Origin of the sequence: Paracoccus sp. 228 (assembly GCF_000967825.1) — a bacterium.
Lineage (GTDB): Bacteria > Pseudomonadota > Alphaproteobacteria > Rhodobacterales > Rhodobacteraceae > Paracoccus > Paracoccus marcusii.
The window spans coordinates 2,501-233,186 of the sequence record NZ_JYGY01000004.1; the positions used below are offsets into that span (position 1 = coordinate 2,501).

At 66.6% G+C, this 230,686-nt stretch carries 203 protein-coding genes, 4 tRNA genes, 2 rRNA genes, 4 pseudogenes and 1 other annotated feature (2 of these 214 cut by a window edge); of the genes and pseudogenes, 111 read left to right on the plus strand and 102 right to left on the minus strand.

Going from position 1 to position 230,686, the window contains the following annotated elements; translation table 11 throughout:
* The 3 genes from SY26_RS13015 to SY26_RS13025 all read left to right on the plus strand — a co-directional run.
* A 23S ribosomal RNA gene (locus SY26_RS13015) occupies positions 1–2,820 on the plus strand (it extends 13 nt beyond the left edge of the window).
* 96 nt (positions 2,821–2,916) lie between these two features.
* Positions 2,917–3,031: ribosomal RNA gene (gene rrf / locus SY26_RS13020) — 5S ribosomal RNA — on the plus strand.
* A 61-nt stretch (positions 3,032–3,092) separates the two neighbouring features.
* Positions 3,093–3,169: transfer RNA gene (locus SY26_RS13025), tRNA-Met, on the plus strand.
* Between the two features lie 188 nt (positions 3,170–3,357).
* Here the strand turns inward: SY26_RS13025 and SY26_RS13030 are convergent.
* The 5 genes from SY26_RS13030 to SY26_RS21630 all read right to left on the minus strand — a co-directional run bounded on the left by SY26_RS13030 (position 3,358) and on the right by SY26_RS21630 (position 11,075).
* A complete protein-coding gene (locus SY26_RS13030; protein WP_198143164.1) occupies positions 3,358–4,677 on the minus strand; it encodes an McrC family protein in 1,320 nt (439 codons plus the stop codon).
* A 31-nt stretch (positions 4,678–4,708) separates the two neighbouring features.
* Entirely contained in the window at positions 4,709–7,225 is a 2,517-nt protein-coding gene (locus tag SY26_RS13035) for an AAA family ATPase (protein ID WP_046000898.1), read from the minus strand.
* Positions 7,226–7,496: 271 nt separating this feature from the next.
* Positions 7,497–8,584, minus strand: a protein-coding gene (locus SY26_RS13040) for an IS3 family transposase (protein ID WP_139599857.1) whose coding sequence is annotated in 2 segments (ribosomal slippage) — positions 7,497–8,335 and positions 8,335–8,584 — 1,089 coding nt in all. Because the reading frame shifts where the segments join, the coding sequence is not laid out codon by codon here.
* Between the two features lie 330 nt (positions 8,585–8,914).
* Positions 8,915–9,607, minus strand: coding sequence for a response regulator transcription factor (locus SY26_RS13050; RefSeq protein ID WP_052715275.1), 693 nt, complete (start codon positions 9,605–9,607; stop codon positions 8,915–8,917).
* Positions 9,600–11,075: a sensor histidine kinase gene (locus tag SY26_RS21630; RefSeq protein WP_198143165.1), complete on the minus strand. Its 1,476-nt coding sequence runs from the start codon at positions 11,073–11,075 to the stop codon at positions 9,600–9,602. The genes SY26_RS13050 and SY26_RS21630 overlap by 8 nt, the downstream gene beginning before the upstream one ends.
* Positions 11,076–11,491: 416 nt before the next feature.
* Here SY26_RS21630 and SY26_RS13060 point away from each other — a divergent pair, with 416 nt between their 5' ends.
* Complete coding sequence (locus SY26_RS13060; protein WP_198143166.1) at positions 11,492–17,827, plus strand: peroxidase family protein; 6,336 nt, start codon at positions 11,492–11,494, stop codon at positions 17,825–17,827.
* 255 nt (positions 17,828–18,082) lie between these two features.
* On the opposite strand, the gene SY26_RS21920 is transcribed toward SY26_RS13060, so the two are convergent.
* The gene (locus SY26_RS21920; protein ID WP_232303359.1) at positions 18,083–18,199 is read right to left on the minus strand and encodes a DUF1003 domain-containing protein; all 117 of its coding nucleotides are present in this window, start codon (positions 18,197–18,199) and stop codon (positions 18,083–18,085) included.
* Between the two features lie 505 nt (positions 18,200–18,704).
* Between SY26_RS21920 and SY26_RS21200 the strand changes: the two genes are divergently transcribed.
* Positions 18,705–18,986, plus strand: coding sequence for a hypothetical protein (locus SY26_RS21200; protein ID WP_157020497.1), 282 nt, complete (start codon positions 18,705–18,707; stop codon positions 18,984–18,986).
* A gap of 377 nt (positions 18,987–19,363) precedes the next feature.
* On the opposite strand, the gene SY26_RS13070 is transcribed toward SY26_RS21200, so the two are convergent.
* A complete protein-coding gene (locus SY26_RS13070) occupies positions 19,364–20,167 on the minus strand; it encodes an undecaprenyl-diphosphate phosphatase (RefSeq protein WP_046000900.1) in 804 nt (267 codons plus the stop codon).
* A gap of 1,050 nt (positions 20,168–21,217) precedes the next feature.
* Between SY26_RS13070 and SY26_RS22195 the strand changes: the two genes are divergently transcribed.
* The 5 genes and pseudogenes from SY26_RS22195 (at position 21,218) to SY26_RS13095 (ending at position 25,574) form a co-directional block, all read left to right on the plus strand.
* Complete coding sequence (locus tag SY26_RS22195; RefSeq protein WP_369799434.1) at positions 21,218–21,490, plus strand: transposase; 273 nt, start codon at positions 21,218–21,220, stop codon at positions 21,488–21,490.
* 782 nt (positions 21,491–22,272) lie between these two features.
* Positions 22,273–22,446 carry a hypothetical protein gene (locus SY26_RS22200; RefSeq protein WP_369799435.1) on the plus strand — a complete coding sequence of 58 codons (174 nt, stop codon included), beginning with the start codon at positions 22,273–22,275 and terminating at the stop codon, positions 22,444–22,446.
* A gap of 9 nt (positions 22,447–22,455) precedes the next feature.
* Positions 22,456–22,605: an integrase core domain-containing protein gene (locus tag SY26_RS22205; protein WP_369799436.1), complete on the plus strand. Its 150-nt coding sequence runs from the start codon at positions 22,456–22,458 to the stop codon at positions 22,603–22,605.
* Positions 22,606–23,044: 439 nt separating this feature from the next.
* On the plus strand, positions 23,045–24,013 hold the full coding sequence (locus tag SY26_RS19975; RefSeq protein ID WP_052715277.1) for a CFI-box-CTERM domain-containing protein: 969 nt from the start codon (positions 23,045–23,047) through the stop codon (positions 24,011–24,013).
* 389 nt (positions 24,014–24,402) lie between these two features.
* Positions 24,403–25,574: pseudogene (locus SY26_RS13095) on the plus strand (IS3 family transposase).
* Positions 25,575–25,614: 40 nt separating this feature from the next.
* Here SY26_RS13095 and SY26_RS13100 read toward each other — a convergent pair.
* The 3 genes from SY26_RS13100 to SY26_RS22215 all read right to left on the minus strand — a co-directional run bounded on the left by SY26_RS13100 (position 25,615) and on the right by SY26_RS22215 (position 27,645).
* Entirely contained in the window at positions 25,615–26,292 is a 678-nt protein-coding gene (locus SY26_RS13100; protein ID WP_052715278.1) for a sugar transferase, read from the minus strand.
* Between the two features lie 627 nt (positions 26,293–26,919).
* Complete coding sequence (locus SY26_RS22210; RefSeq protein WP_046000901.1) at positions 26,920–27,411, minus strand: hypothetical protein; 492 nt, start codon at positions 27,409–27,411, stop codon at positions 26,920–26,922.
* A 33-nt stretch (positions 27,412–27,444) separates the two neighbouring features.
* Complete coding sequence (locus tag SY26_RS22215; RefSeq protein ID WP_046000902.1) at positions 27,445–27,645, minus strand: hypothetical protein; 201 nt, start codon at positions 27,643–27,645, stop codon at positions 27,445–27,447.
* Positions 27,646–28,213: 568 nt separating this feature from the next.
* Between SY26_RS22215 and nadE the strand changes: the two genes are divergently transcribed.
* Entirely contained in the window at positions 28,214–29,752 is a 1,539-nt protein-coding gene (gene nadE / locus SY26_RS13115) for an NAD(+) synthase (RefSeq protein ID WP_046000903.1), read from the plus strand.
* 564 nt (positions 29,753–30,316) lie between these two features.
* Positions 30,317–32,833, plus strand: a complete 2,517-nt coding sequence (locus SY26_RS19980; protein ID WP_052715279.1) for a calcium-binding protein — start codon at positions 30,317–30,319, stop codon at positions 32,831–32,833.
* A 28-nt stretch (positions 32,834–32,861) separates the two neighbouring features.
* Here SY26_RS19980 and SY26_RS20575 read toward each other — a convergent pair.
* Positions 32,862–33,299, minus strand: a pseudogene (locus SY26_RS20575) (transposase family protein); the annotation flags it as partial.
* A gap of 90 nt (positions 33,300–33,389) precedes the next feature.
* Here SY26_RS20575 and SY26_RS22220 point away from each other — a divergent pair.
* The 5 genes from SY26_RS22220 (at position 33,390) to SY26_RS13150 (ending at position 40,743) form a co-directional block, all read left to right on the plus strand.
* On the plus strand, positions 33,390–33,662 hold the full coding sequence (locus SY26_RS22220; protein WP_369799437.1) for a transposase: 273 nt from the start codon (positions 33,390–33,392) through the stop codon (positions 33,660–33,662).
* Between the two features lie 755 nt (positions 33,663–34,417).
* Positions 34,418–34,618: a hypothetical protein gene (locus SY26_RS22225; RefSeq protein WP_369799438.1), complete on the plus strand. Its 201-nt coding sequence runs from the start codon at positions 34,418–34,420 to the stop codon at positions 34,616–34,618.
* A 1,569-nt stretch (positions 34,619–36,187) separates the two neighbouring features.
* Positions 36,188–36,460, plus strand: a complete 273-nt coding sequence (locus SY26_RS13140) for a hypothetical protein (RefSeq protein WP_046000905.1) — start codon at positions 36,188–36,190, stop codon at positions 36,458–36,460.
* Positions 36,461–36,870: 410 nt separating this feature from the next.
* Entirely contained in the window at positions 36,871–39,450 is a 2,580-nt protein-coding gene (locus tag SY26_RS13145) for a Hint domain-containing protein (protein ID WP_046000906.1), read from the plus strand.
* 285 nt (positions 39,451–39,735) lie between these two features.
* The gene (locus SY26_RS13150) at positions 39,736–40,743 is read left to right on the plus strand and encodes an exonuclease domain-containing protein (protein WP_232303344.1); all 1,008 of its coding nucleotides are present in this window, start codon (positions 39,736–39,738) and stop codon (positions 40,741–40,743) included.
* A gap of 543 nt (positions 40,744–41,286) precedes the next feature.
* On the opposite strand, the gene SY26_RS13155 is transcribed toward SY26_RS13150, so the two are convergent.
* On the minus strand, positions 41,287–42,609 hold the full coding sequence (locus tag SY26_RS13155; RefSeq protein WP_046000907.1) for an MFS transporter: 1,323 nt from the start codon (positions 42,607–42,609) through the stop codon (positions 41,287–41,289).
* 244 nt (positions 42,610–42,853) lie between these two features.
* Here SY26_RS13155 and cyoA point away from each other — a divergent pair, with 244 nt between their 5' ends.
* The 5 genes from cyoA to SY26_RS13180 are packed head-to-tail and all read left to right on the plus strand — an operon-like array spanning position 42,854 to position 47,810.
* On the plus strand, positions 42,854–44,053 hold the full coding sequence (gene cyoA, locus SY26_RS13160) for a ubiquinol oxidase subunit II (protein WP_052715280.1): 1,200 nt from the start codon (positions 42,854–42,856) through the stop codon (positions 44,051–44,053).
* Between the two features lie 22 nt (positions 44,054–44,075).
* Positions 44,076–46,079 (plus strand): cytochrome o ubiquinol oxidase subunit I, encoded by a 2,004-nt coding sequence (cyoB, locus tag SY26_RS13165; protein ID WP_046000908.1) that lies wholly within the window; start codon positions 44,076–44,078, stop codon positions 46,077–46,079.
* A gap of 9 nt (positions 46,080–46,088) precedes the next feature.
* Complete coding sequence (gene cyoC, locus SY26_RS13170) at positions 46,089–46,706, plus strand: cytochrome o ubiquinol oxidase subunit III (RefSeq protein ID WP_046000909.1); 618 nt, start codon at positions 46,089–46,091, stop codon at positions 46,704–46,706.
* Positions 46,703–47,107: a cytochrome o ubiquinol oxidase subunit IV gene (cyoD, locus tag SY26_RS13175; protein ID WP_046001140.1), complete on the plus strand. Its 405-nt coding sequence runs from the start codon at positions 46,703–46,705 to the stop codon at positions 47,105–47,107. The genes cyoC and cyoD overlap by 4 nt, the downstream gene beginning before the upstream one ends.
* Before the next feature lies 1 nt (position 47,108).
* Positions 47,109–47,810, plus strand: coding sequence for an SURF1 family protein (locus SY26_RS13180; RefSeq protein ID WP_046000910.1), 702 nt, complete (start codon positions 47,109–47,111; stop codon positions 47,808–47,810).
* A gap of 115 nt (positions 47,811–47,925) precedes the next feature.
* Here the strand turns inward: SY26_RS13180 and SY26_RS13185 are convergent, their stop codons facing one another.
* The 3 genes from SY26_RS13185 to SY26_RS13195 form a co-directional block, all read right to left on the minus strand.
* Positions 47,926–48,453, minus strand: a complete 528-nt coding sequence (locus SY26_RS13185) for a response regulator transcription factor (protein ID WP_046000911.1) — start codon at positions 48,451–48,453, stop codon at positions 47,926–47,928.
* Positions 48,450–49,724 (minus strand): ATP-binding protein, encoded by a 1,275-nt coding sequence (locus SY26_RS13190; RefSeq protein ID WP_046000912.1) that lies wholly within the window; start codon positions 49,722–49,724, stop codon positions 48,450–48,452. Before SY26_RS13190 ends, SY26_RS13185 begins: the two co-directional genes overlap by 4 nt.
* Positions 49,725–50,107: 383 nt before the next feature.
* Entirely contained in the window at positions 50,108–50,542 is a 435-nt protein-coding gene (locus SY26_RS13195) for a helix-turn-helix domain-containing protein (protein WP_046000913.1), read from the minus strand.
* Between the two features lie 80 nt (positions 50,543–50,622).
* Here SY26_RS13195 and SY26_RS13200 point away from each other — a divergent pair, with 80 nt between their 5' ends.
* The gene (locus tag SY26_RS13200; protein ID WP_046001141.1) at positions 50,623–52,776 is read left to right on the plus strand and encodes a heavy metal translocating P-type ATPase; all 2,154 of its coding nucleotides are present in this window, start codon (positions 50,623–50,625) and stop codon (positions 52,774–52,776) included.
* Positions 52,777–52,781: 5 nt separating this feature from the next.
* On the opposite strand, the gene SY26_RS13205 is transcribed toward SY26_RS13200, so the two are convergent.
* From SY26_RS13205 to SY26_RS19985, 7 genes are all read right to left on the minus strand, one after another.
* Positions 52,782–53,276: an isoprenylcysteine carboxyl methyltransferase family protein gene (locus tag SY26_RS13205; protein ID WP_046000914.1), complete on the minus strand. Its 495-nt coding sequence runs from the start codon at positions 53,274–53,276 to the stop codon at positions 52,782–52,784.
* 1 nt (position 53,277) lies between these two features.
* The gene (locus SY26_RS13210; protein ID WP_046000915.1) at positions 53,278–54,336 is read right to left on the minus strand and encodes a type III polyketide synthase; all 1,059 of its coding nucleotides are present in this window, start codon (positions 54,334–54,336) and stop codon (positions 53,278–53,280) included.
* A 135-nt stretch (positions 54,337–54,471) separates the two neighbouring features.
* Positions 54,472–55,068: a DUF6134 family protein gene (locus SY26_RS13215; RefSeq protein ID WP_046000916.1), complete on the minus strand. Its 597-nt coding sequence runs from the start codon at positions 55,066–55,068 to the stop codon at positions 54,472–54,474.
* Positions 55,069–55,081: 13 nt separating this feature from the next.
* On the minus strand, positions 55,082–55,945 hold the full coding sequence (locus tag SY26_RS13220; RefSeq protein ID WP_198143168.1) for a TauD/TfdA family dioxygenase: 864 nt from the start codon (positions 55,943–55,945) through the stop codon (positions 55,082–55,084).
* 11 nt (positions 55,946–55,956) lie between these two features.
* On the minus strand, positions 55,957–56,727 hold the full coding sequence (locus SY26_RS13225; protein ID WP_046000917.1) for an SDR family oxidoreductase: 771 nt from the start codon (positions 56,725–56,727) through the stop codon (positions 55,957–55,959).
* Entirely contained in the window at positions 56,724–58,106 is a 1,383-nt protein-coding gene (locus tag SY26_RS13230) for an AMP-binding protein (RefSeq protein WP_052715281.1), read from the minus strand. Before SY26_RS13230 ends, SY26_RS13225 begins: the two co-directional genes overlap by 4 nt.
* On the minus strand, positions 58,103–58,711 hold the full coding sequence (locus tag SY26_RS19985; RefSeq protein ID WP_052715282.1) for a thermostable hemolysin: 609 nt from the start codon (positions 58,709–58,711) through the stop codon (positions 58,103–58,105). The genes SY26_RS13230 and SY26_RS19985 overlap by 4 nt, the downstream gene beginning before the upstream one ends.
* A 158-nt stretch (positions 58,712–58,869) precedes the next feature.
* Here SY26_RS19985 and SY26_RS13240 point away from each other — a divergent pair, with 158 nt between their 5' ends.
* From SY26_RS13240 to SY26_RS13250, 3 genes are all read left to right on the plus strand, one after another.
* Positions 58,870–59,523 (plus strand): response regulator transcription factor, encoded by a 654-nt coding sequence (locus tag SY26_RS13240; RefSeq protein WP_046000918.1) that lies wholly within the window; start codon positions 58,870–58,872, stop codon positions 59,521–59,523.
* Positions 59,520–60,749 carry a HAMP domain-containing sensor histidine kinase gene (locus tag SY26_RS13245; RefSeq protein ID WP_052715283.1) on the plus strand — a complete coding sequence of 410 codons (1,230 nt, stop codon included), beginning with the start codon at positions 59,520–59,522 and terminating at the stop codon, positions 60,747–60,749. The genes SY26_RS13240 and SY26_RS13245 overlap by 4 nt, the downstream gene beginning before the upstream one ends.
* 86 nt (positions 60,750–60,835) lie before the next feature.
* A complete protein-coding gene (locus SY26_RS13250; protein WP_198143169.1) occupies positions 60,836–61,171 on the plus strand; it encodes a hypothetical protein in 336 nt (111 codons plus the stop codon).
* 72 nt (positions 61,172–61,243) lie between these two features.
* On the opposite strand, the gene cynS is transcribed toward SY26_RS13250, so the two are convergent.
* From cynS to SY26_RS22060, 4 genes and pseudogenes are all read right to left on the minus strand, one after another.
* A complete protein-coding gene (gene cynS, locus SY26_RS13255; protein ID WP_232303345.1) occupies positions 61,244–61,663 on the minus strand; it encodes a cyanase in 420 nt (139 codons plus the stop codon).
* Positions 61,664–61,727: 64 nt separating this feature from the next.
* Complete coding sequence (locus SY26_RS13260; protein WP_046000920.1) at positions 61,728–62,192, minus strand: nuclear transport factor 2 family protein; 465 nt, start codon at positions 62,190–62,192, stop codon at positions 61,728–61,730.
* Complete coding sequence (locus tag SY26_RS22055; RefSeq protein ID WP_255352886.1) at positions 62,189–62,644, minus strand: hypothetical protein; 456 nt, start codon at positions 62,642–62,644, stop codon at positions 62,189–62,191. Before SY26_RS22055 ends, SY26_RS13260 begins: the two co-directional genes overlap by 4 nt.
* A 124-nt stretch (positions 62,645–62,768) precedes the next feature.
* Positions 62,769–62,957 (minus strand): annotated as a pseudogene (locus tag SY26_RS22060) (ATP-binding cassette domain-containing protein); the annotation flags it as partial.
* Positions 62,958–62,993: 36 nt separating this feature from the next.
* On the opposite strand from SY26_RS22060, the gene SY26_RS20585 reads away from it, so the two are divergent.
* On the plus strand, positions 62,994–63,215 hold the full coding sequence (locus tag SY26_RS20585; RefSeq protein WP_084693853.1) for a hypothetical protein: 222 nt from the start codon (positions 62,994–62,996) through the stop codon (positions 63,213–63,215).
* 60 nt (positions 63,216–63,275) lie between these two features.
* On the opposite strand, the gene SY26_RS13270 is transcribed toward SY26_RS20585, so the two are convergent.
* Both SY26_RS13270 and SY26_RS13275 read right to left on the minus strand, forming a co-directional pair.
* Positions 63,276–65,756, minus strand: a complete 2,481-nt coding sequence (locus SY26_RS13270; protein WP_052715284.1) for an ATP-binding protein — start codon at positions 65,754–65,756, stop codon at positions 63,276–63,278.
* Complete coding sequence (locus tag SY26_RS13275; RefSeq protein ID WP_046000921.1) at positions 65,753–66,250, minus strand: hypothetical protein; 498 nt, start codon at positions 66,248–66,250, stop codon at positions 65,753–65,755. Before SY26_RS13275 ends, SY26_RS13270 begins: the two co-directional genes overlap by 4 nt.
* A gap of 235 nt (positions 66,251–66,485) precedes the next feature.
* Between SY26_RS13275 and SY26_RS13280 the strand changes: the two genes are divergently transcribed.
* The 9 genes from SY26_RS13280 to SY26_RS13320 all read left to right on the plus strand — a co-directional run bounded on the left by SY26_RS13280 (position 66,486) and on the right by SY26_RS13320 (position 76,393).
* Positions 66,486–67,097: a response regulator transcription factor gene (locus SY26_RS13280; protein WP_046000922.1), complete on the plus strand. Its 612-nt coding sequence runs from the start codon at positions 66,486–66,488 to the stop codon at positions 67,095–67,097.
* Positions 67,098–67,227: 130 nt separating this feature from the next.
* The gene (locus SY26_RS13285; RefSeq protein ID WP_232303346.1) at positions 67,228–67,629 is read left to right on the plus strand and encodes an STAS domain-containing protein; all 402 of its coding nucleotides are present in this window, start codon (positions 67,228–67,230) and stop codon (positions 67,627–67,629) included.
* Positions 67,629–69,239 carry a DUF3131 domain-containing protein gene (locus tag SY26_RS13290; RefSeq protein WP_084693863.1) on the plus strand — a complete coding sequence of 537 codons (1,611 nt, stop codon included), beginning with the start codon at positions 67,629–67,631 and terminating at the stop codon, positions 69,237–69,239. Before SY26_RS13285 ends, SY26_RS13290 begins: the two co-directional genes overlap by 1 nt.
* Positions 69,236–70,381: an acyltransferase gene (locus SY26_RS13295; RefSeq protein ID WP_046001150.1), complete on the plus strand. Its 1,146-nt coding sequence runs from the start codon at positions 69,236–69,238 to the stop codon at positions 70,379–70,381. The genes SY26_RS13290 and SY26_RS13295 overlap by 4 nt, the downstream gene beginning before the upstream one ends.
* Positions 70,378–72,195 carry a glycosyltransferase gene (locus SY26_RS13300; RefSeq protein WP_046000923.1) on the plus strand — a complete coding sequence of 606 codons (1,818 nt, stop codon included), beginning with the start codon at positions 70,378–70,380 and terminating at the stop codon, positions 72,193–72,195. The genes SY26_RS13295 and SY26_RS13300 overlap by 4 nt, the downstream gene beginning before the upstream one ends.
* On the plus strand, positions 72,195–73,517 hold the full coding sequence (locus SY26_RS13305) for a DUF3131 domain-containing protein (RefSeq protein ID WP_046000924.1): 1,323 nt from the start codon (positions 72,195–72,197) through the stop codon (positions 73,515–73,517). The genes SY26_RS13300 and SY26_RS13305 overlap by 1 nt, the downstream gene beginning before the upstream one ends.
* Positions 73,514–74,221, plus strand: a complete 708-nt coding sequence (locus SY26_RS13310; protein ID WP_139597654.1) for a hypothetical protein — start codon at positions 73,514–73,516, stop codon at positions 74,219–74,221. Before SY26_RS13305 ends, SY26_RS13310 begins: the two co-directional genes overlap by 4 nt.
* A gap of 27 nt (positions 74,222–74,248) precedes the next feature.
* Positions 74,249–75,475, plus strand: a complete 1,227-nt coding sequence (locus tag SY26_RS13315; RefSeq protein WP_046000926.1) for a hypothetical protein — start codon at positions 74,249–74,251, stop codon at positions 75,473–75,475.
* Between the two features lie 9 nt (positions 75,476–75,484).
* On the plus strand, positions 75,485–76,393 hold the full coding sequence (locus SY26_RS13320) for an esterase family protein (RefSeq protein WP_046000927.1): 909 nt from the start codon (positions 75,485–75,487) through the stop codon (positions 76,391–76,393).
* A 6-nt stretch (positions 76,394–76,399) separates the two neighbouring features.
* Here SY26_RS13320 and SY26_RS13325 read toward each other — a convergent pair.
* From SY26_RS13325 to SY26_RS13345, 5 genes and pseudogenes are all read right to left on the minus strand, one after another.
* Positions 76,400–76,924 (minus strand): annotated as a pseudogene (locus SY26_RS13325) (Hint domain-containing protein); the annotation flags it as partial.
* Positions 76,925–76,948: 24 nt separating this feature from the next.
* Positions 76,949–77,392: a hypothetical protein gene (locus SY26_RS13330; protein ID WP_046000929.1), complete on the minus strand. Its 444-nt coding sequence runs from the start codon at positions 77,390–77,392 to the stop codon at positions 76,949–76,951.
* Between the two features lie 425 nt (positions 77,393–77,817).
* Complete coding sequence (locus SY26_RS13335; RefSeq protein WP_046001151.1) at positions 77,818–79,941, minus strand: esterase-like activity of phytase family protein; 2,124 nt, start codon at positions 79,939–79,941, stop codon at positions 77,818–77,820.
* 144 nt (positions 79,942–80,085) lie between these two features.
* Complete coding sequence (locus tag SY26_RS13340) at positions 80,086–80,784, minus strand: glutathione S-transferase family protein (RefSeq protein ID WP_046000930.1); 699 nt, start codon at positions 80,782–80,784, stop codon at positions 80,086–80,088.
* Complete coding sequence (locus tag SY26_RS13345; RefSeq protein ID WP_046000931.1) at positions 80,774–81,220, minus strand: VOC family protein; 447 nt, start codon at positions 81,218–81,220, stop codon at positions 80,774–80,776. The genes SY26_RS13340 and SY26_RS13345 overlap by 11 nt, the downstream gene beginning before the upstream one ends.
* 58 nt (positions 81,221–81,278) lie before the next feature.
* Between SY26_RS13345 and SY26_RS13350 the strand changes: the two genes are divergently transcribed.
* Together SY26_RS13350 and SY26_RS13355 are read left to right on the plus strand one after the other, a co-directional pair.
* Entirely contained in the window at positions 81,279–81,980 is a 702-nt protein-coding gene (locus SY26_RS13350; protein WP_046000932.1) for a helix-turn-helix domain-containing protein, read from the plus strand.
* A 653-nt stretch (positions 81,981–82,633) separates the two neighbouring features.
* Positions 82,634–84,211, plus strand: coding sequence for a GMC oxidoreductase (locus SY26_RS13355; RefSeq protein ID WP_046000933.1), 1,578 nt, complete (start codon positions 82,634–82,636; stop codon positions 84,209–84,211).
* On the opposite strand, the gene SY26_RS13360 is transcribed toward SY26_RS13355, so the two are convergent.
* Entirely contained in the window at positions 84,212–85,354 is a 1,143-nt protein-coding gene (locus SY26_RS13360) for a DegT/DnrJ/EryC1/StrS aminotransferase family protein (protein WP_045983192.1), read from the minus strand.
* A 276-nt stretch (positions 85,355–85,630) separates the two neighbouring features.
* Between SY26_RS13360 and SY26_RS13365 the strand changes: the two genes are divergently transcribed.
* Genes SY26_RS13365 through SY26_RS13395 form a run of 7 tightly spaced genes read left to right on the plus strand, consistent with a single transcriptional unit; the run spans position 85,631 to position 91,395 of the window.
* Positions 85,631–86,599 (plus strand): MoxR family ATPase, encoded by a 969-nt coding sequence (locus SY26_RS13365; protein ID WP_046000934.1) that lies wholly within the window; start codon positions 85,631–85,633, stop codon positions 86,597–86,599.
* 7 nt (positions 86,600–86,606) lie between these two features.
* Entirely contained in the window at positions 86,607–87,431 is an 825-nt protein-coding gene (locus tag SY26_RS13370; RefSeq protein WP_046000935.1) for a DUF58 domain-containing protein, read from the plus strand.
* Complete coding sequence (locus tag SY26_RS13375; RefSeq protein WP_232303347.1) at positions 87,428–87,796, plus strand: hypothetical protein; 369 nt, start codon at positions 87,428–87,430, stop codon at positions 87,794–87,796. Before SY26_RS13370 ends, SY26_RS13375 begins: the two co-directional genes overlap by 4 nt.
* The gene (locus SY26_RS13380) at positions 87,793–88,734 is read left to right on the plus strand and encodes a VWA domain-containing protein (protein ID WP_046001152.1); all 942 of its coding nucleotides are present in this window, start codon (positions 87,793–87,795) and stop codon (positions 88,732–88,734) included. Before SY26_RS13375 ends, SY26_RS13380 begins: the two co-directional genes overlap by 4 nt.
* The gene (locus tag SY26_RS13385) at positions 88,731–89,633 is read left to right on the plus strand and encodes a VWA domain-containing protein (RefSeq protein ID WP_046000937.1); all 903 of its coding nucleotides are present in this window, start codon (positions 88,731–88,733) and stop codon (positions 89,631–89,633) included. Before SY26_RS13380 ends, SY26_RS13385 begins: the two co-directional genes overlap by 4 nt.
* Positions 89,630–90,247, plus strand: coding sequence for a hypothetical protein (locus SY26_RS13390; RefSeq protein WP_046000938.1), 618 nt, complete (start codon positions 89,630–89,632; stop codon positions 90,245–90,247). The genes SY26_RS13385 and SY26_RS13390 overlap by 4 nt, the downstream gene beginning before the upstream one ends.
* Positions 90,244–91,395, plus strand: a complete 1,152-nt coding sequence (locus SY26_RS13395; protein ID WP_157020498.1) for a BatD family protein — start codon at positions 90,244–90,246, stop codon at positions 91,393–91,395. The genes SY26_RS13390 and SY26_RS13395 overlap by 4 nt, the downstream gene beginning before the upstream one ends.
* Here SY26_RS13395 and SY26_RS13400 read toward each other — a convergent pair.
* Positions 91,392–91,775 carry a helix-turn-helix domain-containing protein gene (locus SY26_RS13400; protein ID WP_046000940.1) on the minus strand — a complete coding sequence of 128 codons (384 nt, stop codon included), beginning with the start codon at positions 91,773–91,775 and terminating at the stop codon, positions 91,392–91,394. The genes SY26_RS13395 and SY26_RS13400 overlap by 4 nt on opposite strands.
* A gap of 100 nt (positions 91,776–91,875) precedes the next feature.
* Here SY26_RS13400 and SY26_RS13405 point away from each other — a divergent pair, with 100 nt between their 5' ends.
* Positions 91,876–92,943 (plus strand): SDR family oxidoreductase, encoded by a 1,068-nt coding sequence (locus SY26_RS13405; protein ID WP_046000941.1) that lies wholly within the window; start codon positions 91,876–91,878, stop codon positions 92,941–92,943.
* A gap of 191 nt (positions 92,944–93,134) precedes the next feature.
* Here SY26_RS13405 and SY26_RS13410 read toward each other — a convergent pair.
* Positions 93,135–93,224, minus strand: a tRNA-Ser gene (locus tag SY26_RS13410).
* Positions 93,225–93,419: 195 nt separating this feature from the next.
* Between SY26_RS13410 and fni the strand changes: the two genes are divergently transcribed.
* From fni to SY26_RS13440, 6 genes are read left to right on the plus strand one after another with little or no spacing between them, the layout of a single operon-like run.
* Positions 93,420–94,502 carry a type 2 isopentenyl-diphosphate Delta-isomerase gene (gene fni / locus SY26_RS13415; protein WP_046000942.1) on the plus strand — a complete coding sequence of 361 codons (1,083 nt, stop codon included), beginning with the start codon at positions 93,420–93,422 and terminating at the stop codon, positions 94,500–94,502.
* Positions 94,503–94,532: 30 nt separating this feature from the next.
* Positions 94,533–95,261 (plus strand): fatty acid desaturase, encoded by a 729-nt coding sequence (locus SY26_RS13420; RefSeq protein ID WP_046000943.1) that lies wholly within the window; start codon positions 94,533–94,535, stop codon positions 95,259–95,261.
* Complete coding sequence (locus tag SY26_RS13425; protein ID WP_045982218.1) at positions 95,258–95,746, plus strand: sterol desaturase family protein; 489 nt, start codon at positions 95,258–95,260, stop codon at positions 95,744–95,746. Before SY26_RS13420 ends, SY26_RS13425 begins: the two co-directional genes overlap by 4 nt.
* Entirely contained in the window at positions 95,743–96,903 is a 1,161-nt protein-coding gene (crtY, locus tag SY26_RS13430; protein WP_046000944.1) for a lycopene beta-cyclase CrtY, read from the plus strand. The genes SY26_RS13425 and crtY overlap by 4 nt, the downstream gene beginning before the upstream one ends.
* Entirely contained in the window at positions 96,900–98,405 is a 1,506-nt protein-coding gene (locus SY26_RS13435; protein WP_046000945.1) for a phytoene desaturase, read from the plus strand. Before crtY ends, SY26_RS13435 begins: the two co-directional genes overlap by 4 nt.
* A complete protein-coding gene (locus SY26_RS13440; RefSeq protein ID WP_046000946.1) occupies positions 98,402–99,316 on the plus strand; it encodes a phytoene/squalene synthase family protein in 915 nt (304 codons plus the stop codon). The genes SY26_RS13435 and SY26_RS13440 overlap by 4 nt, the downstream gene beginning before the upstream one ends.
* Here the strand turns inward: SY26_RS13440 and SY26_RS13445 are convergent.
* The 8 genes from SY26_RS13445 to trpS all read right to left on the minus strand — a co-directional run bounded on the left by SY26_RS13445 (position 99,313) and on the right by trpS (position 108,571).
* Entirely contained in the window at positions 99,313–100,194 is an 882-nt protein-coding gene (locus tag SY26_RS13445; RefSeq protein ID WP_052715286.1) for a polyprenyl synthetase family protein, read from the minus strand. The genes SY26_RS13440 and SY26_RS13445 overlap by 4 nt on opposite strands.
* 165 nt (positions 100,195–100,359) lie before the next feature.
* Positions 100,360–101,607, minus strand: coding sequence for a glycosyltransferase family 4 protein (locus tag SY26_RS13450; RefSeq protein WP_052715287.1), 1,248 nt, complete (start codon positions 101,605–101,607; stop codon positions 100,360–100,362).
* Positions 101,604–102,794 carry a hypothetical protein gene (locus SY26_RS13455; protein WP_046000947.1) on the minus strand — a complete coding sequence of 397 codons (1,191 nt, stop codon included), beginning with the start codon at positions 102,792–102,794 and terminating at the stop codon, positions 101,604–101,606. The genes SY26_RS13450 and SY26_RS13455 overlap by 4 nt, the downstream gene beginning before the upstream one ends.
* Positions 102,795–102,813: 19 nt before the next feature.
* Positions 102,814–103,326, minus strand: a complete 513-nt coding sequence (locus SY26_RS13460) for a hypothetical protein (RefSeq protein ID WP_046000948.1) — start codon at positions 103,324–103,326, stop codon at positions 102,814–102,816.
* A 67-nt stretch (positions 103,327–103,393) separates the two neighbouring features.
* Positions 103,394–104,695 carry a Hint domain-containing protein gene (locus tag SY26_RS19990; RefSeq protein ID WP_052715288.1) on the minus strand — a complete coding sequence of 434 codons (1,302 nt, stop codon included), beginning with the start codon at positions 104,693–104,695 and terminating at the stop codon, positions 103,394–103,396.
* A 293-nt stretch (positions 104,696–104,988) separates the two neighbouring features.
* The gene (locus SY26_RS13470) at positions 104,989–105,843 is read right to left on the minus strand and encodes a universal stress protein (protein ID WP_046000949.1); all 855 of its coding nucleotides are present in this window, start codon (positions 105,841–105,843) and stop codon (positions 104,989–104,991) included.
* A gap of 15 nt (positions 105,844–105,858) precedes the next feature.
* A complete protein-coding gene (locus SY26_RS13475) occupies positions 105,859–107,355 on the minus strand; it encodes a SulP family inorganic anion transporter (protein WP_046000950.1) in 1,497 nt (498 codons plus the stop codon).
* Positions 107,356–107,418: 63 nt separating this feature from the next.
* Positions 107,419–107,474, minus strand: a sequence feature (sul1 is cis-regulatory element that is thought to sense ions involved in sulfur or methionine metabolism; They are found in Alphaproteobacteria).
* Between the two features lie 62 nt (positions 107,475–107,536).
* Positions 107,537–108,571: a tryptophan--tRNA ligase gene (gene trpS, locus SY26_RS13480; protein ID WP_046000951.1), complete on the minus strand. Its 1,035-nt coding sequence runs from the start codon at positions 108,569–108,571 to the stop codon at positions 107,537–107,539.
* A 74-nt stretch (positions 108,572–108,645) separates the two neighbouring features.
* Between trpS and SY26_RS13485 the strand changes: the two genes are divergently transcribed.
* The gene (locus SY26_RS13485; protein WP_046000952.1) at positions 108,646–109,347 is read left to right on the plus strand and encodes a rhomboid family intramembrane serine protease; all 702 of its coding nucleotides are present in this window, start codon (positions 108,646–108,648) and stop codon (positions 109,345–109,347) included.
* Here the strand turns inward: SY26_RS13485 and murJ are convergent.
* Genes murJ through SY26_RS13500 form a run of 3 tightly spaced genes read right to left on the minus strand, consistent with a single transcriptional unit; the run spans position 109,344 to position 114,851 of the window.
* Positions 109,344–110,873: a murein biosynthesis integral membrane protein MurJ gene (murJ, locus tag SY26_RS13490; protein WP_046000953.1), complete on the minus strand. Its 1,530-nt coding sequence runs from the start codon at positions 110,871–110,873 to the stop codon at positions 109,344–109,346. The two genes, SY26_RS13485 and murJ, sit on opposite strands and share 4 nt — an antisense overlap.
* Positions 110,870–113,623: a [protein-PII] uridylyltransferase gene (locus tag SY26_RS13495; protein WP_084693856.1), complete on the minus strand. Its 2,754-nt coding sequence runs from the start codon at positions 113,621–113,623 to the stop codon at positions 110,870–110,872. Before SY26_RS13495 ends, murJ begins: the two co-directional genes overlap by 4 nt.
* Positions 113,624–113,645: 22 nt before the next feature.
* On the minus strand, positions 113,646–114,851 hold the full coding sequence (locus SY26_RS13500) for a penicillin-binding protein activator (RefSeq protein WP_046000954.1): 1,206 nt from the start codon (positions 114,849–114,851) through the stop codon (positions 113,646–113,648).
* 111 nt (positions 114,852–114,962) lie between these two features.
* On the opposite strand from SY26_RS13500, the gene rsmI reads away from it, so the two are divergent.
* The 3 genes from rsmI to gshB are packed head-to-tail and all read left to right on the plus strand — an operon-like array spanning position 114,963 to position 117,285.
* Entirely contained in the window at positions 114,963–115,901 is a 939-nt protein-coding gene (gene rsmI / locus SY26_RS13505; protein WP_232303348.1) for a 16S rRNA (cytidine(1402)-2'-O)-methyltransferase, read from the plus strand.
* The gene (locus SY26_RS13510) at positions 115,894–116,274 is read left to right on the plus strand and encodes a YraN family protein (protein ID WP_232303349.1); all 381 of its coding nucleotides are present in this window, start codon (positions 115,894–115,896) and stop codon (positions 116,272–116,274) included. Before rsmI ends, SY26_RS13510 begins: the two co-directional genes overlap by 8 nt.
* A 60-nt stretch (positions 116,275–116,334) precedes the next feature.
* Complete coding sequence (gshB, locus tag SY26_RS13515) at positions 116,335–117,285, plus strand: glutathione synthase (RefSeq protein ID WP_045982231.1); 951 nt, start codon at positions 116,335–116,337, stop codon at positions 117,283–117,285.
* On the opposite strand, the gene SY26_RS13520 is transcribed toward gshB, so the two are convergent.
* Entirely contained in the window at positions 117,282–118,793 is a 1,512-nt protein-coding gene (locus SY26_RS13520; RefSeq protein WP_046000955.1) for a YifB family Mg chelatase-like AAA ATPase, read from the minus strand. The two genes, gshB and SY26_RS13520, sit on opposite strands and share 4 nt — an antisense overlap.
* Positions 118,794–118,918: 125 nt before the next feature.
* Between SY26_RS13520 and coaBC the strand changes: the two genes are divergently transcribed.
* The 10 genes from coaBC to uvrB all read left to right on the plus strand — a co-directional run bounded on the left by coaBC (position 118,919) and on the right by uvrB (position 130,709).
* Positions 118,919–120,103: a bifunctional phosphopantothenoylcysteine decarboxylase/phosphopantothenate--cysteine ligase CoaBC gene (coaBC, locus tag SY26_RS13525; RefSeq protein ID WP_046000956.1), complete on the plus strand. Its 1,185-nt coding sequence runs from the start codon at positions 118,919–118,921 to the stop codon at positions 120,101–120,103.
* Positions 120,094–121,155 (plus strand): cysteine desulfurase family protein, encoded by a 1,062-nt coding sequence (locus tag SY26_RS13530; protein WP_198143177.1) that lies wholly within the window; start codon positions 120,094–120,096, stop codon positions 121,153–121,155. The genes coaBC and SY26_RS13530 overlap by 10 nt, the downstream gene beginning before the upstream one ends.
* Positions 121,156–121,171: 16 nt before the next feature.
* On the plus strand, positions 121,172–122,692 hold the full coding sequence (sufB, locus tag SY26_RS13535; RefSeq protein WP_045982235.1) for a Fe-S cluster assembly protein SufB: 1,521 nt from the start codon (positions 121,172–121,174) through the stop codon (positions 122,690–122,692).
* 76 nt (positions 122,693–122,768) lie between these two features.
* Entirely contained in the window at positions 122,769–123,524 is a 756-nt protein-coding gene (gene sufC / locus SY26_RS13540; RefSeq protein WP_045982236.1) for a Fe-S cluster assembly ATPase SufC, read from the plus strand.
* A complete protein-coding gene (locus SY26_RS13545; RefSeq protein ID WP_046000958.1) occupies positions 123,524–124,858 on the plus strand; it encodes a SufD family Fe-S cluster assembly protein in 1,335 nt (444 codons plus the stop codon). The genes sufC and SY26_RS13545 overlap by 1 nt, the downstream gene beginning before the upstream one ends.
* Positions 124,831–125,349 (plus strand): hypothetical protein, encoded by a 519-nt coding sequence (locus SY26_RS13550; RefSeq protein WP_232303350.1) that lies wholly within the window; start codon positions 124,831–124,833, stop codon positions 125,347–125,349. Before SY26_RS13545 ends, SY26_RS13550 begins: the two co-directional genes overlap by 28 nt.
* Positions 125,346–125,939, plus strand: coding sequence for a Yip1 family protein (locus SY26_RS13555; RefSeq protein WP_046000959.1), 594 nt, complete (start codon positions 125,346–125,348; stop codon positions 125,937–125,939). The genes SY26_RS13550 and SY26_RS13555 overlap by 4 nt, the downstream gene beginning before the upstream one ends.
* Positions 125,936–127,147, plus strand: a complete 1,212-nt coding sequence (locus SY26_RS13560) for a cysteine desulfurase (RefSeq protein WP_046000960.1) — start codon at positions 125,936–125,938, stop codon at positions 127,145–127,147. Before SY26_RS13555 ends, SY26_RS13560 begins: the two co-directional genes overlap by 4 nt.
* Before the next feature lie 102 nt (positions 127,148–127,249).
* Positions 127,250–128,467 (plus strand): FAD-binding oxidoreductase, encoded by a 1,218-nt coding sequence (locus SY26_RS13565; RefSeq protein WP_046000961.1) that lies wholly within the window; start codon positions 127,250–127,252, stop codon positions 128,465–128,467.
* Positions 128,468–128,522: 55 nt separating this feature from the next.
* Positions 128,523–130,709, plus strand: a complete 2,187-nt coding sequence (gene uvrB, locus SY26_RS13570; RefSeq protein ID WP_046000962.1) for an excinuclease ABC subunit UvrB — start codon at positions 128,523–128,525, stop codon at positions 130,707–130,709.
* Here the strand turns inward: uvrB and SY26_RS21640 are convergent.
* Positions 130,706–130,987 (minus strand): I78 family peptidase inhibitor, encoded by a 282-nt coding sequence (locus SY26_RS21640; RefSeq protein ID WP_046000963.1) that lies wholly within the window; start codon positions 130,985–130,987, stop codon positions 130,706–130,708. The genes uvrB and SY26_RS21640 overlap by 4 nt on opposite strands.
* Positions 130,988–131,056: 69 nt before the next feature.
* On the opposite strand from SY26_RS21640, the gene SY26_RS21645 reads away from it, so the two are divergent.
* From SY26_RS21645 to SY26_RS13630, 8 genes are all read left to right on the plus strand, one after another.
* Complete coding sequence (locus tag SY26_RS21645) at positions 131,057–131,374, plus strand: hypothetical protein (protein ID WP_232303351.1); 318 nt, start codon at positions 131,057–131,059, stop codon at positions 131,372–131,374.
* Between the two features lie 85 nt (positions 131,375–131,459).
* Positions 131,460–131,771 (plus strand): ETC complex I subunit, encoded by a 312-nt coding sequence (locus SY26_RS13585; RefSeq protein ID WP_042248244.1) that lies wholly within the window; start codon positions 131,460–131,462, stop codon positions 131,769–131,771.
* A gap of 72 nt (positions 131,772–131,843) precedes the next feature.
* On the plus strand, positions 131,844–132,758 hold the full coding sequence (locus SY26_RS13590; protein WP_046000965.1) for an MYG1 family protein: 915 nt from the start codon (positions 131,844–131,846) through the stop codon (positions 132,756–132,758).
* Positions 132,759–133,147: 389 nt separating this feature from the next.
* Entirely contained in the window at positions 133,148–134,386 is a 1,239-nt protein-coding gene (locus SY26_RS13595; RefSeq protein WP_046000966.1) for a site-specific integrase, read from the plus strand.
* Between the two features lie 495 nt (positions 134,387–134,881).
* Positions 134,882–135,073, plus strand: coding sequence for an AlpA family transcriptional regulator (locus SY26_RS13600; RefSeq protein WP_046000967.1), 192 nt, complete (start codon positions 134,882–134,884; stop codon positions 135,071–135,073).
* 126 nt (positions 135,074–135,199) lie between these two features.
* Positions 135,200–135,745, plus strand: coding sequence for a hypothetical protein (locus SY26_RS13605; RefSeq protein WP_046000968.1), 546 nt, complete (start codon positions 135,200–135,202; stop codon positions 135,743–135,745).
* 528 nt (positions 135,746–136,273) lie between these two features.
* The gene (locus tag SY26_RS19995; RefSeq protein WP_052715051.1) at positions 136,274–137,581 is read left to right on the plus strand and encodes a virulence-associated E family protein; all 1,308 of its coding nucleotides are present in this window, start codon (positions 136,274–136,276) and stop codon (positions 137,579–137,581) included.
* Between the two features lie 2,609 nt (positions 137,582–140,190).
* Positions 140,191–140,487, plus strand: coding sequence for a hypothetical protein (locus SY26_RS13630; RefSeq protein WP_157020501.1), 297 nt, complete (start codon positions 140,191–140,193; stop codon positions 140,485–140,487).
* 1,322 nt (positions 140,488–141,809) lie between these two features.
* Here the strand turns inward: SY26_RS13630 and SY26_RS13640 are convergent.
* Positions 141,810–141,896, minus strand: a tRNA-Leu gene (locus tag SY26_RS13640).
* Between the two features lie 107 nt (positions 141,897–142,003).
* Here SY26_RS13640 and lipB point away from each other — a divergent pair.
* From lipB to SY26_RS13660, 4 genes are all read left to right on the plus strand, one after another.
* Positions 142,004–142,648 carry a lipoyl(octanoyl) transferase LipB gene (gene lipB, locus SY26_RS13645; protein ID WP_046000972.1) on the plus strand — a complete coding sequence of 215 codons (645 nt, stop codon included), beginning with the start codon at positions 142,004–142,006 and terminating at the stop codon, positions 142,646–142,648.
* 116 nt (positions 142,649–142,764) lie between these two features.
* On the plus strand, positions 142,765–143,205 hold the full coding sequence (locus tag SY26_RS13650; RefSeq protein ID WP_045981595.1) for a cytochrome c family protein: 441 nt from the start codon (positions 142,765–142,767) through the stop codon (positions 143,203–143,205).
* 176 nt (positions 143,206–143,381) lie between these two features.
* Entirely contained in the window at positions 143,382–145,058 is a 1,677-nt protein-coding gene (locus tag SY26_RS13655) for a cytochrome c oxidase subunit 1 (protein WP_045981596.1), read from the plus strand.
* Between the two features lie 70 nt (positions 145,059–145,128).
* Positions 145,129–145,566 (plus strand): DUF2244 domain-containing protein, encoded by a 438-nt coding sequence (locus tag SY26_RS13660; RefSeq protein ID WP_343251962.1) that lies wholly within the window; start codon positions 145,129–145,131, stop codon positions 145,564–145,566.
* Here the strand turns inward: SY26_RS13660 and SY26_RS13665 are convergent.
* Together SY26_RS13665 and SY26_RS13670 are read right to left on the minus strand one after the other, a co-directional pair.
* Positions 145,563–145,751, minus strand: a complete 189-nt coding sequence (locus tag SY26_RS13665; RefSeq protein ID WP_046000973.1) for a DUF3008 family protein — start codon at positions 145,749–145,751, stop codon at positions 145,563–145,565. The genes SY26_RS13660 and SY26_RS13665 overlap by 4 nt on opposite strands.
* 45 nt (positions 145,752–145,796) lie before the next feature.
* The gene (locus SY26_RS13670; protein WP_046001160.1) at positions 145,797–146,258 is read right to left on the minus strand and encodes a GatB/YqeY domain-containing protein; all 462 of its coding nucleotides are present in this window, start codon (positions 146,256–146,258) and stop codon (positions 145,797–145,799) included.
* A gap of 154 nt (positions 146,259–146,412) precedes the next feature.
* On the opposite strand from SY26_RS13670, the gene carA reads away from it, so the two are divergent.
* Together carA and SY26_RS13680 are read left to right on the plus strand one after the other, a co-directional pair.
* Positions 146,413–147,561, plus strand: a complete 1,149-nt coding sequence (gene carA, locus SY26_RS13675; RefSeq protein WP_046000974.1) for a glutamine-hydrolyzing carbamoyl-phosphate synthase small subunit — start codon at positions 146,413–146,415, stop codon at positions 147,559–147,561.
* A gap of 107 nt (positions 147,562–147,668) precedes the next feature.
* Positions 147,669–149,819, plus strand: coding sequence for a glycosyltransferase (locus tag SY26_RS13680; protein WP_064503565.1), 2,151 nt, complete (start codon positions 147,669–147,671; stop codon positions 149,817–149,819).
* Here the strand turns inward: SY26_RS13680 and glnE are convergent.
* Entirely contained in the window at positions 149,816–152,617 is a 2,802-nt protein-coding gene (glnE, locus tag SY26_RS13685; RefSeq protein WP_046000975.1) for a bifunctional [glutamate--ammonia ligase]-adenylyl-L-tyrosine phosphorylase/[glutamate--ammonia-ligase] adenylyltransferase, read from the minus strand. The two genes, SY26_RS13680 and glnE, sit on opposite strands and share 4 nt — an antisense overlap.
* Positions 152,618–152,824: 207 nt before the next feature.
* Between glnE and SY26_RS13690 the strand changes: the two genes are divergently transcribed.
* From SY26_RS13690 to ilvN, 3 genes are all read left to right on the plus strand, one after another.
* Positions 152,825–153,664, plus strand: coding sequence for an arginyltransferase (locus tag SY26_RS13690; RefSeq protein ID WP_046001162.1), 840 nt, complete (start codon positions 152,825–152,827; stop codon positions 153,662–153,664).
* 160 nt (positions 153,665–153,824) lie between these two features.
* Positions 153,825–155,579: an acetolactate synthase 3 large subunit gene (locus SY26_RS13695; RefSeq protein WP_045981602.1), complete on the plus strand. Its 1,755-nt coding sequence runs from the start codon at positions 153,825–153,827 to the stop codon at positions 155,577–155,579.
* Positions 155,580–155,604: 25 nt separating this feature from the next.
* Positions 155,605–156,165, plus strand: a complete 561-nt coding sequence (ilvN, locus tag SY26_RS13700) for an acetolactate synthase small subunit (protein ID WP_046000976.1) — start codon at positions 155,605–155,607, stop codon at positions 156,163–156,165.
* Between the two features lie 7 nt (positions 156,166–156,172).
* Here ilvN and SY26_RS13705 read toward each other — a convergent pair whose 3' ends face one another.
* Both SY26_RS13705 and SY26_RS13710 read right to left on the minus strand, forming a co-directional pair.
* On the minus strand, positions 156,173–156,550 hold the full coding sequence (locus tag SY26_RS13705; RefSeq protein WP_064503566.1) for a hypothetical protein: 378 nt from the start codon (positions 156,548–156,550) through the stop codon (positions 156,173–156,175).
* A 186-nt stretch (positions 156,551–156,736) separates the two neighbouring features.
* Positions 156,737–157,507 carry a M48 family metalloprotease gene (locus SY26_RS13710; protein ID WP_232303352.1) on the minus strand — a complete coding sequence of 257 codons (771 nt, stop codon included), beginning with the start codon at positions 157,505–157,507 and terminating at the stop codon, positions 156,737–156,739.
* 141 nt (positions 157,508–157,648) lie between these two features.
* Between SY26_RS13710 and SY26_RS13715 the strand changes: the two genes are divergently transcribed.
* Genes SY26_RS13715 through SY26_RS13725 form a run of 3 tightly spaced genes read left to right on the plus strand, consistent with a single transcriptional unit; the run spans position 157,649 to position 159,236 of the window.
* A complete protein-coding gene (locus SY26_RS13715) occupies positions 157,649–157,894 on the plus strand; it encodes a hypothetical protein (RefSeq protein WP_042246064.1) in 246 nt (81 codons plus the stop codon).
* Positions 157,895–157,950: 56 nt separating this feature from the next.
* A complete protein-coding gene (locus SY26_RS13720; RefSeq protein WP_046000977.1) occupies positions 157,951–158,523 on the plus strand; it encodes a nitroreductase in 573 nt (190 codons plus the stop codon).
* Positions 158,520–159,236, plus strand: coding sequence for an EI24 domain-containing protein (locus SY26_RS13725; protein WP_232303353.1), 717 nt, complete (start codon positions 158,520–158,522; stop codon positions 159,234–159,236). Before SY26_RS13720 ends, SY26_RS13725 begins: the two co-directional genes overlap by 4 nt.
* Here SY26_RS13725 and SY26_RS13730 read toward each other — a convergent pair.
* Both SY26_RS13730 and mce read right to left on the minus strand, forming a co-directional pair.
* Positions 159,193–159,462 (minus strand): DUF1467 family protein, encoded by a 270-nt coding sequence (locus tag SY26_RS13730; RefSeq protein WP_045981605.1) that lies wholly within the window; start codon positions 159,460–159,462, stop codon positions 159,193–159,195. The genes SY26_RS13725 and SY26_RS13730 overlap by 44 nt on opposite strands.
* Positions 159,462–159,866, minus strand: coding sequence for a methylmalonyl-CoA epimerase (gene mce / locus SY26_RS13735; RefSeq protein WP_042246072.1), 405 nt, complete (start codon positions 159,864–159,866; stop codon positions 159,462–159,464). The genes SY26_RS13730 and mce overlap by 1 nt, the downstream gene beginning before the upstream one ends.
* 129 nt (positions 159,867–159,995) lie before the next feature.
* Between mce and SY26_RS13740 the strand changes: the two genes are divergently transcribed.
* On the plus strand, positions 159,996–160,730 hold the full coding sequence (locus SY26_RS13740; RefSeq protein WP_081994695.1) for a response regulator: 735 nt from the start codon (positions 159,996–159,998) through the stop codon (positions 160,728–160,730).
* Between the two features lie 2 nt (positions 160,731–160,732).
* On the opposite strand, the gene SY26_RS13745 is transcribed toward SY26_RS13740, so the two are convergent.
* The 6 genes from SY26_RS13745 to SY26_RS13770 all read right to left on the minus strand — a co-directional run bounded on the left by SY26_RS13745 (position 160,733) and on the right by SY26_RS13770 (position 167,122).
* Positions 160,733–161,908: a DUF1501 domain-containing protein gene (locus tag SY26_RS13745; protein WP_046000978.1), complete on the minus strand. Its 1,176-nt coding sequence runs from the start codon at positions 161,906–161,908 to the stop codon at positions 160,733–160,735.
* 4 nt (positions 161,909–161,912) lie between these two features.
* Complete coding sequence (locus SY26_RS13750) at positions 161,913–163,280, minus strand: DUF1800 family protein (protein ID WP_046000979.1); 1,368 nt, start codon at positions 163,278–163,280, stop codon at positions 161,913–161,915.
* Positions 163,281–163,345: 65 nt separating this feature from the next.
* On the minus strand, positions 163,346–165,121 hold the full coding sequence (gene aspS / locus SY26_RS13755) for an aspartate--tRNA ligase (protein ID WP_046000980.1): 1,776 nt from the start codon (positions 165,119–165,121) through the stop codon (positions 163,346–163,348).
* A 75-nt stretch (positions 165,122–165,196) separates the two neighbouring features.
* A complete protein-coding gene (locus SY26_RS13760; protein WP_046000981.1) occupies positions 165,197–165,859 on the minus strand; it encodes a CPBP family intramembrane glutamic endopeptidase in 663 nt (220 codons plus the stop codon).
* Positions 165,832–166,638: a GH25 family lysozyme gene (locus tag SY26_RS13765; RefSeq protein ID WP_157020502.1), complete on the minus strand. Its 807-nt coding sequence runs from the start codon at positions 166,636–166,638 to the stop codon at positions 165,832–165,834. Before SY26_RS13765 ends, SY26_RS13760 begins: the two co-directional genes overlap by 28 nt.
* A 175-nt stretch (positions 166,639–166,813) precedes the next feature.
* Positions 166,814–167,122, minus strand: coding sequence for a tripartite tricarboxylate transporter TctB family protein (locus SY26_RS13770; RefSeq protein ID WP_045981610.1), 309 nt, complete (start codon positions 167,120–167,122; stop codon positions 166,814–166,816).
* Positions 167,123–167,249: 127 nt separating this feature from the next.
* On the opposite strand from SY26_RS13770, the gene SY26_RS13775 reads away from it, so the two are divergent.
* Both SY26_RS13775 and SY26_RS13780 read left to right on the plus strand, forming a co-directional pair.
* Positions 167,250–168,098, plus strand: coding sequence for a glycosyltransferase (locus tag SY26_RS13775; RefSeq protein WP_046000982.1), 849 nt, complete (start codon positions 167,250–167,252; stop codon positions 168,096–168,098).
* Complete coding sequence (locus tag SY26_RS13780; protein ID WP_046000983.1) at positions 168,098–168,910, plus strand: NAD(P)-dependent oxidoreductase; 813 nt, start codon at positions 168,098–168,100, stop codon at positions 168,908–168,910. Before SY26_RS13775 ends, SY26_RS13780 begins: the two co-directional genes overlap by 1 nt.
* A 65-nt stretch (positions 168,911–168,975) precedes the next feature.
* Here the strand turns inward: SY26_RS13780 and cobT are convergent, their stop codons facing one another.
* Positions 168,976–170,844 (minus strand): cobaltochelatase subunit CobT, encoded by a 1,869-nt coding sequence (gene cobT / locus SY26_RS13785; RefSeq protein ID WP_046000984.1) that lies wholly within the window; start codon positions 170,842–170,844, stop codon positions 168,976–168,978.
* Between the two features lie 30 nt (positions 170,845–170,874).
* Positions 170,875–171,846 carry a cobaltochelatase subunit CobS gene (gene cobS / locus SY26_RS13790; protein ID WP_045981614.1) on the minus strand — a complete coding sequence of 324 codons (972 nt, stop codon included), beginning with the start codon at positions 171,844–171,846 and terminating at the stop codon, positions 170,875–170,877.
* 154 nt (positions 171,847–172,000) lie between these two features.
* Between cobS and SY26_RS13795 the strand changes: the two genes are divergently transcribed.
* The 10 genes from SY26_RS13795 (at position 172,001) to SY26_RS13840 (ending at position 180,808) form a co-directional block, all read left to right on the plus strand.
* Positions 172,001–172,555, plus strand: coding sequence for a sigma-70 family RNA polymerase sigma factor (locus tag SY26_RS13795; RefSeq protein WP_045981615.1), 555 nt, complete (start codon positions 172,001–172,003; stop codon positions 172,553–172,555).
* A complete protein-coding gene (locus tag SY26_RS13800; protein WP_046000985.1) occupies positions 172,552–173,256 on the plus strand; it encodes an anti-sigma factor domain-containing protein in 705 nt (234 codons plus the stop codon). Before SY26_RS13795 ends, SY26_RS13800 begins: the two co-directional genes overlap by 4 nt.
* 102 nt (positions 173,257–173,358) lie before the next feature.
* Positions 173,359–173,925 carry a fasciclin domain-containing protein gene (locus SY26_RS13805; RefSeq protein ID WP_046000986.1) on the plus strand — a complete coding sequence of 189 codons (567 nt, stop codon included), beginning with the start codon at positions 173,359–173,361 and terminating at the stop codon, positions 173,923–173,925.
* A 184-nt stretch (positions 173,926–174,109) separates the two neighbouring features.
* A complete protein-coding gene (locus SY26_RS13810; protein ID WP_046000987.1) occupies positions 174,110–175,111 on the plus strand; it encodes a DUF808 domain-containing protein in 1,002 nt (333 codons plus the stop codon).
* 107 nt (positions 175,112–175,218) lie between these two features.
* Positions 175,219–176,532 carry a sn-glycerol-3-phosphate ABC transporter substrate-binding protein UgpB gene (ugpB, locus tag SY26_RS13815; RefSeq protein ID WP_046000988.1) on the plus strand — a complete coding sequence of 438 codons (1,314 nt, stop codon included), beginning with the start codon at positions 175,219–175,221 and terminating at the stop codon, positions 176,530–176,532.
* 78 nt (positions 176,533–176,610) lie between these two features.
* Positions 176,611–177,489: a sn-glycerol-3-phosphate ABC transporter permease UgpA gene (gene ugpA, locus SY26_RS13820; RefSeq protein ID WP_045981620.1), complete on the plus strand. Its 879-nt coding sequence runs from the start codon at positions 176,611–176,613 to the stop codon at positions 177,487–177,489.
* On the plus strand, positions 177,489–178,337 hold the full coding sequence (gene ugpE, locus SY26_RS13825) for a sn-glycerol-3-phosphate ABC transporter permease UgpE (protein WP_046000989.1): 849 nt from the start codon (positions 177,489–177,491) through the stop codon (positions 178,335–178,337). The genes ugpA and ugpE overlap by 1 nt, the downstream gene beginning before the upstream one ends.
* Position 178,338: 1 nt before the next feature.
* Entirely contained in the window at positions 178,339–179,346 is a 1,008-nt protein-coding gene (locus tag SY26_RS13830) for a sn-glycerol-3-phosphate import ATP-binding protein UgpC (RefSeq protein ID WP_045981622.1), read from the plus strand.
* A gap of 84 nt (positions 179,347–179,430) precedes the next feature.
* Positions 179,431–180,501, plus strand: a complete 1,071-nt coding sequence (locus SY26_RS13835; protein ID WP_046000990.1) for a M4 family metallopeptidase — start codon at positions 179,431–179,433, stop codon at positions 180,499–180,501.
* Between the two features lie 28 nt (positions 180,502–180,529).
* Positions 180,530–180,808 (plus strand): protealysin inhibitor emfourin, encoded by a 279-nt coding sequence (locus tag SY26_RS13840; RefSeq protein WP_046000991.1) that lies wholly within the window; start codon positions 180,530–180,532, stop codon positions 180,806–180,808.
* Here the strand turns inward: SY26_RS13840 and SY26_RS13845 are convergent.
* The 6 genes from SY26_RS13845 to SY26_RS13870 form a co-directional block, all read right to left on the minus strand.
* Positions 180,805–181,767: a magnesium transporter CorA family protein gene (locus tag SY26_RS13845; RefSeq protein WP_046000992.1), complete on the minus strand. Its 963-nt coding sequence runs from the start codon at positions 181,765–181,767 to the stop codon at positions 180,805–180,807. The genes SY26_RS13840 and SY26_RS13845 overlap by 4 nt on opposite strands.
* 115 nt (positions 181,768–181,882) lie before the next feature.
* Positions 181,883–182,080 (minus strand): CsbD family protein, encoded by a 198-nt coding sequence (locus SY26_RS13850; protein ID WP_046000993.1) that lies wholly within the window; start codon positions 182,078–182,080, stop codon positions 181,883–181,885.
* A 59-nt stretch (positions 182,081–182,139) separates the two neighbouring features.
* Positions 182,140–183,087: a D-glycerate dehydrogenase gene (locus SY26_RS13855; protein ID WP_046000994.1), complete on the minus strand. Its 948-nt coding sequence runs from the start codon at positions 183,085–183,087 to the stop codon at positions 182,140–182,142.
* On the minus strand, positions 183,084–183,413 hold the full coding sequence (locus SY26_RS13860) for a tRNA-binding protein (protein ID WP_046000995.1): 330 nt from the start codon (positions 183,411–183,413) through the stop codon (positions 183,084–183,086). Before SY26_RS13860 ends, SY26_RS13855 begins: the two co-directional genes overlap by 4 nt.
* The gene (gene proC / locus SY26_RS13865; protein WP_046000996.1) at positions 183,410–184,219 is read right to left on the minus strand and encodes a pyrroline-5-carboxylate reductase; all 810 of its coding nucleotides are present in this window, start codon (positions 184,217–184,219) and stop codon (positions 183,410–183,412) included. Before proC ends, SY26_RS13860 begins: the two co-directional genes overlap by 4 nt.
* Before the next feature lies 1 nt (position 184,220).
* Positions 184,221–184,724, minus strand: coding sequence for a YbjN domain-containing protein (locus SY26_RS13870; RefSeq protein WP_046000997.1), 504 nt, complete (start codon positions 184,722–184,724; stop codon positions 184,221–184,223).
* A 178-nt stretch (positions 184,725–184,902) separates the two neighbouring features.
* Between SY26_RS13870 and cobD the strand changes: the two genes are divergently transcribed.
* Positions 184,903–185,865: a threonine-phosphate decarboxylase CobD gene (cobD, locus tag SY26_RS13875; RefSeq protein ID WP_046000998.1), complete on the plus strand. Its 963-nt coding sequence runs from the start codon at positions 184,903–184,905 to the stop codon at positions 185,863–185,865.
* On the opposite strand, the gene SY26_RS13880 is transcribed toward cobD, so the two are convergent.
* Positions 185,862–186,158 (minus strand): alkylphosphonate utilization protein, encoded by a 297-nt coding sequence (locus tag SY26_RS13880; protein WP_046000999.1) that lies wholly within the window; start codon positions 186,156–186,158, stop codon positions 185,862–185,864. The two genes, cobD and SY26_RS13880, sit on opposite strands and share 4 nt — an antisense overlap.
* Before the next feature lie 130 nt (positions 186,159–186,288).
* Here SY26_RS13880 and SY26_RS13885 point away from each other — a divergent pair, with 130 nt between their 5' ends.
* The 5 genes from SY26_RS13885 to SY26_RS13905 are packed head-to-tail and all read left to right on the plus strand — an operon-like array spanning position 186,289 to position 189,352.
* Complete coding sequence (locus SY26_RS13885) at positions 186,289–186,753, plus strand: hypothetical protein (RefSeq protein ID WP_064503567.1); 465 nt, start codon at positions 186,289–186,291, stop codon at positions 186,751–186,753.
* Positions 186,754–186,807: 54 nt separating this feature from the next.
* A complete protein-coding gene (gene ppk2 / locus SY26_RS13890) occupies positions 186,808–187,710 on the plus strand; it encodes a polyphosphate kinase 2 (protein WP_045981633.1) in 903 nt (300 codons plus the stop codon).
* Positions 187,711–187,722: 12 nt separating this feature from the next.
* On the plus strand, positions 187,723–188,580 hold the full coding sequence (locus SY26_RS13895; RefSeq protein ID WP_046001000.1) for a PhzF family phenazine biosynthesis protein: 858 nt from the start codon (positions 187,723–187,725) through the stop codon (positions 188,578–188,580).
* Positions 188,577–188,870 carry a DUF1330 domain-containing protein gene (locus SY26_RS13900; protein WP_046001001.1) on the plus strand — a complete coding sequence of 98 codons (294 nt, stop codon included), beginning with the start codon at positions 188,577–188,579 and terminating at the stop codon, positions 188,868–188,870. The genes SY26_RS13895 and SY26_RS13900 overlap by 4 nt, the downstream gene beginning before the upstream one ends.
* A 38-nt stretch (positions 188,871–188,908) precedes the next feature.
* Positions 188,909–189,352, plus strand: coding sequence for a TerB family tellurite resistance protein (locus tag SY26_RS13905; protein ID WP_342775287.1), 444 nt, complete (start codon positions 188,909–188,911; stop codon positions 189,350–189,352).
* Here the strand turns inward: SY26_RS13905 and SY26_RS13910 are convergent.
* The 3 genes from SY26_RS13910 to SY26_RS13920 are packed head-to-tail and all read right to left on the minus strand — an operon-like array spanning position 189,341 to position 192,692.
* Positions 189,341–190,636, minus strand: coding sequence for an FAD-binding oxidoreductase (locus tag SY26_RS13910; protein WP_046001003.1), 1,296 nt, complete (start codon positions 190,634–190,636; stop codon positions 189,341–189,343). The genes SY26_RS13905 and SY26_RS13910 overlap by 12 nt on opposite strands.
* Positions 190,633–191,988 (minus strand): glutamine synthetase family protein, encoded by a 1,356-nt coding sequence (locus SY26_RS13915; protein WP_046001004.1) that lies wholly within the window; start codon positions 191,986–191,988, stop codon positions 190,633–190,635. The genes SY26_RS13910 and SY26_RS13915 overlap by 4 nt, the downstream gene beginning before the upstream one ends.
* Entirely contained in the window at positions 191,985–192,692 is a 708-nt protein-coding gene (locus SY26_RS13920) for a type 1 glutamine amidotransferase (RefSeq protein ID WP_046001005.1), read from the minus strand. The genes SY26_RS13915 and SY26_RS13920 overlap by 4 nt, the downstream gene beginning before the upstream one ends.
* A gap of 138 nt (positions 192,693–192,830) precedes the next feature.
* On the opposite strand from SY26_RS13920, the gene SY26_RS13925 reads away from it, so the two are divergent.
* Together SY26_RS13925 and SY26_RS13930 are read left to right on the plus strand one after the other, a co-directional pair.
* A complete protein-coding gene (locus SY26_RS13925) occupies positions 192,831–193,970 on the plus strand; it encodes an aminotransferase class V-fold PLP-dependent enzyme (RefSeq protein ID WP_046001006.1) in 1,140 nt (379 codons plus the stop codon).
* Between the two features lie 66 nt (positions 193,971–194,036).
* Positions 194,037–194,498 carry a GNAT family N-acetyltransferase gene (locus SY26_RS13930; protein ID WP_046001007.1) on the plus strand — a complete coding sequence of 154 codons (462 nt, stop codon included), beginning with the start codon at positions 194,037–194,039 and terminating at the stop codon, positions 194,496–194,498.
* Positions 194,499–194,549: 51 nt separating this feature from the next.
* Here SY26_RS13930 and SY26_RS13935 read toward each other — a convergent pair whose 3' ends face one another.
* Positions 194,550–194,846 (minus strand): hypothetical protein, encoded by a 297-nt coding sequence (locus SY26_RS13935; RefSeq protein WP_046001008.1) that lies wholly within the window; start codon positions 194,844–194,846, stop codon positions 194,550–194,552.
* A 153-nt stretch (positions 194,847–194,999) separates the two neighbouring features.
* Between SY26_RS13935 and SY26_RS13940 the strand changes: the two genes are divergently transcribed.
* Positions 195,000–195,076: transfer RNA gene (locus tag SY26_RS13940), tRNA-Arg, on the plus strand.
* Between the two features lie 169 nt (positions 195,077–195,245).
* Here the strand turns inward: SY26_RS13940 and SY26_RS13945 are convergent.
* The 9 genes from SY26_RS13945 to SY26_RS20000 form a co-directional block, all read right to left on the minus strand.
* On the minus strand, positions 195,246–196,637 hold the full coding sequence (locus tag SY26_RS13945) for a M20 family metallopeptidase (RefSeq protein ID WP_046001009.1): 1,392 nt from the start codon (positions 196,635–196,637) through the stop codon (positions 195,246–195,248).
* A complete protein-coding gene (locus SY26_RS13950) occupies positions 196,634–197,395 on the minus strand; it encodes an ABC transporter ATP-binding protein (RefSeq protein ID WP_046001010.1) in 762 nt (253 codons plus the stop codon). Before SY26_RS13950 ends, SY26_RS13945 begins: the two co-directional genes overlap by 4 nt.
* 1 nt (position 197,396) lies before the next feature.
* Positions 197,397–198,251, minus strand: coding sequence for an ABC transporter ATP-binding protein (locus tag SY26_RS13955; protein ID WP_046001011.1), 855 nt, complete (start codon positions 198,249–198,251; stop codon positions 197,397–197,399).
* On the minus strand, positions 198,248–199,156 hold the full coding sequence (gene nikC / locus SY26_RS13960; RefSeq protein WP_046001012.1) for a nickel transporter permease: 909 nt from the start codon (positions 199,154–199,156) through the stop codon (positions 198,248–198,250). Before nikC ends, SY26_RS13955 begins: the two co-directional genes overlap by 4 nt.
* The gene (locus SY26_RS13965; RefSeq protein ID WP_046001013.1) at positions 199,153–200,223 is read right to left on the minus strand and encodes an ABC transporter permease; all 1,071 of its coding nucleotides are present in this window, start codon (positions 200,221–200,223) and stop codon (positions 199,153–199,155) included. The genes nikC and SY26_RS13965 overlap by 4 nt, the downstream gene beginning before the upstream one ends.
* Positions 200,224–201,822 (minus strand): ABC transporter substrate-binding protein, encoded by a 1,599-nt coding sequence (locus SY26_RS13970; protein WP_045981646.1) that lies wholly within the window; start codon positions 201,820–201,822, stop codon positions 200,224–200,226.
* Positions 201,823–201,939: 117 nt separating this feature from the next.
* Positions 201,940–202,914, minus strand: coding sequence for a diguanylate cyclase (locus tag SY26_RS13975; protein ID WP_198143173.1), 975 nt, complete (start codon positions 202,912–202,914; stop codon positions 201,940–201,942).
* A 2-nt stretch (positions 202,915–202,916) separates the two neighbouring features.
* A complete protein-coding gene (locus tag SY26_RS13980; RefSeq protein WP_046001015.1) occupies positions 202,917–205,739 on the minus strand; it encodes a response regulator in 2,823 nt (940 codons plus the stop codon).
* On the minus strand, positions 205,736–206,107 hold the full coding sequence (locus tag SY26_RS20000; RefSeq protein WP_139598429.1) for a hypothetical protein: 372 nt from the start codon (positions 206,105–206,107) through the stop codon (positions 205,736–205,738). Before SY26_RS20000 ends, SY26_RS13980 begins: the two co-directional genes overlap by 4 nt.
* Positions 206,108–207,030: 923 nt before the next feature.
* Between SY26_RS20000 and SY26_RS13990 the strand changes: the two genes are divergently transcribed.
* The gene (locus SY26_RS13990) at positions 207,031–208,056 is read left to right on the plus strand and encodes a tartrate dehydrogenase (RefSeq protein WP_046001016.1); all 1,026 of its coding nucleotides are present in this window, start codon (positions 207,031–207,033) and stop codon (positions 208,054–208,056) included.
* 1,398 nt (positions 208,057–209,454) lie between these two features.
* Here SY26_RS13990 and SY26_RS13995 read toward each other — a convergent pair.
* The 10 genes from SY26_RS13995 to SY26_RS14040 all read right to left on the minus strand — a co-directional run bounded on the left by SY26_RS13995 (position 209,455) and on the right by SY26_RS14040 (position 221,241).
* Positions 209,455–210,456, minus strand: a complete 1,002-nt coding sequence (locus SY26_RS13995; protein ID WP_045983577.1) for a TerC family protein — start codon at positions 210,454–210,456, stop codon at positions 209,455–209,457.
* A gap of 200 nt (positions 210,457–210,656) precedes the next feature.
* Positions 210,657–212,906, minus strand: coding sequence for a methyl-accepting chemotaxis protein (locus SY26_RS20005; protein ID WP_052715292.1), 2,250 nt, complete (start codon positions 212,904–212,906; stop codon positions 210,657–210,659).
* Positions 212,907–213,038: 132 nt separating this feature from the next.
* On the minus strand, positions 213,039–214,115 hold the full coding sequence (locus tag SY26_RS14005) for an FAD-dependent oxidoreductase (RefSeq protein WP_046001017.1): 1,077 nt from the start codon (positions 214,113–214,115) through the stop codon (positions 213,039–213,041).
* The gene (locus SY26_RS14010) at positions 214,112–214,840 is read right to left on the minus strand and encodes a transcriptional regulator NanR (protein WP_046001167.1); all 729 of its coding nucleotides are present in this window, start codon (positions 214,838–214,840) and stop codon (positions 214,112–214,114) included. Before SY26_RS14010 ends, SY26_RS14005 begins: the two co-directional genes overlap by 4 nt.
* Positions 214,837–216,567, minus strand: a complete 1,731-nt coding sequence (locus SY26_RS14015; RefSeq protein WP_046001018.1) for a hypothetical protein — start codon at positions 216,565–216,567, stop codon at positions 214,837–214,839. The genes SY26_RS14010 and SY26_RS14015 overlap by 4 nt, the downstream gene beginning before the upstream one ends.
* Complete coding sequence (locus SY26_RS14020; protein WP_046001019.1) at positions 216,564–217,574, minus strand: Gfo/Idh/MocA family protein; 1,011 nt, start codon at positions 217,572–217,574, stop codon at positions 216,564–216,566. The genes SY26_RS14015 and SY26_RS14020 overlap by 4 nt, the downstream gene beginning before the upstream one ends.
* A complete protein-coding gene (locus tag SY26_RS14025) occupies positions 217,571–218,848 on the minus strand; it encodes a TRAP transporter large permease (RefSeq protein ID WP_046001020.1) in 1,278 nt (425 codons plus the stop codon). The genes SY26_RS14020 and SY26_RS14025 overlap by 4 nt, the downstream gene beginning before the upstream one ends.
* Entirely contained in the window at positions 218,845–219,321 is a 477-nt protein-coding gene (locus tag SY26_RS14030; protein WP_046001168.1) for a TRAP transporter small permease, read from the minus strand. The genes SY26_RS14025 and SY26_RS14030 overlap by 4 nt, the downstream gene beginning before the upstream one ends.
* 50 nt (positions 219,322–219,371) lie before the next feature.
* Positions 219,372–220,349, minus strand: a complete 978-nt coding sequence (locus SY26_RS14035) for a TRAP transporter substrate-binding protein (RefSeq protein WP_052715293.1) — start codon at positions 220,347–220,349, stop codon at positions 219,372–219,374.
* A gap of 61 nt (positions 220,350–220,410) precedes the next feature.
* A complete protein-coding gene (locus SY26_RS14040) occupies positions 220,411–221,241 on the minus strand; it encodes a phosphogluconate dehydrogenase C-terminal domain-containing protein (protein WP_046001021.1) in 831 nt (276 codons plus the stop codon).
* An 86-nt stretch (positions 221,242–221,327) separates the two neighbouring features.
* Here SY26_RS14040 and SY26_RS14045 point away from each other — a divergent pair, with 86 nt between their 5' ends.
* Entirely contained in the window at positions 221,328–222,695 is a 1,368-nt protein-coding gene (locus tag SY26_RS14045; protein WP_046001022.1) for a four-carbon acid sugar kinase family protein, read from the plus strand.
* Positions 222,692–223,933, plus strand: coding sequence for a 3-oxo-isoapionate-4-phosphate decarboxylase OiaX (gene oiaX, locus SY26_RS14050; RefSeq protein WP_157020504.1), 1,242 nt, complete (start codon positions 222,692–222,694; stop codon positions 223,931–223,933). Before SY26_RS14045 ends, oiaX begins: the two co-directional genes overlap by 4 nt.
* On the opposite strand, the gene SY26_RS14055 is transcribed toward oiaX, so the two are convergent.
* From SY26_RS14055 to SY26_RS14085, 7 genes are all read right to left on the minus strand, one after another.
* The gene (locus SY26_RS14055; protein WP_046001024.1) at positions 223,906–225,387 is read right to left on the minus strand and encodes a mannitol dehydrogenase family protein; all 1,482 of its coding nucleotides are present in this window, start codon (positions 225,385–225,387) and stop codon (positions 223,906–223,908) included. The genes oiaX and SY26_RS14055 overlap by 28 nt on opposite strands.
* Before the next feature lie 81 nt (positions 225,388–225,468).
* Positions 225,469–226,239: an L-iditol 2-dehydrogenase gene (locus SY26_RS14060; protein WP_046001025.1), complete on the minus strand. Its 771-nt coding sequence runs from the start codon at positions 226,237–226,239 to the stop codon at positions 225,469–225,471.
* Positions 226,236–227,240: an ABC transporter ATP-binding protein gene (locus SY26_RS14065; protein ID WP_046001026.1), complete on the minus strand. Its 1,005-nt coding sequence runs from the start codon at positions 227,238–227,240 to the stop codon at positions 226,236–226,238. The genes SY26_RS14060 and SY26_RS14065 overlap by 4 nt, the downstream gene beginning before the upstream one ends.
* Positions 227,241–227,250: 10 nt before the next feature.
* Positions 227,251–228,075: a carbohydrate ABC transporter permease gene (locus SY26_RS14070; protein ID WP_046001027.1), complete on the minus strand. Its 825-nt coding sequence runs from the start codon at positions 228,073–228,075 to the stop codon at positions 227,251–227,253.
* A 10-nt stretch (positions 228,076–228,085) separates the two neighbouring features.
* Positions 228,086–228,955 (minus strand): carbohydrate ABC transporter permease, encoded by an 870-nt coding sequence (locus SY26_RS14075; RefSeq protein ID WP_046001028.1) that lies wholly within the window; start codon positions 228,953–228,955, stop codon positions 228,086–228,088.
* A 68-nt stretch (positions 228,956–229,023) separates the two neighbouring features.
* Entirely contained in the window at positions 229,024–230,349 is a 1,326-nt protein-coding gene (locus SY26_RS14080) for a sugar ABC transporter substrate-binding protein (RefSeq protein ID WP_046001029.1), read from the minus strand.
* A 132-nt stretch (positions 230,350–230,481) separates the two neighbouring features.
* A protein-coding gene (locus SY26_RS14085) for a sugar-binding transcriptional regulator (protein ID WP_046001030.1) crosses the window boundary here: on the minus strand, positions 230,482–230,686 show its 3' portion. 752 nt of this gene lie beyond the right edge of the window; the window shows 205 of its 957 coding nt (coding positions 753–957); its start codon lies off the right edge, out of view; the stop codon is at positions 230,482–230,484.

Genomic DNA, 230,686 nt, shown 5'->3' on the forward strand with positions numbered 1-230,686 from the left:
AAGGGCGTTTGGTGGATGCCTTGGCAGTAAGAGGCGATGAAGGACGTGATACTCTGCGATAAGCCATGGGGAGCTGAGAATAAGCTTTRATCCATGGATTTCCGAATGGGGAAACCCACCTGAAACTTGATTGTTGTTGCCTTCGGGCGGTCAACAATTGGGTTAACCAGGTATCTTTTACCTGAATACATAGGGTTTAAGAAGCGAACCCGGGGAACTGAAACATCTAAGTACCCGGAGGAAAGGACATCAATAGAGACTCCGCTAGTAGTGGCGAGCGAACGCGGACCAGCCGAGCCTTGAGAGTGACGAGAACAGATTGGAAAGTCTGGCCATAGCGGGTGACAGCCCCGTATCGGAAGCTCGATGGGACGTATCAAGTAGGGCGGGACACGTGAAATCCTGTCTGAAGATCGGGGGACCACCCTCGAAGGCTAAGTACTCCTTACTGACCGATAGCGAACCAGTACCGTGAGGGAAAGGTGAAAAGCACCCCGACGAGGGGAGTGAAACAGTTTCTGAAACCGGACGCCTACAAGCAGTCGGAGCCCCCTTGAGGGGTGACGGCGTACCTTTTGTATAATGGGTCAACGACTTGGTCTGTCTAGCAAGCTTAAGCCGTTAGGTGTAGGCGCAGCGAAAGCGAGTCTTAAATGGGCGACATAGTTAGACGGATCAGACCCGAAACCGAGTGATCTAGGCATGAGCAGGATGAAGGTACGGTAACACGTACTGGAGGTCCGAACCCACACCTGTTGAAAAAGGTCGGGATGACTTGTGCCTAGGGGTGAAAGGCCAATCAAACTCGGAGATAGCTGGTTCTCCGCGAAAGCTATTTAGGTAGCGCCTCGGACGTATTCCCTGGGGGGTAGAGCACTGCATGGATGATGGGGGCCCACAGCCTTACTGAGTCTAAGCAAACTCCGAATACCCAGGAGAACTATCCGGGAGACACACGGCGGGTGCTAACGTCCGTCGTGGAGAGGGAAACAACCCTGACCAACAGCTAAGGCCCCCAATTCGTGGCTAAGTGGGAAAGCATGTGAGACTTCCAAAACAACCAGGAGGTTGGCTTAGAAGCAGCCATCCTTTAAAGATAGCGTAACAGCTCACTGGTCTAATCAAGAGGTCTTGCGGCGAAGATGTAACGGGGCTCAAGCCACGAGCCGAAGCTTTGGATGCACTTTAGAGTGCGTGGTAGCGGAGCGTTCTGTGATATAGAACGCTGCCTCTTTTGCCCAGCAATGGGTAACGGAGGCAATGTTCTGACTGTGAAGCCGGGCCGTGAGGCAACCGGTGGAGTGATCAGAAGTGAGAATGTTGACATGAGTAGCGACAAACAGGGTGAGAGACCCTGTCGCCGAAAGTCCAAGGGTTCCTGCTTAAAGCTAATCTGAGCAGGGTAAGCCGGCCCCTAAGGCGAGGCCGAAAGGCGTAGTCGATGGGAACCAGGTTAATATTCCTGGGCCAGGAGATGGTGACGGATCACAGAGCTCGTTCTTCCTTATCGGATTGGAAGGGCTGGTGAGTGGTCCCTGGAAATAGCCCTCCACAAGACCGTACCCTAAACCGACACAGGTGGACTGGTAGAGAATACCAAGGCGCTTGAGAGAACCACATTTAAGGAACTCGGCAAAATACCTCCGTAAGTTCGCGAGAAGGAGGCCCGGTTTTTGCGCAAGCAGAGGCCGGGGGCACAAACCAGGGGGTGGCGACTGTTTACTAAAAACACAGGGCTCTGCGAAGTCGTAAGACGACGTATAGGGTCTGACGCCTGCCCGGTGCCGGAAGGTTAAAAGGAGAGGTGCAAGCCTTGAATTGAAGCCCCGGTAAACGGCGGCCGTAACTATAACGGTCCTAAGGTAGCGAAATTCCTTGTCGGGTAAGTTCCGACCTGCACGAATGGCGTAACGACTTCCCCGCTGTCTCAAATGTGGACTCAGCGAAATTGAATTGTCTGTGAAGATGCAGACTTCCCGCGGTTAGACGGAAAGACCCCATGCACCTTTACTACAACTTCGCACTGGCATCAGGATTGCGATGTGCAGGATAGGCGGTAGGCTTTGAAGCGGGGACGCCAGTTCCCGTGGAGCCATCCTTGAGATACCGCCCTTCGCACTCTTGATGTCTAACCGCGGCCCGTTATCCGGGTCCGGGACCCTGCGTGGTGGGTAGTTTGACTGGGGCGGTCGCCTCCCAAACAGTAACGGAGGCGCGCGAAGGTTGGCTCAGACCGGTCGGAAATCGGTCGTTGAGTGCAATGGCAGAAGCCAGCCTGACTGCAAGACTGACAAGTCGAGCAGAGACGAAAGTCGGCCATAGTGATCCGGTGGTCCCGAGTGGAAGGGCCATCGCTCAACGGATAAAAGGTACGCTGGGGATAACAGGCTGATGATGCCCAAGAGTCCATATCGACGGCATCGTTTGGCACCTCGATGTCGGCTCATCTCATCCTGGGGCTGGAGCAGGTCCCAAGGGTACGGCTGTTCGCCGTTTAAAGAGGTACGTGAGCTGGGTTTAGAACGTCGTGAGACAGTTCGGTCCCTATCTGCCGTGGGTGTTGGAGACTTGAGAGGAGCTGCCCCTAGTACGAGAGGACCGGGGTGGACGTTCCACTGGTGGACCAGTTGTCGTGCCAACGGCAGTGCTGGGTAGCTATGAACGGACAGGATAAACGCTGAAGGCATCTAAGCGTGAAGCCCCCCTCAAAACAAGGTCTCCCTTGAGAGCCGTGGAAGACCACCACGTCGATAGGCCGGAGATGTAAGTGCAGCAATGCATTCAGTTGACCGGTACTAATGGCTCGATAGGCTTGATTTGATCCGGAAGAAGCAGGATTACCCTCCTTCCTCCAAAGCATCCTTGGACAATATCAGACCCCTCAAAAGGGTCCGACGCTGAGCGTTTCTTTCCTGGTCTGGTGGCCCTAGCGCGAGCAAAACACCCGATCCCATCCCGAACTCGGCCGTTAAGTGCCGCTGCGCCGATGGTACTGCGTCTTAAGACGTGGGAGAGTAGGTCACCGCCAGACCTGGTAAGAAACGCAATATCTCTCTGATACGATAATACAAACCCGATCAGGACAACCTTGGCGCGGGGTAGAGCAGCCCGGTAGCTCGTCAGGCTCATAACCTGAAGGTCACAGGTTCAAATCCTGTCCCCGCAACCAATATTACCAATAACTACAATGCATTACGCCTCGCGTTCCGCGGGGCTTTTGCTGTCCAAATTCCAGGTCAACAATAGGTCAACAAAACAACCCAAACTGCGTGCGAATCCAGCACCTTAGTAGCCAAACCCGCACTCAACCGCGTGAAACCGGTGAGAGTTCGTGTTCAACAGGGCAGATGCGGAAATTCACGCAAATTCGGCGAACAGGGTGTCGAGCGTCCCGCAGGCCCCAGATGGCGGAAGGATCAAAACTCGCTGCTGCAAGCAGAAAGGCAGCACCCAAAGGCGCAGCCCATTGGACTTGGGAAACTCGAAAACAGGCAGCGCCTGGCTAAAAGCTTCTGTCTTTGGATAGACGAGGACAATGTCGCCATGGCCATCTAGATAGCTCTGTCCATAAGCATAAAGCTGATAGAAATCTACCTGACTCAGCCCATACTTGTCCGTTCCATTGCTCTTCTTCTTGATGTCCAGCAGCTTCCATTTCGTATCCAGGACAAGACAGTTTGAGCCCGAAGCCTTCACCAGGAAATCTGGCTTCAGACGGAACCAGTTTTGTTCAAGATGTCTCACGAGCGAAAAGGTCTTTACCTGTGGTTTCAGATGGAAAGGGGAAGAAAGCTGTCGTTTTAAATGCTTGGCGACAAAGGCCTCAAAAACTGCCTCCATTGGAAATAGCAATGATGGCGATCGGTGCCCGCCGGTTCCGGTCAAAGGCGACTCGTGCTCTAGGATCAACCTTGCCCAGGCTAGGGCGTCCGAATAGTGAGCCATGCCGCGATCCAGGCGCACCCGTAGCAAATCGACCGACGGACGTTCGGAGATTGGCACATCGACAAACACAAAGCATAGTTCTCGTGCGAGCCGCTCGTTCGTCTGTGATCCTGTCCATGACAGAACCTGACGTAACGCAGCATGCAGAAGCCGGTTTTCCGCGCGATCCGGAGAGAAATCGTCAAATTCGGCAAAGAAGCGATCTCGTCGGCAAAGATTCTGCCGCAAGTGTGCTGCCATCTGCAGTTTGCCATGTAGCGCAAACATATTGTCTTGCAGGGCACTATAGTCACTGCGCAAGCCGCGTTTGACGATCTGCTCAACACTGCCAAGAAACGCTTCGATGAAAACCTCAAGCAAGGGCATTCGCGTGGCAGCTAGCTTGGCGCTGTCGGTTTGAATGTGCCGAAAGCCACCAAGGCAACGCAGCATCTCAATCAACAATTGCCTTGCTTGAACATCCCCACCTTCAGTGAGCTTGCCAACTTTCGGCAACACCTCGATCTGATAGCCGTCTGGAGCTCGAATGACTCCAACAAAGCTGGTGACCTGGATAGCGCGTTGACCGCGCTTTTGCGTTAGCCGCAACCAAGCGTGAGTTCCTGTGTCAGTAGCGGCCAATGCCTGCGCCTCAAGCCACTCAAATACGCTGAAAGGAACTTTACGTAATTCTTCCGATTCCTCAGCGCCGCTGTCTTGAGACACCAAGGCGCCGAATTCGTAGATTGTCACTCCACCCATTTGTGCGTCCCGATCCGAACCATCAGGAATGCGATTTGTAGATGCCGATATAGGCCATGGGCTGTCTGAAAGCCGACTCTTGCAGGATATAGCGCTGCCGTGTCGCGTAACTGTCTAGGCCATGATCGTTGCCGAACAGCTCAGACAAATCCTGATCGTGGTCGGCAGTTTCGCGGATGAATTGATCCGCTGCGTTGGCTTTCTGATTGTCGGCCAACACAAGTCGAATTTTACGCCAGTCCTCGAAGAAATACTCCTCCAAAAGTGGCAAGATACGATTGCGAAATATCGCTGCCAGCGTCTGGAAGCGATCCGCGTCGCTTTGTAACTTCACGAGCCCGGTGAAATAGGCGTGACCAATGCAATGATCACGATCATACAATGCCTCAATACGATCATTGATACGCTCGAGCATCAGGCGCACGTCGATCACGCCAGCCTCGGTCTTGACGACAAGCCCAGCGAGTGGTGCGCTGTCTGGCTCGGCCGGAATTTTCTCTGCACGAGTGTCTGGCATCAGCGGGACGAAATCGAAACGACGGCGCAAAGCCGTATCAAGTAGGGCCAGTGATCGATCCGCCGTGTTCATCGTGCCGATGATATCCACGTTGGCGGGTACAGAAAATTTCTCGCCGGAATAAGCCAAGGTAATTTCGGCCGACGGGGGGCTACCATCAAGGCGGTCCCTCTTGTCTCCTTCGATCAATGTGATCATCTCGCCGAATATCTTGCTAATATTGCCTCGATTGATTTCATCAATGACCATTGCCCAACGTTGATCCGGCGCCTGTCGGGCTTTGCGGCACAGCTCCTTGAATGCCCCCGGACGGATCTCATAGGCTACTTCGCCTTCTTCGGCATCGCCTGCCAGAACTGGCCGTAGACCTTCGACGAATTCCTCATAACCATAGGACTGGTGAAAGGTGACGAAACTGTAACGCTGAACAGTGGCATCGTCCTTTGGCCCAGCTTTCAGCTCATCTACCAGGTCACGCAGCTCAGCACCGATTTCGTCCCAGTCACCGGCAAACCGCCAAATGGAACCTGCTGATTTGTCAAAGATGGCGGGACCAAGCCGTAGCTTAAGGTTGACTGTGGTGGAATCTAGGATGGTATGGTTTTGAAGCGTTCCCCACAGCGTCTGATTTATGCCGCTGACACGGCTTTTGGCGCTAGCGATAGCCTGGATGAAGCGATGCGCAGCCAAATCCGGCACCTTTGCTTTGCCACCCAGGTCGTACAACGCTGCTGCCAAACCTTCCCACCACGTGAGCGCCGCGATTTTTTCGGAAATAATCTGATTGCGCCATGCATCGGCAGATATCGATTCGGCTTGTTGTTCATAGTCGCTCTTCAGTAATTGGGTCAGCGCGTAGGTTTTCCCGGTGCCGGGCGGTCCGTAATAGATGCGATTAACGCAGGCGGCGACAGGTTCGCTGGCCAGAACTTTTGTCGGAACGGCCTGAAATGAAGGTTCTTGATCGTTTCCGAAGTTGTTTGGCTCTATAGGCTCACCTGACAGCGCCGCCAACTCGGCCAAATCCATATCGAAGAACGGTTGAAGCAAGGCTGCCTCAAACTCTGGCAGATCATGCGTGCCTACAAGTTTGAAAGTGGAGCGATAGTTTGGCGTCCAGCCCTTTTGACTGCCTTCATACTTACCATCCTTGACTGCCTTTTTAAGTACGCGATAGTGACGCTGAAGCCAGCCATCGCCTTTTTCACACGGTTCGGCTTCGGACGTAAATTGGCCAATCAGAACGACTTTTTCATTGCCGTGGCACAGATAGAACAAGGAACCTACCTCAGCTTTCTGAAACTCTTTTCCCTGACCTTTTTCAGTTTCGCCATGCATGACACCAAGGTTTTTTTCGAGGTAGGTTTCTCGCTCCTGAGGTGAAAAGTCCTTTACACCATGCGAAAGCTTCCAGATCTTGAGGAGTTTTTTGCTCACTGTTTCCCAGACTTCTTGCGCAAATTCCAGAATGCCAAGATCGGAAGGGCGTTTGGCAATTACTGCGTTCTGCAAAGTGGCCATATTGGATTTCGCTGTGTCGCCTAAGAAGGTGGCGAGCCAATCGCGTTTGAAAATATGCACCAGTACCGGCGCCTGCCGGTCTTGATAGTGAAAGGCGATCTTCCACTTGAAGGCCTCACCTAAATGTTCGAATGCTTCGATAGCGTCAAGGTCGCCCTCTGATGCAAGCTGCGCGACCTGCACAACATGTCCACGCACCTTCTCGAAGGCTTCATCCGCTGTGTCGCCAAGGGTTGAATACCAGCCGTAATCGTCAGAATAGCTAAGTTTGGCGTTGGACGGCTTGCTTTCAGTGCTTTTGCGAGAGAAGACCCCAAACTTGAACGCTGACCCGCCCCAGATACTGCCCATCTTGTCTAAGCGCGACTCGATCCAATAGGTGAAGCTGTCCTGCGAACCAGCTTGGGTATATTCGTCGATTGTCATCGAGGCCAAGCGCGACGCTGGCCAAACACTCAAGAATTCATCCCAGAGGGCGTACTGTTGCTGGAAGTCGGGCATTCGGAAAACAACTCGCTTTTGGGTGGATGGTTTGGACAATATTGATTTGACAGGTTTCCATTTGAATCGACAGCATTTTCATGCTTTTGGGATCGTGACCAAGTGTGAGACAAACATGACATTTGGTCACGAACGTTCCCGGATCTCATCGTACCCACTTGTCCGCAACTGACCAAATCACCGAACCAATGGTCAGCAAAGCTCCTATTACTGGCTCAATGTCAGATGCTTCGGTAATCCTCCCCGTTTTAACGGGGTTTGGTCGTAGAACTCACGCAGCCATTTTCAGTTTCTGTGCGGGTGTTATGCCGCCGATGCCCATGTTGGGTCGCTCGTTGTTGTAAGTCCAGAGCCAGTCGGTTGCGATACTCTGTGCCTCCGCGATGGTTTCAAAAATGTAGAGGTCGAGCCATTCATGGCGGACGGTGCGGTTGTAGCGCTCGACGTAAGCGTTCTGCTGCGGTTTGCCGGGCTGGATGTGGGTCAGGACAATGCCCTGCTTTGCGGCCCAGATTGCCAAGGTTGCGCTGATGTATTCCGGGCCGTTGTCGACCCTGATGGCCATGGGCTTGCCGCGCCACTCGATGATCTGGTTCAGCGCCCGAACCACGCGCTCGGCCGGAAGCGAAAAGTCGACCTCAATGCCCAGACCCTCGCGGTTGAAGTCGTCGAGCACGTTCAGCAGCCGGAATTGGCGACCATCGGCCAGACGGTCGGCCATGAAGTCCATGGACCACACGAGGTTCGGCGCGTCTGGAACCGAGAGCACGTCCGGCTTGTGCCGCTTGATGCGCCGCCTTGGCTTGATCCGCAGGTTCAGTTCCAGTTCGCAGTAGATCCGGCGAACGCGCTTGTGGTTCCAGGCATGGCCACGGACATTGCGCAGATACAGGAAGCATAGGCCGAAGCCCCAGGTTCTGTGCGCCTTGGTCAGGCCCTCAAGAAGATCCGCGATGGTCTCGTTCTCGGCACAGCGCTTCGGGCTGTAACGAAAGCACGTCTCGCTGACCCCAAATGTGCGGCAGGCCAGCGCAATGCTGACCCCCTTCGTTGCCACCGCCCTCGCGGCCAACTCGCGGCGTTGAGCTGGCCGCGTCACTTTTTTCCCAAAGCTTCCTTGAGCAGGTCGGCCTGCATGCTCAGGTCCGCGAACATGCGCTTCAGCCGCCGGTTTTCATCCTCCAGCGCCTTCATCTGGCTCATCATGGACGCATCCATACCGCCATACTTCGCCCGCCATTTGTAAAAGCTCGCGCTGCTGATCCCATGCTCTCGGCACAGCTCCGGCACCGCAACACCGCCTTCGGCCTGGCGCAGCACAGCCATGATCTGCGGCTCGGTAAATCGGGTCTTTCTCATTCGAATCTCCTCAGCTCACGCTACGAGAAAATTCTACGAATAAACCCCCTTAACGATGGGGAGGATTACCTCACCATAGCTTCGGATAAACTTCTGTGATCACGGTTGCACCGGGTGCTGGATCCCACCCGTCAAAGGGTCAGAAGTGCAGGTGGGGCCGCGCGTGCCGAAGGTGCCGCAGCCAAGGAATGCCGGCATGGGTAATATGGCCTGTTCTTGGTAGCGGTCACGAGAGCCGCGTTCTCTGCCTCGGTCCGCGCCAAGGCCTTGCGGGAGGGGCGTTCGATTGCAAAAACCGGGGGCTGTTTCTCTCTCTTGGCGTGGATGACTTCACCGTGCCGCATTTCGAGAGCAGTTGATGCTCAGCATCCGGTTCTGGGTGACATGAGTGGGTATGTTGTACGCGTGCATCGCCAGTTCCGTGCGGTTTCGGACATCAAGCTTGCGGAAGATGTTTGTCAGATAATGCTTCACCGTCTTTTCGCTGAGGTTAAGTGACCGGCCGATCTCCTTGTTGCAGCAACCCCGGCGGATCAGGACATATATCTCTCCTTCGCGCTTGCTCAGGATGCTGGCATCTGCCTCGATCTCCAGCGCCGGTGCGGCTCCCCACGACCCCAAGACGCGCGCTGCCAGATGCGGGGTGATATGGCCGATGCCATTGACGAGTCGGTTCAGAACATGAAACAGCTCGTCACCGCTGATCCCTTTGAGGACGTAGCCGGCGGCGCCCAAGCGCATCGCTTCCATCACGTCCTGTGGCCGCTCTGATATCGTCAGGATCAGGATGCGGGTTTGGGACCCGGCATGGGTGATGGCCCGAATGGCCTCGATGCCCGAACCGGGGATCTCGAGGTCGAGGATCAGGATGTCGGGGGCGTCACGCCGAACTAGGTCGATCGCGTCCGCGGCGGAATGGCCCGCACCGGTCACGCGAAATCCGCCAAAGCTCCCGATCACCTGGATCAATCCCTCTCGAACGATGGGATGGTCGTCGACGACGGCAACGCTGATCTCACTCATGGCTATGCTCCATGCTGTACTCGTGAAAGCTGGCCCGGATTTCCATGCGGTGGTGTTCCAGATCCAGAACCTGAAAGATGCCCCCCAGATTCTCGATGCGATGCCGCAGATTGCGCAGGCCCATCGGCTGGCGGGTGACATCACGGCATGCGTCCTGACCGTGACGGGCGTCGTTGCTGACCGCGATGACCAGGGTGCCGTGATCGACGTACAGATGCACCTGTTGATCCCGTCCCCCCGCATGCTTGAAGGCGTTGTGCAGCCCCTCCTGCACGACACGGCAGATGGCGACCTTGACGGGCAGGCTTGGCTCCGGCAGGCGGTCCGCCAGAACGGTGCGGACTTCCGTCGAGGTTCGGCGCCGATGGTCCTCAACAAGGGCGGAAACCGCGTCCGCCAGGGGCAGTTCGGCGACCGGTCTCTGGCTGGTGCCGCTCAGCAGGGCCTGGACCTCGCTCATAGCCTCTTCGAGGATAAGCCGAACGCTTTGCACCCCGTCTTCCTGCGGTCCGCTTGAAGGCGGCGCGGACTTCATGCGCAGCAGGGCAACGGTAAGCAATTGGCCGATCCCGTCATGGATGTCCGAATTGATCTGACGAAGCTGCGCCTTCTGCTCCTCCTGCAGGCGGATGGTGCGTTGATGGATCCTGGCCTGTGTCTCCCTTGTTCGGTCAAGCAGCAGGACCAGGTCGGCCATCCGTGCGCTCAGATCGGTGCGCTGCCGCAGGATCACCGCATCGCCATAACGAAGGATCATGACCAGGATGGCGACGAACATGGCCCCGATGACGGTCAACAGTCCCCAGGTCTGCCAGCGGGCGCGGGTCAGTGCGTCCGAAACGACGGCCGCGTTCTGATAGTACTCCGCCACCGCGACGATCCGGTTGAGCGAACGGATGCGGATCGGGACATAGATCTCGAACTGCTGGGGGCCCGTGGTGGTGCTGGGCCAGCCGGATTCCACGTGGAAGGTGTCGCCGACCGATACTGATATCTCTCCTGCAAGCGCGGTTGCCAGCTCGTCGCTGACGGGCTGCGCGGAGCCCGTCAGGCCGGGGCGCGATGCGTAAAGAATGGTGCCTTGGGCATTCCATATCTTCATTTCGGAAATGCCGAGCGCATCAGAGATGTCATGAAAATACGTATCGATGACACCGATAAGTTCCGGCGACAGCGTATCCGCCGCCAGATCCTCGGCATGCCGGTTTAGCATAGATCCAAGCACGGTCGCAGCGCGATGCCCGACCTCCGTCTCGACGGTCTGCTGCAGGCGCGATGCCGTCCAGACGCCCAGAATGGCCAGCCCCACGACGATGATCAGCGCGCAGCTGGACAGATGGCGCCGCAACAGACCCAGGCCCTGCCAGACAGGCCGAGAGCGCGTTTCCGGCGAGAGGAGAGGAGCGTCAGACATGCCGGTCAAACCACCCACCACGAGTTTCGGGATATGCCGTCGGATGTAGTCCACAAGGTAGCATATGCCCCCTCGTTCACATAGGCGTTATCAGTTCCGATCCGGTCCTATTGCGATGTTCCGTATGATTTCGGTGCCTGAAAACAGCGGGCCGAAGAATCGCCATCTTCCTGAAGTTGCATGGCAATCTGCGCGCCCACACCGGGCGTTGTGCCAAGGCCCGTGTGATCCATCCGGCGATTCGTCGGTCGCAGACGCCATGGCGACGAAAGTCGCCATTGCTGGGGACCTAACGCCGTATTGGGGACGGCCCGTCTTGGCGTAACCTGTCGACATGGGCCGCCGTCCCGATACCGGGGGTGGACTAAGTATCTTGTAAATGGCTTGCGCCGACGTGAACGCCTCTCCGCCCATGGTGAGGGAGATCACCCTGTCATGCGCCGGCCTCTGGTCACGTCAGGGAGATGATCATGGCAACGAGCTTTCATGTGAACGTGCATGACCTGAGCTTCATTCTGAAGCAGATCCAGGTTTCCGAACTCCAGGCATCGACGCCGGGCATGACGACCGTGGAGGCGATCCAGGCGGTCTACGGCGTCAGCGCCGCGGATGCGGCCCTGATGCCGGTGGGCCTGCGGACCGTGGACGGCAGCGACAACAGCCTGTTGCCCGGAACCGAGAGCAACGGGGCAGGGGACACGCCCTTTCCGCGCCTGTTGGACCCGGTCTATTCGAACGAGGGTGACGAAAACCCGTTCTTTGGAATCTCGAACACGAACTACGGGAACAGCGGCAATGTCGTGGACAGCGATCCGCGCACGATCTCAAACCTGATCGTGGACCAGACGCCCGCCAATGTCGCGGCCATCTATGCGGCGTTGAAGGCCGTGGGAACGACGGGCGTCGATGCGAATACCGCCGTCGCCGCGATCACGGTGGCCTACCAGGCGACGCTGAACGCCAAGGGGGCCGACGCCGCCGTGGAGGCCGCCGAAACAGCGTTGAGCGCCGAGACCGCGGACCATGGCGCGGCCGTCGCAGCCTTCAACGCCGCGGAGCTGCGCGTGGCACATTTCACCTCGGCCGGTCCGCTGGCGGAGGTTGCGGCGGAGGCCGCCGACGCGGCCAGCGACGCGCTGACGGTACTTGTCGCCGACGTGGAGGGCGGAAACGACGTCACTGGATCTCTTGCCACGGCCTTGGCTGCCGCCGTCACCGCCAAAGAGGCTGCGGATGCGGTGACGACCGCCTTGGGCGGTGATGCCGTTCCCGCCGCTCAGGCGGTGGCCGACGCTGCTCAACAACTGCTGGAGTTTCTGGACACCGCCGCCCAGAGCCTTCCCATTGATGAGGCGGCGCTGGTCGAAGCTGTAGAGGCCTTCGGGGCGGTGCTGGGATCGGACGGCCATGCCGCCGACAGCATGGACGCGATCCAGGCCGGACTGGCCTCGGCAGAGGATCAGGCCGACGCCGCCGCGACGGTGCGAGACGCCGCGCAGGCCGACCTTGCCGAGGCGCAGGCGGATTACAATACCGCGGTGCAGCAGGCGCAGACTGCCGGAACACCCGCCCAGACCGCGGACTTCCTGGCCGACACCTTAGAGGATTACGGGCTGGCCACCAGTCCGGAGGGGGGGCTGATCATCGACCACGTGTCGCCCGATGTCGGCCTGACTGCGCCCTTCAACAGCTTCATGACCATCTTCGGCCAGTTCTTCGACCATGGTCTGGACCTTGTGAACAAGGGCGGCAACGGCACTGTCTTCATTCCGCTGCAGGCCGATGACCCACTGATTGCCGGCGCCGACCAGATTTTCGGCACGGGCGACGATCTTCCCGCAAGCCTGCGGTTCATGGCGCTGACCCGGGCCACCCCGGTCCTGGACGAGAACGGGGTGGAGCAGCACGTCAATGCCACGACGTCTTTCGTCGACCAGAACCAGACCTATACCTCGCACGCCTCGCATCAGGTGTTCCTGAGAGAGCAGGTCCGCGTCGAGATCGATGGGGTGACCAAGGCCTATTCCACGGGCCACCTGCTGGACGCGTCGAGCGAGACCGGCTCTCTGGACGGTGCGGTGGGGACGTGGGCCGACGTCAAGGCGCAGGCGCTGTCGGTCCTGGGCATCCGCCTGGAGGACATGGACGTCCACCGGGTGCCGCTGTTGGCGACCGATGCCTATGGTAACCTGATCACCGGGCCGAACGGCTATGCCCAGATGGTCATGGCACCCGACGCCACCCATTCCGGCCCCTGGCTGCGCGAGGGCACCGCCGAAGGGATCACGACGCAGGGCAGCATCGCGGCCGGTCCGGCCTTCCTGGTGGACATCGCCCACCATGCGGCGCCCAGCAGCACGACGACGGCTGACGGGGACAGCATCACGGGCGATGACAACAACGCCCAGACCTATGACGACGAAATGCTGGATCTGCACATCGTGTCGGGAGACGGGCGCGGCAACGAGAACATCGCCCTTCAGTCGATCCACTCGATCTTCCATTCGGAACACAACCGCATGGTTGAGGAGAACAAGCACACCATCCTGGATTCGGGTGACGTGTCATTCATCAACGAATGGCTGCTGGTGCCGCTGGCCCAAGGCACGGACCTGACCACGGTCGACCCGGCCGATCTGGTGTGGAATGGTGAACGCCTGTTCCAGGCTGCGCGGTTCACGACCGAGATGCAGTACCAGCACATGGTCTTCGAGGAATTCGCCCGTCGCATACAGCCCGGGATCGATCCGTTCGTCTTCACCAATTCCGCCGATATTGATCCCTCGATCATGGCCGAGTTCGCGCACGCGGTCTATCGCTTTGGCCATTCGATGCTGACAGACACCGTGGACCGGCTGGACGCCCAGCTGATGCCGGTGAACGGTGATGCGGAACAGATGTCGCTGATCGAAGCGTTCCTGAACCCAGAAGCCTTCACGGGGTCAGGCAGTTCGCTGGACGAGGCGCAGGCGGCGTTCATCCGGGGCCTGACCTCTGACGTGGGCAGCGAGATCGACGAGTTCATCGTCCCCGCCCTGCGCAGCAACCTGCTGGGTCTTCCTCTGGATCTTGCCGCGCTGAACATCGCGCGGGCACGCGATACCGGCGTCCCGTCGCTGAACGAGACGCGGGCCCAGCTCTACAACGACTTCGGCCTGCCGGACCTGAAGCCCTATGCCAGCTGGACCGATTTCACGCAGTATCTGAAGAACCCGTTCTCGATCGCGAACTTCATCGCGGCCTATGGAAACCATGCGTCGATCACCTCGGCCACGACCCTCGCCGACAAGCGCGAGGCTGCCACCCTGCTGCTGTTCGGCGACGGCACCAACAGCGATGGCGTGACGATACGCGGCGTGACCTACACGAACGAGGATCGGCTGAACTTCCTCAACGGGCGGGGCGGCTACGGCGCCGGCAACGACCGGGGCGGGCTGGACAATGTCGACCTGTGGATCGGTGGCCTGGCCGAGAAGGTGACCGAATTCGGCGGCATGCTGGGCACCACCTTCGGCTTCATCTTCGAATACCAGATGGAGCAGCTGCAGAATGGCGACCGGTTCTATTACCTGTCGCGCACGCAGGGTCTGAACCTGCTTGACGCGCTTGAGGCGAACACCTTCGCCGACATCGTCATGCGCAACTCGGCGCTGAGCGGCGATTATGCCACGCATATCAACGCGAACCTGTTCCTGACCCCGGACATGATACTGGAACTGGACCGCGCCATCGCACAGCGCGACTACAACGGCGCGGGTGCTGGCCGTGACCCGGTCTGGGACGACCCGATCATTCAGAGCCTCGACCCCAAGGTGATCCGGGTGGATTCCGGTGTCACCGACGCGAACGGCCATCAGGTCGGCGGAGAGCTGCATTTCCGCGGCGGTGAACATGTCGTCCTGGGCGGGACCGAGGGTGACGACTACATCAAGTCGGATCTGGGTGACGACGCGCTGTGGGGCGATGGCGGCAACGATTACCTGAACGGCGGGGCAGGGGCCGACCAGGTCTTCGGCGGCAACGGTGACGACATCATCGAGGACACGTTCGGCGACAACTTCCTGCGCGGCGAACGGGGCAACGACGTCGTCTCGTCGTCCCGGGGCATCAACCTGCTGTTCGGCGGCGAGGGGCGGGACGCGCTGCTGGTCGGTCAGGACGCGGGCGAGGCCTTCGGTGGCGAGGGCGACGACTTCATCCTGGGCGGTTCCGGCGGGGACAACCTGCTGGGTAACGAAGGCAACGACTGGATCGAGGGCGGAGAGGGATTCGACGTCATCTCGGGCGACAATTCGGAACTGTTCTTCAACTCGACCATCATCGGCCATGATGTGGCCTGGGGCCAGGGCAACGACCAGGACTACGATCTTGAATCGGGCGACGACATCGCCCTGTCCGGGATCGGCGTCCAGCGCTTCGAGGGCATGTTCGGCTTTGACTGGGCCAGCGCGAAATACGACGTGGCCGGTGTGAACTGGGACTTCAACATCCCGATCTTCACATCGGCGCCTGCGGACATCCTGCGTGACCGCTTTGACCTGATGGAGGGTATGTCGGGCTGGATCCACAACGACACACTGCTTGGCGACAACCGTGGCGGGACCGTGGGCGACACGGATGCGGCGGGCAGCTTTGACGACCACGTTTTGACCGCGGCGGGCATCGACCGCATCAACGGGCTGCGCAACTGGTTCGACGGCGCGCTGGAGACCCTTGGCGGACCGGGAGCCACAAGCTTCCGGGACGGTAACCTGATCATGGGTGGCGCCGGGTCCGATCGCATGATGGGGCGCGGCGGCTTCGACGTCATCGACGGCGACGCCTGGCTTAATGTCCGCATCCGCATCGTGGTCGACGGAACCGTGTATTCCGCGGAATCGCTGAACAGCTCTCAGGCGGCCGCCGGACCGTATGCGGGCAGGGTCTATGCGATGGGTGCCGACGGGCGGCCGGACTTCTCTGCGCAGGCCTTTGGGGGGCGGTCGCTGACCTCGCTGCTGCTGGACCGTACGATCAACCCCGGCGACATGTCCATCGTCCGCGAGATCGTGACGGCGGCACCTGGCACGGCCCGTGACAGGGCGGTCTTTGCAGGCGCGCTGGACGAATACGAGATCGAGGGGCGCGGCACGCAGTTGCCGGGAAGCACGTTGATCCAGGCGGCGCGTGACATGAACGGCGACGGCTTCATCTCTGTCCGCGACCTGGGCGGGGACGGGCGCGCGGCCTTCGATGATATCGATCTGATCCGCAACGTCGAGGATCTGGAATTCACCGATCAGGTCATCGCCATCGACACGCCCATCGGCATCAACGTGAACCTGGCGCTGGACGTCGATGGCGCCCCTGCGGCCTTGCCGGCCATCGGTGCCACCATCGGCCGCATCACCGCCGAAGGCGTCCCCGGCACCTTTGCCCTGGGTGCCGGCAGCAGTCCCCTGTTCGGCGTTGCAGCCGACGGGACGCTTGCCGTGACCGGCACGCTTGGCCTCAATCAGACGCACCAGCTGGATCTGACCTTTGCGACGTCGGGGGTCAGCAGGACGGAACGCCTGCAGGTCCTGACCGGCAGCAACGCGGCCAATACCATGGCAGGATGGGCCGGGGACGACCTGATGTACGGCCTGGCCGGAACGGATGTCCTGACGGGAGGCACGGGGGACGACGTCCTGTTCGGACAGGCCGGAAACGATCAGCTGACCGGCGGCGCTGGGCGCGACATCCTGATCGGCGGGCGCAACAACGACCAGGTTCAGGGCGGCGCGGGGGACGACCTGATCCTCTTTGCATGGGGTGACGGGAATGATGCGGTCGATGGCGGCGATGGCACCGACCGGATGCGCATCTCTGGCACCGCCGCGAACGAGACCCTGACTGCAACCTGGAACGGTGCCGCGCTGACTGCGCTGACCGGGTTCACCGCGATCACCTCAGTCGAACAGGTCCACGTCGATCTTGCGGGCAGTGCGGACCGGCTGGTCTATGCTGCCGGATCGGCCGGCGTCGTCGTCGACCTGGGCGCGGGGACGGCGTCGGGCTTTGCCTCGGTTGCCAACATCGCCTCCGTTCAGGGCGGGAACGGTGCCGATGTCCTGACCGGGAACGATCAGGCCAACACGCTGAACGGTGGGGGTGGAAACGACTTCTTCGTGGCGAGGGCCGATGATGCCAGCGACCTCTACACCGGTGCAGCAGGCTTCGACACGCTGGACCTGTCCGCCTATTCCGGCGACCTGTCGGTCGATATTTCCTTTGCCACGGCGACGATCCTAGGAACGGGCACGACGGCAGCGCTGTCCGACCGCGTCCAGTCGGTCGAGGCCCTGATCCTGGGCGGTGGCGCGGACATCGCCTTCGGCAGTGCAGGGGCCAACCACCTATGGGGCGGCGACGGTGACGACACGCTCAGCGGCGTGAACGGCAACGACACACTGGAGGGTGATGCGGGCAACGACATGCTGATCGGCGGCGCGGGTTTGGACGTCCTTGTCGGCGGGCTGGGCGATGACGTCTTCGTCTTCGCGACACCCGCCCACAGCACGCTGGCGGCGTCGGACGTGATCATGGACTTCGGTCAGGCGGGATCGGCGGGCGGCGATGTCATCGACATCGGCGACATGGCAGGGCTGGCCTTCCAGTTCGTGGGATCGGGGGGCTTCGCATCCGGCGGGACCAATCAGGTGCGCGTCTTCAACAACGGGACGGACACGTTCGTTCAGATCGACACGGACACCGACGTCGCAGCCGAAGCCCAGATCCGCATCCTTGGCATCCACGACTTGGCGGCATCGGACTTCATCCTGTGAAGGCTGATCCAGACTGATAAGCATCACGACCGGCTGGTAGGGAGTTTCCAATGCCAGCCGGTTTCCCAATGTCACAGGAGCAGCTTGGTCATTTGTCGCAGGCGGGGCACATTTTCCAGCGACTTCAAACTATGCGTTGATCAGGAAACCCACTTCTACCTGATCCCCAAAGGATATGACGTCCGCGTGGCGCATTCCGTTTGCGGGCTCTCCGATCTGCTGCATCTCGATCGGGCGCTGCCATTGGTGATCAAGCTAATGGTCGATCTTTTCGTGCAGCTGTCGAATTTCTAGCTCAGCCTTCAGATTGATGCGATATTCTGTTTTGCCCCGCAGGCGGTTCTGGGTTTCCTGCCGGCGCTGGCTCACCATGATGATTGGCGCCTGCAGGGTGGCGACGCAGGACAGCACCAGGTAAGGGGTAGGGATCGAAGGGCGGCCGCAGCACACCCGTGACGTTCGTGCCGATCCATGCCGCCAGAACGCCGACAAACACCAGGATGAACGGCCGGCTGCCGCCAAAACGTGCGACCCTGTCGGCCATCTGTTCGTCGAAAATCAGGCGGTCGTCCAGCGCCGGCTCCCGCTGGCGCGACAGAATGGTGCCAGCCTCCAGAATGTCCAACACGGTTTTGTCCAATGCCGACAGCTTGCCACGCGCGTCCTCCAGCATGCGTTCGACGTATTGCCTGCGAAATGGCACCAGATCGGTCTGGTAGATGATGCGGCCACCGGATCAGTCTGGTGGCTCCGTCTCGATCAAGGCGGACAGTCCAGGGCGAACTGACATTCAGGCATGCACTGCCGTCAGCGGAGATCTATCCGCGAATATGGCATGGGGCGGTTTGGTGATCGGGTTCGCGGGGCAGAGGTTCTCATGGGGACCATTCAGGGATGTCGCAAGGCCGTGGTGCGCCTCAACCCGATCTGCAATCATCATGCCGAACGGGTCGGCGCGTCGCCCGGCAGTGAGGATCCGGGCGGTATGAAGGCGGCAGTTGCCGCGATCTGTAAGGCGCCGGCGCAGCAAGGCATTGTCCGACAAGGATCCAGTACACCGGGATGCGTCGCCGCTGCATTTGGTACAGGGAAACAGGCAAGAACATCGATCATCGAAAGTGAACGGACGGTGATCTGTATTGACGGACCGTCCGTCTAGGGGTGGGTAAACCCTTCACCGACAATGTCGTTTGTTACCGTCAGTAGCAGCTTCCGTTGACACAGGACGCACCACCGGCAAGCGCGCCGATCAATGCGCCCTTGGTCTTGGACCCTCCCAAGGCGTCGGCCGCCAAGGCCCCCGCACCCGCGCCGCCCACCGTCCGGACCGCGGCACTATTGAGTGGGCTGTCGTGGTAGCCACCACCACCGGCACATCCTGCCAGCGCCAAGACAACGGCCGTTCCCATCGCTCCGAATGTCGTCTTCATTTCCTGCCCCTTGATCTTGTTCTGATTTGTCCGAACAGCCTAGCGCGCGCCCTTGGGGATGATAATCCCGACCTCCTTCAGAAACGCGTGATCCGCATGGCAGGCGTCAGCTGTAGGCATAGACCAACAGCGCGACGCCCAGGATCAGGCGATAGACCACGTACGGCGTGAAGCTGACGGCCTTCAGCAGCCGCATCATCAGGGTCAGGGCGACAAGGGCCGCTACAAAAGCGAAACCTGCAGCGATCCCGGCCTGTGCGACCGCTGCACCGTCGAAGTCCGACATGACATCGCCCGCCAGAAGCGCGGCCGAGGCGATGATGGTGGGGATCGACATCAGCATCGAGATCCGCGCCGCGTCCTCGCGGATATAGCCCAGGGCACGCGCGCCCGTGATCGTCGCCCCTGATCGCGAGGTTCCGGGGATCAACGCCACCGCCTGCCACAGGCCGACGATGACGGCGTCGCGCATCGTCCAGTCCGCGGTCCGCTTTCGGCCCTCTCCACGCTGGTCGGACCAGTAGAGCAGCAGACCGAAAATGATCATCGTCCAGCCGATCACGGCCACCGACCGCATCATCTCCATCGCGCCGGACATCTTCAACACCAGCCCCACCAGGACCACCGGTATCGTGGCGACCATCAGTGACGCGGCCAGCCGCGCGCCGGGCGTGTCGATCCTGCCCCGGGCCAGCCTGCCACATCCGGCCAGGGCCGCGGCGACGTCGCGCCGGAAGAACAGGATTACCGCGAAAAGCGTGCCGACATGGACGGCGACGTCGATGACAAGGCCTTGGTCCTGCATGCCGGTCAGCTCCGGAAGCAGGATCAGGTGGCCAGAGGAGGAGACCGGAAGGAACTCGGTGATCCCCTGGATGATGGCGACAAGGACAAGGTGGAAGAGGGTCATTCAGATTCCTTACGCGGGCAACGCGCCACTTCAGAGGCCCGTCATTGCCGTTGTGGAAATGACGGACTGTGGAGCGCGCCCGCTATCACCGACTGGCTCCGACCGCCACTCTACCAGGCCAATTTGCGCTTTTTGATGACACCGCTTACCGAACAGATGAAGCAAAAGTGAAAGCGTGGACCCGTCCGGTATCCACGGAGAACAAGCGCCGTTGGCGCGGGAATGCTGGCGTCCCCTGCGCATCGTGATGCTAGGTCGCGTACTTCCCCCGCGCTTCAGATCAGCATCGAACGACATGGGTATCCTCGACCTATGGTCGCAAACCGACAACGCTTATGACGCTGCAGCCGCCGGCCGGTGCGTTCTATCCGCGTTCAGGCGATGCATTTCGAACATCTGTCCGTCCCGCTCCGACGCTCGTCTAGCTGGCCTCGGCGCGGGTCGTCTCTGGTCGGCCTGTCCCTGCGACAGGCCAGTACTTCCACCGCAGTTGCGCTATGATTTTGCGCTGACATAATAGGGAGATGTCAGGGGTTTTGTGAGGTTGCCGCAGAGCATACCTCCCTGTTGGCGCAATGATTGCAGTCTGCGGGACTATCAATGGCCGAGCCTCACGATGACTTCGCGAGCTAAGTGCAACTGATTGGTCGTGGCACGCGCTATGTTGATATGCCATCCTTCGCCAACGGCTATTCGATTCAAATTCAGTCGGCGTTGCTGGCCATGGTTCGATTTGTCGCGACACATCCGTCCTGGACCGCATATAGATTGACGTTCGTAAGCATTGCGGCTGACGATCCCCTATTTTGATAGTCAGCTTACGGCTTTGATATTGGCAGGAAGTCAGCGTTACTGCCGGTTCGCCCATTCGCTTGCAGCCCGGCTAAGAAATCTTTGGAGAAGCACACTTCGTACAGAGCTTTTTGGAGCGCAAAGCCTTGGAGTAACGTGAAGACACAGAACATAATATGAGGTGCCGCCTGAAAGCTGGGCACTGACGTAAGCTCTGTTTTTGCTGTCTGCTGATCTTCATCACGAGGGAGATCGACGATGTCGAGACGAAAACGGCACGCCCCTGAGTTCAAGGCGAAGGTGGCACTTGAGGCGATGAAAGGCGAGGGGACCGTGTCGGAACTGACGAGCCGGTTCGGCGTGCAYCCGACGATGATCGATCAATGGAAACGCGCGTTGCTCGATGGCGCGTCCGGTGTCTTTGAACGCGGTGGCCGCAAGGCGCCGGTGATCGACGAAGACCAGGTCCGGGATCTGCATGCCAAGATCGGAGAACTGGCGGTGGCCAACTCATTTTGGAAAGAAAGCTGAAGCCCTGGGGCGGGAAGTGATGCGGCACTGGAACGCCATTGGTCCGAGAGACGATGCCGAACGGCATGGTCGAACGCGACCATCCGGACCTGTCGATCGGCCGGCAGTGCGCTCTGCTGCAGGTCCCTCGTTCGTCGTTTTACCATATGCCGCAGGGTGAGACGGACCAGACCCTCGCGTTCGCCATGGACCTCGAACCAGTGGCGGCCACAGGGCTCACTGCGGTTGATCGACGTGCGGTTCCTCGACACGCCTTTCCTTGGCGTCCGTCAGATGACCTGGCACCTGCGCAGTTGCAGGGACCGTGGCCCCAGTGGGGCCGCGCAAGCCCGAAAACGGCCACAAGGTGAACGAAAAGCGCATACGTCGGCTTATGCGCCTGATGGGTCTGATGCCGATCTAGCAGAAGTCCAACACCGGCCGGCCGACGAAGGGACACAAGACCTACCCCTATCTGGCTCGCGCGGCCTGCGTGCGGACCGGCCAAATCAGGTCTGGTGTGTGGACATCACCTATCTGCCGATGCGTCGCGGCGCTCGGCATGGCCTCGGACCGGTGGCGGCTCATGCCTCACTCTCCCTGGTGGCGATCATGGACTGGCACACCCGCATGGTCTTGGCGTGGCGGATCTCCAACATCGAGCCATAGTCCGCCACTGGTCCGAGGACCATGGCGAGGGGACGCCGACTTCTGCGTCGAGGCGCTGAACGAGGCCATCTATCGGTTCGGACCGCCGGACATCATGACCATGGAGCATGGTCGCGCCATCGGTCCAAGTGGCCATGCGCCGTCAAGGGTCCCAGTTCACGCCGTTTGCCTGGACAGGCCGCCTGCGACGGTCGGGCGTCCGCATCTCGATGGATGGCAAGGGCGTTCGCAAGCGCACCTTGGACAACACCTTCATCGAGCGCCTGTGGCGCGCCCTGAAATACGAGTGCGTCTATTTGCATGCCTGAGAGACCGGATTGCAGGCACGCACCGGTGTCCGCAACTGGATGGAATTCCACAACCACCGCCGGCCGCACAAGGCTCTTGGCGGCCGACCGCCAGCAGTGGTCTCCTCACTGACAGCAGAAGCAACGCAACCCGATCAGCAGGAGCAGATCAGCGCTTAGAAAGCGCCAGATCCTGTCAAAGGAATGGGAAGCACCTCAGCGAAGGGGTATCTCGCGCTCGATTTCAACCCGCGTGCTTCTGGAGGAATCATGATTGTGCTTGGTCTTGAGGCATGCTGGCGGCATCATTGTTCTGTCGGCATCCTCTCTCAAAGCCATGCATCGATCGCTGGTAGAACAGGCGAGCATGATGGCTCCGCATGATCGTGCTGCATGGCCTGAGTGTTGAACGAAAGGTCCGTGCGTTTGCGCAAAGCCGGCGAAGGGACAGGGCCTGATGCAATCACCCGGCGGACGGTCGCCGACCGTGCCTGCTCATCTGGAAAAGCTCGGGAAGCTGTGACAAGCTTCGCGTCAGATGAGGCAGCGTGCCTGACAAGCAGGCCTTTGCGTCGGCAAATTTGCATCGCGCTCCTCCTTCACGGAATTGGAGCGGAAGATGCCATCTGAGATTGCGGACAGTCTTGAACTTCACGTCGTCGATCTGGTGAATGCAGAGCGGGAACAGGCTGGCCTCAACCCGGTCCACGTCGAAGTTCATCTGAACGCCGCAGCTCAGGACCATTCCGACTGGATGGCCGAGGAGCAGGCGATTTCGCACGCTGGCGAGAATGGATCCTCTCCGACCGACAGGGTCGAGGATGCGGACTTTCCGCTTGCCGGCGGGTCATGGAACCTGACGGAGAATGTGGCCTATACGGGACTGAGAGGTCCGGCCACCGAAGCCGACGTCGACCGGCTGCATTCCGCGCTGATGGAAAGCCCCTCCCATCAGGCGAACATCCTCGATCCCGATGTCGCGTATATCGGGATCGGCCTGTCGTTGGGGTCGGTTGAGGGGCAGGGCGGAACTCAGGACGCGTTGTTCATAACCCAGAATTTCGCGAACACGACCCAGCCCGTCCTGGTCCAGGAGACGGTGGACGGACAGACCGTCACGACGCAGTATATCGACGGCGAGCCCGTTCCCGGAACGTCGCAGCCAGCGGCAGACCCGGACGAATTGCCTGCCGTTGGTGATGACCCTTCAGATGACGAAGGCACTGGTGACGAGGCTGACACCGACCAGGAGGATCAGGGCGCCTCAGGAGGGGCGTGCTTTGTCGCGACCGCAGCCTATGGAGACCGCATGCATCCGGATGTGGTGACGCTTCGCCGATACCGGGATCGCGTACTTGTCAAATACCCAACTGGCCGCGCCTTCATCCGCCTTTACTGGCGCGTCGGCCCCGTTATGGCAAAACGTGTTGTGCCGACCGGCGCTTCGGGCCGCATGGCGCGAGTGGCGCTGCGACCGATCGCATCTGGATGCCGGAAGATACTGTGCCGTCATATGATGGTGGCGCTGCCGAGGCAGACAGGTTCACTCATGTCGGCATGGCGTGCGAGTGTAGATCGACGGTTGTAAACGTCGCTTGGACCATCTGGTCGTTCGCTTACCATGGGGCATGTTGCCAGTCTTCTCGTGCATAGCATTGGGAGATCGAAGTTTGCAGCATTATGGAGCAGCAAAGAGGTTCGCCGATGCCAGTGCGTCTCATCTCCTACGAACGTTCGGACTTGGCAGGTAACGGAATCTCTCTGTTATGGCGCTTCTGCCTTCGGCTATAGAATGTCTCACTATAACAAAACATGTATTTCCCTACCTAGTTATGGATCCTGAGGTCCTGCGCTTAGTCCGCATGCGCTTATCGTCTGGATTCCCGACCAACAGATGACGGTTGCTGCAAGGGTGATCTGAATAGCCCCATGTTACCTGGACGTTTTCTTCGCTAACTTTGAGGCAAGGACGCCATGATGGGCACAGGCAACTTCACAGACGAGTTCAAGCGTGACGCGGTCGCACAGATCACGGAGCGGGGCTACCCGATCAAGGCGGTTTCGGAGCGGCTCGGGGTCAGCCTGCATTCGCTCTATGCGTGAAAGCGCAAGTTCGCGAAGGCGGCCACAGGCGAGACCGATAAGGATGTCGAGGTCCGTCGGCTGAAGCTCGAGGTGGCGCGCGTGTCGAAAGAGCGGGACATTCTAAAAAAGGGCGAGCCCTGTCCGCCATCGGTCCGAGGACAGTGGCGAGCGCGTATTTCGCCGGGGATGCAAGGTGAGATACGCGTTCGTAGCCGAGCATCGAGGGCAGTTTTCCGTCAGGGCCATGTGTCGGTGCCTGCGCATCCAACCGAGCGGGTTCCATGCCCGGCTTCAGGTGCCGCTGAGCAATCGGGCGATTGAAGACAAGCGCCAGACGAAGATGCTGCTGAATGCCTGGACCGACAGCGGCAAGGTCTACGGCTATCGCAAACTGCACGACGATCTTTTGGAGCAGGAAGAAAGTATCTGCGCGAACCGCGTGGCCAGACTGACACAACTTGCAGGGATCAAGGCGCAGATCGGCTACAAGCGGCGTCCGGGCAGCTACGGAGGCAAGCCTTCGGTCATGGTCGACAAGACCCTCGACAGGCAGTTCGACGTCGAAGCACCGGATCGTGTCTGGGTGACGGACATCACCTACATCCGGACGCAGGAGGGCTTTGCCTATCTCGCGGTGGTCATCGACCTCTCGGCTTGTCATCGGATGATCGATGCAAAGCCGCCAGACCACGGACGTCGTCTTGCAAGCCCTGCTCATGGCGGTCTGGCGACGCAAACCCAAGGCGAAGGTGCTGATCCACTCCGGTCAGGGCAGCCAATTCACCAGCATGGATTGGGGCGCCTTCCTGTGCGCCCGCAATCTTGAGCACTCCATGAACCGCCGAGGAGGCTGCCACGACAACGCGGTGGCCGAAAGTTTCTTCAACCTCCTCAAGCGGGAACGGATCAGACGGCAAACCTATCGGACCCGCGAAGAAGCCAGGCGGGACGTGTTCGATTACACCAAGATGTCCTACAACCCGAAGCGCAAGCATGCGAGGAACAGGATGCTGTCACCAGTCGAGTTCGAACGGCGGCAGAAGATGACATACGAAGGTGTCTAAGAAACATTGGGCTATTCATGCATCGGATACAGCCGCCCGCTCAATGCGCTCCGCGGGACAGCGCGACGGCGGGGATGGTCATGAAGATGATGCGCAGGTCCATCCACGGGTTCCACTTCATCACGTAGAAGCGGTCCATCTGCACGCGCTCCATGTAGGTCGTGTTGCTGCGGCCGCTGATCTGCCAGAGGCCGGACAGGCCGGGGCGGGCCGCSAGATAGTGGCGGGTSGAGSTGGCGTAATGGTCCAGCTCTGCCCGCACGACCGGACGCGGGCCGACCAGGCTCATCTCTCCGGTCAGCACGTTCAGRAGCTGGGGCAGCTCGTCCAGGCTCAGTTTGCGCAGCACGGCGCCGAGGGGAGTGACGCGCGGATCGTCGACCAGCTTGCGCTGTTCGTACCACAGGGCCGCCTTGGCGGGATGCTTGCGCAGRTACTGCTCCAGAACGGCGTCGCCGTTGACGACCATGGTGCGGAACTTCCAGCAGCGGAACTCGCGCCCGCCGAAGCCTACGCGGCGGTGCCCGTAGAGCAGCGGCCCGGAATCCGTYAGCTTGAGGACGATGACCAGCGCGAGGATCAGCGGCGCCAGCAGCAGCAGRCCCAARACCGCCAACGTGACATCCAGCCCCCGCTTGGCCATGCCACCCACAGGGGCGGCTTGGTTAGAAGATGCATCAGACCGAAACCTGAATGTCGGGTCCCGCAGGACAGACATGGATTTACGAAGGGGAGGGGTAACCTGCGGAACGCGAACAGCTCGCATCGTGACGACTTCCTGATAGTGCCAACATCTCTCAAGTGCGGCACAAGAGGCAAATCTCCGGAAAGTTCCTTAAAATTTTACAGACTATGCTTTTAGGTAGGCTTCATTCGAGAATATCCTCAGAAATACAAGCGTCGCGAGTAAATTGGACCAACAAAGACCGTGTAAAAAACGTGATTGATGCAGCTTATGATTGAGTAACATCACCGATTTTCCCACCAATCAGCAGAACTCTGGCGGAAGTATCCGCAACAACTACATCCCATTCCCGACGGACATTGCACTCCCTCCTTAGGTAGTTCTTGCTTCACGCTTGCGGATCCACAGGGTGTGGTGATTCAGGGACTGGTGCGCGTCGATCAGCAGCAGTTACGCGGTAATGCAGATCATGATTTGTCGTGACAGCACGCCTTGGTGAACAGTGCCGCACCGACCGACGCGACGTGCAGTGATGTGCGGTCTTGACCCAGGATGAGGATCTCTGTCGCCGGGCCGAGCCGAGGTGCGCCTATGGCGAACTGAGCGCCGACAAGGCACCAAGACCTTGGATACGTGTACGGGTCTGCATCAGCGCGGTGATCACGGGAACGAGGTCCAGATTCGGACGCAGGCGCACAAGGCGCGCCAGTAGGCCACCGGGCAGCCGTCGGCGCGTCGGAACGGGGCAAAGCCCGTCTCGGCGTCCGGCATGCGGCGGAAGATGGCGCCGTCCAACTGCCATCCAGTGATCCAGGCGTCGCGGGACAGGTGCGTGACTTCGGGGCGCAGATGCCCCATGTGCAGGACCCCCTCAGCGTCGGCCCAGAGCCCATGTGCGTGGATGTCACCCCCCTGGCCCAGATGCAGGCCCGCGCTGATGATGCGCGCGCCTGGACCAAGGGTGCGGGTGTCGCCGTAAACGGCCACAAGACCGTCGGTCGGCACGCCGCGGGCGATCTGGGTCAGGGCATGGATGCCCGCACCGTAGGAGAGCGGCGCCACCACCAGCGACGCGTCCTGTTCCGTGGTGCCGGGCATCAGGTCGCACAGGTGGTTAGTGACGACGAAGGCCATCTGGCCGCGGGTCAGCACGGCAGCCTTGGGATGCCCCGTCGTTCCCGACGTTTAGAAGAACCAGGCCGGATCGTCCCGGGCCACCGAGGCCTCGGGCGACATCTGGCCCATGTGGCGCGCGATCAGCGGGTCGTGGTCGGGGCCCAGGGGCGATGGGCCGATGGAGATGATCGCCGGAATATGGACCGCGCAGGCGGCGGCGTGGTCGGGGAACTGCGCGCCGCAGAACATCGCCTTTCCCGACAGTGCCATCGCAGGTTCGGAGTGTTACGGCACGGACATTGACACGCCATTAACGAAAGGGGCGTGCGGCAGGCGTTCAACCGGACGCTTCGCATGACAAACTCCGGTTGCGGTTCGTCAATCTTCGAGCGCATTTGGTCGTTCGTCTGTCCGGTTTACTAAGTTCCCTTGGACGGCGCCCCGACTTTGCCCCGGCACTTAGATCGCATCGGCGTCCTTGGCTGTGACCAGCGGGCGAGATGGGAATCACTCCGCGCGGCAGTCGGAATGCTGCCAGGGGCTGATCGAAATATCTTTTCTTTTCAGCATTCTGATACGAACAGGGTGATCGTAAGGCGGATTCAACAGCGGCTCCTTTACGTCGCAGTGATAAATTCTGAAAACTCCTGCGGCTCGCCCCGAGGCGGGGTCTCAAACGCTGATGATTGGGATGCAGTATTGTTCGAATTGGCAGTCGGTGCCGCCTTGGGATCATGCGACCGCGTAGCAGGCACCGGGGTTCGAAGTCCGTCCGGGTGCGCGGGAACAAAATGCCCCTTTGGATGGGTATACGGGTCCAATCCAAAGCAGGTGCACCATGTTGGAAACGGAAATTCTGAACCTCTCGCGACAGGACCAGGCAGGGGCGCTGTCGTCTTGGTTCGCGCGCAAATTCACCGAACAGGTGAAGGACGGCCTGTTTCTTCCCGTGCCCGCGTTGCAGCGGGTGCAGGATCACCTGATCGGTCAATTGCAGGACTATCGCCGGCAGGCCGGGGTCGGAACGGCGGTCCTTGGGATGTCGGGTGGCGTTGATTCAGCGCTGACCGCGGCGCTGTTCAAGGCGGCGGGCTGGCAGGTCATCGGACTGACCCTGCCCATCCATCAGGTGCCGGAGGAGACCGACCGCGGCATCGACGCCTGCAAGGCGCTGGGCCTTGAACACTTTCACCTGGATCTGTCAGCGGAATACGACGCCATGGTGTCCGCCATGGCCCGACTGCATCCCGGCATCGCGACCGCCGATGATGACGGAGCACGCACCCGTCGGGGCAACCTGCGCGCCCGATTGCGCATGATGACGCTTTACGACCAGGCTCACCGGCTCGGGGGCCTGGTCGCCAGCACGGACAACTTTTCGGAGCTGGGGGCGGGCTTCTGGACGCTGCATGGCGATGTGGGCGATCTGGCGCCGGTACAGGGTCTGCTCAAGTCGTGGGAGATTCCGTGGCTGGCCCGCAATAGCGGCGTCCCTGAGCACACGTGGCGCGCCAAGCCGACCGACGGGTTGGGAATAGGTGCCGGAGACGAGGCGCAGATCGGCGCGACCTATCTGGAATGGGACATCGTGGTCTTTGCCCTGGATCAGGCGCGCAAGGACAGTCCCGACATGGATATGGCCGATGTCCAGCGGCGCTTGGGGACAGACGACGATCCGCATGCACAGAGGATCGTGTCGACCGTCGTGACGCGGCTGGGACGGACCTGGTTCAAGCGCGTCAACCCCATCAATCTTGCGCATCCGAAAGCCGATCGGCTTGCGCTGATCGACCGGCTGGACGAAAGGCTGTTCCGCCCCGCCATCCTGCGCAGGCAGCGGGTGGACATCGGGTTTCCCGACGATCTGCACGCGTCCGCCGCCGCGCTCTGCAAGCTGCTGGAGCGGCATGGTTGCCGCGTGGTGACGGCGGAATCCTGCACAGGCGGCCTGCTTGCTGCAAGCATCGGGGGCGTGTCCGGCAGTTCCTCCGCGCTGGAGGGAAGCTTTGTCACCTATGCCCCGTCGATGAAGGTAAATGCGCTTGGGGTCTCCGCCCAGCTGATCCAGGAGCGGACGGTCTATGACCCGCAGGTGGCCCGGCAGATGGCCACGGGTGCGCTGGATGCGGCCCCCGCTGCCGGGCTGGCGCTGGCGATCACCGGCGTGGGCGGTCCGGACGACGATCAGGGTAAGCCCGCGGGATATGTCTGCATCGCGGCCTGCCTGCGCGGGGACGCACCCGTGGTCAGGGAATGTCAGTTCGCGGGCGCGCCTGACATCGTTCTGACCAAGGCCATCGGTGCCGCGCTGCAGTTGGGTATTTCTCTGCTTGATAGCACAGCAGGCGCGGGCGTGGATGCAGGCCAGAGCGTGTAACGGTGCGGCATCGCGGATGCGCCTTCGCGATGCCATATCAGGCGCATCTTTAGGCGCAGCTTTTGGGCGAAGCGCTGTCTCGCACAGATTGTTGGTTTGTTCTGAAGAACTATGGTTGTCACCAGCATTCGCGACGCTGAATCCCCGCACCGTTGATCCATCCGGAGCAGCCGTCTGAGTTCAGCGCCGCCGCCGACGCACAGCACCAGTATCTATTTTCCGCGCGCCATTCATCGCAAACCGGCCGAGAGCTTCTGCGATTCCAATAAAAAGCCATAAATTTTAGAACGCTACTATGCTGAAATGCGTCGCCGTCAGCTTTCAGCGAAAGATGCGGGGACCAAGTTAGCGCGCAGGTTGGGCCATGGTCAGCAGCGGCCCCTGCGATGCAGGCCTAGGTCGCAATTCTGATGCCGTGTCGAAATCCGCCGCGTCTTCACGGTTTATCAAGGGCTCTTGCATAGCGTCGATCGGGCCGACGCATCAGACCACGCGGATCGGCGCATGCGCGTCGACAGGCACTCCTTCGGCAACAGGCGCAGGTCAGGCTTGAAGGAGACCGCCTTGTCACTCATCACGGACGCTCATTTCGGCGCGAACATCATCCTGACGCGGGACAGTCTGAAGGATGGCCAGCCCTTTGCCGAAACCCTCAAGGAAATCGACTTCTCGGGGTTTCGCTATCCCGGCGGCGGCGTGACCGAGGATCAGACCTGGGCGAATGGCGGACTGGCGCGGATGTTCGGCGATCCGATCGAACCCGGCAGCGAAAACTATGTCATGACCATCCACGAGGCGTTGGAATATGCCTCCTTGACCGGCAAGCCGATGACCGTGGTCGTGCCGACCTTCCAGTTCTATGACAAGCAGGGGGGCGTCTTCGATCACTCGGGGTTCGACCGCTATGTCGACAGGCTGGAGACGGCGTTGAAGGCGTTTCCCGACGCCGTGATCAGGGACCTGGAAATCGGCAACGAATACTGGGGCAGCAAGGCTTGGGGCAGCCTGACGGGCCATCAATACGGCGCGATCGCCAATGCGCAGATCCCCAAGCTCAACGGCATGATCGAACGGCTCTCGGACGACATGTCCGGCTGGCATGCCCCAGGCCTGGGCGTTCAGGCGGGCGTCCAGTGGCGCGCGACGCAGGGCGCGGACGGCAGATGGACCGCGGACGGTCCGCAGGAATCCGCGGACATCATCTCCAAGATCTCGCTGGAACATCGCGGCATGATCGACACGGTCTTCCAGCACAGCTATCCGGATGCCAGCACGATCACCCAGAGCCTGAACTGGGCGGTCCGCCCGATGGAGGTCTTTGAGCGGTTCGAGGGGTTCTCCAGCGATCTGAAGTTCTCGCTCTCGGAATTCAACATCGGCGCGAACACGGCCGTCGGCATCGACCAAGGTGCAGCTTGGATCGACGCGTTCTCAAAGGCGGTGGATCTTGGCGTTGATTCGATCGACCATTGGGGCATCGCCTATGACTGGTTGTCGAACAAGTTCTATGACACCCGGTTTCCCGCGACGGAGAGCGACGGCGGACAGATCGTCGCGATCGCAACGCCGATGGGGCAGATCTACGACATCGCGCAAAGCCATCTGGTCGGAAAGACCACCATGACCGATGCCCAAGCCCTGCAGGACATCACTGTGACCGACGGGATCGGCGTCACCGGCTTTGCGGGTGACAGCCAGAAGATCGTCTTTCTGCACAATCCGACCAACGGGGCGGGCAGGGTCGATCTTGGGGGCATCGCCGACGGGATGCACATCTCGGTCCGGACGCTGACGCCCGCAGATTCGCCGCATTCACCCTGGTTCGACGAATCCACGCGCACGGTGACGGGCGCGAACGGCATTGCCGACGCGCGGGCCGACATGAACGTCGTTTCCGGCCCCGGCATTCAGGATCGCCACGATCTGAGACCGGGAGAGATGCTGGTCGTCGTGGTCTCCGATCCCCGCCGCGACCTGGTCATCGAGGGGGCGCATAACGTCACCGATCCGGCCACCGGGATGGTCGACGACCTGATCGTCGGTGGCCTGGGTCACGACATCCTGCGCGGCCATGTCGGCGATGACACGATAGAAGGGGGCGGCGGCAGAAATGTCCTGTCCGGTGGCAGGGGGGACGACGTTCTTGTGGCATCGGATCAGGGCGACGTGATCTTCGCGGATGGCGGCGACGACACCGTGGCAGGCGGCGACGGCGACGACATGATCGTGGCCAGCAGCGACGACCCGCGGGATCACAGCGTCCTTGAAGGCGGCGGGGGACGAAACCTGTTCCTGGTCGGCAATGGCGGCGATGCGTCCATCCTGGATTTTTCGACCCGGGACCATATCGGCTTTGGCGGAGCCTTCGCCGATGCGGGGGCACTTCGCGACGCATCGCAGGTGATCGACAGCGACATCGTGGTTGGGCTCCCCGACGGAAGCCAGGTCATCCTTGCCGGTCAGGCCGAGCGGATCAACATGCTGCACGAACAGGTCCTTGATTTCATGGACCATGACCGGATCGTCGAGGTGACGGACAGTTATCTGAACGGGCTGACGCATGACCAGGTTGTCGAGGTCTTTCGCCAGGGCGAGGGAAACTTCGATCAGCCGGACCAGCGGGGTACGTCGATCTACTTCGATGAGCTGGAAGCGACGATGGCCCGTCTGGAACTGCGAGAGGATGACGAGGGTCTTCCGAACGACGACCTGCCCGTTCGACCGGTCGACGAAGATGACCTGCCCTCCGTTCCGCCGGTTGCCGACGATCCCCACACCCCCGACCCGGACGATCCCTACGCAGATCAGGATGAGGAATCCGCCTCTGGCGGCGCCTGTTTCGTCGCAACGTCCGCCTATGGAAATGCCTGGCATCCCGACGTCGTTGCGTTGCGCGCGTTCCGCGACAACCACCTGATCAAGACGCGGGCCGGTCGCTTGTTTGTGAGGGTCTACTGGATCATCGGTCCGAAGCTGGCGGCCCGCACACGGCCCGACCAGTTTCATGCACGCGCCGTCCGGTCGACGCTTTCTCGGTTTGTCGCATTGCTGAGGTCGACCGATCTGACCGCTGGAAAATGATTAGTAGTGTGGTTCGCAATGACCTGCCGGGTTGAGCAATCGCTCGACGCGCGGAGCTTTCATCTCGCGCAGCGGAGCGGGCAATTGCGGTGGTGAGGGCCGGCGCGTAGTCAGGCGGGGTCTGGTAATCCGGGGCCGAATGCGGGCGCTCGGTGTTGTAGTCGGCGGCCCGGTCAGCGATCACAACACGCGCATGAGCCAGGTTGCGGAACATGGTATCATTGAGCAACTCATCGCGCATCCGACCGTTAAAACTCTCGACAAAGCCGTTTTGCATCGGCTTTCCCGGCGCGATGCAGTGCCACTCGATCCGATGCTGGGAACACCACCGCAGGATGGCGGTCGATGTTAGTTCGGTGCCGTTGTCTGAGACAATCGTTCCAGGTTTCCCTTGACGCTCGATCCAAGCCGATTGCTCTCGTGCGACGCGCCGTCCGAATATCGAAGCATCCGGGATCGCCGCGAGCGCACGGATTGAGGTGCCGCCTGAAAGCTGGGCACTGACGTAAGTACTGTTTTTGCTGTCTGCTGATCTTCATCACGAGGGAGATCGACGATGTCGAAACGAAAGCAGCACGCCCCTGAGTTCAAGGCGAAGGTGGCACTTGAGGCGATGAAAGGCGAGGGGACCGTGTCGGAACTGACGAGCCGGTTCGGCGTGCAYCCGACGATGATCGATCAATGGAAACGCGCGTTGCTCGATGGCGCGTCCGGTGTCTTTGAACGCGGTGGCCGCAAGGCGCCGGTGATCGACGAAGACCAGGTCCGGGATCTGCATGCCAAGATCGGAGAACTGGCGGTGGCCAACTCATTTTGGAAAGAAAGCTGAAGCCCTGGGGCGGGAAGTGATGCGGCACTGGAACGCCATTGGTCCGAGAGACGATGCCGAACGGCATGGTCGAACGCGACCATCCGGACCTGTCGATCGGCCGGCAGTGCGCTCTGCTGCAGGTCCCTCGTTCGTCGTTTTACCATATGCCGCAGGGTGAGACGGACCAGACCCTCGCGTTCGCCATGGACCTCGAACCAGTGGCGGCCACAGGGCTCACTGCGGTTGATCGACGTGCGGTTCCTCGACACGCCTTTCCTTGGCGTCCGTCAGATGACCTGGCACCTGCGCAGTTGCAGGGACCGTGGCCCCAGTGGGGCCGCGCAAGCCCGAAAACGGCCACAAGGTGAACGAAAAGCGCATACGTCGGCTTATGCGCCTGATGGGTCTGATGCCGATCTAGCAGAAGTCCAACACCGGCCGGCCGACGAAGGGACACAAGACCTACCCCTATCTGGCTCGCGCGGCCTGCGTGCGGACCGGCCAAATCAGGTCTGGTGTGTGGACATCACCTATCTGCCGATGCGTCGCGGCGCTCGGCATGGCCTCGGACCGGTGGCGGCTCATGCCTCACTCTCCCTGGTGGCGATCATGGACTGGCACACCCGCATGGTCTTGGCGTGGCGGATCTCCAACATCGAGCCATAGTCCGCCACTGGTCCGAGGACCATGGCGAGGGGACGCCGACTTCTGCGTCGAGGCGCTGAACGAGGCCATCTATCGGTTCGGACCGCCGGACATCATGACCATGGAGCATGGTCGCGCCATCGGTCCAAGCGGCCATGCGCCGTCAAGGCTCCCAGTTCACGTCGTTTGCCTGGACAGGCCGCCTGCGACGGTCGGGCGTCCGCATCTCGATGGATGGCAAAGGCGTTCGCAAGCGCACCTTGGACAACATCTTCATCGAGCGCCTGTGGCACGCCCTGAAATACGAAAGCGTCTATTTGCATGCCTGAGAGACCGGATTGCAGGCACGCACCGGTGTCCGCAACTGGATGGAATTCCACAACCACCGCCGGCCGCACAAGGTCCCTGGCGGCCGACCGCCAGCAGTGGTCTGCTCACTGACAGCAGAAGCAACGCAACTCGATCAGCAGGACCAGATCAGAGTTTGAAAAGCGCCAGATCCTGTCAAAAGAATGGAGAGCACATCAGTGAAGGAAAAATTCCGTAGCAGATCAGCAACCTTGGCCCACAAAATTTAACCTATTGAACGTATTATCTCGGCGGTACTGAAGTTACGGCAGCATTTAACGATCAGTGGAAGATGACCTTAGCAATATCAATTCATACGGTCGACGACGGGAATGCATCCTGATCGACGCCACGCACAAGGTTGCAAGCCGTGCTTCCTGAATGCGTTTAGCTCTTCCTGTAATCCTTCAGCAGCCGTATCGCCTGATCGACCTTGGACTCTATCAGCTTGTCCAGAAAGGCGGGCGCCGACATGGCGGACTTGCTTTTCATCGGAGGCACGTGCTTTGCGGCCTTCGACTTTGTGTCTGATTTGGGTCGCGCGCGCGTGGTATTCTTTCGGATCGTCGCCATTGATCAAGCCTTGGTCTGTGCAGCGTCTGAACCGGAACCCCCGCCTGATGTTCCAGGAGAAGGATTTTTATCTGAACCGGAGCAGTAGGAACGTCGAGCTGACGGTTATTGCATTCCGCACCGCCGCCCTGACATGCATCTTGTCGCGACCTTGCTTTCTCTCCTGTTACCCGCCACGGCCTGCAGGTAGGCTGTTCTATTAGGAACCTCAGATCGAGTGCACTTCCAAGCGTGGCCTGATCCGCCATCGCGTATTTTTCAAGTGAAAGCGTTCCTGTTATCGAACGTTGCGCATTGGCTGTACGTACCTCCACAAGATGAACACCTGATGTGTTCCACGAGATGGATTGTGGCCTGCAATCTGAAATTGGCGCTTGTCGGCATGTTTCGGAACGCGTTGAGGTCGTCACGATCGGGGTGTTACACCGGTTTCAACACTTCGGCGCATCGCAACAGCTGATTGCCCATTGCTAAGGTACCCGTACACGAAAACGGTATGCTCCTCGCAGTCGTCACGATTTAATAGTTTCAGGCTGAATCAACTATGAAAATTTGATGCAAGCGGCCGGATGGTGCCAATGCTAATTGGGTTCAGCCGCAGACTGATTGTCGACCGAAGTTTGGATAGCTAAACTCAGTTTTCCGGAACTTAATTTGCAATTGATTCGGCCGCTGCCCGAATAGTTCGCAATATCATAGACCAGAGCGCGGCATCCTGAGACTGCTTACTATAGAGCGACAAATAATTTGCAAAACTTACGACAGTTTCGATTTTTGGAGCAACGTCCTTCCAATGACGTCCGACACGTCGCTTTAGGATAGACAAAGCGATCACAATTGATCGCAGTGTCGTGGGTGTCTTGACCTTACAACGCTGGGAAGCGCTACCTAGCAACGCGGTGATGGAGAATACCGCGAAATGAATGAACGGTTGAGTGAGGTGCGGGTTACAGGGCCGCGCGCTACCTGGGTGATTGATGATCGATCGTGAATTGCGCGACCGGTTCGTGGCCGCGGGCGTACCCGAAACCCAGGTTGATCCCATCCTCTCCTATTTCGACCTTTATGGTGGGGCTGCTGAAATCACCTCCGAGGAAGAATATCGGAATGCGGCTGCCATTTATCTGACGCTGGATGGACATCTGGCGCCTGACGATGCGCACAGCGCCGTTGCCCGCTATGTCATCCATCTTGGGGTGCGGCTGGCTGAGTGGGATGGCAAGCACACCGTACCAAGCGTCCTGCGGTGACCATAAAGCCCAGGGGCGCCGTCGCTTCGTTGTCTGATGCATGGTAACGATTTTGCCATCACCGGCGCAAATGTGCCGACAAATACAATCTTGAGTTGATTGGTTAACGGTGTCTTGCTACGCCGAACCTTCATGGTGGTGGTCGAGCAAAGCCGACCACCGACTGACAACAACCCGATTGCAAAGGTTGCACGCTTGCCTGTCCAAACTCCGCACCCCCCTGCAATCCGCAGACATGCGCCACGGCGACAGCTCTCTTGGACGCAGACTGCCGGGCAGTTCCGGGAAAGGCCGCATTCGCGGACCCGTCTGCCCATTCGTACCTAGTGCACATTCATGTCTGAGCCGGCGCCGCGATCCGCGGTGTCTCTTCATCATGCCCGGACCATGGGCTGGACACAGGATACATCATGCCGACGACCTTCAACTGGATCTCTCTTGGAACGCCCCGCAACGCCACCGGCGGCATCGTCACGCTCGACCCGTCAGAGGTAATTGCTGGCGCAGAAAACGCTTCCAGCCTCCTGACCGCCGCGTCCGGTTCGGGGTCCCGGGTGTTCGGTTCGCAGGGCGCGCCGCTCTACAACAGCATCACCTCTGCAACGATGATCAACCGCAGCGGCAGCGACAACGCGCTGGACACGGATACGGCCGTCGGCACATCGGCGGATCGTTTTACGACCAACATTGGCGCCGGAGTCCAGACCTTCAACTTTGACGCCTTGGTCAATTACAACGGCACCGTCACCTATGCGGATGGATCGACCGCGTCGAACGTGACGCTGTTGGTGGTGCAGGCGGAAACGGGCGAACTGTTTCTTGCGCCGCCGCCGGCCACGGGTTCGAACGCGGCGTTGACGCTCAAGCCGATCCAGTCGATCCGGCTGGATTCGGTGGCGAATAATGACGTCAACCTGTTGATCGACCGCCAGCTTGGAATATTCGACGATGGCTTTGTCGATGGCACGGCCGGGGCCGACCTGATCGGTCCCAGTTATGTAGAGCCTGCCGCTGGCGGCTCAGACCGGGTCGACGGCAATGACGGGCTGACCAGCGCGGGCACCAATTTCAACGATGACCGTATCCGCGCGGGCGCGGGCAACGACACCATCGACGGCGGCCTTGGAAACGACCTGATCGACGCGGGCGAGGGCAACGACCTGGTCAACCTGACCGGGGTGTTCGGCAACGACACCATCACCGGCGGCGCGGGCAGCGACACGCTGTCCGGGGCGACACTGACGGCCGCGTCCACTGTCACATTCAACGGCGGCTCCGGCACCTTTGCCAGCGGAGGCAGCACGGCCAGCTTCAACACCATCGAGGCCGTCACCACCGGCTCCGGCGCCGATACGGTCACCATCAGCGGGGCCGTCGCGGGAAGCTTTGCCACGGGCGCCGGGGCAGACACGATCAACGCTGGCGGTTCCGGCGCGGATACGATCAACGCGGGCGAAGGCGACGACCTGGTCAACCTGACCGGGACGTTCGGCAGCGACACCATCACCGGCGGCGCCGGCAGCGACACGCTGTCAGGGGCCACGCTGACGGGCGCGTCCACGGTCACGTTCACCAACGGAACCGGCACCTTTGCCAATGGTGGCAGCACGGCCAGCTTCAACACCATCGAGGCGATCACCACAGGCGCGGGGGCCGATACGGTCAACGCGGCGACCAACACCTCGGCCGCCAGCTTCGCCCTGGGTGCGGGCAACGACAGCTTTACCGGCGGCCTTGGTGCCGAGACGATCGATGGCGGGGCGGGCGACGACACGATCGTCTCGGGTGGCGGTGCGGATGTCGTCAGCGCGGGGGACGGACAGGACCTTGTCGATGCGGGTGAGGGCAACGACTATGTCGATGCGGGGGCCGGAAACGACACCGTCGCCGGGGGTGCGGGCAACGACACCCTGCTGGGTGGCACGGGCGACGACCAGCTGAGCGGCGGCATCGGCGACGACAGCCTGCTGGGAGGCGCCGGCAACGACGTTCTTCTGGGTGGCGACGGAAATGACTATCTGGACGGCGGCCCTGGCGCCGACACCTTGACCGGTGGCGCGGGGAACGACGTCTTCGTCGTGTCGAACGGCGATCTCATCACCGACTTCACGACCGGCGACCCGGCCAACAACGACAGCGTGGATCTGACGGCCTTCTACAACGATGACAACCTGGCGATCATCAATGCGCAGCGGGTGTCGGCGGGGCTGACACCCTACAACTCCGCCTTGGGCTGGCTCAGGGCGGACCAGGCCGATGACGGGGTGCTGAACAGCATCCGGACCGATGCGGGCTTTGCCGAAAACGTCACGCTGAGGATCCAGAACGGCGGAACGGCGGTGACGGCGGCGCAGCTGACCGAAGGCTCGACCTCGGTTCTGTGCTTCGGGTCGGACGCGCTGATCCAGACGGTGGACGGACCCGTGCCGGCCGGTGCGCTGAAGGTCGGCGACATGGTGATGACCCGCGACAACGGCGCGCAGGCCATCCGCTGGATCGGTCAGCGCGTCATCGATGCGGCCGCCTTGGCGGATCGGCCCGCACTTGCGCCCATCCGCATCCGCGCCGGCGCCCTGGGCCAGGCATTGCCCAGCAGCGACCTGATCGTCTCGCCACAGCACCGCATCCTGGTGCGATCGAAGATCGCCACGCGCATGGTCGGCGCGCCCGAGGTCCTGGTCGCCGCCAAGCAGCTGACGGCCGCCGAAGGCATCGACGTGGCCGACGATCTGGCCGAGGTGACCTATGTCCACTTCCTATTCGACGACCACCAGATCGTCCTGTCCAACGGGGCGGAGACCGAGTCGCTTCATACCGGACAGGAGGCGCTGAAGGCGGTTCCCGTCGAGGCGCGTGCCGAAATCTTGGCCCTGTTCCCGGATCTGGCCGATGGAACGTCGCGTGCGGCCGTGCGCCCCATGCTGACCGGGCGGCTGGGACGAAAGCTAGCGGAACGCCATGCCCGCAACAGAAAGGCGCTGGTCGCCTGAAGATCGGAAAGGCGTGCCGATTTTTGGCACGCCTTTTGCCCAACTGGGCGGGTGCGTTTGCATAATTGCCGCCGGGCTTGGCTTCGGCCTGCGAGGCAGGGTTGTCTGACCAGGGACGTGGCTGCACTGTAATCGTGGTATCTGGTCACGCAAACCGGAGGGCATCCGATCGTCAATGCATCGCGGCCGAACTGACGCTGCGAAGCGGTTGTACCGTGCCGGCAGATGTCCGACGATAGCGGCGTCGTCTGACGTGACGCGGCGGCCTTGGTGGCGAGGATTTGCATGACCCGGTTCGATCGGCCTTTCGGGACCATGCCCGACGCACACCCTGGTGATCGACGCGGGGCGGGTCGCGGTCTGCCGACGTCCGGGATCGATCTGCAAGCCGCCAGGCCGGCCTTCGGCCATGCCGATCAGGTTCCCGTGGGCAACTTTCGCTTCGTCGCGCTGGACGTCGAGACGGCGTGCAGCGACGCGGCAAGCATCTGTCAGATCGGCTTGGCCTGCGTGCAGCTGGACGACGAAATCCAGACGTTTTCGATGCTGGTCAACCCCAGGTCGCGGTTCGACTCGTTCAACATTCGTCTGCACGGCATCGGCCCGGACCATGTGGCGCAGGCCCCCGGCTTTGCCGAGGCGCTGGAGATGCTGCTGCCCCTGCTGACGCGCCATCAGCTTGTGCAGCACAGCAACTTTGACAAGCAGGCGATGAATGCCGCCTGCCGGACCTGCGGCCTGGACGTTCCCGATCTGCGCTGGAGCGACAGCGTCACGATCGCAAGGCAGGCTTGGCCCGAATTGAAGGGGAACGGAGGGCATGGGCTGGCAAACCTCAAACGCGTGCTGAACCTTCGGTTCCACCACCACGACGCGGGAGAGGACGCCCGCGCGGCGGCCATGGTCGTGCAGCATGCCGAGCGCCGCCTGGGCCTGCCCTTCGACGACCTGATCAAGCCGGTCGCGAAAAAGCGCCAGCCGCCTGCGATCAAGATGGCTGGAAACCCGTCGGGGCCGCTGGCGGGGTCCACGGTGGTTTTCACGGGCACGCTTGGCATGCCGCGCGCAATGGCGGCCGACATGGCGGCGCGATCCGGGATGGACGTCAGGGCCGGTGTGACACGGCAGACCACCCATCTTGTCCTAGGCGATCAGGACCTGCTGGAACACGAGGGCGCCTTGCGCAGCGCCAAGCACCAGAAGGCCGTGCAGATGCAAAATGCGGGGCATTCCATCCAGATCATGGGAGAGAGTGCGTTTCAAAGACTGATCGCCGGTTTCGGCGCCGTCTGAGCATTTGGGGTCGGTTCTGCCGAACCGCGATATCGCGGGGCGGCAGACCGGAAACGGAAACGCCGCATCGCTGGTCGGTCTGGCCCCTGCCGCATAATTTGCGGGCACCCGTTCACCGCCAACGTCATGGGTGATCAGGCGCGAGGCACATCAAATCGTTCTGGGAGAACAGGCGAGGCAACTGCGCCGATTCGATTTTCCAGCATAGACAGGGGTGGCGTGACGACACTGTCCAATCTGCGTGCCGTTGGGTCGCTGTCACTCCGTGCTCAGCAGATGGCACCGGACGGCCAAAGAAAATCCGTGCTGAACATCAGAAACCTTCGCTTATGAAAGAGGCGCGATGGGTCTTGCGAAGCGCAATGCACTTTCCTGATATTAAAAACGCCTTGGCCGGACCGCCGGTCTGCGTGCCAGTAGATCGCTCCTCATGTCTTGGAGCAGCGGTCGGCACGACTGGTATCGACGCCGCCCGAACAAGGCCGAAGCTGTCCGGGCGGCACGTGTGCAAGGTCTCGCCGCGCCGAAAGACGCGGCGGGATCTTATTCGTCGGTGATCTCCATCTGGCCCCTGCGGGACGTCTGGATCGCGATCACGGTGCAGATCACGCCCGATCCAAGATAGACGCCCGCGGCCCACAGGCCCAGCACGCTGGACATCGACAGGGCCGTCAGGGGGGCGAAGCCCGCCCCGAACATCCAGGACAGCGACGCCACCAGCGCCGAGGCGGTATAGCGGTTCTTCTTGCCGAAGAGCGAGGCGATGACGCCAGAGCTTTGCCCGAAGCTGAGGCCCAGGAGGACGAAGCCCAGCACGATGTAGGTCGTGGCTCCCTCGCGTCCGCCGGCCAGAAGCAGCGGGCCGAGGACAGCGAACGCGCCGATCGCCAGGGCACCCAGCATCAGCAGGCGACGCCGGCCGATCTTGTCGGCGATGTAGCCCGAGGCCACGATTGACACGATCCCCGCAACGGAACCCCAGATCAGCGAATAGAGCACCGCCTCGGGGGGATCGTTCGAATAGAGGAACACCCAGGACAGCGGGAAGATCGTGACCATGTGGAACATTGCAAAGCTGGCCAACGGCATGAAGATGCCCAGGATCATGCTTTTGCCGTCCTGCTTCAGCGTCGGGCGGATGCGCGAGGGGCGCAGTTCGCTGGAGTTCAGCATGTCGTCGAATTCGGGCGATGCCACGATCCGAAGGCGGGCGAACAGCGCGACGACGTTTATGGCGAAGGCCACGAAGAACGGATAGCGCCAGCCCCAGTCCACGAATTCGTCCGCCGAGACGTTGATCAGCAGATAGGCATAGAGCAATGCCGCCACGGCCAGGCCGATGGGCGCCCCAAGCTGCGGAATCATCGCATAGAAGCCGCGCTTTTCGCGGCTGACTGACAGGGCCAGCAGCGACGGAAGACCGTCCCAGGTTCCGCCCAGGGCCAGGCCCTGACCGATCCGCAGCAGGGCCATGATCGCGATCGCCCACCAGCCAAGCGTGTCATAGCTGGGCACAAGGCCCATCGCGACCGTCGACGTCCCAAGAAGCAGCAGCGCGGCCGTCAGCTTGCCCTTGCGCCCGACGGCGCGGTCAACGGCCATGAAGATCACCGTCCCAACGGGACGCGCGACGAAGGCCAGCGCCAGCAGCACGAAGGACGCAAGCGTCCCCTCGACCGGGTCCAGGAAGCCGAACAGGCGCGCCGGAAAGACCAGCACGCAGGCGATGGAGAACACGAAGAAGTCGAAGAACTCGGACGTGCGGCCGATGATCACGCCGACCGCGATGTCGGAGGGAGAGACGTGGTGGTCGTCCGCATCCTGGCCGGTATTGAGCCGGGAGCCGGTTTGGGTTGACGTCGCCATGGCAAGACGCCTCCTGATAGATGCTGCATTGACGCGGGGTGCACGGCCGGAATGATCCGGGCACCCGCTCCCTTGCCCGTGGCACGGCCGGATTGGAATTGGACAAGTTGTCATAGGTCAACTTGTCCAATGTCGCCCGCCGCCCCGACGCAATACCGCCTGCCTTCAAAACCCCGTCTCGACTTTCGAAGGCGAATCACCCGGCGCGCAGACGACCGTGCCATTGACCCGGATTGATGAAGCTATGATGCGGATAATCAAGCGAGCCTCCTGGCTGATCCCCCTGATGGCGCTCTCGGCCTGCAAGGCCGAGGTTCTGGCCCCCACCGGCGACATCGCGGCCCAGCAGCGCGACCTGCTTGTCTGGGCGACGGGGATCATGCTGATCATCATCATCCCCGTGCTGGTGCTGGTCGTGCTGTTCGCCTGGCGCTATCGCGCCCGGAACCGCGATGCCAGCTATGCCCCGGACTGGAGCCATTCGACCAAGCTGGAACTGGTGATCTGGGCGATCCCCGCGCTGATCATCATCGCGCTTGGGGCGATGACCTGGGTGGGCACGCACCACCTGGACCCCTATCGCCCGATCCAGCGCGTCTCGGCGGACACGCCGCTGACGGACCAGACCCCGCTGGTGGTCGAGACGGTGTCGCTGGATTGGAAGTGGCTGTTCATCTATCCCGAACAGGGCGTGGCCAGCGTCAACGAACTGGTCGTGCCGGTGGACCGCCCGATCGAGTTCCGCCTGACATCGTCCTCGGTCATGAACGCGTTCTACATCCCGTCGATGGCGGGAATGATCTATTCGATGCCGGGGATGGAGACGACGCTGCACGGCATCTTCAATGCCGAGGGCACGTTCCAGGGGATGGCGTCGCACTATTCCGGGGCGGGCTTCTCGGGCATGCGGTTCAAGGCCCATGCCGTCACCGACGCCGACTTCGACCAGTGGGCGGTCGAGACGCGCGAGGCCGGCGGAGAACTGGACCGGGCCGAGTACCTGGACCTGGCGCGCCCCTCCGAGAACGTCGCGCCCCACCGCTACGGCGCGGTGGATGCGCAGCTGTTCCCGCGCGTGGTCAACATGTGCGTCGAGGACGGCAAGATCTGCATGGCAGAGATGATGGATCTGGACCGCCAAGGCGGCACGGGCCTGGCTGGCACCATGAACATGCAGTCGCTGGTCCAGGACCGCGTCGCGCAGCGCGGAGAGCGCGCGCCCACCCTGGGCTGGGAACCCTTCTACGTCAGCGGGTTCTGTTCGCCCGCCGAGGAGGATCTGATGCTGACGCTGCGGGCGGACCTGCCGCCGCCCCCCGTCGACGCCGCGCCCCTGCGGGGACACGGACTGGACCATCCGGGCACCGGGCTGGTCGACATGCTGCGCCGCCCCGCCCGGGTGCTGACCGGCCTGTCGCGCGACCCCGACGCCGACGAGCTCTGAGCCGAGAGACAGGATAAGAACCATGGCCACGATCGACCACAGCACGACCTTTCTTCTTGGCCGTCTGAACCTCAGCGCAATTCCCCAGGACCCCATCGTGTGGGCGACCTTCGTCGTCGTCGCGATCGGCGGTGCGGGCCTCATGGCGGTGCTGACCAAGTATCGCCTGTGGGGCTATCTGTGGCACGAATGGTTCACCACCGTGGACCACAAGAAGATCGGCATCATGTACATGGTGCTGGCGCTGATCATGCTGCTGCGGGGCTTTGCCGACGCGGTGATGATGCGGCTGCAGTCGATGCTGGCCTTCAACGGGTCCGAGGGCTACCTGAACTCGCACCACTACGACCAGATCTTCACGGCGCATGGCGTGATCATGATCTTCTTCGTGGCAATGCCCTTCATCACCGGCCTGATGAACTATCTGGTGCCGCTGCAGATCGGCGCGCGCGACGTGTCCTTCCCGTTCCTGAACAACCTGTCGTTCTGGATGACGGTGGGCGGCGCGGTGATCATCATGGCCTCGCTGTTCGTGGGAGAGTTCGCGCAGACCGGCTGGCTGGCCTTTCCGCCGCTGTCGGGCATCGGCTTCAGCCCCTGGGTCGGGGTCGACTACTACATCTGGGGCCTGCAGGTGGCGGGCGTGGGAACGACGCTGTCGGGCATCAACCTGCTGGTGACCATCATCAAGATGCGTGCGCCCGGCATGGACTACATGCGCATGCCGATCTTCACCTGGACGGCGCTTTGCACGAACATCCTGATCGTCGCGTCCTTCCCGGTGCTGACGGTCACGCTGGTCCTGCTGACGCTGGACCGCTATGTCGGCACGAACTTCTTCACCAGCGATCTTGGCGGCAACGCCATGATGTACGTGAACCTGATCTGGATCTGGGGCCACCCCGAGGTCTACATCCTGATCCTGCCGCTGTTCGGCGTCTTCTCCGAGGTCACGGCGACCTTCTCGGGCAAGCGGCTGTTCGGTTATACCTCGATGGTCTATGCGACCGTCTGCATCACGGTCCTCAGCTATCTGGTCTGGCTGCACCACTTCTTCACGATGGGGTCGGGCGCGTCGGTGAACGCCTTCTTCGGCATCACCACGATGATCATCTCGGTTCCCACGGGGGCCAAGCTGTTCAACTGGATCTTCACCATGTATCGCGGCCGCATCCGGTTCGACCTGCCGATGATGTGGACGGTGGCCTTCATGCTGACCTTCACCGTGGGCGGCATGACGGGTGTTTTGCTGGCCGTGCCGCCCGCGGACTTCGTGCTGCACAACTCGCTGTTCCTGGTGGCGCATTTTCATAACGTGATCATCGGCGGCGTGCTGTTCGGCCTGTTCGCGGCCATCAACTTCTGGTGGCCCAAGGCCTTCGGCTTCCAGCTGGACGTCTTCTGGGGCAAGATCAGCTTCTGGCTGTGGGTCGTGGGCTTCTGGTTCGCGTTCATGCCGCTCTACATCCTGGGCCTGATGGGCGTGACGCGGCGGATGCGCGTGTTCGACGACCCGGACCTGTGGATCTGGTTCGCGATATCCGGCCTGGGCGTCGCGATGGTCGCGGGCGGCATCGGTGCGATGCTGATGCAGTTCGGCGTCTCGATCTGGCGCCGCAAGGAGCTGGTGGACGAAAGCGGCGATCCCTGGGACGGGCGCACGCTGGAATGGGCGACCTCGTCGCCCCCGCCGGCCTACAACTTCGCCTTCACGCCGGTCGTTCACGGCCTGGACGCCTGGAACGACATGAAACAGGTCGGCCAGACCCGCCCGCGGGGCACCTATCTGCCCATTCACATGCCCCGCAACACCGGCACGGGCGTGATCCTGGCGAGTGCTGCGACGGTCTGCGGCTTTGCGCTGGTCTGGTACATCTGGTGGCTGGCGGCGGCGTCCTTCATCGGCATGATCGCCGTGGCGATCGCCCATACCTTCAACTATGACCGCGACTTCCACATTCCGGCCGAAGAGGTTGCACGGACCGAGGCCGCGCGCGACCGCCAGCTGGCGGCGCTTGGCGCCTGATCGGAGGACATGATGACACCCGCGACCGCAACCGACGTCCAGTACTGGGACACCGAACCCCATCACCACGAGGAGGGGGCCTCGACGACCATCGGGTTCTGGATCTACCTGATGAGCGACTGCCTGATGTTCGCCGTCCTCTTCGCCGTCTTCGGCGTCCTGGGGCAAAGCTATGCCGCGGGCCCCGGTCCGCAGGCGCTGTTCGAACTGCACCTGGTCGCCATCAACACCGCCTTCCTGCTGCTGTCGTCGCTGACCTTCGGGTTCGCGATGCTGTCCACGCTGGCGGGCCGGCAGGGTCCGGCGATGATGTGGCTGGGCGCGACCCTGGTCCTGGGCCTGGCCTTCCTTGCCGTCGAGATCTATGAATTCCACCACCTGATCCACCTGGGCGCAGGCCCGCAGCGGTCCGCCTTCCTGTCGTCCTTCTTCGCGCTGGTCGGCACGCACGGGCTGCACGTGGCCTTCGGCTGCCTGTGGCTGGTCACCCTGATGGTCCAGATCACCCGGCACGGGCTGACCGGAGCCAACATCCGGCGGATGACCTGCCTGTCGATGTTCTGGCACTTCCTGGACGTCATCTGGATCGGCGTCTTCACCTTCGTCTATCTGCTGGGGATGATCTGATGGCCGACACCGCACATGCCAAGACCGCAGCCCATGTCCATCACCCCGACGGCCATGACCACGGCACCTATCGGTCCTATGTCATCGGGTTCATCCTGTCGGTGGTGCTGACCGCGATCCCCTTCGGCTTGGTCATGGCCGGGGGCCTGGAAAGCCGCCTGCTGACGGCGGGGATCGTGATCGGCGCGGCGGCGATCCAGATCCTGGTGCACATGGTCTATTTCCTGCACATGAACGGCCGGTCCGACGAGGGCTGGACGATGATGGCGCTGATCTTCACCGTCGTCGTGGTGGTGATCATCCTGGCCGGGTCGCTGTGGGTCATGCACAACATGAACGCCAACATGATGCCCCAGATGAACCATGACGGCATGCCGCAGCTGTCCGGCTTCGGAACGTAACATGGCGGCGTGGCGCGGACCGGTCCGATGGGGCATCGTGATCCCCGGCACCGTCCTGTGCCTGATCTTCCTGGCGCTGGGCGTCTGGCAGGTGCAGCGGCTGGAATGGAAGCGCGACCTGATCGCGCGCACCCAGGCCGCCGTCACCGCCGCCCCGGTGGCGGCGCCGTCCCCCCAGGCCGTGGCGGGGGACGACACGTTCGAATACCGCCGCGTCATGCTGTCCGGCCGCTACCTGCAGGCCCCGGACACGCTGGTGCGTGCCGTCACGGCCCTGGGCGCGGGTTATTGGGTGATGACGCCGTTCCGGACCGATCAGGGGTGGACCCTGCTGGTCAACCGCGGCTTCGTCGCGGCCGACGGGACCGACGACTATGCCCCCGCACCAACCGCGCCCGATCAGGTCCTGACCGGCCTGATGCGCGCCAGTCAGGAGGGCGGGGCCTTCCTGCGCGACAACGATCCGCAGGAGGGCCGCTGGTTCTCGCGCGATACGCAGGTCATCGGCGCCGCCGTCGGCCTGGATCCGGTCGCGCCGTGGTTCCTGGACCTGGACCGCGGTCCGGGGCAGGCGGCGCCCATCGGGGGGCTGACGGTCGTGTCCTTCCCGAACAGCCATCTCAGCTATGCGTTGACCTGGTTCGCGATGGCGGCGGGGCTGGCCTTCCTGCTGGTCTTCATTCACCGGCCGCACGGTCGTTAGACGGTCCGTGGCATCTAGCAGACCCGCCATCCATCGGGCGTGCGTCAGCGTTCCCGGCCCTTGGCATTGGCCGCACATGCCGCCACTGCGATCAGCCGATCAGCCGATCAGCCGATCAGCCGATCTGCCGCTTGGCAAGCTTGCGCGCCAGGGTGCGCCGATGCATGCCCATCCGCCGCGCGGCTTCCGAGATGTTGAAGTCGCAGTCGCGCAGCGTCGACTGGATCGTCTCCCATTCCTGGGTGCGCAGGCTGGTGCGGCGTGCGGTGACCTCGACGGACGGATCGCCCGCCTCGCGGGCAAAGGCGGCCTCGATCTCGGACGTCGTGGCGGGCTTGGCCAGGTAATGGGCCGCGCCCAGCTTGATGGCCTCTACCGCGGTGGCGATGCTGGCGAACCCAGTCAGCACGACGATGCGGGGTGCGGGGTCCATGCTGGCCAGCGCCTGCACGCATTCCAGCCCGCTGCGCCCGGGCAGCTTCAGATCGACCAGCGCCAGGTCCGGGGGGCTCTGCTGCGCCAGCGCGATCCCCTCGTCGGTCGATGACGCATGGTGGACGTCATAGCCGCGGCGGGCAAAGCTTTCCGTCAGCGTCGCGGCCAGCGCGGCATCATCCTCGACGATCAGCAGGCGGCGGGTCATGCGGCGGCCTCCAATGTTGGCAGCAGCAGGGTCACCTGCGCCCCGTGCCGCAGGTTGGCAAGGCGCATCTCTCCGTTCAGGCGGCGCATGACGTTGCCGGTCAGGAACAGGCCCAGCCCGCGCCCGGCGCCGTCCTTGTCGCTCTGGAACGGCTGGCCGGGGTCGGCCAGGATGGCGTCGGGAAAACCCGGTCCGTCATCCTCGATGACCAACGCCAGCTGTTCGGGCCCCCCCGGCGACAGAGAGATGCGGATGTTGCGGCTGCCCGCCTCGGCGGCATTGTCCACCAGTTGGCGGACCGCCTGTTCCAGCATCGGATCGGCCATGATCACCGGATCGCACCGCATGTCAAAGCTGATCCGAACGGGCAGGGCCATTCCCTCGATCGCCGCCTCCAGGAAGGCGCGCGCGCGCATCGCCTGCGCCTCGTCCAGGCGCTCCTGGCCCGATGACAGCAGCATCTCGGACACGATCTGGCGGCATCGCGACAGCTCTCGTTGCATGACGGCGATCTTGTCGTCCAGCTCGTCCCCCTGCGGCGCGCCAAGCGTCTGCCAGTCGTCCAAGGTAACCGCAAGCGTGGTCAGGGGCGTGCCCAATTCATGCGCCGCGCCGCTGGACAGCAGCCCCAGACGGACCAGGTGATCCTCCTCCAGCATCTGCTGACGCAGGGCCTGGATCTGGGCGTCGCGGTCGCGCAGGTTCGCGGTGATGCGGGTGACGAACCAGGTCAGCAGGCTGGCCGCCAGCAGAAAGGACAGGAACATCCCCTGCAGGTGCAGGTCCAGAAAGCTTGGCCCCGCCCCGTGCCACAGATGCGGCAGCGGCAGCGGCACGCCGTTGCCGGTCAGCCAGAAATGCGCCGCGATCGTCGCCAGCAGGATCAGCGCCGCATGCCCCTGCGGAAGCAGCACGATCGCCAGGATGACCTGCAGGATGAACAGCGACACGAAGGGATTGGAGGCGCCGCCCGACAGATACAGCAGGATCGTCAGGCTGGCCACATCCATCAGCAGTTCGGCCGTCACGGTCAGGTCGGTGATCGGGTGCCCCCGGCGCAGCCGCCAGGCGGAGAACAGGTTCAGGAAGATCAGGAACCCGACCACCGGCAGCATCTGCCCCCATGGCAGCGTCGTCACGTCCAGCAGGGCGACCGTCCCCCAGATCGCCAGCAGCTGTCCCGCGACCGCGATCCAGCGCATGCGGTTCAGCTGCGCCAGATTGCGCCGGGCGGCGTTCTGCGCGATGTTCGTGGGGGATTGCGTCTTCATCGGTCCTTCCGGGCAGTTCGGGGCGGATGCCGGTTATTCCCGCGGCGCTGCCTGGGGTCCGACGGGCCATTCCGCCTTCTACGACAGAACAGGGGTCGCCGAAAGCGCGCCGGTGTCGCGCCCTGGTCGGGCAACGATCGGTCGTCGGGCGGCGTTCCGCGTGATCGTCGGCGGTGCAGGCGGCGTCCTTGACGGGGTCGTGACGACTGCGATCCGGCCCGGATATCACCGGGTCGTTGCGATCGGCAGATTTTCATGCGGTTCGCATCGCAAGCAGGATCATCTGGCACATAACCGATTAGCACCAACGCCTTGGGCTAGGCCGGCAGCTCGTGGAAGCATGGAAAGCAGCGACCGCAGTCACCGCCACGGAGAAACGCTGCCTATGACGGCACGCCATCGCCGTGATGGTCGTGCTGGCAATGCGCGTGATCGCCCAGCACCTCGATGACCTTGCAGTCCGATATCGTCCCATGCGCGCATTGGGACAGCATTCGGCTCAGCTCCTGCTGCAGGGCTTCCAGCCGGACGATCCGGTCGCGGACCGATTGCAGCTGGCGTCGCGCGATGACATCGGCGGCGGCGCAGGGCATGTCGGGACGATCCGACAGGCTCAGCAGCTCTCGGATGCTGTCCAGCGGAAAGCCAAGGTCGCGCGCGTGGCGGATGAAGGCCAGCCGCTCCTGTTGCTTGCGACCATAGAGGCGCTGGTTCCCGGTGCTGCGTTCGGGTTCGGGCAGCAGGCCGATGCTTTCGTAATAGCGGATCGTGGGCACCTTGACCCCGGTGGCCGCGCTCAATTTTCCGATGCTGAGCATGAAACACCCCTTGAAGCTCTAGTTGCTAGAGATCCTATCTTCCTGGCCACAGGACGAAAAGAGCCATGGCAGGATGCGACATGACGGATGACACGACACATCGGCGGGAATGGACCGTCACGGGCATGGATTGCGCCGGATGCACGGCCAAGGTCGTGCGCGCGGTCGAGCGGATGCCCGGCGTCCGCGCGGCCCGGGTCGCGCTGATGGCCGAACGGCTGAGCGTCGATCTGGACCCCGGCACCACCCGATCGGACCAGATCGAGGCGGTCGTCCGGGCCTTGGGTTATGGCATCGCGCCGACGGTGGCGGTCGATGACGTGCCTGAACAGGCGGTCCGCCCCGCGACGGGTGCGGACCCGTCGTGGTACCGGACGGCCAAGGGGCGGCTGGTGGTGCTGACCGGACTGCTGCTGGCGCTGGCCTGGGTCGTGGCGCTGCTGACGCCCGCGGGCGGCGGGTATGCGGCATTCGTCGCAGCCTGCCTGATCGGGGTGGCCCCGGTGGCCTGGCGCGCCGTTGCGGCGCTGCGCATGGGCCAGCCCTTCACGATCGAAAGCCTGATGACCATCGCCGCGGGCGGCGCGCTGCTGATCGGCGCGGCCGAGGAGGCGGCGCTGGTCGTGTTCCTGTTCGCCGTGGGCGAGGTTCTGGAAGGCGTCGCCGCCGGCCGGGCCCGCCAGGGCATCCGCGCGCTGGCCGATCTGGTGCCCAAGACCGCGATGCTGGAGCAGTCGGGCGGGACACGCACTGTCCCCGCCGACAGCCTGACGATCGGGCAGGTGGTCCTGATCCGCCCCGGCGACCGCATCCCCGCGGATGGCGACATCGTCGAGGGGACCAGCGGCATCGACGAAAGCCCCGTGACCGGCGAAAGCGTTCCGCAGACCCGTAGCGTGGGCGATGCGGTCTTTGCCGGCGCGATCAACACCCAGGCCGCGTTGCGGATGCGCGTGACGCGCGAACCCCGCGACAACACCATCGCCCGCATCATCCTCCTCGTCGAAGACGCCGAAGACGCGCGCGCCCCAACCGAGCGGTTCATCGACCGCTTCTCTCGGATCTACATGCCTGCGATCATCGCGCTGTCGGCGCTGGTGATCCTGGTGCCGCCGCTGGCCTTCGGGCAGGACTGGACCACCTGGGTCTATCGCGGCTTGGCGCTGCTGCTGATCGGGTGCCCTTGCGCGCTGGTGATCTCTGTCCCCGCGTCGATCGCGTCGGCGCTGTCTGCGGGGGCGCGGCGGGGGCTGTTGATGAAGGGCGGCGCCGTGATCGAGGCGGCGGCGCGTGTGACGCATGTCGTCTTCGACAAGACTGGCACGCTGACCCGCGGACGCCCGGTCGTGACCGACCTGATCCCGGCGCCGGGCGTCGCCGAGATCGACCTGCTGTCCATTGCCGCGGGCGTCGAGGCCGGATCGGGTCACCCCCTGGCGCAGGCGATCGTTGCCCGGGCACAGGCCGCGGGCGTTCTGGTCCTCGCGTCGCGGGATGCCCGTGCCTTGCCCGGGCGTGGGGCGGTGGCCACTGTCGGCGGCGCGCCCGCCTGGGTCACATCGCCCTCTCACGCTGCGGAGGCGGGCGGCGTCGACCCCGCGGCCCTGTCACGCGTCACCGCGCTGGAGGAACAGGGCCGGACCGTCGTCGCGGTGTTTCGGACGGGGCAGCCCTTGGGGCTGATCGCGATGCGCGACGAACCGCGCCCCGATGCGGCCGCCGCCATTCGCCAGCTGTCAGCGATGGGCTTGGGTGCGACGATGCTGACGGGCGACAACGCCCGCACCGCCGCCGCGATCGCGGGGGAAATCGGGCTGGATCATCGCGCGGGCATGCTGCCCGAGGACAAGCTGACCGCGATCCGCGCGATGAACCGCCAGGGCGGCGTGATGATGGTCGGCGACGGCATCAACGACGCCCCGGCACTGAAGGAGGCCCGTGTCGGCATCGCAATGGGATCGGGGTCCGATGTCGCGCTGGAGACGGCGGACGGCGCGTTGCTGCGCGATCACGTTACCGATGCGCCGGCGATCATCCGGCTGGCGCGGGCGACGATGGGCAACATCCGCCAGAACGTTGCCTTGGCGCTTGGGCTCAAGGCGGTGTTCCTGGTCACGACGATCATGGGTGTCACCGGGCTGTGGATCGCCATCCTGGCCGATACCGGCGCGACGGTGCTGGTCACGCTGAACGCCCTGCGGTTGCTGGCCTTCGATCCGACGCGCGAGGCCTGACGCGGTCAGCGCCCGGCCAGCGCGCGGGATTCCGCACGGATGCGGATCGTCAGCACGCAGGCGTTCAGGATGGTGAAGAGGACCGCGACCCCCCACAGGCCCAGGACCATCGGCGCCACGATGATCTCGGCGATGACGACGGCATAGTTCGGATGCGACAGCCAGCGATAGGGTCCGCGTGCCACCAGCGGCGCGTCCAGCACGATGATGCGCGTGGTCCAGCGCGGCCCCAGGCTGACCAGCACCCAGACCCGCAGACCCTGCAGGACCATGAAGGCGGCAAGCCATTCGGGGTGGACCGGGTTGGACCATCCCCAGATGCAGATGGCCGCCAGCCAGGCTGAGTGCATCGCGACGATCAATGGATAGTGCCCCGCCCCATGTTCGACCGCCCCCTGGGCCAGCAGGCGGCGGGTGTTGCGCCGGGCGACAAGCAGTTCGGCCCCGCGCTGCAGCAGCAGGAAGGCGATGAAGGCCAGGGACGCGGCGTGATGCTCCATCCTACTGCACCGTGATCGGCAGGACCGACAGCGTGAAGCCCGGCCCAAGCGCCATGGCCAGCAGCGATCCGCGCGTGCCCGCGCGCAGCACCTGTTCCAGGACGAACAGGACGGTCGGGGCGGACATGTTGCCGTTCTGCGCCAGGACCCGGCGTTCGATGTCCAGCGACCCCTCCGGCAGGGACAGCGTGGTCTCCAGCGCGGTGATGACCTTGGCGCCGCCCGGGTGGCAGACGTGGCGGTCGACCGGATGATCCGGGATCAGGCCGTCCAGCGCCGTCCGCAATTCCGCCTCGGCAAAGCCGGGGATCGATCGGTCGAAGACGACGCCCAGGCCGGTTTCCTCGACCGTCCAGCCCATGATGCCCAGGGTGTCGGGCCACATGTGCTGGCGGCCCCGTCCGATCTGGGGGCGCGCATCGTCGGCCGCGTGGCCCGCGCGCAGCACGACCGCCGCGGCCCCGTCGCCGAACAGGGCGGTGGCGATGATGTCGGCCTTGGCCAGGCGGTCCAAGCGAAAGAGGACGGTGCAGGTCTCGACCGCGACCATCAGGACCACGGCGCCGGGGCGGGCGGCCGCCAGGTCGGCGGCGATGGACAGACCTGACACGCCCCCCGCGCAGCCCAGGCCAAAGACCGGCACCCGCATCGCGTCGGCGCGAAAGCCCAGGTCGCGCGCGGTCAGCGCCTCCAGCGTCGGCGTCACTATCCCGGTCGAGGATACGGTGACGATGATGTCCACCTGGTCCGCCCGCAGCCCCGCCTGGTCCAGCGCCAGCCCGGCCGCGTCGCGAAACAGTGCCGCTGCCCCTTCGGCATAGGCGCGGGTGCGGTCGACCCAGCCATGGGGCTGCCGGAACCAGTCCAGCGGCACGACGGAATGCCGCGTGTCGATGCCGGCGTTCTGGAACGCCGGGGCAAGCCGGTCGAACTGAGAGAAGCGCGATTGCAGCAAGGCGCGCGATTCCGTCACGATATCGTCCTGGCGCAGCAGGTTGGGCGGGACGGCGGTAGCGATGGACAGCAGCCGGGGTCGGTCGTCTTCGGTCCAGGGGGTCATGCGGGTCCTGTCGTCGGGGTTTCGGGCACGACCAAAGCGGACAGGCGCACCAGGTATGCAGCGGGTTCAACCATGCAACGCGCAAGGGGCGCGAAAGGTGCCCGGCCCGCGTGTATGGCGGGCCGGGGGCAGGGGCTAGCGCAGAACGTAGTCGACCTGCGATCCGTCCTCGGCCGCAAAGCGGACATGGACCAGCTTGGCGCCTGCGTACCACAGGTCGCGGTTCAGCCCGCCGCGCAGCGCGTAATGCGTGGCGGCGACCGTGCCCGACCCGGTGGCCACGTCTTCTGTGCCCAGGTTGCTGACGCTGATCGGGTCGGTGCTGCCGTCGATGGTGTTCAGCACTGCCGATGACCGCACCATGTCGGCGTTCCACAGGCTGGCCGGGATCAGCGAGGTCGCACCGACCCGGATGTCATGCGGCGTGCCGTTGTCATCCGTGCGTGAGGTCAGGCCGGCCAGTTGGCCGCCACGCCAGGTCTCGGTGCTGGTCTGGGAAAAGCGATAGGCGGCGACGCCGATCACCGGCACCTTGACCTTGACGTCGGTGGCGATGTCCACGGTGACGTCGTCGCCCGATCCGCGGAAGGTGACGACATAGTCGCCGATGTCGCGATCCTTGCGGATCACGTCGAAGGCCAGGCGCCCCGATGCGGGGACGCTGGCGCCGGGGGATGCCATGGCGGCAGGCGCCAGGGCCAGCGCGGTCAGCAGCGTCAGAAGGCGGGTCATGCGGGGTTTCATGTCAGATGGTTCCCATGCCGATGAACAGGTTGCGGTTGGCGTCGGCGATGGCGCGGCGGCCATGCATGACGCGGGTGTTGTCCAGGATGGCGATGTCGCCATCCTGCCAGTTGATCTCGTGCGTGACCTCCTCGGCCAGGGCGCGGATCTCTTCGATCTCCTCCGGGGTCACCTCGGAGCCGTCGGCCATGGCATAGCGCGGCGGCTGATAGTTGTGCGACGGACCCAGGACGGCATTGGCAAAGCCGCGCGTCTCTCCGCCCAGGGCCGAGGGGCGCACCGGGTCCAGCGTCAGGCGATAGGTCAGCGAGCCGTCCGTGTGCAGGGTGAAGTCCTGATCCGGGATCGCCGCCTTGAACTGCAGGACGTGTTCCATCGTGACCTGCGCCGGGTCCGAGATGGCCGGGTGTTCGTTCGCCAGATAGCGTTTCCACAGCGCCTCGGGCAGGACGCGTTCGACGGTCATGCGCTGCGACCAGCGGGCCTTGAGCGCATCGTCGAACCGGTCCCAGACCGCGCGGCCGTCGCAGATGGTGGTCTGCGAGCCCTCGAAGGCGGCGGTCTGGGCAAAGAAGGTCACGATGTCGGGGCAGCGCGGCGTGTTGCCGTTCTCGATATGCAGGCCGATGGGGCCCAGGCCCGCATCGACCATCTGCGTGGTGTCCGTATTATGGCTGCGCGCCGGATCGAAGGTCACGCGGCGGCAGAGCGTCGTCACCACGCCCGAGAACGCCTCCATGTCGGGCTGAAAGCCGCGCAGCAGCGTCCAGCCGTCGCGGGCCAGGTCCTCGCGGATGGTGGCCAGCAGGCCCGGATCGGTCAGGCCGCCCGGATGGTCGCGGTGGCGCAGGATGTTGTAGCTCATGGGGATCCTCATCACTTGGGAAGGGTCGCGGCGGCGATGACCGCCGGGTCGCGGGCCAGGCGCATCAGCACCCGGTCGATCAGGCCGGGGCGCAGGCGTTGCAGGGCCACGAACAACCGCTCGCGCGAGGCGGGCATCTGTTCGCGCCGGCGCGCGGTAATGGCGCGCCAGGCATGGGCCGCGACCGCGTCCGGGCTGTCCAGGGTCATCGCCATCGGCCCGATCAGCGCGTCAAAGCCCTGCGTCGCATCGGTCCGGGTGGCGCGCGGCGCCAGATAGGTGACGGCGATGCCGCGCGGGGCCAGCTCGCGCCGCAACGCGTCCGACCAGCCCCGCAGCGCGAACTTGGACGCGGAATAGAGCGCAAAATACGGAAACCCGATATCGCCGAAGACCGAACCCACGTTCACGACCTGCCCCCGGCTGGCCGTCAGCGCGCCCAGGAGGTCGCGGGTCAGCGCCATGGGCGCGGCCAGGTTCAGCGCCAGCGTGGCCGCGATCTGCGCGTCGTCGGCGGTGTCGGCGGTGCCCGAGGGCACCATGCCCGCATTGTTGATCAGGATGTCCAGCCCGGTTTCGGCCACCGCCTGCGTGATGCTGGCACGCCCGTCTGGAGTGGTGATATCCGCGGGCAGGACCACCGCATCGCGCAGTCCCGCCGCGGTCTGCTCCAGAGGGCCTGCGCGGCGGCCGACCAGGATCACGCCGTGGCCCTGGCGGTCGGCCTGGATGGCCAGCGCCCGGCCGATGCCCGACCCGGCGCCGGTGATCAGGACCCTCATGCCGCCACCTCCGCCCCGGTCGCCGCGGGACCGAGCAGCGGCACCAGCAGCGCCCCCGGACAGCGGGCGATGCGCGCGGCCACCTGCCGGTCGGCAGTGCCCGAGGCGCGGATCAGCCCGGCCTCGCGCGGGTCGGCAAAGACCAGCGTGTCGGGGCGGGCATAGTCGGGCAGGGCGGCCAGCCGCGCCGTCAGCGCCGCCATGTCGGGGCTGCCCGTGGCGGCCAGGACCAGCATCAGCCGGTCGTCCCCGGTCAGGATCAGGGCGGCGGCGGGGATGGCCGGATCGGCCAGGGCCGCGGCCTCGACCCATTCGGGGGCGATGTTGCGCCCCGAGGCGCGCAGGATCATCGCGTCGCGCCGACCCAGCACCGTCAGCCGCCCATTCGTCAGCTGGCCCAGATCGCCGGTCCGCCACGGTCCGCGATGGGGCGCATGGCCCAGATAGCCCGACATCACGGCGGGGCCGTCGACCACGATCTCTCCGTCCTCGATGCGCAGGTCCACACCGTCCAGGGGCAGCATCGCGGTGCCGCCTGCGGGCGTCATGGCCACGACCGATGACGCCTCGGACAGGCCATAGCCCTCGGCCACGGGCAGGCCCAAGGCGCGGGCCTCGGCCAGAAGGACCGGGGAGACCGGCGCACCCCCGACCGCGATATAACGCAGGGTGTCCGGCGCACGGGCGCCCTGCCGCAGGGCCGCGACCCACAGCGTCAGCTGGCGCGGGGCCAGCACGGTCACGGTCGGGTGGCAGGCGGCGGCCGCGCGCGCCAGGGCGGTGCCGTCGCCGGTGAACAGGCAGGCCGCGCCCTCGGCCGCGATGACGGTTTCGGCGCCAATCAGCACCGGCACGAAGATGCCGCAGATCTGCTCCAGCAGCTGCGACAGCGGCAGGACAGACAGATAGCGGTCGCGCGGGTCGGCCGCGATCGCCGCCGCCAGCGCGCCGGTCTGGGCGGTCAGCTGGCGGTCACCCAGCACGACCCCCTTGGGCCGTCCCGTCGTCCCGGAGGTATAGATCACCCGGTCCGCTACCCCGGCATAGGCCAGTGGCATCGACGCGTCCGATCGCGGCAGGCGGTCGATCAGCACGGCGCCGGAATCGGCCAGCAGGTGACCCACCTGCCCGGCCGAGAAGAAGCCCGGCACCGGCACCACGCGGCACCCGGCCAGGGTCGCGGCCAGATCGGCGATGACATAGTCCAGCCCGGCAAGGCGCAGGCCCACCGTGCGGGGGCCGTCGGCAAAGCCCGCGGCGGCGCGACCGACGGCCTGGGCAAGACCTGCCCAGGTGATGTGGCGTTCGCCGTCGCGAAAGGCGGTGGCACCGGGACGCTGGCGGGCATGGCGGGCGAGGGCGTCGAAGATCGGTGTCATCGGGCGGCTACCTTGCTGAGGGGGCGGGGCATGAAGCGCAGCGGTTCGGACCGTTCGGCCAGCGCGCAGACCCAGGGGTCGGTGTCGTAATAGCGGCCCCAGCAGGCCGCATCCGGCAGGCATTCGGCCCGCGCAGGTGCCAGCGCCAGCAGCGGCACGCCGGTCCGCCGCAGCATCGCGACCAGCGCGGCGGTGGCGGTGAACAGGCCCCAGCTTTTGCCCTGCAGGCGGCCCTCGGCGGCGATGGCCTCGATCAGGGGCAGGGTGGCGATGGGGCGGGGGCAGGCCATCGACACGACCTCCAGGATGTCGGCGTCGTGAACCGTACGGCCGCTGCGTTCGGACAGCAGCTGCGCCACCGGCCGGTCCAGATAGACCTGTGAAAAGAACCCCGCCGCCGCATCGCGCAGGCCCGCCGCCCCCAGCACCGCGCCCGAGGCCGACCGAGCCACCGCCAGGGGGACCGCGGGCAGGGTCATGCGGGCGTCAAAGGCGTCATGGAAATGGCCTTCGATCATCAGGGCCGCGGCCTGCCAGCCGGGGTCCAGGGGCTGCAGGATCTGCATGTGCATGGCGTGGTCGGACAGGTGGCGCAGTGCATGCATGGTGGGGCCTTTGCGTGGTTCGTGCCCCTGATCTGACGGGCAAAGCTTGCAGCAGGCTTACAGACAGGGAAGCCATCATCACGACTCCGTGATGCGTTCTTTTCCGTTGATCCGGCTCCCCCGTCCCGCCATGTCTTGGCGGAACGAAGGGAAATTGGATGCGTGTGCTGCTGATCGAAGACGAGGCCGATATCGCCGATGCGCTGGTCCGGTACTTGCGGGCGCAGGGTCATGCGGTCGATCATGCGCCGGACCTGGACACCGCGCGCGCGGCCTTGGAGGTTGCGGGCTTTGACGCGATCTTGCTGGACCTGGCGCTGCCGGACGGGTCCGGGCTGGTGCTGCTGCGCGAACAGCGCCATCGCGGCAACCGCGTGCCGGTGATCATCGCCACCGCGCGCGACCAGATCACCGAACGCATCGCCGGGCTGGATGCGGGCGCGGACGATTACGTCGTCAAACCCTATGACCTGGCCGAGATCGAGGCGCGTCTGCGCGCCAATGCCCGCCGCGCATCGGGCGATCCGGCGACGGAAAGCCGGCTTGGCGGGCTGCGGGTGGACCGCGCCGGAGCCCGCCTGTTCAAGGACGAGACCGAGATCCGCCTGACCTCGCGCGAATGGGCGCTGTTCGACGCACTGCTGTCCGCGCGGGGCAGGGTGCTGTCCAAGCAGGCGCTGGAGGATCGCCTCTATGCCTTCGACGACGCCATCGAGGGGAACGCGGTCGAAGTCTATGTCTCGCGGCTGCGGGGCAAGCTGGGGGCCGATGCGATCCAGACGCGGCGCGGCCTGGGATACCTGATCCCGTGACGCGGCCCTGGTCCCTGCGCGGCAGGCTGGTGCGCCGGGTCGTGCTGGGGGCCTGCGCCGCGTGGCTGGCGGGAGTGGCGCTGGCCGCGACGGTGATCTCTCACGAGATGTCCGAGCTGATGGATGACAGTCTGGAGGCATCGGCCCGCCTGTCGCTGTCGCTGTACCGTGGCGCGGGTCAGGTCGGGACACTGGCCCCGGGCGACAGCGCGATCCGCATCATTGACGAAGGCGTGGCGGTGACCGACGCGCCCTGGGCGCCGGTCACCGCCGATGGCGGCCAGGACCTGCCCGGCTGGCGGGTGTTCCGCCTGGCCGATCCGGCGGGCGATCTGGTCGTCGAGGTCGGCCACACAACCGCCTGGCGCCGCGACGAACTGCGCGAAAGCCTGACCTGGCTGGTGGGGCTGATGCTGCCGGTCCTGCTGGCCGCACCCTTGGCGATCCGCGGGGCGGTCGGGTCTGCGCTGCGGCCCGCGACGCGCTTCGCGGACGAATTGCGCCGGCGGTCGGCCCAGGATCTGTCCCCCGTCGCGACCCCGGACCTGCCGATCGAACTGGACCCGATCCCGCAGGCGCTGAACGGCTATCTGGACACGATCCGCGCCCGGATCGATGCGGAACGCCAGTTCGCCACCAATGCCGCGCACGAGTTGCGCACGCCCATCGCCGCCGCGTCCGGCCAGGCGCAGCTGATCGCGGCGGGGCTGGCCGACGACGCGGCGGCGGGGCGGCTGGCGGGCGCGCTGTCCCGCATGGGCCACCTGGTCGAACGCCTGCTGCAGCTGTCGCGGGCCGAGGCGGGGGCGATGGGCGCGGGCCCGTGCGACCTGATCCGCGTGGCGCGGATGGTCATCGACGACATCGGCCAGCCGGTGATGTTCGACGACGGAGAGATGACGCAGGCCCCGGTGGCCGTCGATCCGGACGCGCTGGCGCTGATCCTGCGCAACCTGCTGCGCAACGCGGTCGACCACGGGACGGGGGACCTGCGGGTGCTGATTTCTGCGGGGCCGGCGTTGACGGTCAGCAATGCGGTCGGGCCGGGCGCGGCCTTTCGCCATGCGACCTTCGACAAGGGCGCGGGGTCGCAGGGTGCCGGGCTGGGCCTGGCCATCGTGACGCGCATGGCCGCGGCTCACGGGATTGCGGTGCGCTATGCGATGACCGACACGCGCGCCCGCGTCACGCTGGATTTCGGGCCGGGGCCGGGGGCGGATGCCTGACGCCGCACCCGGCGATGCGCATCAAGCGACCTTTTGTCTTTTGCGCGGGTCGGGCATATGCTGGCCCGATGGATCAGGGACAGACAGTGCAACAGCAGGATGAGGACGATCAGGGGTCGGTGACCCCCGATCCCGCGGGCCCCATGCCCCCTACACTGAAAAGCGACACGAGGCAGACCAACTGGCGCCGCGCCAACCTGCTGAAATACAGTGCCCATCTGGCGGTGCAGCGGGCGCTGGCCTCGGGGCAGCTGCAAAAGCGGCCCTGCGAGGTCTGCGGCGCAGAGACGGTGGATGCCCATCACGACCACTATGACCAGCCGCTGGCCGTGCGCTGGCTGTGCCGCACCCATCACGTCAAGCTGCACCATTACGGCGAGGACATGTTCCCCATCGGCAACACGCCCCGGGACCAGGACTGAGGGACGGCGCCGCAGTGGGCCCGCGGCCCCGTCCGGGGCGTCCCAAAGTTCCCGGTTCCTAGGCCGCGGCCGTCACCAGGCGTTATAGGCCAGATACTTGCCCGACATCTCCCGCTTGACGCGGTCGCCTTTGGGGTTGGTCTCTCGGGTCACGGACATCTCGAAGTCGATGGCGGACATGATGCCGGTGCCGAACTCCTCCTCGATCAGCGCCTTGATGGTGGGGCCATAGACGCCCACGATCTCGTACAGGCGATAGAGGCAGGGGTCCGTCGGCACCGCCTGGCTCCAGATCTTGGTGGGCGGACAGCAGGTCGGCCGCATCGGCGGGCAGGCCAGCGCTGTGACCAGTGCCTGCGCCTTGTCGAAGGGAATGGCGTTCATGCCCATGCAGGCCGAATGCCTAAAGACCGGCGACATGCTGATGCGCTGGGCGATCCCCTCCCAAGACAGGCCCTGGGCCTTTCTGGCAAAGAGGATCAGGGCGGTCACGTTCTCGCGGGTCAGGGTGTGGGCAACCTAGTTTTTCATGGTCATCTCCTTGGGGTGAAGGGGGTTACAGGCCCAGGTCAGTCAGGCCAGGATGATCGGCAGGGCGCGGCCCTTGCGGCCAGCGGAACAGGCGGTCGGCATCGCCGATGGCGACGTCGTTGATCGAGGCGTGGCGTGCGGTCATCAGGCCGTCCGCGTCGAACTGCCAGTTCTCGTTGCCGTTGGACCGGAACCACCGGCCTTCGGCATCGTGCCATTCATAGCAGAACCGCACCGCGATGCGGTCGGGGGCGTGGCACCACAACGCCTTGATCAGGCGATAGTCCTGTTTGGCCTGCCACTTGCGGGCCAAGAACGCCTGCACCTGGTCGCGGCCGTGCAGGAAGTCGGACCGGTTCCGCCAGACGGTGTCGGGCGTATAGACCATTGCGACGCGGGCCGGATCGCGGCCGTTCCACGCGTCCTCGGCCATGCGGACCTTGTGGATCGCGTCTTCGCGCGAGAAGGGCGGCACCGGCGGGCGGGTCATTCGGCGATGGCCCGCAGATGCGCCGGGACCGGTTCGGTCAGGTCGATGCGCACCGGATCGGGGTGTTGCTCCGCCCCGCCCGAGGCCTGTCCCGCCAGTTCCGCGGACCGCCTGCCCAGGAACTGCACCAGGTGGTTGCGGATCGGATAGTAGTTCGGGTGATCGACGATGTCGGTGCGCGCGCGTGGCCGCGGGATGATGATCCGAACCGATTCCGCCACCCGCGCAAAGGGTCCGTTCGTCATCAGCAGGATGCGGTCGGCCAGCAGGATCGCCTTGTCGATGTCATGGGTGATCATGAAAACGGTCTGGTTGGTGCCGCCCCAGATCTTCAGCAGCTCGTCCTGGATGGTGCCGCGGGTCAGCGCGTCCAGCGCGCCGAACGGCTCGTCCAAGAGCAGCAGCTTGGGGTAGTTGGCAAAGGCGCGGGCGATGGACACGCGCTGGCGCATCCCGCCCGACAGCTGGCTGGGCTTTCGGTGGATCGCCTGCGCTCAGCCCGACCATCGACAGGTACCGGGTCGCGACCTCATCGACCTGTGCGCGCGTCCAGTGGGAATGGCGGGCGCGCACCCCGAAGCGGACATTGCCAAGCGCGGTCAGCCACGGCAGCAACGCGTAGTTCTGGAAGACCACGCCGCGGTCCAGGCTGGGGCCAGAAATCTCGGCCCCGTCCATGGTCACGACGCCGGAGGTGGTTTGCGCCAAGCCTGCCAGGATGTTCGTGATCGTCGATTTTCCGCAGCCCGAATGGCCCAGGATCATCACGAATGCGCCCCTGTCTATCCTGGCGGGGCGGTGATGACGGATGCCCAGATGCGCATCCTGGCCCGCGACACCGTGCTGAACGCCATGCGCGAGGCGGGCGGCATGGTGTCGGGCCGCGACGGCGCCGCGGCCCTGCTGGGCGTTGCGGCCACGACGCTGTATTCGCGGCTGGCCAAGTACGGCGTGCTGGAGGCCGAGTGTGCACCCCCCCGCGGTCCCGACCAGCCAAGCCAAGGGGCGACGCGGCGGTCCTGACGGCACGCGATGACCCAGGGTCCGGTGGGGCCCCAACGAACCCCGGGGCGGGCAGCAGCATCACGGGGACATGGCGCCGATGGCCGCCAGCCGGTTCAGGATGCCCGGCCGCGCAAGCGTGCCGGCCGTCAGCCCGCTCTCAAGGTCGCTCAGGGCATCGCGCAATTCGGACAGGCCCAGCAGCGCCACGGACCCGGCCATCCGATGGGCCAGATGCGCCGCGTCCGACAGGGTCGCCGGATCGGCCGTCAGGTCATCCAGCCGGGCCAGCCCGTCGTGGAACTCAGACAAAATGCGGTTCAGCATCCTGTCGGCATTCTCCGCCCCGATGTTGCCGGCCAGATGGCGCTGGGCGGCGTCCCTTGCCGGGGACGCGCCGTGCATGGTCGCGATGCGATCCAGCAGTGGGTCCAGGGCCTGGAATGACAGCGGCTTTGTCAGCGTGGCCGACATGCCCGCCGCCTGGAACCGGTCCTGATCCGCGGGCCGGGCATGGGCCGTCAGGGCGATGATCGGCGTAGCGACGTTCGGGCCTTGCGCGCGGATCCGCGTCGCGGCGGTAATGCCGTCCATGCGGGGCATGCTGATGTCCATGAAGATCAGGTCGAATCGCTGCGCCAGCGCGGCATCCACGCCCTGTTGCCCGTCCACGGCCTCGACGATGTCGCAGTTGCGGGCATGCAGCATGTCGCGGACGACCATTCGGTTGACCTCGTTGTCCTCGACAACCAGCACGCGGCGCCGGGGACCGGGCGCGGGGGGCGCAGGGCGGGTGGGGGTCGTCACCGGGGGCGGCAGCGGCTGGTCGGCCAGCGGCACCGTCAGGATGAAGCAGGCGCCCTGTCCGATCGCGCTCTCCACGCGGATGTCGCCGTCCATCAGCCGGGTCAGGCGGCGCACGATGCCAAGGCCCAGGCCCGTCCCCTCGACCGTGCGGCGGAACGACGGGTCGAGGGTCACGAACTCCTGGAAGATGCGTGCATGATCCTCGGGGGCGATGCCGATGCCGGTGTCATGCACGCGGAATTCGACCAGACCGCGCTGTCGCCGGTCGATGGTGACGGTGATGCGGCCGCCTTCGGTGAACTTGATGGCATTGCCGATCAGGTTCATCAGGATCTGCGTCAGGCGCGCCGGATCGCCCAGGACAGGGCAGGCCGCGTCCCCGATCATCTGCGCCGACAGCGTGTTCCCGCGTTGCCGCGCCCGCGCCTGCAGCGCCTCCAGAAGGTCCAGCACCAGCCTGTGCGGGTCGAAGGCGACCTGCTCCAGGCGCATGGCCCCCGCATCGGCCCGCGCGATGTCCAGGACCGAGTTGACATGCCCCAGCAGCAGGGCGCCCGATTGGGCCATGACCTCGGCATAGCGGCGCTGCTGCGGGTTCAGCGGGGTGGCGGACAGCAGGTCCAGCGTGCCCAGCAGGCCGTTCAGGGGGGTCCGCATCTCGTGGCTCATGACGGTCAGCATCTCGTCCTTGGCACGCTCTCCGGCGACGGCGCGGTCGCGGGCGCGGATCAACTCGTCAGCCTCCTGCACCTGGCGGGTGACGTCGCGCACGAAGGCGATCATGACCGGCCCGCGTTCGCTGGGCGCGCGGGCGACGGTGACCTCGATGGGAAAGATCTCGCCGGACTTGCGCATCGCCGTCGCCCGGACCGGACGGCCCGGATCGGTGGCCGGTGTGGAGATGTCGGCCAGGAACCCCCGCACCTCGGCGCGGGCGGCCTCGGGGACGATCAGGGTCAGCATGTCGGCGCCCAATGCCTCTTCCGCGCCATAGCCATAGATACGCTGCGCGGATTCGTTGAAATCCAGGATGCGGCCATCGGTGTCGGCCACGACGATGGCGTCGTGGGATGTGGCGATGACCGTGCGCAGCCGTGCATGCGTCGTGGCGATCCGTGCCGCCTGGCGCCGCGCGCGGTCCGCCATGACCGCCAGCGCCGCGACCACTAGCGTCACCGCCACGACCATCATCCCGACAAGCAGGGCCAGGTCGTGCATGGCCGCGGACACCTGTTCGCGCTGGCGGTCGGACTGCCCCGAGAACAGCCGCACACCCTCCAGCGACGCGGACCGCACCACCGGGCGCAGGGCCGCGACCCGGGCCTGCAGCGTGGGCAGCGCGTCGCGCAGCCGGTCGTCGGACCCGTCGATCAGCGGCACGATGGCGTCCAGCGCGGCCTCTGTCTGGTCCAGCCTGCGGCGGGCGGGGTCGTCCTGACGCAGGGTCTGGAACACGCGTCCGGTCGTCAGCGTCCGCATGCGGGAATAGAGGATGTCGAACCGCGTCCTGACCTCGGCCAGCATCGCTGGGTCGCCGGGCCGCGCACGGGCGTCGCCGACCGCGACCAGCAAGGCCAGCAGCTCGACCTCTGACTGGGCCAGCGACCACTGGATGCTGTCTGAATTCGCGGTGGCAAGCTGGTCGATCTGGCGCCGCGCATCGGCGCTAACGACCCAGACCACGAACCCGCACACGGCGATCGAGACCGTCAGGACGGCCACCGCGACCTGCAGCCGGGTGCGGATGGCGCTCATGGCACCGGGGCGGTGCTGAGACGGTTGAGCTGCCAGATGCTGCGGGAGTAGATCACCTCGGTCTGGTACTGCCGGTCGGCGTCATAGGGATAGACGATCCACAGCGGTCCCTTGTCGCGAACCGACATCTCGTGGTCGTCCAACAGATAGGCCACCAGGGGCACGTCCGGGCCGATCTCGGCCAGGGGTATGCTGATGGCATAGTCGTTGATCGCGGTCGCCGACACCTCTCCTGTGCTGCCGGGGCCGGTGGCGATGCCGGCATCCGCCAGGATGCGGGCCAGCGGGACGCCGGTGAATCCGTGCACCCCTTCGGTCCAGACGGTCGAGGTGCGGATCTGCACCTCGCCCAGGGCCTGCAGCGCCGGCAGGTCATAGCTGCGCGACCCGTCCGGACCGTCGACGCTGAGAAGGGCCGCCTCCTGTGCCAGAGCCGGCCCGGCCAGGGCAAGGGCGGCGGACAGAAGGGTGCCGTGAAGGAATGTGCGAACCATGAGGGTATCCCGATGCAGTCTGGCGATCATGGTCGGAAATGTCGCATGGACGACACAGACACGCACGACATCATTCGTATCGGACGCTATACGAACGGATAGTCCGGTAGTATCCTTTGGCACAGACGGGCGGGCCATGCGGATACGGGCGGATCGAAGACCTCCGATCATCGGGTATCACGGACCCCGGCAACACAGGCTAGCATGTCTGGCTTGCCGCGTAAGAGGTGAAGTCGTGAAAATTTTACTGGCTGATGACCATGACCTGATCCGAGAGACCCTGGTCCTGTATCTGGGCGCGCAGATCGACGCCCAGGTCGTCGAGGTCGGCGATGTCGCCGGCGCGGAACGGGCGATCGCGCAGGCGGGGGACGTTCCCTTTGATCTGGCGCTGCTGGATTACGACATGCCGGGGATGGACGGGCTGGCGGGACTGGCCGTGATCCGCGGCCTGATGGATCCGCGCCCCGTCGCGATCCTGTCGGGGACCGCCTCGCGCAGCGTGGCGCGGGACGCGATGGCGGCGGGGGCGCGGGGCTTTCTGCCCAAGACGATGAACGCGCGGTCGCTGGCTGCGGCCGTGACCTTCATCGCGTCCGGAGAGATCTTCGTGCCCTACGGCTATCTGGAACAGGACGACCACGCCCCCGCGGGCGAATTGACCGCACGCGAGACCCAGGTCCTGCGCGGCCTGACCGAGGGGCGGTCGAACAAGGATATCGGGCGGCTGCTGGGCCTGCAGGAGGTCACGGTCAAGCTGCACGTCAAGACCCTGTGCCGCAAGCTGGACGCCAGGAACCGCACCCAGGCCGCGATGATCGCCCGCGACCGCAAGATGATCACCTGATCTGACCTGACGAACGATCCGTTGCCGGACGACCCCGCCGCAGGCGGGCTGTCCGGTCCTGTCCGGGCCGCACCTGTCGGTGCCGGTCGCAGGACTTCCCATGCCATCCTTACCAGAGACGGGGCCGCACATGCGTGACTTGACGATCGATCATCCCGACCACCCCATGGCCGCCGACCGCGGCATGTTCCGCATCACCCGCCCCGCAGCGGGCCGCAGCTGCGAGATCCGCCTGCGGACCGGGCGCCTGACCGCGACGAACGCCACCGCCTTTCGCGACCAGGTCTATGACCTGATCGACCAAGGCGAGGATCGGCTGGTCGTCGACCTTGCCGCCGTCGATTTCATAGACAGCACCGCCATCAGCGCATTTGTGGGCGTGCTCAAGCGCCTGGGCATGCGCGGAGAGATCGTGCTGTGCGGCCTGTCGGGCAGCGTCGCGGGCATGTTCCGCATCACCCGCATGGACAAGGTCTTTCCGGTCTTCGCCGATTGCGCCGCGGCATCGGCGGCATTGCGGGGGCGGTCGTGATGACCCGGTCCCTGCGCATCGCGGTGCCGCTGCTGGCGCTGCTGCTGCCGTTCCAGGCCGCGGCCCAGGACGGCCCGCTGCCGCAGGCGCTGCAGCCGCTGGCCGGCCAGCAGGCAGAGCGGCCCGCGCCCCCCTTCGGCCGCCACGGCCCCCTGACAGAGCGCGAGATGGCGATGGCCCGCGCCGCCTGGAGCTATTTCGAGGCCGGGTTCCAGCCCGAGACGGGGCTGGTCAACGCGGTGGGCAGCTATCCGTCGACGACACTGTGGGACACCGCGTCCTATGTCAGCGCCCTGGTCGCGGCATACGAGCTGGGCATCATCGACAAGCGCGACTTCGACCGCCGGGCCACGCTGCTGATCGCCACGCTGCGCAATCTGGACCTGTATCGCGGAGAGGCGCCGAACAAGGTCTACAACACCAAGACCGGGCAGAAGGTGAACTATGCCAACGAACCCGGAGAGGTCGGGTTCTCGGTCCTGGATATGGGCCGCATGCTGGTCTGGCTGCGCATCCTGCGCGAACGCTATCCCTATCTGGCCAACGGCGTCGACAACGTGCCGCTGCGCTGGAACTTCTGCAACATCGTCAAGGATGACGGGCGGCTGTTCGGGTCTGTCGTGTCGGGCGACGGCGACACCCGCTATGTCCAGGAAGGCCGCCTGGGATACGAGGAATACGCGGCCAAGGGCTTTGCCCTTTGGGGGTTCGACGTGGCGGGCGCGCTGGAGCCCGCGCCGCTGGCCTATACCACGATCCACGACATCGACATTCCCTATGACGGCCGCGATCCGCGGGTCTTTCACAACCAGAACTATGTCCTGACCGAAAGCTATCTGCTGGACGGGCTGGAGATGGGATGGGACATGCCCGCGGCAGACCCCGCGGGCCCCGGCGTCGCGTCGCAGGGCTGGCGGGCGGAATTCGCGCACCGGATCTTCCTGGTACAGCAGCGGCGGTTCGAAAGCACCGGCATCATCACCGCGCGGTCGGAACACCAGGTCGAGGGGCAGCCCTATTTCGTCTATGACGCGATCTTCGCCGACGGCTATGCCTGGAACACACTGGACCCCAGCGACGTCTATCAGCCCGACCGGGCGGCGGTATCCGCCAAGGCCGCGCTTGGCATGTGGGCGCTGTGGGACGTGCCCTACACCCAGCTGCTGTTCGACACCGTGGCCGACCTGTCCGAGGCCGAAGGCGGATTTTTCGAAGGCCTGTACGAGAACGGCAACGGCGTCATCCCGCTGCAGACCGCGAACAACAACGGCATCATCCTGGCCGCGCTACTCTACAAGGTGCAGGGGCCGATCCTGCAGTTCGCCAATCCGAACACGACGGTCTGGGACATGGCCTATTCCCAGACCGACATCCGCGCGAACAAGTGCCTGCCCGAGCCGATGCTGCGCGAGGTTCCCTGCTGCACCTGCGGAGATCTGCCGCCGCCGGTCCCGACCATCGCCGCCGCGGATTTCATCCTGTGCCGCCCGGTCGAGGGCGAGGACGGCATCGCCGCGACCGATTGCACCACCGGCCCGCAGGTCACGGCCAGGCCCGAACCGCGCGACGTGCTGCCGCGTCAGTGCCGCACCGCCGCGGTGCAGCCATGACCACGGGCCGCATGCTGTGGTTCGACGCGAACCGCGTCTGCGCCGCCGCGGGCGTGGTGCTGATTCACAGCACCACCGATTTCGCGGGTCGCCCGTTCCCCGATGCCGACGTGGCGGAACGCGCGGTGCCCGTCCTGCTGCGCTCCATCGGAGAGTTCTCGGGGTCCGAGATGTTCTTCCTGTTCTCGCTGTTCCTGATGGCACTGCGAATCGACCGCCACAGGCCGCGCTATCGCGACGCGATCGCGACCCAGGCGCACAGGCTGCTGGTGCCCTTTGCGGTCTGGACGCTGTTCTATGCGCTGTTCCGCCTGATCAAGGCCGAGGCCTTCGGCTATGCCCCGCAATATCTGGCGCAGTTGTCCCAGATCAAGACCTGGGTCGCCTATCTGCTGTTGGGCAAGGCTCAGTACCACATGCATTTTCTGCCCACGCTATTCGCGATCTTCCTGTTCTATCCGGTGATGCGGCTGGCCATGCGCTATCCGATGCTGGGGGTGCTGCTGGTCGCGACCCTGGGCGCGATGAACCATGCGCAGGGGTTTCTCTATGCGATCGACCTGGCGCCGCTGACGCGCGACTATCTGGTACGGGTCACCAAGGTCTGCGGTTATGTCGGCTATGGCCTGGCGGCCTTCGGTCTCTATTCGCTGTGGAAGGACGGCCTGCCGCGCGGAGAAAGCCGCCTGATCCGGCGCGGCGCGCTGTATCTGGTCCTGCTGGCCTATCTGGCGACGCTGCCCTTTTATGGCGGCGCCCTGCTGACGGGCAGTTTTCCGGTGCGGGCGGGCTGGGATTACTACGGCCACTTCCTGATGCCGCTGCTGGTCTTCTGCGCCTTTCTGGGCAGCCAGTACAGCGACTGGTCGCCCCGCTGGTCGGTCATGGCGCGCTATACGTTCGGCGTCTATCTTGTCCACCCCGCGGTCATCGACCTTTTCGACATCGCGCTGATCAAGACGGACCTGGCGCTGTCGCCCGCCCTGCTGGTCGTGACGCGGTTCGCGGTGGTGCTGCCGGTGGCCTTCGGGCTGGCCGTGGCGATCGGCCGTCTGCCCGCCGTCGCCTGGACCATCGGCCTTGGCCCCACCCCCTGGGCCGCCCGCAAGGCGCGCCCGCAGCCCGGAGCGGTCCCGGCATGAGCATCCCGTATTACAGCGCCTTCGAGGATCGCAGGCCGCCCGAACCTCTGCCTTACAATCCGCTGCGCGAGGCGCTGTGGCAGTTTCTGGCGGTCGTCACGCTGGTGATCGGCGGGTGGTACATCGCCTGGCGCTGGTCCTCCTCGCTGAACCCCGACGCGCTTTGGTTCGCGGCCCTGCTGGCCTTGGCCGAAACGCTGGCCTATCTGGGCCTGATCCTGTTCGTCGCCAACCTGTGGCGCGATCAGCCGGTGACCTGCCCCGACGCACCCGCGACGCGGGGCGAGGTCGATCCCGCGTCACCGGACCCGTCGCTGCCGATCACCGTCGACGTGTTCTTTGCCACCTATGACGAGGATCCGGAGCTGGTCCGGCTTGGCCTGATCGACGCCAAAGCCATCGCCTATCCCCATCCGATCGACATCCGCATCCACGTGCTGGACGACGGCCGCCGCCCCGCCATGGCCGAGGTCGCGCGGCAGGAGGGGGTAAGCTACATCACCCGCGCCACGAACGAGGGGTTCAAGGCCGGCAACCTGCGCAACGCGATGGAGCAGACCTCGGGCGACTTCCTGCTGATCTGCGATGCGGACACGCGGCCGTTCCCGACGTGCCTGGCCCGCACCCTGGGCCATTTCCGCGACCCGAGCCTGGCTTGGGTGCAGACGCCGCAATGGTTCTATGACCTGCCCGAAGGGCGCCGTCTGTCCCAGGTCCTGCAGGCCCGATGGGGCGCACGGGCCGGACGGGCAGGGCGCGCGGTCGAGCGGATCGTCGGCGAATGCCGCATCGGGCGCGATCCCTTGGCCAACGATCCGCAGATGTTCTACGACGTGATCCAGCGCCGCCGGAACCACGCCAACGCAGCCTTCTGCTGCGGCGCGGGGTCGATCCACCGGCGCGAGGCGGTGATGGAGGCCGCGCTGCGCGCCTTCGGGGCCAAGGTCGAACGCCGCGTGATCGAGGAGATCACGCTGGAAACGCGGGAACGCGGCGTGGCCCCCGATCTTCTGGACGCGATCCGCACCCAGGCGGTCGGCACCGAGATCCTCAGCCCCTACCGCTTTCACGTGTCCGAGGACATCTATACCTCGATCGTGCTGCATGCCGACCGCGACCGCGGCTGGACATCGCTGCTGCACCCCTTCGTCGAGACACGGATGCTGTCGCCCCAGGACCTGATCGGCTGGACCATCCAGCGGTTCAAGTATGCGGGCGGCAGCCTGGACATCCTGGTCAACGACAATCCGCTGTTCCGGCGCGGCCTGACCCTGCGCCAGCGCCTGATGTACGGGGCGACCTTCTATTCCTATCTGGGAGCTCTGTGGAACGTCGTGTTCCTGTTCGCGCCCACCGCCTATCTGTTCACCGGCATCTCGCCCGTGGCGGCCTATTCGTCGCAGTTCTTCCTGCATGTGGTGCCGTTCATCCTGTCGCTGGAACTGGCGATGATGGTGGGCACCTGGGGGATCGCGGGCCAGTCGGCCAAGGCCAGCTACCTGGCGTCGTTCCCCATCGGGCTCAGCGCGCTGTGGACCGTGCTGCGCGGCCGGCGCATCGCGTTCCGTGTCACGCCCAAGGGCCGCCAGGCGGGCCGCTTCCTGCATCTGGTCCGCCCGCAGATCGCGGTCGTGGCGCTGACGGTGGCGGGCGTGGCTTGGGCCACGCTGGCGCTGTGGGCCCTGGATACCGGGCACACGGCGACCGGGGTCGTGACAAACGCCCTGTGGGGCCTGAACAACTGCATCGCCATGTCGGGCATCATCCGCGCCGCGCTGCGGCAACCCGACCCATCGACCCCCGAGGAACCCTGATGCGCCTTCGTCAGAACCTGGTCCGCGCGCGCGGCCATATCGTCTTCATCCTGGGGGTCATCGGCGGCCTGATGGTCGTGACCTGGCTGGAGCAGGCCGGACCTTCGGCCGCGGGGCAGGCCCCGGTCACGCCCCTGGCCGCGATCGAGGCCGCGACGCCGCTGCCGCTGGCCATCCGCGGTGCTTCCAGCGCCGCTGACCTGGACCATGCCGCCAACGCTTGGACGTATTTCAGGAACAACACCGATCCGAACACCGGGCTGGTGCATTCGGTGGACGGCTATCCCTCGACCACCATGTGGGAGACGGGGTCCCTGATCGTGGCGATCGTCGCGGCCGAGCGTCTGTCGCTGATCGATGCCACCGAGGCAAAGGATCGGCTGGCCGCCATCCTGACCAGCCTGGACCGCCTGCCGCTGTTCCAGGACAGCCTGCCCAACAAGGCCTATGACACGCGGTCGCTGAAGATGGTCGATTACGCCAATCGACCCACCGATCTGGGTCTGGGCTGGTCGGCGCTGGACGTGGCGCGGCTGATGGCGGCCCTGGCCATCGCGCGCGCGGCCCATCCCGACATGGCCCCGGCCATCGCGGCCGCAACCGATGACTGGCGGCTGGACCGGATGGTCCGCGACGGACAGCTTTATGGTGCCAGCGTCGTGGACGCGGAGGTCCGCGAGAACCAGGAGGGGCGCCTGGGCTATGAACAATATGCCGCCAAGGCGATGATGCTGTCCGGGTTCGACATGGTGCGCGCCTATGATCCCGCCGACAGCGCCATAATCCAGCCCGTGATGGGGCAGGACATTCCCGTCGACACGCGCCTGCATCGTGGCCGCATCCCGGCCTTCGTCGTCAGCGAACCCTATCTGTTCGACGGGCTGGAATTCGGCTTTGACGCACGCTCGTCGCGCATCGCGTCCGCGGTCTATCTGGCTCAGCAGGCCCGCCATGACCAAACCGGCCATCTGACCGCGGTGACCGAGACGCATCTGGATGAGGCGCCGTTCTTTGCCTATTCGACCGTCTGGGGCGGGGGCGCGCCATGGTCCGTCCTGACATTCCAGGGCGATCGGATCGACAGCCGCCGCACCTTGGCGACCAAGGCCGCCTTCGGCTGGGACGCGCTCTACGGCACCCCCTACACCGCACAGTTGGTCGAGGCCGTAGTCCCCACCGCCGACCCCCGGCGCGGTTGGCCCGAGGGCATCTACGAGGTCGACGGCACCACCAACGCCTCGATCACGGCGAACACGAACGCCCTGGTCCTGGCGGCGCTGGCCTTCAAGGCCGCAGGTCCGCTGCTGCGGGGTGCGCCATGAGGGTGGTCCTGCTGATCCTTGCGATGGCCTGGCCCGGCTGCGTGGCAGCGGCGCCCTGCGTCGGGGCGGCGCTGGACCGTCCTCTGCCGGGCGCGATGGACGCGCGACAGGTCAGCGTGGATGTGCCGACCGCGCGGTTTCCCGGCCTGTGGCAGCAGGGTCGTGTGGATGGGCTGACCTATCGGATCTTCGGTGACGGCACGGCGGTCCTGTCCGACGACCCCGGCGCACCGCGATGGCAGGTCCGGATCGAGTGCGCCGCCGCGACCTGCCGGACCACGGCGACCGGCGTGCCCGATGCGGGCGCCGATCGCATCGCCGATGCCTTGGGGCGCTGCCTGATGGGACAGGACGTGACCGCGGCCGATCTGCGGCGCGCCGCCCCGGCCTTTCCGACCGGTCTGTCAAATGACGTGCCGGATCGCGGGCGGTCTCTGCCCCCCGCCGCAGCGCTGGCCACGGCGGCGGGGCAGGCACCGCGCCGCGCGGTGGCGCAATGCATGCCCGACCCGGCGCTGTTCGGCGACACGCCGGCGCAGACGGTGCAGCGGATGCTGCTGGCTGCCGGGCAGGACCCCGGCCCGGATGACGGCGTCCTGGGTGCGCGCAGCCGGGCGGCGCTGCGGGCCGCGCTGGGGCCGGGGTCGGATGCGGATGTGCCGCACGCGATCCTGGCGCTGCTGGCCATGCGCTGCGGGGGCTGAGCGATGCGGGGGTTGGGACCTGTCCTGATGGCCACGTTGCTGGCGATCTGGGGGCCGGGCGCCGCGCTGGCCTGGCCCGGCCCCCAGATCCTGCGCACCGATGATCCGGCCGTCCCGGGCGCGGTCGAGGTACTTGCGGACACGCCCAACGCCCTGACCTGGTCGCGCGCGCAGGCAGGCCGGTTGGGCGGCTGGCGCTATCGGCTGTATCCTGACGGGTCGGCGGTGGTGATGCCCGACGGCGATGCGCAGGCGCGACCGCTGCGCATGGACTGCATTCGCGGCGAGGCCTGCCGCATCTGGTCGGGCACGCGTCTGGTGACCCGCATCCCGGCCACGGGCAGCCCCCGCCCGACGGTGCCCGACACCGCGGATGGCGAGACGCTTGCCCGCCATCTGGCGCTGTGGGTGCTGGCCGGTTCGGGGTCGCAACCCCGCGCCACGGTTCCCGTGGTCGATGCCATCGCGCCCCGACCTGCGGCACCCGCCCGCCGTCACCGTGACCATCCGGCGCCGCCGCTGGCGCGGGACGGGTATCGGCTGACCATGTTCCCCGGCGCGTTCATGCCGTGTCGCGGCACCGCCTGCACGGCACCGCTCCGCCTGCCGCCAGTGTTCGACCAGGCCCAAAGGCCGCGGACGACCTGCGCCGTGACCGCGGGGGTTGCGCTGTCAACGCAGGGCGAAGGCGGCCTGGGGCCGGCGCGCGTCACCCTGGGATGCGTCGCACGGCTGTCGGATCGTGTGACGCTGAACTTGGGTGTGACCGGACGCGGCGGGGCAGGGCGGAACCCCGACCTGAGCTATGCCCTGACCTTTCGCGCGACGGACCGCCTGTCGCTCAGCTATGCCAGCAGGCCCATCCGCATGGACGGGTCCTGGAGCGGTCTGCTGGACGGCAGGCTGCGGGCCGAACTGACCCTGCCGCGCATCCCCCTGCCTGCGGGACGGGGGGCCGATTGCCGGATGCGCGTCACGCTGCCCGATCCGACCCGCGATGCGCTGGTCCTGTCCTGTGGCCTCAGGCTGACCGAGCGGCTGTCCTTGGGCGTTTCGGCCCATGCCTATGCGTCGGGGGTGCAACGGCCGTGGGCCCCTGATTACACCTATAGCGCGACCTGGAAGGTGACCGACCGCCTGCGCGTCGGCTATGGCAATTACGCCGCCAACCGGTTTCCCTGGAACCGGGGCGACGGGCCCGGCACCGGGCTGCGCGACGGCACCCTGTCGCTGACCTACGATCTGTCCTTCTGAGAGAGCCCGATGACCCGCATCCGCCTTGTCCTGCTGACCCTGCTGATGGCTATCGCCCCGCCCACCGTGTCGCGGGCCGAGGTCCGGATGGGAGAGACGGTCTTCAGCCCCGTCCTGGGGCGTGCGCTGTCCTACGACATCTACCTGCCGCCGGGCAGCGAGGGGGGCACGCGTGCCTATCCGGTGCTGTACCTGCTGCATGGCGGCGGGACGGGGCAGCCGTCGGACTGGTTCACCCTGGCGGGGATCGACCAGGTGCTGGACCGGCTGATCGCCCAGGGGCGGATCAGGCCCCTGATCGCGGTCGCGCCCGACGGTCGGCGGCCGGATGACGGGCCGGCCAGCTATTTCCTGGACGATGCGGACGGGGCCGCCCGGTGGCAGACCGCCTTTCTGGACGACGCGATGCCGGGGATCGAGGCCCGTCACCCGGTGCTGCCCGGACGGCGGGCGGTCATGGGCATTTCGATGGGCGGGTTCGCCGCGCTGGTCTATCGGCTAGAGCATCCCGACCTGTTCGCCGGGGCCGCCGCCCTCAGCCCGGCGTTGCGCACGGACGAACAGCTGCTGGCCTTGTCGCCGGGTGACTATGCCGACCGTTTCGCGACCCTGCTGGGCCCGGATCTTGAAGGTGCGGCGCGGCTGACCGACCGGTGGGCCGCGGTCCGGCCCGCAGCGATGGCCGCGTCGGCGGATGCGGCCCGGCTGGCTCGCATCCCGTCGATCCATGTCCAGACCGGGTCGGATGACAGCTTCTTCGAGGGCACGGCCCAGCTGCACATCGCCCTGCGCGATGCGGGCATCCGCCACCGTTTCCGCGTGATCGAAGCGGGCCATGACTGGCCCGCATGGCGAAGCATGCTGGAGGACGCGCTGCTGCATGTCGATGCCGTGCTGTCGCGCGGCTATGGCGAATAGGTGCGCCTAATGCGCCGGCACGTGGGCGTCGTGATCCTGCCGCGCGTCACCCGATCCGCCTGTGCGCCGTTCGTGGCGCAGCAGATCGCCCCGCCGCCATTCCTCATAGCGCAACCGCGTCGATGCGCTTGCATGACTGCGCAGGGCTGGGGCGTCCTTCCACAGGTCGAGGGAATAGGGTGTCATCAGCAGGCTTTCGACCCGGTTGCGCGCGGTCAGGATGACCGAATGCACCGGCAGCAGGATGTGGTGATAGTCGATGGGCCCATGATCGGGCCGCGCCACGGCGCGCCCGGCCTCGGCCAGGTGTCTGGCCTTGGCCCAACGCCCACGCCACAGGATCCGGTGCAGCGGAGAGAACAGCTCTCCGTTCAGGTCGACGGGGCAATCCTGGGGGGTCTGCCCGGAACAGTGCCGCGCGCCCGTCCACAGCACCGGCTGGCGTCCGTCGGCCGTCATGATCGCGTCGCCCGCGCGGACATCGCGAACCGCGATCACGCCTGCGCGGGCGACGTCGACCTGCACGTCCGGTCCGAAACAGGGCGCCGCTGCCTGTCACTGCGGGGCGGGTGCGATGTCATAGGCGCCGTTGCCGACCTGGAACGTCTGCGGCAGCGTGGCAAAGGAGTTGTCGCCGTTCGTGATCATGATCGGCCCGATCCAGGGCGACCCCGCCGCGGGCTGCATGACCGAGGTGTTGATCCGGGCATAGTGATCCCCCAGCCCCGACAGGTCGCCCTGGATATTGGCGGTCTGGCCGGGGTTCATGGGCCGGTATTCCGCCACCTGCCGGCCCGACCCGTCAAAGACCTTCATCCCGGTGATGCCGCTTCTGCCGGTCAGCTCGGTCCCCGTGTCGTCGATGGCCGTGATCTCGATCCGGTGGTCCTTGGCCCACATCTGGCGCCCCCATTGCACCGTGGCCGTGCCTTGCGAGGAGTTGGTGCCGACGGCGGGATCGACGATCAGCTGATCGCCCCGAATGCTGAACGTGATCACGGGAATGTCCTTCTGTAGGGTTTTCCCGACCCTTAGGGATTTGCATGTTCTGCAAGGTTAACATCCCGCGCGACGCAGGCCTTTTTTGCCGGTCGTGGTTGACCGGGCGTTAACGCCGGGCGGTCCTGCCATCGTGTGCCAGAAGTCCGGCGCGGGCCGCGCCGGGAGCCGGAATGCCGGAGTGATCGGGCGCGGCCGGTCTGGGGGATGCATCCGGACCCGCGTCGGTTCGGCGCACCTGATGGCTGCATGGCCCGATTCATGCCCCCGCGTCATCCTCCCGGATCGCCGTGCGAATGTCGGAAGCGGTTTTGGGCGGGCGTCCCAGCCGCATCACCCGACGGTCAAGGGCCACTCACGACTGTGCCCAGTCCGATCGGACCGGGCACTGTGTTCCGTTCCAGCGGCGGCTGTGGAACCGCGGCCTATTGCGCGGCGCGCATCAGGCCTGTGGACCAGAACAGCGTTTCGCCCGAACTGTCGTCGGTGCCGTCATTGTCGGTAACCACCCAGCCCATACCGGCCGCGTCGATGGCGAAACCCTCGACCTTGTCCAGGACATAGCCGTTCTGCGCCTTGAGGTCGGGGATCAGGTCGCGGACCAACTCCTTGGTCACGACGGGCAGGGGGTCGCCCAGCCCTGCGGGCACCATCTCTGACAGCGGCACGCGGAACAGCGCCTTGAGCACGGCGGCGTCGCCGATCAGGTTGTCGCGTTCGACCAGATAGGCCCAGTCACCGTCGATGGCGATTTCCGAAAGGCCCGTCCAGCCGTCGCCCGCAGGGTCCAGCGGATAGGCGACGGCGCCCCAGTCCTGCGTCAGCAGGTCATAGGAGACCAGCTTGACCTGGCCGGCGGGGTCGTCGCCCCATTCGCGCTGGACCGCCATCCACAGGCGGTCGCCCTGCCGGGCGATCCCCTCGAACCCATAGCGGTCCTCGTGGGCCAGCAGTTCGGCGGGCAGGCCGATCTCCTCCTGGATCTCGCCCTGGGCGTCGACATGGATGATGGCGTGGGGGATCAGGCGGTCGCTGCGACCTTCGGACGCCAGCCAGAAGCCGCCCTGACCGTCGGGCGTGATGCCCTCCAGGTCCAGCTTCTGTGCCGGATCACCATTGCGGGTCACGATCGTCTTGGCGGTGATCCGCGCCGGTGTCCGCGTGGCGTCGATGGTATGGATCGCGGGCTGCGCGCCATAGGCACTGTCCGACACCGCGAACAGCTGACCCGGTGCGTCGCCCGCGGCCAAGCCCGACAGCGCGCCCCATCCGATCAGCCCGTCCGCGCCCTCCGCGGTGATCGTGGGATAGCGGGGGGGACCGTCGGTTGCGCCGAACAGCATGACGTGGGCACGCGCGCCGCCCTCTGCGCCCAGATCGGCCTCGTTGGCGGTGACCAGCAGGTCGCGGGCGGGCAGGGCCACGATGCCTTCGGGGCTGATGCCCGACGGCAGCAGTTGCGTCAGGCGCGGCGCCGCCAGGTCGCTGACATCGTAGACGCCGATCAGCGATCCGCGTTCCGAGACGACGAAGACATGCGGGATGCCCCCAAAGGTTGCGACCTCGATCGATTCCGGTTCGACACCCTTGGCGTCCGACCGCTTGTCGGGATAGTGGCCCGCCCGGATGACCGCGTGTTCGAAGCTGCTGCCCGAGTCGTAGACGACCGTGCCGTCGCGATGAAAGATGCTCCATCCGCGCGACCCGCCCTGATAGTCGCCCTCGTTCGCGGTGGCGAAATGGTCGGCGTCGATCCACTTGACCGCATCGGGTTCGCGCGGAACGTCCGTCAGCGCCCCGTCAAAGGTCAGCGCCCCGTCGTCGCGCGTGTCGATGTCGTCCAAGCTGACCGTGCCGGCGCTGAAATGCGCGGCGATGGTGCCGTCCGCGCCGATCACGACGACATGGTTGTTTTCCTGCAGGGTGACGATGATCTCTCCCGCAGCGTTGATGTCGACATATTCCGGCTCGGGGTCGTCGGGGGCGATGTCCGCCAGACCGGTCAGGTCGATGCGGGTCTGCCCGTCGCAGTCCAGCGTGCCGTCGGTGACGGCCAGCGTGACCACATGGCCCGCGGGCATCTGCGGCAGGGCGCCGTCGTTCAGGTCCTCGTCGCGCTGGTTCTCGATCGCGACGGCCAGAAAGCTGCCGTCATCGGCACGGGCGACCGCATCCGGCTGCCCGCCCAGGTCGCAGGACGCCAGCACCGCGCGGGTCTTCAGGTCCAGCACCCGCAGCTGCCCCGAGGGCTCGGTGAACGAGGTCGACGTGTCCACGCCCACATACACCCGGTCGCCGATGATCACGGCGGTGGTGGGTTCCCCGTCCATCGGCACGGTGCCCAGGGGCAGGGGGGCGGCCGGGTCGGTGATGTCCAGAAAGCCCAGCACCCCAAGCGGGCTGTCGGAATAGACCAGCGTGCTGCCGTCTTCGGAGGCCGAGATGATCTCGGCCGAGGTCGGGCGCGACCGGTCCTCTCCCGCGGCCATGTTGTCGGGCGTGGCGAATGTCGCGATCCGGTCGAATGTGGTCTGGGCCATCGCAGGCATGGCCGTGGCCAGCGCGACGGCCGACGTCAGAAGGGCAAGTCTTTGCACCGTGTAATCCCCCGTTTTGGTTCGGGGTCCTCTTTGATCACGGTCGGTGACGGCCTTGCGACACTCTGATGGCGTTTGTGCGACAGGGGTGGGCGGTCATGGCCCGTCCGGCGGCGACGCCCGTTGCGGGCCGTCCGGAGGCGGGGCGCCGGTGAAGCCGGCCATGTGGTCGTCCAAGGCGCGGCCGAACGCATCGCGCCCCGTCCCGCGTGCGACATAGGCGGCCAGGTTGGGATGGTCGTCCAGCATCCCGTCCGCCATCCGCAAGACCGACACCATCAGCAGATCGCCCGGCCCGAATTCGCCGCCGAACCAGTCCGCCGTGCCAAGCCGGTCCGACGCCTCGTGCAGGCGTTCGTCGATGCGGGCCATGACCGCGGGCAGGCGGGACGCGGACCAAGGCGCGTCGGCCTCGAACAGCGTGGCCATGGCGTGGTCCATGAACGGCGGTTCCAGCGTGTTCAGGGCGGCGAATGCCCATTCCAGCTGCATCGCCCGCGCCGCCGCCGTGCCTGGCATCAGGCCGGGGAAGCGTTCGGCAATGTGCCAGACGATCGCACCGCTTTCGAACAGGATCAGGTCACCGTCCTCCAGCGTCGGCACTTGGCCGAAGGGCTGGCGCGCCCGGTGCGGCGGCCGCTTCTGCGCGCCTTGGGACAGCAGGCGCACGGCATAGGGCTGGCCCACCTCCTCCAGCGCCCACCGGACGCGCAGGTCACGGACCTGGCCCCTGGCGAAATCCGGAACCCAGTCGAAGGCGGTGATGGTGATCGGGGCCGCGGGATCAACCGGCATGGCGGCCCCCCGCATCCTGCATGTCGGGAGGGCCGTCCCGCGTCGCGGCGGGGTCCATCCACACCGTTTCCCACCCGTGGCCGTCGGGGTCGTCGAAGGCACCGCCATACATGAAGCCCTGGTCCTCGACCTGGCGCGTGTCGTGCCCGCCCGCCTCGCGGGCGCGGCGGTGGATGTCGTCGACGGTCGCGCGGCTGTCGAAGGTCAGGCACAACAGCACGCCCGACTGGGTGCGGGCGTCGATGATGCGCTTGTCGGTGAAGGTGGCGTAGAAGGTGTGATCCAGCAGCATCACCTGGATCGCGTCGGACCAGACCATGCCGCTGGCCTGTTCGTTCGAGAAGGCTTCGTTTTTTGTAAAGCCGATCGCCTCGTAAAAGGCGGTCGCCCGCGCCACGTCCGTGACGGGCAGGTTGACGAAGATCATCCGGGTCATCGATTCGCTCCTCCTGTGCTGTTGACAGGATGGGGGCGCTTGGTTACTTGAGGAAACCATGAAGTTACAAAAAGAAACTATCAGGCCGGAACCCGCCCATGGCCGCTGGTACGACGATGCGTGCGGCAGTGCCTTCGGCATGGAATTGCTGGGCGAACGCTGGACCCTGCTGATCCTTCGCGAACTGATGTTCGGACCGCGCCGGTTCACCGACCTGCGCGCGGACCTGCCCGGCATCAGCGCCAAGATCCTGACCGAACGGCTGGCCGGAATGGAGCGCAGCGGCATCCTGGCCCGCATCACCCTGTCCGACCCGGTGCCCGCGCAGGTCTATCAATTGACGCCTTGGGGCCGGTCGGCCGAACCCATCCTGCAGGAGATCGGGCGGTGGGCTGCCGCCTCTCCGCTGCATGACCCGACGCTGCCCCTGTCGGCGGCGTCCTTCATCATGTCCCTGCGGACCATGCTGGATTGCAAGGCGGCCGCGGGGCTGTCCCTGACGGTGGCGATCACCATCGGCGGATCCTCCTTTGGCCTGCGTGTTGAACAGGCCTGTCTGCACGTCACCCGCGGGCTTCCCGACGCGGCCGATCTGGTCTTCGAGGCGGATGCGGCACCCCGTATGGCCGCGCTGTTCTATGGCAAGATCGCACCTGAAACGGCCGGCGTGACCTGCATGGGCGCGGCTTGCGACCTGCGCAGGTTCATGGACCTGTTCAATCTTCCGGAAAAATCCGCCCCGCCAAATGTTGCGGATTGATATATGCAAAGCGACCGGGCGCGATTGCAAAATGATGGCCGAAACTGCCAATATATATATATTGACGTATTGTGACGGTGGTTAATGGATAAATCCGCCGTTTGAGATTGCGGCGAGAAATTAATAATACAAATAGACTACAGCACCTTAGCACCGCGCGACGCCCGCTGTGGTTGTCTGCGCAATCTTTTTGCGCGCGGGCCGGTCGATCGCGGGACTGTTGTCACAGTCACGGACATGTCTTATTCCCGCAATCGATGCCGAACCTGTATGCTTTTCGCAATATTATCGTGCGAACGATTCAATTTCCGGTCGGTGCGGTGCGGCACGATGAATGATGCCCGTTTTGACGCATGGAGTATTTAATGAGCTGTTCCCATGACCTGCCGGTGCGCAACCTTGTCACGTCGGCGAAGAGCATGCGGTCTGTCATGACGGAACGGACGTCGTCGACCTGCCCCGTTGGAAACGTCTAGGACCGTGGCATATTGCGACCACAAGGATGATCAGGTGAATTTCAGCCAGTTCCTTTTCCACACGTCCTTTCCGTCCGACGATCTGCGTCGGTCCGCCCTGCACCGCGCGATGGGCGCCCCCACCCGATCGTGGCCGGCCTCCGGCCTTTGGGATCACCTTCAACGATCGGCAAGACCATGACCGGCGCTGCAACGTGGAGGCATGCCTACATCGCGGATGGCAGCCGGTTTGACGCGATCGTCGTGGGCTCTGGCGCGGCGGGTGGCGTCGCCGCCACCGCGCTGGCCGAGGCGGGGATGCGCGTGGCGGTGCTGGAGGCCGGCGATGCCGGGCCCGGCCGCATCAACCCCGTGACCAAGGCCCTGACGGCCGTGGCCCGGTTCCTGGACAGGACCAGGGCCGAAAGCCGGATGCCGCCCAGCCTGGCCCGCTTTGGCGAACGCGCCTTTCGACTGTTGGGCCGCGCCCGCCAGCCGGTCCAGTCGCGCTGCTTTGCCTGGGCGATGGCCCCCAACGTGCTGGTCGACGACCGCGACTGTCCCTACCAGACCGAGGACGGCAGCCAGTTCCTGTGGTTCCGCGCCCGCCAGCCGGGGGGGCGGATGACCGTTCCCGGCCATGGGCGCCAGTACTATCGTCTGTCCGGCATGAAGTCGGATGGCTCGAACAGCGCCGACAATGCCTGGCCCTTCGCGCTGGAGGATGTCGCCGACTGGTACGGATGGGTCGAGGACAAGCTGCAATTGCGTGGCGGCGATCAGGCCGTTCCCGGCCCGGACACCAGCCGCCTGGCCGGCGTCCTGCAGCCCACCCCGTCCGAGCAGGCGATCATCGGCGCGATCCGGTCCAGATGGCCGCGGGCACGGCCGGTGCTGGGCAATTTCGCGCCGCCCCTGTCATGGCTGGACATCGCGGCCGGCACGGGCCGCATGGCATTCCAGGCCGGCGCCGTGGTGCGCCGTGTCCTGAAGGATCCGTCGGGCGCGGTCAGCGGGGTCGAATGGATCGACGGCCGCACGGGGGCGGTCCGGACCGTCCATGCGCCGGTCGTGTTCCTCTGCGCCTCGGCGATCGAGAGCACGCGCATTCTGCTGCTGTCGCGGACGGTGGGCGATGATGCGGGCATCGGGACGGAATCGCCCGCCCTTGGCCGTCACCTGATGGACCATGCGGTCATGAGCGGAACCGGATATCGCGCCGGATCGGACGACGTCCTGCCCGAACAGGCCGAGCCCGGCCGCTGCATCCACATTCCGCCCGACCCGTCGCTGCATCCGTCGATCAGCATGCAGATCCATGTCCATCCCCGTCCCGACGGGGCCGCGCGGGTCGACATCGTCTCGTTCGCCGAGATGCTGCCCGACCCGTGGAACCGGGTGACGCTGTCGCCGTCGCAGACCGACCGGTACGGCATCCCGGTCCCGGTGATCCGCTTCCGACATTCGGCGGAACAGCGCGCCCTGGCGGACCGTCAGGCGCAGATCATCCGCGAGCTGTCGGCGGATATCGGTCTGACGGACGTGATCGTGAACACCGACCTGTCGCCCGGCGGCACCAGCGTGCATGAATGTGGCACGGCGCGGATGGGGACCGATCCCGCGACATCCGTCGTGGACATGCACAACGAATGCTGGGACGTGCCGGGCCTTTATGTCACGGACGGGGCGTGCTTTCCGCGCCAGCATGTCCACAACCCGACCCTGACGATGATGATGCTGACCGCACGCGCCGCGGCGCATGCGGCCGCCCGCTGATCAGCGCTGGCCCGCAAGCTTGCGGGCCACCATCGCCATCAGCGGGGTGGGATAGCGCATCCCAAGCGTGACGATGCAGGTCCGGTCCAGGATCTCCAGCGTGCGGGCGCACATGTCGGGCGTGTATTCGATGTCGCGCTTGGCCCAGGCCCAGGGGTTCATCTTGGGATGGAAGGTCCGCTTGTTCAGGATCGGCTCCCAGTTGGTGTACAGGTGCTTGGAGCTGTCGCGCAGGCGGTTGTGCACGCCCCGGCGGCCGGTCAGCTCGATCGCCTTCTCTCGGGTCGGGGCCAGGATCGACAGGCTGACGGCCGATGCGGGATCGTTGTGCGGGGTGACCCTGAATTCGCTGCTGTGCTGCAGGATATCGGCCAGGACGGCGCGGCGCTTTTGCATCCGGCGCAGCATGGGGACCACCTTCTTCAGCTGGACGCGCAGCATGGCGCCGTCCATCTCGGTGACCTTCATGTTCATGCCGACGAATTCGGGCTCGTTCAGCCGGTCGCCGTGCTGGCGTACCATCGATCCCAGATCGTGATAGCTGCGCGCGCGGATGAAATAGCGTTCGTCGCTGGTCAGGACGGCCCCGCCTTCGCCGATGTTCATGTTCTTCATGCGGTTGAAGCTGAAGACGCCCAGATCGCCGATCGCCCCGCAATGCCGGTCCTTGTATCGGATGCCCACGGCCTGGGACGAATCCTCGATGACGATCAGGCCGTGCTCCTTGGCGATCGCCATGATCGCGTCCATGTCGCAGGGCGCGTTGACCATGTGCACGGGGATGATCGCGCGGGTATAGGGGGTGATCTTGGCCCGGATGTCCTCGGGGTCCATGGTCAGGGTCTCGTCGATGTCGACCAGGATCGGCACGGCCCCGACCTGCACCGGCGCGGCGGCGGTCGCCATCCAGGTATAGGCCGGCACCAGCACCTCGTCGCCCGGACCGATCCCGGCGGCGGCCAGGGCCGCGACCAGCGCGCTGGTCCCCGAATTGACGGCCAGCACATGTGCGGCGCCGGTCTGGGCGGCCATCTCGCGTTCGAACAGGGCCGTCCGGCTGGCCCCGCTGTCATAACGCAGCAGGCTGCCGCTTGCGATGGCGCGGCCGACCGCGAACCACTCTCTCAGACCGACGTCAGGCACTGTCCGCTCCGTATGCGATGGGCGCTGGATTGCGCGCCGTGCACCATCCCGCGCCAGGGCGTGCAGGGCAAGGGGAAGATGCCGAATCCACCCGGTTATCGGTACTGCGGCGGCCTGTTCCGCCCCCCACAATGGCGTGATTCCACTTGCGGTGGCGAGGCGGGGCCGTCGCACAGCGCGGGCGGGCCTGCCCGACTTTGGTGGCAGCGCGGCGCGGCCCGGCTGGCCATGATGGGAAAGCCGCTGCACCATCTGCAAGCAATCCGAGGGGCGCTCATGGACGATCATGCTGATGTCGATCTGGCCCGCGCCAGTGTCAGGGCCGTGGCCGACGACGTGGCGGGGACGCTGGTGGGCCACGACTGGCTGGTCGAACGTCTGCTGATCGCGTACCTGACCGGCGGCCATGTCCTGCTGGAGGGGCCGCCGGGCATCGCCAAGACGCGCGCGGTCAAGCAGCTGGCGGTGCGTCTGCCGGGCGAACATGCGCGCATCCAGTGCACTCCCGACCTGCTGCCGTCGGATCTGACCGGCAGCCAGGTGTTCCGTCCCGAGACCGGCGGCTTCGACTTTCTGCCCGGCCCGGTCTTTCACAACATCGTCCTGGTGGACGAGATCAATCGCGCGCCCCCCAAGGTCCAGTCGGCCCTGCTGGAGGCGATGGCTGAAGGTCAGGTCACCACCGGCGGCGTGACACGCCCCCTGCCGAAGCCCTTCATGGTCGTGGCCACCCAGAACCCGATCGAGCACGAAGGGACCTTTCCGCTGCCCGAGGCGCAGATGGACCGCTTTCTGCTGCACCTGCGGCTGGACCTGCCGGGCGCCGAGGACGAACGCGCCATCCTGGACCTGGTCGAGGCCGAGGGCCGGGGCAGCATGGCGGCCGTGCTGTCGCAGGTGACGGCCGCGGACCTGGATCGCGCGCGCCTGCAGGTCGCGGGGGTGACGTTGGCCCCCGTGCTCAAGGATTTCATCATCCGGCTGGTTTTGGCGACGCGGCCCGGCGGGGTGCTGGCAGAGGCGGTCGAACACCCGGTTTCTCCGCGCGGGACGCTGGCGCTGGCCGCGGCGGTGCGCGCGCGGGCATGGCTGCAGGGCCGTGATCACGGCCTGCCCGAGGACGTGCAGGCCCTGGCCCCCGATGCCTTGGCCCACCGGCTGGTCCCGAACTGGAAGGCCGCCAGCGAAGGGCAGGATGGCCGCCGCCTGATCGCCGAGGCGCTGCGCCAGGTGACCCCGTGGTAGGGGCGCCATGAGCGGCTGGAGGTCCGCGCCCGGCATCGCCCTGACGCTGGAGGCGCTGGTCGACCTGCAGGCGGGGCAGGGCGCCATGCCCCGGCAGCGGCCGATGGCGCGGCGGGCGGGGGTCATGGCCTCGCGCCATCCGGGCAGCGGCATGGACCTGAGGGAGATCCGCGCCTATGTCCCCGGCGACGATCCGCGCCGGATGGACCCTTCGGCCAGCGCGCGCACGGGCGTGCCGCATGTGCGCGCCCTGCACGAGGATCGCGACGACATCACGCTGCTGATCGCCGATCTGCGCGGGCCGATGCTGTGGGGCACGGGCGACGCGCTGCGATCGGTGCGCGGCGCACTGCACCTGGCGGGGCTTGGCTGGCAGGCGGTGGCGCGCCAGGGTGCGGTTGGCCTGGTGGTTGCCGAAGGGACCGGGGTCCGCGTGTTGCCGCCCGCGACCAGCGCGGGCCATATGCTGACCCTGTGCCGCCTGCTGGTCGACCGCCATGCCGCCGCCCTGGCCGATCCCCCCGGCACGGCGCCCCTGACCGAGGCGCTGTCCCTGGCCGCCCGCACCGCGCCGACGGGCGCCCATGTCGTCCTGGCCACCCTGCCCGATGGCTGGCAGGGGGCCGATGCCGCGCTGTCCCGCCTGGCCCGCGGCCGCCGGGTAGAGGTCGCGCTGATCCTGGACCCGCTGGAGACCGCGCCGCCCGCCCGTCCGTTGCCCGTCCGACAGGGCGGCGCCACGCGGCTGCTGCGCCTGCAGCCCGCCGATCTGGGTGGCCAGACCGATCGCCTGGCCGCGATGGGCGCCGTTGCGCGACGGGTCGAGCCGTGACCCCTGAAGCGATGACCCATGACCAGCTGATGCAGGCCCTGTCCCCGGTCCGCCTGCCCACGCCGATGGCCGTCCTGTCTACGGCAGAGATGGCCGCGCTTCTGGCACTGGGCATCATCGCGGGGCTGGTGCTGGCCTTGGCAGTGCTGCCCTTCACCCGCCGCCGGGCAACCCGCCCGCATCTGCGCGTGGCGGTGCTGCGGGGGCTGCCGGTGCCGGACCGCCTGCTGGCCATCGCCCGCCTGCTGGGTCATTTGCCGGCGGCGCTGCGCCCGGCCGCCTATGGCGCGGCCCCGCCACCGTCCGACCGCCGGATCGAGGCGATCGCCCGCGGCGCCCGCCTGCGCCGTCCGTGGCGCAGATGAGCCTGGCCGCACCGTGGCTGCTGGCGCTGCTGCCGCTGCCGCTGCTGCTGCGCTGGCTTCTGCCGCCGGTGGTCCGGCCCCGCGCCGCGCTGGACGTGCCCGACCACCTGTTGCCCCATGCCACGCCTGGCAGCCTGCCGCCGCTGCACCGCGCCCCGTGGCTGGCGGCCGCGGCCTGGGTACTGCTTGTCATCGCCCTGGCGGGGCCGCAGGTGGAACGCCAGGCCCAGGTGGTTCCCGCCAGCGGGCGGGACATCGTGCTGACACTGGATCTGTCGGGCAGTATGGAGCAGGCGGATTTCACCCTGGACGGTCAGCCCGTCAGCCGCCTGGACGCGGTCAAGCGCACCGCCCGCGCCTTTGTGCAAAGCCGGACGGGCGACCGGATCGGCCTGGTGATCTTCGGCGGACGCGCCTATGTCGCGGCGCCGCTGACCTTCGATCTGAACGCCGTCGTGCAGGCCATCGACGAGGCGCAGATCGGCGTGTCCGGCCGCGGCACGGCGATCGCCGACGGCCTGGGCCTGGCGATCCGCAGGCTGCAGGACAGCACGTCACCCGGCCGGGTCGTGGTTCTGCTGTCGGACGGGGTCGACACCTCGGGCAGCGTGCTGGCGGTGGACGCGGCGCGCCTGGCGGCGTCGCACGGGCTGCGCATCCACACCATCGCCCTGGGCCCCGAGGACCTGGAGACCCGCCCCACCGCCCGCGACGCGGTCGACGTGGCGACCCTGCGCGCGGTGGCCGAAACCGCGGGGGGCGCGCTGTTTCGCGTGCGCGACACCGCTGACCTGACCGCGATGGCGCAGGCGCTGGACCGGCTGGAGCCCAGCCCGGGCGAACGGCCGCCGCTGCGCTATTGGCGGTCGCTGTGGATCTGGCCCGCGATGCTGTGCGCGGCCTGCCTGATGCTGGCCGCGATCCGGAGGCGGGAATGACCGGCGCGCTGCTGCTGCGACCGTGGTGGCTGGCGGGTCTGGTGCCGCTTCTGGCGCTTGCGTGGTGGCTGGACCGTCGCGGGCCGTCCGCCGGCGGGTGGGAACAGGTCATGCCGGCGCACATGCTGGCCGCGATGCGCGCGCTTGGCGCCCTAGGCGGCAGCACCGGCCGGTGGGGCCCGCTGCTGCCCGTGGGGGCGGCGGCGCTGCTGGTGCTGGGCCTGTCCGGGCCGGCCCTGCCGCGCGCCGATGCGCCCGTCCTGGCGCGCACCGACAGCGTGCTGATCGCCATCGACCTGTCCCCCTCGGTCGCGCGGGGACCGGCGCTGGCGCAGGCGCAACAGGCCGCCGCCGCCCTGCTGCAGGGGCTGGCCGGCCGGCCCGTCGGCCTGATCCTCTACAGCGGAGAGGCCTATGCCGCATCCGCCCCCACCACCGATCCGCGCACGCTGCAGACGCTGATCGCGGTCCTGGATGCCGACACGGTGCCCGGCCAGGGCAGCAGACCCGCCGCCGCCATCGGCCTGGCCGGGCAGATGTTCGGCGATGCGGGGCAGGCCGATCTGGTCCTGATCTCGGACGGGGCCGGGGTCGATGGCCAGGCCGTGGCCGAGGCCGGGCGTCTGGCCGCCTTGGGCACGCGCATCTGGGCGGTCCGGGTCGTGGGCGCCGCGCCGCAGGCGCCCACCCCTGCGCCCGATGCGCTGGCGCAGCTGGTGCAATCGGGCGGTCAGATGGTGCTGGCACAGGATGTCGACGGCTTGGCCGCCCGGCTGCGCCAAGGGGGCGATCGCCGTCGCGATCCGGCGGTGACGGCCCTGGGCTATCGCGATCTGGGGCCGTTCCTGGCCGCGCTGGCCGCCCTGCCGCTGCTGCAGATGCTGAGGCGGCGGCAATGAGGGCGGCGGCGGTCCTTCTGGCCCTGGCCGTGGCGGCGCTGGTCCTTGCCGGCCCCGCGGCGCTTGGTGCGCTAGCGCTGCGGGCGGGGTGGGACCGGGTCGCGCTGATCCTGCTGGACGATCCGGGCGCACGGGGCGTGGCCCATTACCGGTTGGGCGACCACGACCTGGCCGATGCCGATTTCGCCCGCGCGGGCCGGTCGCAGACCTACAACCGCGCGCTGTCGCTGGCCGCCACGGGCGACTATCCCCTGGCGGTCGCCTATTTCGACGCGGTGCTGTTCGCCAACCCCGCCGACGAACAGGCCCGCGCCAGCCGCGACCTGGTGGCGACGATGTTTCCGCCGCAGCAGGGCGACAGCGTCGCGCCAGGCCGCATTTTGGGGCGGGGCGGGCGTCCCGCCCCGGACGAGATGATCGCCAACGCCCTGACCGACGCCGCCGCCGAAAGCTGGCGCCGACCGGTCGAGGCGCGGGGCATGGCCGCCAGCGACGCGTGGCTGGAAACCATCGCAGACGATCCGGGCGAATTCCTGGCGCTGCGGTTGCAGGCCGAACACGACCGGCGCGCCGGGCTGGGCCTGATCCGGCCCGAGGCGGGTGACCCGTGGTGATCCGGCTGATCCTCTTGCTGCTGATGCTGGCCACGCCGCTGCGCGCCGAAACCCCCGCACCCCTGGCCCCCGGAGAGGCGCGGCTGCTGATCCTGCACGATCACGGCAACCCCGTCGTGGCCGAGATGGTGCGCCTGACGCTCCGCGGCGAATACGACCTGACCGTGTCGCTGGAAAGCCTGACCTTTCCGTCGTCCGACGCCTATGACTGGATGCAGATCGACCGCGACCGCTGGTTTCAGGAACGCATCGGCGGTCGGATGATCCAGATCTTCGAACGCGACATCGCGCTGTTTCCGCGCCGGGCAGGGGACCTGACCATCGGTCCGCTGACCCATAACCTGACCAACATCACCCGCAGCGGCGTCCGCGAGGAGGTCAGCGTCACGTCGGGCATCACGCGCCTGACGGTCAAGCCCTTTCCCCATTCGGGCCGCCCCCTGACGGCACGCAGGCTGGTGCTGACGGACGAGCTGTCCGCACCGCCCGGCCGCTTGGCCAAGGACGACATCCTGACCCGCCGCGTCACCATCGAGGCCCTGGGCGCGATGGCCCATCACCTGCCGCCGCGCCCCGACATCGCCCAGCCCTGGCTGATCAGCTTTACCCTGCCGGAAATCCGCGAGACGATCCCCACCCCGGACGGCCCGGTCGCCCGCGTGGTCTGGGAATGGCAGATGCGCCCCCGCACGGGCGAGCCAGGCGTCCTGCCCGCGATCCCCTTTCCCTGGCTGGACACCGACAGCCGCCGGATCGAGGTGGCGGCGATGAAGCCGATCCCCTTCGGCTTCGCGGGTTTCAGCACCGCATCGGGGACGGGCGTCGCCCTGCATTGGCAGATGGCGGGGCTGGCGCTGTCGGGCGGGGTGGTCGCGCTGGCCGTGGTGTTGTGGGGCAGGCTGCCCGCGATCGGGCGCGGCCTGCGCCGGCTGCGGCCCGGCCCGCATGCGGCCGCGATGCGCAGGGCGGCGGCCAGCGGCGATCTGACCAGGCTGCGTGCGGCCGCGGCGGCACATCTGGCGTGGCGCGGGGGCGGCGGGCCGCGCAGGCAGGCCCTGCTGCGCCAGCTGGACCACCAGATCTATGCCCCCGCCGGCGCGCCGGGGTTCGACGCGATGCGCTGGTTGCGCGACTGGTCGCGGGCCTAGCGGTTGCGCCGGGACGTCGCGCGGGCCTGCAGTTGATCCAGCGCGTCGGCATTGGCCCGGCCCCAGGCATAGACCGTCTCGACCAGATCGACGAAGCGCCTGCCAAGCGGCGTCAGGCTGTATTCGACTGCCGGCGGAACCGTGCTTTCGACATGGCGGTCGATCAGGCCGCTGTCCTCCATCTCGCGCAGGGTCTGCACCAGCATCTTCTTGGAGATCCCGGGCAGGCTGCGCAGCAGCACCCCATTGCGCGCCGCGCCCCCGTGCTGGGCATGCAGCGTGTGCAGGATCATGCTGGTCCATTTCGTGGCAAAGATCTCCATCGTGCGTCGGGGGGCGCAATCCTCGCGCCAGTCGGTGTCGATGCTGCCGGGTTCCATGGTGGTTACCTTTCGGTGGCTATGTCCCAATTTGGTGCCGTCTGGCACGACCGCGCCGCGCTGACTAGATCCTCTGACAGCACAAAGACAGGAGAGATTCATGACCCGCACCGCATTGGTCGTCGGCGCCACCGGCATTCAAGGCCAGGCCATCGCCGCCCAACTGGTCCGCGACGGATGGGCCGTCCTGGGCCTCAGCCGCAATCCGCAGCCGCAGGAGGGCGTGACGCCCGTGGCCGCCGACCTGCTGGACCCCGCATCCGTCGCCGCCGCCCTGAACGGTTTGGCCCCGACGCATGTGTTCCTGACCACCTGGCTGCGCCAGCCGACCGAGGTCGAGAACATCCGCGTCAACGCCCTGATGCTGCGCAACCTGTTCGACGGTCTGCGTCCGCTTGGCACCGTGCGCCACGCGGCGCTGGTGACCGGGCTGAAGCATTACCTTGGACCGTTCGAGGCCTATGGCAAGGGCAGCCTGCCCAAGACCCCGTTCCGCGAGGATCAGGGGCGGCTAGACGTTGCGAACTTCTATTACGCGCAGGAGGATGAACTGTTCGAGGCCGCGCGCCGCGACGGCTTCACCTACAGCATCCACCGCCCTCACACCGTCATCGGCAAGGCGGTCGGGAACGCCATGAACATGGGCACCACCTTGGCCGTCTATGCCGCCATCTGCCGCGAGACCGGGCGCCCGTTCCGCTTTCCCGGATCGGCCGTGCAGTGGAACGGCCTGACGGACATGACCGACGCCCGCCAGCTGGCCGCCCAGGTCATCTGGGCGGCGACCACGCCCGCCGCGCATGACCAGGCCTTCAATATCGTCAACGGCGACGTCTTCCGCTGGAACTGGATGTGGCACCGTCTGGCCGACTGGTTCGGCGTCAAAGCCGAGGATTTCGACGGCACCGAACGCCCCTTGGCCGACCAGATGGCGGACGACGCCGCGATCTGGGCACGCATCGCCGAACGCGAAGGGCTGGCCGAGCCGGATATCACCCGCCTGGTGTCGCCGTGGCACACCGACGCCGACCTGGGTCGGCCGATCGAGGTCGTGACCGACATGTCCAAAAGCCGCAAGTTGGGCTTCACCGCCTATCAGGCGACGGACGAGGCGTTCATCGACCTGTTCGAACAGCTTGAGGCGGACCGGATCATCCCCCGCCGCTGACCGTCCAAAGATCTGCATCTGCTGCGGTGAGGATGTCGGGCGACCGGCACCCTCATCGCCGCGGACGGAATGATGGTTCGCCTGGCCCATGGCCGACGGTGCTTTGGTCATGCGACGGAGGCGCCCGACGACATTCACGACGACCACAGAACCGCGTCTGATCAGGTGATCATATCGTGACGGTAAGGTGATGGCGGAGACGAAGGGATTCGAACCCTCGAGACCCTTTCGGGCCTGCACCCTTAGCAGGGGTGTGCCTTCGACCACTCGGCCACGTCTCCGCCGACCCGTATATGGATGTCGCCAAGGGGGGGCAAGGGGCTTTCTGGCCCCTTTTTGCAGATCGCCGCGCGGCGCCGTCCAAAGGGTTCGACGGCGCCGGACCGTGGCACGCGACAGTTCGTCCTCTTGGAACTGGGGCTGGAACCCGGAAGGCATTGACGCGATAGTCGGATGACGCAACCGGATGGCAGGACATGACCGAAATCTCTCGTCGCAAGTCGGATCACCTGCGCATCGTCACCGAAGGCCGCGGGGCGCAGGACCGGCTGGACAGCGGGTTCGACCAGGTCCGGTTCCTGCATCAGGCGCTGCCTGATCTGGACATGGATGCCGTCGTTACGGGAACGCGGTTCCTGGGGCGCAGCTTGGGCGCGCCGCTGCTGATCTCGGCCATGACCGGCGGTCCGGAGGAGGCGGAACGCATCAACCTGCACATCGCCGAGGCCTGTGCCCATCACCGCATTGCCCTGTCCGTCGGATCGCAGCGCATCGCGGTCGAGGCGGGCGGCAATGGCGGCCTGGGCGCCAGCCTGCGGGCACGTGCGCCACAGATTCCGATCCTGGGCAATATCGGCGCGGTTCAGCTGAACTATGGTTTTGGCGTGGCGCAGGCGCAGCGTGCGGTGGACATGATCCAGGCCGACGCGCTGATCCTGCACCTGAACCCACTGCAGGAGGCGATCCAGGAAGGTGGTGACCGCAATTTTGCGGCCCTGCTGCCGCGGATCGAGGAGCTGGCCACCAGCCTGCCGGTCCCCCTGGGCGTCAAGGAGGTCGGTGCGGGGCTGTCGGCGCCCGTGGCGCGCCGTCTGATCGACGCGGGCGTGACGATCCTGGACGTCGCCGGCGCCGGCGGCACCAGCTGGGCGCGGGTCGAGGCCGAACGCGGCCCCGACCGCCTGCAGGCGCTGGCGGCACCGTTCCACGACTGGGGCATTCCCACGACCGCGTCGCTGCGCGCCATCGCGCCGATGATGGGTCCGGACCAGGTTCTGGTCGGGTCGGGCGGGGTGCGTCACGGGCTGGACGCCGCGCGGGCCATCCGCCTTGGCGCGGACCTCGTGGGGCAGGCGGCCCGCGCGCTGCCCGCCGCGCGCCACAGCGCCGAGGCCCTGTCCGATCACCTGTCTGACGTCGTGACCCAGCTGCGCATCGCGATGTTCTGCACGGGATCCGGCGACCTTGCGGCGCTGCGCCGCGCGCCTTTGCTGGTGCCTGGGCCGGGTGGCCAATGGTCGCAAGCAACGGGGATGGAAACCGGCGATGCGGGACTGTAGTCTGCGCGGATCGCCGGTCCGGGGGACAAGATGAGCGCACATGCCCTGCCCAAGGCAGATCTGACCGCCACAAGCCTGATCGTCTCGGGCGGCATCATCGCCGCGTGGCTGGCCCTGCATGTGCATGCGCTGTGGTTTCTGGACGCAGCGGCGCATCCCATCCTGGCGATCGCGAATTTCATGGGGCTGACCTGGCTGTCGGTCGGATTGTTCATCATCGCGCATGACGCGATGCACGGGTCGGTCGTGCCGGGGCGTCCGCGCGCCAATGCGGCGATGGGCCAGCTTGTCCTGTGGCTGTATGCCGGATTTTCGTGGCGCAAGATGATCGTCAAGCACATGGCCCATCACCGCCATGCCGGCACCGACGACGACCCCGATTTCGACCATGGCGGCCCGGTCCGCTGGTACGCCCGCTTCATCGGCACCTATTTCGGCTGGCGCGAGGGGCTGCTGCTGCCCGTCATCGTGACGGGCTATGCGCTGATCCTGGGGGATCGTTGGATGTACGTGGTCTTCTGGCCGCTGCCGTCGATCCTGGCGTCGATCCAGCTGTTCGTGTTCGGCACCTGGCTGCCGCACCGCCCCGGCCACGACGCGTTCCCGGACCGCCACAATGCGCGGTCGTCGCGGATCAGCGACCCCGTGTCGCTGCTGACCTGCTTTCACTTTGGCGGTTATCATCACGAACACCACCTGCACCCGACGGTGCCGTGGTGGCGCCTGCCCAGCACCCGCACCAAGGGGGACACCGCATGACCAATTTCCTGATCGTCGTCGCCACCGTGCTGGTGATGGAGCTGACGGCCTATTCCGTCCACCGCTGGATCATGCATGGCCCCCTGGGCTGGGGCTGGCACAAGTCCCACCACGAGGAACACGACCACGCGCTGGAAAAGAACGACCTGTACGGCCTGGTCTTTGCGGTGATCGCCACGGTGCTGTTCACGGTAGGCTGGATCTGGGCGCCGGTCCTGTGGTGGATCGCCTTGGGCATGACCGTCTATGGGCTGATCTATTTCGTCCTGCATGACGGGCTGGTGCATCAGCGCTGGCCGTTCCGCTATGTTCCGCGCAAGGGCTATGCCAGACGCCTGTATCAGGCCCACCGCCTGCACCACGCGGTCGAGGGGCGCGACCATTGCGTCAGCTTCGGCTTCATCTATGCGCCCCCGGTCGACAAGCTGAAGCAGGACCTGAAGACGTCGGGCGTGCTGCGGGCCGAGGCGCAGGAGCGCACGTGACCCATGACGTGCTGCTGGCAGGGGCGGGCCTTGCGAACGGGCTGATCGCCCTGGCGCTGCGCGCGGCGCGGCCCGACCTGCGGGTGCTGCTGCTGGACCATGCCGCGGGACCGTCAGACGGCCACACCTGGTCCTGCCACGACCCCGACCTGTCGCCGGACTGGCTGGCGCGGTTGAAGCCCCTGCGCCGCGCCAACTGGCCCGACCAGGAGGTGCGCTTTCCCCGCCATGCCCGGCGGCTGGCCACCGGTTACGGGTCGCTGGACGGGGCGGCGCTGGCGGATGCGGTGGTCCGGTCGGGCGCCGAGATCCGCTGGAACAGCGACATCGCCCTGCTGGATGCGCAGGGGGCGACACTGTCCTGCGGCGCCCGGATCAAGGCGGGCGCGGTCCTGGACGGGCGCGGCGCGCAGCCGTCGCGGCATCTGACCGTGGGTTTCCAGAAATTCGTGGGCGTCGAGATCGAGACCGACCGCCCCCACGGCGTGCCGCGCCCGATGATCATGGACGCGACCGTCACCCAGCAGGACGGGTACCGCTTCATCTATCTGCTGCCCTTCTCTCCGACGCGCATCCTGATCGAGGACACGCGCTATTCCGATGGCGGCGATCTGGACGACGACGCGCTGGCGGCGGCGTCTCACGACTATGCCCGCCAGCAGGGCTGGACCGGGGCCGAGGTCCGGCGCGAACGCGGCATCCTTCCCATCGCGCTGGCCCATGACGCGGCGGGCTTCTGGGCCGATCACACGGCGGGGCCCGTTCCTGTGGGACTGCGCGCGGGGTTCTTTCACCCGGTCACCGGCTATTCGCTGCCCTATGCGGTACAGGTGGCGGACGTGGTGGCGGGCCTGTCCGGGCCGCCCGGCACCGACGCGCTGCGCGGCGCCATCCGCGATTACGCGATCGACCGGGCACGCCGCGACCGCTTTCTGCGCCTTTTGAACCGGATGCTGTTCCGCGGCTGCGCGCCCGACCGGCGCTATACCCTGCTGCAGCGGTTCTACCGCATGCCGCATGGACTGATCGAACGGTTCTATGCCGGCCGGCTGAGCGTGGCCGATCAGCTGCGCATCGTGACCGGTAAACCGCCCATTCCCCTTGGCACGGCCATCCGCTGCCTGCCCGAACGTCCCCTGCTGAAGGAAAACGCATGAACGCCCATTCGCCTGCGGCCAAGACCGCCATCGTGATCGGCGCAGGCTTTGGCGGGCTGGCCCTGGCCATCCGCCTGCAGTCCGCGGGCATCGCCACCACCCTGGTCGAGGCCCGGGACAAGCCCGGCGGGCGCGCCTATGTCTGGCACGATCAGGGACACGTCTTCGACGCAGGTCCCACGGTCATCACCGACCCCGATGCGCTGAAAGAGCTGTGGGCGCTGACCGGGCAGGACATGGCGCGCGACGTGACGCTGATGCCGGTGTCACCCTTCTATCGGCTGATGTGGCCGGGCGGGAAGGTCTTTGATTACGTAAACGAGGCCGATCAGCTGGAGCGCCAGATCGCCCAGTTCAACCCGGACGATCTGGAGGGATACCGCCGCTTCCGCGATTACGCGGAGGAGGTGTACCAGGAGGGCTACGTCAAGCTGGGCACCGTGCCCTTCCTGAAGCTGGGCCAGATGCTGAAGGCCGCGCCCGCGCTGATGAAGCTTGAGGCCTACAAGTCCGTCCATGCCAAGGTCGCGACCTTCATCAAGGACCCCTATCTGCGGCAGGCGTTTTCGTATCACACGCTGCTGGTGGGCGGGAATCCCTTCTCGACCAGTTCGATCTATGCGCTGATCCACGCGCTGGAGCGGCGCGGCGGGGTCTGGTTTGCCAAGGGCGGCACCAACCAGCTGGTCGCGGGCATGGTCACGCTGTTCGAACGGCTTGGCGGTCAGATGATGCTGAACGCCAAGGTCGCCCGGATCGAGACCGAGGGCGCGCGGACCACGGGCGTCACCCTGGCGGACGGGCGGTCTTTGAGGGCCGACATGGTCGCCAGCAACGGCGACGTCATGCACAACTATCGCGACCTGCTGGGCCATACCGCCCGCGGGCAGAGCCGCGCGAAATCGCTGGACCGCAAGCGCTGGTCCATGTCGCTGTTCGTGCTGCATTTCGGTCTGCGCGAGGCGCCCAAGGACATCGCGCATCACACCATCCTGTTCGGCCCCCGCTACAAGGAGCTGGTCAACGAGATCTTCAAGGGCCCGAAGCTGGCCGAGGATTTCTCGCTGTACCTGCATTCGCCCTGCACGACCGATCCGGACATGGCGCCTCCGGGCATGTCCACGCATTACGTACTGGCCCCGGTGCCGCATCTGGGCCGCGCCGAGATCGATTGGGCGGTCGAGGGACCGCGCTATGCCGACCGCATCCTGGCGTCCCTGGAGGAGCGGCTGATCCCGAACCTGCGCGCCAACCTGACCACGACGCGCATCTTCACGCCCGCCGATTTCGCCAGCGAACTGAACGCCCATCATGGCAGCGCCTTCTCGGTCGAGCCGATCCTGACGCAATCCGCGTGGTTCCGGCCGCATAACCGCGACAAGACGATCCGCAACTTCTATCTGGTCGGCGCGGGCACCCATCCGGGCGCGGGCATTCCGGGCGTCGTGGGCTCGGCCAAGGCCACGGCCCAGGTGATGCTGTCCGACCTGGCGGGCGCATGAGCGATCTGGTCCTGACCTCGACCGAGGCGATCACCCAAGGGTCGCAAAGCTTTGCCACGGCGGCCAAGCTGATGCCGCCGGGCATCCGCGACGACACGGTGATGCTCTATGCCTGGTGCCGCCACGCGGATGACGTGATCGACGGTCAGGCCCTGGGCAGCCGCCCCGAGGCGGTGAACGACCCGCAGGCGCGGCTGGACGGCCTGCGCGCCGACACGCTGGCCGCGTTGCAGGGCGACGGTCCGGTGACCCCGCCCTTTGCGGCGCTGCGCGCGGTGGCGCGGAGGCATGATTTCCCGCAGGCCTGGCCCATGGACCTGATCGAAGGCTTTGCGATGGATGTCGAGGCGCGCGACTATCGCACGCTGGATGATGTGCTGGAATATTCCTATCACGTCGCAGGCATCGTCGGCGTGATGATGGCCCGCGTGATGGGCGTGCGCGACGATCCTGTCCTGGACCGCGCCTGCGACCTGGGGCTGGCGTTCCAGCTGACCAACATCGCACGCGACGTGATCGACGATGCGCGCATCGGGCGGTGCTATCTGCCGGGGGACTGGCTGGACCAGGCGGGCGCGCGGATCGACGGGCCGGTGCCGTCGCCGGAGCTGTACACCGTGATCCTGCGGCTGCTGGATGCGGCAGAACCCTATTACGCGTCGGCGCGGGTGGGTCTGGCGGATCTGCCGCCGCGCTGCGCCTGGTCCATCGCCGCCGCGCTGCGGATCTATCGCGCCATCGGGCTCCGCATCCGCAAGGGCGGGCCGGAGGCCTATCGCCAGCGGATCAGCACGTCCAAGGCCGCCAAGATCGGGCTGCTGGGCATCGGGGGCTGGGATGTCGCGCGATCACGCCTGCCGGGGGCGGGCGTGTCGCGGCAGGGCCTCTGGACCCGGCCGCATCACGCCTAGGCGCGCGCGGCGTAGGGCAGAACCCGTTCCAGCAGGGCCGCGATTTCCGGAGCCTGAAGGCGCTTGCTGCGCAGCATCGCGTCCAGCTGCGCGCGGCTGGCCTCATAGTGGCGGGACACGTTCTGCAGGTCTGACACGGCCAGAAGGCCGCGCCGCGGGCCGGGGGCCGCCGCATCGCGACCGGTATCCTTGCCAAGCGCCGCCTGGTCGCCCACGACGTCCAGCAGGTCGTCATAGGACTGGAACACGCGGCCCAGCTGACGGCCAAAGTCGATCATCTGGGTCTGCTCCTCAGCGTCGAACTCCTTGATCACGGCCAGCATCTCCAGCCCGGCGATGAACAGCACGCCGGTCTTCAGGTCCTGTTCCTGTTCGACCCCCGCGCCGTTCTTGGCCGCGTGCAGGTCCAGGTCCTGGCCGGCGCACAGGCCCTGCGGCCCCAGGGACCGCGACAGGATCCGCACCAGCTGCGCCCGCACCGTGCCCGACGCGCCACGCGCACCGGCCAGCAGGGCCATTGCCTCGGTGATCAGGGCGATGCCGCCCAGCACGGCACGGCTTTCGCCATGCGCCACATGGGTCGCGGGCTGGCCGCGGCGCAGGCCGGCATCGTCCATGCAGGGCAGGTCGTCGAAGATCAGCGATGCGGCATGCACCAACTCGACCGCGCAGGCGGCGTCGACGATCGTGTCGCAGACCCCGCCCGAGGCCTCTGCCGCAAGCAGCATCAGCATGCCGCGGAACCGCTTGCCCGACGACAGCGCGCCATGGCTCATGGCCGCGCCGAGCGGCTGCGACACGGCACCGAATCCCTGGGCGATCTCCTCAAGTCTGGTCTGCAGAAGGGTGGCGTGGATCGGGTTGACGTCTCGTCTCATCAGTGCCTTCGCGCTTGGGTTCTGACCTGGCGGGAAGGTCAGGCCGGGGCGGCACCCCGTGACCCGTCATCCACCGTCAACAGTCCCCATGTTGGAACGGTTCACGCCCGATTGCGAGCCTTTTCGACGGCGACGCGGGGTCGCGCGGCAATTTGTCCAACAAGGTCAGTGGACCGGCGCGCCGATGGCCGCGCGCAGCCAGGCATCCTTGGCCGGAAACACCCGCGCCGCATCGTGATCGGCCAGGATCGTCCGGCGCGCGGCGCGGCGCAGGTCGGCCGCGTCACCCGGATTGTCCAGCACCCAGGCCATCGCGTCCGCGACCTCGTCCGCGTCGTCCATGTCGACGATCAGGCCGTTCTCCATGTCGCGGACCAGTTCGCGCACCGGGGCGGTGTTCGATCCGATCACCAGGCATCCGGTGGCCATTGCCTCGGACAGGGACCAGGAGGTGACGAAGGGCTCGGTGAAATAGACATGCGCGTGCGAGGCCTGCAGCGTGCGGACATATTCATCGCGCGGGCGCATGGCGTTCACGTGGATGCGGCGGTGATCCAGGTCCAGCTGGTCGATCATCCGCAGCCACCAGCTGTCGCCGCGCGCCAGCGGTCGGCCATAGGACACGCTGTCATTGGCCAGGATCACCGTGTCGAAGTCGTCACGCCGCGCCTGCAGACGGGCGACGCCGCGCAGGAATTGCGGAAAGCCGCGCAAGGGCTCCATCCCGCGGGTGGCATAGGTGATCACGGGGCGGTCGGCGGGCAGGCGCAGCCAATCGAAATCGATGCGCGCCTGCGGGTCGGGGCGGTGCAGGTCGCAATCGACCCCATCGGGCATCACGGTGATCTGGCGGCGCAGGACCGGAGGAAAGCGGCTGGCTTGGAACAGCGTCGGGCACCAGCTGGCATCGGCCAGGTCGAATTCGCCGGTGATCGGCAGGTTGCGCATCCGGTCCGAGATCATCACCGCCAGGTCGGCGGGCTTTTCCGCCCGGCGCTTGTCCCAGTTGCGGTCGGTGTAATACCATTCGTGATAGGCGACATAGGTGCAGTCCGGCCAGACCAGCTTGACCCCCAGCCCCACGCCCCAGCCCGCATGGGCCACCACGACGTCGGGGACATAGCCTTCGGAATGGCGCATGCGGAACATCAGCTCGGTCGCGCCGCGGCAGTTCTGCGCGGCGTGGTCAAGGATGTGACGCGGATCGCCCGTGGGGATCGTGGTGTCGCGCAGCGCAAATCGGCGGGTGCGGATGCCGTCATGGGCAGGGTCGGCGTCGATGCCGCCATGCATGAAGGTGACGTCCCAGCCCTGGCCCGCCAGCCAGCGGCCCAGGAACTCGAACTGGCCGGGGCCGGACAGGTGCAGGAACAGGATGCGCGGCCGCTGCGCCACGGATGCGGCGACCGTCATGACCGGGGAGCCGTCTGCCAGCCCGTGCAGCCCGCGGCCAGCAGCGGCTGCTGATCGGTGCGGTTCACGATGGCCTGCACGCGGGCATGGGCGACGCCCAGGTCCAGCCGCGCCTTTGTCGCGACCAGGAACGTCGCATCGCCGTCCAGGACCGCATGGACCGCGGGAAACGCGGCCTGCAGCAGGTCGCGGATCGCGGGCAGGGGGCCCGTTCCATGGATCAGCAGGACGCCGCCGTCGCCCGACAGGCGCCGCCCGGCGTGGCGGATGCGCGCCAGCGCGTCCGGGCCGTGCAGCCAGTCGTCATCCGCCCCCGCGACGATCGCATCCAGCCGCGGCGCATCGGGTGCCGCATCCGACAGCTGCGCTGGCCGGAACGCCGCGCCAAGGTCAAGCACCTGCATCGCTGCCAGGGGCCAGCCCGCCGCGGGGTGATGCACCGTCAGGCCGGGCACCAGGGCCAGCGCCGCAACGGCCAGCGGCAGATGCGCCGGCCCTGTCACCATCACGTGCCTCAGGGCCGATGTCGCGCAGAGCAGCCCAAGGCAGCGACGCGCCCAACCCTCGACCGGCATGGCCGGGTTCAGCGCGTCGATCACGCCCAAGGGGGTGCCGTCATCGCTCAGCACCTGCACCCGGCGGTCGTCCAGCAGGCGCAGCGCCGCCCCATCCGGGCGGTGCAGGCCGTGATTGATCGCCCGCGCGCGGGCCCGGACCGGGGCGTCGGTCGCCCGCAGCCAGGCGCGGTGGAAGGGCGTGACCCAGGAAAGCGCGTCGCGATTGTCCAGCAGCTCGACCGCCTGCTGGACGGCGATGGCCAGCGGACCGTCCAGGTCCAGCGACAGGGGCAGGCCGCCGGGCTGCGTCCCGGCCAGGGTCACGCGCCGTGCGCGCCAGGCATGGCGCTGCACGGGGCCGGTCTGGGGCCGTGTCTCGGCACGGTTCAGGTGCAGGTCGGACAGCGACGACAGGCGGGGGTTCAGCACGTGGATCAGGTCCGCCCCGCGCCGCAGGGCCAGCAGGCGCACCGGCACGCCAAGGGCGGGGGCACAGACGCATTCGTCGCCGCTGCCCGTCAGGGCATCGCCCAGCAGGCGCATCGCGACACCGGTCAACGGATCGTCGGCCCGCGCCTCTGCCGGGCGCAGGCCAAGTCTGGGGTCGTCATGGGTCAGCTGGGCGGTCATCGTGGGGCCCGCGCGGAGATTACAGCCGACTGAAGAAGGCGCCGCCCAGGGGCGTGGCGCCATCCGCGGTCAGCAGCGCGTCCATCCGCGGAACGGCGACGCCAAGACCCAGGGCAACCTGGATGCCCCGGACGCCGCGCGGCGCGGACCAGCCGCGCACGGCCAGCATCACCCGCTGCCAGACGGCGGACCCCGTGGCGGTGTCGCGGATGTCGCTGCGCAGATGCGCGGTGTGGATTACCGTGATCCAGCTGGCGGAATGGGTCCGCATCGGTTCGAACGCGAACAGCGCAAAGGCCACCGGCTCGGCCTCCAGCGACACGACGACGGCACCGTGATAACCGCTGTCGTCATGGACCTGTGCCAGCAGGCGCTCCACCTGCGGCTGGTCGAAGGGCAGGTCCGCGAACAGGCTTTCCCGGTGCATCTGGCGGGCCAACGGCACGATCAGGTCGGGCCGGGCCGCGTGCCTGCCGACGGTGACTTCGGTCCGGCGCAGCAGGGCGGGGGGCAGGTCGGTATGGAGTGTCATGATCCCAAGCGGCCCAGCCTTGCCGTCGCCGACATGCTGGGCCTGTCCAATGACCGCAGGCCGGTCCTTACGAATACAGCGGGCGGTCGTTGCGGGCGTGGCGGGCGGCCAGCGAGCGTCCTTCGCGACCCTTCAGGAACGGGATGGCCGGATCGGTCTCGGTCATCGCGTCGAAATCGGGGAAGATCGCGCGCAGTTCGGACAGCTGGTCCTGGCTGAGAAAAGTCAGCGCCTGGCGCCCGGGGAACAGGCTCTCGGCCTCGATCCCCTCGACCGACAGGATCTGGTGGTCGGCGAACATCAGGTGCAGGTACTGGACGCTGCGGGCGTCGCCGTCCACGTCGATGCCGTTCACGCCGATCAGCTGCTTGACCGCGACAAGCACCTCGGGGGCGCCGAACATCGTCTCGGCGATGGCCGAGCGTATGACGACGCGGTGCTGGGGCGAAAAGCGGATGTCGCGCAGGGGCAGGCCGTTGCCGAAGGCGTCGGCGGGCACCAGGATCGGCAGCAGCTTGGGGTTCCCCGCCAGATCGACCGCGTCCAGCCTGCGCGAACCGATCCAGGCCAGCGCCTTGGGGCCGTTGCGGGTGATGACCGTGTCGCCCTGGCGCAGGGTCTCGATCGGGACCGCGCCGCGGGGGGTGTCGATCAGCGTGCCGGCGGTAAAGCAGACCGCGTTGATCGCCTCGAAATTGGCAAAGCCCGACCGCGATGCCACGGTCGATCCGTCGCGAAGCGTCATCGTCCCATAGGAGACCGTGCCCTGCAGGATGCGCGGATAGGCCAGGATTGAGCCGATGTCGCTGTCGCTGTAGACGTTGGTGACCAGGTCGGCCTTGCCGTCGCCGTCGGTGTCCATGGTGACGTTGCCGCTGGACAGCGTCAGGGTCCAGTCCCCGCGCAGGTTCAGCGTGTCCTGACCCTTGCCGCCGTCCAGCTTGGCGCCGCTGCGCATCTTGTTGGCATCTGACAGGCTGTGGTCCGGCTTCATGTCGAACCATAGGACGTCGTCGCCCTTGCCAAGGTCCACGCGCGCGCCGAACGACTGCTCCAGCTTCAGCGTGTCGTCGCCGTCGCCGGTCGAGATCGTCTCGAAGGTGGTGCGCGACAGATGGGCCATGTCGTCGCCGGTGCCCATGTCGACCTGGCCGAAGGCGACGCGGGCGCCTTGGCCGGACAGGTTTCCGCCCTCCAGCGTGTCGTCGCCGCCCTTCATGCTGATGTCGTACACGCTGCGGTTGTCGCCCGGCTCGGTTTGCCGGCTGAACGCCCAATCCGACAACGTGACGTTCTGGGTTCCCTCCGAGGAGTTGCCCTGAAGAATGGTCGCGCCATCGCCATCATAGCTGCCAAAGATCGTGGCCATGACAGTCATCCCTCTTGAAAACGATTCTTGTTAACCCTGTTTCAATGGCGTTACGCCCGCACCCCGGCGGTTGTCAACAAAATCCACGCGCCCGCGCCGCGTGGCCGCGTTTTTCACGACCCGCGTCGCACATCGTGCAATTGGTTGATTAACCTATGAACTTTCCGGTTCACCTTGCACGTTGTGCAGGGCCGGTCAGGGTTGATCCGACGCGGGGACCGGAGGACGGCGTCCGCGTCGAATCTGCAACTGGAGGCTGTAAATTTGTGCGCTGTTAACTGTTTATTTACGGCTCAGCGGAACAGCAGCACGGATCTGCGGGAATCGATCAGCATGCGCGTGGTGACCGATCCGATGATCAACCGGCGGATGCGGCTGTGCCCATAGGCCCCCATGACCAGCAGGTCGTGATCCTGCTGTTCGATCCGTGCGATCAGCGCGCTGTCGGCGCTGCCGTCCAGCAGTTCGGCGCGGGCATCGCGGCCGGCGGCGCGCAGGCGCAGGATCGCCTCCTCTAGCTGGACCTGCGCCTCGCGGTTGGCCGGGGCGGCCATCGCCACCTCGATCCGCAGCCCGTCGAAGACCGGGCTGGAGGCCACGTGATCGACCGCCTTCATCGCCGAGGCCCCGCCGTCAAAGGCCAGCATCACGCTGGCGATGGGGCGGAAGGCGCGGGCGGCGACCAGGACCGGTACCTTGGCCGCGCGGACCACGCGTTCCAGGTTCGATCCGGGATGGTCGGCCGCGAAATCGGCGGCCTCTCCGCGCTTGCCGATCACGATCAGGGCGGGGCTTGAGGCCTTGCCGGTCGCATGGGCGATCAGGTCGCCCTGCTCCAGGCGCGTCTCGACCCGCGCGGCGCCGGCGCCCAGGGTCAGGTTGCGCGCATCCTCCAGCAGGGCGCGGCCCTGGGCGTTCGCCAGGCGCGCGCGCTGTTCGTCAAGGCTTGCCAGCTCGTCCAGCAGGGCGCTGCGCGCGCCGAGGCGGATCGTGCCGGACAGGTCCTGCGACGGGGCGGGGGACCTGCGGCCCAGGACGTGCAGCAGCTCGACCGGCATGCCGCTGCGCGCCGCAAGCCAGCCCGCATGTTCGCACACCGAGGCCGCGTAGACCGAGCCGTCCACCAGGGCGATGATCTTGTCGTTCATGTGCCGTCTCCCCCTCTAATGCGCCGTCAGCTTGTCCAGGGCGCCGGGCTTGTCATGGATGGCAAGCCGGTCGACCAGCGTCTCCGAGGCGGCGTTCATGCCGATCAGCTGCACCTGCGCGCCGTCGCGCCGGAACTTCAGGATCGCCATGTCCAGCGCCTGCACCGAACTGATGTCCCAGATATGCGCCCCTCTGACGTCGATGGTGACATGATCCAGCGGTTCTGCAAAGTCGAACGCGGCCATGAAGTCCTCGACCGAGGCATAGAACATCTGCCCCTCGACGACATAGGTCCGGCTGCGGCCGTCCGCCGACAGGGTCGAGGTCACGCGGAACAGCTGTGCGATCTTGGCGGCGAAGAAGATCCCCGACAGCAGCACGCCCACCAGCACCCCGATGGCCAGGTTGTGTGTCCAGACGACCGTGGCGACGGTTGCCAGCATCACCACCGACGACGAGCGCGGATGGGTGCGCAGGTTGGCCAAAGACGACCAGCTGAAGGTGCCGATGGACACCATGATCATGATCGCGACCAGCGCCGGCATGGGAATGCGGCTGACCAGATCGCCAAGACCCACCACCAGGATCAGCAGCGCCACCCCGGCGGTGAAGGACGACAGCCGACCCCGTCCGCCGGATTTGACGTTGATCATCGACTGTCCGATCATGGCGCAGCCCGCCATGCCCCCGATGAAGCCGGTGGCGGTGTTGGCCAGGCCCTGGCCGATGCATTCCTGGTTGCGGTTGCTGCGCGTGTCGGTCAGCTCGTCCACCAGGTTCTGGGTCATCAGGCTTTCCAGCAGGCCCACGATGGCGACCGCGATGGAATAGGGCAGGATGATCTGCAGTGTCTCCAGCGTCAGCGGGATGTCGGGGATCAGGAACATCGGCAGCGTGTCGGGCAGCGCGCCCATGTCGCCCACCGTGCGCACGTCCCATCCGAAGGTCATCGCAAGACCGGTCAGCACGACGATGGTGACCAGCGGCGACGGGATCACCTTGGTGATGCGCGGGAACAGGTAGATGATCGCCAGCGACGCCGCGACCAGCACGTAGGTGAACCAGGTCACGCCGGGTGCGGACAGGTCCAGTTCGGGCAGCTGCGCCATGAAGATCAGGATCGCCAGCGCGTTCACGAACCCGGTCATCACCGATTTCGAGACAAAGCGCATGAAGCGTCCCAGACCGGCCAGGCCGCAGCCGATCTGGATCAGGCCAGCCAGCACGGTGGCCGCCAGCAGGTATTCAAGCCCGTGATCGCGCACCAGCGTGATCATCAGCACCGCCGTCGCCGCCGTCGCGGCCGAGATCATGCCGGGACGGCCGCCGGTGATCGCGGTGATGACCGCGATCGAGAAGCTGGCATACAGCCCCACCTTGGGGTCCACGCCCGCGATGATGGAAAAGGCGATGGCCTCGGGGATCAGCGCCAGGGCCACGACAAGGCCCGAAAGCAGGTCGGGCCTGATGTTGCCCAGCCATTCGTTCTTGTAGGTCGTCAGTGAAAACATGTGTCATCCGTTCCTGACCGGGCCGTCGTGGCCTGCGGTCCGACAGTCAAGTGTCAAGGTTCGAATTGTCCGGCGGATCGGCGGCCGGAAGAGCCACCCGGAATCTCACCGGGTCCATGCACGTGTCGGGCTGATAGCCGCAAAGAGGCCGCTGGCGCAACCCCCTTGCGGCCAGGGGGCCTCAGCCGCGGGTGCGCAGCAGGCCCATGATGTCCTTGGTCCGCTCCAGGATCGGCATGGCGACGGCCGCCGCGCGGTCGGAACCGTCGGCCAGGATCGCGTCGATCTGGGCGGGGTCGGCCATGTATTCGGACATGCGCCGGGTGATGGGCGACAGCGCCTCGACCGCGACCTCGGCCAGGGCGGGCTTGAACGCGCCGAAGCCCTGACCCTCGAACCGGGCCAGGACCTGGTCGGGGGTCTCGTCCGTAAGGGCGGCATAGATGTTGATCAGGTTGCGCGCCTCGGGGCGGTCCTTCAGACCGTCCATCTGGCCGGGCAGGGGGTCGGCATCGGTGCGCGCCTTGCGGATCTTCTGGGCGATGGTGTCGGCGTCGTCGGTCAGGTTGATGCGGCTGGCATCCGACGGATCGGATTTCGACATCTTCTTTGACCCGTCGCGCAGGGACATGACCTTGGTGGCCACACCTTCGATCAGCGGTTCGGTGATCGGGAAATGGGTGACGCCGTAATCGTGGTTGAACTTGGCCGCGATGTCGCGGGTCAGTTCCAGATGCTGCTTCTGATCCTCTCCGACGGGCACGGCGGTCGCCTGATAGGTCAGGATGTCGGCCGCCATCAGCGCCGGATAGGCCAGAAGGCCCAGGCTGACGTTCTCGGCGTTCTTGCCGGCCTTGTCCTTGAACTGGGTCATCCGGTACATCCAGCCCACGCGCGCGACTGTGTTGAACAGCCACGCCATCTCGGCATGGGCGCTGACCTGGGATTGGTTGAACAGGATCGACTGCGCGGGGTCCACGCCCGACGCCATGAAGGCCGCCGCCGCCTCGCGCGTGCGCGACAGCAGGATCTGGGGGTCCTGCCAGACGGTGATCGCGTGCAGGTCGACGATGCAGTAGATCGTCTGCGCGTCCGGGCCCTGCAGGTCCGCGAACCGCTTGAGCGCGCCAAGGTAGTTGCCAAGCGTCAGCCCGCCCGACGGCTGGATGCCGGAAAAGATGCGCGGGCGGAACTGGGCGTTGATCGGGTCGGACATGAGCGGCCTGCCTTGGAATTTCCTGCCCGCTGGCTTAGCGGTTGACCGGTGCCTTCGCAACCCAAGGAAACCCCATGCGATCAAGCCTGCCTGAATCGCCGCTGAACCCGCTGCCGCCCGTGATCTGGCTGCTGACCCTGCCCGTCATCGCCTCCGAGGCGGTCTTTGCCCTGGGCGGCGCGGGCCTGATCGGCGGGGCCGAGGGCGTGGGCCTGCGCCTGTCCGCGATCCGCATGGCGGCGTTTCCGCCCGAACTGGCGCAGCGGGCCTGGACGTTGGGGGCGTTCGATCTGGAACAGATGTACCGGTTCCTCAGCTTCGTGTTCATCCATGTCAACGCCATGCACGCGCTGTTCGTCGTGGTCTTCACGCTGGCTTTGGGGAACATGGTCGCGCAGAATTTCCGGCCCTGGGCGGTGCTGGCGCTGTATTTCGGGTCGGCCATCGGCGGTGCGCTGGTCTATGCCGCGATCATTCAGGCGGTGGGCGCGCGGTCCGCGCCGCTGATCGGCGGCTATCCGGCGGTCTATGGGCTGGTGGGGGCGTTCACCTTCCTGATCTGGACGCGGCTGGCGGCAGAGAACGCGAACCGGATGCGGGCCTTCACGCTGATCGGCATGCTGCTGCTGTTCCAGCTGGTCTTCGGCCTGATCTTCGGCGGCGCGGGCCTGGGCTGGATCGCCGAGATCGCGGGCTTTGGGTTCGGGTTCGCGCTGTCCTTCGTGCTGGTCGACGGGGGGATGGCACGCGCGCTGGCGCAGCTGCGCCAGCGTTAACCGCGCCGGACGGCGGCGCGCAGTTCCGACGGGCGATAGCCGACGATGACAAAGGCCAGCGCGAAATAAAGCGCGGCGCCGCCAAAGACCAGGATCGCCAGCCCCGCGCCGCGACCCATGCCCGCGGCCTCCAGCCAGCCGCGGGTCGCCCACAGGACGGCGGCCATCAGCGCGGATGCCAGCAGGATGCGCGGGAACGACCGGCGCAGGCGCGCATCGGCGCGCGCCGCCTGACCCATCGACCGGGTGCCCCACCACAGCTGCGCCACCATGATCCAGGCCGCGATGGTCGTGCCAAGCGCCGCCGCCAGGAACCCGAAGATCGGCATCAGGCCAAAGGCCGCGACGGCGTTCACCACCATCGAGATCAGGGCAAAGCGGAACGGGGTCTTGGTATCCTCGCGCGCGAAATACAGCGGCTGCAGGATCTTCTGCAGCACGAAGGCGGGCAGGCCAAAGGCATAGACGATCAGCGCCGCCGCCGTCTGCTGCGTGTCGAACGCGGTGAAGGCACCGCGTTCGAACAGCGTGCTGACCATTGGTTCTGCGATCACCGCGATCGCGAAGGCAGAGGGCAGCGTCAGGAACAGTCCGAACTCCGTGGCGCGGGAATAGGCCGACTGGCCGCCCGCGTGATCCTCGGCCCGGATGCGGCGGGCCAGTTCGGGCAGCAGGACGACCGCGACCGCCGCGCCCACCACGCCCAGAGGCAGCTGGTACAGCCGGTCGGAATAGGACAGCCAGGCGATCGCGCCCTCGAACCGGGATCCGACCTGGCGGCCCACCAGCAGGTTGATCTGCACGACGCCGCCCGCGAATGCCGCGGGCAGGGCCACCGCGATCAGGCGGCGCATGTCGGGCGTCAGGCGCGGGCGGTGCGGCCAGAACGTGTATCCGGTCCGCCGCGCGTCCCACCAGACCAGCGCCAGCTGCGCGACGCCGGTGACGGGCGTGGCCCAGGCCAGGGTCAGGCCCAGGTCCCACCCCTGCCAGCGCCCCAGTCCCATCGCCACGATGAACAGCAGGTTCAGCAGCACCGGCGCCGCCGCCGCGGCCGTAAAGCGGCCGTTCGCGTTCAAGACGCCCGAGATCATCGAGGCCATCGAGATCAGCAGGATGTAGGGAAAGGTGATCCGCCCGTATTCGACCGCCAGGTCGAACCGTTCATCGCCCGCGAACCCCGACGCCATCAGCCAGACCAGCCCCGGCATGAAGATCATCGCCACCGCCGACAGCGCCAGCACCGTCATGAACAGCCCCGAGAACGCCTCGCGCGCGAAACGCTGCGCGTCGGCCGGGTCGTCCAGCTTCTTCGAGAACATCGGGATGAAGGCGGTGTTGAACGCGCCCTCGGCGAAGAAGCGGCGGAACATGTTGGGCAGGGACAGCGCGATCAGGAACGCCTCGGCCACGGCGCCGGTGCCCAGCCAGGCGGCCATCAGAATGTCGCGCACGAAGCCCGACGCGCGCGAGATCAGCGTCCATAGCCCAACGGAGAGGAACCCCCGCACCAATCCGGATTTCATGCCTGTTCAGCCTCGGCCCGTTTCACGCCGTCGGCGATCGCCGTGCGCAGTTTCTTTTCCAGCCCGTCACGTTTCGCGGGGCTGTGCAGCTTCAGGCCGAACATGTCCTTGACGTAGAAGCTGTCGACCACCTGCGCCCCATAGGTCGCAATGACGGCGCTGACAATCTGGATGTGGGTCGCGGCCAGTGTCCGCGTCAGGTCGTACAGCAGGCCGGGGCGGTCGCGGGTGTCGACCTCGATGATGGTATAGATGTCGCTGCCTTCGTTGTCGAAGGTGATGTGGGTCGGGAACTTGAACTCTCGGTTGCGCTTTTTCGGCTTGTCCCGGCTGGCAAAGGCCTCGCGGGCGACGATCTCTCCGGCTAAGGTGCGCAGGATGGTCTGTCGCAGGCGGGGCAGGCGATCCTCGGCAAAGGGATGCCCCTCGGCGTCCTGGACCCAGAACACCGCCGTCGCATAGCCGTCCCGCGTGGTATAGGTGCGCGCGTCGACCACGTTCGCCCCGGTCAGCGTCAGCGCCCCGGCCAGCCGCGAGAAGATGCCCGGATGGTCCGACAGCACGAAGGCCGCGCGGGTCGCATCCCGGTCGGGATCGGCGCGCAGGTCGATGCGGATCTCGTCCGCGCCCAGGCCAGACAGAAGGTCGGCAAAGACGGCCTGGGTCTGGGTCTGCAGGCCCGACCAATAGGCGTCGTAATGGCGCCCCAGTTCGGCGCGGATGGTGCGGGCGTCCCAGCCCTTGGCGATCAGCAGGTGGCGCAGCGAGCGTTTCGCCTCGGTCTGGCGACGGTCGCGGTTCAGCTCCTCCAGCCCGTTCTCCAGCGCGGCCGCGGTCTCCTGGTGCAGCTGGCGCAGCAGCGCGGCCTTCCAGTTGTTCCAGGTGCCGGGCCCCACGCCGCGGATGTCGCAGACGGTCAGCACCAAAAGCATGTCCAGCCGCTTGCGGGTCTTCACCGCCTTGGCAAAGTCGCGCAGCGTGCGCGGGTCGCTGATGTCGCGTTTCTGCGCCACGTCCGACATCAGCAGGTGATGGCGCACCAGCCATTCGACCGTGTCGATGTCGTCCTGCGCAAAGCCGAAGCGCGCCGCGATCCGCCGCGCGATACGCGCCCCCAGGATCGAATGATCCTCGGGGCGGCCCTTGCCGATGTCGTGCAGCAGGGTCGCCAGATACAGCACGCGGCGGTTCACGCCGGCCTGGATGATCTCCGAGGACAGCGGCAGGTCCTCGGGGTGTTCGCCGCGCTCGATCTCGGCTAGGGCGGCGACGCATTGGATGGAATGTTCGTCCACGGTGTAATGGTGATACAGGTTGAACTGCATCATCGCCACGACGGGTTCGAATTCCGGGATGAAGGCGGCCAGCACGCCCAGTTCGTTCATGCGCCGCAGCGCGCGTTCGGGGTTTCCGTGCCGCAGCAGCAGGTCCATGAAGATGCGGATCGCCTCGGGGTCGGACTGCACCTTGTCGTCGATGCGGTCCAGGTTCGCGGCCACCAGGCGCAGCGCCTCGGGGTGGATCAGCACGCCGGTGCGCAGGGCCTCCTCGAACAGGCGCAGGATGTTCAGCGGGTCGGCAAGAAAAGTCGCCTCGGTTTCATAGGACAGGCGACCCTGTTGATCGACGAAACCCGCGCGCATCTTGCGCCGCCGACGGAAGATGCGGCCCAGGAAGGGTGCTGCGCGAACATGGCGGGTCTCCAGTTCCGTCAGGAAGACGCGGGTCAGCTCTCCGACGCGGGTGGCGTGGCGGAAATAGTCCTGCATGAAGTACTCGACCGCGCGCCGGGCGGTGGTGTCGACATAGCCCATGCGCCGCGCCACCTCGACCTGCATGTCAAAGGACAGCACGTCCGACGGCCGCCCCGCGATCAGATGCAGGTGGCTGCGCACCGCCCACAGGAAATCCTCGGCCTGCCAGAAGGCCAGATGCTCGTCGCGGGTGAAGACGCCCAGATCGACCAGCTCGACCGCCCGGTCGACGCGGTGGATGTATTTCGCGATCCAGTACAGCGTCTGCAGGTCGCGCAGGCCGCCCTTGCCCTCCTTGACGTTGGGTTCCAGGACATAGCGCTGGCCGCCCTGACGGGTGTGGCGCGCGGCGCGTTCCTCCAGCTTGGCCTCGATGAATTCGGGGATGGTCCGCTCGAACAGTTCGGCCCACAGGCGGGTGCGCAGCTCCTCGGCCAGGGGGGCGTGGCCCGTGACCAGGCGGTGTTCCACCAGCGAGGTGCGGATCGTCATGTCCGCCGCACCAAGGCGCAGGCAGTCGTCCACGCTGCGGATCGAATGGCCGATCTTCAGCTTCAGATCCCACAGCATGTACAGCATCGATTCGACGACGCTTTCCGACCAAGGGGTGATCTTCCACGGGGTCAGGAACAGCAGGTCCACGTCGGAGGAGGGCGCCATTTCGGCCCGGCCATAGCCGCCGACGGCCAGCACGGCCAGGCGCTGCGTCTCGGACGAGGACTGCTGGGGGTGCAGGCGCGTCGTGGCCACGTGATGGACCGCGGTGACAAGCGCATCCGTCATCATGGCGATGGCACGCACCGTCTCGCGCGCGGCGCGGGGATGGGTGGCAAAGGCGGCCTCGATCGCCTCCATCGTCACGGATCGCGTCAGGGCCAGCATCGCCACGGTCTGCGCGCGGATCTGGCGGGGGTCGGTGGTTCCCGCCAGCTGCCGGTCCAGGCGGGCCAGCAGCTGGTCGGTGTCCAGGTCGGGTCGGGCCGCGACGATGGTCATCGGTCGGCGCGTCCGGCCCCGGTCACGACCCCAGCCCGCGCGAATTGCGCGGTGCGGGGTCCAGCACGACCAACTGGCCGCCGCGGATGGTGGCGACCGCCAGGCCACGCTGGACGGTGCCATCGCGCTGCAGGCGGAAGACGCCGCCCACGCCGTTGAAGCCCGCACGCTGCGTCAGGCCCGTGGTGGTCAGCGCGTTGCGCTGTCCATTGCGCACCAGCGAGGAGATCGCCGCGACCCCGTCATAGGCCAGCGAGGCCAGCTGATGGGGCGCCTCGCCATAGGCACCGGCATAGCGGGCCTCGAACTGGCGCTGCAGGGTCTGGTCGGGGATCGCGAACCACCCCTCGGCCAGCTGGGGCATGCCGAGGCGCGACGAGGGTTGGTCCCACCGGGTCAGGCCGATCATCTGCGTGCCGGGCGACCGCACGCCCGCCGCCGCCAGCTGTTCGGTCAGATAGGGCAGGACGGCCTGGTTGTTGGCGGTCATGAAGACCGCGTCGATCGACCCCGACGTCGCGGCCTGGGTGATGCGGGGAACCACGCCGTCGACCCCGGTGATCGAGACCGGGTGGTCGACCCGACCCGCCATGCGGGCGCCGTTGCGGGCGATCGCGGCCTCGATCGCGCGGCCGCCCAGCTGGCCTGCTACGTCGTTCTCGGCCACGACCAGCAGGTTGCGCTTGTTCTGCGTCATTCCGTACCCGACCAGGCGGTCGGCCACGTTCTCGAAGCTGTTGCCCAGGATGAAGACGTTGCCGCCCGCGACCTGGGTGTTGTTGGAAAATGTCAGCACGTTGATGTTGCGCGCCTTCATGGCATTGCCCACCGCGTTGGCGCCGTCGGCGAACAGCGGACCCAGCACGATCTGCGCGCCCGCGTCGGCGGCGGCATTGGCCTGGGCCACCGCGCTTTCGGTCGATGCGCCGCTGTCATAGACGCGCAGGTCGATGGTCGCGCCCTGGGCGTCGGCCGCGGCCATGCGGGCCGCGTTCTTCAGGCTGCGGGCCAGCCATTCCAGGTCGTCCGACCCGGTCCCGCCCGGCGCCAGCAGCGCCACGCGCACCGGTTCGGACGGGTCGATCAGGGGGCCCGTCTCGGGGCCGCTTGCCTGCGTGGTGCCGCCGGTCGGCTCGCACGCGGCCAGAAACAGGGCCGATACCACCGTCGCCGCTTTCAAAAGGACATGGCGCAGACCCGCAGGCCGGGTTGTGGCGAAGGCTGACATGTGAAACTTCCCTGCTTTATGTTATGACGCGCGCGGATGGCGGCAGCCTATGTCCTGTCTTTGCGATTGGCAATCAGCGCCGGCCCCGTGCGGGCCGGAACCGGAGGCAGGATGACCGACCGCCGCGACCCCCCGAACCATGGGCCGAACCCTATGCCGAACTCTGGGCAGGACCCCGCCCGCCGCCTGGCCGCGCATGTCGAGGCCGCGCGCCTGGACCCCGGCCTGTACCTGGTCGCGACCCCCATCGGGGCGGCCCGCGACATCACGCTGCGCGCGCTGGACGTGCTGAACAGCGCCGACATGCTGGCGGCCGAGGACACGCGCGTGCTGCGCCATCTTCTGGACATCCACGGCGTGCCGCTGCGCGGGCGGCGCATCCTGTCCTATCACGACCACAACGGCGACCGGGCGCGTCCCGCGCTGCTGGCGGCGCTGTCGGACGGGGCCAGCGTGGCGTACTGTTCCGATGCGGGCACGCCGCTGGTTGCCGATCCCGGCTATCGGCTGGCGCTGGACGCGGCAGAGGCCGGGGCGCGGGTCCATGCGCTGCCTGGGCCGTCCTCGGCGCTGGCAGCGCTGTCGCTGGCGGGGCTGCCAAGCGACCGGTTCCTGTTCCTGGGCTTTCCGCCGCCCACCCAGTCCGCGCGCCAGACCTGGCTGCGCCGCTGGATGGCGGTCGATTCGACGCTGATCCTGTTCGAGAGTCCGCGCCGCGTGTCCCGCACGCTGGAGGATCTGGCCCTGATCGACCCCGCCCGCATCACCGTCGTCGCGCGCGAGCTGACCAAGAAGTTCGAGGAGGTGATCCGCGGCACCGCTGCCGACCTGTCCACCGATCCGCGCATGGCCACGCTGAAGGGCGAGGTGGCGATGGTCCTTGACCGCCCCTCTGCCGTTGAGATGGACGAAGACCGCGTGCGCGCCGTCCTGACTGCGCATATGCGCACCATGTCCGTCAAGGACGCCGCGCGCGAGGCCGCGCAGGAGCTGGGCCTGCCGCGCCGCAACGTCTATCAGCTGGCGCTTGGGCTGGCGGATCGTGACTGAGCTTGGCGGCAGGCGCGAGGGCCGGGGCCGCACCGCCGACCTGTCCGGCCGCCTGGCCGAGGAGAGCGTCCTGCGTCTGTATCACCAGCGCGGCGCGCAGGTTCTGGCGACGCGCTGGAGCGGGCAGGGGGCCGAGATCGACCTGATCGTGCAGGACGGTCCCGACCTGGTCTTCGTCGAGGTCAAGGCGTCGCGCAGCCATGCCGACGCCGCCCTGCACCTGCTGCCCGCGCAGATGCGCCGGATCACCCAAGCCGCGCTGGAATATTGCGACCGACAAGGCCTGGGCGAGGTTTCCATGCGCTTCGACGTGGCGTTGGTGGATGCCACCGGTCGGGTGGAGCTGATCCCCAATGCCTTCGGCGAGGTCTGAGGCAGGCTTGCATCCGCCCCGGCGGCGGGCCACAACTTGTCCGAAATTCAGGAGGGCCCCATGAGCCTGTATGTCGCCTTGCAGATGGACCCGATCGAGGATGTCTCGATCCACGCCGACAGCACGTTCCGCATCGGCCTGGAAGCCGAGGCCCGCGGCCATCGGCTGTTCCAGTACACCGTCGATCAGCTGCGCTATGACGAAGGGCGCATCGTCGTGCGCGGCCGCCCCGTCACCTTGCGCCGGACCGAGGGCGACCACGTCACCTTCGGCGACTGGACCGAGGTCGAGGCCGGCGATTTCGACGTGATCTGGCTGCGCCAGGACCCGCCCTTCGACATGGGTTATGTGACCTCGACCCATCTGCTGGACCGGGTGCATCCCCAGACGCTGGTGGTCAACGACCCGTTCTGGGTCCGAAACTGCCCCGAAAAGCTGATGGTGCTGGATTTTCCCGACCTGACGCCGCCCACCATGATCGCCCGCGACCCCGCTGCCTTCAAGGCGTTCCGGGCGCGCCACGGAGAGATCATCGTCAAGCCGCTTTACGGCAATGGCGGGGCGGGGGTGTTCCACCTGAAGCCCGGCGACCCGAACCTGTCGGCCCTGCTGGAGACCTTCGCGGGTATCAACCGCGAACCCATGATCGCGCAGAAATACCTGCCCGCCGTGGTTAAGGGCGACAAGCGCATCATCCTGGTCGACGGCGAACCCGTGGGCGCCATCAACCGCGTCCCGCAGGAGGGCGAGGCCCGGTCGAACATGCATGTCGGCGGGCGCGCCGAGAAGATCGGCCTAACCGAGCGCGAATTCGAGATCTGCACCCGCATCGCCCCCGTGCTGCGCGAGAAGGGCCTGATCTTCACCGGCATCGACGTCATCGACGGCTGGCTGACCGAGATCAACGTGACCTCGCCCACCGGCATCCAGGAGCTGGAGCGGTTCGACGGCATCAATGCCGCCGAGGCCATCTGGGAGGCGATCGAGCGGCGCGTGGCCGCCAAGGGCTAACCCCCCGCGACGTAGGGCAGGCGATAGCTGATCGCCTCGGCCAGGTGGCGGGTCAGGACATGGTCCGACCCGTCCAGATCGGCGATGGTGCGCGCACTGCGCAGGATGCGGTGATAACCGCGTGCCGTCAGGCCCAGCCTTTCCGACGCCTTCAGGATCAGCGCGCGCCCGTCCGCATCGGGCGCGGCGATCGCGTCCAGCAACGGTGGCGGCGCATCGGCGTTCACCGTCACGCCGGGATGGTCGCGGAACCGCTTTGCCTGGATCGCGCGGGCCGCCGCGACGCGGGCCGCCACCGTAGCGGACGTGTCGCCCGCCGGCAGGTCCAGGTCGGTCAGGCTGACGCCCGGCACCTCCAGCCGCAGATCGAACCTGTCCATCAGCGGCCCGGAGATCTTGCCCAGATAGCTGTCGCCGCAGACCGGCGCGCGCGAACAGGCCCGGCCCGGATCGGCCAGATAGCCGCAGCGGCACGGGTTGGCCGCCGCGATCAGCAGGAACCGGCTGGGATAGCGGATATGCGCGTTGGCGCGGCTGACGAAGACCTCGCCTGTCTCGACCGGTTGGCGCAGGCTTTCCAGCACCTTGCGGTCGAATTCCGGCAGCTCGTCCAGAAACAGCACGCCGTTATGGGCCAGGCTGATTTCTCCCGGCTTGGCCTTGGGGCCGCCGCCGACGATGGCCGGGGAGGACGCGGTGTGGTGCGGACTTTGAAAGGGCGCGCGGCGCGAGATCTGGCCGTTCTTCAGCAGCCCCGCCACCGAATGGACCATCGAGGTCTCCAGCGCCTCGCGTGCGGTCAGGGGTGGCATCAGGCCGGGCAGGCGTGCCGACAGCATGGATTTGCCCGCGCCGGGGGGACCGACCATCAGCAGATGATGACGCCCCGCGGCGGCGATCTCCAGCACGCGTTTGGCGCGTTCCTGGCCGCGGACGTCGGACAGGCACGGGGGCTGGGGGCCGTCGACGACCTGGCCGGGGCGGGCCGGCGCGATAGGCGCGCGGTCAGTCAGGTGATCAACCACGGCGCGCAGCGTGTCGGCGGCCAGGACCGGCACCTGTTCGATCCACGCGGCCTCGGCGCCGCAGGCCCGGGGACAGATCAGCGCGCGGTCGTCATCCGCGGCCGCGACGGCGGCGGGCAGCGCGCCCGCGACCGCGACCAGCCGCCCGTCCAGCGCCAGCTCGCCCAGGGCCACGCAGCGGGCCAGTTCCTCCCGGGGCACGATGTCCAGCGCGGCCAGCACGGCCAGCGCGATTGGCAGGTCGAAATGCGACCCCTCCTTGGGCAGATCGGCAGGCGACAGGTTCACGGTCAGCCGCTTGTTCGGCAGGGCGATGGCCAGCGCGCCGAAGGCCGCACGGACGCGTTCCTTGGCCTCGCTGACGGCCTTGTCGGGCAGACCCACGATGGAGAAGCCGGGCAGGCCTGCCGCCACGGCGCATTGCACCTCGACCAGGCGGGCTTCGATGCCTTTGAAGGCCACGGAATAGGCGATGGCGACCATGTTACCCCTCGGTTGTCCCGGAATGGTTAACGGCAGCGGCCTTAAGGAAGCGTTAACGGGCGCGCTTTCCTTGCGGCAGCGGCGCCGCGTCGCTATCTGGGGCGCAGGACCGATGGGGGTGGCGCATGCAGGGCAGGCGGATATTGCTGATCGTGGGCGGCGGGATCGCGGCCTTCAAGGCGCCGGCGCTGATCCGGCTGCTGCGCGCGGCGGGCGCGTCGGTGACGCCGGTGCTGACTGCTGCGGGCGCGCAGTTCACCACGCCCATGACCCTGTCCGTGCTGGCCGGAGAGCCGGTGCACGACACGCTGTGGGATCAGGGTGCCGAGGCCGAGATCGGCCATATCCAGCTGTCGCGGCAGGCCGATCTGGTCGTCGTGGCCCCGGCTACGGCCGATCTGATGGCCAAGATGGCCCAGGGATTGGCGAATGATCTAGCATCCACCCTGCTGCTGGCGACGGACAAGCGCGTTCTGATCGCGCCGGCGATGAACGTGCGGATGTGGCACCACCCCGCGACGCAGCGCAACCTGGCCACGCTGCGGGGCGACCGCGTGCTGTTCGTCGGCCCGGACGAGGGCGACATGGCCTGCGGCGAATACGGCGCGGGCCGCATGGCCGAACCCGAGGCGGTCGTGGCCGCGATCCGTGCGGCCCTGACCGACGGGCCGTTGACGGGGCGGCATGTGATCGTGACGTCCGGCCCCACGCATGAGCCGATTGACCCGGTGCGCTATATCGCCAACCGCTCTAGCGGGGCGCAGGGGGCGGCGATCGCCGCGGCGCTGCGCGATCTGGGCGCGCGGGTCAGCTTCGTGACCGGCCCCGCATCCGTGCCGGCGCCGCAGGGCGTCGACGTGATCGCGGTGGAAACGGCGCAGCAGATGCGGGATGCAGTCGCGGCCGCGCTGCCCGCCGATGCGGCGGTGATGGCGGCGGCGGTGGCCGATTGGCGCGTGCTGAACGGCAGCGACCAGAAGATCAAGAAGACCGGCGACATGCCGACGCTGCAGATGGCCGAAAACCCGGACATCCTGGCCTGGATCAGCCGCGATGCGCGCCGTCCGCGCCTGGTCGTGGGGTTTGCGGCGGAAACGCAGGACGTGACTGCCCATGCGACCGCGAAGCGGCTGCGCAAGGGCTGCGACTGGATCGTGGCGAACGATGTCAGCCCCGCCACGGGGATCATGGGCGGCAGCCACAACACCGTCACGCTGATCACCGAAGCCGGGGCCGAGGACTGGCCGCGGATGGACAAGCATGCCGTGGCGGCCCGGTTGGCCGCGCGGGTCGCGGGGGTATTGGCATGAGAACCTATCTGGACTGGAACGCCACCACACCGCTGCGCCCCGAGGTCAAGGTCGCCATCACCGAGGCGCTGGAAATCTCCGGCAACCCGTCATCGGTCCATACCGAGGGGCGGGCCGCCAAGATGGCGCTGGAACGCGCCCGCGAGCAGGTGGCCGTGGCCCTGGGCGCAGACGGGGCCGACGTGGTCTTCACCGCCGGCGCGACCGAGGCCGCGGCGATGGTCCTGGGACAGGGCGGGTTCCACTGCGCCCCCGTGGAACACAGCGCCGTCAAGGTCTGGTGCGAGGCGGACCTTGCGGTCGACGGCAACGGCATCGTCACCGTGACCGACCCCGCACGAACCAGCCTGCAACTGGCCAACAACGAGACCGGCGTGATGCAGGACCTGCCGCAGGGGCTGCATTCCAGCGACCTGACGCAGGCCTTCGGCAAGGTGCCCATGGCGTTCAACTGGCTTGGCGTGACGGCGGGCTTCGTCAGCGCGCACAAGCTGGGCGGGCCGAAGGGAATCGGTGCGCTGATCCTGAAGAAAGGCACCGACCTGCCTCCGCTGATCAAGGGCGGCGGGCAGGAGCAGGGGCGCCGTGCGGGGACCGAGAACCTGATCGGCATCCTGGCCTTTGCCGCCGCCGCCACGGCCGCGCAGCGTGATCTGGACGCCGGGCTGTGGGACGCGGTCCGCGAGCGGCGCGACGCGCTGGAGGCGCGGATCTGCGACATCGCGCCCGGCGCGGTGATCGTCGGAAAGGCCGTGCAGCGCTTGCCGAACACGACATGCCTTCTTACATCGGGGTGGAAGGGCGAAACCCAGGTCATGCAGATGGATCTGGCAGGGTTCGCGATCTCGGCCGGCTCGGCCTGTTCATCGGGCAAGGTCCGGGCCAGCGGCGCCCTGCAGGCGATGGGGTTCGACGATCAGCTTGCGCAATCGGCGATCCGGATCTCGATAAGCCCCGCTGTTGGGGACGATCAGATCAACCGATTTGCGGATGCCTGGGAAAAGGCGTATTCACGCTGGCGCGACAGGAATGGACCGACCGCGGCCATTTGAGGAAAAGGACTGAAGGATGACGGACATCACCGATCTTGACGTGCGCGAAGGCGTAGACCGGGAAACGGTCGAGACTGTCCAGAACATGGGCAGCTACAAATACGGCTGGAACACCGAGATCGAGATGGACTATGCGCCCAAGGGCGTGAACGAGGATATCGTCCGTCTGATCTCGGCCAAGAACCAGGAACCGGAATGGATGACCGAATGGCGGCTGGAAGCCTATCGCCGCTGGGTCACCATGGCAGAGCCGAAATGGGCGATGCTGAACTATCCCGAGATCGACTATCAGGACCAGTATTACTATGCGCGTCCCAAGAGCATGGAGGAGAAGCCCAAGTCGCTCGACGACGTGGACCCCAAGCTGCTGGCGACCTATGACAAGCTGGGCATCCCGCTGCGCGAGCAGATGATCCTGGCGGGCGTCGAGGGCGCCGAGGATGCGCCCGCCGAGGGTCGCCGCGTGGCCGTTGACGCCGTCTTCGACAGCGTCAGCCTGGGCACGACCTTCAAGGACGAACTGGCCAAGGCCGGGGTGATTTTCTGTTCGATCAGCGAGGCGATCCGCGAGCATCCCGAACTGGTGCGCAAGTACCTGGGATCGGTCGTACCGCAGTCTGACAACTATTTCGCGACGCTGAACAGCGCCGTGTTCTCGGATGGCAGCTTCGTCTACATCCCGCCCGGCGTGAAGTGCCCGATGGAACTGTCGACCTATTTCCGCATCAATGCGGAGAACACCGGCCAGTTCGAACGGACCCTGATCATCGCCGACAAGGGCGCCCATGTCAGCTATCTGGAAGGCTGCACCGCGCCCAAGCGCGACACCAACCAGCTGCATGCCGCGGTCGTTGAGCTGGTCATCCTCGAGGATGCCGAGATCAAGTACTCGACCGTCCAGAACTGGTTCCCCGGCGACGAGGACGGCAAGGGCGGCATCTACAACTTCGTCACCAAGCGCGCCGACTGCCGCGGCGACCGGGCCAAGGTGATGTGGACGCAGGTCGAGACCGGATCGGCGATCACCTGGAAGTACCCGTCCTGCATCCTGCGCGGCAACGAGAGCCAGGGCGAGTTCTATTCGATCGCCATCGCCAACAACTGGCAGCAGGCCGATACCGGCACCAAGATGATTCACCTGGGCAAGAACACGCGTTCGCGGATCGTGTCCAAGGGGATTTCGGCAGGGCAGGCGCAGAACACCTATCGCGGGCTGGTCACCATGCACCCGCGCGCCACGAACAGCCGCAACTATACCCAGTGCGACAGCCTGCTGATCGGCGACAAGTGCGGGGCGCATACCGTGCCCTACATCGAGGTCAAGAACAGCAGCAGCCGCGTGGAGCACGAGGCGACGACCAGCAAGGTCGACGACGACCAGCTGTTCTATTGCCGGTCGCGCGGGATGGACGAGGAAGAGGCCGTGGCGCTGGTCGTCAACGGGTTCTGCCGCGAGGTCCTGCAGGCCCTGCCCATGGAATTCGCCATGGAGGCGCAGGCGCTGGTCGCGATCTCGCTTGAAGGCTCGGTGGGCTGATCGATCCGGCCGGGCATTGCTGCCCGGCCACCATAGATGCGGCGCCCCGGTGGCGCCTTTGCCGTTTGAGGGAAATATGCTGAAAATCAACAATCTGCACGTCAAACTTGAGGACGAGGACAAGCAGATCCTGAAGGGTCTGACGCTGGAGGTTCCGGCCGGAGAGGTCCATGCGATCATGGGCCCGAACGGGTCGGGCAAGTCCACGCTGTCCTATGTCCTGTCGGGCCGCGACGGCTATGAGGTCACCGACGGCAGCGCCACGCTGGACGGCGAGAGCCTGCTGGACATGGAGCCCGAGGAGCGTGCGGCCGCGGGCCTGTTCCTGGCGTTCCAGTACCCTGTCGAGATTCCGGGCGTCGGCAACATGACGTTCCTACGCACCGCCGTGAACGCGCAGCGCAAGGCGCGCGGCGAGGCCGAGCTGACTGCAGGAGAGTTCCTGAAGGTCGTGCGCGCCAAGGCGGCAGAGCTGCAGATCAGCCCCGACATGCTGAAGCGCCCCGTCAATGTCGGCTTTTCGGGCGGCGAGAAGAAGCGCAACGAGATCCTGCAGATGGCCATGCTGGAGCCCCGCATGTGCATCATGGACGAGACCGATTCGGGTCTGGACGTCGATGCGATGCGCCTTGTCAGCGACGGCGTGAACGCCCTGCGCAGCGAAGGCCGCAGCTTTCTGGTCATCACCCACTATCAGCGCCTGCTGAACCATATCCAGCCGGACGTCGTGCACATCATGTCCAACGGCCGGATCATCAAGTCGGGCGGCCCCGAACTGGCGCTGGAAGTCGAAGAGAACGGCTATGGCGACCTGTTGGCGGAGGCCGGCTGATGTCCGAATCCGCCGTTCAGGAAATCCAGACCCCGCAGGTCACCGGCGCGCCCAAGCCCGCCAATGCGCTGGATGCGCGGCTGGCCGCGACCACGCTGCCCACGGGTGGGTTCACCGCCGCCGCGCGCGCCGACGCGCTGGCACGGCTGCGCGCCATGGGCCTGCCGGGCCCGCGCGACGAATACTGGCGCTATACCGACCCGCGCCCGTTCAACGCGCCCGAGCCGCAGGCGCTGGCCATCGATACGGGCCCGGAATCGCCGCTGTTCACCGCGCGTGACAAGCTGACGCTGGTCTTTGTCGACGGCGCGTTCGACGCCGCGGCATCCGACGACCTGTCGCTGGAAGGGATCGAGATCACCACCCTGGCGCAGGCCGACCAGGCGGACGATCACTGGTCGGCCGATCTGTACGGGACGCTGGAGCTGGCGGGTCAGACCCCGGTCAAGCGCCCCTTCGCGGCGCTGAACACCGCCGTGGCGGCCGACGGCCTGCTGATCCGCGTGACTGGCAAGCCCTCGCGTCCTGTGCATGTGCTGCATCGCCGCGGGTCGGACGGTGCGGATGCCGTCTGGCATCACGTGATCCGGGTCGAATCGGGTGCCGAACTGACGCTGCTGGAAAGCGGCATGGTCGGCGCGCGGTCGAACGGCATGATCGAGGCCGATCTGCTGCCGGGCGCCACGCTGCACCACATCGCGGCCAAGCGCGCCGTCGACCCCAAGGTCGGCCTGTCGCACCTGTTCGCCCGCGTGGGCGAGGGTGCGGTGCTGAAGAGTTTCGCGCTGGTCGTGAACGGCACCACCATGCGCCACGAGGCTGTCGTGGACATGGTCGGCGACGATGCGGTGGCCCATGTCGCCGCGGCGGTGCTGGGCGACGGCGATGTCGGTCCGTTCCACCATGATGACACCGTCTTCGTGACCCATGGCGCGCTGCGCGGCGAAAGCCGGCAGGTGTTCAAGAAGGTCCTGAAGAACGGGGCGACCGGTGTGTTCCAGGGCAAGATCCTGGTCAAGAACGGCGCACAGAAGACCGACGGCTATCAGATCAGCCAAGCCTTGCTTCTGGACGACGCCAGCCAGTTCCTGGCCAAGCCCGAGCTTGAGATCTATGCCGATGACGTCAAGTGCTCGCACGGGTCCACGACGGGCGCGATCGACGAGGGTGCGTTGTTCTACCTGCGTTCTCGCGGGGTGCCCTATGATCGGGCGATCGTTTTCCTGGTGCTGTCGTTCCTGGCCGACGCCCTGGCCGAGGTCGACGACGAGAGCCTGCGCGACGAGATCAACGAACGGCTGGACGCGTGGCTGACCGAACGCCCGCAGGGATGACCGGCCCGCGCGGCGGGATGGTGCTGCGCGTGCTGGAAAGCTGGTGGGCCCCGCGCCGGGTGGTGCGGGGCCTGTCGGCGATGCCCGACAGCACGCTGCTGGTCGTGCTGATGGTGGCGATGCTGATCACGCTGGTCGGGCAGGCGCCGGGCCTGTCGCGCGCGGCGCAGTTGGACCCGTCGATCCCGCTGGACGCGCGGATCGGGGGTGCGGCCCTTGGGACCATGTTCATGATGCCGCTGGTGGCCTATGCCATGGCGGGGCTGACGGCGCTGCTCAGCCGCCTGACCCCGTGGCGGCTGGAGGCGCGCCATGCGCGCCTGGCGCTGTTCTGGGCGTTGATGGCGGTGGCGCCCGCGACGCTTTTGGGCGGGATGGTGGCGGGGCTGATCGGCCCGTCCCCCGCGCTGACCCTGACCCGCACGGTGGCGGGTGCGGGATTCCTGTTCATCTGGGGCGCCGGGATCATGGCGCTGGCGAGACGCAAATGACCTTCGACGACTTCAAGGCGCTGGCGCGCCGGACCCTGCGCGATCCAGAAGGGGCGGCCCGCTGGTTGATCGACCAGCGCTGGCCGATGCAGGTGCGCTGGATGGCGCTGGTTCTGGCGGTGTCGCTGTCGGGGCTGCTGGCCTACGGTTCGACCCTGCTGTTCCCGCTGCCCTCGGACGAGGGGGCGGCCGTGTTCTCGATCAGCCGGCAGCCGCTGGTCCTGGCCGGAATGCAACTGGTCGCGATCGTTCTGGGCGCGGGTCTGATGGCCGGGGTCGGGCGCATGTTCGGCGGCCACGGCCGGTTCGAGGATGCCCTGCTGCTGACCGTCTGGATCGAGGTGATGCTGCTGGTCGTGCAATTGGCCCAGATCGTGCTGTCGCTGGCCCTGCCGGGGCTGGCGGGGATCCTGGGGATCATCGCGGTCGCGCTGTTCCTGTGGCTGACGGTGCAGTTCACCAAGGCGCTCCATGGGTTCACCAGCGGCCCAAAGGTGCTGCTGGTCATGTTCGGCACGCTGCTGGTCATGGGATTCGTCCTGTCGTTCTTCATGGCCGCGCTTGGCCTCATGCCGGAGATGCCGCAATGAGCTTTGACGTCAACGCCGTCCGTGCCGATTTTCCGATCCTGTCGACGACGGTCAACGGGCGCCCGCTTGTCTATCTGGACAGCGGCGCCAGCGCGCAAAAGCCGCGCGTCGTCATCGACGCCATCACCCGCGCCTATGAAGGTGAATACGCCAATGTCCATCGCGGCCTGCATTACCTGTCGAACCTTACGACCGACAATTACGAGCGCGTCCGCGGGATCATCGCACGGTTCCTGAATGCGCCCGCGGTCGACGAGGTGATCTTCACCAGCGGCTCGACCGAGGCGCTGAACCTGGTCAGCTATGCCTGGGCCGCCCCGCGCCTGCAGGCCGGGGATGAGATCGTGCTGTCGCTGCTGGAACATCACGCCAATATCGTGCCCTGGCATTTCCTGCGCGAACGCCAGGGCGTGGTGCTGAAATGGGTCGAACCCGATGCGGATGGCAGCCTGCCGCCGGAAAAGGTGCTGGCCGCCATCACGCCGCGCACACGGATGCTGGCGCTGACGCATATGTCGAACGTGACCGGGACGGTCGTGGACATCGCGGCGATCCGCCGCGGCACCGACCTGCCGATGGTTGTGGACGGGTCGCAGGCTGCGGTCCACATGCCGGTGGACCTGTCGACGCTTGGCGCCGATTTCTACTGCATCACGGGGCACAAGCTTTACGGTCCCTCCGGCTCGGGCGCGATCTGGATCCGCGCCGACCGCCAGGCCGAGATGCGGCCCTTTCTGGGCGGCGGCGACATGATCCGCACCGTCAGCCGCGACGCCGTCACCTATAACGACCCGCCCTTGCGGTTCGAGGCCGGCACGCCTGGCATCGTCAACCAGATCGGACTGGGCGCCGCGCTGGAATACATGATGTCCCTGGGGATGGAGAACATCGCCGCCCATGAGCGCGCGCTGCGCGACCATGCCCGCGACCGCCTGCGGGCGCTGAACTGGCTGCAGGTGCAGGGCGATGCGCCGGGCAAGGGCGCGATCTTCTCCATGACGATGGACGGGGCGCACGCGCATGACATCTCGACCATCCTGGACAAGAAGGGAATCGCGGTCCGTGCGGGCAGCCATTGCGCCATGCCCCTGATGGAGCATCTGGGAATCAATGCCAGCGCCCGTGCCAGCTTTGCGATGTACAACACGCAGGCAGATGTGGACGCGCTGGTCGAAGGATTGATCTTCTGCCGAGAGCTTTTCGCCTGATTCTTGCAAAGATTTCTAGGGGCGTCGAAGAATGCCCGATAAATCTTGCCGGATGGCGGGAATGTCTGCATCCCTGACCCATCATCAGCGATGGGGGCGGGAATGGCCGAGGTTCTGGTTCTGGGTGCGGGTATGGTGGGCGTCAGCACCGGTCTGGCGCTGCAGGCGCGCGGGCATGACGTCACCATCATCGAACGCGGCGTGCCGGGGCGCGAGACCAGCTATGGCAATGCCGGCCTGATCCAGACCGAAGCGGTCGAGCCCTATGCCATGCCGCTGTCGCCCGGCGCACTGTTCCAGATCGCCTTGGGGCGCGGCTATGACGTGAAATGGACGCCGCAGGGCCTGCTGTCGCAACTGGGCGCGGTCGCGACCTATGCGTGGAATTCGCGGCCTGCCGCGCACAGGCGGGCATCGGTGACCTGGGGCAAGCTGATCCGCCAGTCGACCGACCGCCACGGCCCCTTGATCGCGGCGGCGGGCGCCGACAACATCATCCGCCGCAACGGCTATATCGAGATCCACCGCACCCCCGCCAAGATGGATGTCGCCCGCAAGACCGCCGAACGTTTCGCGAGCGAGTTCGGCGTGCAGGCGCGGCTGATGAGCGGGGCCGAGCTGCGCGCGATGGAGCCCGCGATCCGCATCGAGGTCGAGGGCGCGACCCACTGGTCCGACAGCTGGAACTGCGCCGATCCGGGCGGCCTGGTCGCCAGCTATGCGGCGCTGTTCCAGAAGCGGGGCGGGCGCATCGTGAACGGCGATGCCGGTGACCTGCACCGCCATGGCGCGGGCTGGCGCGCCGACGAGGTCGAGGCGGAACATGCCGTCATCGCACTTGGGCCCTGGTCGCCGATGCTGACGCAGCGCTTTGGCCTCAAGGTGCCGATGGTGTTCAAGCGCGGCTATCACAAGCATTATCATATGGAGCTGCCGCCCCATCACCCGATCGCCGATTTCGGCAATTCGGTCGTGTTGTCGCCCATGCGCCGCGGTTTGCGCATCGCCACCGCGGCCGAGCTGACGCCCCATCCGCGCCTGTCGCCGCCGCAGCTGAAGCATGGCGAGAAGGCCGCGCGCGAGCTGTTCGACATCGGCGCGGCGGTCGAGGCCGAACCCTGGACCGGACGGCGCCCCTGCATGCCCGACATGCTGCCCGTGGTGGGCCGCGTGCCGGACCAGCCGAACCTGTGGGCGCATTTCGGTCACGGCCACCAGGGCTTTACCCTGGGCCCGGTCACGGCCGAAATCCTGGCGGATGAGCTGTCAGGCGGCCTAGGCTGGGCGGAACTTCAGCCGGGGCGTCTGAAACGCGGTTGAAACCGGGCGGCTGCCATCACATCTTGAGGGCAACTCCGAACGGATCAGGAACCTCATGGGTCACAACAACACCAACGCGCCCGTGATGCGCGTTCCCGAAGTGACCCGCCCCAAGCTGGAGGGCGGGAAACGCTTTGCATTGAAAAGCGAATTCGAACCGGCGGGCGACCAGCCCACGGCCATCGCCGAACTGGTGGCGGGCGTCGGCGCCGGAGAGCGCGACCAGGTGCTGCTGGGGGCCACGGGCACGGGCAAGACCTTCACCATGGCCAAGATCATCGAGGAGACGCAGCGTCCCGCGATCATCCTGGCGCCCAACAAGACGCTAGCCGCCCAGTTGTACGGCGAATTCAAGGGGTTCTTCCCCGACAACGCGGTCGAGTACTTCGTCAGCTACTACGACTATTACCAGCCCGAGGCCTATGTGGCCCGCAGCGATACCTATATCGAGAAGGAATCGCAGATCAACGAGGCCATCGACCGGATGCGCCACAGCGCCACGCGGGCGTTGCTGGAACGCGATGACGTGATCATCGTGGCCTCGGTCAGCTGCATCTATGGCATCGGTTCGGTCGAGACCTATTCGGCGATGACACAGGACGTGGTCGTGGGCGAAAGCTATGACCAGCGCGAGTTCCTGGGGCAGCTGGTCGCGCAGCAGTACAAGCGGCTGGACACCAGCTTTCAGCGCGGCAGCTTTCGCGTGCGTGGTGATCTGGTCGAGGTCTGGCCCGCCCACCTGGAGGACCGCGCCTGGCGGTTCGATTTCTTCGGCAACGAGCTGGAGGCGATCACCGAGTTCGATCCGCTGACCGGGGTCAAGACCGACAGCTTCAAGCAGATCCGCATCTATGCCAGCAGCCACTATGTGACGCCGCGCCCGACGCTGCAGCAGGCGATCAAGGGCATCAAGCAGGAACTGGCGATGCGCCTGAAGCAGCTGACCGAGGAGGGCAAGCTGCTGGAGGCGCAACGCCTGGAGCAGCGCACCGCCTTTGACATCGAGATGCTTGAGGCGACCGGCGTCTGCAACGGCATCGAGAACTACAGCCGCTATCTGACCGGGCGCGCGCCCGGAGAGCCGCCCCCCACGCTGTTCGAGTTCATCCCCGACAACGCGATCGTCTTTGCCGACGAAAGCCACGTGTCTGTCCCGCAGATCGGCGGCATGTACCGGGGTGACTTCCGGCGCAAGTTCACCTTGGCGGAACACGGCTTCCGCCTGCCGTCCTGCATGGACAACCGCCCGCTGAAGTTCGAGGAATGGGACGCCATGCGGCCTCAGTCGGTGTTCGTGTCGGCCACGCCTGCGCAATGGGAGATGGACCAGACCGGCGGCGTCTTCACCGAACAGATCATCCGCCCGACGGGCCTTCTGGACCCCAAGATCGAGATCCGCCCGGTCGAGATGCAGGTCGACGACCTGCTGGACGAGGTGCGCCGCGTGACCGCCGCAGGTTACCGCACGCTGGTCACCACGCTGACCAAGCGCATGGCCGAGGATCTGACCGAATACCTGCACGAGCAGGGCATCAAGATTCGCTACATGCACAGCGACATCGACACGATCGAGCGGATCGAGATCCTGCGCGACCTGCGGTTGGGCGCGTTCGACGTGCTGGTGGGCATCAACCTGCTGCGCGAGGGGTTGGACATTCCCGAATGCGGGCTGGTGGCCATTCTGGACGCCGACAAGGAAGGCTTCCTGCGGTCCGAGACGTCGCTGATCCAGACCATCGGCCGGGCGGCGCGAAATTCCGAAGGGCGGGTCATCATGTATGCCGACCGCATCACCGGCAGCATGGAACGGGCCATGGCCGAAACCGAACGGCGCCGCGCCAAGCAGATGGCCTATAACGAGGAGCACGGCATCACGCCCCAGACGGTCCGCAAGAACGTCGAGGACGTACTGGCAGGCCTGTGGCAGGGCGACACCGACCAGTCGCGCGTGACCACGAAGGTGGACAAGCCGCTGATCGGCGCGAACCTGGCCGCCCATCTGGACGCGATGCGCACCCAGATGCGCAAGGCCGCAGAGAACCTGGAGTTCGAAGAGGCCGCGCGCCTGCGCGACGAGGTCAAGCGGCTGGAGGCGGTGGACCTGGCGATCTCGGACGATCCGATGGCGCGGCAGTCGGTGATCGAGGAGGCAGCCGAGGCCGCCGTCAAGTCATCGGGCCGTTCGACCGCCGGACGGGCCGGTCAGCGGGGCGGCAACAAGCGATCCAAGCGCGGCCGCTAGCTGCATTCCACCCGGGCGATCCAGCCCTTGGCGTCCAGGAACATGGTCAGGCGCGCGGGATTGTAATCGCGCGTCATGACGCCCTGGTTGTGCACCTCGCGCTTGCGCAGGTTGGGCGGCAGGCGGACCTCTCCGATGTTGCGTCCGACCAGGGCCTGGTGCTGGGACAGGTCGCACTGGCGGGCGGAAACGTCATAAGGGCTGCCGGCGCAGGCGCCCAGGGTCAGCATCAGCAGCGACGCGCAAAGGACAGGGTGGCGAAAGGGGGTCATGATCACGTCTCTCTCATGTGACAACGGCGTGTTGGAATGCCAACGTGGGCCATGTTCAGTTGTTCCGGTAGCAAGATGATGAAACATACGGTTTGGGTGGCGATGGTGGCATTCTGGCCCGCCGTCGCGCAATCCTCGACGGACGAGGCATGGGCCGAACTGCGCGACCGCACCGTGGCGGAATGCACGCGCCTGGCGCAGGACGCGGCGCCCGACGCGGAACTGTCCGTGACCCCGAACGAATTCGGCACCGAGACCCATGCGCTGGCACTGGTCGTCGCCACGCTGCCGGACCTTTCGTCGGAACTGTCGGTCTGCCTGTTGGACAAGCAGACCGGCGCGGCGCAGCTGAGCGTTCCGTTCCAGGATTTGCCCGATACCCTGCAGCCCTGACCTGCGTCGGCATGACCGGGGCAGGGGGCTTGATCCGCCGCCCGGATTTGGCGATACAGCGGACAGTCAATCCGAAGGATCACCCATGCCCGTGCGCATCTATCAGCCCGCCCGCACCGCGATGCAGTCCGGTACCGCCAAGACCAAGGGCTGGGTGCTGGAATTCCCGCCCGCCGACGCGCGCGAGGTCGATCCGCTGATGGGCTGGACCAGCAGCGGCGACACCCAAAGCCAGGTCCGCCTGCGCTTCGACACCCGCAAGCAGGCCGAGGATTACGCCCGCGATCATGGTCTGGAATTCGTGGTGCAGGAACCGCACCGCCGTGGCACGAACATCCGCCCCCGCGGCTATGGCGAGAATTTCGCCACCGACCGCCGCGAGCCCTGGAGCCACTGAGGCCGCATCCACCATTGACACAGAGCTTTGCTGACCGCCCCCGGGCGGTCATCTGCATTTGAGGGATATTCCATGACCGTCACGCATCTTGTCACCCATTCCGGCGGCTTTCACGCCGATGAGGTCCTGTCCTCGGTCATCCTGACCCACCTGCACCCGCAGGCGCGGATCATGCGCACGCGCGACGCCGACTGGATCACGCCTGCGGAAGGGCGGATCATCTATGACGTGGGCCGCGATTTCGATGCCGCGCGGATGATCTTTGATCATCATCAGAAATCTCCTCCGCTGCGCGACGACGGCCAGCCCTACAGTTCCTTCGGACTGATCTGGCGGCAGTTCGGGCGCGACTACCTGGCCGCGCTGCAGGTGCCCGAAGTAGATCTCGGGGCGATCCATGCGGCGATTGACGCCGACCTGGTGCTGCCCATCGACTTGGTCGACAACGGCGCGCTGTCGCCGACGGGGCCGCTGGCCGATCTGTCCCTGCCGATGCTGCTGGAGAGCCTCAAGCCCGTCTTCGATGACCGCAGCCCCGACGCCGACGACCGTGCCTTTGACGGTGCGGTCGCGATCGCCCGCGCCTTCGTCGAGGCGGCCGTGGCCCGCAAGGCCGCAAAGCATCGCGCCGAGGCCGTCGTTATGGCAGCCATTGCCGCCGCGCGCGACGGTCGGGTGCTGGAACTGCCGATGGGGATGCCGTTTCGCTCCGCCATCACGGCGGCGGGGGCGGACCATCTGCTGTTCGTGATCCATCCGCGGGACACGGACTGGGCGCTAACCGGCATCCGCCGCGATGCGGAAGGGTTCGCCCTGCGCGCAGACCTGCCGGCAGCCTGGGCCGGCCTGACCGATAGCGCCTTCGAGGCTGCATCGGGCGTTCCCGGGGCGCGCTTTTGTCACAATGCGCGCTTTATCGCCGTGGCCGCCGATCGCGACGCCGCTTTGCGTCTTGCCGACCTGGCGGTGGCGGCAAGCGACGTGTGACGGCTGACAGCCGGAGCCATCGGACAGCCCTGCGGTCAGGCGACTGCAGGGCACGGGATAGAATGCGCAAGCTGCCGACGTGAATACGTTGCAGTCATCATCGAAGTTTGGGTAATGTTGTGCCGTCTGCCGGGCACCTGTGTGTTTAACCAAACCTACTCAAGAACTTGGAGAGGTCTGGCTCCGGCGGTAGGGATCGAACCTACGACCAATTGATTAACAGTCAAAGTATAGTGGCTAACGATTGGTCTCGATGCAAAACGGTCTCTTGCTGGTTATTGTTGATTTTCCGTAGTTTTTGGGGCATTGGTGGGCTTTGATAGTAACGCAGGGGAACGGTAGCTATAGCCCACTGTGTTCCCCAGAATGTTCCCCCGGAGGGTCGCGCCATGAAATTGACTGCCGCCAGTGTAGACAAGATGCAGCCAATTGAGCGGCGCCAGGAGATCCCTGACAGCATCTGCACCGGCCTTTACCTTGTGATCCAACCGACTGGTAAAAAGGGATGGCAGGTTCGATATCGTCATGCCGGGGTTCATCGGCGGATGTCTCTCGGCGCATATCCCGTGCTGTCGCTTGCTGAGGCCCGGCAACGCGCACGGGATGCACTGGCTGCTTCGGCCGGGGGGCGAGATCCTGCCGAGGAACTAAGGGTCGCTAAGGCTCCCAAGCTTGAAGATGACCGGGACAAGATCAAGACGCTGATTGCCCTATATCACAAGCGGCACCTGTCGAAACTCAAGAGCGGGGAATTGGTCCGGCGCGAACTCGATCGGTTCGTTGTGGCGGCATGGGGCGAGCGGGACATCGGTTCGATCAGCAAGCGCGACATCATCGATCTGCTTGACGGCATCACTGATAGCGGCCGAGCAGTCACTGCGAACCGGATTAGGGCGTATCTCAACAAATTTCTAAACTGGGCAGTTGAACGTGACATTCTTACGGCAAACCCGGCGCTCGGCGTAAAACCTGTTGCGAAAGAAGCCAGCCGCGACCGGGTGCTGACCGACGAGGAGATCCGGTGGTTCTGGCAGGCATGCGGGGCAGAGGGTTTTCCATGGGGACCGCTGGGCATGGCGCTGCTGCTGACCGGGCAGAGGCTGAACGAAGTGGCACAGATGACCAAAGGTGAGATCAAGGGCGACACGTGGCATCTGACAGCCTCGCGGACCAAGAACGCCAGGGCGCATGACGTCCCTCTAAGCAACGCAGCGCGTGAGGTCCTAGCAGTGTTAGAGCGCGTGGATGGCTCTGCAGGGTACGTATTCACCACTACCGGCAACAGCCCGGTATCTGGCTTTTTCAAAGCGCGCGCCCACCTTGCGGCGGCTATGGAGCGGATTGCGGCGGAGGAGCGTGGCGAGCCTGTCGATATTCCGCGCTGGACCTTCCACGACCTGCGCCGGACCTGCGCTACTGGCCTTGCCCGCCTCGGGATCGCGGTTCGTGTAACAGAGGCCGTGCTTAACCATGTCAGCGGGTCTGGTGCTGGCATCGTGGGGGTATACCAGCGGCATGACTATGCGGATGAGAAGCGGCAAGCGCTGGAGGCCTGGGGGGCTTTTGTTACGCAGTTGGTTGAAGGCAGCGCCGGGAACGTGGTTCGCCTGGCTGAGGCGCGCGGGTGAGGGCGCTCCTGCAATCAGACGCACCGTGAGGGAAACTTTTATTCGGCTTCGCTCCGGCTTCGCATCATCATCCGGCCCGCATCTTGCCCCATTGCGAGTTTTATCTGCACAGCATCAGCACGACGCCGGACCGCTTGAAGATATATCATAGGTACTGAGCAGGATCAGATAGACGCGCATGTTGCTGTAAAGTCGGAGTTTTATCTCCGTACGCTTTCCGTAGAGAATTTTATTGCGGTTTTATTGTGGTTTTTATCGCCCCCCTATCGTACCCGCTGGTCTGTCTGCTCCCACGCGATAACCCTTAGAAATCGTTAGTATTTGCGCTAGTTTGGCAAGATATGTAAGGCCGGGAGGGCTAAGGGCAGGATCTCGCAATGGCCAAAAAAACCCTTTGATTTCAATCCAGCAGAACTTTGGTTCGGACCACCAGCCAATAGCAACCATTTTTCTCTCATGGTCGCAGCATAACAACTGCAATCATGAGGTCGCAAAATGGATCAGAAACTCGTCAGTGCAACTTTCCTACGTCAGAACCTGCTGGGCGGGATCAGCGACATGACCCTGTGGCGCTGGCTGAATGACCAGTCAATGGGGTTCCCGCGCCCAATCTACTTGGGCCGCCGCCGTTACTGGCGTGAGGCTGAGGTGATCGGTTGGGTAGATGCCCAGTCTGTTGCCGCCTGACCCTCCTGCCGGGATAGAAAACCCCCGGCGCTGTTTCCAGAACCGAGGGCGGTCGATCGAATTCACTTCGTCGCTGTTGTGAATTTAGCATCGCATAGCCGCCCGCGCAACAAAAAGGCTGCGCACATGGCAATCTTCGCTCCCCTTCCTGTCCGGCTGCCGCATGGCCCAGTTGAGCGTGACCCGACTGATGGGCGCGCAATCCGCGTCCTGCCGATGAACCGACACCTTATCCCCATGCCGGAAATCAGGTTTCCGCGGCATTTCGGACAAATGACCATGCCCCAGATCGTATCGGCATACGGGCACCCCGAGTACCTGCTCCAGCAGGCTCGCATCGCCGCGCTGATCGACACGGCGGCAGAAATTGGCGAACTTACAGACCGTGACGTGATCATGCTCCAGGATCTTACCGACCTGCTAGCGATCGTCATTCGCAAGGCGTCCGGCGGCATCGCCTCGCGCTGGTCGCACAAGTACCTGCTGCCGATCTTCGGGACGTTCCCTTCGTTCGACGAGGTGCAAGGGTCCTTCCAGGTGCGGGATGGCCGGCAGGAGGTATACGACGCGATCGGCTTCCTGCATTCCGTGTCCGTCCACCTCGATCGGCTGGAGGCAACGCTCAGCCCAGCGTCCAAGGCACTGATCGCCGGAGGGTGCGACCATGGCTGATAAGCATGCATCGCAACCAGTCGTGCCATTCGTGGTGGCTTGGGAGGGCGAAAATCATTACGAGGTGCGGCCGTGCCGATGGGCCGGCGGGAAGCTTGCGCTGTGGCAGCGGCATGCACCGGGAGTAGGGCGCGTCCTGTATGAGGATCTGCATGTTGTAAGGTCGCGTCGAGCCGTGGCGCAATGGCTGTGTCCTATCTGTGGAAAGGCTACTGATCCATCCGACAGATTTTGGTTCGGCCTTGGTGAGCCCAGCCTGCAAAGGCAGGATGGATCCCACTGGGGGTTTGCGACATTCAATGCTCCGAACCACAAGCGTTGCGCAGAGATCGCGGCAGAAGGCTGCCCCCATCTTGCCCAGAGCGGGCATAGGCCGATGCCGTTCCCGAMCCCTGACGCCATCGTGGCAGGAAACCTAGTCGCTGTCGGAGGCTCTGTGGAGGCCACCGGCTTTTCTCTCCGTCCTGGGCAGACCGTTGCCGGCCAGCTGTTCTTCGTGTGGCGTGAGAAGCCCAAGGGGGCGATGTGATGACCCAAGATAACGAGGATATTCAGCCTGTGGATCACGAGCGAAACGCTTCAGTGGTTGCTTTTGATCGACAATTAAAAAGGTCACAGACAGCCATCAACGGCGACATGCGTTTCGATTTCGAGGTCGAGGCCGTACTGGCTGGTCGAGGCCAGAGGATCAGGCGTAACTTGCTGTCGGACGCGTTGGAACTGCACGGGCGGAACGGAACGACCGTGATGACCGACGATCTTCTTTCCGACATACGATTTTCGCTCATCTGGTCGCGGAATGGCCAAGAGCCCGCGAAAGACAAGGTTGCCGATGCGGTGTCTTTGATCGGCAAGCGCAATGCCTATCATCCGGTTCGGGATTATCTGACGGGACTGGAGTGGGACGGCGTCGAGCGGCTGGACGAGTGGCTGATCAACTATGCCGGAGCGGCCGATAACCCGCTAAACCGTGCCATCGGCAGGAAAGTCCTTTGTGCCGCTGTTCGGCGCGCGCATAGGCCGGGCTGCAAGTTCGATCACATGCTAGTTCTTCAAGGGCCGCAGGATCTCGGGAAATCAACTTTGCTGAAAGCCTTGTGTGCGGATGGTGACTGGTTCACCGACCAACTGGAGGTTGGAGCGGATCCCAAGGTAACGATCGAAAAGACAGCGGGCGCTTGGATTGTCGAGATGGCCGAGTTGGACGGTCTCGGCAAACGGGATGCCAATCGGGTCAAATCGTTCATTACGACAACACATGATCGCGCCCGGCTTGCATATGACCGGTATCCAGTTACGCGAGGTCGGCAATTTGTCTTGTTCGGAACGACAAACGAAAGCGCCTACTTGACGGACCTGACCGGGAACCGCCGTTTCTGGCTGGTCAACGTGTCTCGTGCCGATCATGCAGCGATCCATGATGTCCGGGACCAATTATGGGCGGAAGCTGTCGCGCGCGAACCTGCCGAGGCCCTTTGGCTGGAGGATGCGGCATTGAAGGCTGCAGCGGCCGACATTGCCAAAGACGCAACTGATTATGGGCCTTGGTTTGATCTTCTGTCTGAGCGTGTCCCTGATGGCTCTTGGAAAATCCGCCTATCTGACGCCTGGCGTATTGTAGGCATTGAGGTCAGCGACGTGAATAAGCTGACAAGCCAGCACCACATGAACATGCGGCGTGCCATGACAGGTCTTGGGTTCGACAAAAAGGAGAAAGGGCTGCGCTTTGACGGGCGGTCTACAGGCGCGTGGTTACGGGGTGACGTAGCCGATGCCGAATGGTGGGCGCTGGGCGACGGTGAACCGCGATCTCAGCAGCCCGGCATAGACTGGTAGTGAGCGTTCAGTTGAGAAGGGGCCCGGCCAATGCGCCGGGTCTTTTCTATTTCCAAGCCCCTGCAGACGACCTCTATCACCCCCTGCACCCTCGGTTGAACCACCTGCACCAAGGTTCGAACCACCTGCACTTGCTCGTTGCAGGCGGTTCGGACAAGATTGCAGGTGGTTCAAAAGGCGGACCACCTGCGGCTTAAGTGATTGATAAATAAGATCTGCAGGTGGTGCAGGTGGTGCAGGTGGTTATTTTGTAAGAGTAGCCATAACCCTCTACTGCTGGGGAGTGTTTGGAAAATAGCACCTTCACCGCCTGCACCACCCTGCAGTCGATATCGGTATTACCTTATACTGCATGCAATCTGTGCACGTGATGCTTCGGACTTAGCTTTCGAAGCATCATCGGCAGCCACAGAACAGGCTAAGGCAGCGCTCCTTGTCTCAGACACTGCATCCCATGCGGCCCAAGCGGCTGTGTCGGCCTTGTCCATCGCGAGATACGATAACCAGATCGATATCACCTGCAGAAGCAGAACAGCGGCAAGAACTTTGTCCCGCCATGTTGCTGCTCGGACATTCAGCCATAATTGCGCGAGCATTCCAGTCCCCATTCAGACCTCTGCAGTCAATGTGCTTCGGGGATCTGCCAAGTCAATACGCTGCACAAAAATCTAACTACTCCTCGTAAAGCATTCGCCAGACTCGAAATCGATGCCAAGCGTGTTGCGAAATTCACAACAAAAACAATCGGTTGACGCTGTGCTGGTTGTCATGCGATTCTTGATTTCAGATAGATGTATGAGGTTTCACCATGCCCTCTGGCGGCGCACGACCCAATGCAGGACGCCCAAAAGGCTCCCAGAACCTTAGGACGATCGCGGCGACGGAACTCGTCGCCCGAGCCCGGGAGCGGTTTCCGACATATAGCCCGATCGAGGCCCTTATTGCCTTGGCCGAGAACTCCGATGATCCATCGCTGCAGAAGGACTGCCACGCGGCCGTCCTGCCSTACATGGCCCCGCGCTACCGCCCGATCGAGGCAGATCCCAACGCACTGGTCGAATTGGAGGGGCGGATGATCCGGGCCCGCTTGGATGCCGTTGCGCAGGCATCTGAGGTCGTCCCCGGCCTTGCAGAGCGTCTGCAGCGTGCCATGGCGGCAGAGGCACTGCACATCGCCGAGAACCCGCAGCTGATGGATGCCGCGCCTCCGGTCGATACTCGTCCGGCTCCATCACCGGCACCGCAAGTCACACCTGCGCCTAAGCCTGCAGCCTTCGTCCCGYCCGCCCCTCCTGCGCCTTTYGTCGACTATCGCCCGGTGCTGCCGCGATCGTCCYCGMGCGGGGTCGACTTCGTGGAATGCGAGTACGACCCGACGGGAGGGTCGTATGACCTCCCCTGAACCCAACCCGACGAACCACGACTGAACCTTCCGTCATCAACAGGATAATCCATCATGCCATTCCCAGAGAAACGAACCGAACTCATGGCGGCGGCGGCCCAGGTAGACACCGCCATCGCGAACCTTCGGCCGATGCTGACGAGGCTYACCGCCGCTGAGGCAGATATYCGCCGCGAACTGATCGCCACTGGYAAACCTCTGCGCGACCAYCTTCCGGGTGCCGTGCGTTTGAGTGACTTGGCGCAGAGCCTCATTCAGCCTGGTCCTGAACTGACCGGCAAGACACTCGCCGGACTGGCCGGCCAAGCATACCCGGTGGGGCTGTGATGGAACGCACGACACCTAAGAGCTTGCAGGCGCAGCTGGACGCTGTCGATCGCCTGTTGACCGCCAAGCAGGTCGAGGCAGAACAGGGGGCGCTGGCGGCTGTCGAGAGCCCGGAGAAGGCTGAAGCCCTCGCYGTAGTGCTGTCGGAGATCAAGCACCTCAAGAARGATCGCAGYGTTTTCGTCGATGCWTTGATCGCGGCCCAGCGKCGAGAGCAACAGGASCAGGCTAGCGGCGAGGCCCAGCGCCGGGCCGAGGCACGCGCKGCCGCCGCGGTTCATGCCGCCGAMAYCATGGCAAAGGCGACGCGTGTCGATAGCCTGAYGGCCGATCTYRTCGCWGCCCTGGCCGATTTGCAGGCATCCGAGGACGCGACGCGGGAAAAGGCCCGCATTGCCGGGGGTATCCTCAATTCTGTCCGCGTCGGCCAGCAGGACGCCGTAGGGCACGCGCTGCGCAATCTTCAGCGCATCGCTACGGGCAACCGGACAAGCGCGCCTCGATCGACCGCTGACATTTGTCRYGCCGGYTGGTCAGAMCTCCTGGAAACCTCTGACAGCARCGAGGTTGCATGATGGACACGGATCACGCTCATTCGCTGTTCCCTGCCGACGTGCCTCAAGGGGCGGTCCCCCCTGAGCAATTCAGCAGTGGACCGATCGCCAAGCCAGTGACCATGGCGCCGCAGTCTAAGCCTGCGKCTGATCCTGCGTCCGCCTCCAGCTTGTTCCCSACCGAGGCRCTGCCGGATCCYGCGGCWGCMGTCGCGTCCACGTTCGAGCCTTGGGCKGTGGCRGCTCATGCCGGWGGCAACGCWGSCCARGCGGAGGAATGGCGCGCTGCGGGGGAGGTRCTGGCCTCTGATTTCMGMGACAGCGCCATGGACCCGGAGGACGTCCGGGTGATCATGGACCTGACCCGCGAGGCGCAGGGCAATACGACGTTCGGCGCCGTCGATCCTGAGCGGCTGGAAATCGATCGTGCGCGGGCCACGGATCAGCTGATCGAGGCAGGTGTCACCGATGCGGATGTCGATCTGGCGCGGCGCCTGGTCACAGATCTCGACGCCAAGATGGGCGGCAAGGTTTCGGCCTGGCTGCGCGGTACAGGCCAAGGCAACGACCCCCGAACGATCCAGCGCGCGATCGCAGAAGCCAAGCGCCGCGGCTATCGGTGATGACGGCCAGTTGTCCCATGTGCGGGGGCGAGGTGACGCTTGCCCCGCTCCCGGACCTGATCGTCGATTGCCAGATMAGCGAGGAGGGGGAGGATGTGCTGAACGCCCTAGCGCGGGCCCGAGGATCTTGGCAAACCACCCCTGAACTGCTCGACGCGATTGCGACCGGATGGGCYGACGYCGATCAGCCGGAGTATCATCGGGGTCTCAGGATCGTGCGCAAGGCTGTTGACGAAATCATGTGGAAGCTGCCGGGCGTCCAGGTGGTGCGATATGGCAACGGCTGGCGCCTGAAGCTTGCGGAGGCTGTGCAGCCTGCCRGTAGCCCCAAAGGCCTGTCCTGCCCCTGCTGTGGGCGCTGGCTRACCCCATCCGACATCACWCGCGAGGCTCTRGTCGTGGGCTGCAGCATCCCCGAACAGCAGGCTCGYGTCMTKGSCGCGYTRTGGGGCCGYAAGCARCCCGTGCGCAATCGGCAGATCCTGGCSTCRATGTTYSRSGRCGTRGAMRCKTATCCGACCGATCCAGCCGCTGCTTACCTTGCGCTTAAGGTCGCGATGTCYCGACTGCGTGGGGCRTTRAAYGGCACSGGTTTYGGCATCRTCAATGCAGGTTACGCTGGCGGATACCTGTTGCAAGTCSGCGAGGGGGRAAATCATGCTAGTCGAAGCCATGACATTCGAGGACAGGTTCCGAGCGGTGATGTTCATCATGGGGCATCCTCCTTACAACATCGCCGCACCTGATCGGCGGGAGGTCGTGGCGCTGACCTATGCATGGCAGCGGCCGCATTTCTATGCGATCGATCGAACGGACCTCGGGGGCGGCATTAGCGTCCTTGGTGGCGCAGGCGGGCGACTGGCCCCGATCTTAACATTCATCTCTGCMGGTGAACTCGYGGGAGCGCTAGTTTGYTCGTCGCCCTGCGGTGAGTATCCCCTACGCTGCCAGATGCTGGCGGTRCGSGAGGAYCGRCGSRGCGAAGGCATCGCGGCGGAACTGATYGATGAAGCRTTGGAAGCTGCTCCGATCGTTGGGGYCGCCCCGCCTGCKTCTCAGCKYCGCCGGTATCAGGACATRGGGCTCCATTGGATCGMGGGCGCACAGGGACCAGTCGGGTTCACCMGGCGCGTTGGGCGGGATCGGCTGGCGTTCGCTGTGCCTGTCACASATCCGACGGAACTGGACGAGGCCCGGCAGATGGCAAGGGATGCGGGTTTACTCACTTCCACCAACGCCGCGCAAGGTGGGGAACAAGGTGTGTAACCAATAGTAGCTGTCATGCCTAACGACATGAAAAGTAACAGCTATTATTAGGTAAATGGTGCGGCCGAGAAGACTCGAACTTCCACTCCGGTTAAGGAACAGCGACCTCAACGCTGCGCGTCTACCAATTCCGCCACGGCCGCATCCGGGCAGTGCGCGCCTGATAGCCGAGGCCGGTTGCAAAGAAAAGCGGTTTCTGCGGATGCCGACGGATGTTGACGGGGACGGACGAAGAGGCCACATCGCAACCATGGTTGAATGGATCATCAGCAGCGGCCTGACCGCGCATGCCGACGCCGTGGCCCTGATGGAGGATCGCGTGGCGCAGATCCATGCAGGCCAGGCCCCCGAGGCCGTCTGGCTGGTCGAACACCCGCCCCTGTACACGGCCGGGACCAGCGCCCGCCCCCAGGACCTGCTGGACGCGCGCTTTCCGGTGCACCAGACCGGGCGGGGCGGTCAGTACACCTATCACGGGCCGGGCCAGCGCGTGGCCTATGTCATGCTGGACCTGAACCGGCGCGGCCGCGACGTGCGCGCCTTTGTCGGACAGCTGGAGGGGTGGGTGATCGACGCGCTTGCCAGCTTCGGCGTGTCAGGCCAGATCCGCGAGGGGCGCGTGGGCGTCTGGGTGCCGCGTCCCGACAAGCCCCCCCTGCCCGATGGCCAGATGCGCGAGGACAAGATCGCCGCCATCGGCGTCAAGCTGCGCCGATGGGTCAGCTTTCACGGCATCGCCGTCAACGTGGACCCCGACCTGTCGCATTACGGCGGGATCGTGCCCTGCGGGATCAGCGGGCACGGCGTGACCTCGCTGGTCGATCTGGGGCTGCCGGTGGGGATGGCCGATCTGGACGTGGCGCTGCGCCAGGGTTTTGCGCGCACATTCGGCTAGGCCGGCGATCAATTCTTTCCATGCGACCTTTCGATGGCTGGATTTCCGGGGCGCGTTGGTCCTACGGTGCCCTTCGGGAGACCACGGCCCCTCCAGGGCCCAGCGAGGAACTACGCATGAAATCAGCCATTGTCGGCGCCCTGTTGGGCGCGACCCTAGCCATCCCCGCCGTCGCGCAGGAAGCGGGCGACGCCGCCGCGGGCGAGGGCGAATTCCGCAAATGCCGCGCCTGCCACATGATCCAGGACGACAGCGGGACCGACATCGTCAAGGGCGGGGCCACCGGTCCCAACCTGTGGAACATCGTCGGCGCGCCCATCGCCCACATGGAAGGCTTCAACTATGGCGACGGCCTGCTGGCCGCCAAGGAAGCCAACCCGGACATGGTCTGGACCGAGGAGGAGCTGGTCGCCTACGTGACCGATCCGACGGCCTGGGTGAAGGAAAAGTCGGGCGACGATTCGGCCCGCAGCAAGATGACCTTCAAGCTGAACCGCAACCAGGCGGACGTCGCGGCCTATCTGGCCTCGGTTTCGCCGGACGCGCCCGCCGAATGATCCTCTGACGCGGCACCGTGCCGCCTTGGCGCCCCGGCCGGGTTTTTCGGACCCGGCCGGGGCGTTTGCCTCCGGGGCCACTGTGACGCATTGCCCGGTGCCCGCAGGTGGTCTAAAGAATGCGTGATAATGACGGTCGACAGGCCGGATCGACGACATCTTGAGGGAGTTCGGGTATGGCAGACGCAGCCGCACACGGCCACGACGACCATCATGACACACGCGGGTTCTTCACCCGCTGGTTCATGTCCACCAATCACAAAGACATTGGTATTCTTTACCTTTTCACCGCCGGCCTGGCGGGCCTGATCTCGGTCAGCTTCACCGTCTACATGCGGATGGAACTGCACGAGCCGGGCGTGCAGTACATGTGCATGGAAGGCGCGCGATTCTTCGCGAATGCCGCGGCCGAATGCACCCCCAACGGACACCTGTGGAACGTCATGATCACGTATCATGGCGTGCTGATGATGTTCTTCGTCGTCATTCCGGCGCTGTTCGGTGGTTTCGGCAACTACTTCATGCCGCTGCAGATCGGTGCGCCGGACATGAGCTTCCCGCGGATGAACAACCTCAGCTACTGGCTCTATGTCGCGGGCCTGCTGCTGGGCATCGCCTCGCTGCTGGCGCCGGGCGGCAACCAGCAGCCCGGTTCGGGCATCGGCTGGGTGCTGTACCCGCCGCTGTCGACGACCGAGGGCGGCTATTCGACCGACCTCGCGATCTTCGCGGTTCACGTCTCGGGCGCCTCGTCGATCGTCGGTGCGATCAACATCATCACCACCTTCCTGAACATGCGCGCCCCCGGCATGACGCTGTTCAAGGTGCCGCTGTTCGCCTGGTCGGTGTTCATCACCGCCTGGCTGATCCTGCTGGCCCTGCCCGTCCTGGCCGGCGCCATCACCATGCTGCTGATGGACCGCAACTTCGGCACGAACTTCTTCAACCCGGCCGGCGGCGGTGACCCGGTGCTGTACCAGCACATCCTGTGGTTCTTCGGCCACCCGGAAGTGTACATCATCATCCTTCCCGGCTTCGGCATCATCAGCCACGTCATCGCGACCTTCTCGCGCAAGCCGATCTTCGGCTACCTGCCGATGGTTCTGGCGATGGCCGCGATCGGGATCCTGGGCTTCGTCGTCTGGGCGCACCACATGTACACCGTCGGCATGTCGCTGACCCAGCAGAGCTACTTCATGCTGGCCACGATGACGATCGCCGTGCCCACGGGCATCAAGGTCTTCTCGTGGATCGCGACGATGTGGGGCGGCTCGGTCGAGTTCAAGACGCCGATGCTCTGGGCCTTCGGCTTCCTGTTCCTGTTCACCGTCGGCGGCGTGACCGGCGTGGTGCTGAGCCAAGCGCCGCTGGACCGCGTGTATCACGACACCTACTATGTCGTGGCGCACTTCCACTACGTGATGTCGCTCGGCGCGGTCTTCGCGATCTTTGCGGGCATCTACTACTGGATCGGCAAGATGTCGGGTCGCCAGTACCCGGAATGGGCCGGCAAGCTGCACTTCTGGGCGATGTTCATCGGTGCGAACCTGACCTTCTTCCCCCAGCACTTCCTGGGCCGTCAGGGCATGCCCCGCCGCTACATCGACTATCCGGTGGAATACGCCTTCTGGAACGCGATCAGCTCGTGGGGCGCCTATCTGTCCTTCGCGTCGTTCATCTTCTTCATCGGCGTGATGTTCTACACCCTGTTCGCCGGCAAGCGCGTCACCCAGAACAACTACTGGAACGAGTACGCCGACACGCTGGAATGGACCCTGCCCTCGCCCCCGCCCGAGCACACGTTCGAGCAGCTGCCCAAGCGCGAGGACTGGGACCGCAGCCCGGCCCACTAAGGCACATCCCTCGATGCCCTATCGTTGGACAGAAACGGCCCCGGACACGTCCGGGGCCTTTTTGCAAACCGTGACCCTGTGGCCGCACCGGTCGCTGCCCAAACGAGGCTTCGTCTGGTTCATCGGAACGACGGCCACACTGCTGCTGCTGCCGATCCTGGCGGTTCTGGGGACGCAGGTGCTGTGGGGGCTGCTGCCCTTCATGATGCTGACGGTGGGGGGCGTGTGGATCGCCCTGCGCCAGACCTATCGCACCGGACAGACGCGCGAGGAGCTGGTCATGGACCGCAGCCGCCTGCAGATCCGGCGCAACGATCCGGGACGCCCGGAGCGCCTGTGGCAGACCAACAGCTATTGGGTGCGCCCGGGCCTGCGCAATGGTCCGGTCGAGGCCTATCTGACCCTGTCCGACGGCCAGCGCGAGATCGAGCTGGGCGCGTTCCTGACCCCCGATGAGCGCCGCGACCTGTGCGACGAGCTGATGCGGCGGCTGGCGCGGCTGCGCTAGTCGTCGTCGGCGCGCTCCGGCAGGTCGTCGTGGTCGGTCTTGGCAAAGTCCTCCAGCTCTGCCTCGGTCATGCTGTGATACATGTCCTTGGACGCGCCCTGCAGGTCGCCGACCTTCGTCTCGCCACGCTTGGCGGACAGGGCGGCGCCTGCGGCGCGTTGTTGGGCTTTGGATCGTGCGGGCATGGGGTCACCTCCTGCCCGCACAACGCGTGATGCGACGCGCGGGTTTCAGGCCAGCAGGCGCGCCTTGACGGCCGGACCCACGGCGCCGAAATCCATCTGCCCGGCATGGCGTTCCTTCAGTGCGGCCATCACGCGACCCATGTCGCGGATGCCCTCGGCACCCAGATCGGCGATGGCCGCGTCGATCGCGGCGGTCGTCTCGACGCTGTTCATCTGGCGCGGCAGGAACTCCTGGATGACGCCGATCTCGTCCTCCTCCTTGGCGGCCAGCTCCAGACGGCCGCCCTCCTCATAGGCCTTGGCCGATTCCTGGCGCTGCTTGACCATGCGCGACAGGATCATGACCAGGTCGCCCTCGGTCAGGGTGCCGTCGGTGTCCCCGCTGCGCGCGGCGATCTCGCGGTCCTTGACGGCGGCGGCGATCAGGCGCAGCGTCGACAGCCGGGCGCTGTCGCGGGCCTTCATCGCCTCTTTGGTGGCGGCTTGCAGCTTGGCGCGCAGATCCATCTTCGTCTCCAACCCAAGGCGCGGGATGCGCCCGAAAGAACCGCATCTAGCCCCCCGGCGCCTGCGTTTCAAGCGCGGCTCCCCGGCCGCTGCGGGTTGACCTTGGGGCGTCCGCCCCCTATTCACCGGCTGATTTCATTCCAGAGGTGCCGACATGGCTGCTAAACCGACCGCCTGCCTGGCGCTTGCCGACGGGACCGTCTTCTATGGCATGGGCTTTGGCGCCCCCGGCGAGGTCGTCGCCGAGCTGGTCTTCAACACCGCGATGACCGGCTATCAGGAGATCATGACCGATCCGTCCTATGCTAGCCAGATCGTGACCTTCACCTTTCCCCATATCGGCAATACCGGCGTCACGCCGGAGGATGACGAGGCGCCCGATCCTGTCGCCAGCGGCATCGTCGTGCGGTGGGACCCGACCGAGCCGTCGAACTGGCGCAGCACGTCCGAACTGACCGACTGGATGGCCCGCCGCGGCCGCATCGGCATCGGCGGCGTGGACACCCGTCGCCTGACCCGCGCGATCCGTCAGCAGGGTGCCCCCCATGTCGTCCTGGCGCATGATCCCGACGGCAATTTCGATATCGAGGCGATGATCGCCCGCGCCCGCGACTGGCAGGGGCTGGTCGGCCTGGATCTGGCCCGCGGCGTCAGCTGCGCCCAAAGCTATCGGTGGGATCAGGGGTCGTGGGAATGGGGCGCAGGCTTCGGCACCGCACCCGGCGACAAGCCGTTCAAGGTCGTGGCGCTGGATTACGGTGCGAAACGCAACATCCTGCGCTCTCTGGTGGCCAATGGCGCGGATGTCACCGTCCTGCCCGCCACCGCCACCGCCGAGGAGGTGATGGCGCACGAGCCCGAGGGCGTCTTCCTGTCGAACGGCCCCGGCGATCCGGCGGCCACGGGCGAATATGCCGTACCGATGATCAAGGACCTGCTGGGCCGTGACATGCCGATCTTCGGCATCTGCCTGGGTCACCAGATGCTGGCGCTGGCGCTTGGCGCCAAGACGGTCAAGATGGGCCACGGCCATCACGGCGCGAACCACCCCGTGCGCGACGTCGAGACGGGCAAGGTCGAGATCACCTCGATGAACCATGGTTTCGCCGTCGATTCGCAAAGCCTGCCGGTCGGCGTGATCGAGACCCATGTCAGCCTGTTCGACGGCAGCAACTGCGGCATCCGCATGCAGGACAAGCCGGTCTTTTCGGTCCAGCACCACCCCGAGGCCTCGCCCGGTCCCCAGGACAGCCTGTACCTGTTCAAGCGGTTCACCGATTCGATGCGCGCGCGCCGCGCATGATGACGAATTCGTCCCGTGCGACCGGATTTTGCCGGTCGCGCGGGATCGCTTAATCTTCTGTTAACGCATCACGTGCCAAGACGGGTCGATCCTGATGGGAAACGACCATGGCGCAGCCTGCCCCCCTGCCCCGGCCTGCCAACCTGCCCGATCCGGCCACCGCCGGCAGCGCGGTCCTGTGCGGGCCGACGCTGGCGCCGCGCGACCGGCGGTCGCTTGGGCAGATCCTGCTGGAAGACGGGGCCGTCGATCCAGGGGACCTGCTCAAGGCGACGGTAATCCAGCAAAAGCTGCGCCTGCGGCTGGACCAGGTATTGCTGGCCCAGGGGATGGTCCAGCCCGCCGCCCTGGCCCGCGCGCTGTCGCGGCAGTGGCGCACCACCGCTATCGACCCCGACGTGACGCCCGCCGACCCGCGGCTGATCGATGACGCGGGGGCCGGGTTCTGCCTGACGCACGGGCTGCTGCCTTGGCGGCGAATCGGCGGGGTGACCTGGATAGCGACGGCGCGGCCCGATGATTTCGCGGCCGTGCTGCCCCTGCTGCCGCGCCAGTTCGGCCAGGTCCGCATGTTGCTGTGCAGTGCGGACCAGGCCCAGGGCGGTGTGTTGAACTCCCGCCGGACCCGCCTGATCCGCGAGGCCGAGACGCGCGTCCCCGCCATCGAAAGCTGTCGCACGCAGGACCAGGCCCGGACGGCACGCCTGGCGATCGCGGCGCTGGCCCTGACCGCGGCCGGCCTGATCCTGGTCCCGACGCTGATCGTGGGGCTTCTGACCTTCTGGGCGGTGCTGACCCTGCTGACGCAGAGTGGGCTGAAGCTGGCGTCGTTCCTGGCGGCGCGGCGGGCGCTGCGCGAGCAGGATGCCCGTGCGCTGGCCATCCGACAGGGTCATCCCGTCCCCCCGCTGATGGAGGCTGCGCTGCCGCTGATCTCGGTCATGGTGCCGCTGTTTCACGAAAAGGACGTCGCGGGCAAGCTGGTCGCACGGCTGGCACGTCTGGACTATCCGCGGGAACTGACCGACATCCTGTTGGTGATCGAGGCCAGCGACGAGATCACCGAGGCCGCGCTGGACGGCGTGCGCCTGCCGTATTGGATCCGCGTCGTGCGGGTGCCCGACGGGCCGATCAAGACCAAGCCCCGGGCGCTGAACTATGCGCTGAACTTCTGCCGCGGCCAGATCGTGGGCATCTGGGACGCCGAGGACCGACCCGATCCCGATCAACTGCACAAGGTTGCGCGCCGCTTTCATGTCGCGCCTGCGGACGTTGCATGCCTGCAGGGAGCGCTGGATTACTATAACCCGCGCACCAACTGGCTGGCGCGTTGCTTTACCATCGAATACGCAAGCTGGTTCCGCATCCTGCTGCCAGGGGTGGCGCGGCTTGGGCTGATCGTGCCCCTGGGCGGCACAACCTTGTTCTTTCGCCGCCACCTGCTGGAACAGGTCGGCGCATGGGATGCATGGAACGTGACCGAGGACGCCGATCTGGGCGTCCGCCTGGCCCGGCGCGGATACCGGACCGAGATCATCGAGACCACCACCGATGAGGAGGCGAACTGCCGCGCCCTGCCCTGGGTCAAGCAGCGGTCGCGCTGGCTCAAGGGATACGCGATGACCTGGGCGGTGCACATGCGCGATCCTGCGGCGCTCTACCGCGATCTGGGGGCGTGGCGCTTCTGGGGCTTTCAGGTCCAGTTCCTGGGGGCGCTGTCGCAATACCTTCTGGCACCGATCCTGTGGAGCTTCTGGCTGCTGACCTTCGGCCTGCCGCATCCGCTGCGCGCACCGCTGGAAACCGGGGTGGGCTCCTGGGCGATCGTCGGCCTGTTCGGACTGTTCGTCGCGTCCGAGGCGCTGAGCATCTTCGTCGGCATGCGTGCGGTCAGCGGGGCGAAGCACCGCCATCTGATGCCTTGGGTGCCGACGCTGCATCTCTATTTCCCGCTTGGATGCCTGGCCGGGTGGAAAGCCATCTACGAGGTCGTGGCCAAGCCCTTCTACTGGGACAAGACCGCCCACGGCCTGTTCGTCGAGGCGGCGGATGCCCCCGTCATCCCCCTGGCACCGGGCATGGTCTCGATCCCGGTCCTGGGCCAGATCGGCGGCCGGTCCCTGGCAGAGGTGGCGGCGGACCTGCAGAGCAGCGCCGGACAGGCCACCGCGGGACAGCCCAACCTGGTCCAGATCGATGCGCCGGCAGTCGAACCGGATGCCATGCGCTATCCTCAGGACCGCGCCGCCAGCGGCTAGTCGTGCGGACTTTCGTCCGACAGATATCCCTCGACGAGGGCCTGCACCGTGGCGAAATCGTCGGACAGCCGATCACGCAGGGTATCGGGGCTGTCGGCCTCGACCTCGCGCAGCAGGAAATCCTGGCCACCGCGCCCGATCACGTCCATGTCCAGCGGCCTGTCCGTCAAAAGGCGGGCGGCGGCATGCACGCGCCACAATCCCCGCCAGATCGACGACAGGCGGTCCGCCTGTTCCGCCGTCAGCAGCCCCGCCCGGCGACCCGCCCGCAACTGCGCCAGCGTCGACCGCGCCGGATCGCCCGCCCGCAAGGCGCAGCTTTGCGCCAGCAGGTCGATGTCCTGCAGCCGTCCGGCCCCCTGTCGCACGTCGAAGGCTCCGCCAGGCGGCTTCGCGGCGAACAGGCGGTCACGCATCTGGCCCGTGTCGGGCAAAACACGCGGATCGATGCCGCGTTCGGCCAGCACCTTCAGGCGCAGGGTCTCGATCTGCTGGCACAGCATATCCGCATCGGGCCCGATCTGCGCGACGCAGCGTGCGCGGGTCAGGGCCAGATGCTCCCATGTCCAGGCCTCGGTCATCTGGTAGGTGCCGAAGCTGTCGATCGAGGTCGCCACCGGCCCCTGCCGCCCTGACGGGCGCAGCCGCATGTCGACCTCGTACAGCCGGCCTTCGGCCGTGGGCGCGGACAGGGCGGTGACCATCGCCTGCGTCAGCCGGGCGTAATAGGGGCGCGCGGCCAACGGGCGCGGCCCGTCCGAGGCATCGACCCCGTCCGCGTCATAGATCACGATCAGGTCCAGGTCCGACCCGGCGTTCAGCACCCGCGCGCCCAGGGAACCCATGCCCACCACGACCGCGCCGCGGCCGGGCGGCGGACCATGGCGGCGCGCGAAATCGGCGGCGGTCACCGGCAGCAGCGCCGCCACGCAGGCGCCCGCAAGGTCCGCGTATTGCACCGCCGCCTCGTCCGCGCCGATCAGGCCGCGCAGGTGATGGACGCCGATGCGGAACTGCCATTCATGCGCCCACCGCCGCGCCGCATCCAGCGCCCGTTCATAGCCACCGCCAGGTTGGCTCAGGGCCCGTTGCAGGACCGCGTCCAGTTCCTGGACCAACCCGGCCTCCCGCGGCCAGGGTGCGAAGAAGCTGCCTGCCAGCACGCCGTCCAGAACGGACGGATGGCGCGCCAGATAGGCGGCCAGCGCGGGCGCCGTCCCGCAGATGTCGACGATCAGATCGATCAACTGGGGATTGGCCTCGAACAGCGAGAACAGCTGGACCCCCGCCGGCAGGCCTGACAGGAAGCTGTCGAAGCGGGCCAGCGCCTCGGCCGGGTGGCCCGCGCGGGCCATGCGCGACAAGAGCGGCGCCTCGATCCGGCGAAAGATCTGCCGCGCCCGGTCGGACCGCAGCGCGGGATAGGTCTGCCAGCGCTGGATCACCGCCCGCGATTCGTCCGACAGGTCGGGCAGGCTTTCGGTCGGTTCGGTCGGGGCGAAGAACCGTTCGGTCAGCGCATGTACGCGTTCCAACCGCGATTTCAGCCGGGCGCACCAGGCTTGGACATCGCCCTCGCCCATCAGGGCGGCGATCGTGGCCAACCCCTGATCGTCCTTGGGCAGGCTGTGGGTCTGGGCGTCGTTCACCATCTGGATGCGGTGTTCGATGTCGCGATGTTCGCGGTAATGCGCCGTCAGTTCCTCTGCGACGTCCCGGGGGATCCAGTTCTTGGCCGCCAGCGCCGCCAGCCCGCCAACCGTGTCGCGGCATTGCAGGTCGCGGTCGCGCCCGCCCGCGATCAGCTGGCGGGTCTGGGTGAAGAACTCGATTTCGCGGATGCCGCCGCGGCCCAATTTCAGGTTGTGGCCCGCCACCTCCAGCCGCCCGCCCAGACCCTTGTGGTCGCGGATGCGCAGCCGCATGTCATGAGCGTCCTGGATGGCCGCGAAATCTAGGTGCTTGCGCCAGACGAACGGCCGCAATTCGCGCAGCAGCCGTTCGCCCGCGGCGATGTCGCCCGCCGCCGCACGCGCCTTGATGAAGGCGGCGCGTTCCCAGGTCCGCCCCTCGGCCTCATAATAGGCCAGCGCCGCGGCGGTCGAGATGCAGACCGGTGTCACCGCCGCATCGGGCCGCAGCCGCAGGTCGGTGCGAAAGACATAGCCGTGATCGGTCACGTCGGACAGGGTCGCGGCCATCCGCCGCGTAGCCCGGATCAGGGCGGCGCGCGCCTCCATCTGGTCGGCCTCGGCATAGGCGGTCTCGTCGAACAGGACGATCAGATCGATGTCCGAGCTGTAGTTCAGTTCGCGCGCGCCGCCCTTGCCCATCGCCAGCGCGAAGATGCCGCCCGCATCGGCGTCCGTGGCGGGCAGCTTGCCGCGACGGATCTCGGTCGCGACATGGGCGCGCAGGGCCAGGTCGACGGCGCGGTCGGCCAGGTCGGACAGCGCGCCGGTCACCTGCTCCAGCGTCCAGACGCCGCCCAGATCGGCCAACGCCGCCAGCAGCGCCACCCGCCGCTTGGCGCGGCGCAGCGCCACGCCCAGGGCATCTGCGTCCAGCGATTGCAGGCCCGCAGTCTCGCGCGCGACGACGTCGTCATGGTCCAGCGCATCGGGCAGCCAGTCGGCCTCGGACCGCAGCAGGCCGGCCAGATAGGGGCTGCTGCCCGCGGCGCCCGCGATCAGGTCGCGCATCCGGTCGGACAGGGTCGGGAACAGCGCCGCCGCATCCGCCCCGCGGGCGGCGTCGACGGGCAGCGGAAGGCGGGTGATGCGGGACTGAAAGCTCATGCGCGCCACCTTGCCGGGGTCGCCCCGGCCCGTCAACGCAACGCGCGGTAAACCATGTTGCGCGGAACCGGCGGGCCCGCTGCTTTCCACGCTTGGCCTGCCGGGAAATCGTTGCTAGGCTTTCGCGCACACCAACCCGCGATACGGAACCTTCTGCGCCCGCATGATCAGTCGCGACCTGACCAGATGCTGCAAGGGGCGCACCTGATGCGCCATACGCTGCCCCATGCGCCGCAGTTCTATGTGACCGCGCCACAGCCCTGTCCGTACCTGCACGGGCGGGCCGAACGCAAGCTGTTCACCGCGCTGCAGGGCGACAATGCGGCGGAACTGAACAACGCGCTGTCGCGGCAGGGATTCCGCCGGTCGCAGAACGTGCTTTACCGACCCAGCTGCGAAAGCTGCGTGGCCTGCATGTCGGCGCGCATCCGGGTGGCCGATTTCCGACCCTCCAAGACGCAGCGCCGCATCACCACCCGCAACGCCGCCCTGCGCCGCCTGGCCACCAGTGCCTGGGCGACCGAGGATCAGTTCGAACTGTTCCGCCGTTATCTGGACAGCCGCCACGCGGATGGCGGCATGGCGGACATGGACATCTTCGAATTCGCCGCGATGATCGAGGAGACGCCGGTCAAGACCCGCGTCATCGAATACCGGTGCAGCGACGATGCGATGCCGGCGCTGGCGCAGGGCGACGATCACCTGGCCGGTGTCTGCCTGACCGACGTGCTGGATGACGGGCTGAGCCTTGTCTACAGCTTCTACGACCCGCTGCTGCGGCCGGCCAGCATGGGCACCTACATCATCCTGGACCATATCGAAATCGCCCGGGCCGCGGGCTTGCCCTACGTCTATCTGGGCTATTGGGTGCCGGGCAGCCGCAAGATGGACTACAAGGCCCGCTTCAGCGCGCTGGAGATCTACAAGGGTGGCGTCTGGCAGGATATCGGCAACCCCGAGGATCATTCGAACGAAGCGCATCCTCTGTCCGTCGATCCGATCGTCGAACAGGTCGCCCGTATCGCGCTGCCGCAATTCGACCGATAGCGTCCGTCAAACCGCGAAATAAAGTTTCAATTTCCGGCGTGCCTGCGTCACTTTCTCCGCCAAATGCCATTGACCCTGTCCGAACCTGACCCTAGGTTGCGCCGACGCGGGGCCGCGACGGGTGCGCTTTGCGGGTGTTTTTGATGGATGGAGCAAGACGATGTCCCGAACAATGACGGGTGCGAGAATGGTGGTCGAGGCGCTGCGCGATCAGGGCGTCGATACCGTATTCGGCTATCCGGGCGGGGCCGTCCTACCCATCTATGACGAGATCTTTCAGCAGAACGACATCACCCACGTCCTGGTCCGCCACGAACAGGGCGCCGTCCACATGGCCGAGGGCTATGCCCGCGCGACCGGGAAACCGGGCGTGGTTCTGGTCACGTCGGGCCCCGGCGCTACGAACGCGGTCACCGGCCTGACCGACGCGCTGCTGGATTCGATCCCGCTGGTCGTGCTGTCAGGCCAGGTCCCGACCTTCATGATCGGCACCGACGGCTTCCAGGAGGCCGACACGGTCGGCATCACCCGCCCCTGCACCAAGCACAACTGGCTGGTCAAGGACACGGACAAGCTGGCCGCGACGATCCACAAGGGTTTCCACGTCGCCACCTCGGGCCGGCCCGGTCCGGTGCTGATCGATATCCCCAAGGACGTGCAGTTCGCGACCGGCACCTATGTCGGGCCAAAGCAGGTCGACACGGGCCGCTATCAGCCGACGAAGAAGGGCGATCTGGGCGCGATCACGCGCCTGGTCGAGCTGATCGAGCAGGCCGAGCGTCCGATCCTCTATACCGGCGGCGGCGTCATCAACTCGGGTCCCGGCGCCAGCCAACTGCTGCGCGAGCTGGCCGAAGCGACGGGCTTTCCGGTGACCTCGACGCTGATGGGACTGGGCTGCTATCCGGCATCGGGCGACAAGTGGTTGGGCATGCTGGGCATGCACGGCACCTACGAGGCGAACCTGGCCATGCATGGCTGCGACCTGATGATCAACATCGGCGCGCGCTTTGACGACCGGATCACCGGGCGGATCGCGGATTTCAGCCCCGGATCGGTCAAGGCGCATATCGACATCGACCCGTCGTCCATCAACAAGGTCGTGCGCGTCGACGTGCCGATCGTCGGGGACGTGGGCCATGTGCTGGAGGATCTGTTGAAGGTCTGGAAATCGCGCGGCCGCAAGACGAACAGCGCCGCGGTCCAGCAATGGTGGGGCCAGATCGAGCAATGGCGGGCCCGGAAATGCCTGGCCTATCGCCCTAGCGACACGATCATCAAGCCGCAGCACGCGCTGGAACGGCTGGAGGCGCTGACCAAGGGCCACGACCGCTACATCACCACCGAGGTCGGCCAGCACCAGATGTGGGCGGCGCAGTACCTGGGCTTTGAAGGGCCGAACCGCTGGATGACCTCGGGCGGTCTGGGCACGATGGGCTATGGCCTGCCTGCATCCATCGGCGTGCAGATGGCCCATCCCGAGGCGCTGGTGATCAACGTCGCGGGTGATGCCAGCTGGCTGATGAACATGCAGGAGATGGGCACGGCGGTGCAGTTCCGCTTGCCGGTCAAGCAGTTCATCCTGAACAACGAGCGCCTTGGCATGGTGCGCCAGTGGCAGCAGCTGCTGCACGGCGAACGCTACAGCCAGTCCTGGTCGGACAGCCTGCCCGACTTCGTCAAGCTTGCCGAAGCCTTCGGCTGCGCCGGCGCGCAGGTGCGCGACCCCAAGGATCTGGACGCCGCGATCCAGCAGATGATCGATTACGACGGCCCCTTCATCCTGGATGTGCTGGTCGAGAAGCACGAGAACTGCTTCCCGATGATCCCTTCCGGCAAGCCGCATAACGAGATGCTGCTGGGCGAGGCCGAGACGCAGGGGGTGATCGAATCCGAAGGCGCGGTGCTGGTCTGAGACCGGCCGGAAAGAGAGCAGAACCATGAACGCTTTGAACATCCAGAAGGGCATGTCCAGCCATTCGGCCTATGACCTGCGCGATCCGCACGCCCCGCGCGAGGAGAGCCATACCTTGGCCGTCCTAGTCGAGAACGAGCCGGGCGTCCTGGCCCGCGTGATCGGCCTGTTCGCAGGGCGCGGCTACAATATCGACAGCCTGACCGTGGCCGAGGTCGACCACAGCGGCCACCGCTCGCGCATCACGGTGGTCACGCGCGGCACCCCCGAGGTGATCGAGCAGATCAAGGCGCAGCTGGGCCGCATCGTGGTCGTCCACGAGGTCCATGACCTGACGGTCGAGGGGCCAGTGGTGGAACGCGAACTGGGCCTCTTCAAGGTGCGCGGCACCGGCGACAAGCGCGTCGAGGCGCTGCGCATCGCCGAGATCTTTCGCGCGAACGTGGTCGATTCGACGTTGGAAAGCTTTGTCTTCGAACTAATTGGAACGCCGTCCAAGTTGGAGGCCTTTGCCGATCTGATGCGTCCTTTGGGCCTGACGGACCTGGCGCGCACAGGGGTCGCCGCACTGTCACGCGGCGCCTGATCGCGCCCTAGCGTGCGGCCCCGCTGCGGGGTCGCGCATAGGTCGTCGCCGGGCGCCGGGTGGATGACGCCACGGATCCGCTTGGCACCGCATCCTGATGCGCCACAACGCGCAGGGCTGGCCGCGACGGCTGCTGTTGCTGCGAATCGGCCAGGATTCGCGGCAGCTGCAGACAGCTTTTCTCCGACAGCATGGTCACGTTCAGGGCATGGCGCAGGTTGCCGACGGTCCGAGTTTCCAGTTCGACCAGATCACCGGGCTGGGGCCATTCGCCGGGCCCGGCGAAATTCGCGGTTCCCTGCAGATAGGCCAGCGTTGCTTGATCTTCGCACCAGATGATCGCCTTTTCACGCGACCCGCTGCTCCATACGACAACCCCGATCATGGGCGCCCCTTCATAGAAAAGGCGCCGAAGCGCCGGATGGTATCGATTCAAGGATCTGTCTTGTGCAAACCTTTGCCGACTAAAGCAGAAAACCGCCGGTATGCCAGCTTTTTCCTTTCACCACGTGAATTTTATTGCAGCCGGAGGTTGTCGCGTTGCGGCGCAGGCACAACCCCACCACCAGCCCTAGCGGATGCGCCCCGCCTGCACGTCGGCCACCGCGCGGCGGACCTGCGCCAAGCGTTGCGCTCGTGCCGGGTGGGTGCCCAGGACGTGGTTTCCGGGGTCGGGGATTCGCTGGAACAGGCCCGAACCGGAGATCGGGTCATAGCCCGCGTTCAGCGTGATGATCGCGCCAAGATAGTCCGCCTCCAGCTCCCATTCCTTGGAATAGTAGCGTGCACCGACCGATGCACCGATCTCCTGTGCGCGGGCGATGGCACCGGTGTCGCCGCCATAGGCGGAGGCCAGGCTGCCAAGGACGACGGCCGCGGCGGTGGCCGCCCCGGACTTGCGATCCAGGTGGTTCAGGATGTGGTGCGCGGCCTCGTGCCCCACGACAAAGGCGATCTCGTCCGGGTTCTGGGTCTGCGCGATCAGTGACAGGGTAAAGCCCACGACCGGGCGCCCGTTGCGGTCGACGGTCTGGAACGCGTTCGGCTCCAGCCCCGGGCGGTCGTCGACGACGAACAGGAAATCGCAGCTGATCGGCGCGGTGCGGCGGTTCAGGCAGTCCTGGCGGACGGCGGGCTCCATCCGGCGCATCACCTGGACAAAGCTGCGCGCAGCGCCGTCCGGCGTTGCCGCGTGCGGGGCCGACGGGGCCGGCAGGACCGGGACCTGCGGGACGGGCGCGGGGATGGGGGCGGTGCCGGGCGCGGGCAGCGGCGCACAGCCAGCGACGGCCACTGCCGCGATCAACCCTGCCAGCCAGCTGCGCGCCATCATCTGTCCCATCGTCCCTGCCCTGTTGCGCCGCCCCGGCGTCGGCGCGATCCTGTCGGCGCAGAATACCCCCTGCCCGTCCGGCGTAAACCCCGACCGCTTGCCGCAGCCCCCCTTTCACGCGATTGTCGGGCCTTTCCCAAGGAGATTCGGATGTTCACCATCGAACACGACTTCGACGCGACCGTGATCACCCTGATCGACGAGGCCGAGGCCCAGACACGCCCGCTGAACGAGGACGTCGTCATCCTGGGCTTTGACGACCGGGTGATTCTGGAACAGATGAGCGATGACGGCGAAGAGGTCGTGCGCATCACCCTGTCCATGCATCAGCTGACCGAACTGCGCCTTGCGCTGAACCTGCCCGAGGGCAATTACCGCATCGAAAAGGAAGGCTGACCGCCCGCCCGCGGCCAGCCTCTCGGCTACCGCCCCTGATCTTACAGGAGATCCGCATGGACCACCGCAACGACGCCGCCCTGCAGTTTCTGGCCACCCGCCGGTCCCACCCGCCCAAGATGATGACCGGCCCGGGCCCGGACCCTGACCAGCTGGCCGATCTGCTGACCCTGGCGGCCCGCGTGCCCGATCATGGCAAGCTGGAGCCGTGGCGCTTTGTCGTGCTGGGCCGCCAGACCCTGGATGCGATGGCGCCGCCGTTGCGCGACGCGGTCCTGGCCGCGGGGCAGGATCAGGCGGCGGCGGACAAGGCGGCCTCGGCCATGGCATCGCCGGTGATCGTGGCGGTGGTCTTCTCCCCGGTCGACAGCCCCAAGGTTCCCGAATGGGAGCAGGTCCTGTCGACGGGCGCGCTGTGCCTGGGGCTGGTCAACGCGGCGCTGGCATCCGGTTGGGGCGCCGCCTGGCTGACGGGCTTTGCGGCGCTGGACCAATCCTTTGCGCGGGCGCATCTGGGCATCGCGGCGCATGAGCGCGTCGCGGGGCTGATCCATATCGGCACCCGCGGCGCGCAGCCCCCGGAACGCCCGCGTCCCGACATCGCCGCCAAGACCGAGTGGCGTCCATGATGCCCCTTCGTGCCCTGCTGCGGGGCTGGGCCGACCTGCTGCGCCCGTCGGTGCTGCGGCTGGTGCTGCTGGGCATCGGGCTGACGCTGGTGCTGTTCGTGGCCCTGCAGGCGGCGATCTTCTGGGCGCTGCGGCTGTGGCTGCCGGGCGGGGTCACGCTGCCCTGGCTGGGCCAGATCGAGTTCGGTCAGGTGCTGTCCTGGGGATCGCTGGCGCTGTTTCCGGTGATGGGGATCTTCCTGATGGCCCCGGTCGCCGCCGGTTTTGCGGGCCTCTTCGCGGAAACCGTTGCCGAAAAGGTCGAGGCGATCCATTACCCGGACCGCCGCGGCACGTCGCTGGACTTCTTCGACGGGCTGCTGGAATCCGTGGCGGTCGTGCTGGCGGTCCTGGGGGTGCTGGTGATCAGCCTGATCCTGACGCCCTTCATCGGCCCCTTTGCGCCCCTGCTGTTCCTGGGTGCGAACGGCTGGCTGCTGGGGCGCGAGTTCTTTCAGATGGCCGCCCGTCGACACCTGGACGAAGGCCCGGCCAGCGACCTGCGCCGCGCCCATTCGGCGCGCGTAACCCTGACGGGCGTGCTGGTCGCGGTGGGCCTGGTCATCCCCGTGGTCAACATCGCCGTGCCGCTGCTGGCGGCGGCGGCCTTCACCCACCTGTTCCAGATGATCAGCGGATCCACTGGTCCAGGTTCGAGATATCCGCGCGCGTGATCACGCCGCCCAGGATGATCCACGCCAGCACGGCCCAGATGGCGCTGGTGATGGCCGTGGTCCAGATCAGCTTGCGCCGCCAGTTCACGCCCGACGGCGCGCCCGCATGGGTGCCGGGAATGACCTCTCCGGCATCGGCCTGACTGCGCTGCCCGATGGGCATGACGCAGAACAGGGTCAGGAACCACAGCGAGGCGAACAGAACGATACCGCCGGTCAGGTTCATCAGATTTGCTCCAGTTCGATCAGGCAGCCGTTGAAATCCTTGGGGTGCAGGAACAGCACGGGCTTGCCATGGGCGCCGATCTTCGGCTCTCCGGTGCCCAGGACGCGGGCGCCTTGTGTCTTCATGTGGTCGCGCGCGGCGATGATGTCATCCACCTCGAAGCACATGTGATGGATGCCGCCCGACGGGTTCTTGTCCAGGAACCCGCGGATCGGGCTGTCGTCGCCCAGGGGGTACAAAAGCTCGATCTTGGTGTTCGGCAGCTCGATGAACACGACGGTCACGCCGTGGTCGGGTTCGTCCTGGGGCGGGCCGACCGTGGCCCCCAGGGTGGTCTGGTACTGTGCCGCCGCCGCCTGCAGGTCGGGGACGGCAATGGCGACATGGTTCAGGCGACCGATCATCGTCACATCCTCCGTTTCAGGCGGTTCTAAGCCTTGGGCGCGCCGCGGGAAAGGAAAAGCATCGCCGTTAACCGGTTCTTAGCGAATCGGGGCTTAACTGGGCGTGAAGACGTGGATGGGGACACAGACATGCTGACGGATATCACGGCCGACACGCCCAAGCCCTTGCCGCAATGGCGTTTGTCGCTGCCCAACAGACCGCTGACAGGCCTGACGGTGCTGGTGATCGAGGATTCGCGCTTTGCCAGCGAGGCCGTGCGGCTGCTGTGTCTCAAGTCCGGTGCGCGGATTCGCCGCGCGGATTGCCTGCGGTCCGCGGCGCGTCATCTGCGCAGTTATCGTCCGGCGGTGGTGGTGATCGACCTGGGCCTGCCCGATGGCGACGGGGTCGCGCTGATCGCCGAACTGCACGCCGCCGAACTGCGGGTGCCGGTGATCCTGGCGATGTCCGGCGATCCCGACCGTGCGTCCGAGGCGCTGGCGGCGGGTGCGGACGGGTTCCTGCCCAAGCCGGTCGAGAGCCTGGCGGTGTTCCAGCAGGCGATCCTGCGGGTGCTGCCCGCCGATACCGGGGCGATGACGCTGCGGGCGCTGCCCGACGACGTGATCCAGCCCGACCCCTCGGGCCTGCGCGACGATCTGGCCCATGTGGCCGAGGTGCTGTCCAGCGCCCATGACACGACTGAGATCGACTATATCGCCCGCTTCCTGGCCGGCGTCGCCCGCTCGGCGCACGACCCCGCGCTGGAGGCTGCGGCCACCGCCCTTGCGCGCGACTATAACGCGGGCCACGCGCTTGCGACGGATCTGGCCCGCATCAGCGGCATGGTCCAGGACCGCCTGTCCCGCGTGGCCGAGATGTAGGATCAGGCGGTCATCCGCGGATCGGACCCCATGTCCAGTCCGGGAAAGACCGACCCCTCCAGGGTGGCACGATCGATGCCGAACTTGGCGTGCATCGCCCAGGCCGCATAGGCGCGAATGTCGCGCAGCGGCATCAGGTCGCGCCCGTCGTACAGGTCGCCCTCTGCCAGACCCGGCCAATCGCCCATCATCCGCCCGCCGCGCACGGCGCCCCCCGCCACCAGCAGCGTGCCCCCGGTGCCGTGATCGGTCCCCGCCGATCCGTTCTCGCGGACGGTGCGTCCGAACTCGGTCATCGCCATGACGGTGGTGCGGTCCCAGTTCGCGCCCAGATCCGCCTTCAGCGTCAGGATCGTGTCGGCCAGCCGCCCCAGCATCCGCGGCAGCGACCCCGCCTGCCCCGCATGGGTGTCCCACCCGCCGATGGAAAAGCTGGCGATCCGCGTCTGGCCGTTCAGGCGGTCCGCGGCAAAACGCGCGATCTCCAGGTGGTCCTGTCCCGGCTTGCCGGTGGCAAGGTCCGGCGACAGGCTGGCCACGATCTCCATCGCCTGCGCACTGGCGTCGCGGAACAGCGGGTCATCGTGATAGATGCGCGTCAGCAGCTGCTCGGCCTGCGGGCTGAGGTCCATCTGCGCCTTGGGGGTCCAGCTTTTGGCCGGGGCCTGCCCCTGCAGGATGCGCATCTGCGAGACCCCTACAGAATAGGCGGTCTCCGACGCCTGCCCCGGCATCGCCTGCAGCAGCCGGTTCAGCCAGCCGTCCTGCTGGGCATCCAGGTCCAGGTCGGTGCCGGTGCCGGCCTCCAGCATGGTCTGGCCGTCGAAATGGCTGCGCTTGTCGCGATAGGGCGTCGAGACAGCGGGCGCGAAGGCCAGCTGCCCGGCCTGCCACAGCGGCAAAAGGTCCGACAGGCCCGGATGCAGCGCAAAGAACCCGTCCAGATCGGTGGCGCCGTGATCGGGTCCAAGCGACAGGGTCTGGCGCAGCCCCCGAAGTGCGGGGTCGCCATAGGGCTGAAACGCGTCCAGCCCGTCCATCGCGCCGCGCAGGATGATGACCACCAGGCGATTGTCGCCCGGCGCCGCCGCGAAGGTCGCCGACGACAGCAGCGGATGCGCGGCGGCCGAACAGCCGATCAGCGCCGTCGATTTCAGGAACAGCCGCCGAGACAGCATCGCGTCACCTCCGGTTGAAATCGGCCGAGGCCAGGATCAGGGCCACGCCCTCGGCCTGGCTTTCGGCGCGCGGGACCGCCCAGGACAGCGCCTCGGACGCAGTGTCGCCCAAGGCCGCACGCAGCAGCTGGCGCGCGTCGGGCAGCGGGTCGGTCAGCCGCGACGGCGCGCTCAGCGCCCAGGTGATGCGCATCGCCAAGCCCTGCGGGCTGGCCCAGGCCGCCTGATCCTCGGGCCAGCCATCGGGCCCCAGGGGGCTGCCCCAGGCCTGCCCCATGGCGGTCATCGGTTGCATCAACAGACGCTGCAGCTGGCCCGGCTTCATGTCGCGGACCTGCCGCCCGTCGACGCCAAGGCCGCGCAGGGCGGCCACCAGAAAGTCGAAGGGCTGCCGCATCTTCCGGCGGAACTGCTGCCGCAACTCCGGCGCCTCTGCCAGCGCCAGGTTCATCGCGCCCAGATCGCCGCTCGTATCGGCGAACACGGCCGCCAGCCGGTCGACCAGCGGCTGCGGCGGTTCGTCCGCGACGAAATGCACGGCCATCTTGCGGGCGATATGCCGGGCGGTCGCAGGATGGCGGGCCAGATCGGCGATGACCCCGCGAATATCGTCCAGACTGGCGCGACCCCCGCCATAGCGGACGCCCAGAACCGTCTCGACCCCCGGTTCGGCCTGGCCGGGACGGAAGATGCCCGTCTGCCGGGGGTGATAGGCCAGTCCGGTCAGCAGTTCGGCCAGCTGCGTCACGTCCTGCTGGGAGTAATCGGCCCCCACGCCAAGGCTGTGCAGCTCGATCATCTCGCGCGCCAGGTTCTCGTTCAGTCCCAACGGCTTGTCAGGATTCCTGCGCGCGCGGGCCGAGTTGGGGCCGACCGACCGGTCCTGATCCAGATAGCGAACCATCGCCGGATGGGTTTCGGCCGCCAGCATCATGTCGGCGAACCGACCGGTCAGATGCGGACGGATCGCATCCTGCACAAAGGCGTCGGTCATCAGGTTCCAATAGACCGTGCCACCGGTGACGGTGAAATGATCGGCCCAGAACCAGACCAGACGTTCCCCAAAGCCGGAAGGGTCATCGACTGCGCGCGCAAAACGGTTCTGGATCGCCGCACGATAGATGCCGCCCAGCCTGCGCCGATAGGCAACATCGCGATCGCGGGCGGCAGGATCGCCGGCGCGGGCGGCGGCGCCAAGGTCAAGGCCCTTGTCCTGCCAGGCGCGGACCTTGTCCAGCGTCACGGCCTCCGACCCGAACCGCGTGGACGCCGCAACCGATGCCGCCATTCCCGACGGGTCGGCGGGCGGTGTCAGGCGCGGCGACAGGCCGAAGCCAAGGCGGATCGCGGCGATTTCAGCATAGGACGGCATCGGGCGACAGGCTCCGGCTGGTGCTGCTATGCAGCATCATGCCATGCCCGCCGCCCGGGGTCAGGTCACTCTTTCGGCAACGCGCGCAGACGCAGGTCGCGCATCTGTTCGTTGGTAGGCTCTGACGGGGCGCCCATCATCAGGTCCTCGGCGCGCTGGTTCATCGGGAACATGATGACCTCGCGGATGTTCTGCTCGTCCGCCAGCAGCATCACGATGCGGTCGATGCCCGCGGCACAGCCCCCGTGCGGCGGCGCGCCATAGCGGAACGCCTTGACCATGCCGCCGAACCGCTTTTCGACCTCGGATGCCGGATAGCCGGCCAGCTCGAACGCCTTGAACATGATCTCGGGCTTGTGGTTGCGGATCGCGCCGCTGATCAGCTCATAGCCGTTGCAGGCCAGGTCGTACTGGTATCCCAACACCTCCAGCGGGTCGCCGCTCAGCGCCTCCATCCCGCCCTGCGGCATGCTGAAGGGGTTGTGGCTGAAGTCGATCTTGCCGTCGTCGGTCTTCTCGTACATCGGGAAATCGACGATCCAGGCGAACTTGAACTGGTTTTCGTCGATCAGGCCCAATTCACGGCCGATTTCCGTACGGGCGCGGCCCGCGACGGCCTCGAACTGGTCGGGACGGCCGCCCAGGAAGAAGGCCGCATCACCCTCGGCCAGGCCCAGCTGCGTGCGGATCGCCTCGGTCTTCTCGACGCCAAGCGCCTTGGCGATGGGACCGGCAGCCTCGGTCGTGCCGTCCTCGGCCTTGCGCCAGAAGATGTAGCCCATGCCGGGCAGGCCCTGCTGTTGCGCGAAGGCATTCATGCGGTCGGCGAACTTGCGGCTGCCGCCGGTCGGCGCGGGAATGGCGCGGACCTGCGTGCCCTCCTGCTCCAGCAGCTTGGCAAAGATGCCGAAGCCCGACCCGCGGAAGTGATCGCTGACCACCTGCATCTCGATCGGGTTCCGGAGGTCCGGCTTGTCGGTGCCGTATTTCAGCAGGCTCTCGGCATAAGGGATCAGCGGCCAGTCGGCGTCCACGCGGCGGCCGCCGCCGAACTCCTCGAACAGGCCCTGGATCACCGGCTGGACGGTGGCGAAGACGTCCTCCTGGCGGACGAAGGACATCTCCAGGTCCAGCTGATAGAAGTCGGTCGGGCTGCGGTCGGCGCGCGGGTCCTCGTCGCGGAAGCAGGGGGCGATCTGGAAATACTTGTCGAAGCCCGCGACCATGATCAGCTGCTTGAACTGCTGGGGCGCCTGCGGCAGGGCATAGAACTTGCCCGGATGCAGCCGCGATGGCACCAGGAAGTCACGCGCGCCCTCGGGGCTGCTGGCGGTGATGATCGGCGTCTGGAATTCGGTGAAGTTCTGGTCCCACATGCGGTTGCGGATCGACCGCACCACCTTGGAGCGCAGCATGATGTTGTTGTGCAGGCTTTCGCGGCGCAGGTCCAGAAAGCGATAGGCCAGCCGCGTTTCCTCGGGATAGTCCTGATCGCCAAAGACCGGCAGGGGCAGTTCGTCCGCGGGGCCCAGCACCTCGATCTCGGTGGCATAGACCTCGACCTCGCCGGTGGGCAGCTTGGCGTTGACCAGCGACGCGTCACGCATCTTGACCCGGCCGTCGATGCGGATGACGGTCTCTGCCCGCAGCTTGTCCATCGCGGCAAAGGCCGGGCTGTCGCTGTCGGCCAGGACCTGCGTCATGCCGTAATGGTCGCGCAGGTCGACGAACAGCACGCCCCCGTGGTCGCGGACCCGGTGGACCCAGCCCGACAGGCGGACGGTGGTTCCGGCATCGGCGGCCTTCAGGTCGCCGCAGGTATGGCTGCGATAGGCGTGCATGAGCGTTTTCCCCAGTTTTTCAGCCCCCGCACAAAGCGCGGGCCGGGCGGGAAGTCAACCTCTTAGAGCAGGCCTTCAGAACGGCCGCACCACGTTGCCGCTGTAGAAATAGACGCCCATGCCGACGGCGAACAGCACGTTCCCGGCCACCGCGTGCAGCGCCCAGGCCGCCGGAAAGCCGTGCCGCAGATAGGCGCGCGCGAAGAACCAGCCGCCCACGAAGGTCATGATCGCCACGATCCAGGACCAGTACATCAGATGCGCGAACGAAAAGATGGCGGCGTTCAGCGCGATGGCCGCCCGCCCCTGGGGCAGGATCGCGCCGTAGCGGTGAAAGAACAGCGGGCGGAAGATCAGCTCCTGCGGCAGCGCCGACAGGATCGGATAGAAGGTCCAGATGACCAGCAGGAATTCGGGCCGGTTACGGGGGATGGAGAACAGCGCCTCGGGGCGCATCCAGGCCAGGATCAGCCAGCCCGCCGCCAGCGTCGCCAGCGCGATGCCCGCCAGCTCCTGCCACGGCATCCGCCGCCAGCCCCGCACCAGCACCCGCCAGCGGAACCCGCCGGTGATCCACAGCAGCGCCATCCCGGCCAGGCTGAACACCGCCAGCGCGGTGAACAGCTGATCGGGCGGCAGGAACAGTGCGATGGCCAGCGGCGCCCCGACATAGAGCGCCGCGAACTCGACCTGCAGCCAGCGCCGCGGGGCTAGCGAACCAGACGCGCCTGCAACCATCGCGCCCAATCCGCAGCAGAGCCCGCAAAGGCGTTGATGTCCGTGTCACCGCGAATGCCCGGAACGATGCCCGTGCCGGTATACTGCCAGAACGTCCAGCGCTGGCCCGGATAGGTGACACTGGGATGATCCGCGACCGAGCGCAGCCAGAACTCGGCGTTCATGCGGCCCATCTGGTTCTCGCGATAGAAATCGACGGTGGTGTAGATGATCGGGCGCTGGCCGTAATGACGGCCGACGATCTGCATGAACACCTCGGCCTCGCGCAGCACCTCGGCGGCCGGGGGGCGACGGGGGCAGTTGCGCGAATTGGTCCATTCCATGTCCAGGACGGGCGGCAGCGATCCGGCCTCGCGTGGGACGTTCTGGATGTACCAATAGGCGTTCTCGGCGCCCGAGCGGCAGAAATAGTAGAAATGATAGGCGCCCCGCGGGATGCGGGCCTGCGCGGCCTCGTACCAGTACCGGCGGAAGTTCGGATCGGCGTGATCGCCCCCCTCGGTCGCCTTGATGAAGGCGAAGCTGATGCCCGCGCCGCGCACCCGGTTCCAGTCGATGTCCCCCTGCCAGCGCGAGATGTCGATGCCGTGCACCGCATGCCCATAGGGCGCGCCGTTGCGCCACTGGTGCGGCGCGCGGTCGCCCAGCTGCGGGTTCGCCCCGGGTCCGGGCGCGACCTGATAGCCGCCGGGCGCCTGCCCCCGCGGTGGCGTCCGTCCGCAGGAGACGGCGAATGTCACCACCGCCAACCCCAGCAACAGCTTTGTCAGAAATCTCATGCCTGCCCCTTCTTCTGTCCGAAGATACCGCCCGCGGCGCTTTGCGCGCCATTCTGTGGCCGTTATCTCAAACCCGTGAGGCAATGTCATCGGCCCAAGCCGGTCACGGTTGCGTCAGAAGAACGCCCGGACCGTTTCGGGTCCGGGCGCGGGGAATGCGGAATGTGGGCGCGGCTCAGTTCGCGGGCGCGGGGGCGTCGTCGCCTGCGGGCCGGTCGGCGGTGCCGGTGGGGGCGGTGGTGGCATCGGCCGGGGTGTCCGCGCCGGGCGTGGTGGGTTCGCCGACATCCTCGCCCAGGCCCTCGGCATCGCTGATCGGCGTGTCGGCGGGCGGGGCGGTCGTGGCGATGCCGTCTTCCTGTTCGTCCACGCCGGGCGTGAAGACGAAGAACACCAGTGCCGCCACGACCAGCGCGACGATGATGGCGATAATCGCGGGCTTGTGGTTGCGCGCGGCTTTTTCCGGCTCGTGGTTGTGGGACATGGGATCACTTTCCTGTTGGACTCGCAAGGAAACGTGGCCGGGGGTGGGCGGTTCCGCAACAGCTTGGCAAACCCCGCGCCCGTCTGCCATGAAGGCCCGACACACGCCCCGATCAGGACCCGCGCCGATGACCGATCCCACGCTGCCCCCCGGACTAGTCGCGGACGGACCTGCGACAGCACGCCGCGCCTTCGTCACCCTGGTCAGCAATGCCGCCTACCTGCCCGGCGCCGAGGCGCTCCTGCGTTCCCTCAGGCTGACCAGGACCTCCGCCGATCTGGCGGTGATGCATCGCGGCCTTGATGCGGATGCGCTGGCGCGCCTGTCCGCGCTTGGCGCCCGGCTGATCCGGGCCGACCTGCTGCCCACGTCGGACGCCTTCGACCAGGCCCATGCCCGCAACGCGCTGCATGCACGGGCCGCATTCCTCAAGGGCGGAAAGCCGGATTTCCACACCCCCTTGGACAATTTCATCAAGCTGCGCCTGTGGCAGCTGGACTACGACGCCTGCGTCTTCATCGACGCCGACGCGATCGTGCTGCGCCCGGTCGACAAGCTGTTCGATTTCCCAGAATTCTGCGCCGCGCCTAATGTCTATGACGGGCTGGACGGGTTCGGCCGGATGAATTCGGGTGTCTTCACCGCACGCCCTGATCCCGCGACCTTCGCCGCGATGATGGCCCGTCTGGACCGGCCGGGCGCCTTCTGGCGGCGCACGGACCAGACCTTTCTGCAGGAGTACTTTCCCGACTGGCAGGGGCTGTCGATCCACCACAATCTGCTGCAATACGTCTGGACGCACATGCCGCAGCTTTGGGACTGGACCCAGATCCGCATCCTGCATTTCCAGTACGAAAAGCCTTGGCAGGATCACCCCAAGGCCGACAGTCTGCGCCCGCTGATCGACCTGTGGCGCCAGATCGCGGCGGGCGGACCCATGCCCGACCTGAACGCCCTGCCCGGCCCGCCCGCCTGATGCGCGTGGCCCTGACCGGCGCGTCTGGGATCGTCGGGCGCTATGCCGCGCGCGCCCTTGGCCGGGCGGGCCACGACGTCACGCCCCTGGACCGGGCGCATGGCTGGGCGTTGGGCGACCCTGCGCCGCTGCAGGGCCATGATGCCCTGATCCACTGTGCCTTCGCCCACGCGCCGGGCCGCTATCGCGGCGGAGAGGGCGACGACCCCGCGGCCTTCATCGCTGCCAACCTGGACGGTACGCGTGCCCTGTTCGATCAGGCCGTGCGGCAGGGGGTCGGGCGGGTGCTGTTCCTGTCCTCGCGCGCGGTGCATGACGGTCATCCGCCGGGGATGCGCCTGCCCGACGACCTGCCCGCCGCGCCGACCACGCTCTACGGCCAGGTCAAGGCCGGGGCAGAGGCGCATCTGACATCGCTGCCACTGGCGGGCTGCGCGATCCGTGCGACCGGCGTCTATGGTCCCGGCCCCGCGCATAAATGGCGGACGTTGTTCGTCGATTACCTGTCCGGTCGCCCCATCGCCCCGCGCATCGCGACCGAGGTTCACGCCGCCGACCTCGCCCGGGCGCTGGTCCTGCTTCTGTCGACGGGGGTGCTGCCATCCACCGTCAACTGCAGTGATCTTGTGCTGGATCATCACGACCTGCTGGCGATCGTCCGCGACGCCACCGGCAGCCGTCACCCGTTGCCCCCGCGTGCCGATGCGTCACGCCTGCGCGTTCCGGACTGCACGGCACTGATCGGCGCCGGATGGCAACCCGGGGGTGATCGCCTGCTGCGCCACACGATCCGTCGACTGCTGCGGGACTAGGTCACGGATCAGCGATGCCTTCGGGGGGTCCGGGGGGCAGCGCCCCCCGGCGTCGCGGGACGCAATCAGCCTCGCCGGATCGACGCCATTCCCAGCACCCGCGCCCGCTTGCGCGGATCGCTGTCGAACAGCGCCGCCAGCTGCTCGGTGATCGCCCCGGCCAACTGCTCCGCATCGGTGATCGTCACGGCCCGCTGATAATAGCGGGTGACGTCATGGCCGATGCCGATCGCCAGCAGCTCGACGGCGCGGCGCTTCTCGACCATGGCGATCACGTCGCGCAGGTGGCGTTCCAGGAAGTTGGCAGGGTTGACCGACAGGGTGCTGTCATCGACCGGCGCGCCGTCCGAGATCACCATCAGGATCTTGCGTGCCTCGGGGCGGCGGGTCAGGCGCTTGTGCGCCCATTCCAGCGCCTCGCCGTCGATGTTCTCCTTCAGCAGCCCCTCCTTCATCATCAGCCCCAGATTGGGGCGGACGCGGCGCCAGGGCGCATCGGCGGACTTGTAGACGATGTGGCGCAGGTCGTTCAGGCGGCCGGGCTGGGCCGGACGGCCCGCGGCCAGCCACGCCTCGCGCGACTGCCCGCCCTTCCAGGCGCGCGTGGTAAAGCCCAGGATCTCGACCTTGACGTTGCACCGCTCCAGCGTGCGGGCCAGCACGTCGGCGCAGATCGCCGCGATGCTGATCGGACGCCCGCGCATCGACCCGGAATTGTCGATCAGCAGCGTCACGACCGTGTCGCGGAACTCGGTGTCCTTCTCGATCTTAAAGGACAGCGGCATGGTCGGGTTCGCCACCACACGGGCCAGGCGGCCGGCGTCCAGGACGCCCTCCTCCTTGTCGAACTCCCAGCTGCGGTTCTGCTGGGCCTGCAGGCGGCGCTGCAGCTTGTTGGCCAGGCGGCTGACGACCCCGCGCAGGGGCTCCAGCTGCTTGTCCAGATAGGCGCGCAGGCGCTCCAGCTCGGCGATGTCGGCCAGATCCTCGGCCCGGATCTCCTCGTCCCAGGTCTGGGCAAAGACGCGGTAATCGGGGCTGGCCTCGCTGACCGGGGGCGGCAGGTCGGGCGGGCTGTCCTGATCGGGCATCTCCGCCTCGTCCGCCATCTCGTCCTCGGCGGTGTCGTCCATGCCGACCTGGGCCTGGCGCTCGTCCTGGGTCTGCTCCTGGCTGCGCTCGGGGCTGGCGTCGCTCTCCTCGCTGTCGTCCTGATCCTGCGATTCGCTGTCGCCGGATTCCTCGTCCTGCTCGGCGTTCTCGTCGCTGTCGTCATCCTCGGGCTGGTCCGGATCCTCGCCCAGCTGGTCGCCATAGCCCAGGTCGGTGATGATCCGCCGCGACAGCCGAGAGAACGCGGCCTGATCCGCCAGCGCATCGTTCACGTCCGCCAGCGCCCCCGAGGCCTGGCTCTCGACAAAGGGCCGCCACAGGTCGGCGACATGCTGCGCGCCCGGGGGCAGCGCACGCCCGGTCGCCGCCTGGCGCAGGATGTAACCCGCCGCCACCGACAGCGGCGCATCGGCCGGGGCCTTGATCTGGGCATAGCCCTTCTTGTCGGCCTCGGCGCCGATCTTGGCGTCGATGTTGGACAGCGCCCCCGGCATATCCCGCGCGCCAAGCGCCTCGCAGCGCGCGGTCTCCAGCGCCTCGTACAGCTCGCGGGCCATCGGGCCCGCGGGGGAATAGCGGGCATGGGTGCCCGCATCGTGGTGGCGCATCCGCATGGCCAGCGCGTCGGCCGTGCCGCGCGCCAACAGCACCTCGTCGCGGCCCATGCGGCGGCTGATCTGCGGCAGGCGCATCGTGTCGCCCGCAACCCCGGCCGGGTCCGCGCTGAAGGTCACGTTCAGTTCGTGTTCGCCCGCCAGCGCGCGCGTCGCCTCGGTCAGGGCCTTCTTGAACGGGTCGGCGGGGTTGTCGGATTTCTTCATCTGCGGATGGCCCCCTTGGCCGCGCGGGCCTCAGCCCGCCTTGGCGGCTGCGCTTTCCGGCAATTCCTCGTCGAACAGGCGCTGATAGAACTCTGCCACGGTCTGGCGCTCCAGCTCGTCGCATTTGTTCAGGAAGGTCAGGCGGAACGCGTATCCCACGTTGTCGAAGATGCGCGCGTTCTGCGCCCAAGAAATGACCGTGCGCGGGCTCATGACCGTGGACAGGTCGCCCTGCATGAAGGCAGTCCGCGTCAGGTCGGCCAGCGTCACCATCTGGTTGATGGTCTTGCGGCCCTTCTCGGTGTTGTAATGCGGCACCTTGGCCAGCACGATCGCGGCCTCGGCGTCGTGACGCAGATAGTTCAGCGTCGCGACCAGCGACCAGCGGTCCATCTGGCCCTGGTTGATCTGCTGGGTGCCGTGATAGAGGCCGGTCGTGTCGCCCAGGCCCACCGTGTTGGCGGTGGCGAACAGGCGGAAATAGGGGTTCGGCGTGATGACCTCGTTCTGGTCCAGAAGCGTCAGCTTGCCGTCGGCCTCCAGCACGCGCTGGATCACGAACATCACGTCCGCGCGGCCCGCGTCGTATTCGTCAAAGACGATCGCGGTCGGGTTCCTCAGCGCCCAGGGCAGGATGCCCTCGTGGAACACGGTGACCTGCTTGCCGTCGACCAGCTTGATCGCGTCCTTGCCGATCAGGTCGATCCGGCTGACATGGCTGTCCAGGTTCACGCGCACGCAGGGCCAGTTCAGGCGCGCCGCGATCTGTTCGATATGGGTGGACTTGCCCGTCCCGTGATAGCCCTGGACCATGACGCGGCGGTTGTAGGCAAAGCCTGCCAGGATCGCCATCGTCGTGTCGGGATCGAACTTGTAGGTGCTGTCGATCTCGGGGACGCGATCCGTGCGGTCGGCAAAGCCCTTGACCTTCATGTCGCTGTCCAGACCGAACACCTCGCGCAGGTCGATCTCTTCGGTGGGTTTCGCGTTCATGTCCAGCATCGGCCCTAGCCCTTTCCATCACATCGGCGCATTGATCGCGCATTCGGGGAACGGGTGCAAGGCACGGCGCGGGCGGCCGCCACCCCGTGCGCGCGTTGACGCGCGAGGGTGTGCTTCATAAGGTGCCCACAACCCTTGGAAGGATGCCCCGGTTTTGACAGACGCACGCCGTTCCGAACTGGAAACCCTGATCGCCCGCACCGCCATGGGTGATCGCGACGCCTTTGACCGCCTGTACGACGCGACATCGGCCAAGCTGCACGCCGTGTGCCTGTCGGTCCTCAAGGACCGCCCCGAGGCCGAGGAGACCCTGCAGGAGGTCTATATCCGCGTGTGGCAAAGCGCCGCGCGCTATGCCTCGAACGGGCTGTCGCCGATGACCTGGCTGATCACCATCGCCCGCAACCGATCCATCGACAGGCTTCGCGCCCGCGGATCACGACCGGTGACCGCGCCCGAAGATGCCGCGGCCTTCGTCGCCTGCAGCGCGCCGGGTCCCGAATCGGCGACGATCATGGCCCAGGAACGCCGCATGCTGGACGACTGCCTGGCCAGGCTGGCCGAGGCGCAGGCGGGCGCCGTGCGTGCCGTCTACCTCGAGGGGGTCAGCTATGCCGACCTGGCCGCGCGCGAGGGGCTGCCCATCAACACCGTGCGCAGCTGGCTGCGCCGCAGCCTGCTGCGACTGAAGGATTGCGTAAGCCAATGACCGACGACGCCCCGCTGACCCCGTCCCAGGAAGACCAGGCGCTGGCGGCCGAGCTGGCGCTTGGCCTCTTGGACGGACCCGAGGCCGCCGCCGCGACGGCCCGCATGTCTACCGACCCGGATTTCGCCCGCATCGTCCACGACTGGTACGAACGCATGGCCGGCATCGCCGAGGCGCTGACCCCGGTCATGGCCCCTGCCCGCGCACGCCAGGCGATCCGCGAGCGGTTGGGCCACGTCACCCCGCCCCTGGCCAACGACCCGACCGAACGGCGGGCCTGGTGGCGCGGTCCGATGGGCGCGCTGGCCGGGCTGCTGGCCGTCGCCGCGACCGCCGCGGTCCTGTGGCTGCCCGGGCTGCAGCAGCCCGCCGCCCCCGCCTATCAGGCACAGCTTGCGACCCAGGATCAGGCCCTGCGCGTCGCTGCCCGCATCGACGGGCGCGACATGGAGATCGCGCTGGAAAGCGGCGCCGCCCCCGATGACCGCGACTGGGAGATCTGGTGGGTGAAACCCGACGGCTCGGCCCCGGTATCGATCGGGCTGGTCCCGCGCGACGGCACCCTGCGCATGACGCTGCCGGACGGGCTGGATCCCTCGGCGGACATCCAGATCGCGCTGTCGGACGAACCGGCGGGCGGATCGCCGACCGGCCAGGCGACCGGGCCGGTCGTGGCCATCGCGCCGCTCACGTCCTTGTGATCGCGGATTGACCGGGGGGTTGCGCAACTAACCCGCGCCTGCCGCGTGTTTGGGACTGTCGGGCGCAGAAATGCCGCCCAGAACCAAAACCGGAGGAAGTCCATGACCACCCGCTTTACCAAAGTCGGCGCTTCGATCATCGCTGCCACCATCGCGCTTGGCGCACCGGCCTTTGCCCAGAACACCATGGTGGGCGGCGCCGAGATGTTCCCGAACCGCAACATCGTCGAAAACGCCGTGAACTCGGCCGACCACACCACGCTGGTCGCCGCCGTGCAGGCCGCGGGCCTGGTCGAGACGTTGTCGGGCCCCGGCCCCTTCACCGTCTTCGCCCCCACCAACGCGGCCTTCGAAAAGCTGCCCGACGGCACCGTCGAGGACCTGCTGAAGCCCGAGAGCCTGCAGACCCTGCAGACCATCCTGACCTGCCACGTCGTCCCGACCGAGGCGATGTCGTCCGCCGTGGGCCGCATGATCCAGCAGGGCGGCGGTTCGGCCGCGCTGGAGACCGTGGGCGGCTGCACGCTGACCGCCAGCATCCGCGCCAGCGACAATGCCCTGCAGATCACCGACGAGAACGGCAACGTCGCCACCGTGCTGATCCCCGACGTGGACCAGTCGAACGGCGTGATCCACTCGATCGACACCGTGCTGCTGCCGGCGTCCTAAGACGCCCCGCAGGACCTGCCGTCCCCCGACAGGCAGGTCATGGCCCGCGCAGTCCCCTCTGCGCGGGCCTTTTTGCATGCCGATCCGTGGGTGATGGTGAAACCGCTTGCCTCGACGCGCGTTGCCGGGTGCTGATGGGCTGCGGCACGGCGCCGCATCGGGCCAATTTCCGAAGGGACACTGCATGAGCGGGTTGATCGCGCTTCTTGACGACGTAGCGGCAATTTCAAAGGTGGCGGCGGCATCGATCGACGACGTGGCGGGCCAGGCGGCCAAGGCGGGCGCCAAGGCCGCGGGCGCGGTCATCGACGACGCGGCGGTGACGCCGAAATACGTCCACGGCTTCGACGCCAGCCGCGAGATCCCCATCGTCTGGAAGATCGCCCGCGGATCGCTGTTCAACAAGCTGGTGATCCTGCTGCCGGTCGCGCTGCTGCTGTCGGCCTTTGCGCCCTGGGCCATTCCGCCCCTGCTGATGCTGGGCGGCGCCTATCTGTGCTACGAGGGCGCGCACAAGGTCGCGCACCTGTTCCACAAGACCGACACCCATGACAGCGAAAAGCATACCCATCCCGACACCGACGGTGCCGCTTTGGAGGAGGCCCGCGTCGCCGGCGCCATCAAGACCGACTTCATCCTGTCGGCCGAGATCATGACAATCGCCCTGTCCACCATCCCGACCGACGACAGCCTGCTGATGAAGGCGGTCATCCTGGCGCTGGTCGCCGTGGCGATCACCGTCGCGGTCTATGGGTTCGTGGCGCTGGTGGTAAAGGCCGACGATGTCGGGGTGCACCTGGCACAGCGCCGCACCGGCGCCGTCGCCGCCCTGGGCCGCGGCATCGTCAAGGTCATGCCCGGCTTCATGAAGACGCTGACCGTGGTCGGCACCGCCGCGATGATCTGGGTCGGCGGGCAGATCATCGTGCACGGCCTGGAGCAGCTGGGCTGGGGGGCGCCCTATCACCTGATCCATGACTGGGCCGATGCCGCCGCCGCCGCCGTGCCCGCCGCCCCCGGCGTGGTCGCATGGGTCGTCACCGCCTTCTGCGACGGCGTCATCGGCCTGATCTTGGGACTGGCCCTGCTGCCGGTGGCGGCCAAGGTCATCAACCCGATCATCGGCGCGGTGATGGGGGCATTCGCGCAACTTCGTAAAAAACCGAACGCCAACGAAACCCGTTGACCCAAACCTCCCGACGTCACAAGACTGTCACATGAGCGTTGCGATGCTGTCGTGAACTGCCGATAGGCGGGGTCAGCATCGCAACTCTGTAAGGGAGGGAAGACAACATGATCCGATACGGAACCGCATCCGCGGTGGCGCTAGTGGCGTCGCTGACTGCCGCGCAGGCAGAAACGAACATCGAATGGTGGCACGCCATGGGCGGCGAGCTGGGCGCGAAGCTGGAGGAGATCGCCCAGGGCTTCAACGACAGCCAGGACGAATACACCGTCACCCCCGCCTACAAGGGCACCTACCCCGAGACGATGACCGCCGCGATCGCCGCGTTCCGCGCGAACCAGCAGCCCGCCATCGTCCAGGTGTTCGAGGTCGGCACCGGCACCATGATGGCCGCCCAAGGCGCCATCGTCCCGGTCCACGAACTGATGGAGCAGCACGGCCAGGCCTTCGACCAGGCGGCGTTCCTGCCGGCCGTCGTCGGCTATTACACCGATTCCGACGGCAACATGCTGTCGATGCCCTTCAACAGCTCGACCCCGATCCTGTACTACAACAAGACCGTGTTCGAGAAGGCGGGCCTGGACCCGAACACTCCTCCCAAGACCTGGGCCGAGCTGGAGCAGTTCAGCAAGCAGATCATGGAATCGGGCGCCGCGACCTGCGGCTTCACCACGCAATGGATTAGCTGGGCCCAGACCGAGAACCTGTCGGCGTGGCACAACCAGCCCATCGGCACGCTGGAGAACGGCTTTGGCGGTCTGGACGCGCGCCTGTCGCTGAACGGTCCCGTTCAGGTGAAGCACTGGGACAACCTCAAGCGCTGGTCCGACGAAGGCATCTTCAAGTACGGCGGCCCGGTGGGCGCCGACAACGCGGCCCCAATGCTGTACTCGCAGGAATGCGCGATGATGATGGGCAGCTCGGCCAGCCGTGCAGGCGTCATCGCCAACTCGACCGCCTACGAGGTCGGCTATGGCATGCTGCCCTATTACGACGACGTCGAGGGCGCGCCGCAGAACTCGATCATTGGGGGCGCCTCGCTGTGGGTGCTGTCGGGCAAGACGGACGAGGAATACGCGGCGACCGCGGCGTTCTTCGAATACCTGACCCAGCCCGAGGTGCAGGCCGATTGGGCGTCCTTCACCGGCTACCTGCCCATCACCGCCGCCGCGCGTGAGCAGATGGCCGGCTATTATGCCGAGAACCCCGGCGCCGACACCGGCATCAACCAGATCACCCTGAACGAGCCGACCGAGAACTCCAAGGGTCTGCGCTTTGGCAGCTATGTCCAGATCCGCGGCATCATCGACGAAGAGTTCGAACAGCTTCTGTCGGGCGACAAGGACGCGCAGGGGGCGCTGGACGCGGTCGTCAGCCGCGGCGACGCGCTGCTGGAAGAGTTCCAGGCGCAGAACCAGTAACCGCCCCACCCCCTTCGGCCGGGGCCGCGCATTACGCGCGGCCCCGGTCTTTTCCCGTTTTCGCCCCAAGGTCCCGCGATGAAGCGCACCATTTTCCGAAACCAGCTGCTGCCATGGCTGCTGCTGGCCCCCCAGCTGATCATCACCTTCATCTTTTTCCTGTGGCCCGCCGGTCAGGCCATCCGTCAAAGCTTTCTGCGCGAGGATGCCTTCGGCACCCGGACGACCTTTGTCGGACTGGAGAATTTCGCCCGCCTGTGGGGCAGCCCCGAATATCTCAACAGCCTGCAGGTGACGGCGGTCTTCGCCATCTCGGTCACGGTGCTGTCGATGGGGCTGTCGCTGCTGCTGGCGATCGCGGTGGACCGGATGATCCGTAGCACGCGTGTCTATACGACGCTGCTGGTCTGGCCCTATGCGGTGGCCCCTGCGGTCGCGGGCATCCTGTGGTGGTTCATCTTCAACCCGACCATCGGCATCATGCCCTATCTGCTTGGGGGCTTGGGCTATGACTGGAACCACATCCAGGACAAGGGCGACGCCATGACGCTGGTCGTCATCGCCAGCGCATGGAAACAGATCAGCTACAACTTCCTGTTCTTCCTGGCAGGGCTGCAGGCGATCCCGGCCAGCCTGCGCGAGGCCGCGGCCATCGACGGGGCGGGTCCGGTGCGGCGCTTCTTCGACATCACCTTTCCGCTGCTGTCGCCGACCACGTTCTTCCTGCTGGTGGTCAATATCGTCTATGCGATGTTCGACACGTTCGGCGTGATCGACGCCACGACAGAGGGCGGCCCGGCACAGGCCACCAACATCATGGTCTACAAGGTCTATTTCGACGGCTTCGTCGGGCAGAACCTGGGCTCGTCCGCCGCGCAGTCGGTGGTCCTGATGGCGCTGGTCCTGGTGCTGACGGTGATCCAGTTCCGGTTCGTTGAGAAGAAGGTGGCCTACTGATGATCGAGAACCGTCCCTTCCTGAACCTGGCCGCCCACCTGACGCTGATCCTGGGCGTCTGTGTCGTGGCGCTGCCGGTCTGGGTGGCCTTCGTGGCCTCGACCCACAGCGCGACCGCCTTCATGTCGGGCACCATCCCGATGTGGCCGGGCGACCAGATGATCCAGAACTACAGCCAGATGCTGGGCGCGGGCGTGTCCACCAGCGGCACGCCCCCGGTCGGCGTGATGATGTTCAACAGCCTGGTCATGGCGCTGGCCATCGCCATCGGCAAGATCGTCATCTCGGTCCTGTCGGCCTTTGCGGTGGTCTATTTCCGCTTTCCGCTGCGCGGCCTGGCCTTCTGGTGCATCTTCATCACGCTGATGCTGCCGGTCGAGGTGCGCATCGTGCCCACCTTCCAGGTGGTCGCCGATCTGGGCATGCTGAACAGCTATGCCGGCCTGTCGATCCCGCTGATCGCGTCGGCCACGGCCACGTTCCTGTTCCGCCAGGTCTTCCTGACCATCCCGGACGAGCTGACCGAGGCCGCCCGCATTGACGGCGCCGGACCCATGAAGTTCTTTCGCGACATCCTGCTGCCCTTGTCGCGCACCAATATCGCAGCCCTGTTCGTGATCCTGTTCATCTATGGCTGGAACCAGTATCTCTGGCCGCTGCTGATCACGACCAGTTCGGATTATTACACCATCGTTGCGGGGATTAAGCGCATGGCGGATGCCGTGGACGGTCTGCCGCAATGGCACCTGGTCATGGCGACCGCGATGCTGGCGATGATCCCACCCGTGATCGTGGTGGTCGCCATGCAGCGCCTGTTCGTCAAAGGTCTTGTCGAGACGGAGAAATAAGATGGCATCCATCACCCTCAACAATGTCGGCAAGGTCTATGCCGGCGGCGCCCGCGCCGTGGGCGGCGTCAATATCGACATCGCGGATGGCGAATTCCTGGTCCTGGTCGGCCCGTCGGGCTGCGGAAAATCCACGCTGCTGCGCATGGTCGCGGGGCTGGAGAGCATCACCGAGGGCGAGGTCCGCATCGGCGACCGCGTGGTCAACGAGATCGAGCCCGCCGATCGCGACATCGCCATGGTGTTCCAGAACTATGCCCTGTACCCGCACATGTCGGTGCGACAGAACCTGGCATACGGCCTGAAGAACCGGGGCACCCCAAAAGCCGAGATCGAACGCCGCGTGGGCATCGCCTCGGACATCCTGCAGATCGGCCCGTTCCTGGACCGCAAGCCGCGCGCCCTGTCCGGTGGTCAGCGCCAGCGCGTTGCCATGGGCCGCGCCATCGTGCGCGAACCGGCCGCGTTCCTCTTCGACGAGCCGCTGTCGAACCTGGACGCGAAACTGCGCGTCGCCATGCGCCTTGAGATCAAGGAGCTGCAGAAGCGCCTGCGCACGACCTCGATCTATGTGACCCACGACCAGCTGGAGGCGATGACGCTGGCCGACCGGCTGGTGGTGCTGAACGGCGGGCAGATCGAACAGATCGGCACGCCGCTGGAGGTCTATCGCCGCCCGGCATCGGCCTTCGTGGCCAGCTTCATCGGCAGCCCGGCCATGAACCTGATCGAGGCCAGCGCCGTCCCGCACCTGCCCGGAACCGGGCATGCGGGCCATGTGGGCATCCGCCCCGAGGATCTGAGCGTCACCGCCGACGGCCCGATCGAGATGTCGGTGCTGGCGGTCGAGGAACTGGGCGCGCAGCGGCTGGTCCACGGCAAGACCGGCGATGCCCGCATCACCATCACCCTGCCGTCCGATGCCCCCCTGTCCGATCACATGCGCCTGTCCTATCGCCCCGGCGGGCTGCACCTGTTTGACAAGGTCAGCGGCAAGCGCATGGACTGACGTGAATGAAACGTGAACATCTGACCCTTGCGGGTCGGGCGTTCCATGCTACCTTGGGGTGAACCAACGCGGAAAGGTCGCCCCATGTGCCTGTCGTTCGGCTGCTCTCACCACAATCCCATCGCCTGCATCGTGCCGCCCTATATGCTGCGGGTGCTGGCGCTGCGGGGTGACCCCGCGACGGCGGACATGGCGCGCACGCTGCTGCGCCATGACGAACAGCTGCGCGAGGAGCGCGCGGCCTGGGCCAGCCTGCCGCCCGCGCCGCAGGGCATCGCGCCCGATCCCGACCTGTGCTGCCCCGACCGGCGCATCCACGACGGCGAATTCCGCGCCGCCCTTCCCGGCCGCCTGGTCCGGGCCGAGGGCGACGCGCCGTCCGGCATCGCGGATGCCGACCTGGCCTATGACAGCGCCGGCCAAGTCTTCGCGATGTTCGCCGAGGAATACGGCCGCAATTCGCTGGACGGGCGGGGCATGCCGCTGGTGGCGACGGTCCAGCACCGCCGCAACTACAACAACGCCTTCTGGGACGGGCAGCAGATGGCCTATGGCACGGGCGACGGCAAGATCTTCCGGACCTTTCTGCAGCTGTCGGTCATCGCGCATGAGATGACCCATGGCGTCATCCAGCATTCCGGCGGGCTGATCTACGAGAACCAGTCCGGCGCGCTGAACGAACATGTGGCCGACGTCTTCGGCGCGCTGGCCGAACAGCGGGTGCTGGGCCAGACCGCGCATCAGGCCGACTGGCTGATCGGGCGCGGCATCCTGGGCGCGGGCATCAACGGCGTGGCGCTGCGCAGCATGAAGGCACCGGGCACGGCCTATGCCGACGACCTGCTGGGCACCGATCCCCAGCCCTGGCACATGGATCAGTTCAACACCACGACCGATGACAATGGCGGCGTGCACATCAATTCGGGCATTCCGAACCATGCCTTCTACCTGTTCTGCAGCTATCTGGGCGGCAACGCGTGGGAGCTGCCGGGCCGCATCTGGTACCGGACGCTGCAGGACCTGAACAATCCGATGGCCAGCTTTTCCGATTTCGCCGACCAGACCCTGCGCAGCGCGGCGGCACTGGCGGGCGCGGGCAGCCAACAGGCGCTGCTGCTGCGGCGCGCGTGGAAACTTGTGGGAATCGCGGTCTGATCCTATGATCCGCGGACCGGAGGACCGCATGATCATAGAGATCCGCAGCCATGGCGGCTTTGGCGGCATCACTGCCGCCACCTCGCGCCGCATCGACACCGACGCCCAGCCCGAACCCCGGGCGCAGGAGCTGTGCGCGGTTTTCCACCCCAAGGCGTTGGCCGACATGGCGGCCACCCCCTGTCCCGGCTGCCCGGACCGGATGCGCTATGCGATCACCGTGACGGACGCGACGGGCCCGCACGCCATCACCCTCTCCGAGGGCCAGATGCCCCCCGAGATGTTGGACCTGCTGGACGATCTTTAGATCCAGCCCTTCCAACGCAGGAACAGCCATGTCCCCAGGGTCGTCCCCCCCATCAGGATCAGGGCAAAGGCATAGCCCCAGGGTTCGTCCAGTTCCGGCATGTTCGTGAAGTTCATCCCATAGACGCTGGCGATCAGCGTCGGCGGCAGGAACAGCGCCGCGACGACCGACAGGATGCGGACCGTGTTGTTCTGTTGCAGGTTGATCAGGCCAAGCGTGGTGTCCACTGCCAGGCTGACCCGCCCGCCCAGGAAATCGGCGTGCACCTCCAGCGCCTGGATGTCGCGCATCTGGGCACGGGTGGCGGCGCGCAGGCGGCCCTCCTCGGGGCGGTCCTCCAGCGTGGCGGTATAGAACGCCTGCATCCGCTCGACCGTCAGCAGTGCCAGGCGGACGCGTGCCATCGTCTCGGCCTCGCGTCCGACATCCTGCAGCGCGGCCTGCAACCGGTCCGAGGCCGCGGCGACCGCGCGGCGTTCGAACACCGCGGAGGTGGTCTGGTCCAGCGTGCGGCCCGCCCCTTCCAGGATGTCGGCCAGCCGGGCGATGATCTCCTCGACAAGGCCCAGGAACAGGCGGTCGGGCGTGCCGCAGCCCAGGGTCGAGCGTTCGGCGCGTTCGGGATAGGTCAGGAACGGCCGCGGCGAATGGTGGCGCACCGTCACCAGCCGGTCCGTCGACAGGATGAACGTCACCGGCATCGAGATCCGGTCACCCCCGGCGCGCTCTCCCGGCAGCATCGCGGTCATGTAGTCCAGCCCGTCCTCGCGATAGAGGCGGTTGGACAGCTCGATCTCCTCCATCTCGGCCAGGCTGGGAACAGGCACGCCAAGCACGCGCAGCTGCGCGATCTCGGCGTCGTTCGGCTGGATCAGGTCAATCCATGCAGCGTCCGCGACATCGCGTTCTGCGGCAAGGCGCACCAGGCGACCGTTCTCGATGGAATAGGCGTAATACATGCGACGCTCCGGTCGGTTCGCCCCCGTGGTGCCCTACCGCGGACAAACGATCAAGCGGATGTGGAAAGGGGCGCCCCGGATGGGACGCCCCTGATCAGCCGTTGCGGCAGGGCGATCACTTGTCGCGATAGTAATCGTCGATCTCGCGGTCGGCCTCGTCCTTGGTCCAGCCGTATTTTTCCTGCAGCTTGCCGGCCAGCTTGTCCTTGTTGCCGTCAATCTGATCCAGCTCGTCGTCGGTCAGTTCGCCCCATTTGACCTTGGTCGCGCCTTTCAGCTGCTTCCATTTGCCTTCGATGATATCCCAGTTCATTTCCGCCTCCTTTTCAGACGTTCATATGCCGGAATAACGCCCACAGCCGTGGCAGGTTCCTAGCGGACAAGGTCCGGCGGAACGCCGCCGTCGATATGGGCCTGCAGGTTCGCCAGCGCGCGCAGGCCCATGCGGGTGCGCGTGTCGTCGGTGGCCGTTCCCAGGTGCGGCAGCAGCGTGGCATTGGGGGCATCCAGCAGGGCCTGGGGCACATGCGGCTCTTGCGCATAGACGTCCAGGCCCGCGCCCGCGATGCGGCCGTCCACCAGGGCTGCGATCAAGGCGTCTTCGTCCACCACGTCGCCGCGGGCGATGTTAACCAGCACGCCTTGGGGACCCAGGGCCTCCAGTTCGGCCGCGCCGATCAGGCCGCGCGTGGCCGCCCCCCCCGGCACGGCGATCACCGCCACGTCGCAGGCCGAGAGCATGGCGCGCAGATTGCCGATCTGGCGGGCCGGAAACTCCAGCCCCGCGACGGTCGAGCGGTTGAAGAACACCACCTCCATCCCGAAGCCCAGATGCGCGCGCCGGGCGATGGCCTGGCCGATCCGGCCCATGCCGACGATGCCCACGGTGCGGCCCGACATCTCGGCGCCCAGCAGCTGCGTGGGGTTCCAGCCGGTCCAGCCGCCCGCGCGCAGCAGGCGTTCGCCCTCGGACGCGCGGCGCAGCACCATCAGCATCAGCGTCAGCGCGATGTCGGCGGTGGCGTCCGTCACCACGTCGGGCGTGTTCGTGACCGCCACACCGGCGGCGCGGGCCGCGGCGATGTCGATATGGTTGAACCCCGCGCCGAAATTGGCCAGCAGCCTGCAGCGCAGATCGCCCTGGAAGGCCTCGGCCCCGAAGGCGTCGCCAAGCGTCGGGATGATCGCATCATAATCGCGCATCGCCTGGCCCGCCTGATCGACGGTCAGGGGCGTGTTGTCGCGGAATGTCGCGTCGCAGGCCGCGAGGATGGCGGCGGTGGCGCGGTCGGTCATCGGGCGGGTGACAAGAACCTTCAATAGAGGCGGCCTCCGTTGGGGACGGGCAGGTCGGGGCGGATCAGCACGACCTCTCCGTCGGGGTCGGGCACGCCCAGGACCAGCACCTCGGACATGACGGGGCCGATCTGGCGGGGCGGAAAGTTCACGACGCACAGCACCTGCGTACCGACCAGCGTCTGGGGGTCGTAATGACGGGTAATCTGGGCCGAAGACTTGCGCTCTCCCAGATCGCCCAGGTCGAGCCACAGCTTGATCGCGGGCTTGCGCGCCTCGGGGAAGGGTTCGGCGCGGGTGATGGTGCCGACGCGGATGTCGACCTTCAGGAAATCGTCAAATGTGATCATCCGCGACCCAGCTCCCGCCCGCGTTCGGTCGCGGCCGCCACGGTGCGCACCATCAGCGGCGTCAGGCCCGCATCGTCGTCCATCAGCACCGCCAGCCCCGCCGCGGTCGTCCCGTTGGGAGAGGTCACATTGCGGCGCAGCACGACCGGGTCCTCGTCCGCATGGACGGCCAGCGCACCCGCGCCGGCCACGGTCATGCGCGCCAGTTCCAGCGACAGCGCGGGCGAAAGGCCCTGCGCCTCGCCCGCGGCGGCCATCGCCTCGATCAGGTGGAACACATAGGCCGGGCCGCTGCCGGACAGGCCGGTGACGGCGTCCATCTGGCCCTCATGCTCCAGCCGGACGACGCGGCCCACGGCGCGCATCAGCGCCTCGGCCAGGTCCAGGTGCGCGGGCGTTGCGGCACCGTTGCCGATCATCGCAGAAATGCCCTGACCGATGGCCGCGGGCGTGTTGGGCATCACCCGGATCACGGGTGCGCCGGGAAAGGCCGCCTCGAAGGTCGCGATGGTCGTGCCTGCCGCGACCGATATCACCAGGCTGCCCGACAGGTCCGGCATGGCAGACAGCGCGCCACCCATCATCTGCGGCTTGACCGCCAGCACGACCACGGCCGGATCAGACGGCAGGTCCGCATTCACGCGCAACCCGCGGTCCTGCCATTCGGGTGCCAGGTTCGGGTCGATGACCGTGACCGCGCCCGCGTCCAGCCCGCGCGCCAGCCACCCCTGCAGCATCGCCCCGCCCATGCGGCCGCATCCGACCAGGACCAGTCCGCGCGCATTGATATCGTCGAAATCGCTCATGTCAGGCCCGTCCGTAGGTTTCGCCCAAGGCAATCTCCAGCGCCGCGGCGGGCGAGGTGCCGCCCCACCCGGCCAACTGGAACGAAGGATAGAACCGCTCGCACGCGGCCAGGGCGGTGCCGATCATCCGGTCCACCTGTTCCGGCAGCGCGATCGCGTCCCCCGCCAGCACCAGCCCGTACCGCCAGACCATCTGCCGCTGCGGCGCGCAGAAGGTGAAGGCCCCGTCCCAGACCCGGTCGTTGGCCAGGTTGATCGTCTGATAGATGGCCGGCATGCGGTCCGCCGGCGGGTCCATGTCAAAGCTGCAGATCAGCCGCAGGACCGCGTCGCGGGGCGACCATGCCAGGGTCAACGCATAGCGGCGCCACTGGCCGTCCACATCCATGACGATCTGATCCTCGGCCAGGCGGTCGAACTCCCAGGCATGGTGGGTGGCCACGGCCTCGACGATGTCGATCGGGTGGATGTCGTCGATGCGCATGGAGGAATCGATCTGCGTCATGGTCTGCCTGTGGCTGCGGTCTTGCGCCGCGGTGGTCCTTGGGTGGCCACACAACACCGGGGGTCGGCGGCCATGGCGCTTACAACATATCGTGGTCGGCTTTACCACTGGTGTAAAGTCCGAATTGCCCCCGCGGCGGTGGTGTCCTAGCAGGGGCGGACAGGACCAAGGGGGCGGCATGGCACGCGATCACGGCGGCAATCTGGATGCGGCGCAGGCACGGTTCGGCACGGGCGACTGGATCGACCTGTCAACCGGCATCAACCGCAGGCCCTGGCCGGTCCAGCCCCTGTCGGACACGGCCTTTCGCGCGCTGCCGATGGCCAGGGCGGAACGGGCGCTGATCCGGGTCGCCGCGGAATGGTTCGGCTGCGCGGACGACCATGTCCTGCCGATGGCGGGGGCCACGGCGGCGATCCAGCTGCTGCCGCGCCTGCGGCCCGCGGGCCATGCCGCGGTGCTGACGCCCAGCTACAACGAACATGCGGCCAGCCTGACCGCCGCGGGCTGGCGCGTCACCCCCGCCCCCGACCTGGACAGGTTGGATGGCGCCGACCTGGCCGTCGTCGTGAACCCCAACAACCCCGACGGGCGGGAATGGTCGCCCCTGGTCCTGGCCGCGCTGGCACGGCGGGTCGGCCTGCTGATCGTCGACGAAAGTTTTGCGGATGCGCGCCCCGACCTGTCGCTGGCCCGGTCCCTGCCCGCCAATGCGGTGGTGCTGCGCAGCTTCGGCAAGTTCTGGGGTCTGGCCGGGCTGCGGCTTGGCTTTGCGCTGGCCGCGCCTGACCTGCTGTCGCAGCTGCGCGAGGCCGCAGGCCCCTGGTCCGTCAGCGGCCCCGCGCTGGAGATCGCGACCGCCGCCATGGCCGACCGGGCCTGGGCCGACGACACCGTCACCTATCACGCCGAAGCCGCGCTGAACCTTGACCGGCTGGCCGCGCGTGCGGGCTGGCGGCCCCTGGGCGGGACGCATCTGTTCCGCCTGTACGACACACCGGACGCGCAGGTGGCCCAAGACACGCTGGCCCGCGCACATATCTGGACGCGGCGCTTTCCGTATTCGGACCGCTGGCTGCGGCTTGGCATTCCCGGCAGCCGGGACGAGTTCGCCCACGTCGGGCAGGCCCTGACCCGCTAGCGCTTGCGCAGGAATTCCGTGCGCAGGACCAGGCCCCTGATGCCGTCGTGGCGACAGTCGACCTCTGCCGGGTCGTCGGTCAGGCGGATGCCGCGGATCACGGTGCCCTGCTTGATCACGGTGCTGCTGCCCTTGACCTTCAGGTCCTTGATGACGACCACCTGGTCGCCGTCGGCCAGCGACGTGCCCGCGCTGTCGCGCACGATGCCGGCGGCGGCGGCCTCGGCCGCGACCTCGGCGGCGGGGCGCCATTCGCCCGTGGCCTCGTCATAGACATAGTCGTCATCGGCCATGGTCTGCCCTTTCGCGGCTGGCGGCGCAGGGTGCCGCCCGTCACGCCTTAGGCCGCAGGGGCGGGCCGCGCAACCTCTGGCGCAGGGCGCGGGGTTTGGCCATGATGGGCCTGCGAAAAGGATGCCCCCGATGATGCGACTTGCCCTGTTTCTGACGATGCTGGCCGCCCCCGCGGCCTTGGCCGACGCGCCGCTGATGGTGCTGGACCGCACGCAGCTGCCGTTCGACCTGGGGCCCGGGAACCCCGCCAACAGCCCCGCGCGGCCGGGCAATGCGCCCCATGCGGCCTGGAACTCGGCCGGAAACACCGCGAACGCGCCGACTGCACCGGGCAACCGCCCCACCGACCGCGTGAACGAGGGGCGGGTGATCTTCACCTCGGACGGGTCGGTGGTAGGCTATTACGCGCCGAACGCGGTCGGGGTGCTGAACCTGTTCGACACCCAGGGCCGGCGCATCGCCTATCGCCCGGCGCGGGGCACGAAAAGCCTGTTCACCGTGCAGGGCGCCTGGTGCGGCACGGTCGACGGGCTGCGCGACGGCAGTCTGGTGCTGGCGGTCACGCCCGATTGCGCGCGCCAGTTCATGCGCTGACACCCTATCGTCACATTCCGTCCCTAGACCGCAGCAAAGCCACCGGAGACGCAGATGAACGACTACAAGGACTGGCTGCAGGCAGAACTGCAGGAGACCCTGGACGAGGATATCGAGCTTGAGATGGAGGACGCCGCCCTGTCGGCCGAGATCCGGCGCATCTATCGCAGCCACCATCCCGACCAGATGGACCGCAAGCTGTATTTCCGCGAACTGCTGCGCCTGCAGTCCGAACTGATCCGCCTTCAGGACTGGGTCAGCCACAACAACGAACGTGTCGTGGTCCTGTTCGAGGGGCGCGACAGCGCCGGCAAGGGCGGCGCCATCAAGCGCATCACGCAGCGGCTGAACCCGCGCGTGGCCCGCGTCGTCGCCCTGCCCGCCCCGTCCGACCGGGAAAAGACGCAGTGGTATTTCCAGCGCTATGTCCCCCACCTGCCGGCGGGCGGAGAGATCGTGCTGTTCGACCGCAGCTGGTACAACCGTGCGGGCGTCGAACGCGTCATGGGTTTCGCCACCGAGGATCAGGTCGAACAGTTCTTCCAGGATGTGCCCGAATTCGAACGCATGCTGGTCCGGTCGGGCATCCGGCTGGTCAAGTACTGGTTCTCGATCACGGACGAGGAGCAGCAGATGCGGTTCCAGATGCGCATCCACGACCCCCTCAAGCAGTGGAAGCTGTCGCCCATGGACCTGCAGTCCCGCGTCCGGTGGGAGGCCTATACCAAGGCCAAGGAGGACATGTTCGAACGCACGAACATCCCCGAGGCGCCCTGGTACATCGTACCCGGCAACGACAAGAAGCGCGCGCGTCTGAACTGCATCGACCACCTGCTGGGCCTGATCCCCTATGGCGACGTGGACCACGAACAGATCACGCTGCCCGATCGCGTCTTCAACCCCGATTATGAGCGCGACGCGGTCCCCCGCGAGCTGTATGTTCCGCAAAAATACTGAACCGGGGCGACGATGCTAGAATATCATGTCTATGACGTCTTCACCGACCGGCCCTTTGCGGGCAATCCGCTGGCCGTGGTCATGGGGGCCGATGCCCTGAGCACACGGCAGATGCAGACCATCGCCCGCCAGTTCAACCTGTCCGAGACGATCTTCGTCATGGCGCCGCGCGATCCCGCGCACCGCGCCCGCGTCCGCATCTTCCTGCCGCTGGCGGAGATTCCCTTCGCGGGCCACCCCACCATCGGCTGCGCGCTGCACCTGTCGGCGGGCGACGGCGATCTGGTGCTGGAGGAGGAGGCTGGGCCGGTCCCGGTGACCATCCGAGACGGCCTGGCCGAATTCGCGGCCCCCGTGCTGCCGCAGCTGGGCGATGCGTTTGCAGCTGACCTGGCCGCCGCGGGCCTGGGCCTTGGCGCGGACCGGATCGGCTTTGGCAACCATCGGCCGGTCGTGGCCCATGCGGGTCCGGCCTTCATCTTCGTGCCGCTGCGCGACGCGCAGGCCCTGTCCGATGCCCGCCCCGCGGGGGCCGCGTTCGAGGCGCTTACGGCACGGGTCGGCAAGGTCTATGCCTATGCCCCCGACGGCGCGGGGTTCCGCGCGCGCATGTTCGCCCCCGGCAGCGGCGTCCCCGAGGACCCCGCCACCGGATCGGCCACCGCGACCCTGGCCGCCCCCCTGCTGGCCGCAGGCGTCCTGCCCGAGGGAGAAAGCCGCCTGTCCCTGCGCCAGGGGGTCGAGATGGGGCGCCCGTCGCAGCTGGGCCTGCGCATCGCCGTCAGGGGCGGCGCGCTGGCGCAGGTCTGCGTGTCCGGCCGTGCCGTTCCCGTGGCCCAAGGCCGCATCCGCATCCCGGAGGACACATGACCAAGGCTTATTGGATCGCCCATGTGACGATCGACGACCCCGACGCCTATGACGCCTATCGACGGGCCAATGCCGCGCCCTTTGCGGAATACGGCGCGCGCTTCCTGGTGCGCGGTGGCGCGCAGCAGGTGGTCGAGGGCCATGCCCGCCCCCGCAGCGTCGTGATCGAGTTTCCCTCGCTGGAGGCGGCGCAGGCCTGTTACGACAGTCCCGGCTATCAGGCGGCCAAGGCGCTGCGCGAGCCGGTCTCTGCCGCAGATGTGATCATCGTCGAGGGCTGGCCCGGCTAGACCGCAGGCACCTTCGGGGGCATCCTTCGGCCATGTTCATGGACCTGCTGACACGCCTGATGGGCGATACCGCCGCGCCGATCGACCGCGACGATGCCGAACTGGCCATCGCCGCGCTGCTGGTGCGCCTGGCGCGGGCCGACGATCATTACGATCAGGCCGAACGCGACCGGATCGAGCAGGTCCTGTCCCGCCGCGGCCTGACCGCCGCCGAGGCCGCCGCCCGCCGCGCCCAGGCCGAGGCGCTGGAGGCGGAGGCCAGCGACACCGTCCGCTTTACCCGCCAGATCAAGGACCGCATCGCGCTGGAGGATCGTCGTGCCGTTCTGGCCGCGCTGTGGGAGGTCGCCTATGCCGACAACAGCCGCGACGCGGATGAGGACAGCCTGATCCGCCTGGTCTCCAGCCTTCTGGGCATGACCGACCGCGAATCGGCCGAGATCCGTCAGCAGGTGCTGGCCCGGACGGGCCTAGAACCCTAACCGGTCGCGCAGCCCGAACCACGCCATCCCCGCCACCAGCAGCGGCTTGCGCAGGGCCGCACCGCCCGGAAAGGGCCGGGTGGGAACGGCAGCCATCGCGTCGAACCGTTCGGCCTGGCCCGCCACGGCCTCGGCCATCAGCCGCCCCGCCAGCGTGGCCATCGCCACGCCATGCCCGGAATAGCCGCTGGCCGACAGGCAGTTCGGCGCGGGGCGGGTGAAGCAGGGCATCCGGTTCATGGTGATGGCCAGCGTCCCGCCCCAGGCATGGGTCAGGGGCACGTCCCGCAGCTGCGGATAGACCGACAGCAGATGCGGGCGGACCACCGCCGCAATGTCGCGCGGAAAGCGGTAGGTGACCGTCTCTCCACCGCCGAAGACCAGCCGCCGGTCGTCGTCGACGCGCCAGTAGTTCACGACGAATTTCGTGTCCGCCACCGCGATGCGGTCCGGCAGGATCTCGGGGTGGTCGTCCAGCGGCGGGGTCGCGACGATATAGTTGTTGATGGGCATGACCCGCGCGGCCACGCCCCGGTCCAGATCGCCCAGATAGCCGTTGCAGGCCAGGATGACGTGATCGGCCCGCAGCACGCCCTGATCGGTGCGGATGGTGCTGGGCGCGCCATGGGTCAGGCCGGTGACCTGCGCGCGCTCATGGATCACGACGCCCGCATCCCGCGCCAGCCACGCCATCCCAAGGGCCAGCGCCAGCGGCTGCACATGCCCCGCCCCGCGGTCCAGATCGCCGCCGACATAGGCAGTGCTGCCCAAGGCCGCCGCCAGCCCGTCGCGATCCAGGGGCGTGACCCGGTCATAGCCGTAATGCCGTGCCAGATGGTCGGCCATGTGGCGGGCGTGTTCGACCTCCGCCCCGCTGCGGCAGGCATGGGCGATGCCGTCCCGGACCGGCACGCCCGCTTCGGCCGCGATGTGGCGGACGGCGGCCTTGGCCTCCTCGGCCAGGTCCCACAGGCGGCGGGCCATGTCGCGGCCCAGCTGCGCCTCCAGCCAGTCGACCTCCTGCCGCTGGCCGGACCCGATCTGGCCGCCGTTGCGGCCCGAGGCGCCGAACCCCACGCGCTGCGCCTCCAGCACCCGGACCGACAGGCCGCGACGCGCCAGATGCAGCGCGGCGGACAGCCCGGTATAGCCCGCCCCGATCACCGCGACGTCCGCCCGCGCCTCGCCCCGCAGGGGCGGCAGGTCGGGCTGCGGCCCGCACTGGTCGGCATAGAGGCTGGGCGGATAGGCCCCTAGCCCGTCGTTCAGGTGCAGCAGGTTCATACGTTCAGCAGCAGATGTTCGCGTTCCCACGGGCTGATGACCTGCAGGAACTCCTTGTATTCATTGCGCTTGACCGATTCGTAGACGGCGCAGAAATCCTCGCCCAGCACGCCGCGCATGGGTGCGCTCTCGGACATCAGGTCCAGCGCGTCGCCCAGGTTGTAGGGCAGCTCGTCCTCGGACATGTAGGCGTCGCCCAGGCATTCGGCGCGCGGGTTCTCGGCCTCCAGCAGGCCCAGATAGCCGCAGGCCAGGCTGGCGGCGATGCCCAGATAGGGGTTGCAGTCCATCCCCGCCAGCCGGTTCTCCAGCCGCCGCGCCTCGGGCCCCGAGATCGGCACCCGCAGGCCCGTGGTGCGGTTGTCGCGCCCCCATTCCAGGTTGATTGGCGCCGCGAAGTCCGGGACATAGCGGCGATAGCTGTTCACATAGGGCGCCAGCAGCGCGATGGCCGCGGGCAGGTGCTTCTGCATGCCGGCGATGAAATGCAGGAAGGCCGGCGTCTCACGGCCCTTTTCGTCGGAAAAGATGTTCCGGCCCGTTTCGATATCGGTGATCGAATGATGGATGTGCATGGCGCTGCCCGGCTCGCCCTCGATGGGCTTGGCCATGAAGGTGGCAAAGCAGTCGTGGCGCAGCGCGGCCTCGCGGATCAGCCGCTTGAAGTAGAAGATCTCGTCGGCCAGGGCCACCGGATCGCCATGGTTCAGGTTGATCTCGACCTGGCCCGCGCCGCCCTCCTGCAGGATGCCGTCGATCTCGAAACCCTGGGCCTCAGCAAAGTCATAGATGTCGTCGATGACTTTGCCGTATTCGTCCACCGCCGACATGGAATAGGCCTGTTTGGCCGCCGCGCGCCTGCCCGTGCGGCCCATGGGCGGGATGATCGGCTGGTTCGGGTCGATGTTGCGGGCGACCAGGAAGAACTCCATCTCGGGCGCCACGACCGGGTTCCAGCCCTTGTCACGATAGAGCTGCACCACGCGCTTCAGCACGTTGCGCGGCGCGATGGGCATGGGGTTGCCCTGCTGGTCGGTCGCGTCATGGATGACCTGGATGGTCCAGTCCGCGGTCCAGGGCGCGGCGGTGGCGGTCGAATAATCCGGAACCATCACCATGTCCGGTTCGGTGAAGGCGCCCGACGGGTTGTCGGCCCATTCCCCGGTGATCGTCTGCAGGAAGATCGAATTGGGCAGGTAGAACTGGTTTTGCCGCGCGAATTTCGACGCGGGCATGGCCTTGCCACGGGCGACGCCCGCCATGTCGGCCACGATGCATTCGACCTCGTCCAGGCGGCGCCCGGACATGAAGTCGCGCGCGGCCTGGGGCAGTTTCTCGGTCCAGTCGCTCATACGGCACCTTTGTCGGCTTGCGCCAGGGCGCGGGGTTGCTTGAAGAAGGCCTCGATCCGGTCGGCCAGCAGGGACGCGCCGTCTGCCTGCCCCATGCGGGCCGCAGCCCCGGCCAGCAGGTCGTCCGGAACGACACCCTTGGCGCGGGTGTCCATCAGCCCTTGGATGAAGTCGTCGCCGAATTCCGGATGCGCCTGCACGGTGAAGGCCCTGTCGCCGTAGATCAGCGCGGCGTTTTCGCAGAAGGCGTTCCGGCCCGCGACCTGCGCGCCGGGCGGCAGGGCCAAGACCTGATCCTGGTGCCAGGCGTTCAGCGTGACGGGCTGGCCGCCGAAATCGTAATCCTGCGCGCCCACGGCCCAACCGCCGGGATGCTTGACCACGGTGCCGCCTAGGGCCTGCGCGATGATCTGATGACCAAAGCAGATGCCGACCATCGGCACGCCCGCATCGTGGACGCGGCGGATGAAATCCTCCAGCGGCGGGATGAAGGCGTGATCCTCATAGGCCCCGTGGCGCGAGCCGGTCAGCAGCCAGCCGTCCGCATCGTGGATGTCCTGTGGAAACTCCATTCCCTCGACATGCCAGGTGGTGAAGTCGAATCCGCGCCCGGCCAGCAGGCGCACGAACATGTCCGGATAGTCGCCCAAATCCCGCTTCAGCTGCGCCGGCGACTGGCCGCATTGAAGGATGCCGATCCGCATGAAAAACCTTGATGTTGCTTGTGTCCGAAGCCTAGTCGCCCCGCAGGGGGGGCCGCAAGGGGGGCGTTTGCGCCTTTTGGCGGTCTGGCCGCGCAGACGCACAGGCGCTAGGCTGCGCGCAACGGAAAGGATGCACCCATGCCCCATCAGCGCCCCGAGATCGACCCGGACGGCCTTGACGAATTCTCGGTCGTGTTCACCGACCGGTCCCTGAACCACATGTCGAAACGCTTTCAGCAGGTCATGCGCGATCTGTCGGCGGGTCTGTGCGAGGTCTATGGCGCGGCCCAGGTGGCGATCGTGCCGGGCGGCGGCAGCTATGCGATGGAATCGGTCGCGCGCCAGTTCGGGCGCGACGCGCATGCGCTGATCGTCAGGAACGGCTGGTTCAGCTATCGCTGGAGCCAGATCTTCGACGCGGGCGCATTCGCGCGCGAGGTGACCGTGGTCAAGGCCCGCCCGCAGGGGAACGCGCCCCAGCTCGCCTATGCGCCCCCGCCCATCGACGAGGTCGTGGCCCGCATCCGCGACACGCGCCCCGACGCGGTCTTTGCCCCGCATGTGGAGACCTCGGCCGGGCTGATCCTGCCCGACGACTATATCACCGCGCTGGCCGATGCCGCGCATGAGGTGGGCGCCCTGATGGTGCTGGACTGCATCGCGTCGGGCGCCATCTGGGTCGACATGCGGGCCACGGGCGTCGACGTGCTGATCTCGGCCCCGCAAAAGGGCTGGTCGGCGTCGCCCGCCGCAGGCCTTGTCATGCTGTCCGATCGCGCCGCCGAACGACTGGCCACCACCGACAGCGACAGCTTTGCGCTGGACCTTAAGAAATGGCGCGCGATCATGCAGGCCTATCTGGATGGCGGCCATGCCTATCATGCGACCATGCCCACCGACGCGCTGCTGGGCCTGCGCGACGCGATGGAGGAGACCCGCGCGATGGGGTTCGCTGCCGCGCGCGACGCGCAATGGCGCCTTGGCCGGGCGGTCCGCGACGAACTGTCCGCGCGCGGCATCCGCTCGGTCGCGGCCGAGGGGTTCCAGGCGCCGGGCGTCGTGGTCAGCTATACCGACGACCCCGAGGTCAAGTCGGGCCGTGCCTTCGCCGCCCTCGGCACCCAGATCGCGGCGGGCGTGCCGCTGGCCGTGGATGAGGGGGCCGACTTCTCGACCTTCCGCATCGGGCTGTTCGGTCTGGACAAGCTGCGCGATGTCGACGGCACGATGGCCCGGCTTGTGCCGGTGCTGGACCAGGCGACCGCCCCGCGCGGCTAAGCCTTTGACGCGCGCGTCACGGCGGGATAGTGCCCCGCCGTGACCATGTGGCGACAGGACCCCGACATGACGCTGACGATCGACCTGGAAAGCCCGCTTGGGCCCGACCTGGACCTGCTGTTCCAACGCCACACCGCCGAGATGCATGCCGATACTCCGCCGGGATCGATCCACATGATGCCCAAGGAGGCGCTGGAGAACCCCGCCATCGCGTTTTTCGTGGTGCGCGACGCGGGCCAACCTGTGGCCATGGGTGCCATCAAGGACCTGGGCGCATCCGAGGGAGAGCTGAAATCGATGCACGTGCTGTCCGAACAGCGCGGGCGGGGCGTGTCGCGGATGCTGCTGCGGCACATGCTGGGTCACGCGCGGAACGCGGGCTATGCCAAGCTGTCGCTGGAAACCGGCGTGCAGCCCGGATTTGTCGCAGCGCGTGGCCTCTATGCCCGCGAGGGGTTCACGGAATGCCCGCCCTTCGGCAGCTATCGCGCCGACCCGCATTCGGTCTTCATGACGCTGATGCTGTAATGCAAACGGCGCGCATCCTGCGATGCGCGCCGTCGTCTTCCTGTCGATCAATCAGTGCTCGTGCGTGGGCAGAGCCTTCAGATCATCCTTGGTCCAGTTGGTCCGGGCATGTACGGTGCCGCTTTCGTCGCGCATGAAATCCAGGTCGGTCGCCGGAACCATGACCGGCTTGGCGCCGATGCCCAGGAACCCGCCAACGTCCAGAACGACCTTGGCCGAAGCGCCCATGCCATGCGTGTGCGACACGCTGCCGACGGTTTCGTCGCCCGGGCCATAGACGGTGGCGCCGTCCAGAACGGCCTCGGTCAGTTCGTTGTGGGTCAGTCGCGTGTGGTTTGCGTGGTCCATGTCGACCTCCTTCAGGTGGTGTGGCACATCAACACCGGCCCCGCGGGTGCCGTTCCGTGGTCATGGGAAGGCCCTGCGCACAAGTTCGTGCTTGCCAGGGCGATTAGCGTCTGGATTGCCGATGCGCCTGCCGCTAAGAAAGGCCAGCCCGCCGGCCCCGTAGCTCAACTGGATAGAGCAATTGACTTCTAATCAATAGGTTGCAGGTTCGAATCCTGCCGGGGTCGCCATTTTCCGTTTCAGCTCAGACCCTTACCGCACCAATCGGTGCATCTTTTCCTGTCCATAAGGACAGGATGACGCCGCCACCGACTTCAGACAAAAGAGGCTTATCGGCCGGGCGTCCTTGGTGGTTGGTTTAAAGAGTTCAGACGCCCGGCCGATCTGTCACCCCTGCGGTCAAGTGCCATCCGCGGGCGTCCCCAGATCCCACCACAGCCCCGCCATGATCGCCAGCGCCTGCCGCGACAGGCTTTGCAACGCATGTTCGTCGGGCGCGTGCTGACAGCAGCCACGATAGGAATGGGGCACCCAGATCGTCGGCAGGCCCAGGATTTCCGCAAAGCATTCGTTGGGCAGCGACCCGGCCAGGTTCGGCAGCAGATGCGGGTCCTGCCCGGTCGTCCGCCGGACCGACACCGCGACCCGGCGCACCCAGTCATGGTCGGGCATCAGCCGCGTGGCATGGGCGGGATCGCCGTCCCGCGGCACGATGCGCACCGCGTGATGGCCGTGGCGGTCCAGGTGGCGGCGCAGCGCCGGCAGGATGTCGTCCGGATCGGTCCCCACAACATAGCGCAGCTGGCAGGTCGCCCGCGCGCGGCCCGCGATGGCGTTCACGGGTGCGTCGGGCACGCCGGCGGTCATCGCCAGCACCGCGAAGCTGTTCCAGCCAAAGGCGCGTTCGGTGGGTGTCAGCCCGACCTCTCCCCAATCGGCATCGACCTGGGGGCCGCCCGCCTCGATCACCGGCAGGTCGCGCAGGGCGTCGCGCAGCGCGGGCGTCAGGCTGTCGGGGCGCCATTCCGGGACCTGGATCTGGCCGCGCCGATCGCAGATAGTGGCCAGCGCATGGGCCAGGATCATCGCCGGATCCGCCAGAAGACCGCCCCAGTTTCCCGAATGATGCGCCCCCGACCGCAGCTCCAGCACCAGATCAAAGGCCAGCGCCGCGCGCGATCCCATGAACAGCGTCGGCACGTCGGCCTGCAGGCGCGGGCCGTCGGATGCGATCAGCACGTCGGCCGCCAGCGCATCGGCATGGTCCCGGCAGACCTGGGCCAAGCCGGGCGATCCGGTCTCCTCGGACATCTCGAAGATGATCCGCGTGTTGAAGCCCAGATGCCCGCGCGTATCGATGACCGCCTGCAGCGCGGCGAGGTTGATCAGGTGCTGCCCCTTGTTGTCGGCCGCGCCACGGCCATACAGGCGGTCGCCCTCGGCGGTCAGGACAAACGGCGACAGCCCGTCGCGCCACTGGTCGGTCTGGGCGCGGACCACGTCGCCATGACCATAGGTCAGGACCGTGGTCAGGGCCGGATCCTCGATCCGTTCCGCGATCAGCAGAGGGCCGCCGCGCGGGTCGGGATTGTCCAGCACCCGCGGGGCGAAACCCAGACCGGACAGGCGCGGTATCATCGCCTCGGTCAGATAGCGGTCCAGATGGGGCCGCTGCGCCGGGTCCTGGCTTTCGGTCGGATGTGCCACCAAGGCTGCCAGATCGGCCTGGAATCCGCCCTGGTCGAAATAACCTTCGGCGCGGGCGACCGCATCCTGTCGCGCATCGGTCATGGGCGAACCTCTGGGCGGTATCCGGCGGACGCCTCGATCAGGTGGGTGGTATAGGGCTGGGCGCCCTGCCCCGCCCGCAGATGGGATGCCGGCAGGATCTCGACGATGCGGCCGCGCTGCATCACGGCCAGCCGGTCGCACATATGGGCGATCACCGACAGGTCGTGGCTGACCATCAGATAGGTCAGCCCGTGTTCGTCGCGCAGATCGGCCAGCAGGTTCAGGATCTCGGCCTGGACGCTGACGTCCAGCGCGCTGGTCGGCTCGTCCAGCAGCAGCAGGCGCGGCTCCGCCGCCAGCGCGCGGGCGATTGCCACGCGCTGACGCTGTCCCCCGGACAGCTGGTGCGGATAGCGGAAGCGGAACCCCCGGCCCAGGCCCACGTCGTCCAGCAGCTTGACGATGCGCTGGTCGATCCGGTCCATGCCCTGCAGGCGCAGGGTTTCCGCCAGGACGGCATCGACGGAATGGCGCGGATGCAGGCTGGCATAGGGGTCCTGGAACACCATCTGGACGGTGCGAAAGAACGCCCGGTCGCGCCGCTCTCCCTTCTGGATCTGACCGTCGACCGCGATCCGGCCGGACCAGCCGGGGATCAGGCCTGCGATGGTGCGCAGGATGGTCGACTTGCCCGAACCGCTTTCGCCGACCAGGCCAAAGCTTTCGCCCGGCGCCACGTCGAAGGCCGCATCGTGGACGGCGGTGACGCGGTCGGGCTCTTGCCCGAACCAGACGGTCAGATCGGCAACGCTCAGCATCTCAGGGGCCTTTCACGACGGGGTCGCGCCAGCTGTCCTGGCGCTGGAGGACCGACAGGCGCGACACCGGCGCGTCCAGCCGCGGCAGGCTGTCCAGAAGCCCGCGGGTATAGGGGTGCTGGGCCCGGTGCAGGTCGCGGGCGGGCAGCGTCTCGACCACGCGGCCGGCATACATGATCAGCACGCGGTCGCAGAACTGCGCCACCAGGTTCAGGTCGTGGCTGATGAAGATCAGCCCCATGCCGCGGTCGCGGACCAGCCGGTCCATGATGTGCAGCACCTCGGTCCGGACCGACACGTCCAGCGCGCTGGTCGGTTCGTCCGCGATCAGGATCTGCGGGTCGGGGGCCAGCATCATGGCGATCATGATGCGCTGACCCATGCCGCCCGACACCTCGTGGGGATAGCTGTCCATGACGCGTTCGGGGTCGCGGATCTGCACGGCCTCAAGCATCTCCAAGGCCTTTGCGCGGGCAGCCGCGCGGGGCGCGCGGGCGTGCAGGCGATAGGCCTCGATGATCTGCTGGCCCACGGTCATCACCGGGTTCAGGCTGAACTTGGGGTCCTGCATGACCATGCTGATGCGCCCGCCGCGGACGCTGCGCATCTGCCGGTCGGGCAGGTTCAGGATGGACTGGCCCTCCAACTCCATCCGGGCGGCCTCGACCCGGCCGGGCGGACGCACCAGGCCCAGGATCGCGCGGCCGGTCATGGACTTGCCCGACCCGCTCTCGCCCACGACGCCAAGGCGTTCGCGGCCCAGGTCGAAATCGATGCCGCGCACGGCCTGGAACTCGCCCTGCCGGGTCGGGAAGGTGACGCGCAGGTCGCGCACGGACAGAAGGGGTTCGGTCACGACTTGTCTCCCTTGGGGTCCAGCACGTCGCGCAGCCCGTCGCCCAGCAGGTTGAAGGCCATCGACACCAGAAAGATCGCGATGCCCGGCATGGCGGCGACCCACCAGAAGTCCAGGATATAGCCCCGCCCGTCCGAGATCATCGCCCCCCATTCGGGCAGCGGCGGCTGTGCACCGAGGCCCAGAAAGCCCAAGCCCGCCGCAGACAGGATGATCCCCGCCATGTCCAGTGCCACCCGCACGATCAGCGACGACAGGCACAGGGGCCAGATGTGGCGGATCAGCAGGCGCAGCCGCCCCGCCCCCTGCAGGCGCGCGGCGGCGATGAAGTCGGCGTTGCGGATGGTCAGCGTCTCGGCGCGCGCCAGGCGCGCATAGGGCGGCCAGGCGGTCAGCGCCAGCGCCAGCACCGCATTGCCGATGCTGGGCCCCAGGGCCGCGACGAAGGCCAGCGCCAGGATCAGCTTGGGGAAGGCCAGAAAGATGTCGGTCACCCGCATCAGCACCTGGTCCACCCAGCCCCCGGCGAACCCCGCCACCGTGCCGATCAGCAGCCCGATGACCGGCGCGATCAGCGCGACCGTGCCCACGATGAACAGCGTGATGCGCGAGCCGTGGATCAGCCGGGACAGGATGTCGCGCCCCAGGGCGTCGGTGCCCAGCCAATGCGCGGCAGACGGCGGCTGCAGCCGGTCGGCCAGGTTCTGGGCATAGGGGTTCTGCGGCGCGATCCAGGGCGCCAGGATCGCCATACCGATCAGCAGCACCAGGATGATCAACCCGACCATCGCCAGCTTGTTGGCGCGAAAGGTCAGCCAGCCCTGATAGATCGCGCCAAGCCGCGCCTGGCGGCGGGTCTGGGGCGCGTCGGACAGCAACCAATCGCGGCGTGTCATGGCGCTCATGTCGACCTCGGGTCCAGGAAACGATAGAGGATGTCGCTGAACAGGTTCAGCACGACAAAGCACACGCCCACGACCACCGTACCGCCCAGGACCGCGTTCATGTCGCCCGACAGAAGGCCGCGGGTGATGTAGCTGCCCAGTCCCGGCCAGCTGAAGATGATCTCGGTCAGGACCGACCCTTCCAGCAGAGAGCCGAAGGACAGCGCGATGACCGTCACCAGCGGGATCGCGATGTTGCGGAAGGCGTGGCCCCAGATGACGGCGCGTTCGGACAGGCCCTTGACGCGGGCGGTGGTGATGTATTCCGCCGACAGCTGCTCCAGCATGAAGCTGCGCGTCATGCGGCTGATATAGGCCAGCGAATAATAGCCCAGCAGGCTGGCCGGCAGGATGATGTGGGAGAAGGCGTCGCGGAACGCGCCCCAGTCCCCGGCGATCAGGCTGTCGACCAGGATCATGCCGGTCACGTTCGGCACCATCCCGTCATAGATGATCCCCTGCCGCCCCGGCCCCCCGACCCAACCCAGCATGCCATAGAAGATCAGCAGGCCCATCAGCCCCAGCCAGAAGATCGGCATCGAATAGCCGACCAGCGCCACGACGCGGGCGACCTGGTCGATGACGCCGCCGCGCCGCGCCGCCGCGATCACGCCCAGGGGCACGCCGATCACGACGCCGATGAAGGTGCCCAGGGCCGCCAGCTCGAAGGTCGCGGGAAAGACGCGGGCGATGTCCTGTGCCACCGGCTGCCCGGTGGAGATGGAGCGCCCGAAATCGCCGCGCAGCACGTCGCCCACATAGGACAGGAACTGCACGATCAGCGGCTTGTCCAGGCCCATCGCCACATAGGCGGCGTCGTACTGGGCCTGGGTGGCGCGGTCGCCCACCACCTTCAGCACCGGGTCGATCGGCATGACCCGCCCGATGATGAAGGTGACCAGCAGCAGGCCCAGCAGCGTCAGCGTCAGCGACAGGACGGTCCCCGCCACGCTGCGCAGGCGCCGGCGGGTCAGGGCGCGGCGCCGCGACGGTGCGGTCGCGGCGCCGGTTGGATCGGTCAGGGCCATTTATTCGCCCTTCGTCACCTGGCGATACATGACCGACGAGATGGCGCCGCCGCTCCACCAGTTCTGGACGCCGTCGCGCAGGCCGACCTGTTCGATGCGCTGGAACAGCGGAACGATCGGGGCCTCGGCCTGGTACTGGCGCTGGATGTCCTGGTACATCGCGGCGCGGGCGTCGGCGTCCTGCTCCAGGGTGGCGGCGACAGTGGCCTCGTTCATCTCGGCCGGCACCTCATAGGCGTTGCGCCAAGCCAGCAGGCCCACGGCCGCGGCCTCGTCGCTGTTGTCGGGGTTATAGGCGAAGGTCGCGGCATTGGTGTTCGGGTCCGAGTAATCCGGCCCCCATTCGCCCAGGAAGATCGGAACCTCGCGGGCGCGATAGGCGTCCAGCACCTGCGCGCCGGTCATCTGCTCGATCTCCAGCGTCAGGCCGACCTGGGCCATCGACGCCTGCAGGGTCTGGGCCACGTCCACGTATTCGCGCAGGTCGCGCACGCGGGTGGTGATGGTGCCGCCCTCGATCCCCGCATCGGTCAGGATCTGGCGGGCCTTCTCCACGTCATAGGTCCAGGGCTGCTCGTCCAGCACGCCCAGATAGCCCTGGGGCAGGAAGGTCTGGTGGGTGACGAACTGACCCTTCAGAAAGCTGCCGGTGATGCCCTCGTAATCGACGAGGTGCTTCATCGCCTCGACCACGGCGGGGTTCGACAGCAGTTCGTCCTTCTGGTTCAGGCCCATGTACAGGATGCGGCCGCGCGGCTCGTCCTGGATGGTCACGCCCTCGACCGCGGCGATGGACTCCACGTCCGTCGGCGTCAGGTTGCGCGCCACGTCGATGTCGCCCTGCTCCAGCAGCAGCCGTTGCGCACTGGATTCGGCGACGTTGCGCACGATCACGCGCTTCATCTCGGGGGCGCCCTGCCAGTACTCCTCATAGGCGGTCAGCTGCACCGCCTCGTTCGGACGCCAGGCCGACAGCACATAGGCGCCCGACCCGGCCTCGTTCGTGTTCAGCCAGGCATTGCCCATGTCGCCGTCGACCTCGTTGGCCATGACGGTCTCCATGTCGACCACGCTGGCGATGTTGGCGGTCAGGCAGTTCAGCACGAAGGTCGGCGCATAGGGCTTGTCCATCGTCAGCGTCAGCGTGTTGCCGTCGGCGGTGATCATCTGATCGACGTTGTCGGCGGTAAAGCCGAACTGGGTCAAGATGAAGGCCGGGGTCTTGTCCAGCTTGACCGCGCGCTGCAGCGACCAGGCGGCGTCCGCGGCGCGCACGGGGTTGCCGGAATGGAAGGTCGCATCCTCGCGCAGCGTGAAGGTGATGGACAGGCCGTCCTCCGACACCGCCCATTCGGTCGCAAGGCTGGGCTGGAAGCCCGCGTCCGGGTCCAGCGGGTTGAAATCGACCAGCCGGTCATAGGTGTTGTTGTTGACGTCGTTGCCCGCGAACTCGAAGCTTACCGCCGGGTCCAGGCTGATGATGTCGTCGATCGTGTGGGCCACGACCAGGGTGTCGGCCGGCGTCTCGGCCCAGGCCGCGGGTGCAAGCGCCAGCGCCGAGGCCAGAAGCATGGCGCGCATGGTCAGGGGATATGTCATGTGAGGTTCCTGTCGGTGATCGGCCCCCGCTGTGTCGCGGGGTTGCATGTCATGCAGCCTGCCGCAGGCCCGTCCGGCATTCAATGCCAATCTGACGGCCGGCCCGACGGGAAGGGCCTAGCCCGCCCTGACATCCCCGACGACCGGCCCATCCAGCGCGGACGCGTCGCGCAGCGGGTGATCGGCGCTCATCACCTGTCCGCTGACGCGGTTTCGCCCGGCCAGCTTGCTGCGATACAGCATCCGGTCGGCCCCGGTCAGCCAGAAGGCGTTGTCGCTGCCCATGTCGCATCGCCCGGACGCCACGCCGATGCTGATCGTCACCACCTGCCCCACCTGCGAGGCGCGGTGCGGGATGGACAGTGCCTCGACCCCGGCGCGCATCGTCTCGGCCAAGTGAAGGGCGCCGTCCAGGTCGGTGCCGGGCAGGATGCAGGCGAACTCCTCGCCGCCGTAGCGCGCGCACAGGTCGCCCGACCGGCGGATCGCCTGCGCCAGCGCCTGCGACACGGCCTTGAGGCAGATGTCCCCCTCGGGGTGGCCATAGCTGTCGTTGAAGCCCTTGAAGTGATCGATATCCAGCATCAGCACCGCGATCAGACCGCCGTCGCGCGCCTGCCGGTGCAGCTCCGCCTGCAGGCGGCGTTCCAGCATGCGCCGGTTGGCCAGCCCCGTCAGCGGATCGCGCAGCGCCTGCTCGGTCAACTGGTCGCGCATCCGCTTCATCTGGACGTGGTTGCGCACGCGCCGCTGCAGGGCGGCCGGGCGGATCGGCTTGGTGACATAGTCGATCGCACCGACTGCCAACCCGCGCAACTCGGCCTCGTCATCGCCCAGGGCGGTGGCGAAGATCACCGGAATGTCGCTGAGCAGCGGGTCGGCCTTGAAGATGCGGCACAGCTGATAGCCGTCCATGCCGGGCATCACCACGTCCAGCAGGATCAGGTCCGGCCTGCTTTCGCGGGCCACCTGCACGGCCTGTTCGCCGGACAGGGCAAAGCAGATCTCGTATTCGTCCTCCAGCACGGCGGTGACGATCTCGATGTTGGCGGGTTCGTCGTCGATCACAAGGATGACGGGGCGGTTGTCCATGTTCATATCCCTGGTTGACCGGTGTCGGGGTGGGGGCGGTTCAGCAGCGCATCCGCCGCGGCATAATCCAGCCGCAGCAGCGCGCGGCGCACGGGGTGGTCGTCTATCGCCATTCGGTCCAGCTGCAGCGCCTCGGCCAGCGCGTCAAAGCTGGCACGGGCGGCCATGCTGCGACGGCGGACCTGGTCGCGCAGATGGCCGCGCAGCTGGGCGATCCGCGCGCTGTCGCCGGCCGGGGTGGGCGGCGATGCGGCCGCGTGGGGCGTGCCCGCCCCCGCGGTCAGGCTGTCGGCGGCGGCGATCGCTGCAGCCAGCGGGCCGGACAGCTGCGCCAACAGCGCGTCGATGTCGGTCGTGTCATCGGCCTGCAGAAACGCCTCGATCTGCCCGGCAAGGGCCGCGATCCGGGGCAGCTCCAGCGAGGCCGCGACCCCCTTCAGGGTATGGGCGGCACGATGGGCGTCCTGGCGTCGTCCGTCGGCGATCAGCTGCGCGATCTGCGCGACAGCATCGCGGTTCCCTTCGGCAAAGGACAGGATCAGGCGGCGCAGCAGCGGCCGCTTGCCGTTCACCCGCGCCAGCGCGGCGGGAATGTCGAAGGGCGGCAGGTGATCGGGCAGGTCCGCGGCACCCACCCCCTCGGCCCGCGGGGCCGGGGCGGCGGCGGTGGGCACGATCCGCATGTGGCGTGCCAGCACCGCGATCAGGCGCGCGGGATCGACGGGCTTGGTCACGTGATCGCACATCCCCGCCTGCATGCAGGCGCGGCGTTCGTCGTCATAGGCATGCGCGGTCAGCGCGATGATGGGCAGGGCCTCGGCCGTGTGCGTCAGGCGGATCTGCCGCGTGGCGGTCAGCCCGTCCATCTCCGGCATCTGCATGTCCATCAGCACGGCGGCATAGCCCGCCGCACCGGCCTCGACCATCCGGCAGGCGACAAGCCCGTTCTCGGCGCAATCGACCAGCAGGCCCGCATCGCCCAAAAGCGCGACCGCGATCTCTTGGTTGATCGGATTGTCCTCGACCAGCAGCACGCGTTGACCGCGCATCGCCTCGGGCAGCACGGGGGCGGCGGGCAGGTCGGGCGCGACCTCGGGGACATGGCGTTCGGCCAGCCCGGGCAGCTGCTTGAGCGCATCCAGCAGGTTGCGCGCGTTGATGGGCTTGGCCAGGAACAGATCGATCGTCTCTCCGCCGGCCTCGGCCATGACGGCATCGACGCCGTGCGCGGTCATCACCATCGTGGCGGGCATCCGCCGCAGACCCACCCGCCGCAGCGCGCGCAGCGTCTGCAGCCCGTCCAGATCGGGCATCTTCCAGTCCAGGATCACCAGGTCATAGGGATGGCCCCGCTGATCAGCCGCCTGCACCATGTCCAGCGCCGCGCGGCCCGAGGGCGCCAGGATCACCCGGATCTGCCAGCGGGCAAAGATCGCCTCCAGCATCTTCAGCGCGATGGGGCTGTCATCCGCGATCAGGATGCGCAGGGCGCGGATCGCGCTGCAGGGCAGGATCGCCTCGGCGGCGTCCACCTGTCCGATCCCCAGGCACAGCGAGAAGGTGAACCGGCTGCCCTGCCCCGGCACGCTCTCCGCGCGGATCCAGCCGTCCATCTGCTGGACGATCTGCTTGCAGATCGCCAGCCCCAGCCCCGTCCCCCCGAACCGCCGCGTGGTCGAGCTGTCGGCCTGCGTGAACGGCGTGAACAGCCGGCCGACCTGGTCGGGCGTCATGCCGATGCCGCAATCGCTGACCGAGATCTCGACCCGCGCCTGGTCGTCCTGCCGTTCGACCAGGCGGGCGGTCAGCACGATCTCTCCGTCCTCGCTGAACTTGGTCGCGTTGCTCAACAGGTTCAGCAGCACCTGGTTCAGGCGCAGCTCATCCCCGACCAGCATCTCGGGCAGGCGCTCGTCGATCTCCTGGCGCAAGGTCAGGCGGCGGGCGGCCATGGTGTCGGCCACCATCTGGACCTGGCATGACATCGCCGAACGCAGGTCGAAGGGCCGCGCCTCCAGGGTCAGCGCCCCCGCCTCGTTCTTGGAAAAATCCAGCAGGTCGTTGATCAGGCGCAATAGGACGCCCCCCGCGGTGCTGATCCGGCTGACATGCTCGCGCTGGCGCGGTTCCAGCGTAGTTCGCTGGACCAGGTGGCAAAAGCCCAGGATGGCGTTGATGGGGGTGCGGATCTCGTGGCTCATGTTGGCCAAGAACATGCTCTTGGTGCGGTTCGCCTCCTCGGCCTCGCGGGTGCGTTCCTCCAGGGCGGCGCTTTTGGCCACGATCTCATCGCTCATTTTGCCGATGCGGTCGAAGGACTGGACGACCTTGTCGCTGACCCAGACCAGAACCGCGGTCTGAAACGCCACGATGGCCCCGTGCAGCAGCACCCGCGCCACGTCGCCGTCGGTCGAGAACACGGCATTCGGCAGCAGATAGAACAGCACCAGATGATGCACAGTGATCGCCGCCGCCGACATGATCAGGGCCGACCGATCGAACCATGCCAGGTTCAGCGCCAGCACGGCATAGAAGTACATGTGCATGTCCATCTGCCAGGCGTGCCCCTCGAACACCAACAGGAACAGCGCAGGCTCGCCCACCAGGGCCACGGCGGCGATGTTGCGCGTCACCGGCCGAGTGCGGCGCAGCCTCCACAGCAGGTGATAAAGCGCGGCTAGCCCCCCGGCCAGTGCCATCGCCGTAAACGGTGACATGCTGCCCACCCACAGCGCGGCCAGGCCGATTACCGGGACATGAGCCCAGAACAGCGTGACCAGCATCCGGCCATAGCGCGCCCGCAGCGCGTTCAGTTCGACGTTCATCGTGCCCCCTCCGCGTCCGACGCGACGCATCCCAAAGATCCCGGCGCGGGCAGCACCAGCCATGCGCCCCGCTGGCGGACGCGGTCCTCGAACCCGTCGTCGCCCGACAGCACGACCGACAGGCCGGGCAGCGCGCCAAAGGCGATCACCCCGCCCCCGGCGGCATGGACCAGGTCCAGAACCTGCGCCCGATGCAGGCCGGGACTGGTCATAACAAGGAACTGTCCCGGCGCGCCCGGGCGGGTCAATGCATGGCCCGCCAGCGCAACCAGCCCCGCCAGCGCCAGCGCCAGCGCCGGCAAAAGCGCGCCCAACGCACCCCCCTCGGTTTCGGGCGCCGTCATGTCGGCACCGGTTCCAGATGTCACGATGTGCTCCTGCCCTATCCTTGAAGTGCACAATATCCCGCAACGCGTCGTCCGTCCGCAGACCGGTCGAATGCAAGAATGTCCAAAACGATGCGGTTCATACGGAACCAGTGGCGTAACCGTGCGCCCACGGGGGGTCCGGGGGCGCGTAGCCCCCGGCCACCGCGGGACGCAATCCGCGTGCAACGGCCCTCGCAGACGGGCCGCCGAACCCCGCCCCCGCCCGGCGCTGCCATGGCTGCCTAAAAATCATGGGACAAAGCGGATCAGTCGCCCCGCACGACTGTATTTCGTGAAGGATTCCCTATTCTGAGATGGGGCAGTGGCTCCAGGCTAGTCGATCATCGCTGCATTCTGTGATCTCAACAACATCGCCCACCCGCGGGGTCGTGTGATCGACCGGCGGCTGGTTCCTATGTGCTGCTCGCTTCCAATACTCCCTCCACCGGATGCCATAAGTGACAGCGCCGGCCCGCCCATCGCTTTCCGTGACGATGACTGCGGAATCCACGCGCGGTGCTCCGCTTAGGCGGTGATCGGGCAATCCAGGATGTACCGCCCCGGACATCTCCGCGTCCCCGGCATTCCGGTCGAATGCGGCACCTGACTGGCACTTCATCCGGACGAGGGCTTTCAGCGCATTCTTGACGCCGTGCAGCTTTGACAACGCGGGTCAGGCCATGGACCTGTCGGCCTATCCGACCTAGGGTCCCTGCGCCGGCACTTTACACGCGCCCCGTCACCGGCCATGCGGCGGCTCCGGACAGGCACGGTCCGGATCAACCGCCATGGTCGCTGGTGCAATCATGCTCTGCCGGCCGGGGCCTGCGAGTAACCGGGCATCGGCAGCGATCCGGGCTGCACGGCCTGTCGCGAACGTGGCCAACACAAGACCGTGCCGAATGAAATCTGAGGAGCCTTCCATGACCCACCGCATCGCCCTGATCCCCGGAGACGGCATCGGCATTCCCGTGACCGAGGCCGCCCTGCGCGTCATGGAGGCCAGCGGCGCCGACATCGCGACCGAGAGCTTTCCCTGGTCCTGCGATCATTACCTGCAGCACGGCCGCATGATGCCCGAGGACGGGATCGAGACCTTGCGCGGCTTCGACGCCATCTTCCTGGGCGCGGTGGGCTGGCCCGCCCGCGTGCCCGATGCCGTGTCGCTGCACGGGCTGCTGCTGCCCATCCGCAAGGCCTTCGTCCAATACGCCAACATACGCCCGCACCGCCTGTTGCCCGGCGTCGAGGGTCCGCTGAAGACCCGCAATTTCGACATCCTCTGCATCCGCGAGAACACCGAAGGCGAATATTCCGGCGCTGGCGGCCGCGTCCATCAGGGCACACCTGACGAGGTCGCGGTCGAGACCTCGATCTTCACTCGCGCTGGCGTGGAACGCATCCTGCGCTTCGGCTTCGAACAGGCGCAGGCACGGCGGGGCAAGCTGGCCTCGGTCACGAAGTCGAACGCGCAGCGCCACAGCATGGTATTCTGGGACGAGGTCACCGACGAACTGGCCGCCGAATACCCGGACGTCGCTGTCACCCGCTACCACATCGACGCGATGTGCGCGCGGATGGTCATGGCGCCCGAAACGCTGGACGTGGTCGTGGCCTCGAACCTTTTTGGCGACATTCTGACGGATCTGGGCGCGGCCATCCAGGGGGGCCTGGGCTTTGCGGCCTCGGCCAACATCGACCCGACGCGCCGCAACCCGTCGATGTTCGAACCGGTCCACGGCTCGGCCCCCGACATCGCGGATCAGGGCATCGCCAACCCGATGGCGGCGTTCTGGTCGGCGGCGATGATGCTGGACCACCTGGGCCAGACGGCCCCCGCCGCCCGCATCATGGCCGCACTGGAGGCCGCCACCGCCCGCGGCATCGGCACCCGCCCCGGCCGCGACACCACCGACGCCATCACCACGGCCGTTATAGCGCAGCTGTAAAGACCGCACCGACCCGCGCTCCCCGTCGGTCTCTACCGACCCAAGCCCGGCGCTCCGGCGAGCGCTGACAGATGCGTGGGTCGGTGCCGATACCAGCGCCACAAAAGATCCTGACCTCGCGCCGGGCATTCCTTGGGCACAGTCGCGGTTATCGAACCGTACATGGTTGAACGACGATGACTGGTGCCGCCCGTGCCGACAGTCGCATATCTATGCAACACGCCGTTCTGCGGATGCTTTTGCAAAACACTATAGCGGTGATTCCTGGACGCCCTGCGCGGATTGTGGCGCTGCAGAAAAGCAAGTCATCATCTGAATTCCGGGTCTGGATTGTTGCTGATGCTAATCTCACGCCTTGGTTCGCTGAGGTGACCCATCGACGGATAGCCAGTTCCGTCCAGCCACGGCACTACGGCCTAAGCGCAGTTTTACAGGAGGATCGTTGCTCAATGTGATGATCACGACAAGGTTGCTCCTGTCGTGCGTCGATAATGTTGAGACAGTATGCTGCCCTGACAAACGGACGTTATGGCAGTTGTAATTGTGTTCTTGGTAAAGCGACGGAACACGACCTCCGGCGTCGTCGCACGTCGTGATAAACCTGCCAGAGGGCCCTGCCGTCATTCGGGCCGACAGTATGCAGCCAGTCAGCCGCTTTCGTTGGATTGACCTGTGTAAAAGCACGGTGGTGAACGATCAACAGAGGCCTTCATTCCTACGCCTCTCGGCGGAGAAAGCATTCACGTCCTTGTCGAGGCGAGACTAGTCACTCGCACGAAGACCTTGGCAGTGTAGCAGTCCTAACGACGCGACACGCATGCATATCGTTTTTTAGGATGGCATGCTCTGTAAGCCTAACCAGCAAATCTCTGCATGGTCTGCGCGTTCCTCCTTTCCATCGCAAAACCGACAGAAGGGCTGAATCTATAAAAAGCGGAACAGGAAAAAGCGCCGCTGGAAACGTTTCTTATCCCATGATGCCGTCACAGGTTATCATCAAATTGTGCCGCAGCATCCATACTGACCCCGCGGTCTTGCTGGCGTCCAGCTACGGACGCGCGAGAGGACACTGACTTGTCGGAACTCGGATATTGCCCGATAGCGTTACGAGTACGACTTACTCTGACGCCGAGAATGAAGCCTGGACTAGTGACGAAGCCGATCATCATGCTCGGAACCGATGCGACCGATTAAAGGCGATCTAAAATCACTGCCCAATGACGGCGGGATGAAATTTTCTCCCGGCTCGGTAATCTTGACGATCACCCATGCGCGCCTTCTCTGCGTCCAAGACAGGTCACTGTGCGCGTTCGGAATGTTTCGTCAACACTCTAGGGGAACAGCGGAACTTGCGCCGGCGGCCTTTCGGGCGCCGACGCGGAAAGCATACAGTCCGGGTCAGTTCCGGTTCTCGCCGAAGGGCAGCGGTTCGGGAGACTGGCCGCGGGTCTTGGCAAGCGACACGACCACGCCCACCGTTAGGATGAAGAACGTGATCCCAAGCGACCAGGACGGCGGGAACTTCTCCCAGCCCATCAGGTCCGCGATGAAGATCTTGGAACCGATGAAGATCAGCAGGATCGACAGCGCGTATTTCAGATAGGCGAAGCGGTGCAGGATCGCGGCCAGCGCGAAGTACAGCGCCCGCAGGCCCAGGATCGCGAAGATGTTCGAGGTGTAGACCAAATACGGGTCCGTGGTGATGGTGAACACCGCGGGAACCGAGTCGACAGCAAAGACGAGGTCCGCGATCTCGATCACGATCAGCGCCAGCAGCAGGGGCGTGGCCCAGCGGACCAGCTTGCCGGTCTTGGGATCGGGAATCTTGACCGTGAAGGCATGGCCGTGAAGCTCGTCCGTGACGCGCATGCGGCGGCGCAGCCAGTTCAGCGCCTTGTTGTCGGCCATGTCCGTGTGATCGTCGCTGGCGAACAGCATCTTGATGCCGGTGAAGATCAGGAAGGCCGCGAACAGGTACAGGACCCAGTGATAGTTCTCGACGATGGTCGCGCCCAGGCCGATCATGATGCCGCGCAGCAGGATCACGCCCAGGATGCCCCAGAACAGCACGCGGTGCTGGTATTCGCGCGGAATCGCGAAAAAGCTGAAGATCAGCGCGATGACGAAGATGTTGTCCATCGCCAATGTCTTCTCGACGATGAACGCGGTCAGGTACTGCGCCGTGGCCTCCCCGCCCATCGTCCAGTAGATGAAGCCCGAAAAGGCGATGCCCAAGGTGATGTACATGGCCGACAGCTTGAGGCTTTCGGCGATCCCGATCTCATGGTCGTCCTTGTTCAGGACTCCCAGGTCAAAGACCAGCAGGGCGATGACCAGCCCCATGAAAAGCAGCCACATCCAGATGGGCTTGCCCAAGAATTCGCTTAGAAGAAGTTCCACGATGCCCTCGCAAGACTGAAAATGTGCGGGGCAAGGGACGACGGAAGGGCCACCGATGCACCGAGCACGCTCGATGCGGTCCGACATCGCAGCCGATCGTGACGATCATGCTGCCAGAGGGGCCCGGTCCGCAGGGCGGCGCATACCACGAATCGGCCGCCCGCACAAGCATGCGCTTATGCGGGCGGCATCGCGCGGCATTAGAACTCCAGCATCTGCCCTCGACCGGCCGGGGCCGCGACCCGGATCGGGCGCGCCTCGACCGCAAAGTCCGGTGCAAGCGACGGGCGTTGGGCGGGCGGTGCCTGATCGGTCACGGTGAATGCCCCCATCTCGGTCGAAAGGACCTGGGCCTGCTGGCGCAGCGACATGGACGCCGCCGTCGCCTGTTCTGCCACCGCGGCATTCTGCTGGGTCACCTGGTCCAGCTGGTTCACGCCGCTGTTGATCTCGGACAGGCCGATGGACTGTTCGGCGGTGGCCAGGGCGATGGCCGCGATCTGTTCGGACACGTCCGACGCCTTCTGCAGGATGACCCCCAGGCTGTCGCCCGTCCGGCCCACAAGATCGGACCCGGTCCTGACCTGCGCCGCGCTTTGCGAGATCAGGCCACGCACCTCGCGCGCGGATTCCGCCGCGCGCTGCGCAAGGCCCCGCACCTCGGAGGCCACGACCGCAAAGCCGCGACCCGCCTCTCCGGCTCGAGCAGCCTCGACGCCCGCGTTCAGGGCCAACAGGTTGGTCTGGAACGCGATGTCGTCGATGACACCGATGATGCGGGTGATCTGTTCCGACGACCGCTGGATGCCCTGCATGGCGGTGACCGCATCGGCCACGACGGCCGCGCTGGTCTGGGCGATGTCGCGGTTCTGGCCGCTGGCGCGCTCCGCCTCTCGGGCGCGTTCGGCGGTCTGGCGCAGGCTCTCGTTCATCTGGTTCAGGGCCGCGGCGGACTGTTCCAGTGTGGCGGCCTGGGTCTCGGCGCGGCTGGACAGCTCTCCGGCGGCCATGTTGATCTCGTCCGCGCCGCCGCGCACCTGGTTGGCGACGTCGGTGATGCGGCGGATCGTGTCCGACAGACCGCCCACGACACCGTTGAACGCCAGGCGCAGCGAATCATAGCCCTGCGGAAAGGGATCATGCGCGGGGCTGGCGATCTGATGCGTCATATCGCCAGCGGCCAGCCGGTCCAGCCCGGTGCCGATCTCGCGCACGACGCGGGCCTGACGCTCGGCCTCGGCGCGGGCGTCGCGGTCGCGGGCGTCGCGCGCGGCCTCGGCCTCGGCCTCCAGACGCCGGGCAGTCAGCGCCCGGTCGCGGAACACCTGCATCGCCCCGGCCATCGCCCCGATCTCGTCGCCGCGGCCGGCATGGGGGACCGGCGTCTCCAGGTCACCATCCGCCAGACGGGTCATCGCCGCCGTCATCCCCTCGATCGGACGAGAGATGATCTGCGCGCCGAACCAGACGACGACCAGCGTTCCCAGCAGCATCAGCGCCGCGGTCAGAACCGCCCGGTCGCGCGTCTGGGTGACGTGCGCCATCACGGTCGCGCGCGGCACATGCATCATCAGGGTCCAGCTTTCGTCCATGCCGGGAAAGGCGACTGACCCTGTCAGGACCATCGACTGTTGCCCCTCCACCTCGGCGTAGTGCATCGGTCCCGCCGCCATCAACGCCTGGTCCGCAGCCTGCACCGGCTGGCCCAGCAGCGCGCGGTCCTCATGCGCGATCCACAGCCCCCCGGAGCTGACCAGCCGCACGCGACCGTCGCCAAAGGGACGCAGCTCCTCGATCCGCGCCGACAGCCGGTCCAGCGATACGTCACCGGTCAGCACGCCTACCGGCCGCGTGCCGTCGCGGACCACGCCGCTGACGGTGGTCATCAGCACCTCGGCACCATTCACGGGGTACAGATAGGGCGGCGTGATCAGGCTGCGATCCTCGCGCAGCGGCCGGTCGTACCAGCTGTCGGTCCCGGCCTCGGGGCGCATGTCCAGTTGTTCGATGCCGATGCTTCCGTCAGGGGCGTAGAAGAAATACGGCACGAACCGCCCGGCGGCATCCGCATAGGGGCTGCCCAGATGGGCGCCATCCGGCCCAAGCGCGTCGGGTTCCAGCGCCAGCGTCATGCCGACCAGATCGGGACGCGTGCGCAGGATCGTGGTGACGATAGAGGCAAGCGCGTCGCGATTTGCGGGATCGTCGGCGATCGCCCCCTCGATCCCGGCGACGCCGGTGCGGACGGTGTCGATGACGCTGCCGACCTCCTGCGCGATGGTCGCGGCATAGCCGGTCATCAGCGCGCCGGCATGCGCCTCGGATTCGCGGGCCGAATCGCGCGTCATCAGGCTTGTCGTCAGCGCGATCACGGCGACGATGGCAAAGGCGGTCAGCGCGGCGGCGGACAGGGCCAGCTTGGCGCGGATGGAGATGGAACGGAACGGCATGCTTGCCCCTCTCTTGGGGGTTGGTCGGGAAAGAGGTCTGTCCCGCCGGGATAGCAGCCACAGGTTTCCGATCCGTTACCGGGGCGCCGTCGAACGTGACCAAATCGATCGATCCCGACGGCCATCGACGGCCTAGCCCTTCAGGCGCGCCATGAACCCCCGATCGATCCGGTCCTTGACCCGCCACAGCCAGCGGCCCTGCAGGACAATGCCGTGCCACTGGGCCAGCGCCTCCTGCCCGCCAAGCGAGATGATCTTCAGATAATCCCGCTGCGGCCGGAACGCCCGGCAGGGGCGGCCCAGATGCCGCGCGGCCAAGTTCGCCGCCAGCACGGGCGCCTGGCGCACGGCAAAGACACCGGCCTTTGGGCGGGGGGCGTGGGTCATGAAGGCACAGTCGCCGGCCGCGAACAGGTCGGGATGGCCAGGCACCTGCAGGCAAGGCCCAACGCAAACAAAGCCCGCCTCGTCCACCGGCAGATCGCGTGCCAGCCAGTCCGGCGCACGTGCGCCGGCGATGCCCAGGGTCAGGGCGCTGTCGATCCGCCGTCCGTCGGCCAGCACCACGTGATCGGCCGCGACCCGATGCACGCGCGCCTCCGTCAGGATCGCGACCCCTGCCCTGTCCAGTGCGCGGCGCAGCAGGGTCCGGGCGCGTGGCGTCAGGGCTGCGGCGATGCGGGGCCCGGCCTCGACCAAAGTGACGGGCGCGCGCTGGCGATGGGACAGGGCAAGCGCGATCTCGGCCCCCGCCACGCCGCCGCCGATCACGACCGACGGCAGGCCCCGGTCGGGCAACGGCAGATCGGCGCGCAGCGGCTTGACGGCACGCGCATGGTCACGAAACCCCGCGATTTCAGGCATGACGCCGTGGCTGCCCACATCCAGCGCGGCCTGGGCATAGTCCAGACGCTGCGCCGTGCCGCAGGGCTGCACGGCCGTCACCTGGCGCGCGACCGGATCGATCCCGGTGATACGCGCGCGCAGAAAACCCGCCCCGTGCCGCGCGGCGAAATCCGCCAGCCCGATGCTCAGCTGGTCGGTGTGGTAATGGCCCGCGATCAGGCCGGGATACATGCCCGAATAGGTCGCGTGTTCGGCCATGTCGACCAGCAGAACGGCCGCGTCCGGCAGCGCCGCCCGCAGCGGCGGCAGCGCCAGCAGATTGGCATGCCCCGCCCCCAGCAGCAGGATGGGCGCCCCGCTCACCCCTGGGCGTTCTGATGCGCGTAAAGACCCACCGAGCGGTCCAGATGCGCCTGCATCGCCGCCACCGCGCCGTCCGGATTATGCGCGGCGATCAGGTCGGTGATGGCCTCGTGCTCGCGCAGGGTGATCTGTTCGTTGCCCGACCAGTGCAGCAGCACGCCATGATACTGGAACAGCCAGCGCAGCATCGACTGGCTGGTGGCGACCAGGATCGGGTTGCCCGAAATCGCCGCGATGCGCGCATGGAACGCCATGTCCTGGGTGACGAAGCGCGCGGCATCGCCCAGACAGTCCCGCTGCGCGGCGATCAGGTCGCGCAGGTCGGCCACGTCGGCCTCTGTCGCGGTCTGGGCGGCCATGCGCACCAGCCCGCATTCGAACATCCGCCGCGCCTGCTTCAGGTGGTCCAGCTGGTCGGGTTCCGACGACAGCAGCATCCGCGCCACGTCGTCCACGCGGCTGAGGACGCTGTCCGCGCTCAGCGCGTTGACGCGGCTTCGCTCGCCGTGACTGATGGTGATCAGGCCCATGGTGTGCAGGTGCTGCAGCGCCTCGCGCACGGCGGGGCGGCCGGTGCCGAACCGCTCCATCAGGTCGCGTTCTGACGGCAGCGGCGCGCCGGGCGGCAGCTCTCCGCTGGCGATCATGTCGCGCAGGCGGTCGAACACCTGGTCGGACAGCTTGCGCCGGACGATTCGGTCGGAAGGGTCGGTCGGTTGCATCATGCCCATGGTTTAGGACGGCCCGCGCCCGCCTGCAAATCCGGCGCGTCGTCCTGATCCCAGCCCCAGGGCGCCAGCCCCGCCTGCGCACGGGGCGTGAGGTTCGCGCGCAGGACGCGCCCGCCCAGATGCAGCCGCACCAGACCGCCCCCCTGCGCGCCCAGGACACACGCACCGGCCAGCGCCGCCAGCGCGGCCACGACCCCCGCCACCGGGCGCGGACGCCCGTCGGGCGCGAAGAGGCCACGCGGACCAAGGACCTCGGCCGGGGTCCAGACCGACAGCCCGGCGGGCGCAATGGCCGCGGCCAGCCCGCAGGCCCAGGCCGCCGCAAAGCCAGTCTCTTGGCGCGGCTCGTCATCGGTCATGCAGACGCGCCCGCGCCCCGGATTGGGGATGGTGCGGCTACCATAGGGGTTGTGGCGCATGGCGATGGTCGACGGCCCCAGCCAATAGTCCACATCCCCCGCAAGGGCGCGCCCCGAAGCCAGGATATGCGGCACCGCCTCCAGCACCTCGACCACCGACAGATCGTCGGCGGCATGCACGATGGGGCAGAGCCCATGCGTCACGACCGCCAGTCCCGGCGGCGGTGGCTTGCGGTTCAGTTCGGGAAAGAAGCTGGCCACGCCCCCACCCACCGGATGCCCCGCGAAGGCCGCGCGCGCCGCCGCATGGACGTGCGCCAGGGGCGCGCAGGGCGGCCAGTCCGACCCCGGCGGCGTCGATTGCCGGTCCGGCCGCGCATGAACCAGTACCGTGGCCGCGACCAGCCCCGATGCCGCCAGCGCCGCGGCATGGCGGGCGAACTCCTCCTGCGGATCGACCTGAGGGTCGCACAGCGCCAGCAGCTCCAGATCATAGGCCGGACCGGGCAGCGCCGCCTGCAGCGCGGCGAAACCCGCCAGGTCGCGCGCGATGTCACCCGCCGCATCCAGATGGCACAGCAGGCGCTGCGCCCCGATCGCGGCCAGATCCTGCGGCGCGCGGGCCAGATGCGCCGCATCCGCCCCGGTCAGGGCCAGCGCCGTCTGCGGAAAGCGCGGGTCGGCCACGCGGGCCTTCGGGCCGGGGACCGGGGCCATGGGCGCGGCCGGGGTCCAGCGGATGGTGACGGTCTGGGTGGTCTCACCCTCCAGGCGATAGGGCCAGGGCCGCGACAGGGGGCGGTTGTAGGTCTTGAAGGAGGCATCGCCCCATTGGCGCTGATCCTCCATCTCGAAGATGTCGCCGTCAAAGCGGCAATGGACGCGCCAGCCGCCCGCCTGATGGGTCAGGCCGGTGATGTCCATGAAGGGTTGCCACGGCGCGATCAGCGCAGGAAAGCGCGCCTGCTCGGGCGGGCCGTCCGCGTGATCGACCGTGACCGGCGCCCCCGCGACCCCGGTGATCGGGTGCAAGAGCGTGAAGCCGGTGCGGTTCGTCCAGACCTGCCCCCGCGCCCCGATCACCGCCCGCGCGGTCAGCCCGTCGGGCGTCAGATCGACCGTCAGCGCGGCGCGCACGCTGCCCGTGCCCATGTCATACCGCGCCGTCCAGGCGATGCGTGGGCCGTCCGGCCCGTCGGACAGGCGCAGATCGCAGATGTTGGGCGCGACGGTGCCCCAATCGCGGTCACGGACCAGGAAGGACAGGCCGCGGATCGCCTCGACCCCGTCCAGATGCAGGTGGCGCAGGCGGTCGCCCTCCAGCACCAGCCGCGCGGGCCCGCAGGAGAGCGTCCGCGTCACGGCCGGACCCGGCTGCCGTCGCGGGCCGAGGCATAGGCGGCCTCGACCAAAGCCAGCGTGGCCAGGTTGTCGCGCCCCGAGGTCTCGGGCACCCGGCCCTCGCGCAGGCAGGCCACGAAGTCCCGCTGGATCAGCGCGACGCTTTCCTGGATGTTGTGCCAGGGCCGTTCGGCCCAAGGCAGCAGCGGGGGCGAGACGTCGCGCACCTGCCGGTCGCCGCCGCGGTCGACGACCAGCCGGTATCCGGCCTCCAGCCGCAGCGTGCCTTCGGTGCCGTCGATCTCGATCAGGGTCTGGGGAAAGGTCTCGTCCCGCCGCGTCGCATAGGAGCAGTCGACGACCGCGGTCACCCCGCCCACGTGATCCATCAGGATCGTCGCCACGTCCTCGCCGCGGATCACGGGGTTGATGCGCGCGGTGCTGGCCGACAGGCGGTCCACCTCTCCGAAGAGGGCGCGGGCGATGTCCAGGATGTGGATGCCCAGATCCTGGATGATGAAGCGCGGATCGGTCGCCAGATAGGGCTGTCCCGAAAAGACGTCATAGCCCGACCGGAAGCTGACCCGCCCGAAGAAGGGCCGCCCCACCGCGCCCTCGCGCAGCGCGGCCAGCACGGCGCGGACGGGCGACTGCCAGCGGAAGTTCTCGTGCACCATGAGGACACGGCCCGCGCGCTCCATCGCGGCGACCATGGCGCGGGCATCCTCCAGCGTCTCGGCAAAGGGCTTCTGGCAGATGGCGTGCAGCCCGGCCTCGGCCGCCGCCATTACCAGCGGGCGATGCGACGGGACGGTCGTGGCGATGTCGACCACGTCCAGATCCGCCTCGCGCATCATCCGCGCCACGTCGTCAAAGCGCTGCGCGATGCCGAACCGCGCGCCCATCGCGGCCAGACGGTCCGGGTCACGGTCGCAGATCGCGGTGACGCAGGCCCCTTCCGCATCGGCCCAGCCCTGCATCTGGTTCACCGCGAAGAAGCCGCAGCCGATCAGTCCGACCTTGATCATGGCATCATCCACCAGCCCAGCCCCAGGGAGATGGCGGGAACATAGGTGATCGCCGCCAGCATCGCCAGAACCGTGGCGATGGGCCAGACCAGCGACCGGAACAGCGCCTGCACCGGAACCTTCGCCACGGCGGCCGCCGCGAAGAGGTTCACCCCCAAAGGCGGCGTGATCATGCCCAGGGCCAGGTTCACCACGATGACGATGCCGAAATGCACCGGATCGATGCCGAAGCTGATCGCCACCGGCGTCAGGATCGGGGCCAGCACCAGGATCGCGGCGCTGGTCTCGATGAACATGCCCACGACCAGCAGCAGCAGGTTGACGCCCAGAAGGAAGGTCAGCGCGCTGCCGAAATTCTCCTGGGCCCAGGTGCCGACGGCGCCGGGCAGGCCCGACAGGCTGATCAGGAAGCTGAACAGCGCCGCCGCCGAGATGATCAGCATGACTGCCCCCGACGACACCGCCGCCGCGCGGAAGATGCCCGGCAGGTCGGACCAGGACAGTTCGCGATAGACGAAGATCGACAGGATGAGCGCATAGATGACCGACACGGCGGCGGCCTCGGTCGGCGTGAAGACGCCGCCATAGATGCCGCCCACGATGATGATCGGCATCATCAGCGCCCCGAAGGCGCGGCGCGCGGCGGGCAGGATGGCCCGGCGGCCCTCGCCGTCCCGCTTGCCGTGGCCCTTCACTCGGCACCAGATCTGGACCATCACGACCAGAGCGGCGGCGATCATCAGCCCCGGCACCATGCCCGCCAGGAACAGCCGCGTGATCGAGGTCTCGGTCGAGACCGCATAGAGGATCAGCGGCACCGAGGGCGGGATGATCACGCCCAGTTCGGCGGATGACGCCTGGATCGCGCCCGCCATGCCCACCGGATAGCCGTGGCGCAGCATCGCCGGGATCAGGATGGACCCCACCGCGAAGGTCGTGGCCACCGACGACCCCGAGATGGCCGCAAACAGCATGCAGGTCAGCACGCAGCTGCTGGCCAGCCCGCCCTGGATGTTCCCGACCATGGATTTCACCAGATCGACCAGCCGGGCCGAGATGCCCCCCTGGGTCATGATCGCGCCCGCCAGGATGAAGAACGGCACCGCCATCAGCGGAAAGCTGTCCAGCCCGGTGAACATCTTCTGCGGGACGACCACCAGCGGTAGGTTCGAGAAGAAGTGGATCGCGATGATCGAGGCCAGCGCGATGGACACCGCCACCGGTACCGACAGCGTGAACAGGGCGATCAGCCCGGCAGCGAGGGCAGAGTTCACGGGCGTTCCCTTTCCTGATCAACATGGCGCAGCAGCACGCCCGGAATGGCCATCAGCGCGCCCAACGGGATCGCCGCATAGAACAAGCTCATCGAGGTGCCCAGCATCGCGACCCGCTGCGCCTGCACCCGCAGCGTCATGGACCAGCCCTGCCAGACCAGCACCGCCAGAAAGGCCAGCGTCAGCAGCGTGACCAGCCGGATCACCCAGATCTGCGCAGGGCCGGGCAGCAGCCCGCGGAGAAAGTCGATGGGGATCATCGCGCCAAGGCGGAAGCCCGCCGCCGCGACCAAGAGCGTGGACCAGATGATCAGGCCACGGGCCAGGATCTCGGACCAGCCGGCGGCATGGCCCAGGCCAAAGCGCGTGACGACCTGGAAGAAGACCAGCCCCGTCGCCACCGCCAGCAGCAGCGCGGCCAGGTTGTGGGCCAGCCGGACGACGCCCTCGGCCCAGGCTTCGACATGTCTCATGGTGATGACCCCGATATGGGGCGGGGCCACAGGCGGCCCCGCCGGACGCCCTAGTCCTGCGCCGCGCGGATGCGCGCGATCAGCTCGGGCGCATAGCGGTCGGCGAACTCGTCATAGGCCGGCTGGACCGCGGCGGCGAAAGCGGCCTTGTCAATGCCGTCGATCACCTCCATCCCGTTCTCGCGCATCAGGGCGATGCCCGATTCCTCGTTCGCGGCGACGGTCTTGCGCGATGCGGCGGCGGCGGCCTGGGCGGCCTCCACGAACCAGCCCTGCTGTTCCTCGGTCAGGCCGTCCCAGTGGATCGCGGACATGGCCACCACGGCGGGCGAGTAGACATGGCCCGTCAGGGTGATGTTGTCCTGGATCTCCCACATGTTGTTGGCGGTGACGATGGGGATGGGGTTCTCCTGCCCGTCGATGGTGCCCTGCTGCAGCGAAGTCAGCACCTCGGTCCAACTCATCGGCGTGGGGGCGGCCCCGGCGGCGCGGAAGGCCGCGATATGCACCTCGTTCTCCATCGTGCGCAGCTTCAGCCCGGACAGGTCGGCAGGCTCGCGGATCGGACGGACCGAGTTGGTGATGTGGCGAAACCCGTTCTCGGCCCAGGCCAGGCCCACGATGCCGTGCGGCTGGAAGCTGGCCAGCAGCTCCTGTCCGATCTCTCCGTCCAGGACCGCATGCGCGCTGGCGTAGTCATCGAACAGGAACGGAAAATCCAGTGCATAGACCTCTGGGACGAAGTTGCCGATGGGTCCGGTCGAGGAGATCGTCAGCTCGACCGTGCCTATCTGCAGCCCCTCGATCACGTCGCGTTCGCCGCCCAGGGCGCCTGCCGGGCGCAGCGCGATCTCGAAGGCACCGTCGGACCGTTCCGCGATGGTGTCGGCAAAGGCGCGCGCTGCGTCGCCGTAGTGGCTGTCGGCGGGCGGGGTGAAGGCCAGGTTCATCACCTTTGCCTGGGCCAGCGCCGGTCCCGCACCCAGCAGCATGGCCAGCATCGACGCGGCGGTCATCATCTTGGTCATCGAAGGTCTCCTCCCTTGTGTTGGTGATCGCGGCGGACGCTCCCCCGCCCGCCGCGCGATATCAGGTGATGCGGTGGATGCTGGCCTCGACCTCGTCCCAGTCGAAGACGCGCTTCCAATCGTCGCGCATCAGCATCGGCTTGCCGAATTCGATGGCCTTGTTGCAGGCGTCCGAGAACGCGCCCTCGCGCTCGTTGAACAGCACCGCGCCCAGGATGTTCATATGGCCTAGCAGAAAGTCGCGGGCGCAGTCGTGGCTGACGCCGCTGCGCGCCACGCATTCGTCCAGCGCCTCGCGCATCACCGCCAGCAGCGAGGCGCAGACCGTCTCGGACAGGCCCGGCTCCAGCATGGCCATCTGCCTGACGGTCACCTCATGGCTGCGGGCGACGGGGGCATAGATCGCGCGGGCGATGCTGTCGCCCAGTGCGTAATGCTCGCGCGGGCCCTGCATCAGCGCGTTGACCACGCCCTGCTTGGCCGCCACGCCGCCGAAATGGTCGGCCCGGCCCTCGGGCGTGTCCTCGTCGTTCCAGATCGGCGGGTGGCAGGGATGGGTCACGAAATAGGTGATGTCGGCCCGCTCGGGCAGATGGCCCGCAAAGGGCGCGGCCGCATCCAGCACCACGACCATGGTCCCCGGCGCCAGCTGCGGCACGACCGCGCCCGCGACCTTGCCGATCACCGTGTCCGGCACCGCCAGGATCACCACCTCGGCGCCCGCCAGCGCCGCCTCCTGCGGGACGCAGCCCAGCCCCGTCTCGGCCTTCAGCCGGGCCTGTCCGGCGGGGCTGACCTCGACATGGGCCACCTCGAAATCGGTCCGGGCCAGGTTCGTCGCCAGACGCACCCCCATCTTACCGCCCGCCCCCAGCAGCGCCACCTTGGTCATCTCGGTCTCCTCCGGCCTTCGGGAATCACTTGCCTAACTGGTATGATGAGGTGATAATTATTCCGTTACGTCAAGAGGGGATGCGAATGACCGATCTGCGGCTGGCCTGGCTGGGCGACGACTTCACCGGCGCCGCCGCGGTGATGGAGGTGCTGACCTTCGCCGGCCTGCCATCGGTCCTGTTCACCGAACCGCCCACAGCCGCGATGATGGCGCGGTTCGCGGATTGCGCGGCAGTGGGGCTGGCCACGACCGCCCGCGCACAGGGACCGGACTGGATGGCCGAACACCTGCCACCGCTGTTCGCCGCGCTTGACGCGCTGCAGCCGCAGATCCTGCATTACAAGATCTGCTCGACCTTCGATTCGTCGCCACATATGGGCTCGATCGGCGCCGCCATCGCGGCGGGCCTTTCGGTGCGCCCCTCCCGAGCCGTGCCCCTGCTGACCGCCGCCCCCGCCATGCGCCGCTATCAGGCCTTCGGGCATCTCTTCGCGGGCAGCCCGCAGGGGGTGTTCCGGCTGGACCGGCACCCGGTCATGGCGCACCACCCCGCGACGCCCATGGCCGAATCCGACCTGCTGGCCCATCTGTCCGCGCAGACCGACCTGCCCGGCGCGCTGATCGACCTGGAGGCGCTGGCAACCGACCCGCAGGCCCGGCAGGAGGAGGCGCTGACCCAGGGCGCGCGCATCCTGTCCATCGACGGCATGGACCCGGCATCGGAGGCCGCGGCGGGCGCGCTGATCTGGCGGAACCGCGCGCGCATGGGTTTCGTCGCGGGCAGTCAGGGGGTCGAATACGCGCTGGTGCGCCACTGGCAGCAGACGGGGGACCTGCCCGCGCCGCCGCCGCCCGCCTCGGCCGGGCGCGTGGCGCGCATCGCGGCGGTGTCGGGATCGGTCTCGCCGGTGACGGCGGCGCAGCTGGACTGGGCGGGGCGGCACGGCTTTGCGCTGCTGCCCTTTGACGCGCGGGCAGCCTGCGGGTCCGAGGCCGATCTGGCGGCCGAGGTCGCGCGCCTGACCGCCGCCGCCCTGCGTGCCGCAAGTGACGGCTCCAGCCCGCTGATCCATTCGGCTGCGGGCCATGACGGCGCACAGGTCGGCGCGTTCCGCAGCGCTCTGTCGGCCTCCGGCCTGGCGCCCGAGACCGCCGCCCGGCGCATCGGAGAGGGGCTGGGCCGCATCCTGGACGGGGTGCTGCGCGGGTCAGGCATCCGCCGCGCGGTGATCTCGGGGGGCGACACCTCGGGGCACGCGATGCGGCAGCTGAGCCTCAGCGCCCTGACCGCGCTGGCCCCCACCATCCCCGGCGCCGCGCTGTGCCGGGCCTATGGTGACGGCCCGCATGACGGGCTGGAGATCGCGTTGAAGGGCGGGCAGATGGGCTCGACCGATTATTTCGGCTGGATCCGCGACGGCGGCGGCCCCCGACATCAGGAGCAGCCATGATCCGCGTCACCTATCTGCTGGAGACCCCGGGCGACCCGCGCGCCATGGCCGAGAAGATCGCGGCCGACCAGTCCACCGGCACTTTCACCGACCTGCCCGGAGAGACCGACGCCCTGCGCGCCCGCCACGCCGCCCGGGTCGAGGACGTGACCCTGCTGGAGCCCCTGCCCCAGCCCTCGCTGCCCGAGGGCGGGGGGCCGGTGCGGCGCGCCCGCGCGACCATCGCCTTTTCGCCCGACAGCATCGGCGGCGACATCGCGGCGCTGCTGACGGTCACCACGGGCGGCCTGTTCGCGGCGCGCGGCTTGACCGGCATGCGGGTGCTGGATTTCCACCTGACGCCCGATTTCGCGGCCCACCCGGGGCCGCAATTCGGCATCGAAGGCTCGCGCCGCCTGACCGGGGTGGCAGAAGGGCCGATCATCGCGTCGATCATCAAGCCCTCGCTTGGCCTGACCCCCGATCAGACCGCCGAGGTCGTGCGCACCTTGTGCGAGGCCGGGGTCGATTTCATCAAGGACGACGAAAAGATGATGTCGCCCGCCTATTCCCCCTTCGAGGCGCGGGTCGATGCCGTCATGGCGGTGATCCGCGATCACGAACAGCGGACGGGCAAGCGGGTGATGTATGCCTTTGGCCTGTCATCCGCGGACCCGGACGTGATGATGCGCCGCCACGATCACGTCGTGGCACGGGGCGGCAATGCGGCGGTGGTGAACATCAATTCGATCGGGCCGGGGGCGATGGCCTTCCTGCGAAAGCGGTCGGCGTTGTGCCTGCATGCGCATCGCAACGGGTGGGACCTGCTGACGCGCCATCCGGGCCTGGGCTTCGACTTTCGCGCCTGGCAAAAGATCTGGCGCCTGCTGGGCGTCGACCAGTTCCAGATCAACGGCATCGGCGCGAAATACTGGGAGGGCGACGACAGCTTCGTGCAGTCGTTCCAGGACGTTACAACGCCAATCTTCTCGGACACGGACCGGGCGCTGCCTGTGGTCTGCTCGGGCCAATGGGGCGGGCAAGCCTTCGAGACCTGGGCCCGCACAGGCGGCACGCTGGATCTGATGTATCTGGGCGGCGGCGGCATCCACGGGCATCCGAACGGACCGGCCGCCGGGGTGCGCGCCATCCGCAATGCCTGGACTGCGGCCGGCGCGGGCCTGACGCCCGCCCAGGCCGCAGCCGATTGCCCTGACCTGGCCGCCAGCTTTCAGCGGTGGGGCATGCCCGCGACATAGGCCGCCAGCGTCGCCCGCACCCCGTCCCGGCGCAACGCGGCCAGCGCGTCGCCGAAGGCCGCGACCAAGGGCGCGGACCCCGCCAGATCGCCAAAGATCGCGTGCTGGGACAGGAACGCCTGCGGATCGTCCTTTGCCGCCAGCGCATGGTCGCGCAGCGTCGCATGGGCGTCGTCATTGGGTGCGATCGGCGCGCCCGCCTCGGTCGTGCCTTCGCAATAGCGGCACCACAGCGCCAGCTCCAGGGCCAGCCCGCCGATGGGCGCGCCCGCCGTCAGCCGGTCGCGCAGCGTCGGCAGGATGAATTTCGGTTGGCGGTTCGACCCGTCCAGGCACAGGCGCGGAATGGTGTCGCCGATCTCGGGGTTCGAGAAGCGGCTGATGATCAGCGCCAGGTATTCGTCATAGCTGACGCCCGGAATGGGCTGCAGGGTCGGGATGATCTCGCGCGTCTCCAGCGTGCGCAGCCAGGCGGCGATGTCCGCGTCCGCCATCGCGTCATGCACGAAATGGTGCCCCAGCAGCGCCGAGGCATAGGCGATGGCCGCATGACCGCCGTTCAGGATGCGCAGCTTCATCAGCTCGTGGCGGCTGACGTCGGCGACGAATTCGGCACCGACCACCTCCAGCGCCGGGCGGCCTTGGGGGAAGTTGTCCTCCAGCACCCATTGGCGGAAGGGCTCGCAGACGACCGGGGCGGCATCCTCGATGCCAAAGCGGTCGCGGACCAGGGCGCGTTCGCGGTCGCTGGTCGCCGGGGTGATGCAATCGACCATGCTGTTCGGAAAGGCCACGTTGGTCTGAACCCAATCGGCCAGCGCGGGGTCCTGCGCGCGGGCCAGCCCCGTCAGGGTACGCGCGCAGACATGGCCGTTTTCCGGGAGGTTGTCGCAGGACAGGACGGTGAAGGGCGCATGCCCCGCCGCGTGCCGCGCCCGCAGCGCAGCCAGGATCATGCCGAACACGGTGCGCGGCGCATCCGGCGCGCCCGCGTCATGGACCATGTCCGGATGGCCCGCATCGAACCCGTCGGTCTTGGCGTCGACATAATAGCCGCCCTCGGTGATGGTCAGCGAGACGATGCGGATCGCCGGATCGGCCATCGCGGCGATGGTGGCGGCAGGGTCCACGGCCACGAAATCGATCATCGAGCCCAGCACCTGTGCGGACAGGCCCGCGGGGTCCAGCTCGACCAGCGTGGTCAGCCAGTCCTGGGCCGCCAGCCGTTCGCGCATCGCGGCGTCGCCCGGACGCACGCCCGCGCCGATCAGCGCCCAGCTGTGGTCGCGCCCCTGGGCGAACAGCCGGTCAAGGTACCACGCCATGTGCGCGCGGTGGAAATTGCCGACGCCGACATGCAGGATGCCCGCCGTCAGGGCGCTGCGGTCATAGGCGGGGCGTGCCACGGTGTCGGGCAGCCCGGCCAGCGCGGATTGGGTCAGTTGGATGGCCATGATCGGACCTTTCGTCAAATCGCCCCGTGGCCGCGGCGCAGGATGCGCGCGGGGGGCCGGGAATTGCAGGGGGTGCGGCAGTCAGCTGAGCCAGTTGCCGCCGTCGACATTGTAGGTCTGGGCCACGATGTAGTCGGCCCCGTCGGATGCCAGGAACACCGCCATGCCGGTCAGGTCGGCCGCAGTGCCCATGCGGCCGAAGGGGACGGCGGCGCCCACCTCGGCCTTTTTCTGGCCGGGGGCCTTGCCTTCGTATTTCGCGAAGAACGCGTCCACGCCGTCCCAATGTTCGCCGTCGACCACGCCGGGCGCGATGGCATTCACGTTGATGCCGTGGGCGATCAGGTTCAGGCCCGCCGATTGCGTCAGGCTGATCACCGCGGCCTTGCTGGCGCAATAGACCGCGACCAGCGCCTCTCCACGGCGGCCGGCCTGGGACGCCATGTTGATGATCCGCCCGCCCTTGCCGCGCGCGATCATGGACCGCGCGACGGCCTGCATCATGAACAGCGTGCCCGACACGTTGACCGCCATGATGCGGTCGTAATCGGCGCGGGTGATCTCGGCGATGGGGGCGGCGGTGAACAGGGCCGCGTTGTTGATCAGGATGTCGATGCCGCCGAACTGCTGTTCCACGGAGTCCACGCAGGCGTCGATGCTGGCCTGATCGGTCACGTCCAGCGCCACCGCGATGGCACCCTCGCCCAGACCCGCGGCCGCCGCGCGGGCGGCCTCTAGGTTGATGTCGCAGATGGCGACGCGCGCCCCCTGATCCAGATAGGCGCGGGCGAATGCTAGCCCGATGCCGCGCGCGGCCCCGGTGATCAGGGCGGTCTTTCCCGACAGCATCATGCCACCCGCGCCCCCGTGGCGTCAAAGCGGTGCATCTGCGCCTCGTCCGGGGTCAGCCAGACGGTGTCGCCGTGATGCAGGTCGATGTTGCCGCCCGCGCGCACCGTGATGGTGTCGGCCAGACCCGTGTCCTCGACATAGAAGAACGTGTCCGACCCCAGATGCTCGCTGACGCCGACGCGCCCGCGCCACTTGCCGTGATCGGGCGACACCGCGATGTGTTCGGGCCGGATGCCGATGGTGTGGGCACCGTATTCCGCGGCCGCCGCCCCGTCGATCAGGTTCATCTTGGGGCTGCCGATGAAGCCCGCGACGAACAGGTTCCTAGGCGCGCGGTACAGCTCCATCGGGCTGCCGACCTGTTCGATGTTGCCGGCGCGCAGGACCACGATCTTGTCGGCCATGGTCATCGCCTCGACCTGGTCATGGGTGACATAGATCATCGTGGTCTTCAGGCGGTTGTGCAGCTCGCTGATCTCAAGGCGCATGCCGACACGCAGGGCGGCGTCCAGGTTCGACAGCGGCTCGTCGAACAGGAACGCGGCCGGTTCGCGCACGATGGCCCGCCCGATGGCCACGCGCTGGCGCTGGCCGCCCGACAGCTGGCCCGGCTTGCGGTCCAGGTAATCGGTCAGGTTCAGCGCCTTGGCGGCCGCCGTGATGCGGCGGTCCTGTTCGTCCTGCGGCACACCCGCCATGCGCATCGGAAAGGCGATGTTCTTTTTGACCGACATGTGCGGGTACAGCGCATAGGACTGGAACACCATCGCCAGGCCGCGCTTGGCCGGGGGCGTGTCGGTGGCATCCTTGCCGTCGATCAGGATGCGCCCGCCCGACGTGTCCTCCAGCCCCGCGATCAGGCGCAGAAGGGTGGATTTGCCGCAGCCCGAGGGGCCGACGAAGACCACAAACTCTCCGTCGTTGATGTCCAGGTTCAGGGGCGGGATGACCTCGACGTCTCCGAACCGCTTGGTCACTGCTTCAAGGGTAATGCGTCCCATGATGGTCCCCTTATTTCACCGCGCCGAAGGTCAGGCCGCGGACAAGTTGTTTCTGGCTGAACCAGCCCATGATCAGGATCGGCGCGATGGCCATGACGGAGGCCGCCGAGAGTTTCGCCCAGAACAGCCCCTGTGGGCTGGAGAAGCTGGCGATGAAGGCCGACAAGGGCGCGGCGTTGGTGGTGGTCAGCTGGATGGTCCAGAACGCCTCGTTCCAGGCCAGGATGACGTTCAGCAGCATGGTCGACGCGATGCCCGGAACAGCCATGGGCGTCAGCACGTACAGGATCTCGTCCTTGAGCGTGGCGCCGTCCATGCGCGCGGCCTCCAGGATCTCTCCGGGGATCTCGCGGAAATAGGTGTACAGCATCCAGACCACGATCGGCAGGTTGATCAGCATCAGCATGACCGTCAGGCCGATCCGCGTGTCCATCAGCCCGGAGCGCAGGAAGATCAGATAGATCGGCACCAGCACCGCGACCGCGGGCATCATCTTTGTGGACAGCATCCACATCAGGATGTCCTTGGTGTGCTTGGTGGGAGAGAACGCCATCGCCCAGGCCGCCGGGATCGCGACGATCAGCGCCAGGATGGTCGAACCCACCGCCAGGATCACCGAATTGGTGAAGGGCTTCCAGTAGTTGTTCTGGGTCTGCACCGCCTCGAAGCTGGACAGGGTGAAGGACGGGATCAGGCTGAAGCCCGAAATGGCCTCCTGTTCCGTCTTCAGGCTGGTGATGATCGTGTAGAGGATCGGGAAGAAGATCACCAAGGCCACGATCCAGGCGGCAATGGTATAGCCGACCTTGGTGCGGGTGCTTACTGCGCGTGCCATGGGATGCTCCTCAATCCAGGTTCTTGCCGACGGCGCGCATCAGGAAGAACGCGACGATGTTGGCCAGGATGACCGCGATGATGCCGCCCGCGGCCGCACCGCCGATGTCGAAGTTCAGACGGGCCGCGCGATAGATCAGATAGGTCAGGTTGGTGCTGGCATTGCCCGGACCGCCATTGGTGGTCACCAGGATCTCGGCATAGATGCCCAGAAGGAAGATGGTCTGGATCAGCACCACGACGGTGATGGCGCGTGCCATGTGCGGCAGGGTCAGGTGGATGAACCGGCTGACGGCGCCCGCGCCGTCCATCTCGGCCGCCTCCATCTGTTCGCCGTCCAGCGACTGCAGGGCGGTCAGCAGGATCAGCGTCGCGAAGGGCAGCCATTGCCAGGCCACGATGATGATGATCGAGGTCAGCGGATATTGCGCGAACCAGTCCACCGGCTGCACGCCGATGGCGCGCGCGATGTCGGCGAAGACCCCATAGGACGGGTGCATGATCATGTTCTTCCAGATCAGCGCGGCCACCGGCGGCATCACGAAGAACGGAGAGATGATCAGGATCCGCACGATCCCCTGTCCGAAGATCGGCTTGTCGATCAGCAGGGCGATCGCGATGCCCCCGATGACGGTGATCGCCAGCACGCCCAGCACCAGGGCCAGCGTGTTCCAGATCGCGTCGAAGAAGGCCGGATCGGTGTAGAAATACTGATAGTTGAACCACCCTGCCCAGCTGACGGAGGCCGGGTTCAGCAGGTTGTAGTTCAGGAACGAGTAGTACAGCGTCATCCCCAACGGGACGATCATCCAGATCAGCAGCAGGATGATGGCAGGTGCGCGCATCAGGCGCGCAAGACTTGCGGTCTGGCGGGTGGCCATGGCTTGCGTCCTTTTGGGGAAAGCGGGGGTGCGCCGCCCCGCATGTCAGGGGCGGCGCGGGTCGCGGCTTACTTGGGATAGCCCGCGCGCGCCATTTCACGGGCGGTGCTGGACTGTGCCGCCGCAAGGGCGTCCTCGGCCGACATCTGGCCTGCCAGCGCCGCCGAGAAGGTCTGTCCGACCGCCGTGCCGATGCCCTGGAATTCCGGGATCGCGACGAACTGGCCGCCGGTGTAGGGAATGTCCTGGACCGACGATTTCTGCGTGTCGGCGGCGTTGATCGATTCCAGCGTCATCGCCGCGAACGGAGCCTCGGCCTGATAGTCGGGGTTCTCGTACAGCGACGTGCGCGTGCCCGGAGGTGCGGCGCGCCAGCCCTCGGCTTCGGCCACCATGTTGGTGTATTCCTGGCTGGTCGCCCAGGCCACGAAGGTCTTGGCCGCGTCCTGCTTCTGGCTGGAGGCCGGGATGGCCAGGTTCCACGCCCACAGCCAATTGCCGTGGTTGTCGACGCCTTCCTTGTTGGGGAACTGTGCAAAGCCCACGCTGTCCGCGACGGTCGAATCCTCGGGGTCGGTCACGAAGCTTGCGGCGACGGTCGCGTCGATCCACATGCCGCACTTGCCCTGCTGGAACAGCGACAGGTTCTCGTTGAAGCCGTTCGACGACGCGCCCGGAGGACCGTATTCGTTCATCAGCGTCAGATAGTCGGTCAGCGTCGCCTGCCATTCGGGGCTGTCGAACTGGGGCGCCCATTCCATGTCGAACCAGCGCGCGCCATAGCTGTTGGCCATGGCGGTCAGGAAGGCCATGTTCTCGCCCCAGCCCGGCTTGCCGCGCAGGCAGATGCCATACACCTCGTTCTCCTTGTCCGTCATCGCCTTGGCGGCGGCGGTGATGTCGGTCCAGGTCGGGTTGTCGGGAATGGTCACGCCCGCGGCCTCGGCCAGGTCGGTGCGGTACATCACCATCGCCGATTCGGCATAGAACGGCGCGGCGTACAGCGTGTCGTTCACCGACAGGGCGGCGCGCACGGCGGGAACCAGGTCGTCCACGTTGTAGCTTTCGGGAAGGTCGTCCAGGGGCGTCAGCCAGTCCTGCGCCGCCCAGATCGGCACCTCGTAGGTGCCGATGGTCAGCACGTCATACTGCCCGCCGCTGGTGGCGATGTCGGTGGTGACGCGCTCGCGCAGGATGTTCTCCTCCAGCGTGACCCATTCCAGCTGGATGTTCGGGTTCGCCTCGGTGAAGGGCGCGGTCATCTGCTGCATGCGGATCATGTCGCCGTTGTTCACGGTCGCGATCGTCAGGGTCACGTTGTCCTGCGCGGCGGCCATGCTGCCGACGGCGCACAGGGCCGTAGCGCCCAGAAGGGCGCGGAATGTCATGGTCATGTAGTCCTCCCTTGGCGGTTGGGCATTTGCCCTTCCGATGGGCATATACTCGCGCCGTCTTGCGAATCTGTCAACGCAGATTCCCCGCCGCAGCGCAGCGAGGGTGTAACAGCTTGACGACATTGCAATTCTTCAGGCCAGCAGGCGTTCCGCCGTTGCCTCCGAGGTGATCAGGCCGTTGATCAGCCCCCCCACCATCGCCGCGCGGATGGCCGGCAGCTTGGCCTGTCCCGAGGCGACGGCGATCACCGGACGGTCGCTCCCGCAGGGCAGCGGCGCCGACGCCACGCGGCGATTGAAGTCGCAATCGATCACCTGGCCCCGGGCGTCGTAGACC

Excerpts from the sequence above, each read along its gene's own strand:
- cobD (WP_046000998.1), top strand. The coding sequence starts at position 184,903 with ATGGCACGCGATCACGGCGGCAATCTGGATGCGGCGCAGGCACGGTTC.
- cyoA (WP_052715280.1), top strand. The coding sequence starts at position 42,854 with ATGATGCGGATAATCAAGCGAGCCTCCTGGCTGATCCCCCTGATGGCG.
- SY26_RS19985 (WP_052715282.1), bottom strand. The coding sequence starts at position 58,711 with ATGCATGCACTGCGCCACCTGTCCGACCACGCCATGCACATGCAGATC.
- SY26_RS13445 (WP_052715286.1), bottom strand. The coding sequence starts at position 100,194 with ATGAGACGAGACGTCAACCCGATCCACGCCACCCTTCTGCAGACCAGA.
- SY26_RS13740 (WP_081994695.1), top strand. The coding sequence starts at position 159,996 with ATGCTGACGGATATCACGGCCGACACGCCCAAGCCCTTGCCGCAATGG.
- SY26_RS13380 (WP_046001152.1), top strand. The coding sequence starts at position 87,793 with ATGAGCCTGGCCGCACCGTGGCTGCTGGCGCTGCTGCCGCTGCCGCTG.
- SY26_RS13440 (WP_046000946.1), top strand. The coding sequence starts at position 98,402 with ATGAGCGATCTGGTCCTGACCTCGACCGAGGCGATCACCCAAGGGTCG.
- SY26_RS14010 (WP_046001167.1), bottom strand. The coding sequence starts at position 214,840 with ATGATGCAACCGACCGACCCTTCCGACCGAATCGTCCGGCGCAAGCTG.
- SY26_RS21645 (WP_232303351.1), top strand. The coding sequence starts at position 131,057 with ATGATGAAACATACGGTTTGGGTGGCGATGGTGGCATTCTGGCCCGCC.
- SY26_RS13390 (WP_046000938.1), top strand. The coding sequence starts at position 89,630 with ATGAGGGCGGCGGCGGTCCTTCTGGCCCTGGCCGTGGCGGCGCTGGTC.
- SY26_RS13965 (WP_046001013.1), bottom strand. The coding sequence starts at position 200,223 with ATGGCCCTGACCGATCCAACCGGCGCCGCGACCGCACCGTCGCGGCGC.
- SY26_RS13805 (WP_046000986.1), top strand. The coding sequence starts at position 173,359 with ATGACCACCCGCTTTACCAAAGTCGGCGCTTCGATCATCGCTGCCACC.
- SY26_RS13850 (WP_046000993.1), bottom strand. The coding sequence starts at position 182,080 with ATGAACTGGGATATCATCGAAGGCAAATGGAAGCAGCTGAAAGGCGCG.
- SY26_RS13350 (WP_046000932.1), top strand. The coding sequence starts at position 81,279 with ATGAAGTTACAAAAAGAAACTATCAGGCCGGAACCCGCCCATGGCCGC.
- SY26_RS13210 (WP_046000915.1), bottom strand. The coding sequence starts at position 54,336 with ATGACCCCCTGGACCGAAGACGACCGACCCCGGCTGCTGTCCATCGCT.
- SY26_RS13060 (WP_198143166.1), top strand. The coding sequence starts at position 11,492 with ATGGCAACGAGCTTTCATGTGAACGTGCATGACCTGAGCTTCATTCTG.
- SY26_RS13450 (WP_052715287.1), bottom strand. The coding sequence starts at position 101,607 with ATGACGGTCGCCGCATCCGTGGCGCAGCGGCCGCGCATCCTGTTCCTG.
- SY26_RS13745 (WP_046000978.1), bottom strand. The coding sequence starts at position 161,908 with ATGCTGTCTCGGCGGCTGTTCCTGAAATCGACGGCGCTGATCGGCTGT.
- SY26_RS13295 (WP_046001150.1), top strand. The coding sequence starts at position 69,236 with ATGACCACGGGCCGCATGCTGTGGTTCGACGCGAACCGCGTCTGCGCC.
- SY26_RS13835 (WP_046000990.1), top strand. The coding sequence starts at position 179,431 with ATGTGCCTGTCGTTCGGCTGCTCTCACCACAATCCCATCGCCTGCATC.
- SY26_RS14030 (WP_046001168.1), bottom strand. The coding sequence starts at position 219,321 with ATGAGACATGTCGAAGCCTGGGCCGAGGGCGTCGTCCGGCTGGCCCAC.
- SY26_RS14080 (WP_046001029.1), bottom strand. The coding sequence starts at position 230,349 with ATGACCATGACATTCCGCGCCCTTCTGGGCGCTACGGCCCTGTGCGCC.
- rsmI (WP_232303348.1), top strand. The coding sequence starts at position 114,963 with ATGACCGACCGCCGCGACCCCCCGAACCATGGGCCGAACCCTATGCCG.
- SY26_RS13545 (WP_046000958.1), top strand. The coding sequence starts at position 123,524 with ATGTCCGAATCCGCCGTTCAGGAAATCCAGACCCCGCAGGTCACCGGC.
- SY26_RS13810 (WP_046000987.1), top strand. The coding sequence starts at position 174,110 with ATGAGCGGGTTGATCGCGCTTCTTGACGACGTAGCGGCAATTTCAAAG.
- SY26_RS13365 (WP_046000934.1), top strand. The coding sequence starts at position 85,631 with ATGGACGATCATGCTGATGTCGATCTGGCCCGCGCCAGTGTCAGGGCC.
- SY26_RS13585 (WP_042248244.1), top strand. The coding sequence starts at position 131,460 with ATGCCCGTGCGCATCTATCAGCCCGCCCGCACCGCGATGCAGTCCGGT.
- fni (WP_046000942.1), top strand. The coding sequence starts at position 93,420 with ATGACCGAAATCTCTCGTCGCAAGTCGGATCACCTGCGCATCGTCACC.
- SY26_RS13470 (WP_046000949.1), bottom strand. The coding sequence starts at position 105,843 with ATGAACGACAAGATCATCGCCCTGGTGGACGGCTCGGTCTACGCGGCC.
- SY26_RS13310 (WP_139597654.1), top strand. The coding sequence starts at position 73,514 with ATGAGGGTGGTCCTGCTGATCCTTGCGATGGCCTGGCCCGGCTGCGTG.
- SY26_RS13455 (WP_046000947.1), bottom strand. The coding sequence starts at position 102,794 with ATGACCGCCCAGCTGACCCATGACGACCCCAGACTTGGCCTGCGCCCG.
- SY26_RS13215 (WP_046000916.1), bottom strand. The coding sequence starts at position 55,068 with ATGACCCGCCTTCTGACGCTGCTGACCGCGCTGGCCCTGGCGCCTGCC.
- SY26_RS22055 (WP_255352886.1), bottom strand. The coding sequence starts at position 62,644 with ATGCGCCAGCGCGTGTCCATCGCCCGCGCCTTTGCCAACTACCCCAAG.
- SY26_RS13970 (WP_045981646.1), bottom strand. The coding sequence starts at position 201,822 with ATGACATATCCCCTGACCATGCGCGCCATGCTTCTGGCCTCGGCGCTG.
- SY26_RS13845 (WP_046000992.1), bottom strand. The coding sequence starts at position 181,767 with ATGTATTACGCCTATTCCATCGAGAACGGTCGCCTGGTGCGCCTTGCC.
- SY26_RS13690 (WP_046001162.1), top strand. The coding sequence starts at position 152,825 with ATGCGCCATACGCTGCCCCATGCGCCGCAGTTCTATGTGACCGCGCCA.
- SY26_RS13260 (WP_046000920.1), bottom strand. The coding sequence starts at position 62,192 with ATGACCCGCCCGCCGGTGCCGCCCTTCTCGCGCGAAGACGCGATCCAC.
- SY26_RS13200 (WP_046001141.1), top strand. The coding sequence starts at position 50,623 with ATGACGGATGACACGACACATCGGCGGGAATGGACCGTCACGGGCATG.
- SY26_RS13605 (WP_046000968.1), top strand. The coding sequence starts at position 135,200 with ATGGCAATCTTCGCTCCCCTTCCTGTCCGGCTGCCGCATGGCCCAGTT.
- SY26_RS13915 (WP_046001004.1), bottom strand. The coding sequence starts at position 191,988 with ATGAGCGACTGGACCGAGAAACTGCCCCAGGCCGCGCGCGACTTCATG.
- SY26_RS13950 (WP_046001010.1), bottom strand. The coding sequence starts at position 197,395 with ATGCTGAGCGTTGCCGATCTGACCGTCTGGTTCGGGCAAGAGCCCGAC.
- SY26_RS13715 (WP_042246064.1), top strand. The coding sequence starts at position 157,649 with ATGTTCACCATCGAACACGACTTCGACGCGACCGTGATCACCCTGATC.
- SY26_RS13595 (WP_046000966.1), top strand. The coding sequence starts at position 133,148 with ATGAAATTGACTGCCGCCAGTGTAGACAAGATGCAGCCAATTGAGCGG.
- SY26_RS13655 (WP_045981596.1), top strand. The coding sequence starts at position 143,382 with ATGGCAGACGCAGCCGCACACGGCCACGACGACCATCATGACACACGC.
- SY26_RS13275 (WP_046000921.1), bottom strand. The coding sequence starts at position 66,250 with ATGGTTCGCACATTCCTTCACGGCACCCTTCTGTCCGCCGCCCTTGCC.
- SY26_RS13895 (WP_046001000.1), top strand. The coding sequence starts at position 187,723 with ATGCTAGAATATCATGTCTATGACGTCTTCACCGACCGGCCCTTTGCG.
- SY26_RS13830 (WP_045981622.1), top strand. The coding sequence starts at position 178,339 with ATGGCATCCATCACCCTCAACAATGTCGGCAAGGTCTATGCCGGCGGC.
- SY26_RS13290 (WP_084693863.1), top strand. The coding sequence starts at position 67,629 with ATGACCCGGTCCCTGCGCATCGCGGTGCCGCTGCTGGCGCTGCTGCTG.
- SY26_RS13500 (WP_046000954.1), bottom strand. The coding sequence starts at position 114,851 with ATGTCAGCCTTCGCCACAACCCGGCCTGCGGGTCTGCGCCATGTCCTT.
- glnE (WP_046000975.1), bottom strand. The coding sequence starts at position 152,617 with ATGAGCTTTCAGTCCCGCATCACCCGCCTTCCGCTGCCCGTCGACGCC.
- carA (WP_046000974.1), top strand. The coding sequence starts at position 146,413 with ATGGCTGCTAAACCGACCGCCTGCCTGGCGCTTGCCGACGGGACCGTC.
- SY26_RS13695 (WP_045981602.1), top strand. The coding sequence starts at position 153,825 with ATGTCCCGAACAATGACGGGTGCGAGAATGGTGGTCGAGGCGCTGCGC.
- SY26_RS13300 (WP_046000923.1), top strand. The coding sequence starts at position 70,378 with ATGAGCATCCCGTATTACAGCGCCTTCGAGGATCGCAGGCCGCCCGAA.
- ilvN (WP_046000976.1), top strand. The coding sequence starts at position 155,605 with ATGAACGCTTTGAACATCCAGAAGGGCATGTCCAGCCATTCGGCCTAT.
- SY26_RS13725 (WP_232303353.1), top strand. The coding sequence starts at position 158,520 with ATGATGCCCCTTCGTGCCCTGCTGCGGGGCTGGGCCGACCTGCTGCGC.
- SY26_RS13405 (WP_046000941.1), top strand. The coding sequence starts at position 91,876 with ATGACCCGCACCGCATTGGTCGTCGGCGCCACCGGCATTCAAGGCCAG.
- SY26_RS13680 (WP_064503565.1), top strand. The coding sequence starts at position 147,669 with ATGGCGCAGCCTGCCCCCCTGCCCCGGCCTGCCAACCTGCCCGATCCG.
- uvrB (WP_046000962.1), top strand. The coding sequence starts at position 128,523 with ATGGGTCACAACAACACCAACGCGCCCGTGATGCGCGTTCCCGAAGTG.
- SY26_RS14035 (WP_052715293.1), bottom strand. The coding sequence starts at position 220,349 with ATGACCAAGATGATGACCGCCGCGTCGATGCTGGCCATGCTGCTGGGT.
- SY26_RS13335 (WP_046001151.1), bottom strand. The coding sequence starts at position 79,941 with ATGCCTGCGATGGCCCAGACCACATTCGACCGGATCGCGACATTCGCC.
- SY26_RS20585 (WP_084693853.1), top strand. The coding sequence starts at position 62,994 with ATGACGGATGCCCAGATGCGCATCCTGGCCCGCGACACCGTGCTGAAC.
- SY26_RS13780 (WP_046000983.1), top strand. The coding sequence starts at position 168,098 with ATGCGCGTGGCCCTGACCGGCGCGTCTGGGATCGTCGGGCGCTATGCC.
- SY26_RS13195 (WP_046000913.1), bottom strand. The coding sequence starts at position 50,542 with ATGCTCAGCATCGGAAAATTGAGCGCGGCCACCGGGGTCAAGGTGCCC.
- SY26_RS14045 (WP_046001022.1), top strand. The coding sequence starts at position 221,328 with ATGACCGATCTGCGGCTGGCCTGGCTGGGCGACGACTTCACCGGCGCC.
- SY26_RS22215 (WP_046000902.1), bottom strand. The coding sequence starts at position 27,645 with ATGGCACTGTCGGGAAAGGCGATGTTCTGCGGCGCGCAGTTCCCCGAC.
- SY26_RS13385 (WP_046000937.1), top strand. The coding sequence starts at position 88,731 with ATGACCGGCGCGCTGCTGCTGCGACCGTGGTGGCTGGCGGGTCTGGTG.
- SY26_RS13225 (WP_046000917.1), bottom strand. The coding sequence starts at position 56,727 with ATGAGGGTCCTGATCACCGGCGCCGGGTCGGGCATCGGCCGGGCGCTG.
- SY26_RS14070 (WP_046001027.1), bottom strand. The coding sequence starts at position 228,075 with ATGGCACGCGCAGTAAGCACCCGCACCAAGGTCGGCTATACCATTGCC.
- SY26_RS13555 (WP_046000959.1), top strand. The coding sequence starts at position 125,346 with ATGACCTTCGACGACTTCAAGGCGCTGGCGCGCCGGACCCTGCGCGAT.
- SY26_RS13495 (WP_084693856.1), bottom strand. The coding sequence starts at position 113,623 with ATGACCATCGTCGCGGCCCGACCCGACCTGGACACCGACCAGCTGCTG.
- SY26_RS13860 (WP_046000995.1), bottom strand. The coding sequence starts at position 183,413 with ATGATCACATTTGACGATTTCCTGAAGGTCGACATCCGCGTCGGCACC.
- trpS (WP_046000951.1), bottom strand. The coding sequence starts at position 108,571 with ATGTCCGACCCGATCAACGCCCAGTTCCGCCCGCGCATCTTTTCCGGC.
- SY26_RS14055 (WP_046001024.1), bottom strand. The coding sequence starts at position 225,387 with ATGGCCATCCAACTGACCCAATCCGCGCTGGCCGGGCTGCCCGACACC.
- nadE (WP_046000903.1), top strand. The coding sequence starts at position 28,214 with ATGTTGGAAACGGAAATTCTGAACCTCTCGCGACAGGACCAGGCAGGG.
- SY26_RS13070 (WP_046000900.1), bottom strand. The coding sequence starts at position 20,167 with ATGACCCTCTTCCACCTTGTCCTTGTCGCCATCATCCAGGGGATCACC.
- SY26_RS13765 (WP_157020502.1), bottom strand. The coding sequence starts at position 166,638 with ATGAGATTTCTGACAAAGCTGTTGCTGGGGTTGGCGGTGGTGACATTC.
- coaBC (WP_046000956.1), top strand. The coding sequence starts at position 118,919 with ATGCAGGGCAGGCGGATATTGCTGATCGTGGGCGGCGGGATCGCGGCC.
- SY26_RS13770 (WP_045981610.1), bottom strand. The coding sequence starts at position 167,122 with ATGTCCCACAACCACGAGCCGGAAAAAGCCGCGCGCAACCACAAGCCC.
- SY26_RS13420 (WP_046000943.1), top strand. The coding sequence starts at position 94,533 with ATGAGCGCACATGCCCTGCCCAAGGCAGATCTGACCGCCACAAGCCTG.
- cyoC (WP_046000909.1), top strand. The coding sequence starts at position 46,089 with ATGATGACACCCGCGACCGCAACCGACGTCCAGTACTGGGACACCGAA.
- ugpB (WP_046000988.1), top strand. The coding sequence starts at position 175,219 with ATGATCCGATACGGAACCGCATCCGCGGTGGCGCTAGTGGCGTCGCTG.
- SY26_RS13230 (WP_052715281.1), bottom strand. The coding sequence starts at position 58,106 with ATGACACCGATCTTCGACGCCCTCGCCCGCCATGCCCGCCAGCGTCCC.
- mce (WP_042246072.1), bottom strand. The coding sequence starts at position 159,866 with ATGATCGGTCGCCTGAACCATGTCGCCATTGCCGTCCCCGACCTGCAG.
- SY26_RS13340 (WP_046000930.1), bottom strand. The coding sequence starts at position 80,784 with ATGCCGGTTGATCCCGCGGCCCCGATCACCATCACCGCCTTCGACTGG.
- SY26_RS13730 (WP_045981605.1), bottom strand. The coding sequence starts at position 159,462 with ATGAACCTGACCGGCGGTATCGTTCTGTTCGCCTCGCTGTGGTTCCTG.
- SY26_RS13150 (WP_232303344.1), top strand. The coding sequence starts at position 39,736 with ATGACCCGGTTCGATCGGCCTTTCGGGACCATGCCCGACGCACACCCT.
- SY26_RS13630 (WP_157020501.1), top strand. The coding sequence starts at position 140,191 with ATGGACCCGGAGGACGTCCGGGTGATCATGGACCTGACCCGCGAGGCG.
- SY26_RS13355 (WP_046000933.1), top strand. The coding sequence starts at position 82,634 with ATGACCGGCGCTGCAACGTGGAGGCATGCCTACATCGCGGATGGCAGC.
- ppk2 (WP_045981633.1), top strand. The coding sequence starts at position 186,808 with ATGAACGACTACAAGGACTGGCTGCAGGCAGAACTGCAGGAGACCCTG.
- SY26_RS13920 (WP_046001005.1), bottom strand. The coding sequence starts at position 192,692 with ATGCGGATCGGCATCCTTCAATGCGGCCAGTCGCCGGCGCAGCTGAAG.
- SY26_RS14065 (WP_046001026.1), bottom strand. The coding sequence starts at position 227,240 with ATGGGACGCATTACCCTTGAAGCAGTGACCAAGCGGTTCGGAGACGTC.
- SY26_RS14075 (WP_046001028.1), bottom strand. The coding sequence starts at position 228,955 with ATGGCCACCCGCCAGACCGCAAGTCTTGCGCGCCTGATGCGCGCACCT.
- SY26_RS19975 (WP_052715277.1), top strand. The coding sequence starts at position 23,045 with ATGCCATCTGAGATTGCGGACAGTCTTGAACTTCACGTCGTCGATCTG.
- SY26_RS13050 (WP_052715275.1), bottom strand. The coding sequence starts at position 9,607 with ATGAGTGAGATCAGCGTTGCCGTCGTCGACGACCATCCCATCGTTCGA.
- SY26_RS13705 (WP_064503566.1), bottom strand. The coding sequence starts at position 156,550 with ATGATCGGGGTTGTCGTATGGAGCAGCGGGTCGCGTGAAAAGGCGATC.
- SY26_RS14060 (WP_046001025.1), bottom strand. The coding sequence starts at position 226,239 with ATGATGCTGTCGGGAAAGACCGCCCTGATCACCGGGGCCGCGCGCGGC.
- SY26_RS13560 (WP_046000960.1), top strand. The coding sequence starts at position 125,936 with ATGAGCTTTGACGTCAACGCCGTCCGTGCCGATTTTCCGATCCTGTCG.
- cobT (WP_046000984.1), bottom strand. The coding sequence starts at position 170,844 with ATGAAGAAATCCGACAACCCCGCCGACCCGTTCAAGAAGGCCCTGACC.
- SY26_RS13315 (WP_046000926.1), top strand. The coding sequence starts at position 74,249 with ATGGCCACGTTGCTGGCGATCTGGGGGCCGGGCGCCGCGCTGGCCTGG.
- SY26_RS13990 (WP_046001016.1), top strand. The coding sequence starts at position 207,031 with ATGACCCACCGCATCGCCCTGATCCCCGGAGACGGCATCGGCATTCCC.
- sufC (WP_045982236.1), top strand. The coding sequence starts at position 122,769 with ATGCTGAAAATCAACAATCTGCACGTCAAACTTGAGGACGAGGACAAG.
- SY26_RS13485 (WP_046000952.1), top strand. The coding sequence starts at position 108,646 with ATGCGATCAAGCCTGCCTGAATCGCCGCTGAACCCGCTGCCGCCCGTG.
- SY26_RS13285 (WP_232303346.1), top strand. The coding sequence starts at position 67,228 with ATGCGTGACTTGACGATCGATCATCCCGACCACCCCATGGCCGCCGAC.
- SY26_RS22225 (WP_369799438.1), top strand. The coding sequence starts at position 34,418 with ATGGTCGCGCCATCGGTCCAAGCGGCCATGCGCCGTCAAGGCTCCCAG.
- SY26_RS13240 (WP_046000918.1), top strand. The coding sequence starts at position 58,870 with ATGCGTGTGCTGCTGATCGAAGACGAGGCCGATATCGCCGATGCGCTG.
- oiaX (WP_157020504.1), top strand. The coding sequence starts at position 222,692 with ATGATCCGCGTCACCTATCTGCTGGAGACCCCGGGCGACCCGCGCGCC.
- SY26_RS13910 (WP_046001003.1), bottom strand. The coding sequence starts at position 190,636 with ATGAACCTGCTGCACCTGAACGACGGGCTAGGGGCCTATCCGCCCAGC.
- SY26_RS13925 (WP_046001006.1), top strand. The coding sequence starts at position 192,831 with ATGCCCCATCAGCGCCCCGAGATCGACCCGGACGGCCTTGACGAATTC.
- SY26_RS19995 (WP_052715051.1), top strand. The coding sequence starts at position 136,274 with ATGACCCAAGATAACGAGGATATTCAGCCTGTGGATCACGAGCGAAAC.
- SY26_RS13145 (WP_046000906.1), top strand. The coding sequence starts at position 36,871 with ATGCCGACGACCTTCAACTGGATCTCTCTTGGAACGCCCCGCAACGCC.
- gshB (WP_045982231.1), top strand. The coding sequence starts at position 116,335 with ATGAGCCTGTATGTCGCCTTGCAGATGGACCCGATCGAGGATGTCTCG.
- SY26_RS13750 (WP_046000979.1), bottom strand. The coding sequence starts at position 163,280 with ATGCCGTCCTATGCTGAAATCGCCGCGATCCGCCTTGGCTTCGGCCTG.
- SY26_RS13650 (WP_045981595.1), top strand. The coding sequence starts at position 142,765 with ATGAAATCAGCCATTGTCGGCGCCCTGTTGGGCGCGACCCTAGCCATC.
- SY26_RS13710 (WP_232303352.1), bottom strand. The coding sequence starts at position 157,507 with ATGGGACAGATGATGGCGCGCAGCTGGCTGGCAGGGTTGATCGCGGCA.
- SY26_RS14020 (WP_046001019.1), bottom strand. The coding sequence starts at position 217,574 with ATGATCAAGGTCGGACTGATCGGCTGCGGCTTCTTCGCGGTGAACCAG.
- murJ (WP_046000953.1), bottom strand. The coding sequence starts at position 110,873 with ATGAAATCCGGATTGGTGCGGGGGTTCCTCTCCGTTGGGCTATGGACG.
- SY26_RS13670 (WP_046001160.1), bottom strand. The coding sequence starts at position 146,258 with ATGGATCTGCGCGCCAAGCTGCAAGCCGCCACCAAAGAGGCGATGAAG.
- SY26_RS13775 (WP_046000982.1), top strand. The coding sequence starts at position 167,250 with ATGACCGATCCCACGCTGCCCCCCGGACTAGTCGCGGACGGACCTGCG.
- SY26_RS13305 (WP_046000924.1), top strand. The coding sequence starts at position 72,195 with ATGCGCCTTCGTCAGAACCTGGTCCGCGCGCGCGGCCATATCGTCTTC.
- nikC (WP_046001012.1), bottom strand. The coding sequence starts at position 199,156 with ATGAGCGCCATGACACGCCGCGATTGGTTGCTGTCCGACGCGCCCCAG.
- SY26_RS13475 (WP_046000950.1), bottom strand. The coding sequence starts at position 107,355 with ATGTTTTCACTGACGACCTACAAGAACGAATGGCTGGGCAACATCAGG.
- SY26_RS13565 (WP_046000961.1), top strand. The coding sequence starts at position 127,250 with ATGGCCGAGGTTCTGGTTCTGGGTGCGGGTATGGTGGGCGTCAGCACC.
- SY26_RS13435 (WP_046000945.1), top strand. The coding sequence starts at position 96,900 with ATGAACGCCCATTCGCCTGCGGCCAAGACCGCCATCGTGATCGGCGCA.
- SY26_RS13520 (WP_046000955.1), bottom strand. The coding sequence starts at position 118,793 with ATGGTCGCCATCGCCTATTCCGTGGCCTTCAAAGGCATCGAAGCCCGC.
- SY26_RS21920 (WP_232303359.1), bottom strand. The coding sequence starts at position 18,199 with ATGGTGAGCCAGCGCCGGCAGGAAACCCAGAACCGCCTGCGGGGCAAA.
- cyoB (WP_046000908.1), top strand. The coding sequence starts at position 44,076 with ATGGCCACGATCGACCACAGCACGACCTTTCTTCTTGGCCGTCTGAAC.
- SY26_RS13400 (WP_046000940.1), bottom strand. The coding sequence starts at position 91,775 with ATGGAACCCGGCAGCATCGACACCGACTGGCGCGAGGATTGCGCCCCC.
- SY26_RS13930 (WP_046001007.1), top strand. The coding sequence starts at position 194,037 with ATGACGCTGACGATCGACCTGGAAAGCCCGCTTGGGCCCGACCTGGAC.
- SY26_RS13370 (WP_046000935.1), top strand. The coding sequence starts at position 86,607 with ATGAGCGGCTGGAGGTCCGCGCCCGGCATCGCCCTGACGCTGGAGGCG.
- SY26_RS13900 (WP_046001001.1), top strand. The coding sequence starts at position 188,577 with ATGACCAAGGCTTATTGGATCGCCCATGTGACGATCGACGACCCCGAC.
- SY26_RS13870 (WP_046000997.1), bottom strand. The coding sequence starts at position 184,724 with ATGACGCAGATCGATTCCTCCATGCGCATCGACGACATCCACCCGATC.
- SY26_RS13760 (WP_046000981.1), bottom strand. The coding sequence starts at position 165,859 with ATGGTTGCAGGCGCGTCTGGTTCGCTAGCCCCGCGGCGCTGGCTGCAG.
- cobS (WP_045981614.1), bottom strand. The coding sequence starts at position 171,846 with ATGCTGGACATGAACGCGAAACCCACCGAAGAGATCGACCTGCGCGAG.
- SY26_RS13880 (WP_046000999.1), bottom strand. The coding sequence starts at position 186,158 with ATGGCCGATGACGACTATGTCTATGACGAGGCCACGGGCGAATGGCGC.
- ugpE (WP_046000989.1), top strand. The coding sequence starts at position 177,489 with ATGATCGAGAACCGTCCCTTCCTGAACCTGGCCGCCCACCTGACGCTG.
- SY26_RS13905 (WP_342775287.1), top strand. The coding sequence starts at position 188,909 with ATGGACCTGCTGACACGCCTGATGGGCGATACCGCCGCGCCGATCGAC.
- SY26_RS20005 (WP_052715292.1), bottom strand. The coding sequence starts at position 212,906 with ATGCCGTTCCGTTCCATCTCCATCCGCGCCAAGCTGGCCCTGTCCGCC.
- SY26_RS13205 (WP_046000914.1), bottom strand. The coding sequence starts at position 53,276 with ATGGAGCATCACGCCGCGTCCCTGGCCTTCATCGCCTTCCTGCTGCTG.
- SY26_RS13460 (WP_046000948.1), bottom strand. The coding sequence starts at position 103,326 with ATGACACTCCATACCGACCTGCCCCCCGCCCTGCTGCGCCGGACCGAA.
- SY26_RS13945 (WP_046001009.1), bottom strand. The coding sequence starts at position 196,637 with ATGACCGATGCGCGACAGGATGCGGTCGCCCGCGCCGAAGGTTATTTC.
- SY26_RS21200 (WP_157020497.1), top strand. The coding sequence starts at position 18,705 with ATGGGGACCATTCAGGGATGTCGCAAGGCCGTGGTGCGCCTCAACCCG.
- SY26_RS22200 (WP_369799435.1), top strand. The coding sequence starts at position 22,273 with ATGCGCCGTCAAGGGTCCCAGTTCACGCCGTTTGCCTGGACAGGCCGC.
- SY26_RS13220 (WP_198143168.1), bottom strand. The coding sequence starts at position 55,945 with ATGAGCTACAACATCCTGCGCCACCGCGACCATCCGGGCGGCCTGACC.
- SY26_RS13155 (WP_046000907.1), bottom strand. The coding sequence starts at position 42,609 with ATGGCGACGTCAACCCAAACCGGCTCCCGGCTCAATACCGGCCAGGAT.
- SY26_RS13980 (WP_046001015.1), bottom strand. The coding sequence starts at position 205,739 with ATGAACGTCGAACTGAACGCGCTGCGGGCGCGCTATGGCCGGATGCTG.
- SY26_RS13035 (WP_046000898.1), bottom strand. The coding sequence starts at position 7,225 with ATGCCCGACTTCCAGCAACAGTACGCCCTCTGGGATGAATTCTTGAGT.
- sufB (WP_045982235.1), top strand. The coding sequence starts at position 121,172 with ATGACGGACATCACCGATCTTGACGTGCGCGAAGGCGTAGACCGGGAA.
- SY26_RS13975 (WP_198143173.1), bottom strand. The coding sequence starts at position 202,914 with ATGGACAACCGCCCCGTCATCCTTGTGATCGACGACGAACCCGCCAAC.
- SY26_RS13320 (WP_046000927.1), top strand. The coding sequence starts at position 75,485 with ATGACCCGCATCCGCCTTGTCCTGCTGACCCTGCTGATGGCTATCGCC.
- SY26_RS13140 (WP_046000905.1), top strand. The coding sequence starts at position 36,188 with ATGATCGATCGTGAATTGCGCGACCGGTTCGTGGCCGCGGGCGTACCC.
- SY26_RS13185 (WP_046000911.1), bottom strand. The coding sequence starts at position 48,453 with ATGACCCGCCGCCTGCTGATCGTCGAGGATGATGCCGCGCTGGCCGCG.
- lipB (WP_046000972.1), top strand. The coding sequence starts at position 142,004 with ATGGTTGAATGGATCATCAGCAGCGGCCTGACCGCGCATGCCGACGCC.
- SY26_RS13935 (WP_046001008.1), bottom strand. The coding sequence starts at position 194,846 with ATGGACCACGCAAACCACACGCGACTGACCCACAACGAACTGACCGAG.
- SY26_RS14040 (WP_046001021.1), bottom strand. The coding sequence starts at position 221,241 with ATGACCAAGGTGGCGCTGCTGGGGGCGGGCGGTAAGATGGGGGTGCGT.
- SY26_RS13590 (WP_046000965.1), top strand. The coding sequence starts at position 131,844 with ATGACCGTCACGCATCTTGTCACCCATTCCGGCGGCTTTCACGCCGAT.
- SY26_RS13665 (WP_046000973.1), bottom strand. The coding sequence starts at position 145,751 with ATGCCCGCACGATCCAAAGCCCAACAACGCGCCGCAGGCGCCGCCCTG.
- SY26_RS13345 (WP_046000931.1), bottom strand. The coding sequence starts at position 81,220 with ATGACCCGGATGATCTTCGTCAACCTGCCCGTCACGGACGTGGCGCGG.
- SY26_RS13600 (WP_046000967.1), top strand. The coding sequence starts at position 134,882 with ATGGATCAGAAACTCGTCAGTGCAACTTTCCTACGTCAGAACCTGCTG.
- SY26_RS13720 (WP_046000977.1), top strand. The coding sequence starts at position 157,951 with ATGGACCACCGCAACGACGCCGCCCTGCAGTTTCTGGCCACCCGCCGG.
- SY26_RS13840 (WP_046000991.1), top strand. The coding sequence starts at position 180,530 with ATGATCATAGAGATCCGCAGCCATGGCGGCTTTGGCGGCATCACTGCC.
- SY26_RS13885 (WP_064503567.1), top strand. The coding sequence starts at position 186,289 with ATGATGCGACTTGCCCTGTTTCTGACGATGCTGGCCGCCCCCGCGGCC.
- SY26_RS13800 (WP_046000985.1), top strand. The coding sequence starts at position 172,552 with ATGACCGACGACGCCCCGCTGACCCCGTCCCAGGAAGACCAGGCGCTG.
- SY26_RS13270 (WP_052715284.1), bottom strand. The coding sequence starts at position 65,756 with ATGAGCGCCATCCGCACCCGGCTGCAGGTCGCGGTGGCCGTCCTGACG.
- SY26_RS19990 (WP_052715288.1), bottom strand. The coding sequence starts at position 104,695 with ATGGCCACGATCTTTGGCAGCTATGATGGCGATGGCGCGACCATTCTT.
- ugpA (WP_045981620.1), top strand. The coding sequence starts at position 176,611 with ATGAAGCGCACCATTTTCCGAAACCAGCTGCTGCCATGGCTGCTGCTG.
- SY26_RS13425 (WP_045982218.1), top strand. The coding sequence starts at position 95,258 with ATGACCAATTTCCTGATCGTCGTCGCCACCGTGCTGGTGATGGAGCTG.
- SY26_RS13190 (WP_046000912.1), bottom strand. The coding sequence starts at position 49,724 with ATGAAGACGCAATCCCCCACGAACATCGCGCAGAACGCCGCCCGGCGC.
- proC (WP_046000996.1), bottom strand. The coding sequence starts at position 184,219 with ATGAGCGATTTCGACGATATCAATGCGCGCGGACTGGTCCTGGTCGGA.
- aspS (WP_046000980.1), bottom strand. The coding sequence starts at position 165,121 with ATGCACGCCTATCGCAGCCATACCTGCGGCGACCTGAAGGCCGCCGAT.
- SY26_RS13180 (WP_046000910.1), top strand. The coding sequence starts at position 47,109 with ATGGCGGCGTGGCGCGGACCGGTCCGATGGGGCATCGTGATCCCCGGC.